This is a genomic window from Streptococcus sp. 17.1, from assembly GCF_016648655.1.
Classification (GTDB): domain Bacteria; phylum Bacillota; class Bacilli; order Lactobacillales; family Streptococcaceae; genus Streptococcus; species Streptococcus salivarius_E.
The window spans coordinates 1-214,132 of sequence record NZ_JACLQM010000001.1 but is presented as its reverse complement, the minus strand read 5'-3'; the positions used below and the strand labels follow the sequence as shown (position 1 = coordinate 214,132).

Here is a 214,132-nt window from a genome sequence, read left to right as displayed (position 1 = left end):
CCAACGACTGGAGCAGTAACATTTACGCCAGAAAAAGACTTTGTTGGTACTGCAAAAGGAGTAACTGTTCAGGCAACAGCTACTATTACAAATGCTAACGGTAAGACTGCAACCATTACTTCAGATGCGACCTACACACCAACTGTTGTGGCTGCTGTTCCAACAGCTCAACCAGCTACATCTAAAGATGTTCAAGGTGCAACGCAAACAGGGACACCAACCTTTGCAGGAACTACTGTCCAAGTAAACGGTGAAGATAAAGCTATTACAATCAAAGATAATAGCTACACGCTTTTGGATAATGATGGCAATGAAGTGACAAGTACACCAGCTTATGCTGCTGATGGTACAACTGAAATCGGTACTTACTCTATCGATTCAGCTACTGGTCAAGTCACTTTCACACCGACTGATAAATCATACACAGGTGTAGTAACACCGGCCAAGGTTCAAGCTGAAAGCTCAAACGGTATCAAGGTGGACACAACTTACACGCCTGAAATCGTACCGATAACACCGACAGCAACACCAGCTGAAACAACTGATATTCAAGGTGCTACTCAAACTGGTAAACCTGAATTCAAGGGTGGAACAGTAACCGTTGATGGTGTTGAGAAAACAGTAGCTATCAATGAAGATGTTCCAGCGACATTTGACGATGGTTCAACGACTAAGACAGTTGACGGTGTTGGTACTTACACAGTAGCAGCAGACGGTACGGTGACATTTGTTCCTGAGAAATCATTTGTCGGAACTGCACCGGCTGTAACGGTTGTTCGTGAAGACAAGAACGGAACCAAAGCCTCTGCGACTTACACCCCAACAGTAACACCAGTTACACCAACAGCAGAAGATACAACATCAACAGGTAAACAAGGTCAAACCCAAACAGGTAAGCCTGAATTTACTGAAGGTGATAGTCGTGTACCAATGAACGATGACGTTCCAGCAACATTTGAAGATGGTTCAACTACCAAGACTGTTGATGGTGTTGGTACATACACAGTAGCAGCCGACGGAACTGTAACTTTTGTTCCAGAGAAATCATTTACTGGAACAGCTCCAGCTGTGACGGTTGTTCGTGAAGATAAGAACGGAACCAAAGCCTCTGCGACTTACACACCAACTGTGACTCCAGTAACTCCAACAGCAACACCAGCTGAATCTACGGGACCTCAAGGTTTGGTTCAAACTGGAACAGTAACCTTCACAGAAGGTGATGAAGTAGCGCCAATTAACAAGGATTCAATTACCCTTCTTGATGAAACTGGTCAGCCAGCAGCATCAGTAGAAGCGAAATCACCAGCAGGTGATGTAATCGGTACCTTCACCGTTGATAAAGAAACAGGTGTTGTGACCTTCACCCCAACGGATAAATCTTATTCAGGTGATGTTGTCCCAGTTAAGGTTCAAGCAGCTGATACAAATGGTACAACAGTAGAAACAACTTACACACCTAAGATTACTCCAGTCGTTCCAACTTCTGAAGATGCAACAACGACAGATATCCAAGGTGCCACTCAAACAGGTAAACCAACCTTTACTGAAGGTGATCCAAATGTTCCAATTGATGAAGATACACCAGCGACCTTTGAAGATGGATCAACTACGAAGACAGTAGATGGTGAAGGAACATACACCGTTTCTCCAGATGGTACAGTAACTTTCGTACCAGAAAAATCATTTACTGGAACTGCTTCAGGTGTAACAGTGAAACGTGTGGATAAGAACGGAACTGAAATCACAGCTAAGTACACACCAACAGTAACTCCTGTAACACCGACAGCGACACCAGTTGAAACAACAGGTAAACAAGGTCAAACCCAAACAGGTAAGCCTGAATTTACTGAAGGTGATAGTCGTGTACCAATGAACGATGACGTTCCAGCTACTTTCGACGATGGTTCAACTACGAAGACAGTTGATGGAGTTGGTACATACACAGTAGCGGCTGACGGAACAGTAACCTTTGTTCCTGAGAAATCATTCACAGGTAAAGCGCCGGCCGTAACGGTTGTTCGTGAAGATAAGAACGGAACCAAAGCTTCTGCAACTTACACACCAACAGTAACACCGGTGACCCCAACTGCTACACCAGCAGAATCAACTGGCCCTCAAGGTCTTGTTCAAACTGGAACAGTTACCTTCACTGAAGGTGACCCAGTTGCACCAATTGATAAGGATACCATTACTCTTCTTGATGAAACTGGTCAGCCAGCAGCATCAGTAGAAGCGAAATCACCAGCAGGTGACGTGATCGGTACCTTCACCGTTGATAAAGAAACAGGTGTGGTTACTTTCACACCAACGGATAAATCTTATTCAGGTGATGTTGTCCCAGTTAAGGTTCAAGCAGCTGATACAAATGGTACAACAGTAGAAACAACTTACACACCTAAGATTACTCCAGTTGTCCCAACTTCTGAAGATGCAACATCGACAGATATCCAAGGTGCTACACAATCTGGTAAACCAACCTTTACCGAAGGAAATCCAAATGTTCCAATCGATGAGGATACTCCAGCTACCTTCGAAGATGGCTCAACTACGAAGACTGTCGATGGTGAAGGAACTTACACAGTTTCTCCAGATGGAACAGTAACCTTCGTACCAGAAAAATCATTCACTGGAACTGCTTCAGGTGTAACAGTGAAACGTGTGGATAAGAACGGTACTGAAATCACAGCGAAGTACACACCAACTGTGACACCAGTAACTCCAACTGCAACACCAGTTGAAACTACAGATATCCAAGGTGCTACACAAACTGGTAAACCTGTATTTACTGAAGGCGATAGCCGTGTGCCAATGAACGATGATGTTCCAGCAACATTTGACGATGGCTCAACGACTAAGACTGTAGACGGTGTTGGTACTTACACAGTAGCAGCAGATGGAACAGTAACCTTCGTACCAGAAAAATCATTCGTAGGTACTGCACCAGCTGTAACAGTGGTTCGTGAAGATAAGAACGGAACCAAAGCTTCTGCAACTTATACACCAACCGTAACACCAGTTACACCAACTGCAGAAGATACAACATCTACTGACAAACAAGGTCAAACGCAAACAGGTACACCAACCTTCACACCAGGTAATCCAAATGTTCCAATGGATGATGATACACCTGCAACATTTGAAGATGGCTCAACGACTAAGACTGTTCCTGGTGAAGGAACTTACACAGTTGCTCCAGACGGAACCGTAACATTTGTTCCAGAAAAATCATTCACTGGAGAAGGTACAGGCGTAACGGTTAAACGTGTCGACAAGAACGGTACTCCAGTTACTGCTAAGTACACACCAACTGTGACACCAGTAACCCCAACAGCAACTCCAGCTGAATCAGAAGCACCTCAAGGTGTGGTTCAAACTGGAACTGTGACCTTCACCGAAGGTGACCCAGTTGCACCAATCGATAAGGATACCATTACTCTTCTTGATGAAAATGGTCAGCCAGCAGAATCTGTAGTTGCTAAATCACCAGAAGGTAAAGAAATTGGTACTTTCACAGTTGATAAAGAAACAGGTGTTGTAACCTTCACACCAACTGATAAATCTTACTCAGGTGATGTGGTTCCAGTTAAGGTTCAAGCAGCTGATACAAATGGTACAACAGTAGAAACAACTTACACACCGAAGATTACTCCAGTTGTTCCAACTGCTGAACCTGTAACATCTACAGATATCCAAGGTAAAACACAAACAGGTACACCAAGCTTCACACCTGGTAACCCTGCAATCCCAATGGATGATGATGTACCAGCAACCTTTGAAGATGGCTCAACAACTAAAGTTATTCCAGGAGAAGGTACTTACACTGTAGCTCCTGATGGCACAGTAACCTTTGTCCCAGAAAAATCATTCACAGGAGAAGGTACAGGTGTAACCGTTAAACGTGTAGATAAGAATGGGACACCAGCTACAGCTAAGTACACACCAACTGTGACACCAGTAACTCCAACAGCGACACCAGTTGAAACAACAGGTAAACAAGGTCAAACCCAAACAGGTAAGCCTGAATTTACTGAGGGCGACAGCCGTGTGCCAATGAACGATGACGTTCCAGCTACTTTCGATGATGGTTCAACTACGAAGACAGTTGATGGAGTTGGTACTTACACAGTAGCAGCAGACGGAACTGTAACTTTTGTTCCAGAGAAATCATTTACTGGAACAGCACCAGCAGTGACAGTGGTTCGTGAAGACAAGAACGGAACCAAAGCTTCTGCGACTTACACCCCAACAGTAACACCGGTGACTCCAACTGCTACACCAGCAGAATCAACTGGTCCTCAAGGCGTGGTTCAGACCGGAACAGTAACCTTTACCGAGGGAGATTCCGTTGCTCCAATCGACAAAGATACCATTACTCTTCTTGATGAAAATGGCCAACCAGCAGCGGCAGTGTTTGCGAAATCACCAGCGGGTGATATTATTGGTACCTTCACAGTTGATAAAGAGACAGGTGTTGTAACCTTCACACCAACAGATAAATCTTACTCAGGTGATGTGGTTCCAGTTAAGGTTCAAGCTGCGGATACTAATGGAACAACTGTAGAAACAACTTACACACCTAAGATTACTCCAGTCGTTCCAACTTCTGAAGATGCAACATCGACAGATATCCAAGGTCAAACACAATCTGGTAAACCAACCTTCACCGAAGGAAATCCAAATGTTCCAATCGATGAAGATACTCCAGCTACCTTCGAAGATGGTTCAACCACTAAGACAGTAGAAGGCGTTGGTACATACACAGTAGCAGCAGACGGAACAGTAACTTTCGTTCCAGAAAAATCATTTACTGGAACTGCTACAGGCGTAACCGTGAAACGTGTTGATAAGAATGGTACTGAAATCACAGCTAAGTACACACCAACTGTTACACCAGTCACACCGACTGCAACTCCAACAACATCAACAGATATTCAAGGTGCTACACAAACTGGTAAGCTAGTATTTACAGAAGGCGATAGCCGTGTACCAATGAATGACGATGTTCCAGCAACATTTGATGATGGCTCAACGACTAAGACTGTAGACGGTGTTGGTACTTACACAGTAGCAGCAGATGGAACTGTAACCTTTGTTCCTGAGAAATCATTTGTTGGTGAAGCCCCAGCAGTGACAGTTGTTCGTGAAGATAAGAACGGAACCAAAGCCTCTGCAACCTACACACCAACAGTAACTCCAGTTACACCAACTTCAGAGCCAGCAACATCTACAGATATCCAAGGTCAGACACAAACAGGTAAACCAAGCTTCACGCCTGGTAACCCAAGTGTCCCAATGGATGATGATGTACCAGCTACCTTTGAAGACGGCTCAACAACTAAAGTTATTCCAGGTGAAGGAACTTACACAGTTGCTCCAGACGGAACTGTAACCTTCGTCCCAGAAAAATCATTCGTAGGAACTGCACCAGCTGTAACAGTGGTTCGTGAAGATAAGAACGGAACCAAAGCCTCTGCAACCTACACGCCAACTGTGACTCCAGTAACTCCAACAGCGGAACCAGCAACATCAACAGATATTCAAGGTGCAACTCAAACCGGTAAGCCAACCTTCACCGAAGGTGATAGCCGTGTGCCAATGAACGATGACGTTCCAGCAACCTTCGACGATGGTTCAACCACTAAGACAGTAGACGGCGTTGGTACTTACACAGTAGCGGCTGACGGAACAGTAACTTTCGTACCTGAGAAATCATTCGTTGGTGAAGCTCCAGCAGTGACAGTTGTCCGTGAAGATAAGAACGGCACAAAAGCCTCAGCAACTTACACACCAACTGTAACTCCTGTTACACCAACTGCTGCCCCAGCAACATCAACAGACATCCAAGGTCAAACGCAAACAGGTAAACCAAGCTTCATGTCTGGTAACCCAAGTGTGCCAATGGATGATGATGTACCAGCTACATTTGACGATGGTTCAACAACTAAAGTTATTCCAGGTGAAGGAACTTACACCGTTTCTCCAGACGGAACAGTAACCTTTGTTCCAGAAAAAGCATTCACAGGAACAGGTACAGGCGTAACAGTGAAACGTGTTGATAAGAATGGTACAGCTATTACAGCAACCTACACACCAACCGTTACACCAGTAACACCAACTGCAGAATCAGTTACTTCAATTGGTAATAAGGGTCAAACGCAAACAGGTAAGCCAAGCTTCACTGAAGGCGATAGCCGTGTACCAATGAATAACCAAGTTCCAGCTACCTTTGAAGATGGTTCAACTACCAAGACGATTTCAGGTGTTGGTACTTACACAGTAGCTGCAGATGGAACTGTAACCTTCACACCAGAACCTGAATTTACAGGAACTGCCCCAGCAGTAACAGTTGTTCGTGAAGATGTTAACGGAACTAAGGCTTCAGCTACCTACACACCAACTGTTCTTCCAATCACTAAGTTTGTTGATAAAGAAGGTAAGGAAATCCCAGGATATCCTACAGTTGATGGTGAACAGCCAAAAGTTGAGATTCCAGGTTACCGCTTCGTAGAAACTAAGAAATTACCTAATGGTGATATCGAACATGTCTACGAGCAAGTAACAACATCATATGTAGATGAAAATGGTACTCCAATCCCTGGTTATCCAACCGAAGATGGCCAACAACCTAAGAAAGACATTCCAGGTTATGAATTTGTGAAGACAGTTGTAGATGAAAATGGTAATACTCAACACATCTACAAACAAATTGTGACTCCAACACCTGTGCCGGATACAACTCCGACACCAGAGCCACAGCCAGCTCCACAAACAGAAGAGCCTAAGGCTCCAGTGCTTCCAGAAACAAAAGAAGAAGCTCACTTTATCAATCCAACTGATAAGACAGCCCAACTTCCAGAAACTGGTAGTGAAGATTCAAACCTTGCAATCTTTGGTTTGGCAAGTCTTCTAGCTGGATTCGGACTCTATGGCACAAAACGACGCAAACGTTAAAATGATTTAACGGTCGTATAGGACCTTAAGAATCCAGATTTCAATTAAAATAGACCTCATGGTATTTGCCATGGGGTCTATTTGTATGGCCCAGACTGCGAGTTTTTTTAAGTCGTCATGATTGACTTTGCTCTCTAGGAAGCGTAATCTAGACCTTAGTTAAAGGATTATAAGGAGGTCCCTCGATGATTGAAGTAACTTATTTAAATACCGCCAAGCAAGAAAAACACACTTCCTTTGAAGATTACAATGAATTTGTTAGGGCACAGCAAGCTTGTTGGATTGCCTTACCAGATTCAACGCCAGTCACTAAGGTGACAATCAACGGACATGATATTGGCTACAAGGGACAATATGGTGACCTTTACTTTTATATTATGAAGTTAGACTTGGCACAATATCAGTAATAGTAAGGGAAAAGAATTAGACATCGTGTTCTGGTTCTTTTTCTTTAATCAAGGTAATTTTTATAAATTAAGAATATTGCTAATTGACTGAAAATGACTTACAATAGAAAGGAAGAATTTATAGAAGGAGACACATATGAAAAACAAGCGTTTAATTTGGACTTTGGTTTTCTTAGCTATCTTGACGCTCGGTTCTATTGGGACAGATCTTTTCAAAAAAGAACACCAAGATGCCAATAAGGTCGTCAAAGTAGGGATCCTCCAGTTCGTGACTCACGACGCCCTGGATCAAATCGAGAAGGGAATTGAGGATGGCCTTAAGGAAGCTGGTTATAAGGGGGACAAGGTTAAAATCACCCTCCTAAATGCCGAAGGAGACCAGTCTAAAATTCAAACCATGTCTAAACAATTGGTTAATGACAAGAACGATGTTGTTATCGGTATTGCCACACCAGCAGCACAGGGGCTAGCGGCAGCTACCAAGGATATTCCAGTCATTATGGGGGCTATCTCAGACCCTGTTGGGGCCAAATTGGTTAAGAATCTCAAGCATCCGGAAGGCAATGTTACTGGTACCTCTAACCAAGTGCCGATTAAGCAAACAGTAGACTTGGTCAAATCACTGACACCAAATGCCAAAACTATTGGTATTCTCTACGCTTCAAGCGAGGACAATTCCAAATCACAGGTTGAAAGCTTTAAGAAATACGCAGAAAAAGATGGCCTGAATGTGGTCGAGTACGCCGTTCCATCAACCAATGAAATCAATACAACCATGTCAGTCATGACTGGTAAGGTAGATGCCATCTGGACGCCTCAAGATAATACGATTGCCTCAGCCTTTTCAACAGTAATCTCATCAGCCAACCAGGCTAAGATTCCAGTTTATACGACGGTTGATACGATGGTGAAAGAAGGTGGTTTGGCTTCAGTTGCTCAAAGCCAATATGAACTTGGAAAGGCTACAGCTCGTAGTGCCGTTAAGGTTCTTAAGGGTAAGAAAGTAAAGGATGTTCCTGTAGATGTTATCGATGATGGCACACCAACGCTTAACCTTAAAGTTGCTCAAGACCTCAACATCACCATCCCTGACGATGTGCTTAAACAGTCAGACATCGCTGTTAAAGCTGATAAATAAGGAGGACTTATGATTATTTCATCTATTTATCAGGGGCTTCTATACGGAATCCTAGGTCTTGGGATTTACATGACTTTCCGTATCTTGGATTTTCCTGATTTGACAACAGAAGGTTCCTTCCCTCTTGGTGGGGCAGTAGCAGTAACCCTTATGAACTTTGGTTGGAACCCTATCTTGGCAACCTTGGTTGCCGTTTTGGCCGGCTGTGGTGCTGGACTTGTGACTGGTCTCCTCTATACTAAGGGAGAGATTCCTACTATTTTGGCAGGGATTTTGGTCATGACCTCTCTTAACTCAGTCATGCTTATGATTATGGGAAGGGCCAACTTGGGACTTCTTGATATTAAGACTATTCAAGATTTGCTTCCTTTCAGCAAGGACTACAATCTCTTGATTGTTGGTCTCATTGCTGTGACCATTGTTATCACTGCCTTGATTGCCTTTCTTAACACGCGCCTTGGTCAAGCTTATATTGCCACAGGTGATAATAGAGACATGGCCAAATCTTTTGGTATCAACACAGACAATATGGAAGTGATGGGTCTTGTTATCTCAAACGGTATTATTGCCCTCTCTGGAGCCTTGATTAGCCAACAGGACGGTTATGCCGACGTTTCTAAAGGGATTGGGGTTATCGTCATTGGTCTTGCCAGCATCATCATTGGTGAGGTCCTCTATGCGACTAACTTGACTCTGTTGGAACGTTTGATTGCCATCTGTATTGGTTCAATCCTCTATCAGTTCCTTTTGACAGCAGTTATCGCTCTTGGCTTTAACACGAACTACCTCAAACTCTTTAGTGCGATTGTTCTGGCTATTTGTTTGATTTCGCCTGTCCTACGTCGAAAATTCTTTAAGGGGGTGACCTTATCACGATGACAGCTATTGTAGAACTCAAAGATGCGACTGTTAAGGTCAATAACGGTTTTGACACCGAAAAAACCATCCTGGACCATGTTAATCTTACCATTAGAGAAGGTGATTTTATTACCATTCTTGGTGGAAATGGTGCCGGAAAATCAACCCTCTTCAACGTCATTGCAGGGACACTCATGTTGACCAGTGGTCAGATTTTCATCATGGGTGAAGATGTTACGGCTCTGCCTGCTGAGAAGCGTGCTAAGTACCTCTCACGAGTCTTCCAAGATCCTAAAATGGGGACAGCTCCTCGTATGACTGTTGCAGAGAACCTCTTGATTGCCAAATACCGTGGTGAAAAACGAGGGCTTAAATCACGCCAAATTCATCTCTACACAGAGGAGTTCCAAGGTCTGATTGAACGTATCAGTAATGGTTTAGAAAAGCACTTAGATACACCAGCAGGTCTCCTTTCAGGTGGTCAGCGTCAGGCTCTCAGTCTTTTGATGGCGACACTTAAACGTCCTGAGCTCTTGCTCTTAGACGAGCACACTGCAGCCCTGGATCCTAAGACCAGTGTAGCACTCATGGAGTTGACTGATGAGTTTGTGACGGGAGACCATCTAACAGCCTTGATGATTACCCACCACATGGAAGATGCCCTAAAATATGGAAATCGTCTGATTGTTATGAAGGATGGTCAAATCATTAAAGATCTTACCAAGGAAGAAAAAGGTCAATTGGATATCACAGACTACTACGCTATGTTTGAGTAAGCCTAGTCTGACTCTAAATTGTAAAATAAGCCAAAAAGTTGTATACTTAAAGGGTATGCAACTTTTTGTTGTGGCCTGTAAATCGACAAGGAGACTGTTCGCACGAACGTTCAGCTTCTTGGACCGTCTGTAAAAATAGGCTCTAGAAGAGAGTCAAACTAAAAAGGAGAAAAACAAGCATGAGCGATATTAAAATTATTGCCCTAGGTGGAGTACGTGAAAATGCTAAGAACCTCTATATTGTTGAGATTAACGACTCTATCTTTATCTTGGATGCTGGTCTAAAGTATCCTGAAAATGAACAACTTGGTGTTGACTTTGTCATCCCTAACTTAGATTACTTGATTGAAAATAGAGATCGTATCCAAGGGATTTTCTTAACTCACGGACACGCCGATGCCATTGGTGCCCTACCTTATATCTTGCAAGAAGTCAAAGCACCAGTCTTTGGATCATCCCTCACAATCGAGTTAGCTAAACTTTTTGTCAAGAATGCTGGCGTTAAGAAATTCAATAATTTCCATGTTATTGACGCAGAAACTGAAATTGAATTTGAGGATGCTGAGGTTTCATTCTTCAAAACAACTCACTCAATTCCAGAATCAATGGGGATTGTTCTTGGCACTGACCAAGGCAATATTGTCTATACAGGTGACTTCAAGTTTGACCAAGCTGCCCGTCCTTACTACAAAACTGATTTAGGTCGTTTGGCTGAAATTGGACGTGAAGGTGTTCTGGCCCTCTTGTCAGACTCAGCAAATGCGACAAGTACTGAACAAACAGCTTCTGAAGCAGAAGTGGGCCAAGAAATTGACCAAGTTATTGCTGATGCAGAAGGACGTGTTATTGTTGCTGCAGTTGCCTCAAACTTGGTACGTATTCAACAAGTCTTTGATTCAGCTGCTGATCACGGACGTCGTGTTGTTCTTACGGGTTTTGACGTAGAAAATATTGTCCGCACAGCCATTCGTCTCAAAAAATTGACTGTGGAGCATGAAAAACTTATTGTCAAACCAAAAGACATGAACAAGTTTGAAGACCACGAGTTGATTATCCTCGAAAATGGTCGTATGGGTGAACCAATCGATGGCCTTCAAAAGATGGCTGTTGGTCGTCACCGTTACGTTCAAATCAAGGATGGAGATTTGGTTTATATCGTTACAACTCCAAGCATTGCTAAGGAAGCCGTAGTGGCACGTGTCAACAACGCTATCTATAAAGCTGGTGGAACTGTTAAGATGATTACGCAGAGCCTTCGTGTTTCTGGACATGCCAATGCTCGCGAACTTCAATTGATGATTAACCTCCTTCGTCCACAGTATCTCTTCCCTGTCCAAGGGGAGTACCGTGACCTTCAAGCACATGCAGAGTTAGCCTTGGAAGTTGGTATTCTTCCAGAAAATATTTATATCGTTAAACGCGGTGACATCATGCACTTGTCAGAGGATCAAGGTTTCCTTCATGAAGGAGCTGTCCCAGCTGGTGATGTTATGATTGATGGTAATGCCATTGGTGATGTGGGTAATATCGTCCTTCGTGACCGTAAGGTCTTGTCTGAAGATGGTATCTTTATCGTAGCTATCACTGTTAACAAGAAGGAACGTAAGATTGTCTCTAAAGCGCGTGTGAATACACGTGGGTTCGTTTATGTGAAGAAGAGCCGTGATATTCTCCGTGAGGCTGCTGACATTGTTAATGCTACCGTTGAAAATTACTTGGCAGGAGACAGCTTCGACTGGGGTGAACTTAAAGGTGCTGTCCGAGACGATGTGGCTAAGTTCCTCTTCGACCAAACCAAACGTCGCCCAGCTATCCTTCCAGTTGTCATGGAAGTCCGCTAATAACTGACTAAAACATAAGAGTGTGAGCGTGTCGCTTGCACCATAGACATTGAGGAAAGTTTTAACAAGACTTTGTTCTAAAATCAAAAGCTGGGGGTGTCCCAGCTTTTCTAACATTAAGAAAGGAAAAACAAATGGCTTTTTTTCAAATTGAATACTCATCAGATGTTCTAGGACAATACCGCCAAGTGGATGTCATCTATCCAGATCGTGATCAGATTGCTGAAACGGAAAGTGATACGGACATCCCAGTTCTCTATCTCCTTCATGGCATGGGGGGCAATCATAATTCTTGGGCCTTCCGTACCAATATTCAGCGTCTCCTTCGTAAGACTAATCTCATTGTTATTATGCCTAATTCTGAAAATGGCTGGTATACAAATACCAATTACGGGGTTAAGTATTACGATGCCATTGCTAAGGAGCTTCCTCAAGTCATGCAACGTTTCTTCCCTAGTATGACTAAGAAGCGTGAAAAGACCTTTATCGCTGGACTTTCTATGGGTGGCTATGGTTCTTTCAAACTAGCCTTAACGACAAATAACTTTGCTTGTGCGGGTTCCTTCTCTGGTGCCCTTGGATTATCAGTAGAGATGATTACAGATGAAACGAGTGAGTCTAAGGAATACTGGCAAGGAGTCTTTGGCGATTTGGAAGGAAAAGACATTAAGCAGCATAAACTGGTTAACCTAGCCAAACAACATGATAAGAAAACCAAATTCTTTGCCTGGTGTGGCCTCGAGGATTTCCTTTTTGATTCTCAAGATAAGGCAGTTGCTGATTTGAAGGCCCTTGGTTTAGACATTGACTACAGCACAGACCATGGAAGACATGAGTGGTATTACTGGGAAAAACAACTAGAAGCCTACTTAGAATGGTTACCTATTGATTACGTTAAAGAAGAACGCTTGTCTTAATAGGTCAAGTTTGTAACATCTTATCAAAGAGATGATAAAAGCTTAAAGTGATATTTTTTGCTTGTCAGAACTATTAGAGCTTGATATACTAGGGGAAGTTTCGAAAAGGAGGCTCAATAATGAAAAAATTATTCAGAGTAATCTTCTATATTCCCAAACTTCTTTTACAATTTATTTGGAATCTTATTTGGGCTATATTTAAACTTGCCCTAGTCCTAGCCCTTATTGGTTATGGACTCGTCTACTATGCCAATAATTCTTCAAGTACCTTAGCCACAAACATTAACCAAGCCTTTCATCAAGTAGAGCTAGGTTTTAGTGGAACCAGTACTAGTGACGTTGAGAAAGTTGTCTCTAACCTATCAACGACAGATACCATTCCAGAGTCTAATGGAGCTAGATGGGCACAAAATACAGCTAGCATCTATATTCAGTCTACCGATGAAACCTTGGTAGCTGCTTATAAGGAGGCTATCACCAACTGGAATAACACGGGTGCTTTCATCTTTACTTTAACTGATGATGCCTCAACAGCTGACATTGTTGCGACTGACTATTCCGATGTGAATTCACAGGCAGCAGGTTTAGCAGACACTCAAACCAATGTTTTGACCAATCGCATCACTCATGTAGATGTGAAGTTGAACCGTTATTTCCTCTTGAATAGTGATTTTGGTTATACTCACAAGCGTATTGTGAATACGGCTGAACACGAATTGGGACATGCCATTGGCTTAGACCATGATGACTCTAAGACATCCGTTATGCAATCAGCAGGATCTTATTACGGGATTCAACAGGTGGATATTGATACGGTCCATGCTCTTTATGCTAATTAAGGAGGGGCTGTCATGCGCTATTTGAAACGCCTTGCTAGACGTTACCCCATGCAAACCTTCCTTTTTCTTTTCAATGCTGGGGTCTTTACTTGGTTGCAAACAACAGGAACCATGATTGCCAATCGTTTGGGCCTATCAGGTGAAGGTATTTGGATTTATATTCCCAATTGGGTAAAAATGCTGACCAGCCATTCTATTGAGAGTATTCAAACCCTATACGGGGCCTCTGGTTGGAGTTGGCTAATCACCTCTATGCTTCTTACTTGGCTCTTGACTTTTCTGAGAGGTCTCATGAGAGCAGTGATTCTCATTCTGATAGTTGGTCTTGGCTTATGGCTAGTTTATCGACACTTTGAACTCTTACAAAATCTAAAACTGTCCTGATGGGCAGTTTTTTTGAGTTGTTAGGTCGTTTATTTTCTGAAGAAATATGATATAATATAGCTAATTTATTATTTTGGAGGACATTATGGCTTTAGCAAAAATCGTTTATGCCAGTATGACCGGTAACACGGAAGAAATCGCAGATATCGTTGCCAAAAAATTGGAAGAATTGGGTCACACTGTAGATGTAGACGAGTGTACAACGGTTGATGCCGCTGATTTTGAAGATGCGGACATCTGTATCGTAGCGACTTACACTTATGGTGATGGTGAGTTGCCAGATGAAATCGTTGACTTTTACGAAGATTTGGCTGACCTCGACTTGTCAGGTAAAATCTTTGGTGTTGTAGGTTCAGGAGATACCTTCTACGATTATTTCTGTCATTCAGTGGATGAGTTTGAAAATCAATTCACATTCACAGGGGCGACTAAGGGTGCTGATAGCGTCAAGGTTGACCTTTCTGCTGAAGATGAAGATATCGAAAACCTTGAAGCTTTCGCTGAAAAAGTTTCAGAAGCATTAGCATAAGAAAAAAGCAGAGTAAAGTCTGCTTTTATTGTAGTCAAAAATGGAGTTTTTTATGAATGAAATAGAAAGAGATTTTAGGACGCAATCTCAACATCTCCTTTGGTCCGTTTGGCGAGGGCTCTTAGTGGGGGTGACAGCAGGAGCAGTGGTCAGTCTTTTTCGTTGGTTAATTGCCAAAGGGGCCGCATTTTCTGTAGCTATTTACGAAGACGCCCTTCATAATCCACTTCTGATTCTGGGAATTGTACTTGTTAATCTCTTGATTGCCCTTTTTATTGGTTACCTTATTAAGCAGGAAAAAGACATCAAGGGCTCAGGGATTCCCCATGTTGAAGGGGAACTGATGGGGCTCCTACATCCGTCCTGGTGGTCAGTATTATGGCGTAAATTCCTAGGTGGAGTCCTTGGGATTTCAATGGGACTGATGTTAGGACGTGAGGGACCTAGTATTCAACTAGGTGCCATGACTGCTAAGGGATTAGCCAAGGGACTTAAGCTCTCTGCACGTGAGAAGCGTGTCTTGATTGCTGCTGGAGCAGCAGCAGGGTTATCGGCTGCCTTTAATGCCCCGATTGCTGGTCTTTTGTTTGTCGTCGAAGAAGTCTATCATCATTTCTCTCGTCATGTTTGGGTGACAGCTTTAACGGCATCTTTAGTAGCCAATGCTGTTTCCCTACGCATCTTTGGCCAGGTACCAGTCCTTGCTATGACAGAAAAATTACCCGTATTTCCTTTGAAGGATTATTGGATTCTTATTGTCTTGGGGATTTTTCTAGGTGTGCTTGGATACGGTTATGAGTGGGTTGTCTTACGCATTGGTAAGGTCTACCAAGGGTTAGGGAAAATCTTCCACTTGCCATCTCATTTTCATGGCCTCTTGGCAGTTCTGTTTATCATTCCTATTGGTCTTTATTTTCCACATCTTTTAGGTGGTGGGAATGAATTGATTCTTGCCCTAAATGGTTTACATCCTGCTCTAACTGTGGCTATCCTCTATTTGGCTATTCGCTTTATTTGGAGTATGTTGTCCTTTGGTTCAGGTTTTCCTGGTGGGATTTTCTTGCCGATTTTGACTCTAGGTGCTCTTTCTGGTAGCGTTTTTGCGGCAGCTTTTGAAAATCTAGGATTTTTACAAGTCAGTCAGTTCCCTATTTTTATCATTCTTGGTATGGCTGGTTATTTCGGTGCTGTATCTAAGGCACCGCTCACTGCTATGATTTTAGTAACTGAGATGGTAGGTGACCTTCACCAATTAATGACAATTGGAGTCGTGACCCTGATTGCCTATCTCGTCATGGATTTCATGGGAGGAGAACCTGTCTATGAAGCCATGCTTCACAATCTAATCGCTCACGAACCAAAGCAAGTTGATAATATACCGACGATGATTGACTTACCGGTTACAGATAGTCTAGCTGGTCGATTGGTTAAGGATTTAACCTTACCTGATGGCGTTTTGATTTCCACTCAGATTTTTCAGGACCAGTCTGAAGTTGTTCATGGAGACACACGTCTAAAAGCAGGAGCAACCCTGTATCTAGTTGTTAATGAAAGTAATATCAGTCAGGTAAGAAAACTCTTTTTATAAGTAATTCAATGGCTTGAGGCTCTTTTGTCCTCAGGTCATTTTTGTTATAATGGAGAGAAAAAGGAGGTCAGTATGGACTTAAATGAGATTCGCCAACAGATTGACACCGTTGATAATGAGATTGTGGCTTTGTTGGAAGAACGTATGAAATTGGTAACTCGAGTAAGTGCTTATAAACAACGCACTGGAAAGGCGATTTATGATCCTGAACGAGAGCAGGCTCTGCTAGACAAGGTAGGCGCTAGTGTCCTTAATCCTGAATATAGAGAAGCTATCGTCGCAAGTTTTGCGGATATTATGAAGCATTCACGTACTTATCAAGCAAGTAAGTTAGAAGAAAAGTAGGCCTCTAGGATGAAAGTAAGACAATTAAGTGATAGTCAAGGTCTTTCTTACTTACATTTAGTAATGTTAAGTCTTTATGCAATCTTGTTAGGGGTACTGGTTGGACTGATTGATGCTATTTTTGGGCGCGTGCTGATAGGACTTTCGGAATTTCGTGACCACCATCTCTTTTATCTAGTCCCGGCACTTCCTTTAGCAGGTCTTTTGATAGTTTACCTTTACCAAAAGTTTGCGGGTAAGGCAGCACAGGGAATGGGCTTGATTTTCAAGGTTGGACATAATGAGGAGGATCAAGTCCCCCTAAGGTTAATTCCACTGGTGACTGTAACCACATGGCTGACCCACCTTTTCGGGGGTTCTGCAGGTCGTGAGGGAGTTGCTGTACAACTGGGGGCCACAGTTTCTCATGCTTTTAGTCGCTATTTTAAGCTCCCGAATGCTTCACGTATTTTCTTGACCATGGGGATGGCCGCTGGTTTTGGAGGGCTCTTCCAAACACCAATCGCCGCGACCTTCTTTGCGCTTGAGGTATTGACTCTAGGACAGTTAAGTCTGCCAATCTTGGTACCGACTCTTATTGCATCTTTTGTGGCTAGTACGACAAGCCATCTCTTAGGTCTTGAAAAATTTAGCCACTTTGTCTCCGAAAGTTTGACTATTGACCTTGAGACGTTTATTAAGTTAGCTCTTTTAGGTTTGGCCTTTGGTATTGCAGGAAATCTCTTTGCTTATCTCTTGTCACTAGCTAAAAAGAAAGTAGCGAGTCTGCTCCCAAATCCTTATTATCGTGTTCTCTTAGGAAGTGTCGTCTTAACCTGTCTTCTTTTGATTTTGTGGAAGGGACGTTATACAGGTCTTGGAACGAATTTGATTGCTTTAAGTGTTGGTGGTGGGACCATTTATCCATTGGATTGGCTCTTGAAATTGCTCTTGACCGTCTTTACCCTATCTCTTGGTTTCCAAGGAGGAGAAGTAACCCCTTTGTTTGCTATCGGAGCAAGTCTTGGTGCTGTTCTAGCACCAGTTCTGGGACTTCCAATTCCACTTGTAGCAGGTCTAGGCTATCTGTCTGTCTTTGGTAGCAGTACCAATACCCTTTTAGCCCCTATTTTCATTGGCGTTGAAGTCTTTGGTCCCGCTAATGCAGTCCCTTACGCGATTGTCATGGCTTTTGCTTATCTCATAAATCATAAGACGAGCATTTATGGACAACAAAAAATGCTAGAAATGCAATAAGATACTAGACATCCTGATAATTTTTTGATAAGATACTAAGAGTGTGTAATGGACACACAAAAATAACGGCTAATCCGCTGAGACACAGAGGTTGCTCTTAAGATTAGTAAGATAGGAGTATATAAAAATGAATCCATTGATCCAAAGTTTGACAGAAGGTCAACTTCGTACTGACATCCCATCATTCCGTCCTGGTGACACAGTTCGCGTTCACGCGAAAGTTGTCGAAGGAACTCGCGAACGTATCCAGATCTTTGAAGGTGTAGTTATTTCACGCAAAGGTCAAGGGATCTCAGAAATGTACACAGTTCGTAAAATTTCAAGCGGTATCGGTGTAGAACGTACTTTCCCAATCCACACTCCACGTGTTGAAAAGATTGAAGTTGTACGCTACGGTAAAGTCCGCCGTGCTAAACTTTACTACTTGCGTGCTTTGCAAGGTAAAGCTGCACGTATCAAAGAAATCCGTAAATAATTTACAGATTTCACCGAAAAAATCTGTCCTCGTGGCAGATTTTTTCATAAGTCCTCTTAGTTAAATGGATATAACAACTCCCTCCTAAGGAGTCGTTGCTGGTTCGATTCCGGCAGGGGACATTTTTAAGCCTTTAACCATGCGGTTTTAAGCCATTTTGTCCACATTCTGTCCACATTTGTTTTATCTTTTCATCGTTTCGTGATTTTTGCTCTTGTAACTGGTGGGCGTAAACTTCCAATGTGATGTTCAGATTCTCATGCCCTAAAACTTGCGATACAGAAATCAAGTCAATATCGTGGGCTATTAAATAGCTGGCGTAAGTGTGCCTTAACGAGTGGACACGTACTTCACGCCCAATGATTTTCCGTAAGGTTTTATTGACGGCATTGTTGGATAGTGAAGGCAGTAGTCTACCATCTTCAGTAGGTGGCAGTTGGTCGATAAAATTTATAAATTCATCATCAAGCGGTATCTCTCGGATACTGCTTTTTGTTTTTGTTGGTAGAAAACCAGTATTGTTTTTATAGTCCCACGTTTTATTGACTGATAACATGCCAGTATCTCTGTTGATATCATCCACCGTTAAGCCTAGACACTCAGCAAAACGGATACCAGTTTTAGCTATGATATAAAGTGCTGCATAAGACGCATATTCTGGATGCTTGCTTGTCTCGTAGATCAATCGCTCGTATTCTTCGACCTCTAGGAATTTCGTTTCAATATCACGCCCTTTGTTCTTAGCGTTGATTTTAGCAAACTTGCAAAAGTTACGCTTGATGTATCCTTCATGCACAGCCATTTCAACGCACGATTTGACATGCACATTAAAACGCTCGACAGTATCTTGGGCGTGAGTTTTAGCATAGCTATTCAACACACGTTGGTATTGTGTGGCAGTAACAGATTTTAGTTTCTTATCACCAAAGAATAATTCTATCTTGCGTTGAGTGTTGATGTATGCCTTATAAGTTATCTTGGAAACGGTGGTTTTTTTATAAACCTCGCACCACTGCTTAAAATAATTATATAAGGTAATATCTTCATCCACAGTGATGTTGTCTTGTAATTTCAGCTCCATCTCAGCAGCGGCCTTGATAGCTTCAGATTTAGTCCTGAAGCCCCCCTTTGACTTTGGTTTCCGCTTGCCAGTGGAGTCGTAGTAGTTTATTCGATACTCCCAGCCGTTGGGGCGTTTCCTGTATGATGCCATTATTTATCCCCCTATTATGGTATAATAAAAGGGTAGTGGTGAGTATCTCACACACTCCCTTGATATAGCTTAGCCAGTCGAAAGGCTGGCTTTTTTATTTGGTTAATCCATAAGTACTTCATTTTTTAATAAAAAACAAAAGAGCCAATTCAACAAACGAACTGGCTCTTTTTAGACGTTTTTGTTCCCTTACACTTGCGCACGCACAAGCCATAGGGCGCTGAACTTAATCAGTCTTCCACTAAAATTAGTTTACAAAATGTTTTACTTACTGTCAACGATTTTATAAAAAAATAGTAAACATTTTAACCAGTTCTGGTGTTTTCGTGTAATCGGATGCATACCTTTGCATTTGGTCAATAAGATTTTGAATTTTCAAGCCTTTATGAGAATTTCTTGATTACTTCTAAAATCTCATCGGCATAATTTGCAACCTCGAGAGGAGTAGATACTGGGAAGATACCTTTATCACGAATTTCGATTGTGCTTCTCTTTGAATTTGAACGATAACGTAATACCCATTTTTTGATATTGTCATCAACCAAAACATTGAAATAACTACGGTTGTCTCTATAGAATACACGTTCTGGAGATATTATATCCTTAGCAAGCATTTTAACAACAGTGTAAACTTCTAATTCAGCAGGAGTTGTGACAATTCCGTCAGCTACTTCAACAGTTTCATCAGGCTCTGTTTCAACTTTTGGAATATCGGTTGTTACTTTCGTTTCAACACTTGTATTAAGTGCAGCGCTCAATTTTTCATTAACTCTTTCTGTGATGAACTGATTAAACCCTTTTACAATGATCGGAGAAAATGTCGTCAGGATATTTTGAGTCACACGACCTTCATAGATTTCTGACGTTAGATATTTGAGGAAACTATCTGAAGGTGTAGCGATGTTTTCAGTCAGAAATGCTTTAAGATTGTTGAGATATTTCAATTCAGAAGCTGATGAAACAATATTATCAATATCAAAATTTTCTTTGTGGAATTTGATAATTTCAGTAAATTGATTTTCTTTTATATCAGTCACATCGATTGTCAAGAATGGAGTTGTGTCCATTTTATTCGGTTCATCTAAATCAGTAAAGAATTTATATTCTCTACCATTTGTCAAGATGCCGAATTTTGATTTAGTAGTTACGAAATATCTGAACAATTGAGAGTCATGCTTAGTGAGATTTTCAGTAATCGATTTACATTCAATCAGGATTTGTGGTTCACCATCCAAAATGATTGCATAGTCGACTTTTTCGCCTTTTTTTATACCTACGTCCGCAGTAAACTCTGGGACAAACTCAAGAGGGTTGAATATGTCATAACCGAGCGTTTGGAAGAAAGGCATAATGAAGGCGTTTTTGGTTTGCTCTTCATTTGTAATGCTTTGGCTGAGGTCTGCTACACGTTTGCCGACTTGTTTTAAATCGGCTTTTACTTTATCAATTTCCATATTGATACTCCTTTTTAATTTGCTAATGATAAATATTCTTCCTTAACCATGATTTCATTTGTCATGGTTTTTAGATTGTAATACGACATGAATTTGAGATAATCAAACTCCGTGGGGTCATCTAAGCTTTCTAGCGCGTCTTTTACGAGATGATGGATCATGTTCCTATCAGCTTCGTTTTCACAACGTAGGCGAGCGTTCTGGTACTCTGAGCGTGCATGGTCTTTGTGTCCGAGTTCATGCAGCAGTACTTTAACTCTCTCTTTTTTACTAAGTTTGCTTGACAAGAAAGCTGTATTGGTTTCTTTTTCGTAGAATCCAAGTTCATCAGGTATTAGCTCACCGTCAAAATCGACAATGCGAACCTGAAAATGACTTATAATTTCTTTTTCGGTCACTAAGCAGTACCTCTAATCACCAGCTTCTTTAAGGTACCCCTCAATAATAGACTGGATGATTTTCTTCTTTTCATCTGTTAATTCTCGACCGCCGAACATCATGACATTAGATGCCATTTCTTCAACATTTAGTGTTTTTCCTTGCCAAGTGTACTCTTTTGAATCACCAGCAATAGCAGGGTTATCTGTACGACCGAGCAGGTAGTCAGTGGACACGCCGAAGTAGTCGGCGATTTGTTGTAGGCGTTCAGCAGAAGGTTGATTCCTTTTCAACCCGTACAAAGAATTTTTGCCTAGTTTTAGCTTATCTTCTAAAGTATTTAGCGAAATCCCTTGTTTTTCACATAAATCTTTTACGATTTCAAAAGTAGAAAACATTGATTTATCAGCCTTTCTAAGACATGACAAAAAATATTTTACAAAATACGCAAAAAATAGTTGACATCATTTTGCGTTTACGCTAAAATAGTTTTTGTAAGTTAATGAGTTAGTAAAAAACGGAGTTAAAACTTATCTAAAAATAAAATAGCTTTGGCGAGCAAGAAAATTGATAGATATAAGGTTTTATCAAGGTTTTTAATTATGCCTTCATTTTAGCAGATACGCTAAAAACTGTCAAGCATTTTATAAAATAATTTACTAACTCTTTAACTTGATTAATTAAAAAAGGAGGAGGTCGCATGAGTCAACAACATCTTAAATGGATTGAGCTTGTAAAAAATCGGATTGAGAAGCGTGGATGGTCACAGACGGATTTGGCTATCGTCGTAGGCGTTACCCCATCAGCCATCACACAGCTTTTAAAAGATGGCAAAGGTAGTGACGACTTGAAGCTTCGCGTTAACAAAAAATTGCGAATCAACGAGTCGTGGGAAAAATTTGAGGAGTAGAAAAGGAGCAAACATGAAACCAAAACGATATCCATATAGTGGACAAAAAAAGCGCCTACCAAAAGTGGTAAACGCTAATGAAGCTTTAGAGATTGTAATGAATACTATTGATTCTTGTGCTCTTGCACATATGAATCATAAGCTTTTAGAATCTCACAAGTTGTATTGAATGCGATAGCACTTGAAATAGCAACAACTTCACTATCAAGCTCAATACCGTTGTCAACAAGTGATTTCAAAGATTCGCTAACAGATTCGTTGATACCGCTTCGAATTTCTGGATACTTAGCTTCTAAGAAATCATCAAAATTTTCAATCATGACTTGTCTCTCCTTTCATCAAAGATAAGTCAATTATATCAAAATTAGAAAGGAGTCGGTTAATGTGGACACCCCATTCAAACCACTGTTAGACCAGTTTGATAGTATGCTGACAGCTGTCATAGCAAATAAGTCGAGAGCGTTCGACATAGACGGAACACTACCCATGTTGCTGAAAGCGAAGGAATGCCAAGCCATGCTAGGAATTGGTAACTACACCGAGTTCTTGCGAATTACCAACCTTGAAGGTTTCCCTAAAATCGATAAAGGTCGAGGGTCACAAATCAGATACCCACGGGATCCCGTTAGAGATTGGTTTAACACACACTGGCAAGAGATTGCCTAGCACACATCCCTAGCCGTAGCAGTGAGCTAGTGAGGAAACAGAACTTATTAAAACTACCGTTAAACAACGATTCGATATTCATGACTGTCTCCTTATATATTAAAAAATCTATGAAAAAACATCCTCACTAGTTTTCTGGTGCGGTTAGGGAATAGAAAGGAAAATAATAATGGAAGAATTCGGGGTATTGCTGGCTATGACAACAATCATAGGCTCGCTCTTATTCGCAATTTGGCTCAATCATTTCCTGTTTGAGATTGCCCCTTTCGTTCGTGCTTGGGGACGTAAAAATATTTCAAAAATACGGGATAGATTAAAACGAACAACGAAACGATAGCTGTAGCTAATTAGAAAGGAAAACACTATGAAACCATCAAAACTATTTAACTGGATTTGGAGCAAGAAGCAGCAAGAAGAGTACTCCTTCGAACCAGTATGGACACCACGAGAAATTAATGACCAGAAATATGAAGCACGTCAAAGACGTGAGCGGTATCTAGCTGCTAAGTACCTTAGCAATAATTAGACCACAAACATCTCTCAGCGTGTAGCCATAGCCTTGCCGTGGAGTGTAACTTATACTTTAATACCCAAAAATTATAATTTACTTTTCCACACACTTATCTTTTTCTAAAAAACATGAAGCGGTAGGGCGATGGGTGCACGTTGAGAGCACTAAAAAAAAGCACAGGTAAGGGCCTGTGCAAACAACAACATTTTACAAGGAGAATATACCATGAAACAGAAAGAAAAACAAGTCGTATTTTACAGTGCTAAAAAGGATGGCTTTCTTAAAAGCTATAAAGATAAAGGAAGCCTAGTGTTTGAAGCGGTTTTTGACGACCGTCTTTGGAAGGCACTACAGTTACCAATTGAGTTTTACGAAAAACAAAAAAACGAGCTCGACAAACTTGCCGAAGCGTTCAACTGCGAAGTGCTTATCGTAGAAGTTGAATACAACGTAGCTAAACTTGACGGCTCGGACTTTGAACGCACGGAGCGTGAACCGAGCGTGGAAGAGGGCTTTAAAACACTTATGGAATTGCTTGCGAAGTAATTAAATAATTAGAAGCGGTGGGAGGGTAGGTATTAAATATGACAGATAATCAGAAATACTATTACACAGGAGGTGGGAACGAATGAGTATCGCAATAAATAAACTAGAAATTGAAAACGTCAAACGAATTAAAGCAGTCAAGGTTGAGCCATCACCTACCGGTCTCACGGTAATTGGTGGGAATAATAATCAAGGCAAAACTAGCGTGCTAGATTCTATCGCTTGGGCACTTGGTGGAAATCGATTTAAACCTAGCAAGGCAACCCGTGAGGGGTCTGTTATCCCTCCATCGCTTAAAATCACTATGTCAAACGGCTTGGTCGTTGAACGCAAAGGGAAGAATAGCTCGCTTAAGGTTATCGATCCAGAGGGGAATAAAGGTGGACAACAACTGCTTGACAGTTTTGTTGAAGAGTTGGCTATTAATTTGCCTAAGTTTATGGAGAGCACCGTTAAAGAGAAAGCTGACATTCTTTTGCAAATCATCGGAGTTGGTCCCCAATTAGCCGAGTTAGAAATCAAAGAGAAGCAGTTATATGACCAACGTCATGCTATTGGTGTTATCGCTGACCAAAAAGAGAAGTTCGCCAAAGAACAGACTTACTATCCAGATGCGCCAAAAGAACTTATCTCTATCGCTGACTTGATTGCCGAACAGCAAGAAGTCCTAGCCAGGAATGGGGAAAATGCTCGCAAACGCCAAAACGCTAGTCAAATCCAAGCGCAATATGATGCCAAGACGGCAGAAGTCAACCGTTTGTCACAGCAATTAGCAGAGGCTCAGGAAGTTTTACAAAAGCTCGCTAATGATTTGGCTATCGCTCATAAAGATGCGACCGACTTAGTAGATAAATCCACTGAGGAAATCGAAAGCAATATTGCTAACATCGAACAGATTAACCTTAAAGTCCGTGCTAACTTGGACAAGGATAAAGCGGAAGAGGATGCCAAGGCTCAACGTGAGCAGTATAACAAGTTGTCTGTTCAAATCGAAGATGTTCGTAAAAGTAAATGTGACTTGTTGACCAATGCAAACTTGCCTCTGGAAGGCTTGACTGTAAATGATGGGAAGTTACTTTACCTTGGTCAAGAATGGGATAACATGTCGGGATCTCAACAACTCATGGTAGCGACCGCAATTGTCCGAAAACTAAAACCAGATTGTGGCTTTGTTTTAATCGACAAGCTCGAACAAATGGACCAGGCCACACTAGACCAATTTGGGCAATGGCTTGAGGATGAAGGTCTGCAAGCTATTGCAACGAGAGTATCGACTGGTGATGAATGCTCAATTATCATCGAAGACGGCTATAGTCTCGATAATAAGACACATCAGCCAACAGTTGATACTCAATCTGAACCATCAGAAACGCCAACATGGCAAGGAGGATTTTAATGCAAATCACAAGAGGAATTAAGGCTAGAGCTCAAAAGGTTGTTATCTACGGCCCTGAAGGTATCGGGAAGTCTAGCTTTGCAGCGCAATTTCCAGACCCTGTCTTCATCGACACGGAAGGGTCGACAGACAATATGGATGTTGCACGATTGGACAAACCGTCAAGCTGGACTATGTTGATGAATGAGATTGCTTTCATCAAAGCCAATCCGACATCGTGCAAGACTTTGGTTATTGATACGATTGACTGGGCTGAGTCGCTGGCCGTTGAGTCAGTTTGCGCTCAGCATGGCAAGAAAGGTATTGAAGATTTTGGGTGGGGTAACGGATATACCTACGTCCGTGAAGAAATTGGGCGTTTCCTAAACAGCCTAAGCGAACTGATTGATTTAGGGATCAATGTTGTTCTTACTGCCCACGCTCAAATCAAGACATTTACACAACCAGATGAAATGGGTAGCTATGACCGTTACGAGCTCAAGCTTGGAAAGAAAACAAGCTCACAGACAGCACCATTGGTTAAAGAATGGGCTGACATGGTTCTATTTTGCAACTACGAAACTATCGTCATGACCGATGAGAAGTCTAAGAAATCGAAAGCACAAGGTGGACAGCGTGTCATGTATACACAGCACCACCCAGCGTGGGATGCCAAGAATCGTCACAACCTACCAAATAAGTTGCCACTAGATTATGCGGGCATTGCTCACATCTTTAATGTTCAACAGGTACAAGCTGAACCAGTATCACCTACCGCACAGCCAGAAATGGAACCGCCAGCACCGGAATCAGTACCACAACAAGAAGTAGTGCCAGCTGAAACACCAGTGGCAGAAAACCCTGCACCAGTGGAGCGTGGCGAGTACCAAGAACCAGCACCATTCATTGACCCAGCGCTGCGTGATTTGATGATTGCCAATCAGGTCACTGAACAAGAACTTCAACAGGCTGTGGCCTCTAAAGGCTACTACCCTATTGAAACACCTATATCAATGTACGACAAATCATTCATCGACGGGGCTCTAGTAGCTACTTGGGACCGTGTCTTTGAAATGGTCAAAGAAATCCGTGGATCAGAATTTTAGGAGGAAATCATGTCAGATAAAACTATCAAATTAGACCTATCACAAATCGGTGATGGTGGTCTTCAAGAGAAAGTCGATAAAGAACTTGAAAGAGTCATCGCTAACATCTTAGATCCAAATACCGAGACTAAGACAGCTCGTAAACTTGCTATCACTTTGACAATGAAGCCAGACGATACACGTCAAACAGTAGCTACTGCAATGGAAGTCAAGTCAACTCTTGCACCTCAAAAAGCTGTTGCTACTACCGTCCTCATTGGGCAAGAAGGTAGTCAAGTCTATGCAAACGAACTTAAGAGCAACATGCCTGGTCAGACATACTTTGACGACAAAGCGATCCTTCGTACAGACGTTGGTGAGCCAATCGAAGACATTGAAAAAGGTATCAACAACGATGTCATTGACTTCAACAAACAAAAGAAAGCGGGTAATTAAACATGGCAGAAAACATCAAAGAAGCTCTTGAGTACAGTGTAGAGCTAGCTGAACGTGCTGGAAAAGTCATCCAAGTTGGTGACAAGCAGTACTATAATGCAAATCAATTTGACCTCCTGGAAGTTAACCCTCGGAAAATTGCACCAAAACTTCAATTGTGTACTCTTGACAGTCTTATTGATTATCTCAAGTCAGACAATGACGCTATCAGTGCCTCTAAAAAAATCATTGTGGTAGAGTCCCCTAAAGATGTCATAGTTTATGATCAGGTTGATTGGGAATACGGCAGACGTCCTCAACTCGTCTCCGTAGTAGCATACACTCCAGGTATTCGATTGAACCAGTGGAATAACCAAGAGCAGTTCAATATTATGCTGCAGTCTGCCTTTATTGACGAGGATGATCGTCAAGTTGTACTCGAATTTGCAAGTGCTCTAAAAGTCGAAAACGGTGCTGACATTGTGGATAACGGTATCAACCAGACCACTACTGTGAAATCAGGGGTAGCTAGTTTTGCGAAAGCAACTGCACCAAACCCAGTTACATTACGTCCATATCGTACTTTTACAGAAGTCGAACAGCCATCTAGTCAGTTTGTACTCCGCATAAACAAAGATGCTGAACTTGCACTTTTTGAAGCAGACGGTGGCAAATGGAAACTGGAAGCTATTAAAAACATCGCTGACTACCTCAAAGCAGGGCTCAAAGATCAAGACAATATCACTATTTTGGCTTAATAGGAAAGGATTTCATACATGACTTACAACAATAACTTTAAACGTGAATTCGGATGGGACGATACTATTCAAGAAGATGCTAAGGAGTTTATCACGCTAACTCCCGGTGATTATGTATTTACTGTTACAAACTTCGAACGTGGACGTTACACTCCAAACCCACAAAAACCTGGGAAACTGCCAGCGTGTAACAAAGCGATCATCACAATCCAAGTTGAGACTGAAGAAGGTCTTGCAACAATGACACACAATCTATTCTTGCACTCTTCTACTGAAGGAATGCTCTCAGCGTTCTTTGGCGCTATCGGGCAAAAGAAACACGGAGAACCACTTCAAATGAATTGGAATACCGTTGTAGGTTCAACAGGGGTGTGCCGTGTCGGAAATCGCACATACAATGACACTGTATATAACGATGTCAAACAAATGATCTACGCTGACAGTGTTGATTGGACAAAAGTGTTGAATGCCAATGTTTCTCAAGGTGGTGGACAACAAGCTCCTCAACAGCAAGCGCCTAACTACCAAGCGGCACCTCAACAAAACCAAGGATATCAACAGCCTCAACAACCTCAACAAGCACCTAACGGTGGTGGATTCGGAGGATTCTAATGCAACTTAGACCTTACCAAGAAGAGGCAAGGGCTAAGGTACAGCAAGAGTGGAAGGAGGGCAGGAAGCGCACGCTACTTGTCCTACCCACTGGCTGTGGCAAGACCATCGTCTTTTCAAAAATTATAGAAGACCGTGTCAAGATGGGAGAACGTGTTCTCGTTCTCGCTCATCGCTCAGAACTTTTGGAACAAGCCAGTGATAAATTAATGACGGCTACAGGGCTAGGAACGGCACTGGAGAAAGCTGAAAATACTTCAATTGGCTCATGGTTTCGTGTTGTCGTTGGTTCAGTACAGACCATGCAGCGTGAGAAACGACTCAGTCAGTTCCCACCTAATCACTTCGACACTATTGTCATCGACGAAGCTCACCACGCTATATCAGACGGCTATCAGCGTGTGCTGGAGCACTTCGGAGAAGCTAACGTCTTAGGCGTCACAGCTACGCCAGACCGTGGTGATATGCGAAATCTAGGCAGCTATTTCGATAGTTTAGCTTATGAGTATCCATTAGTTGATGCGATTAAATCAGGGTATCTATCGAAAATCACAGCTATCACTATTCCACTTGAGTTAGACATATCAACGGTCAGCCAACAAGCAGGAGATTTTAAGGTAAGTGAGATTGGAACAGCCTTAGACCCTTATCTCGAACAAATTGCAGACGAGATGGTTAAGCAGTGCAAAGACAGGAAAACAGTCGTTTTCTTGCCCTTGGTTAAGACTTCGCAGAAATTCCGTGATATCCTTAACGCCAAAGGATTTAAGGCGGCTGAGGTTAACGGAGAGTCTAAAGACCGTGCAGAGATTTTAGAGGAATTCGACAAGGATAAATACAATGTTCTGTGTAACTCGATGCTATTAACCGAAGGGTGGGATTGTCCAACAGTAGACTGTGTGGTTGTGTTAAGACCGACAAAAGTCCGTGCTCTGTATAGTCAAATGGTGGGACGTGGTACACGCCTTGCACCAGGGAAGGAAAATCTATTACTACTCGATTTCCTATGGCACACTGAACGTCACGAACTTTGTAGGCCAGCGCACTTAATCGCTAGCAGTCCAGAAGTTGCCAAAAAGATGACCGAAAACATGGCTGAAGATACTGAGGTTGAGTTCAGTCTGTTAGAAGCTGAAGAACAAGCTAGCAAGGATGTCGTTGCTGAACGTGAAGAAGCACTTGCAAAGCAGTTGGCTGAACAGCGCCGTAAGAAGCGTAAGTTAGTGGACCCACTTCAATTTGAAATGTCTATCCAAGCAGAGGATCTTGCTGACTACGTTCCATCATTCGGTTGGGAAATGGCTCCGCCTTCAGAAAAACAACTTAAAGCACTCGAAAAATTCGGAATCTATACCGAAGAAATCGGCAATGCCGGAAAAGCTGGCAAACTACTAGACCGCTTAAACAAACGCAAAGACAGTGGATTGACCACACCTAAACAGATACGATTACTTGAAGGTCGTGGCTTCCGAAATGTCGGAATGTGGAAATTTGAAGATGCTAGCAATCTGATTAACCGAATTGCTGCAAGCGGTTGGAGAATGCCAAAAGGAATCATTCCAGCCACATACCAGCCGGAATAAAGGAGATTAAATGTCAGAAGGTACTTTTGATTTAATCCCACTCTTAGATTATATTGACCCTTCTACATTGTCTTATCAAGAGTGGGTGAACGTAGGAATGGCCCTAAAACAGGAGGGATACACGGCAATGGATTGGGACGCTTGGTCTCAATCTGACAGCCGCTATAAAAAAGGCGAGTGCTTCACTAAATGGGATACTTTTCACAATAATGGCTCTGATGATGTTACCGGCGCAACTATCACTCAGATGGCTAAAGACAACGGTTGGGAGCCAATGAACAAGTCAGGCGAAAGCTATGAGCTTGGCTGGGATTCTACAATCGACCGTGATTATCAAATCGTTGATAAAAACTGGGTAGAGTCAAAAGAAATCCGAGAGCCGTTAAATTGGCATCCAGTACAGGATCTTGTCAAATACATCGAAACATTGTTTGAAATGACCGACCTTGTTGGTTATGTCACATCTACTTATCCGATTGAAACAGAGAATGGGCCAATCTATAAGCCAACTCAAGGCAATTATGACAGGACTGCCGGAGAGCTTATTAAAGAACTTCAGAGTAATGGCGATGATATCGGTGCAGTTTTTGGAGACTACAAGGAAGAAGCTGGTGCCTGGATTCGTTTCAACCCGTTGGATGGAAAGGGTGTCAAGAACGATAATGTCACTGATTTCAGATACGCTTTAGTAGAATCAGACAGCATGGAGCTTGGGAAACAGTACGCTCTATTTAAAGAGTTAGAGCTTCCTATTGCGACACTAGTACACTCTGGACACAAGTCGTTGCATGCAGTGGTACGAGTGGATGCTAGAGACTACCAAGAATATCGAAAACGTGTCGATTACATTTATCAGATTTGTAAGAAAAATGGACTTGATATTGATACCCAAAACCGTAATCCAAGCCGACTCTCTCGCATGCCTGGAGTAATCCGAAATGGCCATAAGCAATTCTTGATCGACACAAATCTGGGAAAAGCCAACTACGAAGAATGGTATCAATGGGTTGAAGATTTAAACGACGACCTTCCTGATCCTGAAACGCTAGCAGACGAATGGGACCACCTTCCAGATTTAGCTCCAGAGCTTATCCACGGAGTGTTGCGTCAAGGTCATAAGATGTTGATTGCAGGGCCGTCAAAAGCTGGTAAGTCGTTTGCCCTCATCGAGTTATCGATTGCCATCGCAGAGGGTCGCAAGTGGCTTGGTTGGCAGTGCGAACAAGGCAAAGTCCTCTACGTCAACTTAGAGCTGGATAGGCCGTCAGCCCTTCACCGCTTTAAAGATGTCTACGATGCTATGAATTTACCTCCAGCAAGCGTTGGTAATATCGATATTTGGAATCTCCGTGGGAAGACAGTGCCAATGGATAAGCTGGCCCCGAAACTCATTAGGCGGTCACTGAAAAAGAATTACCAAGCCGTGATTATCGATCCTATCTATAAGGTCCTGACGGGTGACGAGAACTCAGCGGACCAAATGGCACATTTCACTAATCAATTCGATAAAGTGGCTACTGAGCTAGGGTGTGCTGTAATCTACTGTCATCACCATTCTAAAGGGAGCCAAGGCGGTAAGAAATCCATGGACCGTGCTAGCGGTTCTGGAGTATTTGCCAGAGACCCTGATGCTCTGGTTGACTTAGTAGAGTTAGAACTTAACGAAGACCTCGTTAAAGCTCGGACTGAAAAAGCAACGGCTAAGATTTACCAAAGAGCCTTGCAAGAACAGGCTAACGATTATTACCAACAGAATGTCAGTCTTGACGATTTGGGAAGTCGCTATCAAATGCAACAACATTTTGACAAAGCAATTCCTGATGTTATGAAGCGTAAACCTTACCTTGACGAGGTCAAGGCTAGGACTCACAGCATTGAGATTGCAACTGCTTGGCGAGTTGAAGGGACCCTTCGTGAGTTCGCCAAATTTGCCCCTGTTAATATGTGGTTCAGCTATCCAGTCCATGAAGTGGATACTACTGGAGTGCTGGCTGATATTCAACTGGAAGATAACGCCCCAGCTTGGAAAAAGAACCTAAATAAAGGTCCAGAATCGAAGAAGAAGACAGCAGAGAAAAATAAAGAAAAACTTGTTAATGCAATTCAAGCATTAGACGATGGAATGGATCCAGTCACGATTGATGATATTGTGGAATATTTTTCAACAGAAGAAAAACCTGTTAGCGAAAAAACTATCAGAAGATGGATCAAAAACTCAGAAATTTTTGAGGTGAAAAACGGGAAAATTCACAAAAAAAATACCTGAAAAATTCAAAAAGGGACAGGGACAAATTGGGGACAAATTGGAGGGACAAATTGGAAGAAAAAACCCATTTTGTCCGTCCCAAAAAAGGGACAAATTGGAAAATGTCCGGATGTCCCTAAAGCCTAATAGGGACAAGGGACAAATTGGAAAATGTCCCTAAGAAATCGCTCAACCATGCGGTTTTGGAGCAATAGGGACAAATTGGAAAAAATAGGGACAAAAATAGGGACAGAATTCTATCTATATTCATAGATAGAATTTGGGAAATGTCCCTGAGAGTTCAGAAGAACAGGTACAGGAACATGGGGGTCCTAAGACTCCCCCATGTAACCCTGTAACCCTGTCCTTCACTCTGAACTTAGGCGCGAAAAAAGAAAGTGAGCGGTGAAGTGAAAATTAGAAAAATGAGAGAGGTTGGATATGGTGATTGAGTTTTTCTTGTCGATGAAAAAAATTCCAACTACGACACACCAACAGAAAAAAGTCGCTGTGGTGAATGGTAAGCCGAAATTCTATGAGCCTCAAAAATTGAAAGAAGCTAGAGACTTATTTTCAACCCTGCTTGCTCCGTATGCTCCAAACGAAAAAATCGAAGGACCTATACGTCTCACAGTCAAGTGGCTATTTCCTAAAATCAAAAAAGCGACTCATGGCCAGTACAAGACTACTAAGCCAGATACGGATAATTTGCAAAAATTACTCAAGGACTGCATGACGGATCTTGGCTATTGGCATGATGATGCACAAGTAGCTAGTGAGATTGCTGAAAAGTTTTGGTCAGACACTGTTGGAATATATGTTAAGGTGGAAAAGCTATGAATTATATCAATTTCTTCGAGACTGAAGTTCCAAATTGGATGAGAGAGAACAACCAAATGATGCAACAGGTCGGTTTTAATACCCCTGCATACTGGAATTGGGTGGTTGTCTCTATCAACAAGGTCTGTGAAAAATACAATAACGATACTTTAGTCAAAAATCAATTCCATATTATCTGGGATTTCCTGGATGAGAAGGCTAGGGAGGTCTCAGGTACAACTAATGGTAAAACGATGGAATGATCGCATGGCTGGCATTAAATATGCATCAAGGCCATACGAACCGGTAACGGTATTAGAATATGTAGAGTTTTTTAGACTCTGGTTTTATACCACGCATCAAAAGAAAGGCGCAGTGGCAATGAAATTAGGTATTGGGAATAAGAAACTCAACCGGATTCTAACGTTGGAGCAATTGCCGGATGAAGAACTATTGAAAGGAATGATGGAGCTATGCAATACAAGGTTATAGTTTACTACGACAACATGGAAGACAGTGAGCAAGTCTTCAGCAATAAGAACGACGCTATCAACGAAATGCACAGATTAGGTGTGAAATATCGCAACGCACGAAAATATAAGGTTGAAATGGTGGAATGTGATGGATGAATTAGATTACGTAAAAAGGCTGTACGATAGATACATTTCCGAGTGTGAGAAACTTTTTAAAGAACCGCCTAACAAGTGGACAGCATCGGCAGCTAACAAAGCAAAAATCAAACGTCTAGGAATTGAACTTAGGCAAGAGATGATTGAGTTTGAACGAAAATATTATGTGTGAGGTGGAAGCATGAACAAATTAAGTAAAATGGCAATTATTACTGTAAGTGGTTTATTATTTTTAACTGGTTGCTCAGAGGCAAATAGAGTATCTGAAAATTTATCTCAAGAGTCGGATAACTTTAATGTTGTTCGAAAAGTAACGGTGATTGATGCTATTACAAATGACGTAATGTTCCAAATGAGCGGTAGGATGTCCATCAAGGCTGATACTCATGATAAACAACTTGAAATTGTTGTAGAAAATGGTAAGAACAAATATCAAAAACATATTATCGGTTTGTCAGATAATGTCTCTTATGTAGTAGAAGATGTTGAAGTACCGAATGTTTCAAAGTACAAATATGAGATCAATTACAACCCTAAAATGTGGGTGCCTGTAAAACTTAAAAATGTTGATTAAGGGAGAAAGTAGAATGACAAGAGATGAAGCAGTACAGAAATTGGCAACAGTAGGGCACCTTTCAATGGCCCATGCTGAGGATTTATATGATTCAATTATTCCTAAGCCAGTAGTTCCGAAGTACGTGGCGGATTGGTATGAGGAGAATAAGGACGTTTTTAACGAAGAAATCGGGGAATATCTAGCTAATTGGGACGATGTAGGCTGGGACAATTTCGAACGCTGGATGTCCACGGCTTATGAGAACGAAGCTATCACTGCCCTCATCAACATGCACCAGTTTGGCTATGAGGTCGAGGAAGAGCCTAGGTATACGGTTGAAATCAAAGGGTTTGACGATGATGACACCTTTTTGAATTACAATACAGATTGGGACTTTTGGTTTCTTGACGACGATGGCAGGACGCAGGAGGCAAGAGTAGCCCACACTCGCAAAGAGCTGGAGTCAAACGGCTTCGGCTGGGTCTTCGATTGCGAGGGCGTGGAAGTTGAGGAGGTGGAATAGGTGGCAAGATTTATCGAAGTGACACCGATAAAAAACGGCGAAGAAGGGTCAAGGATATTGATCAACACTGAGAAGATTGATTGCGTTCGGGAAGAGGACAAATTTGTTTCTGCAATATTTCTAAAAGATATTCCGTTGGGATCTTTTAGAGAAAAGCCAATTTTCGACAATCCTATTTATGTGAAAGAACCGTTTATTTTTCTAGCCGACGATATAACGAAAACTGAATAGGAGATCAAACGATGAACAGACTTAAACAGTTAAGAAAAAATAAAAGGCTAACTCTTATGAATCTGTCTAAAGAATTGGGTTTGCCAGATAGTACATTGTCTCAATACGAGAACGGCAAAAGGCAAATCAGCATAGGAAAGTCCAAAAAGATAGCTGAGTATTTCGGTGTTAGCGTTGGTTATCTGCTAGGACTTGATACACCAACAAAGGACGGTATCGCTGAACTAATCGACAAGGTCAATGATTGGGCTATTAGTCATGGACTGGACAAAGGCAATCCTAAAATCGAATGGATGAAGATCACTGAGGAAGTAGGCGAGATTAGAGACGTGTTTCTTAAGCCTCACGATTTCGCTGACCCAGAGTGGTCGCTAAAAGACGCTATAGGCGACTCTATCGTAACGCTAGTAGTTTTATGCTTGCAGCTTGGCTACGACGTAGAGGAGTGCCTCACAATAGCTTACAACGACATCAAGGATAGAAAGGGAATGATGGTTGATGACAACTTTGTTAAAACCAAAACGAGAGAATCAGCTAATAGTAGCGACGATTCTGCTAGTGCTATCGCTGGCGATTAACATCGGTACAGTGGTCTGGGTAGTCAACCGACCTATCGAGATGGTACTTATCCACAAGGCTGATAATGCCGTTGAATTACATGGCAAGGTAACTGGAAAATCAATGGTCGGGAAACTCTACACGCTCGATTGTGGGGCGTATGGCAAGTTCCTAGTAAGCAAGGAACAGTATGATGCGGTAAACGTCGGGGATGATATTCCTAGTTATTTGAAAGGGAGAGGGCAATGAAAAAATTAGGAATTATTTTAGGAGCGGTATTTGTAATCGTTGTATCGCCATTTGTTGTTCAGTATGGCTGGAATGAAATTATCACAACAATTGTTCCAGTTGGTAAAATTACAGTATGGCAAGCATTAGGGACGGATGCACTACTATCTTTCATCTGGCCTGTGTTACCCAGCAAAAAAGAATCTGAAGAGGATTACTCATACGTTGTAAAAAGCAGCATTTCAAAAATCATTACATGTGCATTTTTAATTTGGTTAGCTAGTTTATTTATTTAAGGAGGATTTGGGATGATACCTAGATTTAGAGCGTGGTCGGCAGAGGTAAGCTCATGAGCGTGAAATACAAATATTCCGGACTGACCAAGGAATTATACCAACGGTTAGTCAGTGAGCATGCAGTACTTAGAAAAATACACAAAAAAGGCTCTTATAAGCAGTTTTTTCAAGATGTGAAACAGTGCAGTGAAGTACAAGCTCGTATCATTTATCAAGCATTTAATAGTGCAGTCGTGGAACGTGCGAGGATATCGCCAGCAACAGTCGCTAGACTAGAAGGCATCATTTCTGATGAATTATTCGACGACCTTCAAGACTATCTGTCTACTAATTACACAAGAGGTAAAACCACGCGCCCCGTTTTGGATAAAACCAACGCTGGACTGACCGAGGAGCTATTCCAACGTTATCGCAAGGAAGTAGAAGCGTTAAGATCTACTTATCCAAACAGCATTGTCAGGCACATTATGGACGTTAAGGGCTGCTCGAAGAAGGAAGCTAAAAACATCTACAGTGCTATCAATGCATTCTATGTAGAACGTGTTGTTCTAACGCCTCGGAAGGTGATTCAGCTAGAAGGACTGCTATCCAGAGAGCTATTCAGTGAGATAGCTAAGTATGTATTCAATCACTACGAATGGCCAGAGATCTTGGATGACGAAGTTGACCGTATCACTCTTGAATATCGTAATAAAGGCAAGGTGGGTCGTAATAAAGCAACGGTCAGAAAAACCTTATATACAGCCTACATGTTAGGCGTGTAGCTAGAACGGTTTAAGAGGGTTCAACTCCCTCACTAGCTATTACCAGTTAAATAAACAATTAGAATCGAGGAACCTTTTTTATTCTTGTTACCCTAGCCTTGCATAGCTGGTGGCAGGGCTAAATACAACGTATGGGAGGTGGTAGCCTAATCCTTCTTTATGCTTGTAATAAAAAAAGACCCAGACTAATGCCTAGGACTGTTCAAACGCTAATAATATTATTATACCATAAAGGAACGTATTTATGAGAACAGTGGAACGACTGCAACGAATCAAAGCGCTTGATAGATATATTGACAGTCAGATAGAACAAATCAAACGACTGGAATCGCAAGCGCTAAAAGTAACGGCTGGTGCTATGCAAACAGATATGGTACAAGGTGGTAAACGTAAGGGCAAGGATGATATCTATGTAGAACTTATGACGGCTAGGGAGGAAGTGGAACGTTTCACTGCCGAGGCTATTAAGCAAAAGCTAGACTTCCGCCGTCAAATCGCAGAGGTGGGGGATATAGATGCACGCTCCCTACTCCAGATGGTATATATAGACCAGCTAGATATCTGGCAGATATGTGACCGTATGGGCTTTAGTAAGGCAACCTACTATGTGAAGCTAAGACAAGCTGAGAAGTATTTGGACTAATCTGCATTGATCTACACCAATCTATAGTGCATCATACTCTAGTCATGGTAGTATAGTATTATCGAATCAGAAGGACACAGGAGTGTTCTTCTTTTATTTATCTGACTGAGAGGAGGTATACCCATGCCAATGGTCAGACGATGCAAGGCGGATGGATGCCATGCTCTAACAGAGAGACCATTACATTACTGTAGTACACATAGCAGTATGGAAGCAGCATACACCGAAGAGAGACAGAGATACTCACGCACAAGATACAACACACGAGTAAGGAACAGAGACGATGAGAGCAAGGAACGCTACGCATTCTATCGCTCGAAGACTTGGTCTTCTATTCGTAAGATAGCTTTGGAACGTGACAACTATCTGTGTCAGTACTGTCTTGCCTTGGGTGTGACCACACCAGACGCTCGTATAGGCGACCACGTAACACCCGTTGAAATAGCTCCAGAACTTAGAACTGAAATTTCAAACGTAGTAGCTACATGCAGAAGCTGTGATAACACCAAGAGGACTTTGGAACAAGAGATATATGGTACTGGTCAAAATAGAACAAAACAGAACACCGAGCTACGACTTTCCGTGGCAACGTGGGCAGATTTAATAGCCCGCAAAAAAGAGGACGTTGTTAAACCCCTCTAATAAGCCCATAGCACGATTTTATAATAAGGGTGGGTAAATAACACTCGGCAAATTTTAAAATTGACCCCCGCCCCCTTCTCGTGCCAAGGAGAGCCGCCACAAGGTGTTTTCTTACACCGCACGCCAATTTTGAGGGTTTTTAAGCGGTGTCATAATCAAGATAGGAAGTGAGAAAATGGCGAATAAGTCACCAGCTAAACGAAAACCGTTTTACGAGCAAAATGACCGCTTTCTACCCATTGACCCACCGAACTACTTGGGCACAGTGGCGAGGTCAGTTTGGACTAAAATCATTCCGTATTTAAAAGCAACAGAAAAGGTCGAACGCATTGACACGTTTCTTGTGGAAACCTACTGTACTAACTACGAGATTTACAAAAAAGCCTATGAGGATGTGAAAGAAAACGGTATCCAAACCGAGATTAAGAAAGTCATCCAAGCACAAGGTAGTGGCGAGATTCTAGGTGAGCAGTCAATGGGATTTAGAAAGAACCCAGCGGTTGCGACGATGAAAGATGCCACTGAAACCCTTAATAAAATAGGCATTCAGCTAGGTTTGACCCCTAAAGGAAGGGCAGAATTGGCTGAAATAGCCGGAAGTCAAGCGGATAATTCTTCGATGAAAGATAAGATGGCAGCATTTTTCAAATAAAGGAGGTGAAACATGCAAGAGATTGACTTAACCAAGTCTAAAGATGTAATCGATGCTTATAATAGCATCGATTTTTCTTATGAACGAAAAACCTATACAGACTATGGCACACAATACTGTTTCAATGTGTTAGATGGCAAGATTGTTGCTGGTTACAATATCCAATTAGCATGTTTTAGACACCTCCGAGACTTGCAAAGACAAGGGGATAGCGATTTTCCTTATGTCTATTCAGTCGAAGCGTTTAACCGTTTCTTGAAATTCCTATCATTAGTGCCTAACGTTGATGACCTGAGCCAAAAGTTAGAGCCTATGGATTGGCAGTATTTTATATTCGCTCAACTCTTTGCATGGTTCGATTTAGACGATGTACCAAGGTTTTCAAATATCATCATTTCTATTGCCCGTTCACAAGGTAAAACGATGATAGCTGGTATTTGCCTTAATTTCTCTTATTTGATTGAGATTATTGGGCAAAGTAACCAAGATTTTCTCGTTAGCTCGCTAAACTTCGACCAAACGATGAAGCTATATACTTATGTTAAATCTATGATGGCTAGAATCATAGAGAATGAGCCGTTTAAGTCGCTAGCAGAAGAAACACAAGTCCAATTATATTCACGAGAAATTAAATCGCTCGTAGATGCTAACACTATTCATACTATCTCGTTTGAATCTGGTAAATTTGACGGTAAACACTTTAAACTGGCCGTAGCCGATGAGGTAGGTGAGCTTAGAACGGATGAAGGGGTTTCTAAAATCACATCCGGACAAGTTAACACCGAAGGCTCACGCTTTATTGAAATTTCAACTTCTTACCAAACGCCCGATGTTCCATTTCATCAAGAGCAAAAGAAACTGATTGAGATTATGGAACGTGATTTTGACCGTTCCGGTGATGACCAGCTATGTCTAATCTGGTCTCAAGATAACTTGGAAGAAGTCTTTAAACCAGAAACATGGGCAAAGAGTAACCCACTACTTAACCACCCTAAATTAAAGGATGGATTGATGAAAGGGCTACTTTCCGAACGTGACAAGAAATTACTCATGGGAAAACTTGCTGACTTCCAAGTCAAAAACATGAATTGTTGGTTGCTAGCTGATAGCAACAGTTTCCTTGATTTGACCGATATTGAAAATGCAGTCGTTGATGATTTTGACATCAAGGGAAAACGTGTTTATGTTGGTCTTGACGCTTCAATGTTCAGCGATAACACGGCTATTGGTTTCGTCTATCCCTACGTTACTGAAGACGGTAGTCAAAAATGGCATATCGAACAGCATAGTTTCATTCCATGGCAACAAGCCGGCTCGTTAGAAGCCAAAATGGAACAAGACGGGGTTAATTATCGAGATTTGGAAACCAAGGGCTTTTGCACGATTACAAGCCACCCACAAGGGCTAATCAATCCAGAGGAAGTGTACCGTTGGTTTTGTGAGTATGTGGAAGATAATCAGCTTGATGTGGTCTTCTTTGGCTACGATGCTATGGGAGTTTCAAAGATTATCAAGGCCTTGGAATCTAACACGAGCTTTCCACTTATGCCGATTAGGCAACGAACAAGCGAGTTGAAAGACCCGACAAAATTCCTTCAAACACTCTTTATTGAGGGCAACATTACCCGTTTGGATGATGAAATCATGCGTAAAGCCTTGATAAATGCGGTAATTAAAGAGGATAACATCGGTATTCAAGTCGATAAAATGAAATCGACCTATAAAATCGACGTTGTGGACGCTCTTATCGATGCGTTCTATGATGGCATGTATGCGTTTGAAGACTACGCTATTACCAATAACCCAACGTGGAAGGTAGAGCACATGAGTCAAGAAGCCGTTTTAAATTGGCTAAAAAACCCAGACAGTGGGCTATTGGAGGAATATTAATACATGATTTTGAAGTTTTTTAAGGCAATTTGGGCTATTTTTGACATTTTGATGTTCATTTTAGCTGCGATTTCGCTTAATTTAACCACTTATAACCTCGGCTACGTATGGTTTGGTATTAGTATGACCATTACATTCGTACTAGCGGGTTTAATTAGTGAGCTAGCCGCAAAAAAAGGCTAGAAAGGAGGTGATAATAATTGCCGATATTTAATTTAGCAACCGAAAGCCCACCGAGCAATCAAGGGGGCTTTTTTGATATCACTGATCCAGAGTTTTTAGCTACCTTGAATGGTAGTGAGTGGGTATCAGCCGAAACTGCTCTTAAAAACTCGGACCTATTCTCTATTATCAGTCAGCTATCTAACGACCTTGCGACTGCCAAACTAACGACTAGCCGAAAACAAATGCAAGGCATCGTGGATAACCCATCAAATAACGCTAACCGCTTTAATTTCTACCAGTCAATCTTTGCTCAAATGCTATTGGGTGGGGAAGCTTTTGCATATCGATGGCGAAACGACAATGGGCGTGATATGAAGTGGGAGTATTTAAGACCGTCTCAAGTCTCTTTCAACCGATTGGATAATCAAAATGGACTTTATTACAACATCACATTCGACGACCCACGCATACCACCAAAACAACATGTTCCACAAAGCGATATCTTACACTTTAGACTACTTTCTGTAGATGGTGGGCTAACAAGCGTAAGCCCGTTGATGGCTCTAGGTAGAGAACTAGATATTCAAAAAGCTAGTGATAAGTTAACGCTTAATTCACTCAAAAATGCCCTAAACGCTAATGGTATTTTGAAGATTAAGGGCGGTGGTTTGCTCGATTTCAAAACCAAGGTCTCACGCTCACGACAAGCGATGAAGCAAATGCAAGGCGGTCCGTTGGTACTGGATGATTTAGAGGACTTCACACCTCTTGAAATCAAATCCAACGTGGCCCAACTACTTAAGCAAGCGGACTGGACGACCGGACAATTTGCCAAAGTCTACGGTATCCCAGAGAATGTTGTCGGTGGACAAGGTGACCAACAATCATCACTAGAAATGAGTTCCAATGTGTACTCTAAAGCAGTCGCACGTTATTTAAGACCGTTTCTTAGTGAGTTGTCTCAAAAACTTTCATGCGATGTGGATGCGGATATTTTCCCAGCGGTTGACCCGACTGGTGCTAACTATATCAGCCGTATCAATAGCATGGTTAAAAGCGGCACACTCGCACAAAATCAAGGCTTGTATATTTTGCAACAAGCTGAGATTTTGCCTAAAGAGTTGCCGAAGGGTGAAAACCCTAACCGAACCGTATTGAAAGGAGGTGAGACAAATGGGCAAGATTGACATTAAAGGCGATATTGTAAGCGATGATGCTGGTGCTTTTTACGAATACTTTGGCATGTCTAGTACCTATCCCAAACTGGTACAGGATGCCATTGCTAACGATGAAGACGAAGAAATCACGCTTAATATAGCGTCAAATGGTGGTGATGTGTTTGCAGCTAGCGAAATCTATACAATGCTTAAAGCAAGCGGCAAGCGTATTGTGGTTAATGTGCAAGGACTTGCGGCTAGTGCTGCGAGTGTCATTTCTATGGCTGGTGATACCGTGCGTATCAGTCCAACGGCACACATTATGATTCATAAGGCGTCTACTGGCATCATTGGAAACAGTGATGACCTAGAGCATCAATCAGCGGTCTTAAATAGCATTGACGAATCTATTGCATTAGCTTACGAAATGAAGACTGGTCTTAAACAACCGGAATTACTTGATCTCATGGCAAAAGAAACATGGCTTAATGCGAAAACTGCCGTTGATAAAGGATTTGCGGATGAAATCATGTTCTTCGATAACGATGAAGAAGAAATCATGGTTACGAATGCCGTACATCAACTACCAAGCAAATCAGCAATCACTAAATTTAAAAATATGATTGCTACACCTAAAACCAATACATTGCGCGAGCAGAAATTGGCTATTTTACTTGAAAAATGAAAGGAAGATGATTGATGAAAACATCAAACGAATTGCATGACCTTTGGGTTGCTCAAGGCGACAAGGTCGAAAATCTTAATGAAAAACTTAACGTAGCTATGCTTGATGATTCAGTTACCGCTGAAGAATTGCAAGCAATCAAAAACGAGCGTGACACTGCGAAAATGAAACGTGACATGTTCAAGGAACAATATACTGAAGCTCGTGCTAGCGAAGTAGCTAACATGACTGAAGAAGACAAGAAACCTTTGACTGAGAATGAAGAAGAAGTGAAAGCTAATTTTGTCAAAGACTTCAAAAACCTTGTTCGTGGTCGTTACCAAAACTTGCTTGATTCTAAAACAGACGCATCTGGTTCTGACGCTGGCTTGACTATCCCACAAGATATCCGCACAGCTATCAATACATTGGTTCGTCAATACGATTCATTGCAAGAGTACGTTAACGTTGAAAACGTAACTACTCTTACTGGTTCTCGTGTTTACGAAAAATGGGCTGACATTACTGGACTTAACAAAATTGATGATGAAGCTGGTCAAATCGGTGCAAATGATGATCCAAAACTTTCTCTTATCCGCTACGCTATCAAACGCTATGCTGGTATCTCAACAGTAACTAACAGCTTGCTTGCTGATTCTGCTGAAAATATCCTCGCATGGTTGTCTGGATGGATTGCGAAGAAAGTCGTTGTTACTCGTAACAAAGCTATCTTGGAAGTTATCGCAACACTCCCAACTAAACCAACATTGGCTAAGTGGGATGACATCATTGATCTCGAAGCTAAAGTTGACCCAGCAATCAAACAAACTTCATTCTTTTTGACTAACACTTCTGGCTTTACTGCTCTTAAGAAAGTTAAGAATGCAATGGGTGACTACCTCATGGAACGTGACGTGAAATCACCAACTGGATACTCAATCGATGGTTTCGCAGTTAAAGAAGTTTCTGACCGCTGGCTTGCTAATGGAACTGGTGGAGCTATGCCGTTGTACTTTGGTGACTTGAAACAAGCGGTAACATTGTTTGACCGTCAACACTTGTCATTACTTTCAACTAATATCGGCGGCGGTGCTTTCGAAACTGACACTACCAAAGTACGTGTGATTGACCGCTTCGATGTTGTTAAAACGGACGAAGAAGCTTTTGTGCCAGCGTCATTTAAAGCCATCGCTGACCAAAAAGCTAATCTTACTGCCGGGGCTTAATTTAGGAGGTAAGCAATGAGTGTATCTAAGGAAACTATCATGCAGACCCTCAATCTGGATGAGACAGACGACACTGCACTCATTCCAGCTTACATTGAATCGGCTCAACAGTACATTATCAATGCAGTCGGGAATGACCCAAAATTCTATGACCTCGATAGCGTAGAATCTTTGTTTGACACGGCTGTAATAGCCCTCACAAGCTCTTATTTCACCTACCGAGTGGCTCTAACAGATACAGTGACTTATCCTATTAACTTAACTTTGAATAGCATAATCGGGCAATTAAGGGGCTTATACGCAACGTATAGTGAAGAAAGAGGTGACTAATGCCTAAAGTTAGATATTTACCCTCAGACTTTCGTTTCAAGGCTGATTTTGGTGCATACCAAAGCACCCCTAATAAATTTACGGGTGTGAGTGTTCCGAAATTCGTGAAACAGTTTACGCTGCATTATAAACCCCATACTCGCACACTCAATCAAGAGTATTTGGCCCAACAGAATGGCGAAAGCGATACAAGAGTGATTGTTATTCGCCACAATGCTAAAGTGATTGAAGGCCAAGTCGCTGTCCTAAATGGTACTCAGTATGACATTGTCCGTGTCAGTCCAAACGAAAACTTTGGACTTAATCGCTACGACTTTCTGACTTTGAGAAAGCACAAGAAAGTTGGGTGATAGCTTATGGTAGGGCTTGATGAAGCACTAGAGGGCTGGCTTGAAACAGTCGCCAGCATTGGTGATTTAACACCAGCGGAACAAGCTAAAATCACAACCGCTGGCGCAAAGGTGTTTCAAAAGGAACTGGAAGAAGTTACTAGGGAGAAACACTACTCAAACAAGAAACATTTGAAGTATGGGCACATGGCTGACGGTTTATCTGTCCAATCCACGAATGCGGATGGCAGAAAGAACGGTGTGGCAACCGTAGGCTGGAAAAACAACTACCACGCTCAAAATGCCAGACGATTAAATGACGGCACTAAGAAATACCGTGCCGATCATTTCGTTACCAATGTCCAAAACGATAGTGCCGTTCAAAGAAAGGTGCTATTAGCAGAAAAAGAGGAATATGAGAAACTCATTCGAAGAAAAGGAGGAAAGTGATTTAAGTGTTAGCGACCGTAAAACTAAAAGAGCTAATTGACGGCAAAGAATTTGGTGAAATAAGCGAAGTATATGCAAACAACTTGCCTAAAGAGCTCGAAGAAAATACCGATAAGACAATCGTTTTGCTCACTGAAAGCAATCCGTCCCTTGATTTGAGTGGGAATAATACCTTTTTCGGAAAAACAGACAGGGTAGAGGTACAGATTTTTTACAAGGCTGATATTGATTTTGATATCGAAGCCTTTGAAATAGAATTGCTAAAATTCTTAAAATCTGAGCAATACTCAATTACAGATATGAGAGAACATAGCATAGACCCCGATACGTTACAACTTACGGCGGTCTTTTTTGTTGCTCTCGACAGATTAATTTAACAAAGGAGAAATTACTATATGGCAATTGTAGGTTTGAAAATGGTCCGCCTTGCTTTGGTTGACCCAAAAACCCAAAAACTACTTAAAGGTGCTGATGGCCTTTCAACAGACGGTGTAATCGAAGTTGATTCTAAAATGCTCGGTACTCGTACCGCTAACATCTCTAACTTGGAAGGTCAAGCGACTAAAGTTCCCGGAAACAACTCAGTACAAGACGTTATGATCGCACCGGGGTCACCAACCGTGGCATTCGACTTCAATAACCTTGACTTCGAAATCAAACAAAAAATGCTCGGTTTTAAACCAGACGGCAAGGGTGGTTACGTGATGGATGGTGAGAAACCACACACAGCGGTATTGATTGAATCTGAAACGCTTGACCGCAAACATTCAGTGTTCTTTGGTTTCGCTAACGGTATCATGCAAGAATCAACTCAAAACGTTGCAACAGATACTGATACTGCTCAAACTCGTCAAGACGACAACATGACATTCAACGCCTTGTCAGCGGATGCGTTCGGTGGTGAGCCTTACAAGAAATACTATTCTGGAGCATCTACTTTCGATAAAGCTAACATGTTCAAAGAAGTATTTGGTGGATATGTTCTCACTGGTACACCAGGAATCGGTGGATAATCTAAATAATTCGCAAGAGGTCGGGCTCATGGCCTGACCTCTATTTTTGTTAAAAGGAGTAAAGAGAAATGGAAATCAAAACTATTAAAATCCCAGAAATCAGTAAAAAGGCGTTTGAAGTAGCTACAAGCAACCGTAATGTCTTGCGTATGCACGAGTACCAACTTGCCGTGCTTAAAATCAGCGACACCGTTGAAGAAGGCGACACGCAAGAGCAAGCACAAGCGAGCTTCACAATCCTCAAAGAAATGCTTAGTTTTATCCGTGCTGTCCTCAAGTTGGATGATGAAGCCTATGACAAATTACTTGATTTGGACAATGAGCGTACACAAGAGATTGCCGAAAAATTGGTGGGCTACATGTACGGATTGACAGACGAACAACTTGAAAATGCCGCTGGTGAAACTGACCCAAAAGAGTAAAATCTAAAGGCGAACAGATTTTTGATTTAGAAAATCGCATTGAAGATTTAAAAATCATTGCTAAAAAATCAATCCAAGGCTTTGGGTGGACACTAGATCAGTATTACGACACTGATTATTACGAGCTAATGAAAATCTTAAATGCCAAAGAGGAAGAAGATAGAATGGTTGACCCAACATCTTTACTCTAAATATTTAAGGAAAGGAGGAAAATACATACATGGCAAAAGTACAAGCTACCATGTCCACGGAAATCGCCTTAGATACGCTACAAGCTGCCAATTCGATTAAGCGATTAACTCAGTTAGTCAATAGTTCTACAAACGCATGGAAGGCACAAGAAAGCCAAATGCGTAGTGCTGGTGATTATCTAGGAGCAGCACAAGCTAAGTACGATGGTTTGGGTAATGCTATCCAAAACCAACAGCGTAAGATTGAGAAACTGAAACAAGAACAGTCTCAACTTAAAGGAAGCACCGCTGAAACCGCTGAACAGTACCTTAAGTACCAACAACAGATTGACCAAGCTACTACACGTTTGGCATCGTTGGAAAATCAACAACGACAAGCTAAGAATAGCCTTGATTACCATAAATCTGGGCTTGCTGAATTGCAGCGTGAGTACAAAGCCCAAAATGAAGCCTCAGACACTTATATCAAGCGTCTGAAAGCAGAGGGCAAAGAGGATGAAGCTAGACAAGAGCAACTTAAGCAATACAAGGGTTCGATTACTAATTTAAATAAGCAGTATGAGACCCAAAAAGAAATGCTTGAGCGTGTCGCTAAACAGTCTGGGAAGACTAGCGATGAATACCGCAAGCAAAAGCAACGTTTAGATGAAACGGCAACAAGTTTAGCACACACTAGAAATGCCGCTGACAAGCTGAACGATGAAATTGAGCAAAGTCAACGCTCTAGTACATTCATTGGTCGCTTGAAAGAGAGCTTTAAACGCTTAGGAAGTGAAGTCAGTGAGACTGAACATAAAACCTCACGGCTGAAAGGTATTTTTGGCGCTACGTTCGCAGCTAACCTAATTAGTAACGGTTTCCAAAATGCATTGGGAGCTATCAAAGGTAAATTTGACGAAATCGCCCAATCCAGTGCTGAGTATGTTAAATACCAACAAACCATGAACGCCACTTGGTTAACCCTAACGGGTAATGCCGAAGAAGGTAAAAAAATGGTCGATATGACCAACCAAATGGCACAAGCAGCGGCTAACTCAACCGAAATGGTTGACGGCATGAACCAGAAATTCTATGCCGTTACTCATAATACAGAGTTGACCAAGCAACAAACGCAAGCTATCTTGACATTGCAAGATGCGTTTGGTCAGACCGATGCAGCCGTTGAGAATTTCGCTACCCAGTGGGCTCAAATGATTGCCAATGGTAAGGTCCAAGGACAAGACATGATGTCAATCATCAATGTTTTTCCGGAAATGAAAAACCAACTTAAAGAAGTAGCTGCGCAAGAATTGGGCATTACAGACATGACCCAAGAGAAATATGCCGAATTGCAGAAAGATGGCAAAATCACTGCTGAAATGGCGCAGAAAGCCTTGTTTGAGTTGCAAGACAAATACAAGGATGCGACAGCTAACTTCTCGACTACTATCGGTGGTCTTGAAAGGACTATCCAGTCTCGTATGCCAGCGGTGGTCGCTGCCTTTCGTGACCCAATCGATAAAATGAAAAACCCATTCTTGCAACAAATTGGGAATTGGGTTGCTGATCCTAATACTGAAACGAAGTTTAAAGATTTAGGGGAGCATGTTTCCAAAGGCCTAGGCACTATCATGGACGCATTCTCTAAAGTGTTTAATCTCGGTGATGGTACAGATAAACTTAATGGCTTAATGGACGGTCTCAATAAGTTTGTCGATAATCTGAGCAAGAGCATTGCTAACAACGCCCCTAAGATTGTAGCTTTCTTTAAAGAGGTTAAAGATAGTTTAGGTTCGGTGTTTAGCATTGGTAAAGACTTTGCTAGCGGTGTTTGGGAAACTGCCGTAGGCATGATTAAAGGTGTTGCCGAAGCGCTTAACCTAATGACCGGCAACGGCAAGAAAGCTAAATCACCAGTAACATCACTATCAAAGGCTTTAGGCGGTATTGCAGAACATAAAACGGCTATTAAGACAGTCGGTTCTTTGTTTGCTGCTTATTTTGTGGGTTCTAAAGTAGCCTCAGGAGTGATGAAAGTTGCGAAAGCTATTAACGTGATGAAAAATTCAACGATAGCTATGACTGTCGCCCAAAAAGCTATGGCTGCCGCTCAAAAAATTGCGACGGGGGTGCAAGTAGCATTGAACGCAGCAATGGCAGCAAATCCCATCGGGTTAATCGCTGTTGCGGTAGCAGCGGCTGTCGCTGCATTGGTATTGCTCTATAAACACAACAAGAAATTCAAGAAATTTGTTGATGGCATGTTTAGCGCTGCCAAAAAGGCTTTCGATAAAATTTTCAAAGTTACTAAAGAAATCTTTGGAAAAATCATTGATTTCTTTAAAAAGGACTGGAAACAAGTCCTTTTATTTATTGCCAATCCTATCGCTGGAGCTTTTGCTCTGATCTACAAGCACAATAAGAAGTTCAAGAAATTTGTTGATGGCATCGTTAAAAATATCAAAGACGGATTTTCTAATGCTGGTAAATGGCTAGGTAAGACATGGGACGGCATGAAGAAGACTTGGACTGGTGCGATGGACTCAATGACCAAGAGCACCAAGAAAGGTTTTGAAAAGACCAAGAATTACTTTACTGGCGGTGAGAAAGGTATCAAAGCCTTTACTAACACTGCTAAGAAGTTGCTTGTAATCTCTAATCCGGTAGTCGCTGGTTTTGAGTTGATGTACAAGCATAACAAGCCATTCAAGAAATTTGTTGATAGCACCGTGGACCATGTCAAAGATATGGCCAAAGGCGTTGCAAAACACATGACCAGTCTTAAAAAAGATTGGGGCGATAAGTGGGACAACGTTAAGAAATTCGCATCTAAAACATGGGAAGGTATCAAGGGCAATGCTACAGAAGCCATGACTGCCCTTGGTAAAGATATCGACAAGCACCACAAGGGTATCAATAAGAATTGGTTTGACGGTTGGGAGAACTCTAAGAAATTCCTATCTAAAAAATGGGATGAAATCGGAGCGTTAACACAAGAGAAATTCGGTGTTAATATTACCAAGCTAATTACCGACGCATTGACCAATATCGCTAAGTTCTTCAAAGACACTTGGGATAATGTTAAAAAAGGCTTTGGCGAAATGTGGGACGGCATGAAGAAACTTGCCGGTGATGGTATTAACGCTGTCATTGCATTGCCTAACGCTGGTATCGATGGCATTAACAAACTGATTTCTGATTTCGGTGGTAGCAAGGAAGCTATCTCTAAAATCCCGAAAGTTAAGTTTGCCGGTGGTACTGGTATGTTTAGCTCATACCGAAACCCAATCACCAAGCCTACATTAGCTACGCTAAACGATGGGTATGACAGTCCAGAAACCAACAACCAAGAAATGGTTATTCTGCCTAATGGTAAGTCATTCTTGCCACAAGGGCGAAACGTTGAATACCTCTTGCCGGCTGGTTCGGAAGTCATCAATGCTAGTGAGTTAGCTATGCTCATGGGTGTTGAACGTGGAGCGTTTGCAAAGGGTACTGGTTTCTGGTCTAAAATCTGGGATACGGCTACTAATGTGGCGGGCTCAGTTTGGGATACCATGAAGAATGGTGTCGATAAATTCATGAAGATGATTGAGTTTGTCGGTGATGTCGTTAAAGACCCTGTTGGATCACTAGCTAAAAAATTCAGTCCTAATGCTGATAAGTTAGCCGGCATGTTTAACCCGCTTGGTAACGCACTGTATAAGAAACCAGTCGAAGAAGCTAAAAACTGGTGGAAAGAACTTTGGTCTATGGCCAGTGCCTCAATGGATGAAGGCACGGTGGCAATGGGGGCTAAAGGTGATGACTACCGATTCAAAGATAAGGCTAAAGACGCTGGTGCTGACCCTTGGGGTTATTTCTATCGTGAGTGTGTGTCATTCGTTGCAAGCCGCTTGGCTAACCTTGGTGTTAAGCCTAGTCTGTTTAGTCACCTCGGTAATGGTAACCAGTGGATATCTGCCAGCGTGCCACACTTAAGTAGACCAAAACCGGGTACGGTAGCCGTCTACACTGGCGGTCCAGTATCAAGCAACCACGTTGACTTTGTAACTGCCGTTCATGGTGACACTTATGACGGTGAAGAATACAACTACGGCGGAAACGGTCAGTATCACCAATACGCTGGTCGTCACATCTCTAACGCTGCTACGTTCCTTGATTTTGGGGTGCGTGATAGCGGTGGCGGTGGTGAAGACAATAGCAAACCGCTCAAGGACCGTAACAGTCCACTTCAAACCTTGATTAAACGTCAAGTCGGTGGCATGTTCGATTGGATTAAGAAAACCCTTGGTCCATTGCTCAGCCCAGCTGGTGGCGGTGAAGATGGGCCACAAGGAACTGGCGTTTCTCGTTGGCGTGAATCAGTAGTTAGAGCGTTGAAGGCTAATGGTATTGAGCCAAATGACTTCCGTGTGTCTAAAATTTTGGCAACGATTCAGCGTGAATCGGGTGGTGACCCTAACGTTCAAAATAACTGGGATAGCAACGCCAGAGCTGGTACACCGTCAATTGGTTTGATGCAAACCATTGGCCCAACATTTAACGCATACAAGCACCCCGGACATGACAATATCCGTAATGGTTACGACAACTTGCTTGCGGCAATCAACTACATCAAGCATCGTTACGGGACTACAGACGCCGCCTTTAACCGTGTTGCAGCCTATGGCTACGCTAACGGTGGTCTAGTCCACAAGAATGGCGTTTATGAATTGGCTGAAGGCGATATGCCAGAATATGTCATTCCAACAGATATCGCCAAACGCGGCAGAGCGTGGCAGTTACTTACTGAAGCAGTTGCACGATTCGCTGGCGATGCCCCACAAGGCAATCACGATAGCACTTCAGACCGTGAGCGTGTTTCTGTGCTAGAAAGCAAGTTAGACATCATGATTGACCTACTCGGTCAGTTGGTAACCAACGGTTCTAACCCAATCGAAGTTAGAAATATCATCGATGGCAGAAGCGTGTCAAACGGTCTAGCACCATTCATGACAAAAGCAACAAACGATTATGAACGCAGACAAGCGTTGTTAGGAGGTAGCATTATTTGATAGGAATGTCAGTAACTTATGACGGTAAGAACTTAACCGAATTATTCAATGAGGGGCGAGGGCGTACCGTTCCAGTGGATGTCACTAAAAATGTGGCAGCTAACTTTAACAATAACTATCAAGACCAAGGTCGTAGACGCTACGGTCAGCAATTTCTATACAGTACCTTGTCAGTTAAGCAGATTCAAGTATCGTTTACCCTAGTCGGAAACTACGACTACTTTAATACCATCGCTGAAACGCTAGGCGGTTATCTCAACGTAGATAAACCTAAACCACTGATTTTTGGTGATGAGCCTAACAAAGTTTGGGAAGCTATCCCGTCTGGTCAAGCGTCGCTTACGGTGGATAAGAACACGGCACCGATTACCGCAACGGTAACGGTTACGTTCGATGTTCCAAAAAGTTACGGCGAAAACAAGGCACAAGCCCTAGTAAGTAGTGATGGTGAAACCAAGTACGGTAGTATTAAAAAAGTGTCTACTGGTCATTACAAGGCTACGTTAAAGAATTTTGGCACGGCTGAAACCTATCCAGATATTAAACTGAAATTTAACTCAGATAATGGCTGGGTTGGGATTGTTAAAAGCTCTAGTGAAAGCTATGAGATCGGCAATCCGAATGAAGCTGACACGCAAGATGTTAAACACTCGGAAATATTGTTTGACTATCGAAAACCAGAAGATGTTAGGCGAGGTTTCGAGGTGGGTTTGAAAAACGTTGGTCGATTTAATGACGATAGCGAAAACCTAAACGGGACATTAGGGGTGATTGATGTTTTCAATCGTCCCAACATCGCCTTGACATCAAGAGGTAGCGGGCCTAGACAGAAACAAGGTAGCTCGATAACATGGGAGATCCCAGCAGATTCAAACGGTGAGAAAGGCTCACTTAATGAGTATATCTGGTGGCGTGAGGTGTTTTGGCTAGGCTTGCCTAACCAATACGGTTTCATAAAATTGTCAGTTACCGACGAAAAGGGCGAGTTTCTCTACGGTGTCGAAACCATGAAAACAGTTAATGGTCTCGATTGCGACTATAACTTCCTTGTCAGTGATGGTAAGGGTGGTTATAAAATCGTCGAAAGTAAACGCTTCTACGGTACACACCTAGACGAACACAATCCTTTCAACTCAACCCGTGGATGGTCTGACATCCTTAGAAAAGACGATGAAATTACTTTCTACTGGTGGGGCTCTTATCCTAAATTTAAGATACCAGCCTTGAAAGGTCGCAAGTCTAAAAGAATCAATGTCTTACTTGCCGGTATCCATCAAAGTCCGCTTGTAACTCACATGTATCTTGATGAAATGTACTATCGAAAAGATTTCGTTAACAAAAACGAGGATATCCCAAACCGATTCGGCAAGGGTTCTATCCTTGAAATTGACATGGCAAAAGGCAAGACATTCGTTGACAACTTGCCAGCGTCTAACGAGCTAACATACTTGTCTGAGCCTTTCAGTATCGGTACTGGTGAAACTGAAATCGACATCTATACATCTGGTTGGACAAGGACTGACCCAACGATTGAAATTACTTGGAAGGAGCGTTTTGTTTAATGCAAATTTGGATTCACGATAAGAATGTGCGCAAGGTGTGTGCGTTAAATAACAACGTTCCTGGCATGTTGCCATATTCTAACAGTCAATGGCACACTTATCTTGAATACTCAACCAGTACATTTGATTTTGCGATTCCGAAAATCGTAGACGGGAAACTACATGATGATGTGAAATACATCAACGATCAGATGTACGTGTCATTCTTCTATGATAATTCCTACCACGTTTTCTATGTATCTCAACTCGTTGAAAATGACACAGCGTTTCAAGTCACTTGTAATAACACTAACTTGGAATTGGCAATGGAAAGTGCACGCCCTCTTGGTAGCAGTAATGGTGCTAAAAGTCTGGAGTGGTATCTTCAAAATCTCGACTTGCTAGGATTGGCTGGTTTGGAAATCGGCATTAACGAAGTTTCTGACAAAACAAGAACAATCACGTTTGATTCTCAACAAGGCACTAAACTTGAGCAATTACATAGCTTGATGAATCAGTTTGATGCTGAGTTTATCTTCCGAACAGAATTAAATAGAGATGGTACGTTAAAACGCTTTGTCATCGACATCTACCAACAACCAGATGAAAATCACCACGGTATTGGTAAGGTTAGAGGTGATGTCATCCTCTACTATCAAAACGGCTTGAAAGGTGTTCAAATCGCTAGTGATAAAACCCAACTATTCAATGCTGGGTATTTTGTCGGGCAAGAGGGCACCAACCTTATAGACGTTGAGTTTGAGGAAAAGAACGAATTAGGGCAAGTAGAGTTTTATTCTAAAAAAGGCAGTCCGATGGTTTATGCTCCAATATCCTTGGAAAAATATCCATCAACGTTAAGAGATAGCGACACAGACAGATGGACACGTAAGGACTTCGAAACCGAGTACAAGGATGTCAATGCACTAAAAGGCTACGCATTGCGTACCATTAAGCAATACGCTTACCCACTATTGACCTATACTGTTGATGTTCAATCTAGTTTCGTTGAAAATTACAAGGACATTAACTTAGGTGATACTGTTAAAATTATCAATAACAACTTTAGGGATGGTCTAGCCCTTGAAGCTCGTGTTTCTGAAATGGTAATCAGTTTTGATATGCCATTGAATAATTCAGTAGTATTTACCAATTTCAGAAAGCTGGACAATAAACCGTCTGGCAGCTTGCAACAACGCATCGATGAGATTGTTTCTAAATCGTTGCCATACCGTGTCGAGATCACGACAACCAACGGCACAGTGTTTAAGAATGGTGTTGGTCGCTCGACTGTTCGACCAGTCTTGAAACAAGGTGATAGAACAGTTAACGCAACATGGCGTTTTGTAATCGACGGTGCTATTAAGTATGTTGGTATGACCTACGACATGGTAGCGTCAGAGATTACCCAACCAACCGCCTTGACGGTTTCGGCGTGGGTAGACAATAAAGAAGTAGCTTCAGAAGAGGTTACTTTTTTAAATGTCTCAGACGGTAAGAATGGTGTAAAAGGCGACCCCGGACCTAAAGGGGACAAAGGTGATAGAGGGAATGACGGTTTACCAGGAAAAAACGGGGTAGGTCTCAAATCTACCACTATTACTTACGGCATGAGTGACAATGAAACCACCATGCCTACTAGCTGGACAGCAAACCCACCGATTTTAGTTAAGGGTAAATACCTATGGACAAAAACAGTTTGGACTTATACAGACAACACCAGTGAAACCGGATATCAAAAAACCTACGTTGCTAGAGATGGTAATGATGGTAATAATGGTATCGCTGGTAAGGACGGTGTCGGTATTCGAAGCACAACCATTACTTACGCACAAGGCACATCCGGAACGGTAGCACCAACGACTGGTTGGACTAGTCAAGTACCTAACGTGCCGGCTGGGCAATTTCTCTGGACGAAAACCGTTTGGAGTTATACGGATAATACTAATGAAACCGGCTATTCAGTTTCTAAAATCGGTGAGCAGGGACCAAAAGGAAACGATGGTGCTAAAGGTGACAAAGGTGATCGTGGGGAGAAAGGTCTGCAAGGCGAACGTGGGGTACAAGGTCCGCAAGGGTTACAAGGTCCAAAAGGTGACCAAGGTATCCCGGGTGTTAAGGGTGCTGATGGTAAAACACAATATACCCACATAGCCTATGCTGATACCGTTTCTGGTGGTGGATTTAGTCAAACCGACAATAATAAACCATTCATCGGTATGTACCAAGATTTCAATACTACGGATAGTCGGAATCCACAAGACTATCGCTGGTCTAAATGGAAAGGTAGTGATGGCCGTGATGGTATTCCAGGTAAAGCTGGAGCAGACGGACGAACACCTTACGTCCATTTTGCTTACGCCGATAGTGCCGATGGCCGAACTGGTTTCAGTCTAACGCAAGATGGCACCAAGCGGTATCTGGGTATATGTACTAACTTTGATAAAGCAAATAGCACTAATCCAGCTGATTATTCTTGGAATGATATGACTGGCAGTGTTTCAGTCGGTGGTGAAAACCTTATCCGTAATTCAGCCTTTCCGGATAACTTGGACGGTTGGGGATTCTGGGAAGCACCACAACCTAACTCGAATTTATCTGTGTCAAGTCATTCATTCTATTACAACGGTTCTAAGCCGTTGTTTTTGCTTTCAACAACAACAACAACGCCTAGCGCTACGCTGAGATTTCCAGTGAAACGAAATACCAACTATTCTCTTAACGTTTCAATCTTGGCAGGCGGTAATCTAAAAGGAATGGATATCTATTTCCTTGGTCGTAAGTCAAACGAAACTAAAACTTTTAGCAAAGTAGTTAACATCAAGCATTTCGATGGTTCGCCATCAACAAGCGGTGTTAAGAAATTTCATTTCACTTTTAACTCCGGCGACTGTGACGAAGGCTTCATCCGTGTCGATAACACCGGCACGACTAACGGTAGCGAGTCGCTGTTATTCTTCACTGAATTAGATTGCTATGAAGGTACGACTGATCGAGCGTGGCAAGCATCACCGAAAGACCTAAAAAGCCAATTAGACGGCAAGGCTGATAGCGCATTGACACAAAGCCAGCTAAACCGTTTGAATGAGATTAACTCAGTCATGAAAGCTGAACTCGAAGCTAAAGCATCTCTTGATACGCTCAATCAATGGGTGAAGGCTTATCAAGATTTTGTTAATGCAAACAACGCCAATCGAGCACAGGCTGAAAAGAATCTTGCGGACGCTAGTGCTCGTGTCGCAAAACTAGAGAACAATCTGAATGATATGTCAGAGCGTTGGAACTTTATCGATAGTTACATGGCATCGTCTAACGAAGGACTTGTCATTGGTAAAACCGATAATTCTAGCTCTATGCTATTCAATCCAAATGGCAGAATTTCAATGTTCTCAGCAGGTAATGAAGTGATGTATATCTCGCAAGGTGTGATTCACATTGAGAATGGTATCTTCTCGAAAACGATTCAAATAGGTCGATTCAGAGAGGAACAAGATTACATCAACCCAGACCGTAACGTCATTAGATATGTAGGAGGTAAGTAAGATGGCAGAATATTGGTCGCAAGAAGAACGGGGCTACCGTGTTCGGATGACGATTGATCAAGTTAGTCAGAATGTCGAAGCTAATACCAGCACTATTCGTGTTCGGTTAACTTTATTTAACCGAGAAAAAACGTTCACGCATATTTGGTGTAAGTGGTATATTGATGCCTTTGGTCAATATATCGGTGATATGGGATTTGCCGATATGCCACAAAAGAACTCGGAAGTCCAATTCATTGACAAAACTATCACAGTCGAACACAAGAACGGAAAGAATATTTTTGGTTCGATTGCTTACTTCCATAGTTACGGGAACGGGGCTGGACCGCAAGACTTAACCGTTGGGCCATATACCATTACTTTAGACCCGATTGCTAACGCAAGCCTCTTAACCATGCCTAGTAATGTCATACTAGGCGATAGCGTTAATTTCTCTATCACGAAAAAAGTTTCGTCAGCTAGACACACGCTTAGGTACTCATGGTACGGGAACAACGGCAAATTGGCAGATAACATTGACACATCGTATAGATGGGTAATTCCAGATAGTTTTGCTAACGACATCCCTAACAGTTCGTCGGGCTGGGGAACTATTTTTCTAGATACTTACGTTGGTGGAAAACTAATCAATACGCAATCTAAAACATTCACTGCTAGCTTGTCGTTAAACAGAGTTAAGCCCACATTCTCTAGGATTGCGTTAGCGGATGCCACTGAATTAACAAGGAATATCACTCAATCAGATAGGCACTTTGTTTCCGTTTTGTCGAAAATCTATGCACGTTTTGATAATGTTCAAGCGAAATACGGAGCATCTATCACGGGCTACTTTATGGAAATAGTCGGTAATAATAACACGATTTCTGCACCTTCCGGCACTTTCCGTGAAATTTCTGTTAACAAAGATACACAATTCACGTTAAGGGGCTATGTCGAGGATAGTCGAGGGATTAGATCTGACCCTTATGAAACGACTATCACCGTTTTAAATTACTTCAGTCCAACGTTGAAATTTGAAGTGACTAGAAGTGGTGCAACCAATAGCACGCTTACCATTAAGCGTTTTGCCAAAGTAGCACCGCTTATGGTTAATGGCGTACAGAAAAACCCGATGAAACTAACGTTCACCACACGGCAAGTCGATTCTGATACAGAAATTATCGACAACGGTGGGGCTGGTGGGAACTGGTCGCAGATTTCTGAATTTAACGCATCAAACGCTAATCTCGGTAATTCGTACCCAGCCGATACCTCTTATATCGTGGTCGGTAAGTTAGAGGATAAGTTTACCAGTGTATCGTTCCAAGTCACCGTTCCAAGTGACCGAATCGTGATGTCATACGATAAAGAGGGTATCGGTATTAATAAATACCGTGAGCGTGGAGCATTGGACGTTGACGGCTTGATTTACTCAAACCGCAAACAGATTCAACATCACAAATTGACCGAACCCAACGGGGCGGCTATGGATACTAAAGTGGATAACCTAAACGACTATAGAACCACTGGTTTTTATTCGGTTCTAGGGAACTACCGAAATCATCCAGCATCGGGTGAAGGGGCTTATTTGCAAGTCGTGGAAAGTGTCTCTGGATATCACCAAACACTAACGACTGTTTCTGGTCGAATGTTTAAACGAACAGTAACCAATAACTCTAACGGTTCGTGGATTGAATACACACCTAAACCAGAAAAACCCGAACCACCAATGGTCAGAAATGAAATCACTATCGGTTACGGTGTTAAGCTGGCTCTTATTCGAAAAGGTAATCTAGTTGTTGCCAGTCTTGTTCGTGGAATTTACAAAGTCGAAGCATCTCTTGAAAATGCAAAACTCGCCGAAAAAATTCCAGACGGTTTTAAGCCTAACGTTCAAGTGCATCTGATTGCCAATAAGAATGTCAATTCCAAACACGTAGACACATCCGTTTGGCATTTTTCAGCAGACGGCAGCATTAACATCACCAATCAGCTAGGAGATACTGCCGTATTTACTGGTACAGTCACATATCTAACTGAAGATAATTAAGAAAGGAAAATAATAATTATGTCACTTAAAATCACAAAACAACGCACAATCAATGCAGAATTTAGCGTCGAAGAAGAAGGAGCTACAATCCTTGTCAAACAGACATTCATTAGCGTAGATTCCAATGCAGTCTCTACTGTCCAAGAGAATCTTCTTAATGCTGAACTCTATGCTAAACATCGTCAAGAAATGCGTACAGACGAACGTGCTCTACGTGACTTGCGTTATAAAGTGGAAGATGAAATTTTGGCTGATACTACTACAGGAGCGTGATAGATGCAGAAACCAGACGGCATCTTTGGCGTCTTTGAAGTCGTCAAAGATTTCTACGAACATGGCATAGACGAACATCTTTGGGTGTTCCTACTTATGTTAGTTATCGTAGCTGACATTATTTTGGGAGTATCCAGAGCATGGGCTTATCATGAATTTTCTAGCCGTAGATTTCGAAAGGGGTTGGTCAGCCACACAGCTATGTTAATTATCGTAGCAGTATCATACCCGTTCATGGTTTACATGAACTTAGGTGGTGCTATGGATGCGTTTATTTTTGCAATGTTATCAGCTTACGGTGCTAGTATCCTTGCTAGTTTGTCAGCCTTGGGGGTGGAAATCCCATTCATCGACAGATATGTCAAAAAAAATATTGATAAAGATAAATTTAACTTAATTGAGGAGGAAGAAAAAAATGATTAACTTTAAACTACGTTTGCAAAACAAAGCTACTTTGGTAGCTCTTATCTCAGCGGTTTTCTTGATGCTGCAACAATTCGGGCTTAGTATCCCTAGCAACATTCAAGAGGGCGTAAATACTTTCGTTGTGATCTTGGTAATTCTTGGAATCGTTACAGACCCTACTACTAAGGGTGTTGCAGACAGCGAACGAGCTTTAAACTACAACGAACCTCGTGAGGACTAGCCTATGGCTAAGCTCATGACCTCTATCAACCAAATTGAAGGAGGTGACATTCTCAAGAGTGGGGATGTTACTTCCGTCTTTGGTTTTGAAATTCTAGGGGCTGATGGAAAACGCATGGAGCTATCCGGCACCGGTAAGCTAACGCTTTCCAACGATGAAACAGTGGCACTCTATCAAGATGTTACCGTTGAAAGTGGGATATTCTCATTCTCAATGGGTAATGTAGTAGCTACTGGCACTTACTACCTTGAAATTAAACTGGATGGACATATTTTTCCATCTAATAATTTCAAGGTGAAAGTTAAGAGTTCGCTTAACATTGATAGTGCTATCCCATCGGACAAGAGCCCTAAGTTAAAACTACTAGCGGATGAATTGCGAGATTCTGGGTTAATCAGTGGTGGCACTGATACCACTGAAGACCTTGTTAATGTCTATAATCTAGCTAAAATTTGAAAGGAAACATAAATGAGTAAATTACACGATTTTGCCCAAGCAGTTGGAGCAGATATCAAAGAAATTAAAACAACCCTAGCAGGCAAGGCTGATAAAGGTGAAGTGACCGCTAACGGCATCACTCAAGACCAACTTAACACTGCCATTGCACAAGCTAAGACCGACATCATTGGTGGAGCACCGGGGGAACTTGACACACTCAAAGAAATCGCTGATAAAATCAATTCAGCGGGCGGCAATACTGATAGCGGCATTATCTCGAAAATGTCCGAGCTTGGTACTCGTATCGACACAATCGAGCAAGAAGACCTTGTAAGTGTATATAATTCTGCTAAAAACACCCTCTAAGGAGGTTGATTTATGAGCAATTTAAGCAAGGCCATTGAAGCCATCGGGCATGATATTGGAGAGATTCAAGGCAAACAATCTTCATCATTGTCTATCAGCCAAGCATATGGACTATTTCCAACCTATAATAACTTTTTTCTACAGGTTTTAGAACAAAATAAATTTGCGGCAGACCCATTGGTTACGAAATCTCAACTACCTACAAACGAAATTGACACTTTAAAACAGAAAGTCGAAGAGTTGGAGAGAACTATCTCGGAGATTAAACAAGCTATTCAAAAATAATTATAAGAAAGGAGAACCATGACATCTAAAACACAGTTATTAAATACGCTTGAAAACCTAGTGAATCAACGTGTCACTGTTCCCACTAATCCTTATGGCGGGCAATGTATAAGTTTAATTGACTACGTTTTACAGTATGCGGGTTTGTTTAACCTTGATTTCAGTTACTTAAACGCCATTGATGGCTTGAGTAGAGCAGAAAGTCAAGGACTTAAAGTCACACGCTTCAACGGTGCGAACAATCCACCAGTAGGGAGTGTGTGGGTGACTAACTGCTTGCCATATCACCAATTTGGACATATCGGTTTCGTGGTTGCAGAAAACCCAGACGGCACAGTTACCACAGTCGAGCAGAATATCGACGGTAACGCTGACTGTCTCTACAACGGTGGATGGACACGCAAGGTCACACGAAACCTAGACAGTGCAGGGAATTTCAGTTATATCGATTGGAACGCACCAGCTCAGCAAATGGTCGGGTGGTTTGAATTGCCATTTGACGGCATGACTGAAAATGCCTATTTCATCGACGTATCAGCATATCAACCGGGAGACTTGACTGGTATCTGTCAAGCGTCCGGCACTAATAACACGGTAATCAAAGTGACCGAGGGTGTGGGTTGGGTTAGCCCAGTAGTAGCTCAACAAACTAACACAAGTAATTGTATTGGTTACTATCACTTCGCTCGTTTTGGTGGCGATGTGGCAACGGCACAAGCTGAAGCGAATTACTTTATCAGTAATCTGCCATCTCACCCACGTTACTTAGTGTGTGACTACGAGGACGGAGCTAGTGGTGACAAACAAGCTAATACTAATGCAGTCCTAGCGTTTATGGATATCTGTAAGGCGAACGGTTTTGAGCCTATCTATTATAGTTACAAACCTTATACACTGGCTAATGTTTATGTAGATCAAATCACTGCACGCTATCCAAATAGCCTATGGATTGCAGCGTATCCAGATTATGAGGTACGCCCAGAACCATATTGGGGTGTGTATCCAAACATGGAACATACACGCTGGTGGCAGTTTACAAGCACTGGTCTAGCTGGTGGATTGGATAAGAATGTTGTTATCATCAATGATGGTGATAGTTTAGTGAATAAGAAAGAGGATGAAGAAAATATGGATTATGTAGTACGCAGTACGTCAGGAAGTCAAGGTTATGTTGGAGTCGTTAATGGCCGAGTTTTCGGTATTGGGGCTATGCGCACAGTGGATGAACTACGTTCTAACGGCGCTAAACATTTGATGTTGGATGATGGCGACTTTGACCGTTTCTTGAATAGTCAATCAAACGACACGGCAGCGGTCTCTAAGGCAATTAATGAAGCTAGTGCCTCAGTAGTTAAGGCTATTGAAGAACGAGCACAAGCTACGCAAGGGCAAACTGGTAAATAATTAGACCACGAAAACTATAAAATAAAAAAGGAGTATATCACCTCCCCTCACACTGCAATAGGGATACCATGGCAGTAGTGGTCGAAGCCTCAGCATTGTGCTGGGGCTTTTTTTGTGGTATAATAATATTGGTTTTGAGAATAGCCTTCATAGGTAGACGCCGTCCTTTCATGGGCGGTTTTTTATTTGTCCACTTTTCTGTCCACCTTTTTCAAAAAACTACGAAAATAAATAAAAATAAAAACTATAAAAACCCAGTAAAATCAAGTCTTTATAGTTTTCATTTATTCTTATATTCTATATCTTTTCGTTGGCAGGGGACATTTTTAAGCCTTTAACCATGCGGTTTTAAGCTATCTTGCCCCAAATTGAAGCCAAATGTACTTGACGCCTATTGAATTATAGGTGTTTTTTTGATAAGCAAAAACCCTAGTCAGGATTAGTCCTAACTAGGGTTCAAAATAGAATACTGGTGATGATTAGTAGTCTGTTATCTCATTAATTGGAATTGGCACTTGTATCTGTACTTGATGATGCTCGTGGGTACTCGTAAGGAGTGTTATCAACGTCGTCAACCCACTCATTGCTCTGATCAGTTGAGCTTGCGGGATTGCTTCCTCCACCAGCACCTGCGGCGAAGGCTGCATCGTGACCACCACCGCCTCCTCCGTTAGTGGCATAAGAGCCATCTTCTGGCCCGCCCCAACCTCGTCCGCCTTCAGCAGGCTTGGATTTATCTTGATTTCCATCTTGATGAGGTGTTTGGTTGTTTTGTTTTTGATTTGCTTCTTGAGCAGAAGGAGATGCTTGATGCTTATTTTCGTCCTTAGCCTCCTTCTTATGATCTTCCGTCGAAGTAGCTCTTGATGATTTAGTATTCTCTTTTTTATGAGATGAGCTACTTTTTGATGAAAGGCTGTGAGAGATGTGATGCGTTTTTGCAGCTGGCTTTACAGGTTCTTTTAAATGTTTTGATAAAAAACCGAAGAGAAAGAAGAAAGCTAGCAAAGAGAAGGTGATGATATTATATTTTTTTCTTTTCAAATTTGGCTCCGTTCCTAGTCATAGATGAAGAGTAAAAATAACAGTAAAAAACCAGGTTTCCCTGGTTCTCATTATTAGCGGCTTACACGACGGCGAGCTGCTTTTTTACGGTTTTCTTCGATGAAAGCCAATTTCTTTTCTTCTGGTTCGATAATAGTTTTCTTAACTGCGAAGACAGCACCTGCTACAGTAGCAGCAGTTCCGATAACGCCAGTAGCGACACCTTTAGCGAATGAATGTTTTTTAGCCATGAGACTATCCTCCGTATATGTTATAATATGCTTATATTATCTAAAAAAATATCTAGAATAGCAAGTGAAAACATTATGAAAACCAAACTTATTGTAGTAGCTGGTCCTACTGCTGTGGGAAAAACAGCGCTTGGAATTGAATTGGCCAAGCGTTTTAATGGCGAAATTATTTCAGGAGATAGCCAGCAGGTTTACCGACAATTGAATATAGGCACCGCCAAGGCCACTCCTGAAGAGCAGGCAGCAGCATTGCATCATCTGATTGATGTTCGCGATGTTGATGAGACCTATTCAGCTTATGATTTTGTGACAGAGGCAGAGGCTGCCATTACAGATATCGTTAGTCGTGGTAAGCTGCCTATTGTAGTAGGAGGAACAGGTCTCTATTTACAAAGTCTCCTAGAAGGGTATCACCTAGGGGGACAGGTCGATCAGGAGCAGGTTTTAGCCTATCGCTCGGAATTAGAGCAATTATCTGATCAGGAACTTTTTGAAAAAATTGATCGCTTAGGTATTGAGATTAAAGAGATTAACCGTCGTCGTGCTATTAGAGCACTTGAGCTTCATCGTTTTTCGGAGAATCTTGAAAATACTGAGACGACTTATGATCCCTTTATTATCGGATTAGATGATGAACGTTCCTTAATCTATGACCGAATTAATACACGAGTAGATAAGATGGTTGAACATGGTCTCTTGGAAGAAGCCAAGTGGCTGTACGATAATTATCCTAATGCCCAGTCAGCTCGTGGTATAGGCTACAAGGAGTTGTTTCCTTATTTTGCTGGGAACCAAACCTTGGACGAAGCCTTGGAAAAACTCAAGCAAAATACGCGTCGATTTGCTAAACGGCAATTAACCTGGTTCAGAAATCGAATGACTGTTAAGTTTTATCAGATTTCTAGTCCAGAATATCCTGAAAATGTCGTTCAAGATCTTGAATTATTTTTAAATGAAAGGGAAGGAGAAAAGGTAGGTCAATCTTAGTTTTAAGAACCAATCTTTGCTATAATGGTAGTTATGACTAACGAAGAAAAAAAATCAGCCTATGAATTAATGCTAGCACAGGCTAAGGTGCTTTTTGCCAATGAAGACAATGCTTTGGCCAACTTTTCTAATGCCTCAGCTCTCTTGAATACAACCCTGCCGAATTCTGTGTTCACAGGCTTCTACCTGATGGATAATGTCAAGAATGAGTTAGTCCTTGGTCCTTTCCAAGGTAATGTTTCTTGTGTTCGAATTGCCCTAGGTAAGGGTGTTTGTGGCCAGTCTGCAGCAGAAAATAGAACCTTAATTGTCGAAGACGTCACCAAACACGCCAATTACATCGCTTGTGATTCCGCTGCTCGAAGTGAAATTGTTGTACCAATGGTAAAAGATGGCAAATTAGTTGGTGTTCTCGATTTGGATTCTCACCAAGTAGGAGACTATAACCAAGTAGACCAAGATTATCTTGAAGCATTTGTCAAAATTTTACTTGAGAAAACCGAGCTTACATTTGGAATGTTTGAGGTAAACTAATGTATCAAGCCTTATATCGTAAATACCGTAGTCAGACCTTTGGCGAAATGGTTGGTCAAAAAGTGATTTCAACCACGCTCAGACAGGCGGTAGAGTCAGGGAAAATCAGTCATGCCTATCTCTTTTCTGGGCCACGTGGTACCGGTAAAACCAGTGCGGCGAAAATCTTTGCCAAGGCTATGAACTGTCCTAATCAAGTTGATGGTGAGCCTTGTAATCACTGCGATATTTGTCGCGATATTACTAACGGAAGTCTCGAAGACGTGATTGAAATTGATGCCGCATCAAACAATGGTGTAGATGAGATTCGTGAAATCCGTGATAAATCAACCTATGCTCCAAGTCGTGCGACTTACAAGGTCTATATTATCGACGAGGTTCACATGCTTTCGACAGGTGCCTTCAATGCTCTTTTGAAAACCTTGGAAGAACCAACCGAAAATGTTGTCTTTATTCTAGCGACCACTGAATTACATAAGATTCCTGCAACCATCCTCTCTCGCGTTCAACGTTTTGAGTTTAAATCGATCAAGCAGGGAGCTATTAAAGAGCATTTGGCTTCAATCCTGGAAAAAGAAGGATTAACCTTTGATGATGAGGCTTTGACCATTATTGCTCGTCGTGCGGAAGGTGGTATGCGTGATGCTTTGTCAATCTTAGACCAAGCACTGAGTCTGTCTCCTGACAATCATGTCAGCCAAGCCGTAGCTGAAGAAATCACTGGTTCTATTGGTTTAACAGCCTTAGACAGTTTTGTCGCTAACGTTCGCAATCAAGAGACTACGCAAGCTTTATCAAATCTTGAAACTCTTTTTGATAATGGTAAGTCTATGAGCCGTTTTGCGACGGATCTCTTGGAGTATTTTCGTGATCTTTTGATTGTCAAAGCGGGCGGAGAGAACAGTCACCATAGTCCCCTTTTTGAAGAGAATCTTTCTCTGGAGCAAGACCGACTTTTCCAACTGATTGACTTGGTTACAAGTGCCTTGCCAGAAATTAAAACTGGAACACATCCTAAAATCTATGCGGAAATGCTGACTATAAAATTGTCAGAAACCCATACTCAGGTTTCACAAGAAATTCCAGGGAATTTAAAAGAAGAGTTAGATAGTCTTCGTCGCGAGGTAGAAAGTCTACGTAAAGCTCTTAAAGAGGGCAAAGTCCAAGGAGAAGTAGCACCAAGTCGAAAAGCCAAACCTGCTTATCAGTACAAGGTGGATCGTGAAAAGATTCTCACGATTATGCGTGAAACCATGGAAAATCCTCAGAAATCACGCCAGTGTCTGGATGCCCTAAAGGCAACTTGGCCTGAAATCTTGGATTCTATCAGCCCACAAAATAGGGCACTTTTGAATGGTTCCGAGCCTGTATTAGCCAATCAAGAAAATGCTATCCTGGCATTTAATGCTGCCTTTAATGCTGAGCAGGTTATGAAACGCAGTGATCTTAATGATATGTTTGGTAGTATCATGAGTTCAGCTGCCGGTTTCTCACCTAATATTATGGCTGTTCCAAAAGCAGAATTTGAAAAACTCCGCACAGAATTTGCACGCAGTCTCAAATCCAAAGAAGAATTGGAAAAAGAAGATCGTGAAGAGTATATCCCTCAAGAACTCGAGTTTCTCTCTGATGTAGTAGAAATAGAGGACTAAAAAGGTCCAGTGGACCTTTTTAGGTCCGAGCCTAGAAATAAGAAAGCGAGGAGGTCCAGTGGACCTTTTTAGGTCCGAGCCAAGAAACCCAAAAGCGAGGATGTCCATTGGACCTTTTTAGGTCCGAGCCAAGAAATGCAAAAGCGAGGTGCTCCAAGGGATTTGTTTGATTTCTGAAGCTGATAATTGGCAGGTCCATCTGTGTAAAAATGAAAAGAGCCTAGACTGCTTGTCCTAGGCTCTATCTATTGATATAATAATCTTATGATTCAACAAATTTTGTTTATTACGCTTGAAACTATTTTTGAAACGGTTTGTTTTAATTACAGTTTACAGCACGGCTATTACTTTTTTACAGCCTTTTTTGGTTATTTACTGTTTCGTCGTCTTTGGACAACCTATGTTGTTTCACGCATTGCGCGTGCAGCCGACAAGTCTACCAAGAAGTAAGACTTACTTCGCCAGCGGTCAACCATTTTTCCTGGCCATCATCAGTAAGAACGAGAAGTTGGCCCTTATCGCCAATTTCCTTGGCAATACCAGTATAAGTCCTTCCAGCTTGTTCAAAGGTCACTTGTTTGTCTAAAACGAGGGACTTTTCTTTATAAACTTTGACCAAATCGCTAGTCGGAATGGTTAAAAAGAGTTTCCAAATTTCTGAAATGAGCTGGTTTCGAGTGATGCTTGGTTTTCCAGAAGTAAAAAGACTAGTAGCTTTATTAGCTAACTCTTCAGGGAAATCAGTGATTGAGAAGTTAAGCCCAATCCCGATAATGACATCTGTGATGCGACCAGATTCGATAGAACTAATGGCTTCTGTAAGGATACCAGCCATTTTTTTGTTGTTGAGGTAGATGTCATTAACCCATTTAATTTCTGTATTGATTCCGGTTAGACGTTGGATAGCTTTGACAATAGCAGCTGCCGCCATCATCGTATAAGGTGGTAACTCTTCAAAATGACAGTTGGGCTTTAAGTGGATACTCATGTAGATACCACCTTGTGGACTGGCAAAGAAGTGACGTTCAAATCGTCCTTTGGCTGCCTTTTGACTTGATGCCAGGTAAAGTGCAGGCGTCGGATTATTCTTTTCCATGCCATGTTTAGCATCTAGTTGGGTAGAGTTAGAATCTGGATTAAAGTAGACTGAAATGTTGAGTTGCTTAGAGATGTCTTGAGGAAGAAGAATATCTCCCTTTTCTAAATAGTAGCCTTTCTTGCGGACACTTGTAATGTCAATTCCTTGTTCTTGAAGTGTTTGAATTGCCTTCCAAATGGCTGTCCGTGAGACACCAAGGCTTTTAGCCAAGCTCTCTCCCGTTACAAAGTCAGGACTCTTCGATAAGATGTCATAAACGTGTTCATAAGTTTTCATATCCTAAGTATAATACAAAAGATGGTAAAATGCTCACTATAAATTATTGATAAGGCTTGATAATAAATAACTATATGACTAGACTGAAAAAACATGATATAATGGACAGTAGTTATTAAGTCCCGATAAGGCAACAGTCATCCTAGAGTTGGCTGTTGGTTCTTTGTAACTTTTTAACGGCGTTTAGCTCTACCAGGAGCATAGCGTTTTACCTATTAGGAGACGGTTAAATCCGTGCTATCTAATACTATTTTTCATATTAAAAGGGGGACATTTTATATGTCAGAACGTAAACTTTTCACGTCTGAATCAGTATCTGAGGGGCATCCAGATAAAATTGCAGACCAAATTTCAGATGCCATTCTTGATGCGATTTTAGCAGAAGATCCAGATGCACACGTTGCAGCAGAAACAGCTGTCTACACTGGTTCTGTCCACGTTTTCGGTGAAGTTTCTACAACAGCTTATGTGGACATTAACCGTGTGGTTCGTGATACTATCGCTGAAATTGGTTATAACAATGCAGAATACGGCTTTGCAGCAGAATCTGTTGGGGTTCACCCATCATTGATCGAACAATCTCCAGATATTGCTCAAGGTGTCAATGAATCACTTGAAGTTCGTGGAACTGGTGACCAAGACCCACTTGATCTTATCGGAGCTGGTGACCAAGGTTTGATGTTTGGTTTTGCTATTGATGAAACTCCAGAGTTTATGCCACTTCCAGTTAGCCTTTCACATAAATTGGTTAAAAAATTGGCAGATTTGCGTAAATCTGGTGAGATTTCATACCTTCGTCCGGATGCTAAATCTCAGGTTACTGTTGAGTATGATGAGAATGACCAACCAGTACGTGTTGATACAGTCGTTATCTCAACGCAACACGATCCTGAAGCAACTAACGATCAAATTCGTCAAGACGTCATTGAAAAAGTCATTAAAGCAGTTATTCCAGCCGAATACTTGGATGACGAGACAAAATTCTTTATCAACCCAACAGGTCGTTTTGTTATTGGAGGACCTCAAGGGGACTCTGGTTTGACTGGTCGTAAGATTATTGTTGATACTTATGGTGGTTACTCAAGACACGGTGGTGGTGCCTTCTCAGGTAAGGATGCTACTAAGGTTGACCGTTCAGCTTCATATGCCGCTCGCTATATTGCTAAAAACATCGTAGCTGCTGGTCTTGCTAAGAAAGCAGAAGTACAATTGGCTTATGCTATTGGTGTTGCTAATCCTGTGTCTGTCCGTGTTGATACCTTCGGAACGGCGACAGTTGCTGAAAGCAAACTTGAAGCTGCTGTCCGTGATCTCTTTGACTTGCGTCCTGCAGGTATCATTCAAATGCTTGATCTTAAACGTCCTATCTACCGTCAAACAGCAGCCTATGGTCACATGGGACGTACTGACATCGATCTTCCATGGGAAAAATTGGATAAGGTAGATGCCCTCAAAGCAGCTGTAGGAGATTAAAAATATTTAATATAACTTTCAATTTAATAATATCAAAACAACAGAATTTAATTTTTTTGAATTCTGTTTTTTATTTTGAAAATGAATAATATGAATTTTCTGACTTCAGACACATGTAAACCCAAAGGATTGAGTAATTAAAGGGTAAAAACGACTAGCTAAAAATAAATTCTTTAGGTGAAAAACTTTGAAAGGAGTTGAAAAATAAGAAAAAATTGCTATAATAAGAGTGACGATGTAAATATGAAACTAGAGTCATTTTAGATTGATAGAGTAAGAAGAAATACCTTTAAATAAGGTCTAACAGGTGTTAGATAATCTAAAGTGATCTGGTTAGTTTGTGATTTCTTGGGGAAGCTAATCAACATAACAAGATATTTAATTAGTCAATTTAATCTATTCTTTAATAATATTAATTTTACTTAATGTTTATTTAGGATAATCTTGTTCTTTCTTATATTTTTTGAAATCTTTAAGAATCTTCAAAAGAGATTCTGATGAGAGTTAGGTTATCACTCATTGGGGAGGAAGACATAGCTTTCAAAGAGCTTTCTTAAGAAAGGCATTACATTGTGGTCTTGAGAGTATTGGGAAATACTTGAGACTAATGATTAGAATGGGTAGAGAGTGTAGTTAAGGGGACACTCTTAAAAGTGGGGAGAAGTTTATGAATATTTTGATACTTGGTAATACTGCTGGATTAACAAACGATTTCATTTTGAAAACGTTTCCTAATCAAGCGGTTTTTATTTTTGGTCATACAGGTGTAAAGAACTCTCGTAAGAATAAAATCACCGTTTATACCAAGCATTATGAGAACAACCAATTAGAAGACGTTTTTGATTTTCATGATTATGATCAAATCATCTATCTTTCGGAATATCTTAATTACGGACATGAAAGTTCAGGGGAGATTGAAAATCTCATCAGATTGTTAGAGTGTCTTAAAGATAGAAAAAACAAACGATTACTTTATATCACTGGTCCTATCCTTGAGGATGGGAAAAGAAGTTTACAGACGACAACAAAGGATACCTTATTATCCTGGACTCGAGAATTTGGGGTCAACCTTAAAGTTCTACATAGTCCCTTTCTTTATTCAGTTATTAATAAAGAAGATTATCTTTATAAACTGTTTGTGCGTTTAGATGACCATGAACAGGTGGAGTTAAAGGAGTCATCACAAAGTCAGGCGACTTTTATCAGTCTATCTGACTTGGGAGATTTGCTTCACAAATTATGTGAGCGATGGAATGACACCTACGAAAGTATTATTATTCCGGATCCTTTCCAACTGACTTTTGGGGAGCTCTTGCAAGCTTTGGATAAATATTTCCCTAATAAGCAGGTTCATTTCCTAGAGGAAAGAAGAATTAGGAAATATGATAATGATCCTGAAAAGCATCATGATTTGCGTGATAGGTTTGCTTGGTTTATGCGTTATGCCTTGGTGCGTGACTTGCCAGATATTTACGAAGACTATCAAAAACAGCGAAAAGGGTCTCTACGTGTTTCTAAGTTCCGCAATATCATAGATAATATCGTTAAGCAAAAGAGAAATAAGAAACTTGCTGCTGTTGTTGCGACCTTCTTAGTCTTTGAAGCTTTTCGATATATGACTCAAGGTCAGTTACAGTTCCAATTGATTGACCTACGTTTGCTTTTTGTTGTCTTGATTAGTACAGTTTTGGGCATGGGGTATGGCTTGTTCTCGGCAGTTCTTGCAATTATTGGTTTGACCATCAGTCAAATTATGTCTGGAACTAGCTGGCAACTGCTTCTATATAATACTGACCGTTGGGTTGCCTTTATTGCCTATATCTTTATCGCTGTGGTTTGTGGTTTTGTGGAAATGAAGAAGAAAGATGACAAGCTACAACTAGATAAACAGTTGGAAACAGTCAAGGAAGACTATCTTATCCTTAATCAATCCTACGATACATTACTCCATGAAAACAAAGACCTGAAAAATGCCTTGTTGGCAAGTCAAGATGGTCTTGGAAAAGCATATTCTTACTTTGTGACTTTAGATCATACTAGTGTTGAGAAGGTTCTTAGACAGACGCTTGATTTGGTTTCAGAAATTTTGAATGCTCCTGTTTCACTTTATGGAGGTGGTCCTTTCCAATACGAGCTTCTTTTGGGAGATAACGATAAGAAGCAAGTATCTTTGACAGATTTTAAAGAAATTGGAGGTGCCTTTGGTCATGGACGTGTCTGGGCTAATAAATCATTGCTTGAGAATCGTCCAGCGTATGCCATGGAAGTTAAGACCAAGGCAGAGGGTACTTTTATCATTTGGGTAGAGGCTGTTCCTTTTGAAGCTATGTCTACTAAAGTGTTAAACGAGCTTGAGGTTCTTTCAAAAATGAGTCGTTCTTTCATTGAAAAGGCAGAACTTCTTGAACAAGCTAGTCTTCAAGGGAGGGTTGCACAATGATTCCAGTCCTTATTACTAGTATCTTAACGGTTTGTTACTTCTTATCTATAGCACTTGTCTATAAGGCTATTGTCAGTGGCAAATCAGACTTAACAATTTTTTACTTGATTTTCCCGATTGCTTTACCTTTCTTTGGGGCAGGTCTAATTCATATGATTTCTAAACCAAATCCTGGTAGACATCGCCGTGGTCAAGAAGCAGTTGGTGGTAAAGTTAAAGATTTGACCATTGATTTTGGAAATATCGATGATTTTCAACGTCCGAAGGAATTGGTTGAAGAAGACATCGTACCTCTTGAAGAATCTCTCTATTTGAATAAGGCTAAGGAAGCTCGTCAACAATTGATGGGATTGGCTAATGATGATCCGTCTCATTTTATGGATTTGCTCTACTTGGCTCGTTTAAATGAGGATAGTGAAATCGTCCACTATGCGACAACCTTTATTTCTGAAATTTCAAGTCAATACGATGAGAAGTTGAGTGCCTTTGAGAAACGTTTTGAAAAGGGTGAAGAAGACCTTGACCTCTTAACCGAGTATTGTGACTTTATGGAAGACTACCTATCTAAGGAACTTCTAAGCAAACAAATGGAAGGTTTGCTTCGTAAGGAGTACGAGGAGCGTCTCTTGCAGAAACTTAGTCATGGAACGACTGCTACGGACTTAGTGAGAGTTATCCATAATGAACTAGCTCTTGGTTTTTATGACTTGGCCCAAAAGCATTTGACACAGCTTTCAATTAAATCACATGCGGATGATGTGTATTATTTGTATTTGGAATATTACTATCAAACCGGTCAGTTTGCTGAATTTAAGAACATGATTCGTGAGATGCAAGGCAAAAAGGTTGTTCTTTCTAAGGATAAGCAAGATCTCTTGAACTTCTGGCAAGGAAAAGAGGTGATGGCATGAAACTAGGTAAAAAAAATGTTATTCGCAAAGAAACTTTGCTAGGTGTTGGTCTTATTTTGTGTCTGGCCATTGGACTCTTTGTTCAAAAGAAAGGGGAATGGTACCCGACTCAAGGTAAGGAAGCCTATCTAACAGGAAAAGTACCATCTACGGCTTCAGTCGTCAAAAATTTAGATAAAGATACGCTAGTTCTTTATGATAGTGAAAATGAAACGAGTCAGAGGGCTTGGAAACAGTTCGAGCAAATTCTAAAAGATATGCGTATGGGAGCTAAGTTAGTCGATGTGGCTAAACACGAGTCCTATTCACTTTCAGACTATAAAAAAGTAGTCCTTCTTGTCACTGACCTTTCTCGAATGGAGGACCAGGTGCAGCCACTCATGGATTGGACTGAAAAAGGTGGTCAAACACTTTTTGCAGTAACCATGGGGAAAGAAAGTAATCTGGATGCCATTGATCATAATCTCGGCGTGAGTTATTCCAATTTTGAGATGGATGAGGTCAAGGAAATCTACGTGGATCCTGATTTCATGATTGGTGGGGGACGCAATTATAAAATTGAAGAACCTTTTGAGTCAGCCAGAAAAGTCTCTCTTGAAAGTGATGTTAAGGTGCATGCTAAAACAACAGATGATTCTCATACACCGTTGATTTGGGAAAAATCATACGGCAAAGGGAAGTTTGTCGTTGATAACCTTGGAATCTATGAGCGTAATATCCGTGGTATTTATGCCGCTTCTTATAGCCTTTTGACTGAAGCGACAGTTTATCCGGTAATCAATGGCTCTACCTATTATATAGATGATTTCCCATCACCTGTTCCAGCTGGAGACGGTCGTTTCGTTAAACGTGATTACGACATGTCTGTGTCTGAATTTTATACCAATGTTTGGTGGCCAGACCTTCTTAAATTGCACGAAAAGTATGGTATCGTTCATACAGGTGTGGTCATTGAAAACTATGAGGCCCAGACAGATGGTAAAATTGTTCAACAAAATGATTTAGATCGTTTCAAATATTTTGGAAATTCGCTTTTGGCTAATGGTGGTGAGCTTGGTTATCATGGTTATAATCACCAACCTTTGAGTCCTTCATCTGTTAATTATGGTGAAAAGTATGCGAGCTACAAGACTTGGAAGGATAAGGCTGCTATGAAGGCTGGTCTGTCTGAGTTGATTCGTTTTGTCAACCAACTCTTTCCTAAAGCACAAAAATCAGTCTACGTTCCACCATCAAATATTCTTTCGAAAGAAGGACGAGAGATAATTGTTAATGATTTCCCAGAAATCAAGGCTATCTCAAGTAACTATTTCCCAGGGGATTTCACTTATTCGCAAGAGTTTGAAGTGTCGCCTGATGGAATGATTGAAGAGCCACGTACTGTTTCTGGTGCGGTTTGGGATGATTTCTCACAGATGACGGTCTTTTCTGAAATGAATATGCACTATGTTAATAACCACTTCCTTCACCCTGATGATGTTCTTGATGTCGATCGTGGTGCAGAATTGGGTTGGGCAAAGATGTATAAGGCTTTGGACAAGGAAGTTAGTTGGGTCCACAATATGTCACCTTCGCTTAGAAATCTAACAGGTTCAGAATTAGCAGGTGCTGTTCAGCGTTACGGTATTTTGAAAGTTTCTCAAAAATATACCAAAGACGCCCTAAAAATTGATCTTGAGAATTTTCATGATCATGCTTACCTTATGGTTCGTTTAAATCAAAACGAGGTTAAGAAGGTAAAAAATGGTAAGGTTACGCATTTAACGGGTGACCTTTACCTATTGGAGGCTACGAATAAGTCAGTCACCATTACATTAAAATAAGGCAAAATAGGGGAAAATGCCGATGAAGATATGTTTAATTCTTGAAGGGTCCTATCCGTATGTTCACGGTGGTGTCTCTACTTGGATGCATCAATATATTACAGAAATGAAAGAGCATGAATTTGTTCTTTGGGTTGTGGGGGCAACGCATGAACAAAAGGGGGAGTTTGTTTATGAACTTCCTGAAAATGTCGTAGAAGTACACGAAGTCTTTTTGGACTATGTTGTGCCAGATAAAGAAGAAAACATAGAGCCATATCAGTTTACAGATGAGGAAAAACAAGCGCTTAAGGATATGGTTTTTTGCCAACAACCTGATTGGAAAGTCTTGTTTAAACTGTTACAAGATGGTAAGGTCGTTCCTAACGATCTCTTGAGTAGTGAGGCCTTTTTTCAGGTCTTAAAGGATCTTTGTAGCGAGCGCTACACACAGCTATCTTTTTCAGATGTTTTTCACACTATCCGTTCTATGCTGTTTCCACTTTTAAATATTTTATCCTGTCCACCTCCTGAAGCAGATGTTTACCACTCAATCTCTACAGGTTATGGTGGTATTCTTGCAACTTTGGGAAGTTTGACCTATGACAAACCTCTCTTCTTAACTGAACACGGGATTTATACACGTGAACGTGAGGAAGAATTGCTTCGTGCCAAGTGGGTTTTACCTACAATGCGCCAACAGTGGGTAAGATTCTTCTATATGTTGTCTGATGCGATTTATCAAAATGCTCAAAAAATTACCAGCCTCTTTACTAAGGCCAAGGAAATTCAGATCGAGATGGGTTGTGATCCAGAGAAATGTCAGGTTATTTCAAACGGGATTGACTATGATGCTTTTTCTCAAATTCCTTTGAAAGAACCAGATGGTTGGATTGATATCGGAGCCGTGGTTCGTTTGGCTCCAATTAAGGACATCAAAACCATGTTGTATTCTTTCTACGAACTAGCTCAGCAAGTACCAAACGTTCGTTTGCATATCATGGGTGGTATAGATGACCAAGAATATGCGGATGAGTGTTTTAGCTTGGCCGATAAGATGGACTTGGGAGATCGTCTCCTATTCACTGGTCGGGTTAATATTCGAGAATATATGAAGAAAATTGATTTTACGCTTTTGACCAGCCTTTCTGAAGGTTTGCCACTTTCTGTTTTGGAATCAATGGCGGCTAGCCGTCCGTGCGTGACGACAGATGTCGGATGTTGTCGAGAATTGCTAGAAGGTCGTGAGGATGACAATCTAGGGATTGCAGGATTTTGTGCGCCACCTACTTGTACAGGACCTCTTGCAGAAGCTATGAAGAAGATGGCGATTAATGATGCTAGACGTCTTGAAATGGGTGAAATTGCGCGTAAGCGTGTTGAGGCGATATATCAATATCCGCAAATGATCGGTCAGTACCGACGCTTATATGAGGAGGTGGCTGTTTAATGGCCGGTATTGGATTTGAATTACGTAAAATTTACAACGAGGATAGCCTTTTTTCAAAACAAAAGGCCTACGCTTATGCTGGAATTGTTTATACCGGTCCCATGCTTTTGGGGATTTTGCTTACAGTTGGTGTTGTTGTTCTGACAATGGTCGCGGGAATCAGTGAAAATGAGCGTGATTATATTCTTTCGAACTTAACCTACGCTATCATCTTTTCACTCGTGATTACCAGTCTCTTTTCTCTGGTGGTAACCCGCTTTGTTGCGGACATGCTCTACGAGAAGAAATTTGAGACTATTATCCCTTCATTTTATGCGTCGAGTGCCTTGATGCTTATAATTGGGACACCACTGTATGCGCTCTATCTAGCCTTGGCTAGCCGAAGCTTAGCAGAAGTAGCTATGGGTGTTTTGCTCTTTGGTGAGCTTTGTCTTGTTTGGAATGTGATTACCTATTTGACAGCGATTAAATCCTATAAAGAAATTATCAAAGGTTTCTTTTTAGCGATTGGTGTGACGATTGTCTCTGGGTTACTTAGTATTTTCCTACATCAAAAGTATGGTATATTCCTAAGTGTTTGTTTGGGATATGGTGGAATGATGTTTTGGATGGTTCGTCTGATCCATGATTATTTCCCATCTAATCTTAAAATGTCCTTTGAGTTTTTGAAATGGTTTGATCAATTTTCTGATCTTGCCAAGACTGGACTTTACATGTTGGTGGCCCTCTTTGCTCATATTGTTATTAACTGGTTTGGGCCAATTAGTAAGAGTTTTGATGGCTTCTTCCGTACAGCTCCAGTCTACGATGTGCCAGCCATGTTAGCCTACTTAACGACTTTAGTATCAACACTTAATTTCGTTATGTCTGTCGAGGTTTCCTTCTATCCGCATTTCCGACGTTATTTTAAGCTCTACAATGAAGAGGGAAGTCTTTCGGATATTCAGGAAGCTGAAACTCAAATGTTGGATGTCATGAGTAATGAGCTCAAATATGTTTTTTGGAAACAATTGCTAGCGACAATTTTCATCATGTTCTTCGGAAGCGTGGTTTTGACTTACTTACCAATTGGTTTTAACAATCAAATGCATGGTTACTTCTTAACGCTATGTCTAGCTTATGGTCTCTATGCTGTAGGTAATGTGAATATCTTGCTCTTGATGTATTTTGCAGATTATAAGGGTGCCAAGAAGCTTGCCAAACACTTTGCCATTCTGACAGTAGTTTTGAGTTTTGGTTCTCAGTTCTTGGACCCAGCCTTCCTAGGCTATGCCTTCCTGATTTCTTCTTTAGTTCTTTTCATCGAAAGTGGTCAGGAAATCGATAAATACACAAGTGATCTTCAGTATCATTTCTTAGGAAGCCAAACCATGGTATCTAAGAAAGACGTGGGCTATTTTGAAAAATGGACTGAGCGTTTAGAAAACATACAAAAGAGGTGGGGGAAATGAATAGGAAAAAGAGTTTAGCAGCGGTTTTGTTGCTCTGTACGGTATTTGGTTTTACAGCATGTGGAACCAAGGAACAGACAAAAAACGGTGTGACAACTAAAAAAGTAGATAAACAAGCGGCCACTGATATCTCTAATGTACACTTAAGAGACAAAAAGAGTCTCTATGATAAAGATCATACCAAGGTAACGACCATGTACCTGACTGTACGTCGAGGAGACGCTACAGAAAATCAAAATCACTCATGGTCTGAGGTCAACCAATATTCTGTTGAAGATTATCAGAAAATGCATGTTAAACGATACCAAGTAGCAGGTCTTCTTCAAGTTGGTAACGAGGATGGACCTGTGTCTGGTGAGTTGGGTTATGACCAGGACGTGCCAAACGCCAGTGTTCAGATTCGTGGGGAAAGTTCAAGTAAGAACGCCCAAAAGAACTACAAAATCAAGATTAAAAAGAACAAGGGCGAGTGGAACGGCCAACGTACCATTAACCTTAACAAACACCAGACTGAAGCCCTTCGCTTTAGAAATAAGTTGTCCTATGATCTAATGGAAGAGATTCCACAACTCATGGGTGCTAGAACGAGTTTTGTTCACCTCTACGTTAAAGATGAAACCTCTGACAATCCTTCAGGTAAGTTTGAAGACTATGGTCTCTACACGCAAGTCGAACAGATTAACAAAAACTATCTGAAAGATCATGGTCTGGATGAAAATGCCAACCTTTATAAACCAAACTTCTTCGAATTCTTCCGCTATGAAGATACGATTGTTAAAGAAGATGATCCTAAATTCGATAAGGATAAATTCGAGAAACTTTTGGAAATCAAAGGTAGCCATGATCACACCAAACTTATTGATTTTCTAACCAAGCTCAATGATCCATCGGTGAAGATTGAAACCATCATGGACAAGTATGTAGATCCTGAGAATATCCAATATTGGATGGCCTTCCAGATGTTGCTTGGTAATGATGATACACAGAGTCGTAACATGTATCTCTATAGCCCACAAAACTCAACCAAATGGTACATCATTCCTTGGGATAACGATAGTATTTTGATGAAGAATGAACGTCGTTTGGTAAGTAAGGACAGTGACCAAGCTAATAGCTGGGAAGTCGGTGTCAGCAACTATTGGGGGAACCAACTTTTCCAACGCTTGCTTAAATCAAAAGAGTTCCGCAAGGGACTAGATGAGAAGATGGATGAGCTACGTAAGACGATTACTGGTGATAAGATTACTTCTATGAGTAACGAATACGCAGCAGTCATTAGACCTTACCTAGCTAAGATGCCTGACCAAATGCATGCTAAGACAACTCCTGACAATTACGACAAGATTTTGGCAGATTTGCCAAATGAGTTGGAGAACAACTACAAGATTTATAAAACAAGTCTTGAAAAACCACAACCATTCTTTATCAATAAGCCGGAAGTGGCCAATAACAAATTGAAATTAAGTTGGGGTGCCTCTTACGATTTCAATAACAGCAAGTTGACTTACACTGTAGAATTAGCTAAAGACTATGAATTTAAAGACAAGGTCTTTGAAAAATCTGGTCTTAAAACTCTTAGTGCCGAAACAGATACCTTGCCTAAGGGACAATACTTCGTACGTGTGACTGCAACTAATGAGGCTGGACAATCACAACGTGCTTTTGACTACTATGTCAATAGTGATAACTCTAAACAATTTGGTATCATGAGCTTCTTTGTCCTCGAAGATGGAAAAATTGGGGTAGATGGTTATGAAGACTAAAGAGAAGCCCTTTCGCCATGAGTTGAAATACGTCATTGGTGAACCAGAAAAGGCCCTGTTGACTGAACGTTTCAAACATTTGATTCAGTTGGATAAGCATGCGACAAATGGTGGTTATACCATTCGAAGTCTTTACTTTGACGACTATTGGAATAGTGCCTATGCTGAAAAAGATGCAGGTATTCTGGTTCGTAAAAAATATCGGATTCGTATCTACAATTTCGGGACCAATAGTATCAAGCTAGAACGTAAGAAAAAGGTTGATACCTACATTCTGAAAGAGGATGCACCACTAACTGTCGAAGAATTTTATAAAATCATTGATGGGGATTATGACTTTCTCTTGAAAAGTCCCTATCCTCTCTGTCAGGAATTTTACTATGAATGTGTTAGTAACATGATGCGTCCACGGACCATCGTTGATTATGAACGAGAGCCGTGGGTTTATGACTTTGGAACAGTTCGCTTAACCTTTGACCAAAATGTCAGAGTAGCGGTTGGAAGTTTTGATATTTTTGATCCGGACTTACCAACAATTCCAGTCATTGATCCGGAAAAGATGGTTTTCGAAGTTAAATATACAGAGTATCTGCCAAAGATTGTCCAAAGTGTCTTGCCAGGGAAAGCAGACATGATGGCTGTCTCTAAGTACGTATTGGCTTATGAAAAATCTCAGTATCTAAATGGTTTTGAATACTGGGAAGATGGGAATATATAAATAGGAAAAGTGCTAAGTTTGGAAGAACTTAGTATAAGAAGGGGAATTTATGAGTGTTCAAGACTTTATAAAAAAATCTATTTTGCAGTCTGATAACTATGCGACGCAGTCACCGTTTCGTATTGTTATCGTCTTGCTACTTGCCTTGTTGATTGGAGCCTTTATCTATAAGGTTTACCAGCATTTCTTTACAGGCGTTATTTATTCACGCAGTTTTGCCATGACTTTGGTCGGTATGACCTTGCTTACGTCAATGGTAACACTGGCAATCAGTTCAAACATCGTTATCTCACTTGGTATGGTCGGTGCCCTCTCTATCGTCCGTTACCGTACCGCAGTTAAGGACCCTATGGATTTGCTCTACCTTTTCTGGGCAATTACCTCAGGGATTACGGTAGGGGCAGGTATGTATGTCCTAGCCGTTGTAACGTCTATCGTTATCCTACTGATGCTTATTGTCTTTAGCCGCTTGCAAGAGACTGGTAAGGTGTATATCGCTGTGGTTCACTTTGATGGTGAGCACACAGGTGACAAAGTTATTCAAGAACTTGGTCGCATCAAGCACTTTATCAAGTCTGAAACTATGCGAAAAGACAGTGTTGAGATGGCTATTGAAGTCTTTGTGAAAAATAACGACCTTACCTTCGTTGAAAACATTAAATCTATCGAAGGTGTCAAAGACCTTACGCTGATCCAATACAACGGCGAATACCATGGCTAGAAGACGTGAGAAGAAAAGTTGGAGTAGTCGAAAGAAGAAACTTTGGCTCGTCATCTGTCTAATCATCATTACGAGTGGTCTTTATGCCATTTTTGTGTATTTGAATACCAGAAACACAGGTACCAAGTTTGAATATACGCTTTCAGACAAGAGTTTTGGGAATCCGCTCATGGGTTATGTCCCTTCAGCTGAAGAAAAAACAGTTTCTGAAGACGTTCACCTTGTCTATGTTGATATTACATGGAAAGAATTGGAACCTAAAAAGGGCCACTATAACTGGGAAACAATTGAAGAAAGTAACCAGTTTAAACGATGGAAGAAAGAAGGCAAGCAGGTCGTCTTACGTTTCTTGCTAGATTACCCTGGCAAATCAAGTCATAAGGATATCCCTAACTGGTTGGGAAATGAAATTTCTGACCTTGGAGATGCTTATAGCACATCCTACGGTAAGGGATTTTCACCAAATTACCAAAATAAACTGCTTAGAAAATACTATAAAGATGCTGTTACTGCTATGGGACAGCGTTGGGGCAATGATGATTTTATCGCCTACATCGAGCTTGGTGGCCTAGGCCACTGGGGTGAGTGGCATGTTCACTCAGATGCGGGCATTCGCCAATTGCCACGAAAAGAAGTTCGTAAGGACTACATTGCTCCGTTTCAACCAGCCTTTCCTAAAGCAAAGATTCTTATGAGAAGACCTTTTGATACAGGTTTGGAAGGTGATTTTGGAATCTACAATGATGTCTTTGGAGACAAATCAGCTACTAAAACCTGGTTAAAATGGATCCAAAATGGTGGCGCATACGATCAAACCCAAGAGCAAGCTGCCTTGAAAGCCATGCCTAAGGCCTGGGAGAAAGCACCAATCGGTGGTGAATTAACAAGTTCGCAGTCTATGTCTACTTTGCTTGGTAATAACTTAGATGAGCTTACAGATGAAGCCAAAGCAGCTCATTTGACCTTCTTGGGTCCAAAGGTTGCTGAAGATATTGGTGACGGGCAAGCTGCTTATAAGGAGCTCTTGAAGAACATGGGCTACCGTCTCTGGGTATCAGGTTTGACAATTTCCAAAGGAGAGAGCAAGGTTGAAATTACCCTTAATTTGGAAAATTCTGGGGTTGCCCCTTTATATGGGGATTGGCCTGTGGTATTATACTTGTGTAATGCTAATGGTAAGGTTCTTCAAGCCCAACAACTTGATTGTCGTTTGTCAGAATTGCTTCCAGATCAAACAACTGAACTTAAGGCAAGTTTCGCCTATTCCAAAGATCAGAATTATCAGGTGAAACTAGGAATTCTATCTCCAATGACACAAGAGCCTTCGGTCCATTTTGCCATGAAAGGTTTTGAAGGAGAAGTCATGCCTAAATTAGCAACGATTCAAAAGGATCAAAAAGGCACTGACAAGTAAGAAAGGAAAAATAAATGTCTATTTTAATTACAGGAGGAGCTGGCTATATCGGTAGCCACACAACCGTTGAACTCCTTAATGCAGGTTTCGATGTAGTCTTAGTTGACGACTTTTCAAATAGTTCGCCAGCAGTTCTTGAACGTTTGGAAAAGATTACTGGTAAAAAATTTCCATTTTATCAAGGTTCCATTTTAGATACTGATTTTTTGGATAAGGTTTTTACAAATGAAGATATTGAGTTAGTTATTCACTTCGCAGCCTTCAAGGCAGTGGGAGAATCTGTCCAAAAACCTTTGAAATATTATAAAAACAATATCAGTGGTACCATTACTCTTCTTGAAAAAATGAAAGAATATGATGTTAAAAACATCGTCTTCAGTTCAAGTGCAACAGTTTACGGTACTAATAATCCTTCTCCAATGACGGAAGATATGCCAACATCAGCTATCAACCCATACGGTTATACTAAGTTGATGATGGAACAAATTCTTACAGACGTAGCTGCTTCAGATCCGTCATGGTCAGTCACAAATCTTCGTTATTTCAATCCTATCGGTGCTCATGAAAGTGGTTTGATTGGAGAATTGCCAAACGGTATTCCAAACAACCTTATGCCATATATTACACAAGTAGCTATCGGTAAACTTCCTGAGCTTAACGTCTTTGGGGATGACTATCCAACTCCAGATGGTACAGGTGTGCGTGACTACATTCACGTCCTTGACTTGGCCTCAGGTCACTTGGCTGCTGTCAAATATAATTTGAGTCATAAAGGTGCTGAGATTTTCAACTTGGGTACTGGACATGGTTATAGCGTATTGGATCTCGTTAAGACTTTCGAAGCTGAAAACAAGGTTGCTATTCCATACCGTATTCAAGGACGTCGTGCTGGTGATATTGCTACTTGCTATGCCTCTCCTGAAAAGGCCAAAGAAGTTCTTGGCTGGGAAGCTAAGAAGACCTTGAAAGAAATGGTTAGAGATTCTTGGCGTTGGCAAACGACTAACCCTAACGGTTATGAAGACTAAGTTGCATAACTCAATTATAAGTCCTTAGAGAGTGTAAGATAAGCACTAGATTATTTTAAAGTATCCCTAATCTAGTAGCTTCAAAAATAAAGGAAAGAGGAGTGAAAGCAGTCGCTAAATAATTACAGATTTAGAACTGTCTCACCCTCTTTTTATGTTTTAGCTTAGCTTTCTATGGTATAATGAAGTTATGACTATTATTAATCAATTCGTCACTTTGGCGAGTCACCTTGTATTTATAGGATTGAGCTACCATATGCTGATTAGCCTCTTTGATTGGGCAAAAGTCATCAAAAATCCGATTGAAAATACTGGTAAATTGAAACTCTTTTTGCTCTTTATCAGTATTGCCTTAGGCTATCTTATCAGTTCCTTTATTCTGTCGGTTTTAGCTTTTGGACAGAATATGGCTAGCTCGATTTCTTAAATTAGTGATTTTAAAAGACTTTTGATATAATACAAAAAGATGAAAATGACCCTTGAAAGGAATCCTTATGGATAAAATTATTGTGCAGGGTGGCAACACTCGATTAAGTGGTGAGGTTGTCATTGAAGGTGCTAAAAACGCTGTCCTCCCCTTGTTGGCAGCGACTATCTTGGCTTCGGAAGGTCAAACAACCTTAACTAATGTTCCAATCTTGTCAGATGTTTACACGATGAATAATGTTGTTCGTGGTTTAGATATTGCTGTAGACTTTGACGAGGAAAACAATACTGTTGTCGTTGATGCTAGTGGAGAAATTCTCGATCAGGCACCATATGAGTATGTGAGCAAGATGCGTGCGTCTATCGTAGTACTTGGACCAATTCTTGCCCGCAATGGCCATGCGAAGGTTTCAATGCCTGGAGGTTGTACGATTGGTAGCCGTCCGATTGACCTCCACCTCAAAGGTTTAGAAGCAATGGGTGCTAAAATTACCCAAGTTGGTGGTGACATCACTGCGACAGCAGAAAAACTAAAAGGTGCAACTATTTATATGGACTTTCCATCTGTCGGTGCCACTCAAAACCTTATGATGGCAGCCACTTTGGCTGATGGAGTTACAACCATTGAAAATGCTGCGCGTGAACCAGAAATCGTTGACTTGGCCCTTCTTCTTAACGAGATGGGAGCAGATGTCAAAGGTGCTGGAACTGAAACACTCGTGATTAAAGGTGTTAAAGCTCTCCATGGTACTAAACATGCGGTTGTTCAGGACCGTATTGAAGCAGGTACCTTTATGGTAGCAGCAGCCATGACTTCTGGTGATGTCCTTATCAAAGATGCTATTTGGGAACATAACCGTCCTTTGATTTCAAAATTATTGGAAATGGGTGTCTATGTTAAGGAAGAAGACGGCGGTATTCGTGTTAAATCTGATGTTTCACAATTGAAACCAGTAACCGTTAAAACTCTACCTCACCCAGGTTTTCCAACTGACATGCAAGCTCAATTTACAGCACTTATGGCAGTGGTAAACGGGGAATCAACCATGATTGAAACAGTCTTTGAGAATCGCTTCCAACACTTAGAAGAAATGCGTCGTATGGGACTTCATTCAGAAATCCTTCGTGATACGGCTATGATTCACGGTGGTTTGCCACTTCAAGGTGCTCAAGTTATGTCTACTGACCTTCGAGCTTCGGCAGCACTAATTCTTACAGGGATGGTGGCTGAAGGAACAACTACTGTTGGTAAGTTGACACACTTGGATCGTGGTTACTATCAATTCCATGAGAAACTAGCTAAACTAGGAGCAAATATTTCACGTGTAAGTGAGGCTTAGTATGGAAACTGGTAAAGGCTATGTTTTTCGTCAATTATTACTTGTTTTGAGTGTGTGTGTGATTGGCCTTGCTTTTCTAGCAATCGGATTGATGATTGGCTATGCTGTTTTAGGAGAGGGCAAGGATCCTATAAGCATCTTAAAACCAGAAACCTGGCAGGCAATTATTGCTAAATTTACAGGAAAATAAAAGGGAGTGGGAAGTAATCCCGCTCCTTTAGTCATGACATTCATATAAAAGAAAGAGAACAATGGCAAAAAGAAAGACATCTTTAACAAATAAACAGAAACGTCAGCTAGTCTCGTTACTAATAGCGGTCTTGATTGCAGTTTTAGGTTACATTGGGACGAGCAATAAGCTATCGCCTAATAATCCAATCAAGCAGGTAGCTAGTCTAGTCTCGGGAAAATCCAATAACTCCGTCAAATCAAACGGCTCAACAAGTGGGAAGTCTACGCCACAAGAGCAGCTCGCTGAGACGGTGATGACTAGCTCCGTCAAGAGTCAACTAGGAAACGCCATAGAATGGAATGGGGCTGGTGCCTATATTGTTAACGGTAATAAAACCAATCTTAATGCTAAGGTATCAAGCCAACCCTATGCTAATAACCAAGTCAAAACAGTTCAAGGACAAACGGTTCCTACAGTTGCGAATGCCTTATTAAGTAAAGCAACCAGACAATACAAAAATCGTCAAGAAACAGGGAACGGCTCAACCTCTTGGACACCTGCGGGATGGCATCAAGTTCACAATCTTTCAGGAGAGTATAGCCATGCCGTAGATAGAGGTCATTTGTTGGGCTATGCACTTGTAGGTGGTATCAAGGGATTTGATGCCTCGACTTCAAATCCAGAAAATATTGCGGTTCAAACTGCTTGGGCTAACCAAGCTAATAGCGAAAGTTCTACGGGACAAAACTATTATGAAAGCCTGGTACGAAAAGCTCAGGATAAAAACAAACGTGTACGTTATCGCGTTACCCTTATTTATGAAGGGGATAACCTCATTCCATCAGGATCACATCTTGAAGCCAAGTCAGCTGATGGCTCACTTGAGTTCAATGTCTTTGTTCCAAATGTACAAGAAGGGATTACCCTAGATTATTATTCAGGAAAAGTAACGGTGAATTGACGAAACAAACGACTCCAATCGGAGTCGTTTTTAGTATCCAGAAAATAAAAACCCACCCGCAGGTGAGTTTTTGTTTATTCACTAGCTTGCTCCCATTGTTTAGAGAGGTAGCGAGAGTAGCTAGAAATAGCAAAGTTAACCACGAAATAAGCTAAAGTCACAATACCGTATAAGGTAAAGATTTGACTAGGTTCGTAGTAACCACCCATCAAAATTTGACTCTTACCAAACAATTCTTGTAAGGCGATAACAGAGTAAAGGAAAGAAGTATCCTTGATAACTGTTACGAATTGAGAAATGATAGATGGCAACATCTTACGAATAGCTTGTGGGAAGATGATGTAAATAAAGATTTGTCTGTTGTTAAACCCTTGAGACAAGCCAGCTTCCGTTTGGCCATGGTCGATAGAGTTCAGTCCCCCACGAATGATTTCCGCCAAGGCCGCTGAAGTGAAGACCGTGAAAGAGGTAATTCCTGCCGCTGTAGACTTAAGCTGGAAGACCAAGAAGATAATGAAAATCCAAAGCAAGTTAGGAACGTTACGAACGAACTCAACGTAGATAGAAGCCATCCAACGAAGAATAGGATTCTTTCCGTTACGCATAACCGCCAGAATAGTTCCGAACAAGGTAGACAGCACAATGATGAAGAAAGACAAGTAAAGGGTCGTCCACATCCCTTGTGCCAAGAATTTAAGGTTAGTAGCTGATAAAACTTCTGACATAGTGGACCTCCTTAGTAAGCTTTCTTATTCTCTTCTTCTTTACGACGTGCCCAAGTAGCTAGAGGGAAACACATGATAAAGTAGAGGAAGGCAGCCCCAGCGAAGGCCGGCACATAGTTAGTGGTATCATAAGCCCAAGCCTTAGCCGTGAACATGATATCAGCCCCAGAAATAATGGCAACTGTAGAAGTATTCTTAATCAAGTTAACCACTTGGTTGGTCAATGGCGGCAAGATAGTACGGACGGCTTGAGGCAATATGATGATACGCATGGTATCAGCGTAGGTGAATCCTTGAGACAAAGCCGCTTCGGTTTGACCTTTAGGAACTGCCTCGATACCTGTACGAATAATTTCAGAGATATAGGCTCCTGTGTAGACCCCTACACAAAGGATAGCCGTCAATGAAATTGGGATCATGACATGACCATCAGTCAAGATTGAAATCCCATAGAAGACAACCACGAATTGGACAAGCAAGGGTGTGTTCTGGAAGATTTCGACATAAACACGTGAAATGCCACGAAGGATCTTGTTATGAGTCGAACTCATAGCTCCAAAGATGAGCCCAAGAAGAAGGGCAACAATCAAGGCACCAATTGAAATGCCAAGGGTGTAAAAGAAACCTTTGGCAAATTGCCCAAAGTTAGCGAAGAAAGCAGCCCAACGTTCAAGAGCGAAAGGACTAGCCGTTTCAGTTAAAAGATACATAAATTCAGGACTCCTTTCTATTTATCTTCAGCCTTAGCCGGTTTCAAGTGATACTTATCGTAGAGTTTTTGAAGGCTACCATCTTTTTGCCATTTAGCAATCAGATCGTTGGTATAATCAATCAACTCTTGGTTAGACTTGCTTGAGGCGATACCGTATTCTTGTGTTTTGAAACCTTCTTTTAAGGTTTTAGTTTTCTTACTTTCATATCCAGAGAGGATAGATTTATCAACTGAGAAAGCATCTACACGGTGAGCGTAAAGAGAAACAGCCAATTCTGGGAAAGATCCGAGTTGAACATAGTTGAACTTAAGGTTATTAGCTGAAGCGTACTCTTGTAACGCAGCCTTAGTTGACGCCCCTTGAGACACTCCAATAGTCTTACCATTCAAGTCTGAGATTTTGTTAATACCTGAATCCTTAAGAACCAAGAAACCGATTTGGTCATAGTAGTAAGGAGTTGAGATAGCGTAAGAAGCCTTACGTTCGTCATTAATAGTGTAGGTACCGATGAGTAAGTCGATAGTACCGTTATCCATAAGTGGTTCACGGGTTTGCGTCGTTACTGGGATATAATTCACTTTAACTTTTAACTCATCAGCAATTTTCTTAGCAATATCAACTTCCATACCTTCATAGGAATTAGTCTTAGCAGAATAGTAACCAAAGTTAGGAACGTCTTGCTTCACACCGACATTGAGTGTCCCTCGCTTAACAATCTTTTGGACTGCTTTACTATCAAGAAGCTTACTAGTGTCTTCCGCCTTAGTCTTGTGACTCGTGATAAGAAAAATAGTGAGAATTGCCAAGCTTGCAACAGTTAGGTAACGTAAGATTTTTTTGAAAATCATAGGCAACCTCCTTAGGCATCCACTTGGACATTATCAGAGTTGTGATCGATAATCTTAGAAAGGAATTGAACCGCACGAGGTTCAGTTGGATTGTCAAAGAAACCATCCACATCCGTAGTGTCTACAAGAACCTGACCTTCAGCCATGAAAATGATACGGTCAGCCACACTGCGGGCAAATCCCATTTCGTGGGTTACGACAACCATGTTCATGCCACCTTTGGCAAGCTTTTGCATAACTGCAAGCACGTCACCAATAGTCTCTGGGTCAAGAGCTGACGTTGGTTCGTCAAAGAGCAAGAGCTCAGGATTCATAGCAAGACCACGGGCGATAGCGATCCGTTGTTTTTGCCCACCAGAAAGCATACCAGGGTATGAATCCTTCTTGTCCCACATGTTAACGTAGCGAAGGAATTTTTCAGCAGTCTTTTCGGCGTCTGCCTTACTGATTCCAAGAACCTTGATAGGTGCCAAGGTTACATTTTCAAGAACAGTTTTGTGCGGGTAGAGGTTAAAGTGTTGGAATACCATCCCCGCTTCCTTACGCAATTCTACCAACTCTTTGGCAGAAGCTTCCGTCACATTATGTCCGTTAACGATAAGCGTACCGCTATCGATGGATTCCAAGGCGTTGATTGTACGGATGAGGGTGGATTTCCCAGACCCAGAAGGTCCCAAGAGAACCACAACTTGTCCTTTTTCAATTTCTAGATTGATATCACGAAGTGCATGATAGTCTCCGTAATATTTATTAACATTTTTAAATTCAATAAGTGCCATAAGAGCCTCCTATAATGGATTTACTTGTTAGCTTTTCTAACATATATTGAATTTTAGCATAAGTAAAGTCGAAAGTCAAAAAATTCCGAATATTCTTTCAAAACGTTCGGTTTTTACTAAATAATTAATCATTTTTTGATATAAATATGAGAAAAACAAAAACCCACCTTAAGGTGAGTTTTTTCATTTTATTCACTAGCTTGCTCCCATTGTTTAGAGAGGTAGCGAGAGTAGCTAGAAATAGCAAAGTTAACCACGAAATAAGCTAAAGTCACAATACCGTATAAGGTAAAGATTTGACTAGGTTCGTAGTAACCACCCATCAAAATTTGACTCTTACCAAACAATTCTTGTAAGGCGATAACAGAGTAAAGGAAAGAAGTATCCTTGATAACTGTTACGAATTGAGAAATGATAGATGGCAACATCTTACGAATAGCTTGTGGGAAGATGATGTAAATAAAGATTTGTCTGTTGTTAAACCCTTGAGACAAGCCAGCTTCCGTTTGGCCATGGTCGATAGAGTTCAGTCCCCCACGAATGATTTCCGCCAAGGCCGCTGAAGTGAAGACCGTGAAAGAGGTAATTCCTGCCGCTGTAGACTTAAGCTGGAAGACCAAGAAGATAATGAAAATCCAAAGCAAGTTAGGAACGTTACGAACGAACTCAACGTAGATAGAAGCCATCCAACGAAGAATAGGATTCTTTCCGTTACGCATAACCGCCAGAATAGTTCCGAACAAGGTAGACAGCACAATGATGAAGAAAGACAAGTAAAGGGTCGTCCACATCCCTTGTGCCAAGAATTTAAGGTTAGTAGCTGATAAAACTTCTGACATAGTGGACCTCCTTAGTAAGCTTTCTTATTCTCTTCTTCTTTACGACGTGCCCAAGTAGCTAGAGGGAAACACATGATAAAGTAGAGGAAGGCAGCCCCAGCGAAGGCCGGCACATAGTTAGTGGTATCATAAGCCCAAGCCTTAGCCGTGAACATGATATCAGCCCCAGAAATAATGGCAACTGTAGAAGTATTCTTAATCAAGTTAACCACTTGGTTGGTCAATGGCGGCAAGATAGTACGGACGGCTTGAGGCAATATGATGATACGCATGGTATCAGCGTAGGTGAATCCTTGAGACAAAGCCGCTTCGGTTTGACCTTTAGGAACTGCCTCGATACCTGTACGAATAATTTCAGAGATATAGGCTCCTGTGTAGACCCCTACACAAAGGATAGCCGTCAATGAAATTGGGATCATGACATGACCATCAGTCAAGATTGAAATCCCATAGAAGACAACCACGAATTGGACAAGCAAGGGTGTGTTCTGGAAGATTTCGACATAAACACGTGAAATGCCACGAAGGATCTTGTTATGAGTCGAACTCATAGCTCCAAAGATGAGCCCAAGAAGAAGGGCAACAATCAAGGCACCAATTGAAATGCCAAGGGTGTAAAAGAAACCTTTGGCAAATTGCCCAAAGTTAGCGAAGAAAGCAGCCCAACGTTCAAGAGCGAAAGGACTAGCCGTTTCAGTTAAAAGATACATAAATTCAGGACTCCTTTCTATTTATCTTCAGCCTTAGCCGGTTTCAAGTGATACTTATCGTAGAGTTTTTGAAGGCTACCATCTTTTTGCCATTTAGCAATCAGATCGTTGGTATAATCAATCAACTCTTGGTTAGACTTGCTTGAGGCGATACCGTATTCTTGTGTTTTGAAACCTTCATCAAGGATCTTGGTTTTATCACTTTCGTAACCTGACAAGATTGATTTATCACCAGCAAAGGCGTCAATACGGTAAGCATAGAGTGATACGGCTAACTCAGGATAAGATCCAAGTTGAACGTAGTCAAACTTAAGGTTATTAGCTGAGGCATACTCTTCAACAGCAGCTTTGGCAGATGACCCTTGAGACACTCCAATAGTTTTACCGTTTAGGTCAGAAAGTTTCTTATAGCCAGATTTGGTTTGAACGAGGAAACCGATTTGGTCGTAGTAGTAAGGAGTTGACATGGCATATGAAGCCTTACGCTCATCTGTAATGGTATAAGTAGCGATAAGCATGTCAATAGTCCCGTTGTCCATAAGGGCTTCACGAGTTTGTGGAGTAACCGCTATAAAATTCACCTTAACCTTAAGTTCTTTGGCAATTTTCTTAGCGAGGTCAATTTCCATCCCTTGATAGGTATTAGTTTTGGCTGAGTAGTATCCAAAGTTTGGGACATCCTGTTTGACACCAACGTTTAGAGTCCCTTTTTTGACAATTTTTTGAATTGCAGCACTATTGAGTAGTTTACTGCTTTCATCTGCCTGACTACTTTTAGTGTTCCAGAGGAGAACTGCTAGAAAAGCTATAACAGAGATAGCTAAAATGCGACTAAGTTTCTTGATTAACATAAGTCCTCCTTAGGCATCCACTTGGACACGATCAGAGTTGTGGTCGATAATCTTAGAAAGGAATTGAACCGCACGAGGTTCAGTTGGATTGTCAAAGAAACCATCTACATCCGTAGTGTCTACAAGAACTTGACCTTCAGCCATGAAAATGATACGGTCAGCCACACTGCGCGCGAAGCCCATTTCGTGGGTTACGACAACCATGTTCATGCCACCTTTGGCAAGGTTTTGCATAACCGCAAGCACGTCACCGATAGTCTCTGGGTCAAGAGCTGACGTTGGTTCGTCAAAGAGCAAGAGCTCAGGATTCATGGCAAGACCACGGGCAATAGCGATACGTTGTTTTTGCCCACCAGAAAGCATACCAGGGTATGAATCTTTCTTGTCCCACATGTTAACGTAGTGAAGGAATTTTTCAGCAGTCTTTTCAGCGTCTGCCTTACTGATTCCAAGAACCTTGATAGGTGCCAAGGTTACATTTTCAAGAACGGTTTTGTGCGGGTAGAGGTTAAAGTGTTGGAAAACCATCCCCGCTTCTTTACGCAATTCTACCAAGTCTTTGGCAGAAGCTTCCGTCACATTATGTCCGTTAACGATAAGCGTACCGTTATCAATGGATTCCAAGGCGTTGATTGTACGGATGAGAGTGGATTTCCCAGAACCAGAAGGTCCCAAGAGAACCACAACTTGTCCTTTTTCAATTTCTAGATTTATATCACGAAGTGCATGATAATCTCCGTAATATTTATTGACATTTTTAAATTCAATAAGTGCCATAAGAGCCTCCTAAAATTTTACATTAATATATGTAACAACAAGAGTGTATTTTACTATAGATATAGGAAAACGTCAAAAATGTTTGAAAATTCAATCATAAGGTTCGTCTTTTAACCAATTACACATAGCAAAGGTATCTCAAAAAACAAGGAAAGCTTGTATCTTAGCTTAATATCTATAGTAGAAACTTGGTCCTTAACCTATTTTTTGGTATAATATGTTTGATACGTAAAGTTTTCTACTTTACAAAATTGAATGACTTAAGAAAACCGATGAGGTGTTTATATGAAAAAAATTCTTGTTGTTGATGATGAAAGACCAATTTCGGATATCATCAAGTTTAATCTGACTAAAGAGGGTTATGAAGTGGTTACGGCCTTTGATGGTCGTGAAGCATTGGAGCAGTTTGAAGCTGAAAAACCAGACTTGGTCATCCTGGACTTGATGCTGCCTGAACTAGATGGTTTAGAAGTTGCTAAGGAAATTCGAAAGACAAATCATACACCAATTATCATGCTTTCAGCTAAGGATAGCGAGTTTGATAAGGTTATCGGGCTAGAGATTGGGGCAGATGACTATGTGACGAAACCATTTTCTAATCGTGAATTGTTGGCACGTATCAAAGCTCACTTGCGTCGTACAGAGACTATTGAAACAGCAGCAGAAGAAAGCTCTAACTCAGGCAAGCAGGAGATTTCAATTGGTGAGTTGATTATTGTTCCAGATGCATTTGTTGCTAAAAAACGTGGAAATGAAGTCGAACTCACACACCGTGAATTTGAGTTGCTTTTCCATTTGGCAACTCATATGGGACAAGTGATGACGCGTGAACATTTGCTTGAAACTGTTTGGGGTTATGACTATTTTGGTGATGTTCGTACGGTTGATGTAACCATTCGTCGTCTCCGTGAAAAAATTGAAGACACACCTAGTCGTCCTGAATATATTTTGACGCGTCGTGGTGTTGGTTATTATATGAAGAATTATGACTAGTATTGGCTTAAACATCACAAGCTTTGAACTAGCCTTACTCTTTACGCTCCTTTTTGTGGCTTTCTACTTTATTTTTCTTGCTTATCGTGATTATCGACGAGTCAAAAATATTCGAAAGTTGACCAAGAGAGTCAAGTCCCTAATGGCAGGTAACTATAATGAGGAGTTACGCTTAAAGGGTGATTCAGAGCTTTTAGAGTTAGCTGACAGCTTGAATGATTTATCGGACGTTTTTCGTTTGACGCATGAAAATCTAGCCCAGGAAAAAAACCGCTTATCATCAGTCCTCTCTTATATGAGTGATGGAGTCATTGCGACTAATCGACGTGGTCAAATTACCATGATTAATAGCACAGCTCAACGTTTGTTGAATCTAGATTTTGAAACAGCGAAACAGATGTCCATTTTAGATTTATTAGATGGCGAAAATCCCTATACTTATAATGAATTGTTATCTAAGACTCCTGAGATTCATTTGTCTCGTCGAGATGCCAACGATGAGTTTGTGACCCTACGCGTTAACTTTGCCCTTATTCGTAAAGAATCTGGTTTTATCTCAGGTCTGGTTGCCGTCCTTCACGATGCTACTGAGCAGGAAAAAGAAGAGCGGGAACGCCGACTCTTTGTATCAAACGTTAGTCATGAGTTGCGTACACCTTTGACTTCTGTAAAATCTTATCTGGAGGCACTTGATGATGGTGCTCTTGACGAAGAGATTGCCCCTAACTTTATCAAAGTTTCTTTGGATGAGACCAATCGTATGATGCGAATGATTTCTGACCTCTTGGCACTGTCTCGTATTGACAATAAGAGTACCCAGCTTGACGTTGAAATGACTAATTTCACGGCCTTCATGACCTATATATTGAATCGTTTCGATCAGATTAAGAGTCAAGAAACCAATACAGATAAAACTTACGAAATTATTCGAGATTATCCGGTAAACTCGATTTGGGTGGAGATTGATACAGATAAGATGACCCAGGTCGTGGATAATATCCTTAATAATGCTATCAAGTATTCGCCTGATGGTGGTAAGATTACAGTGTCTATGAAGACAACTGATTCACAGTTGATTGTTTCTATTTCTGACCAAGGTTTAGGTATTCCTAAGAAGGATTTGCCGTTAATTTTTGACCGTTTTTACCGTGTTGATAAGGCTAGAAGTCGTGCTCAGGGTGGAACTGGTCTTGGCTTGTCCATTGCAAAAGAAATTATTAAACAACATAAGGGCTTTATTTGGGCTAAGAGTGAGTATGGTAAGGGTTCAACTTTTACAATTGTGCTTCCATATGACAAGGATGCCATGATGGTTGATGAATGGGAGATGTAGTAGAAATGACCTCAGATTTAGGATTTAAATATAGTATTTTGGCTTCAGGGTCAACTGGTAATTCCTTTTATTTGGAGACTCCAGAAAAGAAGATTCTTGTGGACGCTGGTTTGTCTGGTAAGAAAATCACAAGTTTGCTAGCTGAAATCGATCGTGATCCGAGTGATCTGGATGCTATCTTAGTTACTCATGAACACAAGGATCACATCCATGGTGTAGGCGTTTTAGCTCGTAAATATGGCATGGATATCTACGCCAATGAGAAAACCTGGCAAATTATGGATAGTAAAAATATGCTTGGCAAGATTGATAATAGCCAGAAACATGTTTTTTCTCGTGACAAGCTTCTGACCTTTGGAGACATTGATATTGAGTCTTTTGGAGTTAGTCACGATGCTATTGATCCACAGTTCTATCGCTTTATGAAGGATGGAAAAAGTTTTGTAATGCTGACGGATACGGGTTATGTTTCTGATCGCATGGCAGGTATTATTGAGAATGCTGATGGCTATTTGATTGAGTCCAATCATGATATTGAAATCCTCAGAGCAGGTTCATATCCTTGGTCAACTAAGCAACGTATCCTCTCTGATCAAGGTCACTTATGTAATGAAGATGGAGCGGATGCTATGATTCGTACCATAGGTAACAAAACTAAAAAGATCTACTTGGGTCACCTTTCTAAAGAAAATAATATCAAGGAGTTGGCCCATATGACGATGGAAAATCAGCTGGCACGTGCTGACTTTGGTGTTGGAACTGACTTCAAGGTTTATGATACCTCACCAGACACAGCGACACCACTGACAGATATTTAAAACATAGCAAAAGAGCTACACTAATGCGTTTAGTGCAGCTTTTTAAAAGGAAAGTATTCATGAAAGTAATTTATCTCTCTCTTGGAATGTTGTCGTTAGGTTTGGGAATTCTTGGAATTCCGCTTCCAATCTTACCCACAACACCTTTTCTACTTTTAGCCATTGCTTGCTTTGCTAGAAGTTCTAAACGTTTTGAGAAATGGTTATATCATACTAAGCTATATCAAAGTTATGTAGCCGATTTTAGAGAAACCAAATCAATTGCCAAAGAACGAAAGAAAAAGATTATCATCCAAATCTATGTTTTGATGGGAATTTCAATCTTTTTTGCACCTATCCTTTGGGTGAAAATCGGACTTTTTTGCTTGACAGTCTTCATCACCTATTATTTATTTAAGGTTATTCCTGATAAAGACTAAGCTATCATCAAAAAATGAGACTTCCAAGATGGAGTCTCATTTTATATATTATTAATGTTTGCTACGTAATTTCTTACGGAGTTTATAGGCAAAATTGGCTAGTCCGTAAAGAGGGCTAACTGGAAGGTTAAATTCCCCAATAAATTGTTCAATGCGTGGGTTAAATTTTGACTTGAAATTGTACAAGCCACCATCAAGCGAATTTTCAATTCCTCCCATGTTTTGCCACTCGGCACCACGCTCGAAAGCGTGATTAGCTGTCTCATACCATGTCAGGATAGCCGGTTGATAACGGCGGTAGTCTTCATCCATTCCTGCATAGATATTCTCAGATGTCTTGCCAAATTCAAGAACGAGTGTACCTGAGAGTGGGACCGTCTTATTTCCAGCATCAACCTTTTCTTGAAGGAAGTCAATTTCTTCTTTTAGTCTTTTATGTTCTTGTTTATTGTTCTCGATTTTTCCTGGTTTAGTTTTTTCAGTAAACTTGGCTGCATCAGCAATGTTTTTTTCGAGTTGTTTATTGAGATCTTTGAGACGGGCTGGTAAATCTAGTGTTGAGAGTGTAATGTAAGAAGACTCTGGGTAAGTAGTCAACAACTTTTCATAATAATCGATTCCACGAAGGTGGATGTTTTTACGGGCCTCTGTCTTCTTCATCAGTGAAGCGAATTGTTCAAGAAGCTCAGTGCCACCAAATTGGACTGAAATCCCCTTGTTTCGAGCAGTACGAACAGCCTGCTTGGTGCTCTTAGAGAGTTGTTCTTCAGTGAAATCTTCCTTATGGATGTTAGCCTGGAAGCGAGGTTGGATATTTTCAGACATATCTTCAGTGAGGCCTGTCCATTCAACGCCAAGAGCCTGGATGTCTTTGGCAATCGCCATAGTCTCTTTACGGATTTCAGCTTCTTGTGAAATCAGGTTCTTTGTCACAAAAAGGCTTGGGTCAAATTTCACAAAGAGAGCACGCTTTGTTTTGGCATATTTTTTAAGTGAAGCCATAACAAAGGCGAGCAAATCTTTATCTTGATAATCCATAATAGGTCCACGAGGAATATAAATCATAGAAAAGCCAAGAGGGAGTGGCTGAATAAGGACACTAGCGACAGCAATGAGGTTACCATCTTGATAGAAACCTAGGCGGTCATTTCCCCAGCTATCCTTGATTTTAGCCCATGAACTACTTTGTAATAAGTTTGTTTGAGGACTATCTATAACAAAACGGTCATGCTCAGAAGTACTGAGTCCAGTTTTATAGGTATACATATTATTCTAGAACCCACTTTCTAATAGCATAAGCGACACCAGATTCATCATTTGATTTTGTGATGTGTTTCGCAATTTTCTTCATTTCTGGATTACCATTTTCCATAACAACAGGAGAGCCAACGACTTCAAGCATAGCACGGTCATTTTCTTCATCACCGATAGCCATTGTTTCTTCTTTAGAAAGACCGAGTTTCTCAGCAAGATGGGTTACAGCAATTCCTTTGTTGGCTGTTTTCTTGAGAATTTCTAGGTAAAATGGTGTTGATTTTACAATAGTAAAGCGGTCATAAAATTCCTGTGGAAGTTTGGCAATAGCTGCATCAAGAATTTCAGGTTCATCGATATACATGGCCTTAACGAATTCCTTGTCAGCCACCTCTTCAGGTGTACGATAGTAAATCGGCATATGAACAAGTGTAGACTCATGAACCGTGTAGCGGCCAATGTTGCGATTACTTGTGTAGATACCATCTTTAGTAATAGCGTGAGAATGAACACCAAGCTTGTTAGCCAAAACCTCAATGTCAAGGTAGTCTTCGTATGAGAGTGTCTCACGAATTAATTCATTACCAGTAGAAGTTTCTTGGACAAGCCCACCATTGAAGGTGATAACATAATCTCCGTCTTGGTTGAGGTTAAGTTCTTCAAGAAGAGGAAGCACCCCAGGAATAGGACGACCAGTCGCGATAACAACCTTTACACCAGCAGCCTTGGCATCTTGAATGGCTTGAAAGACTTCCGGTGTAACTTGACGTTGGCTATTTAAAAGCGTTCCATCAATATCAACTGCAATAAGTTTAATAGACATAATAATTACCTGTTTCGTTTAGTTAGTTTCCCTTCTATTTTACTAAAATTTAGGCGCTTTGTCATAGTTCTTCCTGAGAAAAGTATTATTGCCTCTTTAAAGAAGTAGTTTAGGTAAAAATTGCCCAAATGCTTTTTAATTGGTAAAATAAGGTCAGACAAATAAAGGAGAGACAAGAGTGATTCGAGTAACCAACCAATTGACAGAAAAAGAACGAAAGGCAGCAAAAGCATTGATTGCTAGCTGTCAAGCCTATGACCAAACCTTTCGAGAACCTTATCTCTCCAATATGCTTAATTTTGATCCCAATATGCCGGCCTTTTTCCTCTATTATCAAGAGGGAGAGTTGATTGGTTTATTAACGGTTTATGCGGATGACCATGATGTGGAAGTGGCGATTTTAGTTGCCCCAGATTATCGCCGCAAAGGCATTGCGAGGAGTTTGTTTGACAAATTTCAGAAGGAAATGGCATCTTACCCTATTCGCTCAGTGACCTTTCAGACGGAGCGTGTTTTTCTCGATCATCATCCTGATTTGGCAAGTCATTGGGATTTGGTTGAAGATGAAGAGACGGAAACCTGGCTAGGGAGAGACAGAACACCATATGCTCTGGATTCCTGTTCAGATGTCAAGGTGCTCTTAGCTGAACCTTCTTACCTAGATGCAATTGCCCATCTCCACCACCAAGCCTTTTCTGATGCAGAGCAAACACTCGAAGTAAGTCGCAGATACATTACAGAGGCATTGAAGGACTCTGATGGCCTACTTTACATCCTCATCAAAGAAGGTCAAGTGATTGGAGTTTGTACGGTCGATTTATCTGGGAATAGCAACTACCTTTATGGACTTGCCGTAGCAGAAGCCTATCGTGGCCAAGGCTATGGAAGCTATCTGGCAAAATCAGTCGTCAATCAACTCATTGCGCAAAATGACAAGTCCTTCCAAATTGCAGTGGAAGATAGCAATGTAGGTGCCAAACGCTTGTATGAAAAGATTGGCTTTGTCAAACAAACCCAGGTGGTTTACTTGAAGCAGAAAGGGTAAACGCAATGTTGAAACTCTCTTTGAGGTTAGAGTTGCTATCGTCTTAAGTAAAAAGTAGTTATAGAACAGAAAGGAGTAATCAATGGAAATTAAAATCAAAAACAAAATTAAAGTAGGCGATCAAACGGAAATTATCGAAGAAATCCACACTTGTGAGGTTATGGAAAAAGGGGATTATACCTATCTTGTTCATCATAATTCCGAGAAAGAAAAAGTGGTTATTAAGTTGAATCAGGATGAGCTAGTGATGACACGCTTTTCTAATCCTAAATCCATTATGCGTTTTTCTGCTAAAGTACCTGCCTTGGTCCACATTCCGACACCGCTTGGTACCCAGCATTTTCTGACAGACACTAGTTTATTTGCCCATGACTCTAATGGACAGACAGTTGATATTCATTATCAATTGAAACATCCAGAAACAGAAGATGTTTTTGCTGATTATGAATTAGAAGTTTCTTGGTTTTAATTTTTGAAAAAATAGAATCATTTTGCTTGAATAAAGAATAATTTATGATAAAATGTTTAGTACAAATAAGGGAGTAGCAGGTGACTGTAATCATGAGATTTGATTAACAGTTGCGATTATGTCGTCATTACGAAATTTTATATTTCCGGCATATTCTTAAACAGCGAGACTTGTTTTTTATTAAACAAGTCTCTTTTTGTATAAAAAGAGTCTTGTTAGCCATTTTTCCCTATATAGAAGGAGGAGATTATTTTGTCTAAAGAACAAAGTAAAACCTTGTTTTACACACAAGGAGAGGAAGAAGTCCTAAAAAACTTGGACACTTCTGTTGATGGTTTGTCTACTGCACAAGCCAAGGAACGTTTAGATGCCTATGGCTATAACGAGTTGGATGAAGGTGAAAAACGCAGCCTCTTGTCAAAATTCATCGATCAGTTTAAAGATTTGATGATTATCATCTTGCTTGTCGCAGCCGCACTTTCTGTTATTACAGAAGGTATGCATGGTCTGACCGATGCCTGCATTATTTTAGCCGTTGTTGTTTTGAATGCAGCCTTTGGTGTTTATCAAGAAGGACAAGCAGAAGCGGCTATTGAAGCTCTTAAAAACATGTCAAGCCCTCTGGCTCGTGTGCGTCGTGACGGCAATGTGGTTGAAATTGATTCACGCGAATTGGTTCCTGGAGATATCGTCTTGCTTGAAGCTGGTGATGTTGTCCCTGCGGATATGCGTTTGCTCGAAGCTGCCTCACTTAAGATTGAAGAAGCAGCCCTTACCGGTGAATCCGTTCCAGTTGAAAAGGATATTACTGAGACGGTTGAAGCAGAAGCCGGAATTGGTGACCGTGTGAATATGGGGTACCAAAACTCAAACGTTACTTACGGTCGTGGTACTGGAGTGGTTACCAATACTGGTATGTATACTGAAGTTGGTAAGATTGCTGATATGCTAGCTAATGCGGACGAATCACAAACGCCGTTGAAACAAAGCTTGGAGCAATTGTCTAAGACTTTGACTTATCTTATTATTGCTATTGCCTTAGTGACATTCTTGGTTAGTGTCTTCATTCGTGGCGAACAGCCCCTCGAAGGCTTGATGGTTGCCGTTGCTCTAGCCGTTGCAGCGATTCCTGAAGGTTTGCCTGCTATTGTAACGATTCTCTTGTCACTTGGAACAACGACTCTTGCCAAACGCAATTCGATTGTTCGTAAATTGCCAGCTGTTGAGACTCTTGGTTCAACTGAGATTATCGCATCAGATAAGACTGGTACCTTAACCATGAACCAAATGACTGTTGAAAAAGTCTATACAAACGGTCAATTGCAAAGCGCTGCTACAGAACTTGGTGCTGACAATACAACCCTTCGTATTATGAACTTTGCCAATGATACCAAGGTGGACCCAGATGGTAAGCTAATTGGGGATCCAACGGAAACAGCCCTTGTTCAATTTGGTTTGGACCACAACTTTGATGTTCGTGACGTCTTGAAATCAGAGCCTCGTGTGGCAGAGTTGCCATTTGACTCTGACCGTAAACTCATGTCTACTATCCATAAGGAAGCGGATGGTACATACTTTGTAGCCGTCAAGGGTGCGCCTGACCAATTGCTCAAACGTGTGACTCGTATTGAAGTCAATGGGGAAGTTCGCCCAATCACAGAAGAAGACAAACAAGCTATCCTTGCTACCAACAAAGATTTGGCCAAACAAGCACTTCGTGTCTTGATGATGGCTTATAAGACAACGAATGAGATTCCTACCTTGGAATCTGAGGTTGTTGAGTCTGATTTGATTTTCTCAGGCTTGGTAGGTATGATTGACCCAGAACGTCCTGAGGCGGCAGAAGCTGTTCGTGTCGCTAAAGAAGCGGGTATCCGTCCAATTATGATTACAGGTGACCACCAAGATACGGCAGAAGCCATTGCCAAGCGTCTCGGTATCATCGATCCAAATGATACGGAAGATCATGTCTTTACTGGCGCTGAGCTTAATGAGCTATCTGATGAAGAATTCCAGAAAGTCTTCAAACAGTACTCTGTCTATGCGCGTGTGTCTCCTGAACACAAGGTTCGTATCGTCAAGGCTTGGCAAAATGATGGCAAGGTTGTTGCCATGACAGGTGACGGAGTTAATGATGCGCCTTCACTTAAGACTGCTGATATTGGTATCGGTATGGGAATCACAGGTACAGAGGTTTCTAAGGGAGCTTCTGATATGGTTCTTGCCGATGATAACTTTGCGACAATTATCGTTGCCGTAGAAGAAGGGCGTAAAGTCTTCTCTAATATTCAAAAATCAATCCAGTACCTCTTGTCAGCCAACATGGCCGAAGTCTTTATTATCTTCTTTGCCACACTGTTTGGTTGGGATGTGCTTCAACCAGTACACCTTCTCTGGATTAACTTGGTAACAGATACCCTTCCAGCCATCGCTCTTGGTGTTGAGCCAGCAGAACCAGGTATTATGACTCATAAACCTCGTGGACGTCAATCGAACTTCTTTGATGGTGGTGTCTTCGGTGCTATCATGTATCAAGGTGTTTTCCAAACCATCCTCGTTCTTGCAGTATATGGTTGGGGCCTTGTCTTCCCAGAGCACCATACACAAGCAGAAATTCATGCGGATGCCCTTACAATGGCTTTTGCAACACTTGGATTAATTCAGTTGCTCCATGCCTTTAACGTTAAATCTGTGTATCAATCAGTCTTTAAAGTTGGTCTCTTTAGAAACAAGACTTTCAACTGGGCAATTCCAGTAGCCTTCGTTCTTTTGATGGCAACTATTGTAGTGCCTGGATTTAATAACCTCTTCCATGTGTCACACCTTAGTCTGACACAATGGCTTTCAGTTATTGTAGGTTCCTTCTTGATTGTGGTATTGGTTGAATTAGTCAAAGCTATTCAACGTGCCCTTGGTAAGGATAAGGACGCTATTTAAGACATAAAGTCAGAGATATTGGTCTCTGGCTTTTTCTTATCACATCTTGAATTCAGGAGGAGTCTTATTTATAATTGAAGAGAAATGATCACAAGTTAAGGAGAAGGCCATGAACGAGACTATTAAGGCACAACTCAATCACCGTAGCATCCGTCAATTTAAACCTCTAGCTTTGACACGAGAAGAAGTTAACCTTTTGGTTGATGTTGCAAGACATACAGCAACGAGTAATTTTAGACAGTCCTATTCGATTATCAGTATTACTGATGAAACATTGAAGAAAGAAATTGCAGAGATTGCCAACCAGCCTTATATTCCAAATGCTGGGCATCTTTTTGTATTTGTTGTGGACCAAAGACGTAACACACTGATTGCAGAGGCAAAAGGCGCTAAAGCCTTGGTCCAAGGTAGTCCTGAACGCTTTATTTCGGCCTTCTCGGATGCTATGATAGCTGCTCAAAATATGGTAGTAGCTGCTGAGAGTTTAGGTATGGGAACAGTTTACCTTGGCAGTATCTTGAATGATAACGCTAAACTTTCAGAGCTTCTCAAACTTCCAAAGTATGTCTATCCAGCAGTAGGATTAGCAGTTGGTTGGCCAAATCAAGAACCGCAGCTTAAACCTCGTTTACCCCGTCACGTCATCCATATGGAAAATTATTATCGGGACTTAGAACATCCCTTAGAGGAGCTAAAAGATTACGACGCTGAAGTTCATGAATATTATGACCTTCGTGATCTCAATAACAGAGTTGATGAATTTACAACACAGATTGCAAAGACAATGGATCAATCCGTTGCCAATCGTGCGAATACCTTGAAGGACCTTCAAAAGCAGGGATTTTTCACCGACTAAAAAACGACTCCTAAAGAGTCGTTCTACAAATCAAATAGTGTCATGGATGAAAGGAACTCATTTGCCAGTTCCTTTTTTTCATATTCTAAAAACTCCGACCGTTTCTTGACTAGGTTGTAACGTTTGGAGAGGTTCCATGTTCCAGTAGGATTGAGTTCAGGGTGATTGGAAACAAAGTTGATGGTTAAATCCCATTCTCGTCGGTATCCAAGAGGACGCGAGTGATAGGTTACGCCATCAATAGTTACCGTCCCATAACTGCGGTGGGCATGACCAAAAACAACATCTTTAACGCCATGCTTGGCGAAAATCTGGTGGAATTTTTCCGAGCCTAAGTAGGCATTAAAAGGTGCAAAACGTTGATGCGTCATGGTAAAGCGGCTGTGAGGAACAAAATGCATGGCAACTATAAGGTTACTAGTGTCTAACTCACTTAAGACATTATCTAGCCTTTTAAGACTAGTTTGACAGATATCCGGATCAGTCCCCAATCGTTTAAGTCGTCGGTCGAACCAAAGTTGTTTCTTACGTTTAAGAATCTTATCTAACGTTTCATCTGAATAGGAATAATCATACCAGCCATGAAAAGCCAATAATGTCTTACTACCTAAATTTATCACCTGAAAATCAAGATTATCAATAAGGTTATCTTCTAAATCAAGCATATCATGATTGCCTAAATTATAGGTGACCTTGACCTCCTTAGACAGTTTTCGTAGAAAAGGTTTTGTGTCGATAAAATAATGGTTAGAAATATCACCAGCGATATGGAGATGGCTAACCTCTTGATTTTTTAGGCACTTTATAAGAGTATCAATTTCATATGTTTCAAAGTGATTTATATCAATATGTAAATCACTCATTACTGCAAGTCTCGTCATAGAAACATTGTAACAAAAAGGTTAAGGCTTGTCTGTAAATGAAGATGGTGGAAAATACTTGCCCTTAGACTACAATTTCATTATGATAAGAATATGGATATCAAATTAGAAATACAAAAGATGGCCAAGGAGATTGGCATTTCAAAAATTGGTTTTACTACCGCCGATGATTTCGCCTATCTGGAAAAATCCCTTCGACTTGGTGTCGAAGAAGGGCGAACAACAGGCTTTGAACATAAAAATATTGAAGAGCGTATTTATCCTAAGTTGACCTTGGAATCAGCTAAAACCATCATTTCCATTGCAGTTGCCTATCCGCATAAGCTGCCACAACAACCCCAAAAAACAGAATATAAGCGTGGTAAAATCACTCCAAATTCATGGGGTCTAGATTATCACTATGTTTTGCAGGACAAACTAAGACGCCTGGCAGAAGGCATTGAAAAACTGACGGAAAACTTCGAATATAAAGGTATGGTGGATACTGGAGCCTTGGTCGATACAGCAGTGGCCAAGCGAGCTGGTATTGGCTTTATCGGAAAGAATGGACTAGTTATTTCGAAAGAATACGGGTCCTACATGTATCTTGGCGAGCTTATCACTAATCTAGAGATTGAACCAGACCAAGAAGTTGATTATGGTTGTGGGGATTGTCGTCGTTGTTTGGATGCCTGTCCGACATCTTGTCTCATTGGCGATGGGACTATGAATGCTCGTCGTTGCCTATCCTTTCAAACACAGGATAAAGGCATGATGGATATGGAGTTTCGAAAGAAGATAAAGACTGTTATCTATGGTTGTGACATTTGTCAGATTTCCTGTCCATATAACAGAGGTATCGATAATCCGCTGGCTTCGGACATTGATCCTGAGCTTGCCATGCCCGAATTACTTCCTTTTCTTGAGCTGACCAACAAATCTTTCAAGGAGAAATTTGGGATGATTGCCGGTTCATGGCGCGGGAAGAATATCCTTCAACGTAATGCTATTATTGCCTTGGCTAACCTACATGATCGAAATGCTATTGTCAAACTGATGGAGATAATTGATAAGAATAATAATCCCATCCATACAGCGACTGCCATTTGGGCTCTCGGTGAGATTGTTAAGAAACCCGATGAGGCTATGTTAGATTACATGAGGGAACTGTCACCTAAGGATGAAGAATCCCAAGCGGAGTGGGAGCTTGTGTGTGCAAAATGGCAAATTTAAGTGATTTATGCTAGAATTAAGCATAATACTATAAAATGGAGGAACCTATCCATGGAAGTGGCAGAAATTCGCCAAAAAATCTCTGAAAATCAAGAGAAGCTCGTGAGCTTCGGGAGGTCTCTTTGACTTAGATCGTTTGGAAGAGGACATTGCGCTCCTCGAAAACCGAATGACTGAGCCAGATTTTTGGAATGATAATATTGCAGCTCAAAAGACTTCACAAGAGTTAAATGAGCTCAAAATGAAATACGAAACTTTCAACAATATGCAAGAACTCTCTGATGAGACAGAGCTTTATTTAGAAATGTTGGAAGAAGATGATAGTGTTCAGGAAGAGCTTGAAGAAACACTCGAAAAACTTGATAAGATTATGACAAGTTACGAGATGACATTGCTCTTGTCTGAACCATATGACCATAACAATGCCATCCTGGAAATTCACCCAGGCTCTGGTGGTACAGAAGCTCAAGACTGGGCTGATATGTTGCTCCGTATGTACCAACGTTATGGAAACGCCAAAGGTTTCAAGGTCGAAACTTTGGATTATCAGGCGGGTGATGAGGCTGGAATCAAATCTGTAACCCTTGCTTTTGAAGGACCTAATGCTTATGGTTTCCTCAAGTCAGAAATGGGTGTCCACCGTTTGGTTCGTATTTCACCATTTGACTCTGCCAAACGTCGTCATACCTCATTTACATCAGTGGAAGTCATGCCGGAATTGGATGATACCATTGAAGTTGAGATTCGTGATGATGATATCAAGATGGATACATTCCGCTCAGGTGGTGCTGGTGGTCAGAACGTCAACAAAGTATCTACAGGTGTACGTTTGACCCACATTCCAACAGGTATTGTTGTAGCTTCAACGGTCGACCGTACACAATACGGAAACCGCGACCGTGCGATGAAGATGCTTCAAGCTAAGCTCTATCAAATGGAGCAAGAAAAGAAAGCAGAAGAAGTGAATGCTTTGAAAGGTGATAAGAAAGAAATCACTTGGGGAAGTCAAATTCGCTCATACGTTTTCACGCCATATACCATGGTTAAAGATCACCGTACAGGCTATGAAGTTGCCCAGGTTGATAAGGTAATGGATGGGGATATTGAAGGCTTCATCGATGCCTACCTCAAGTGGCGTATGGAAGAATAGTAACGATATACTATTTTCAAGTATTTAGATACTCTATCTCAATGAAAGGAAGGCTTCAGCTATTTTAGTAGTTGAATACTGACATTATGGCTCTTATTGAATTAAAAGATGTTACTAAGAAGTATGATAAGTCAACAACAGCCCTTAGACACATTGATTTGTCTGTTAACTCTGGGGAGTTTGTTTACTTAGTCGGTCCTTCTGGTGCTGGTAAATCAAGTTTAATTCGCTTGTTCTACCAAGAAGAAAAATTAACGAGTGGCTCTATGAAGGTTGGAGAGTTTGATTTAACTCGACTTCGTAAAAAAGATGTTCCACTCTTGAGACGTTCTATTGGAGTTGTTTTCCAGGATTATAAACTCCTTCCAAGGAAAACTGCTTTTGAAAACGTTGCATATGCCATGGAAGTTATTGGTGAGAAACCTCGTCATATCAAGAAACGGGTGACAGAGGTTCTCGAGTTGGTTGGTCTTAAACACAAGATGCGTTCATTCCCAAATCAATTGTCTGGTGGTGAGCAACAACGTGTCGCTATTGCGCGTGCTATCGTCAATAATCCAAAAGTGTTGATTGCGGATGAACCAACAGGGAACTTGGACCCAGAGATTTCATGGGAAATTATGCAAGTCCTTGAACGTATTAACTTGCAAGGGACTACCATTATAATGGCAACCCATAACTCAACTATCGTTAATAACCTTCGTCATCGTGTCGTAGCGATTGAAGAAGGACGTATTGTTCGTGATGAAGAGGAAGGAGAGTACGGTTACCATGATTAGACGCTTTTTCCGCCATTTAGGAGAATCGATTAAGAATCTCAAACGTAATCTATTGTCGACACTTACGGCAGTATTTTCGGTAATGATTGTTCTTTCACTTTTAGGTGTCTTTGGATCTGTTATCTTAAATACACAGAAATTGGCTTCAGATATTGAAAAGAATATTCAGGTCAATGTCTACTTGGATCCAGATTCATCAGATGCCTCGAAAACAGTCAAGGAACTTTCTGGACAGATTGTTGCTAATAAAGACTACCATAAGATTTATGATGCTTTGACCAAAATCAAAGGCGTAGATAAGGTTACTTTCTCTAGTAAAGAAGAACAAAAGAAACAACTGATTGAAACAATGGGGTCAAGTTTCGAGACAGCTACTGGAGATGCCAATCCTCTTTCAGATGTTTACATCGTCCAAACGAAATCACCAGATGATGTCAGTCGAGTTGCCAAGGAAGCAAAAGCCATTCAGGGTGTTGATAATGCTAACTTTGGTGGCTCAGATACTGAAATTCTGATGTCCACTATGAAACGTGTTCAATTTTGGGGAATCATTGCCACAGCACTCTTAACTATTGTGGCTGTTCTATTGATTTCAAATACCATCCGTATTACCATTATGTCACGTGCGACTGAAATTCAAATCATGCGTTTGGTAGGTGCTAAGAATTCATATATTCGTCGTCCCTACTTGATGGAAGGTGCTTGGATTGGAGCACTTGGTGCTATCATTCCTTCTGGGCTCATTTATCTTTTGTATCACATGGTTTACTCATCTTTGAATCCAGATTTTGTCAAAGGTGGTATTTCGTTGTATGATCCAGAGTGGTTTGTCTATGCGGTTATCGGAACCCTCTTCGCAGTCGGTATTATTATCGGTTCGATTGGGTCACGTATGGCAATGCGCCGTTATTTGAAATACTAAGAGATTAAAGGAGAACTATTTTGGTTCTCTTTTTGTTTGTCGAGAGATTCAGAAAAGCAGATTTTCAACTATATCTCAAAATCGTCTGCTCAAAGCCCAAATCCAATCCCATATTTGGTATAATATTTAAAAAACATTGGAAAAGAGATGCATTATGACAAAGTTAGCTACCATTTGTTATATTGACAATGGAAAGGAGCTTTTGCTCCTACATCGTAATAAAAAGCCTAATGATGTTCATGAAGGAAAGTGGATTTCTGTCGGGGGAAAACTAGAAGCTGGAGAGACACCAGATGAATGTGCTCGTCGTGAAATTCTCGAGGAAACACATTTTACAGTGACTGAGATGGATTTTAAAGGTATGATTACCTTTCCAGAATTTACCCCTGGTCATGATTGGTACACCTATGTCTTTAAGGTAACTGGTTTTGAAGGAGAACTCATCTCAGATGAGGAGTCTCGTGAAGGAACGCTTGAATGGGTACCATATGATGAGGTCTTATCTAAACCAACTTGGGAAGGTGACTATGAGATTTTTAAGTGGATACTTGAAGATCGACCATTCTTCTCTGCAAAATTTAGCTACGATCGTAACCAGAACTTGGTAGATAAAACTGTAACATTTTATGATAAATAGGGAGGAACTATGAAGCGTAAAAAAACAGAAAATTTTTCAGAAACATGGTTTTTTAAGTGGATATTGAATAATCAGGCTGTCGTAGCTTTTTTCATCTTACTTTTGATTGGTTTGACGGTTTTGATTTTTACCAAGATTAGTCCTATTTTTTCACCCGTCATCCAGTTTATGACCATTATTATGTTGCCATTGGTTATTTCCATGCTCCTTTATTATTTAATAAAACCTTTGGTACTACTTGTAGAAAGAACGGGATTGAGTCGAACCATGTCTATCTTGGTCATCTACGCTATCCTTGGCTTGCTCTTGGTTTTGGGAATTTCAACAGCCATTCCAAGCTTACAAAATCAAATTTTGATCTTGATACGAAATGCACCATCATATATTGCACGTGCCAATAGTGAAACGGAACGTTGGATTAATCTCCCTATTCTTTCCAACTTCCATGGTGATTTAGAGTCCATGCTTAGTGATTTCTCAGCGAGAATGGTCAATTATGCTGAGAACTTTTCTTCATCGGCTTTGACATGGGTTGGATCTTTTGCGAGCACAGTAGCAAGGGTGACAGTAGCTATCATTTTGGCACCTTTCATTCTCTTCTACCTTTTAAGAGATAGCCAAAAGATGAAACATAGCTTTGTCTCAGCCTTACCAACTCGCTTTCGTGAAACAACTGTTCGTATGCTTTCAGATATTAATAGTCAGCTCGAAGGGTATGTTCAAGGCCAGGTTACAGTCGCTATTGTTGTTGCCATCATGTTCTGTATTATGTTTAAGATTGTAGGTCTTCGATATGGTATGACTTTCGGTATTATGGCAGGTTTTCTAAATATGGTTCCTTATCTGGGAAGCTTTCTTGCTATGGTACCAGTTATAATCATGGGACTGGTGCAAGGACCCGCTATGTTGATCAAGGTCCTCATCATTTTCTTCATTGAACAAACTATTGAGGGACGTTTTGTTTCTCCACTCGTTTTGGGGAATAAACTAAGTATTCACCCGATTACCATTATGTTCATTCTCTTGACAGCAGGTTCTCTTTACGGTGTTTGGGGCGTCTTATTAGGGATTCCAATTTATGCCTCTGTCAAGGTTGTTGTTAGAGAGATTTTTGATTGGTACCGTTCTGTAAGTAATCTTTATCAAGATGATTTAGAAAATGAAGGACAAAAAGAAGATGTTAAATAGTGAAAAAATGGTTGCCTCTATTGGAAACCAAGATTTAGACCACGCAGACAAATATTTAAAAAAAGCTTTACGAGAGGACCCTGCAGAGGTTCTTGTTGAGTTGGGCCAATACTTGGAATCTATTGGTTTCTTACCACAGGCACAGGAAATTTACGAAAAAGTTCGCTTTGATTTTCCAGAGGTTAATGTCAATCTAGCACAAATTGCTGCCGAAGATGGTGATATTGAAGAGGCTTTTCTCTATTTGGATGCCATACCTGAAGACTCTGACGACTATTTGTCTGCTTTAATTGTAAAGGCTGACCTCTACCAAATGGAGGGCTTAACTGATGTGGCACGTGATAAGTTGTTGGAGGCAAGTCAATTATCAGATGACTCATTGATTATTTTTGGTTTGGCTGAGATGGAGTTTGAACTTGGAAATTTTGAACAAGCAATTCATTACTATGCTAAATTAGATAATCGTGACCTTCTTGCGATGACTGGCGTTTCTACTTATGAACGCATTGGTAAGGCTTATGCCAGTCTTGGAAAGTTTGAAGCTGCTCGTGAATTTTTGGAAAAAGCTATTGAAATTGAGTATGATGATACCGTTGCTTTTGAGTTAGCCACTTTGCTCTATGATCAAGAAGAGTATCAAAAAGCTAATTTTTACTTTAAGCAGATAGAAACCATGTCTTCTGACTTCGAAGGTTATGAGTATATTTACGCCTTGTCCTTACATGCAGAACATAAAACCGAAGAAGCTTTACGAATGGCACAACAAGGGATTTCTAAAAATGCCTTTGATGTTCAATTACTTTTGCTAGCGTCACAGTTATCCTACGAGTTGCATGACACTCAATCTGCTGAATCTTATTTGAAGCAAGCCTTGCCATTGGCTGAGGACCAAGATGAGATTATCTTACGTTTAAGTACGCTCTATTTGGAAGAAGAACGTTACGAGGATCTAGTGGCTTTAGCCGATTATGAAGTTGATTCTGTTTTGGCTCGTTGGAACATTGCCAAGGCCTACCAAGCACTTGATGATGAAGAAGAAGCTTTTCAAATCTATCAAGATTTGGCTAAAGATTTATCTGAAAATCCTGAATTCCTCCATGATTATGCATATATTTTGCGTGAATTTGGTTACAGGGATCAGGCGCGTGCAACGGCTGAAAAATACCTTGCTTTAGTTCCAGATGATGTCAATATGCAAACATTTTTTGAGGACTATTAAGCTGTGAAACGTTTTAATCATTGGTTTTAAGAGAGGGAGAGATACATTGAGCTTGCTCACTCCCTCTTTTTTTATTTCTCTATTTATGTTATGATTTTATTAGAACCCATAAGGAGTGAGTATGGTTAAGAGAGATTTAATTCGAAATATTATCATAGCAGTTCTTGCCATTGTAGTGATTTTGTTGTTGAGAGCTTTTGTCTTCTCAACACACCGTGTGACTGAAGGTCAGGCTAATGACTATATTCATGCTGGTGACTATGTTACTTTCAATAAAAATGTTGAGCCTCAGAAAAAAGATTTTATTCTTTATACAGTTAATGGTAAAGAATACATTGGGCGTGTTATTGCTGATGAGGGTAAGAGCGTGACAGCTATGGATGATTTTCTTTATGTTAATGATAAGTCAGTTGACGAAGCCTATATTAGTAAGGGGAAATCAGCTTATTTGGCGACAGTTTCACCTGGGAATTTCTTCACTGATGATTTTTCCATTGCAACATTGACAGATAATAAACAAACTAAGATTGAAAAGGGGCAGTACCTTGTACTGAACGATAATCGTCGTAATACAGATGATAGTCGTAAGTTTGGTCTCATTGACAAAGATCAAATTAAAGGTGTTATCTCTTTCAGATTGTATCCTCTATCACGTTTTGGTTTCGTTGATGTCGATTAATATTTCAATACTACTAAAAAAGCTAGGAACTTTTGATAAGTTTCTAGCTTTTTTTGCGAATAAATTGGTGATGGTTCATATTATGACGTTATGATACTGATAGTTTCATCGTTTTAAAATGAATTAGCAGAAATTGTAAGTAGAGAAGGAAATTAAGATGCAATTAGGATTTCATTTTGGATTTAAGAAAAGTAAAGCTTATGGATTGTGCGGTGTCATGCTGACAATCTTATTTTTAGGAATGTCTGGTCATTCGGCGAAAGCAGATGAGATGTTGTCGTCAATTGATACTTCTCAATCTTTGAAAGAAAGTACTGATAATCATACGGCAAGCTATTCTGAAGTAGGAGTACACGATGATTCAATGAGTCAAATGAATCTACAAAGTGAAGAGGTATTAGAGGAGAAGCAAACAAGTCTGAAAGATTCTTCAAAAATAGCTGTCTTAACCAATAGTTCTGTGGGCACAAGCTCTTATCAAGAGGCAGATGATATTAGCGAAATTGACCAGAATCAACGTCATTTTCTTAGTGCTATTAAGCAAGGAGCCATGGATGGAGCCAAGGAAGGAATCCTTCCATCTATCACGGCAGCGCAAGCTATTCTAGAAAGTGGTTGGGGAAGCTCTGAACTTGCTAAGGTTCCCAACAATAATCTTTTTGGCATTAAAGATTCAGAGGACTGGCATGGAGAAATAGTAACTGTACCTACACAGGAATATCTTAATGGTGACTATATCACAGTCAATGCTGCTTTTCGAAAATATGCCTCATGGAATGATAGTGTAGTAGACCATGCAAAATTTTTCACGAGTACCGAGTGGCGAAAAGACAATTATCGAAAAGTTGTGAATGAAACAGATTATCGCATTGCGGCTCAGGAACTGAAGAATGCAGGATATGCGACAGATCCAAATTATCCCGGAAAACTTATCCGTTTAATTGAAGCCTATAAACTTTATGAATGGGATGCAGTGAGCAATACGACTAACTCCGTCCAAGAAAATGAAGGAGTAGAGAGCCCAAATCCCAAAGCCGACCTTGCCATCACTGCTCTCAACAATGCTACTGGTAGCTATGATCTTGTTATCTCAAACTTGATTGCGCCACGTGGTTTCAAAGAAGTTCTAGTTCCAACCTGGTCAGAAAAGAATGGTCAAGATGATATCATCTGGTACAAGGCAGCTAAGCAAGCTAATGGAGATTATAAGGTAACCGTTCGCTCAAGCAATCATAAGGGAGATAGCGGCCTTTATAATTCTCATGTCTATTTGGTTGACAATGATGGTAAATTCATTGGCCTAGGTGGCAAACAAGTGACACTTGATATCACTAAAACTCAAGGAACATTGACTATTGCCAATAATGATAAAAATCGTGGAACTTTTGACGTTCTTATCACCAATCTGACGAATTCAAGCGGTATTTCAGGTGTGGTAATACCTGTTTGGTCTGAGCAAAATGGTCAGGATGATCTTGTTTGGCATAATACTACAAAGCAGGAGGATGGTTCCTACAAGGTGACTATTTCAGCCAGTCAGCACAAGTGGAATTCAGGCAAGTATATCGTTCATGGCTATATTGTTGATGCTTCTGGTAAGAATATTGGCTTTGGCGCTACCTCAGCTGATGTGGTAGCACCTAAGAAAATCGGTTCGGCATCAAGAGGAAACTACGATGTTTTAAATAAGGTTGTCTATCTAGATGCTGGCCATGGTGGCTATGATCCAGGAGCTTCGTACTTTGGTATTTCTGAAAAGAGCTTGACCTTGGCTATACAAAGCCGAGTTAAGGCCAAATTAGAAGCAGAAGGCTATCAAGTTGTGACCACACGTACCAGCGATACCTATGTCGATTTGACGGATCGCTCTCGTGCAGCTAATGCCTCTGAATCAGATATCTTCGTAAGTATCCACATCAATGCTTCAGGCAGTTCAGCAGCACAGGGAATCGAGACTTATTATTACCAACCTTATGCAGAATACCCATCACGTATTAATGCGACCTACCATGCTAATCCGACGCGATTGAGCATGAGTGACACTTTGGCCAATGCCATCCAGTCCAGCCTTATTAATGCGACTGGCGCTCAGAATCAGGGCGTGAAACGTCAAACCTTTGCAGTCTTGCGTGAAACAACGGCGCCAGCAGTTCTCCTTGAACTTGGCTTCTTGTCAAATCCTCAAGAAGCCGCTCGCTTGAATACCTCTGCTTATCAAGAGACTTTAGCTAACGCAATTGTGGCAGGGATTAAGTCTTACTACGAAAAAGAATCTAAAGTTTAAGTTATACGGTTAACCCATCAATATGATGGGTTTTTATGCTATAATTGAGGTAAATACTAAATACAACTAAAGGAGTGCTTATGGGCTACGATTTACTCTTAGAGCGTTTTTTACGTTATGTTAAAATCAATACACGTAGTGATGAAAATGCGACAAGAACACCAACAACACAAAGCCAGGTAGATTTTGCCTTGAAGGTTCTAAAACCAGAATTAGAAGAACTAGGTTTAAGTAACATCCATTATTTGGAAAGTAATGGTTACCTAGTGGCAACCCTTCCGGCTAACGATGACCAATTAACACGTAAGATTGGTTTCATCTCACATATGGATACTGCTGATTTTAATGCAGAAGGTGTGTCACCTCAAGTCATTGACTCTTATGATGGAGGTATCATACCCCTTGGAAGTTCAGGTTTTAACCTAGATCCAGCAGATTTTCCAAATCTCAAGAATTATGTTGGTCAGACACTTATTACGACAAATGGCACCACTCTTCTTGGAGCTGATGATAAGTCTGGCATTGCAGAAATCATGACAGCCTTGGCTTATTTGAAGGCTCATCCTGAAATCAGACATTGTGAGATTCGTGTAGGCTTTGGTCCTGATGAAGAAATTGGAATTGGCGCAGATAAATTTGATGTCAATGATTTTGATGTTGATTTTGCCTACACAGTTGATGGTGGCCCATTGGGTGAATTACAGTATGAAACCTTCTCTGCTGCGGGAGCAGAACTTACCTTCCATGGACGTAATGTTCACCCTGGAACAGCAAAAGACCAAATGGTTAATGCCTTGCAGTTGGCAATTGATTTTCATAATCAGTTACCAGCAGAAGAACGCCCTGAGTTGACAGATGGCTATCAAGGTTTCAACCATCTTCAAACCATGACAGGTACTGTTGAAGAAGCAAAAGCATCTTATATCATCCGTGATTTTGAAAAAGAGTCTTTTGAAAATCGTAAAGCAGCCTTCCAAAAGATTGCCGATGAAATGAATAAAACTTATGGTCAGACACGAGTTGATTTGGTACTCAAAGATCAATACTATAATATGCGTCAGGTTATTGAAAAAGATATGACGCCTGTTGAGTTGGCTAAAGGAGTTATGGAGGAATTGGATATTAGCCCAGTTATTGAACCCATTCGTGGTGGAACAGATGGTTCAAAGATTTCATTTATGGGTATTCCAACTCCAAACCTTTTTGCTGGGGGCGAGAATATGCATGGTCGATATGAGTTTGTTTCCTTGCAGACAATGGAAAAAGCTGTAGATGTTATTCTTGGAATTGTCAGTAAACCTTAATAGAACTTGCTAAATACTGATTTTATGGTAAAATTAGAAGTAATGGAGGTGCTGAGATGATTAAAATTTTCGGCAAGTATCGTTACCATTGGCAACCTGAATTATCTTGGCTAATCATCTACTGGTCTTTAGCCATCACGCCAATCTTTATTGCGGCGGCCCTTCTGTTCGAGTTGTACTCGGTGCCCTCACATATTTTGATGCTCTTCACTATTTTCGTTGCCTTGTTTGGTTTAGGTTTCCATCGTTACTTTATTATTGAAGATCATGGGATTCTGCGTATTGTTTCTTTCAATATTTTTAAACCACGCAAAGTGAAAATTAGTGATATTGAAAAAGTCGAAGTTATTAAAACTGGCTTGAGTCTTATTTTTAAAAATGGTAAAAAACGTCAGTTTTATATGAGAAAGTGGCCAAAGAAATATTTCTTAGATGCTTTAGCGCTTCACCCTGATTTCAAAGGTGAGGTAGAGCTATTGGATCATATGACTAACTTTGATTACTTTGCCTTTTATGAGGAATCAAAAAAAGCCCTCAAGCTTAAACTTCGCAAATAAGGGCTTTAGTGGGACAAGACTTGACAGCAGTCAAAGTCTCAGGGGTGTTTTCAATAATTTGATTGAGTTGGTCGCTATCTCTGAATCTAACAATACCTTCGTCATCATAATCGAAGACGGGAGAGTAGGTTTGGCACAAACCACAAGCGATACATTTTTCTGGAATTAATGATACTTTCATAGTATTATTTTAAAATAGATTTATTGTTTTTACAAGGAGAATATCATGAGTAAAAAACCATGGGAAGATAAGGTTTCTGACGAAGAGTTGGAAGAAGTAGTTGACGCTGATTTTCTAGACGATGAAGATGAGTTTGAGGATTATGAAGAAGAAGAGGATGTAACTCCTTCTGATGAAAAACGCGAAAAAGGTGGCGGCTTCATTAATTCATCATTCTTGACAGTCTTGCTTGGATTATTCTTTGTTATTGTTGTATGTATTTTGTTCTTTGTTTTCTATACTTCAAATGTCGGTGGAAACAAAACTGCGGAATCTAAGGAATCATCTGGATTCTACTCATCATCAACTAGCAAAGTTGTTAAATCTTCATCTAGCAAGAAAGACTCAAATAAAGATGAGGAAAGTGACAAATCTAATACAGAAAAATCTTCAAAAGAGAAATCATCTTCAACTAAAGCATCAAGCTCTTCTAAACATGTAGTAAAAGAAGATGCAACTGAGTCAGCTGAGACAACACCATCAAGCGCTACGGCAGCAGCAGATGGTTCATCAATTGTTGTTCAATCTGGTGAAGGTGCTGGTTCAATCGCCGCACGTGCAGGTATTTCTGTAGATGAATTGGAACGTCTTAACCCTGATCACATGACAAGTGGTTACTGGTATGCTAACCCAGGTGACGTCGTTAACGTTCAATAATTTTTAAAGCAAAGGAACATCATGAAAGATATTAGAATTGCTATTGATGGTCCTGCGTCAAGTGGAAAAAGTACAGTAGCCAAGATTATTGCAAAAAATCTTGGCTATACTTATCTTGACACAGGTGCTATGTACCGATCTGCAACTTATTTGGCCTTGCAGAATGGTTTAACTGAGGAAAATGTACCAGAAATTTTGGAGCAACTATCTCAATATCCGATTTCATTCGGAAAAGCAGCAGATGGTAGTCAGCAAGTTTATGTAGGTGATGTCGATATTACACACCCAATTCGTGATAACCAAGTTACAAATAATGTTTCTTGGGTCGCAGCTATTCCTGAAGTGCGTCAAGAACTCGTTGCGCAACAACAACGTATCGCTCAAGATGGGGCTATTATCATGGATGGTCGTGATATCGGGACCGTAGTTTTGCCTGATGCAGAACTCAAGATTTTCTTGATTGCTTCAGTTGATGAACGTGCGGAACGTCGTTATAAGGAAAATATCGAAAAAGGTATCCCTGCTGACCTTGAGACTCTAAAAAAAGAAATTGCTGAACGTGACTATAAAGATAGTCATCGTAAGGTGTCACCTCTTAAACCAGCGGAAGATGCCATCACTTTTGATACTACAGGTGTGTCTATTGATGGTGTTGTGGAATTTATTCAAGAAAAAGCAAAAAAAATTATTGACAAAGGATGACTCACTTGTTATACTATTAACAATGAGAAAAGCAGAAGTGAGAACTTCTCGCCTTGCGACTTAGGTTGTCTGGCCCAACATGTCAAATCCCTCTAGGGATATTATGTGTGCGGGCTTGTATATCAAGTCCGCTTTGTTTTTCTCTAAAAAAATAAAGAGGTGAAGATCATAGCTAAGAAAGATCTATTCATTAACGATGAAATTCGCGTTCGCGAAGTTCGTCTTGTTGGTCTTGATGGTGAACAATTGGGAATTAAACCATTGTCAGAAGCACAAGCTATTGCAGATGATGCAAATGTTGACTTGGTTCTCATCCAACCACAAGCTACGCCACCTGTTGCGAAGATTATGGACTACGGTAAGTTCAAATTTGAGTATCAAAAGAAACAAAAAGAACAACGTAAGAAACAAAGCGTTGTTACCGTTAAGGAAGTTCGTTTGAGTCCAGTTATTGATAAAGGTGACTTTGAAACTAAACTTCGTAATGGCCGTAAATTCCTTGAAAAAGGAAACAAGGTTAAAGTTTCTATCCGATTTAAAGGTCGTATGATTACTCACAAAGAAATCGGAGCTAAGGTCTTGGCGGAATTTGCTGAAAAAACGCAAGATATTGCGATTATTGAGCAAAGAGCGAAGATGGATGGACGTCAAATGTTCATGCAACTTGCACCAATTCCTGACAAAAAATAATTGTCAAACTAACACTATTTTAAGAGGAGAATTTTAAAATGCCAAAACAAAAAACACACCGCGCATCAGCTAAACGTTTCAAACGTACAGGTTCAGGTGGATTGAAACGCTTCCGTGCCTTCACATCTCACCGTTTCCACGGTAAAACTAAAAAACAACGTCGTCACCTTCGTAAAGCGTCAATGGTACATTCAGGTGACTTTAAACGTATCAAATCAATGCTTTCACAAATGCGTTAATCCGCTACAAGCATTACAAATTAACTAAACTAGAATTAATTCGGAGGAATATATAAATGGCTCGTGTTAAAGGTGGCGTTGTATCACGCAAACGTCGTAAACGTGTATTGAAACTTGCTAAAGGTTACTATGGTGCAAAACACATCTTGTTCCGTACTGCAAAAGAACAAGTAATGAACTCTTACTACTATGCATACCGTGACCGTCGTCAAAAGAAACGTGATTTCCGTAAACTTTGGATTACACGTATCAATGCGGCAGCTCGTTTGAATGGTTTGTCATACTCACAATTGATGCACGGTTTGAAATTGGCTGAAATCGAAGTTAACCGTAAAATGCTTGCTGATTTGGCAGTTAACGATGCAGCAGCTTTCACAGCTCTTGCAGATGCAGCTAAAGCAAAACTTGGTAAATAAGAATTAAGGTGGGTTTTACCCATCTTTTTTTATGGAGGTAATCATGATTCGTTTAGCAAAATTTGAAGATATTCCAAGATTACAGGAGTTATTGGAGCAGATTCTTATTGTTCATCATCAAGCGCGCCCTGATGTTTTTAAGTCAAAAGGCAGTAAATTTACAGATGCAGAGTTAGAAGCAGTAATTAATGACTCAAAAAAACCTGTGTTTGTGTACGAGGATGACGAAGGGTGTATCTTGGGCCATCTTTTCTTAATGATTAAATAAGAAACTGAAAATGATGGTCCACAAAAGGCTGTTAAGACTCTTTTTATTGATGATTTATGTGTTGATAAGGAAGCTCGAGGTCAAAAATTAGGAGAAAAGCTTTACCAATTTGCCTTGGACTATGCTAAGGAGCTAGGTTGTTATAATCTGACACTTCACGTATGGAATGATAATGCAGGTGCTCTACGTTTTTACGAACGTTTAGGTATGAAACCGAGATATACAGAAATGGAAACTATCCTAAAATAATACGTTTTCATGAGAGAAATTTAACTTACGAGGAGAAAATATTTTTGATATGCTAAAATAGAACTTTTAGAAATGGAGAACTTTAATGCCTCGTAATTTTAAAGAAGCTTTGCTTTTTACGTTTTTGATGTGTGGAATGATGGTCTGTGGGATGAGTCTCTGGAATCTTCTCATCCTTGATTGGACTGGAGTAGTTCCCTTTGCTTGGGGTCACTTTTTCCAAGGTTATCTTCCTGGATTTGTGGTTGCTTTCTTACTTGATATGCTTTTGGTGGGGCCACTAGCCAAAACAATAGCATTTGCAATTTTGCATAAAGTAAAAGCCCATGATAAACGATGGGCAAAGATTTTAGTGATTTCTGGAACCATGGCGCTATTCATGGTAACCTTTATGTCATTCTATGGATTAGTTTACAACAGTCAGTCGGTGACGCTATTATCCTATGGTCGTGCTTGGTTGACAAATGTTATCATGGCTTTACCACTTAATTTTCTAGTGGTTGGTCCAATCTCACGTTTTATCTTGGGAAAATTACAAAAACCATTGCCTGGTGAAGAAGTCGTTGAGAATTTTGACAACGATGATGAATTACCAACGATAATATAAAAAAACTGGAGTTTCTTTCCAGTTTTTTTATATCAAAAGCAGCCACGGATGTGACTGCTTAATGATGATTAGTTTTTCTTCTTCATTTCACCATGTGGGTAGTAAGTTCCCTCTGGCATATCATTAATGAAAACATGAATAGCTTCTTTAGGTGCTTTGGCAACACGTGATACAACCTCAGTAACTTCGCGAGCAAGTTCGATTTTTTGTTCTTCAGTACGACCTTCAAAGAGATCAATCTTTACAAATGGCATAATGCATCTCCTTAGTTTTGATAGTCCTATTATAGCATTAATGAAGAGAATATTCTAAAGTTAATGGAAATTCTTGAAATGATATTATCAAAATGCTACAATGTGCTGATTCTTAATAGGAGGGCCTAAAGTATAAAGAGCTAGATAGTCAAGAGTTTTACCTCTTAGCTGATATAAATGCTATTACTTTAGATTCGAGTGTTCCTGATTTAGGAATTTTTCACATTCTATTAAAGATGGTATAAAGTCTTTTGACATTCGGTAAGGGATTGCATTTTTTATTGGCTTTGTTTATAAGGGATGAAAACTCTTACTAAAAATGGTAAAATAGTGCTAACTAGAGACAGTAAGGAGTAAATTATGATAATTGATTTTCGTGCCGAAGTTGATAAGCGCAAAGATGCCTTGATGGAGGACCTTTTTGGTCTTTTGCGTATTAACTCAGAACGTGATGACAGTAAGGTTGATGATAAGCACCCATTTGGTCCTGGACCAGTAAAGGCTTTGGAACATTTTCTTGCTTTAGCTGAACGTGATGGCTATAAAACTCGTAATATTGATAATTATGCTGGTGACTTTGAATTTGGTCAAGGTGATGAAGTATTGGGTATTTTTGCACACTTGGATGTGGTTCCAGCTGGGAGTGGTTGGGATACAGATCCTTATGAACCTGTAATCAAAGATGGCAAACTTTATGCTCGTGGGTCATCAGATGATAAAGGCCCAACAATGGCTTGTTACTATGCCTTGAAAATTATTAAAGAACTCGAGCTTCCAGTATCTAAGCGTGTGCGTTTCATTGTTGGTACTGATGAAGAATCTGGTTGGGGAGATATGGATTATTACTTCGCTCATAATGGGTTGAAAGATCCTGATTTTGGTTTTTCACCTGATGCAGAATTTCCAATTATCAATGGTGAAAAGGGTAATATTACAGCTTATCTCCATTTTGAAGGTCAAAATGATGGAGAATTTAGTCTTGTGTCTTTTAATGGTGGTTTGCGTGAAAATATGGTTCCTGAATCTGCAAGTGCAGATTTCACTGGACCTATCACTTTGAAAGAACTCGAGGTCAAATTAAAAGACTTTGTTGCGGAACAAGAAGTGACTGGTCAAGTGACCGAAGAAGCGGGTGTTTTCCATGTGATTATTCATGGAAAATCAGCTCATGGTATGATGCCTCAAAATGGTATTAATGGAGCAACCTACTTAGCCCTCTTCCTTAGTCAATTTGATTTCCAAGGCAATGCTAAAACGTATTTGGATTTAATTGCTGAAACACTTCATAAGGATTTCTTCGCTGAAAAGACAGGTCTTGCCTATACAGATCCTAAGATGGGTGAATTGACCATGAATGCTGGTGTATTTAACTTCGCTAAGGAATCTGAAGATAATACAATTGCTTTGAATTTCCGCTACCCTCAAGGGGTTGATACGGACGCTATTAAGGCTGGTCTTGAAAAACTTGAAGGTCCTAAGGCAGTTAGTCTCTCAGAACATGGTCATGTGCCACATTATGTACCAGTTAATGATCCTATGGTAGAGACCCTTCTTTCAGTCTATGAGAAACAAACAGGACTTAAAGGTCATGAACAAATTATTGGTGGTGGGACATTTGGACGTCTCCTAAAACGTGGTGTTGCCTATGGAGCTATGTTCCCTGGTTATGTCAACACTATGCACCAAGCGAATGAGTTTACTGAGGTTGAAGACTTGTACCGTGCAGCTGCCATTTATGCAGAAGCTATCTATGAGTTAATCAAATAAAAAAAGAGAGACAGTTTTGTCTCTTTTTTAAGGAGGAAAATATGGAAACACTCGATGAATTAACACAAGCAATCATGTCCGATGAACAAAATAAAGCTTATACGGAACAAGGTATAAAACCCTTGTTTTCCATTCCAAAAACGGCTCGGATTAATATCGTGGGACAAGCTCCTGGTATTCGTGCCCAAGAGTCCGGCCTTTACTGGAATGATCCTAGTGGTGATAATCTCAGGGATTGGATGGGGGTTTCACGCGAAGAATTCTATGAATCTGGTATGTTTGCTATTGTACCAATGGATTTTTATTTCCCAGGTCATGGTAAATCAGGTGATTTACCTCCTCGCAAAGGATTTGCAGATAAGTGGCATGAGAAAGTTCTTGCTTTAGCTCCTGATATCCAATTGACGATTTTAGTAGGTAATTATGCACAGCATTACTATTTACATCAAAAATCGTCAGCAAAATTAACAGATACAGTTAAGCATTACAAAGATTATCTTCCAGAGTTTTTCCCTCTCGTTCATCCTTCTCCTCGAAATAATATTTGGCAAGCAAAAAATCCATGGTTTATGGAAGAAGTAGTTCCAGATTTGAAGGCTTTGGTCAAAAAAATCTTAAGTCGATGATGTCTGATATCTGCACTTGGATTGTCATTAGGTATTGTTTCAAATCAATGAAGCAACTATCAGAACATACCCAAATATTGTAAAGATTTTAGCCCTTTGGGGCTTTTTTTGATGGTTTAATAAATTATTCGGGAAAAACAATTAATAAAAAATCTAATATTATACTTATCTATAGCCACTTATTTCTAATTTTCAGAAGAAGCAACATATAAAAGATACTGTCAATAATTATGTGTAAACACTCAAGTAGAGTTGAAGAATGTTAATCAAATAAGCTTTCAAGTGTGTCAGAACATTGGCCAAACCCTCTATGGATTCGTTGACTTTGCTTGAAATTATAATCTTTAAACAAAGTAACTAAGTAACGTTTCAGAGTCTCCTCGTTAGGGAAAAGAACCTGCTTTTTCGTTTGACGTTTGATTTCTTTGTTAAGAGACTCAATGAGGTTTGTCGAATTAATGCTGTTCCAAATCTGGTAGGGAAACTGATAAAAAGTTAAAAGATTATCCATATTCTCTAGACTTTCCTATACTTTGGTTTCCATTCGGCGATAAAGTCCTCTAAAGCTTGCACTGCTATTTCTAAATTTTCAGCACGATAAATCGTTTTAAATTGCTCCAGAATAACCGCTCGATCAGATCGTTTCACTTTACTAGCTAGACTTCAACTAATATGAATTAAGCAACGTTGTTTTTTAGCTAATGGGTAAGCCTGACTGATAATCTGCTCAAGCCCCTTGAAGCCATCGGTAACTACAAGAGAAACCTGTTGGATTCCTTGGTTTTGAAGCTTGTCTAACAGGGGGGACCAAGAAGCATTGTTTTCATTTGGGGCAATCTCATATCCAAGAACAGCCTTCTGTCCTTCTGGTATAACGCCAAGTGCGATATGAATACATTCTTTACTAACGGTTCCACGTCTTAATGGAAGATAGGTTCCGTCAAGAAATAAAACAGAGTAATTGGCTTCTAAGCTTCGCTCATGAAAAGCAGCGACATTCTCCTGAGTTGCTTTTGAGATATTAGAAATTGTGGTAGGACTATAGTGATGACCATACATTCGATCGAATGATATCACTAATTTCTCGAGTCGTTACACCGGTTTGATAGAGTTTGATAACCATCTCATCCAAGTGGTCATCTCGACGTCCATAAGCGGGAAGCAAAGCTGGACTAAAGTTCCCATTACGATCTCTTGGAATAGTTAACTGAACAGTCTCATATTTGGTTTCAAATTTCCGTGCATAGGTTCCGTTACGACTATTACCAGAATTATAGCCTACTTTTTCGTAAGGCTCAGACCCTAAAAATGCTGACAATTCTGCTTGAAGCAGATCATTCATAGCTATTTCAAGAGAAGTACGGCAAAATTCATCAATATCTTGCTTTTGGGCTAGGAAGTTAAGTAGTTCTGTGGTAAACTGATTCATAGGAATAAATCTCTTTCTAGTAATGTGTTGCAACTCTACTATAACGGATTTATTCCTTTTTGTGTTTACACAACTTATTTTACACTACCAAACTAATATAGGAAGATAAAGAAGAGAATCTAGGAAGATAGCTATCCAAAAGCCAAATATCACAATGAAAATTAAAATGAAAGCTTATAGTTGATTGTTTTTCATAATCTTTTCAATAAAAAAACATTAAAGCGAATTGGACTAGATATTATAAAATTAAACCACCTATTTGTATCGTAAACACTATTAATAATAGGGTTTTGTCTATCAAATATTTTGATATTAAAAAGTATTTGAATTTAAGAATCTAATCGAATTTAAAGGAATGGTTGTTTTTATGAGATATCTCAAATTGACATGGTTCTTTCTTTTGTTAGAATATGAACATAACTAAATATAGAAGGACGTAATTTAAATGGGGAAAAAGGAATTACAACGTTATTCACTCAGAAAGTCTAGCCTTGGTGCGGCTTCTGTTCTTTTGGGGACTGCAGTTCTTGCAGTAGGCGCTTCAAATGCAAGGGCTGATGAAGTAGCAACAACTACAGATTCAGCAACACCAGCAGTTGAAGCAACAGATGCTGTTGAAGAAAACACTTCTGCCGTAGCAGATTCAACTGAAAAGAAAGTTGTTAACGTTACTGAAGAAGGCAACACAACTGTTACAACGAGTGAAGTAACAAATACAAGCTTAGAAGCTGCAAAAACAGCTGCAACTAACGAAGGGGTTGAGGTTAAGGAAGAACCTGCTCAAACCAAAGAAACTGTTGAAGCAGCTGCTGCAGATAATAAAGCACAAGCAGTGAAAATCAATACAGTCGTTTCTGATTATAAAGCGGCTAAAGAACAATACAAGTCAGATAAAGCTGACTATGATAAAGCAAAAGCAAACTATGATGCCAAATTAGCTGAGAAAGCACTTGCTGATAAAACAAATGCTGAAGCTCAGGCTAAATATGATACTGAAAAAACAGCTTATGATAAAGCTTCAGAGCAATACCAAATTGCTAAGCAAGCTTATGACTCAGCTCTTTCAGAGTACAAAACTAAGAAAGTTACTTATGATGCTAAGGTAGCAGAAAAAGAAGCCGCTGATAAAGAAAATGCGCTTTCTGCAGCTAAATACCAAGCAGAATTGGCAACTTATAACCAAGCAAAAGCTGATTATGAAGCAGCTCTTGCACAGTACAATAGTGATAAGGCCAAATACAATGCTGAAAAAGCTAATTATGATAATAAAGTAGCTGAAAAAGTTGTTATTGAAAAACGTAACGCTGAAGCTGAAGCTAAATATCAAACTGAGCTGGCAGCATATAATGAAGCAAAAGCTAAATATGATGTAGAAAAAGCAGCATATGACAAGAATCTTGAACTTTATAACGCTAAGAAAACAGCTTATGAAGCAGATCTTGAAACAAAACAAGCTATTGAAAAATACAATGCAGATGCTAAAGCTAAATACGAAGCAGCCTTGGTTGTCTACAATGAGCAAAAAGCTAAATATGACCAAGAATACCTTGAGTATCAAAACAAATTAGCTGTCTACCAAACAGCGCTTAAACAATACCAAGAAGCTAAAACAGCTTACGATAAATACATGAATGATCCTGTATATCGTAACCTTAAAGATGCTGAAGTTGTTCAAGAATTGACCTTCCAACGTGAAAACGATGCAACACACAAAGTTGAAGGTGTAAGTAACTACTTGACAAAAGAAGCACAAGAGCGTCTTAACACAAGTAATGTTTTCCAATATGACTCTAACAAGTTACAAGCATCTGACATTGTTTCAAATAGCCCTTGGACAAATACTGAAGACGAGTGGGTTCAAGTTAAAGAAGGTGACAAATTTGTTGTTACTTATGATGGTTTGAACCAATCAAGCATGATTGTTGAGAATGAAGCATCAGCAATCAAACGTGTTGTTTACCGCTACGAAATTGTTAGCCTTCCATCAAATGACGGAAAAGGTATCGCGAAAATCAGTAAGGATCCAACAGTAACTATGACAGTTGGTGCATCAACTGATCAAGATAAACCAGTTAAAGTAGCAGTAGATGTTGAGTTTTACGATAAAGATGGTAAAATGTTCAACCTTAGTGAGCGTAATGCTATCGTAGCACTTAACTCACTAAACCACTGGAATGGTGCAGCTTATGTTGAAACATCTGAACGCCCACGTCCACTTACAGTAGAAGCGAAAGACGTTAATGGTAATACTGTCCGCGGTACATATAATCCTTACGCAGATGGCTCTACTTTGGCAATCCAAAACGGTGAAGTTGTTACTAAATCTGGATACGCTGATTTCGGTGGCGCTACTGTTAACATTTCTGATGAGAACCCGCTTAAGGTAGTTGTTCCTATCACTGACTGGAATGGTTCAGAATGGGTTGTCTCACGTGAAATTCCATCTGATGTAACAACTCTTAATGCTTCAGGTAGTGGTAATGGACACGCTCTTGGTAACCAAGATTATACATTTGGTGATAAAGATGATGTTATTGGTTCGTACAGCGTTTCTGCTGAAACTGGTTTGATTACATTCACACCTAAGAAAAAATACCAATCAACACGTCACCAAGAATATGTAAATATTGGTGATAACCAATTCATCGCTATTCCAAAATCATCAGTTACTTATGATGCTGCTACTAAAGAAGTAACATCAGTCAATGATAACCAATACATTGACCATGGTGCAGTCTTTAATGGTGAGACAACGTCTGAATTGACAGGTTGGGATAACGCTGATTCACCTTACCTCTATTATGGAGGTGCAGGTATCAAGATGACAAATGGTCACTTGGTATTTACTGCTGAAGGTGCAAATGCTGATGGTGCACCAACAGTATATTGGTTCGCAATCAACTCTAATCTTGGTTTGCCTAAGAATCCAGGTGAAAAACCTGAAGAACCTAAGGCACCAACACCACCAACAGCACCGGTTAAACCAGTTATTAAAACAGTTGGTATCAATCCACAAGAACCAACACCACCAACACCACCAAAAGAGCCAGTGGCACCAACGCCACCAACTCCAAAGGTAGTTGAAGTACCTGGTAAACCACAAGAACCAACACCACCAACAGGTCCAACGGCACCAACGCCACCAACACCGAAAGTAGTTGAAGTTCCTGCTAAACCAGTAGAACCTAAAACTCCTGAAAAACCAAGTGTTGTATGGCACAAGAACTATGTCGTTGAGAGAGAGTCTCACGTGGTACCACCAACACCACCGACTCCTGTTACTCCTCCAACTCCAGTGACACCGCCAACTACACCAACTCCAGATACTGAAGTTCCTGTAGTGCCTCAAGCTGAGTTGCCACAAACTGGTGAGCACACTAGCAATGCTGGATTTATTGGACTTCTTTCAATGATTTTTGCAGCCTTTGTAGGATTCTTCAAACGTCGTAAAGAAGATTAAGTGGTGCTATTAAATTAGTTCCCCATCAAAACTAGATTCTATTTAGAATCTAGTTTTTATTTTTGCTAGGTTTTACTCCCTCGTATCATTTCTATTTACTGTTGAAACATGTTATAATTATTTTGAACGACTATTATAGAAAGATGCAAGGAGACGAGCATGGAAGAACTTAAGAAAATCGCTGGCGTAACCGCTGCCAAATACGTTGAAGATGGAATGGTTGTTGGACTCGGTACAGGGTCAACAGCTTATTTCTTCGTGGAGGAAATTGGCCGTCGTATTAAGGAAGAAGGCCTTAGTGTTGTTGGAGTAACGACATCCAGTCAAACCACTAAACAAGCTGAAGGTTTAGGTATTCCTTTGAAGGCAGTGGATGATATTGACAGTATTGATGTTACTGTTGATGGCGCCGACGAAGTAGACCCTCAACTCAATGGGATTAAAGGTGGCGGTGGTGCCCTTCTGATGGAAAAAATCGTCGCTACACCTACGAAAGAATATATCTGGGTGGTGGATGAGTCAAAAATGGTTAATCAATTAGGTGCTTTCAAATTACCAGTTGAAGTGGTTCAATATGGTGCTGATCGTCTCTATCGTGTCTTTGAGTCGAAGGGCTATAAGCCATCATTCCGACTTACGGAGGAAGGTAATCGCTTTGTTACAGATATGAAGAACTATATCATCGATCTTGATTTAGGTAAGATTGAAAATCCAGTAACTCTTGGTGAAGAACTAAAAGCTATGACAGGTGTTGTCGATCATGGATTGTTCAATGGTATGGTTAACAAAGTCATCGTTGCAGGAAAAGACGGTGTTAAGGTCGTTGAAGTCAAGGCCTAGTCCAATTTTGATTTCCCCTCACTTTTAATGAGGAAGACTAATTAATTTTTGTCAAACTATTAAATAATATAGAAAGGCAAGAGGTAATTTCGAAAAGATTTTATCTCTTTGTGGTGTTATTATGTCCAAATTTAACCGAATGCATTTAGTCGTTCTTGATTCAGTAGGAATTGGTGCTGCTCCAGATGCCAATGACTTTGTCAATGCAGGTGTGCCAGATGGTGCTTCAGATACCCTTGGTCATATCTCTAAATCAGTAGGATTGAATGTGCCAAATATGGCTAAGCTTGGTCTAGGAAATATTCCTCGTGAAACACCTTTGAAAACAGTACCAGCAGAAAGTAACCCAACTGGTTATGCAACAAAATTGCAGGAAGTGTCTCTTGGTAAAGATACGATGACTGGTCACTGGGAAATCATGGGTCTCAATATTACTGAACCTTTTGATACTTTCTGGAACGGATTCCCAGAAGAAATTCTCACTAAAATTGAGGAATTTTCAGGCCGTAAAGTCATTCGTGAAGCTAATAAACCATACTCAGGTACAGCTGTTATTGAAGACTTTGGACCTCGTCAAATGGAAACTGGTGAATTGATTATTTATACTTCAGCTGACCCAGTTCTTCAAATTGCCGCACACGAAGACGTTATTCCTTTGGATGAATTGTATCGTATTTGTGAATATGCGCGTTCAATTACCCTTGAGCGCCCAGCTCTTCTAGGGCGTATCATTGCTCGTCCTTACGTTGGTGAACCTGGAAACTTCACTCGTACGTCTAACCGTCGTGATTTGGCTGTTTCACCATTTGCACCAACTGTTTTGGATAAATTGAATGAAGCTGGTATCGATACTTATGCCGTTGGTAAAATCAATGATATTTTCAACGGAGCTGGTATCAACCATGATATGGGACACAACAAATCAAATAGTCACGGTATTGATAATTTGATTAAAGCTATGACTTCTGAAGACTTCAAACATGGTTTCTCATTCACAAACTTGGTAGACTTCGATGCCCTTTATGGACACCGTCGTGATCCACATGGATACCGTGATTGCTTGCACGAATTTGACCAACGTTTGCCTGAAATCATTGCTGCTATGCGTGAAGATGATCTCTTGATGATTACTGCAGACCACGGAAATGATCCAACTTATGCAGGTACAGACCATACTCGTGAATATATTCCTTTCTTGGCTTATAGCCCATCATTCAAAGGAAATGGACTTATTCCAGTAGGTCATTTCTCTGACATCTCAGCAACTGTCGCTGAAAACTTTGGTGTAGATAAAGCCATGATTGGTGAAAGCTTCTTGGATAAACTTGTCTAAAATGAAGCGCTATGCATTTTTGGTTCGTGGGATAAACGTTGGTGGTCGTCACAAGGTCGTCATGGAAGAATTTTGTCGTGAGTTAGAAGAACTCGGTATGTCACATGTTTCGTCCTATATAAATAGTGGAAATCTTTTCTTTGATTCTACCTTGATGAAAGAGGAACTCCTCTTAGTTTTAGAGGAATTTCTAAATAAGGCTTATCCATTTATTAAGGTATTTTCTCTTTTTACTCTGGAAGATTACCAAAATGAAGTGGTCTCATTACCCAAGTGGTGGGAAGATGATTTCTATAGAAAAGACGTCCTCTTATTCACTGAAAGACTTGATAAGAACGAAATGAAGAAGGTTATTAACACTTTAGAGTTGAAAGATGAAATACTTCATTTTGGTCAGCTTGGGGTCTACTGGGTAAAATATGATAAATCAACTTATAGTCAAACCGCTTATCATAAGAAGTTATTGAAAACACCTTTTTATCCTGATATAACCATTCGAAATGCGAGAACTTTTTCAAAAATTGGTCAATTTTTAAGCATGAAATAAAATTAAGGGAGAAATAACATGTCGCTACTTGAAAAAATTAGAGTTACTCAAGCATTTTTGGAAAGCAAAGGAATTGAAAAACCTGAGTTTGGTTTAATCTTGGGTTCTGGACTTGGTGAGTTGGCTGAAGAAGTTGAAGACGCAGTTGTCATTGACTATGCGGATATTCCAAACTGGGGACAATCAACGGTTGTCGGACATGCTGGAAAACTTGTTTACGGAACTTTGTCTGGACGTAAGGTTTTGGCTCTTCAAGGACGTTTCCATTTTTATGAAGGAAATCCGCTTGAAGTAGTTACTTTCCCTGTACGTGTTATGAAAGCACTTGGATGTGAAGGTGTTGTTGTAACCAACGCAGCAGGTGGAATCGGCTTTGGCCCAGGTACTTTGATGGCCATCACTGACCACATTAACATGACTGGTCAAAACCCATTAATCGGTGAAAACTTGGATGATTTTGGTCCACGTTTCCCTGATATGTCTAAAGCTTACACACCTGAATACCGTGAAACCGCTCATAAAGTGGCTGATAAACTTGGTATCAAATTGGATGATGGTGTTTATATCGGTGTGACTGGTCCAAGTTATGAAACTCCAGCTGAAATCCGTGCTTATAAGACACTTGGTGCAGATGCTGTTGGGATGTCAACAGTTCCTGAGGTTATTATCGCAGCTCACTCTGGTTTGAAAGTTCTTGGTATTTCATGTATTACCAACTTTGCGGCTGGTTTCCAAGAAGAATTGAACCACGAAGAAGTGGTGGAAGTGACAGAGCGTGTTAAAGGGGACTTCAAAGGATTGCTAAAAGCGATTCTTGCTGAACTCTAAAATATGATAGCTCGGGGAATAAAACCTATAACGTCATTACCCAAGTCGACTAGGTTAAGTTTAGCTGTTTTTGGAACCGGTATTGCTTCAGGTTTGGTAGGCATTCTTTGTCATTACCTTTTGGAGTTTATACAAATTCTTGTATTTGGTAATGATAAATCGAATTTATTGTCACAGTTTAACTCTGTAAGTCCCTTTCGACGATTTGCAGTATTGCTTGTAGTAGGTGTTTTGGCTAGTTTATTTTGGTATTTCCTTCAGAGACGAGTGTCCCTCCTTTCTATTAGTAAGGCTAAGCAACTCATTGGTAAGAAGAGTCCAAATTTTCTTGGCCAGAGTCTACACGCTTTGATGCAGGTTGCAATCGTTGGAGCTGGTTCCTCAATTGGTAAAGAAGGAGCGCCTCGAGAATTAGGCGCTCTATTTGGTGGTAATCTCTCCAAAGCCCTGCACTTGGATATTGTTGATAGACAATTGCTAATTGCTTGCGGGGCTGGCGCTGGCTTAGCTGCGGTTTACCAAGTCCCCTTTGCCAGTACACTGTTTGTTCTGGAAACCTTAGGTGTTGCTTGGAAATCAAAAAATATTATTATCATTCTTGTGACAACCTACTTGTCAGCTTATTGTGCTCGACCAATCGTTGGTAAGGAGGCAATGTATCAAGTCGGTAAAGTTAGCTCAGACCCTGCTAGTCTGATTCAGGTTATTGTTCTTGTATTAGTGATAACTCCGCTGGCGATGATGTTTAGCTTCTTAGCCAAAAAGGCTAGCAAAAGTCGTATTACTGATAAACGCATTCTGTGGACCATGCCGCTATCTTATATAGTACTAGGTGGGATTGCAGCTTTCTATCCTTTAATCATGGGAAATGGTCAGGTTCTAGCACAATGGTTATTTTTAGGTGGGGTTTCAGCATACCTATCTCTTATCCTTGTCGTCAAAGGACTTGTGGTATGTTTGCTTTTATGGGCGGGCTCTTACGGAGGAACTCTGACCCCTTCCTTTACTTTAGGTGCCGGAACGGGTTTCTTATTGACAAGCTGTCTTGAGACTTTGGGATTTTCCCTCAATCCTACTCTAGGAATGTTACTCGGTGCAACCGTATTTTTAGGAATAACTTTAGATGCTCCTCTAACTGGGATAGCCTTAGTTCTAGGTTTTACTGGTCAAGGAGGGCTGGTAGCAGTACCACTAATCTTAGCGAGTCTACTATCGAGGATATTAAAAAATAGATGGAAGAAAAAACAATGAATATTCATTTTATCTTACACGAAACGTTTGAAGTCCCAGGAGCCTATTTAAAATGGGCACAAGACCGTGGGCATAATATCACATCAACCAAGGTATATGAGGAAGAGATTCTTCCTGAAACCGTTGTAGGTATTGATTTTCTAATTGTGATGGGTGGTCCTCAGTCACCTGATGAGGATCGTCAGGCCTTTCCTTATTATGATCCAGAGGCTGAGATTGCATTCATGCAAAAAGCAATTGCTGCTGATATCTATATTGTTGGGGTTTGCCTAGGTGCTCAACTTTTATCTGTTGCCTATGGTGGTAAGTACGAGCATAGTCCAGAACGTGAGATTGGTGTTTTTCCTGTAACATTAACTGAGGCAGGTTTAGCGGATGAGCATGTCAAAGGTTTTGGCAAAACCCTAAATACTGGCCACTGGCATGGTGATATGCCTGGATTGCCTGATAATGCAGTTGTTCTTGCTACTAGTCAAGGTTGTCCACGCCAAATTGTTCGCTTCAGTCCTAAACACTATGCCTTTCAGGCACACTTGGAGTTTGATCCTGAAGCCATTGATTTACTTATAGCTGCTGACGGTGAAGACCATTTACGTAAGCAAAATAAAGAGTTACCTTTTGTTCAAACACCTGAACAATTACGTGCCAACGATTATTCTGAAATGAACAAAAAGTTATACGATTTTCTTGATTCATTGACTCAAGCTTAATCCACTTTTAAAGTAGTTATTTATCCACTATATAATAGTAGAAAAATATTTAAAAATAAAAATTAAGAAAGGTAGAGCGTGTGTTCTGATTTGAACACGAGCGGAAAGCTCGGAAAATAGATAATCTTCATTTGTTTTCTGTCTGCTCCTTTACCATCAAAAAATAGAAAGGAAGGGTAGTTCGGGTTTGAAACTGAACCCGGGCTAGAGGCTGTGTAAAAAAGATAAATCCTCCTAGATGCGAAGCATCTTTGTCGGATTTCCTATTTTTACTTTGCCTCTTTAACGCCCTTGGTATCTTATATTATGTCTATTCATATTGCTGCTAAGCAAGGAGAGATTGCTGATAAAATTCTTCTTCCAGGGGATCCATTGCGTGCGAAATTCATTGCTGAGAATTTCCTTGAAGATGCTGTATGTTTCAATGAGGTTCGTAACATGTTTGGTTACACAGGAACATATAAAGGTGAACGTGTCTCAGTAATGGGAACAGGAATGGGGATGCCATCTATCTCTATTTATGCGCGTGAACTTATCGTTGACTATGGTGTTAAAAAATTGATTCGTGTGGGAACTGCTGGTTCATTGAACGAGGATGTTCACGTTCGTGAGTTAGTTCTAGCACAAGCAGCAGCGACAAACTCTAACATTATCCGTAATGATTGGCCTCAATACGATTTTCCACAAATTGCAAGTTTCGATCTCTTGGATAAGGCTTACCACATTGCCAAAGATCTCGGTATGACAACACATGTTGGTAATGTCTTGTCATCTGATGTTTTCTATTCAAATTATTTCGAAAAAAACATTGAGCTTGGTAAATGGGGAGTGAAGGCTGTTGAAATGGAAGCAGCAGCACTTTATTACCTTGCAGCTCAACACCAAGTAGATGCTCTTGCCATCATGACTATTTCTGATAGTTTGGTCAATCCAGATGAAGACACTACAGCTGAGGAACGTCAAAACACTTTCACTGACATGATGAAAGTTGGTCTTGAAACACTAATTGCAGACTAATCTGTAAAAGGACGCCATTAGGTCGTCCTTTTGTGTTGTAACTAAGATCTACTCGAAGAATCAATAGGTTAAAAATTTTCAAACTACTAGAAAAAAATAAAAATATTCGGAAGAAAAAGACTTGTAATAAATAGTTAAATATCCGACAATTTAAAAATTAAGCACCAAAAATGTGAAAAATAGTTTACAATATTATGAAAAATGATAGAAATTAAATGCTTGATATCATAATAAAAAACGGTTTCTTCTTTTTTAAAAAGAATGACAATTGAAATGAAGTTATAGTAATGTTATAATGATAATGGGAAATGTCTAATTTTAATTTTTAGGAGCAATTTATATGAGTTCGCGTACGAATCGTAAGCAAAAACGTACGAGTAATAGATCGTGGGGGATGGTCAACGTTGGGTTGACCATTCTGTATGCTATTTTAGCATTGGTCTTATTATTCACAATGTTCAATTATAATTTCCTATCATTTAGGTTTTTGAACATCATTATCACCATTGGTTTGTTGGTAGTTCTTGCTATTAGCATCTTCCTTCAGAAGACTAAGAAATCACCACTAGTGACAACGGTTGTATTGGTTATCTTCTCGCTAGTTTCTCTGGTTGGTATTTTTGGTTTTAAACAAATGATTGATATCACTAACCGTATGAATCAGACGGCTGCATTTTCTGAAGTAGAAATGAGCATAGTGGTTCCTAAGGATAGTGACATCAAAGATGTGAGTCAGCTTACTAGCGTACAAGCACCAACTAAGGTTGATAAGAACAATATCGACACCTTGATGTCTGCTCTAAAGAAAGACAAAAAGGTTGATCTTAAAGTTGATGATGTTGCTTCATATCAAGAAGCATATGACAATCTTAAGTCTGGCAAATCTAAAGCTATGGTCTTGAGTGGCTCTTATGCTAGCCTACTAGAGTCTGTCGATAGTAACTATGCTTCAAATCTAAAAACAATCTATACTTATAAAATTAAAAAGAAGAATAACAATTCTGCAAAACAAGTAGATTCAAAAGTCTTCAATATTTATATTAGTGGTATTGATACCTACGGTTCAATTTCAACAGTGTCACGTTCAGATGTCAATATCATTATGACCGTTAACATGAACACACATAAGATCCTCTTGACGACCACTCCACGTGATGCGTACGTTAAGATTCCTGATGGAGGGGCAGACCAGTATGATAAATTAACCCACGCAGGTATTTATGGCGTTGAAACATCTGAAAAAACTCTGGAAAATCTTTATGGCATTAAGATTGATTACTATGCACGTATTAACTTCACATCTTTCCTTAAGTTGATTGACCAACTTGGTGGTGTGACAGTTCATAATGATCAAGCCTTCACGAGTCTTCACGGGAAGTTTGATTTCCCAGTTGGAGATATCCAAATGAATTCTGAACAAGCCCTTGGCTTTGTTCGTGAGCGTTATAGTTTGGATGGAGGAGACAATGACCGTGGTAAGAACCAAGAGAAAGTGATTTCTGCGATTGTAAACAAGTTAGCTTCACTAAATTCTGTATCAAACTTTACTTCAATCGTTAACAATCTTCAAGACTCTGTTCAAACGAATATGTCTCTAGATACCATTAATGCTCTGGCCAATACACAACTTGATTCAGGTTCTAAATTTACGGTGACTTCTCAAGCAGTAACAGGTACAGGTTCAACCGGACAATTGACCTCTTATGCTATGCCAAATTCTAGTCTCTACATGATGAAACTGGATGATTCTAGTGTGGAAAGCGCCTCTCAAGCTATCAAAAATTTGATGGAGGAAAAATAAGTGATTGACGTTCACTCACATATTGTTTTTGATGTTGATGATGGTCCTAAAACTTTAGAAGAAAGTCTTGACCTCATTGGCGAAAGCTATGCGCAAGGAGTGCGTACTATTGTTTCAACATCCCATCGTCGCAAGGGAATGTTTGAAACCCCAGAGGATAAAATCTTTGCAAACTTTTCTAAGGTAAAAGAAGAAGCAGAAGCACTTTATCCAGACTTAACTATTTATTATGGTGGTGAACTTTATTACACCTCAGACATTGTGGAGAAACTTGAAAAGAATCTTATTCCGCGTATGCACAACACTCAATTTGCTTTGATTGAGTTTAGTGCTCGCACATCTTGGAAAGAAATTCATAGTGGGCTTAGTAATGTTTTGCGAGCGGGGGTAACGCCTATTGTTGCTCATATTGAGCGCTATGATGCCCTCGAAGAAAATGCTGACCGTGTTCGAGAAATCATCAACATGGGGTGCTATACTCAAGTTAATAGCTCACATGTTCTAAAACCAAAGCTCTTTGGAGATAAAGATAAAGTAAGAAAAAAACGTGTTCGTTATTTCTTGGAGAAAAATTTGGTTCATATGGTTGCTAGTGACATGCATAATCTTGGTCCAAGACCACCATTTATGAAAGATGCTTACGCTATTATCGAAAAGACTTACGGAACGAGACGTGCTCGTAACCTTTTTATCGAAAATCCACAAACACTACTTGAAAATCAATATATATAGGAGAAACTATGACTCAGGAAAACACGAAGCGTGTTGAAATCGATGTACTTGCATTATTGCACAAACTTTGGACTAAAAAGGTATTTATTCTATTTACAGCCTTCTATGTCGCTGTCTTTGCCTTCTTGGGAACTTATTTCCTCATTCAACCAACATATACGTCGTCTACACGTATCTATGTGGTTAATCAAGCTAACGATGGCAAAAACCTTTCTGCTCAAGATTTGCAGGCCGGTACATTTTTGACAAAAGACTACAAAGAAATTATTACATCAAACGATGTCTTGTCAGAAGTTATCAAAGATGAAAAATTGAATATGAGTGAAGGTGAACTTGCTAAAATGATTTCAGTTAATATTCCTACTGATACTCGTCTTATCTCAATTTCTGTTAATGCTAAAACTGGTCAAGATGCGCAAACACTTGCCAATAAGGTTCGTGAAGTTGCTTCAGAAAAAATCAAGAACGTGACAAAAGTTGAAGATGTCACAACACTTGAAGAAGCTAAATTGCCAGAGTCACCATCTTCACCAAATATCAAACGTAACGTGCTTCTTGGAGCAGTGCTTGGAGGATTCCTTGCAGTGGTTGGTGTATTGGTACGTGAAATCCTAGATGATCGCATTCGCCGTCCAGAAGATGTGGAAGATGCCCTTGGAATGACACTTCTTGGAATTGTCCCTGATACAGATAAAATTTAAGGAGAAGAAATGCCTCTATTAAAGTTAGTAAAATCTAAAGAAAACTTTGCCAAACAAACAGAAGAGTATTACAATGCCATTCGCACAAATATTCAATTTTCTGGTGCTCAGATGAAAGTGATTGCGGTTAGCTCTGTTGAAGCTGGTGAAGGAAAATCAACGACATCTGTTAACTTGGCGATTTCATTTGCTAGTGTCGGGCTCCGAACACTTCTCATTGATGCAGATACTCGTAACTCTGTTTTGTCAGGTACATTTAAATCAAATGAGCCTTATAAAGGCCTTTCAAATTTCCTTTCTGGAAATGCTGATTTAAATGAAACGATTTGTCAAACTGATATTTCTGGTTTGGATGTCATTGCATCTGGTCCTGTACCACCTAATCCAACAAGTCTTTTGCAAAATGACAATTTTAGACATTTGATGGAAGTTGCTCGTAGTCGTTATGATTATGTCATCATTGATACGCCACCAATTGGTTTGGTCATTGATGCGGTTATTATTGCCCATCAGGCTGACGCTAGTCTTTTGGTTACAGCAGCAGGAAAAATCAAACGCCGTTTCGTAACTAAGGCCGTTGAACAATTGGAACAAAGTGGTTCTCAATTCTTAGGTGTCGTCCTTAATAAAATTGACATGACAGTTGATAAGTATGGATCATATGGTTCTTACGGATCATATGGCGAGTACGGGAAAAAGTCAGACCAAAAAGAAGGTCATTCAAGAGCACATCGTCGTAGAAAAGGATAGCACTAATGGGGATGATGCGGCTCCTTATACCTTAACAGATTAAAAAGGGGTTTAGAGTGAAAGAAAAACAAGAAATTCGTCGCATTGAAATTGGTATTATACAGTTGGTTGTGGTTGTTTTCGCAGCCATGGTAGCTAGTAAAATACCTTATACAGAGATTACCCAGGGAAGCATTGTCCTTTTAGGTGTCGTACATGTAGTGTCTTACTATATCAGTAGTTATTATGAAAATCTTAAGTATAGAGGCTACTTGGATGAACTCATTGCAACTGTCAAATATTGTTTCATATTTGCTCTAATTGCAACTTTCCTCTCGTTTTTTGCAGATGGAAGTTTTTCTATCTCACGTCGCGGACTTCTTTACGTCACACTAATTTCAGGTGTTCTCTTATACTTTACAAATACAGTTCTTAAGTATTTCCGCTCATCTATTTATACACGTCGTAAAAGTAACAAGAATATTCTCTTGATTTCTGATCAGGCACGTCTTGATAATGTTTTATCTCGTATGAAGGACAATATGGATGGTAGGATTACAGCCGTTTGTGTCTTGGATAATCCTTATTTCACTGATCCTTTTATCAAGAGTGTTAAACCTGAAAATTTGATTGAATATGCGACACACTCAGTAGTAGACCAAGTTTTGATTAATCTGCCAAGTGAGCAGTACAAGATTTGGGATTATGCGTCACCATTTGAACTTATGGGAATCCCAGTATCCATTAATTTGAATGCCCTTGAATTTATGAGTCAGGGTGAAAAACGTATCCAACAATTGGGTCCTTTCAAAGTTGTTACGTTTTCTACGCATTTTTATAGCTATGGAGATATCTTGGCGAAACGCTTCCTCGATATCTGTGGAGCTATAGTTGGTTTGGTGCTCTGTGGTATTGTTGGAATCTTCCTTTATCCTCTTATTCGTAAAGATGGAGGACCAGCTATTTTTGCTCAAGATCGTGTGGGAGAAAATGGACGTATCTTCAAGTTTTATAAATTCCGTTCTATGCGTGTTGATGCGGAAGAAATCAAGAAGAATTTGATGGCACAGAATCAAATGTCTGGTGGTATGTTTAAGATGGACAATGATCCACGTATTACCAAAATTGGACATTTCATTCGTAAAACGAGTCTTGATGAACTTCCACAATTTTGGAATGTTCTAAAAGGTGATATGAGCTTGGTAGGAACACGTCCACCAACATTGGATGAGTACGAATCTTATACACCGGAACAAAAACGTCGCCTCAGCTTTAAACCAGGTATTACTGGTCTTTGGCAAGTAAGTGGTCGAAGTGAAATTACTGATTTTGATGAAGTTGTAAAACTAGACGTTGCTTATATGGACGGATGGACAATCTGGCGCGATATCAAAATATTATTGAAAACAATTAAAGTAGTAGTAATGAAGGATGGAGCAAAGTGATGGCTTTCTCCATTTCTTTTAATGGTGATTAAATGACAAAAACAGTTTTTATCGTTGGTTCTAAGGGAATTCCAGCAAAATATGGTGGATTTGAGACCTTTGTTGAGAAGTTGACAGAGTTCCAACAAGACAAAGATATCCAATATTATGTAGCTTGTATGCGTGAAAATTCTGCTAAATCAGGAATTACAGCAGATACTTTCGAACATAACGGTGCTAAATGCTACAATATTGACGTCCCAAATATCGGGCCTGCACGTGCCATCGCTTATGATATCGCAGCTCTTAATAAGGCCATTGAGATTGCTAAGGAAAATAATGATCAAGCACCAATCTTCTATGTTTTGGCCTGCCGAATTGGTCCATTTATCTCAGGTATTAAAAAGAAAATCAAGGCTATCGGTGGTACCCTTATGGTTAACCCGGATGGTCATGAATGGCTTCGTGCAAAGTGGAGTCTTCCTGTTCGTAAGTATTGGAAAATTTCAGAGCAACTCATGGTTAAACATGCAGATCTCTTGATTTGTGATAGTAAAAACATTGAATCTTATATTCAAAATGATTATGCGAAGTATCGTCCTCAAACAACCTATATTGCCTATGGAACAGATACAACTAAATCTCGATTGACTAAGGTTGATGATAAGGTACGCACATGGTACTTCGAAAAGGGAGTTATTGAAAACAATTATTATCTTGTTGTAGGACGTTTTGTGCCTGAAAATAACTATGAGGCTATGATTCGTGGTTTTATGGCATCTAGCTCCGATAAGGATTTTGTTCTCATTACCAATGTTGAAGAAAACAAATTTTACGACAAGTTGCGCCAGGAAACTGGTTTTGACAAGGATCCTCGTGTGAAGTTTGTCGGAACTGTTTATGACCAAGAATTGCTCAAGTACATTCGTGAGAATGCCTTTGCTTATTTCCATGGTCATGAGGTAGGTGGAACCAATCCATCACTTCTTGAGGCACTGGAGTCAACTAAGCTCAATCTCTTGTTGGATGTTGGCTTTAACCGTGAAGTCGGTGAAGATGGTGCTCTCTATTGGAAAAAAGACCAATTGGCAAGTGTCATTAATCAAGCTGAACAATTGGATGAAAAAGCTATCGCAGACCTCAATCAAAAATCAAGTAAACGTATCGAAGAAGCCTTTACTTGGGAAAAAATTGTTACAGACTACGAGAAAGTATTTAAAGGATAGAAATGCAGAAAATTTTATATCTTCACGCTGGTGCCGAAATGTATGGTGCTGATAAGGTTTTGTTGGAGCTTATTAAAGGGTTGGATAAAGAAGCCTTTGAGGCTCATGTCATTTTGCCCAACGATGGCGTATTAGTGGGTGCATTGGAAGAGATTGGTGCTAAGGTAAAAGTTATCGATTATCCAATCTTGCGCCGGAAGTATTTTAATCCTAAGGGAATTCTTGAGTATTTTGGCTCTTATAATCGATATTCAAAGCAAATTAATAAATATGCTAAGGAAAATGGCATTACTCTTATTCACAATAATACGACTGCGGTACTTGAGGGAATTTATCTCAAACGTAAGTTGAAACTTCCTTTGATTTGGCATGTTCACGAGATTATCGTCAAACCAAAAGCAATCTCTGATTTCATCAACTTTTTGATGGGGCGTTATGCTGATACGATTGTGACAGTTTCAAATGCTGTGGCCAACCACGTGAAGAAGTCTCGCTTTGTAAAAAATGACCAAGTTCAGGTCATCTATAATGGTGTTGACAATGCCGTCTATCATGAAATGGATGCCAGCGCAGTTCGTGACCAGTTTGGTATCGCACAGGATGCCTTGATTATCGGAATGGTTGGTCGAGTGAATGCTTGGAAAGGTCAAGGCGATTTCTTGGAAGCAGTGACTCCAATCTTAAAGGCTAATCCAAAAGCAGTAGCCTTTCTGGCAGGGAGTGCTTTTGAAGGTGAAGAGTGGCGTGTTGATGAGTTGGAAAAGGCAATATCAGACTCACCAGTAGCTGGACAAATCAAGCGTATCGATTATTATAGTAAGACAACAGAGCTCTATAATATGTTTGATATCTTTGTTTTGCCAAGTACCAATCCAGATCCCCTACCAACCGTAGTTCTCGAATCAATGGCTTGTGGCAAACCTGTAGTCGGCTACCGTCATGGTGGTGTCTGTGAAATGGTTAAGGAAGGTGAAAACGGTCTTCTTGCCACACCAAATCAGCCTGCAGAATTGTCTAAGACCATCCAAGAATTAGCTGATAACACTGAGAAGAGAGAGCAATTTGGCAAGGCCTCTGTCAAACGCCAAAAAGAACTCTTTTCATTACAAAGTTATATTCGTAATTTCTCAGAACTATATAAGAAGTACTAATATGAACCGTGAAACACTAAAAAATAAATTAAAACCAATCGTTTATCCAATTATTAATTTTATTCCTAGACGAAGACTTAAGAATAAAAATTTTACGATTATTTGTGATAATTGTTGGGCTGGAAAAGTCTATCAGGAATTGGGCTTGCCTTATCAAACTCCATTTGTAGGGATGTTTGTCTTTTCGCCTGATTACATTAAGATGCTCAATAATTTAAAATACTATTTGAGTGGAAACATCCCCTTGAAATTTGTTAAGGAATCCAAATATATCAAAGACTTTGATAATGCCTATCCTCTAGCACTTCTTGATGATATTGAACTTCATTTCCTGCATTATGCAGATGAGGAAGAAGCAACTCAAAAATGGAACCGTCGTTTAGAAAGAATTCATTGGGATAATTTGTATTTCAAGTTCAATGATAATGATGCTTGTACTTACGAGCTGATGAAAGAGTTTGAAGAACTTCCATATAAGAGTAAGGTCATCTTCTCTTCTAAGAATTATAGTGATCTACCTTCCTTGGTTCATTTCAAATCAGCAGAGAAGCAAGGGCATGTTGGGATAGATTTGAAAACTTACCACCGCTATTTTAATGCTGTTACCTGGTTGAATAAGGGTGGAGAGGATTTAACGAAATGAAAAAGATAAGACTTATTATTCCATACTTTGGAAAACTTCCAAAGTTTTTCCCATATTTTTTGCTGACCGCCAAACGTAATCAAAAGATTGATTTCTTAATTTATACGGATCAAAATGTTGACCAATTGGAAATTTTGAACGCTGAGAATATTGAATTTAAGACTCTTTCGTTTGATGATTTAAGAAAAAAAGTACAGTCTAAATTTGATTTTGAAATTTCTCTCAAAACACCTTATAAATTATGTGACTATAAAGTTGCTTATGGGTTTATCTTTGAAGAGGAGTTGAAGGGATATGACTACTGGGGATTTTGTGATACAGATGTCTTACTTGGTGATATTTATCAATTTCTGGAAGAACATAGCTTTTTTGAGAATGACTATGCTCGATATGGTCTTTTAGGTCATCTCCAAATATTTAAAAATTCACAAGAAGTTAATCATGTATTTATGTCTGGGCAAGGTTTAAACTATCGATTAGATTATCATAATGTCTTTACTAGTGAGCAAAATTTTATTTTTGATGAGGCAGAAGGTATTCAAAAATTGTTTAAAAAATCTGGTTTTGAACAATTACAAGATAAGTTTTTTGATGATATTGATATCAGCCATTTTTCATTTCGAGAATATGGAGAAGATGAGCCTAAACGTTATTATTCTTGGTCACAGAAACATGGCTTGAAATCGATTAATTTAATTGATGGTAAAATAGTTATCAAACATCCGCTATATACACATTTTCAAAAAAGGACAATTGAATGTCCTGAATTTGAACTTGTAGAATCATTTTATGTTATTCCGAATAAGTTAGTATTTGGAGAAGAACTTTCGATACAAGAAATCGAAGAAGTCACTAAAAATAAGTTCTATTGGGAATATGTCAAGTCAACGTTTTTTAAAAAATTTAAAATGGAAAAATGGTCGTTAGAATTTATTCGCCATAAATTAAGGATGAGAGCTAATGAGTAATATAGATTTAAGCATTATTGTTCCGGTATATAATGTTGAGAATTATTTAAGAAGAGGTCTGGATTCAATTCTGTCGCAACCGTCATTAATAAATTATGAGATTCTATTAATTGATGATGATTCAAGTGATAATAGTGGTGCGATTTGTGATGAGTATCAAAAACATTATTCGAATGTTTTTGTTACTCATATTGAAAATAATGGTGTAGCAGAAGCTAGGAATCTGGGCATCTCTTTATCAAGGGGAAATTATTTATACTTTATGGATCCAGATGATTTTTTGTCTGATGATTTCTTTGAAAGGATATCCCCTCAATTTAATAAAAAATGGGATGTTCTTTGTTTTGGCTACAATGAGATTAAAGAAAATAATAATAATATTTTATCTTGTCGTTCTCATACATATAGTCAAACTGGAATTCTTGATAAAGGTGAATTTAGAAGTTGTTTTGTAGATTTATTTAAAACGGACATGATGTATAATGTTTGGTCAAGAGTATATAACAAATCGTTTATTTTAAAATACGATATAAAATTTCCTAGCAGATCAATAGGAGAGGACACATTATTCAATTTTCAAGTTTATCAACATTTAGATAACATTCTTTTTATTGATTCGACTCTTTATAATTACATTGCAGGTAGGAGTGGTTCTGCATTGACAAGTTTTCATCCTAAAAGAATTGAAATTCAATTAGATGAACTTCAAGAATTACGTAAATTGCTTGAACAGTTCCAATTAGAAGATGCTACATTAATTCAGGATATTAAGACCAAGATTATCATAAGTTCAGTTTTTCAAATTTCTAATTTAAAGTTGAGAAAACAAGAAAAAATAGAATTACTACAGTCTATTATTGCTAATAAAGCTTTTGACAAAATTTTTTCAGGAAATAGGAATCAACTGATTGGGTCTTATAAGACTCTATTAAGACAGCGAGATATTTCTTCTTTTCTTAGAAGATTGAGTATTGATCTTCTAACTAAAAAAAAATTTCGGACAGTCATCTTTATTGAAAAAATGAAAATGAATCCAATTTTACGTAAAATTGCTTTTAAATAAATTAGCTATTCTTATAAACAGTAAAAGGGTATTATGTTAAAAATTAAGTTTGAGAACCTTTTGGTTATTTTGGTCTTATCGTTAATTGTTGGGTACGATGTTATTATGACTTCGGTTCTTAATAAAACTCTCCCTCAGTTACCAACTATTCTCTTGATTGGTGTTGTATTAGTGTTGTCACTAAGGTTTTTATTTATTAAAAATTTCAGTATATTATTCATTGTTTCAGGAATTCTTTTAATCGTAACAAGTTTATGTGTTTTTTTACAAACTGGTGCTACCAATTTTCTCCTATACTCATTATTGATTTTACTACTATACGATGTTGATGTAGATGTTATTTTAAAAACTTATGTGTTTGTTGCTGGTTCAATTGTCATAGGTATATTCTTACTTTCATTAATCGGTCTTCTACCAAATTTACAATTTGCTCAAGTTAGATCTTCTGGATTAGTTATAAGAAATTCATTTGGCTTTATTTATCCTACAGATTTTGCCTCCCACTGTTTTTATTTATTTATTGCTTGGGGATATTTACTTAGAGAAAAGTATATTTGGCTAAGGGTGGCTGTTGGAGTAGCTTTGTCAGCCTTTATTATCAAATTTTGTGATGCTAGATTGAATTCTATGTCTGTTTTAATAGCTGTAATTATTTTTTTAGTAATGTACTATACTAAAGAAAAGAAATTTAAAGTTTATTACATACTACCCTACTTTGCGGCAATTTTTTCATCATTGATGTTTTATTTGTCTTCCCATTTTTCTTTCTCTTCACCATTTTTTGTTAAGTTGAACGACTTCTTCAGTATGAGACTTTTTTTGGGTAAAAATGCCCTTGATACATACAAGTTACACCTTTTTGGAACTAATAATGTGAAATTTATTGGTTATGGTGGTACTACAGAGTCAGTACTCAGTTATAATTATGTTGATTCCTCTTATATTCAAATGTTATTCTACTATGGAATTGTTCCTGTAGTCTTGCTTGTATTAGTTTATGTTTTGGCATCCATAAAAATTTATAAAGAAGGTAAAGTATTACTTCTTATGTTACTCTCCTTAATAACAATCAATTGTATGATTGAGGCATTTTGGATTAGACCAGGATATAATATTTTTATGTTTACATTATTTGCAAGTCTTGTTTCTGTTAATGAAATAAAAGATAAAAGAATTTAAGTAGAGATAATAAATGAAAGTTTTAAAAAATTACGCCTACAATCTTTCCTATCAATTACTGGTCATTGTTTTACCAATCATTACGACACCTTATGTTACTAGGATTTTTAGTTCTAAGGATTTAGGTACTTATGGTTACTTTAATTCGATTGTGACCTACTTTATTCTTTTGGCGACTTTAGGTGTTGCTAACTATGGTACTAAAGAGATTTCAGGACATCGAAAGGATATTCGTAAAAATTTCTGGGGTATTTATACCCTCCAATTGATTGCGACTATTTTGTCTCTTGTCTTGTATACATCATTATGTTTGTTCTTTCCTGGTATGCAAAATATGGTGGCTTATATCTTAGGATTAAGCTTGATATCGAAAGGAATGGATATTTCTTGGTTATTCCAAGGTTTGGAGGATTTTCGTCGTATTACCGCTAGGAATACAACGGTAAAGGTTTTAGGAGTTATTTCTATCTTCCTATTTGTGAAAACACCTGGTGATTTGTATCTCTATGTTTTCCTATTGACCTTCTTTGAATTGCTTGGGCAATTAAGTATGTGGTTACCAGCGAGACCTTACATTGAAGAACCGCAATTTGATTTATCTTATGCTAAGAAACATCTTAAACCTGTTATTTTGCTGTTTCTCCCTCAGGTTGCCATTTCACTATACGTGACTTTGGATCGTACGATGTTGGGTGCCTTGTCATCTACCAATGACGTCGGTATTTATGACCAGGCATTGAAGATTATCAATATCCTCTTAACACTAGTGACCTCTTTAGGTAGTGTAATGCTTCCTAGGGTATCTGGTCTTTTATCTAGCGGAGACCATAAGGCCGTTAACAAGATGCATGAGTTGTCTTTCTTGATTTATAATCTTGTGATTTTCCCGATAATAGCGGGTCTCTTGATTGTTAATAAGGACTTTGTGAGTTTCTTCCTAGGGAAAGATTTCCAAGAGGCTTATCTTGCCATTGCTATTATGGTCTTTAGGATGTTCTTTATCGGTTGGACAAATATTATGGGAATCCAGATTTTGATTCCACACAATAAACATCGTGAGTTTATGCTCTCTACGACTATTCCGGCTGTTGTCAGTGTTGGACTTAATCTCTTGTTAATTCCTCCATTTGGCTTTGTCGGGGCCTCAATTGTATCAGTTTTAACAGAGGCTTTGGTATGGGTTATTCAATTGAATTTTTCAAGGAAATTCATCAAAGATGTGTCAATCCTTCCAGCCATGTCAAAAATTATCTTAGCATCAGTTGTCATGTATTTTGGACTCTTTGTCTTTAAGATGTTTGTGCAATTGAAACCAATGCTAAATGTAGCAGTAGATGGTCTTGTCGGTGCTATCATTTATATCGTCTTGATTATTGTCTTACGTGTCGTTGATATGAAAGACTTGAAGCAACAGTTAATGAAAAACTAAGGAGAAAAATATGTACGATTATCTTATCGTTGGTGCTGGTTTGTCTGGAGCAATCTTCGCACATGAAGCTACAAAACGTGGCAAAAAAGTAAAAGTGATTGACAAGCGTGATCACATCGGTGGCAATATCTACTGTGAAGATGTTGAAGGTATCAACGTTCACAAGTACGGTGCCCACATTTTCCATACCTCAAATAAAAAAGTTTGGGATTATGTCAACCAATTTGCTGAGTTTAATAACTATATCAACTCACCGATTGCTAACTACAAGGGCAGTCTTTACAACCTTCCATTTAACATGAATACCTTTTATGCTATGTGGGGCACTAAGACTCCTCAAGAAGTTAAGGACAAGATTGCTGAGCAAACGGCTGATATGAAAGATGTTGATCCTAAAAACTTGGAAGAACAAGCCATCAAGTTGATTGGTCCAGATATCTACGAAAAGTTGATTAAGGGATACACTGAAAAACAATGGGGACGTTCTGCCACAGACCTTCCACCATTTATTATCAAACGTCTCCCTGTTCGTCTGACTTTTGATAACAACTACTTTAATGACCGTTACCAAGGAATTCCGATTGGTGGTTACAATGTCATCATTGAAAATATGCTTGGAGATGTAGAAGTAGAGCTTGGAGTTGACTTCTTTGCCAATCGTGAAGAGCTTGAAGCTTCAGCTGAAAAAGTTGTCTTTACAGGAATGATTGACCAGTACTTTGATTATAAACATGGTGAGTTGGAGTATCGCAGTCTTCGTTTTGAACACGAAGTCTTGGATGAAGAAAATCATCAAGGAAATGCCGTGGTCAACTACACAGAGCGTGAGATTCCTTATACTCGTATTATTGAGCATAAGCATTTCGAGTATAATACACAACCTAAGACAGTTATCACACGTGAATACCCAGCTGATTGGAAACGTGGAGATGAACCATACTACCCAATCAATGATGAAAAGAACAATGCCATGTTTGCTAAGTACCAAGAAGAAGCTGAGAAAAATGACAAGGTAATCTTCTGTGGACGTCTTGCAGATTATAAATACTACGACATGCACGTGGTCATTGAGCGTGCTCTAGAAGTCGTTGAGAAAGAATTTACTATATGACACAAGAAAAAATTGATATCGTTGTTCTTTGGGTAGATGGAAGTGCCCCAGAGTTTATCCGTGAGAAACAAGCAGTTACTGAGAATGTTTCTGATTTGAACCAAGATATTGATGGTGAGCAACGTTATCGTGATTATGGTATTTTTAATTACTGGTTCCGAATGATTGAAAAGCATGCTCCTTGGGTAAATAATGTCTATTTGATTACCAATGGGCAAAAGCCAGACTGGTTGAATTTGGAACATCCAAAACTCAAATTGGTTACTCATAGGGAATTTATGCCTAAAGAATACCTACCGACCTATAATTCAGCAGCTATTGAGCTTAATCTTCATCGTATTGAAGGATTGTCGGAGAACTACTTGTATTTCAATGATGATATGTACTTGATTAGAGACAGTCAACCTTCAGATTTTTATAAAAATGGTCAGCCTAAGCTTTTAGCTGTTTATGATGCCTTAGTTCCTTGGTCACCATTTACGAATACTTATCACAACAATGTTGAATTAATTTATCGCCATTTTCCTAATAAGAAGGCTTTGAAGTCTTCGCCATGGAAATTCTTTAATTTCCGTTATGGTTCCTTGGTTTTGAAAAACTTGTTACTCTTGCCTTGGGGTCCTACGGGATACGTGAACCAGCATTTACCTGTTCCGATGAAGAAGAGTACCTTGGCACATTTATGGGAAATTGAAGGTGAAACTTTAGATAAAACATCGCGAAATCCAATTAGAGACTATGGAGTAGATGTTAATCAATACATCTGTCAGCATTGGCAAATTGAAAGTAACCAGTTTTACCCTATGTCTAAAAGTTTCGGAGAGACAATCGGTTTGAATCAGGTGGATAAGCTGGAATCTATCTTTAAAGATAGACGTAAAAAACTACTTTGTGTGAATGATGATGTTGACTTTAAAGAGGAGAATATCATTCGTTTTAAGGAAATCTTGAATGAATACTATCCTGAAAAATCAGCTTTTGAAAAATGAGAAATAAGAGATGAAATACTATTTAAAAGAAGAATTTTTACACGATAACAATGTCAAAAATGCTGGAAATAAGGCACGGAATGATGTTGAAGTAATTTTAAATAAATTGGGTTATTCTCCATTAAAAGTTTTGGTTAAAGACTGGTATCAAATGAATGTGCTAAATGCTCAGATTCATAAATATAGAGCACATTCTAAAGCCTTTAAATTCTTAAACAAAAATGATGAAATCGTGATTCAATTTCCTTTGTTACATCATACTTTATTTCTTAGCAATTTGTTAAGAAAACTAAAAAACAAAGGTGTTAAAGTCTATTTTCTAATTCATGATTTAGAAACACTTCGTTTTGTGAATGATAAAACTTTACCCTTTAGGATGAAGTTACGGATGAAATTAACTGAAAGCGATACGTTCCGTAACGTTACAGGTATCATTGCTCACAATCCAATCATGAAATCTGTTTTAGTGGATAAAGGGGTTGCAGAAGATAAGATTGTTAGCCTTGGCATTTTCGACTATTTGATTCCAAATTTCCAAGAGAAGACAGGTCTAAGTAAGAATCAGCCAATTATTGTGGCTGGTAATCTGGCACAAGAAAAAGCTGGTTATCTTTACTCACTTCCTGCGAAACCTGCTTATAACCTTTATGGTGTTGGCTTCGACGAGAGCAGAGCTCTTGCGAATGAGACCTACTTTGGCTCATTCCTACCTGATGAGCTTCCTGCAGCCCTTGAGGGTGGTTTTGGGCTTGTCTGGGATGGTGATAGTGCTGAGACATGTAGTGGTGTCTTTGGCGAGTACCTTCGCTATAACAACTCTCATAAGGCATCACTTTACTTGGCCTCAGGATTCCCGCTTGTTGTTTGGAAACAGTCAGCCTTGTCTCACTTTGTGCTTGAGAATGGCTGTGGGATTGCAGTAGAGTCGCTTCATGATTTGAAGGCTACCATTGACAATCTTTCAGATACTGATTACCAAGATTTGCTTGAAAATACTAAGCGTGTCGGTAAAGGTATTCGTGATGGTCACTACCTACTTACCGCATTGAACAATTTGAAATAAGATAAAAAATCCTCACTAAGATGAGGATTTTTTGCATTATTTGAAGATTTTAAACTGGTATTGGGTTCCTGAAACTTTTCCGTTTGAGTAGATTGCTTTAATATAGTCGTCATAAGTAATTGACTTGGACTTACCTGCTTTTACGAGTTCAGGATCTCGCCATACATTTGGGTCAGTAGCATTGCTATCTCGCTTGGTGAGATAGAGGTACTCAATATAGGTTCTATTGTCGACAAAGGCCCCAGCAACCTTTTCCTTACCATTATCAGATCGTGTATACATACGAGTCGTTCCTCCACCATCTAGTAGGAAGGCAAGGCGAATATTTGAGTAGCCTATATTTTTTAAAAGTTTATATACGTCTTGGTGATTCAAGCCCTTATTGAGGGAGTTGTGACCATAGGTTTGTATAATACGGATAATACCGTCATAGGTCTCTACGTAAATAGAACGGGCATTTGGTTGGTCGGGGTCACCTTTCTCCCAGGTTTTATCTACCTTTTTATCCTTAATGAGAATACCAAAGGCACCTGTATCCCAACCGTTGCTTCCCATGTGGGTAAACATTTTAGCTGTGTCTATATTTGGGTAAGTTCCGGCAGTGATATTATTTTGATCATCTCCATATAGAAGGCCTGTTTTGCCCAATTCGATTTCCTTTTGAGCGAAGGGACGATCTAGTCCTTCGTAAGACCAAAAACCTGCGTTAATGAGAGCAAGAGCATCTCGTCGCTTAGCTTCGTACTTAATACTTTGCTCTGTGAGTTCAGGATTATTATCTTCGGTTCTTCCTTTTTGTAAGACATATTTTCCGTCCTTCTTGAAGGATAGAATCTGCATGTCTACATTTTTAATAGTGCCTTTTTCAAGTAGGACAGACTGATCTAAGAGCTCTTTATTTTTTATGGTAAAGCTCAATCCGCCCTTATTTGATGGCATGGAAAGCTTCTTAATATCTCGGTTGTTGAAGTAGATGGTGAGGTAGAGCAGTCCCCCAACGATGGCACTAATCATTAGAAGAGAAAACAGTATTCTTAAAATATTCTTCAATTTCATACTATCATTATAAACAATCTGGGCTTACAAAACAATCCTAAGACCATTAAATATCCAAGAATAGTATCAGTTTTTCTTATTATGGTACTGGTAAGCGTTTTCTAAAAGGGTTATAATAAGAGTAAGTTAGTCAAGGAGGTTCTTTATGACCATTAAGGTGATTGCAACAGATATGGATGGTACATTTTTAGACGATAAAGGGAGCTATGACAAGGAGCGTTTTAGTCAGATCTTAGATGCTATGGCTGCGCGTGATATGCACTTTGTCGTTGCATCAGGTAATAGTATGAGTCGCCTTAAACCCATGTTTGCGGAGACTTTTGACCGACTGCATTTTGTAGCTGAAAATGGTGGTCAGGTGGTTAGCTATGGCAAGCTTCTGTGTCAGGAGTTCATGGCATCAAATGATGTTGAAAACTTGCTAAGCTATTTTAATTATGATTTGTTGGATAGGTCAACTATATTTAATGGTGCTCAAGGCTCCTATATGTTAAAAGGGACTAGGGTTAATTTTGCTGAGATGATAACAGAAGAAGAGCAAGCCGCAATGGAAGCATCCATTCAACGTTTGAATGGGCTGGAGGATTTAGAGGATGATTTCATCAAGATTACCATGTTGCTGAGTCCTGAAGAGGCTAATCGTGTGTCACAGGCTTTTAATCGTGATTTTGATGGCAATCTAGTTGCTGTTCCCAGTGGTTTTGGTGCTATTGACTTCATTCAAAAAGGCATGCACAAGGCTTGGGGACTCAAGCAGCTTCTTAACCACTGGGACTTGTCTGAGTCCAATGTCATGGCCTTCGGTGATGGTGACAATGATCTTGAGCTCCTGCAAATGGCTGGCCGCTCTTATGCGATGGAAAATGCCAGCCCTGCTCTTTTGCAAGTGGCAGACCAAGTAGCACCGCATCATAAGGATCAAGGTGTCTTGACTATCTTAGAAGATTATTTAGGTTTATATTAAAAAAGGGTGGTAAAGAAATGAAATTATATTTAATGCGACATGGTGAGACATTATTTAATACACAAAAGCGTGTTCAGGGATGGTGTGACTCTCCCCTAACTGAAAATGGAATCTGTCAGGCAGAACAAGCTAAGCAGTACTTTGCGAAGAAAGGTATTTCCTTTGATGCTGTCTATTCATCTACGCAAGAGAGAGCAACTGACACGGCAAAGATTGTGGCGCCTGAGTACACTGTAACCCAGCTCAAGGGAATTAAAGAAATGAATTTTGGGTCTTTTGAAGCTCAACCAGAGCATCTCCTACCCAAACATCGTCCAGGTTCACGATCCTTTGAAGATCTCTTGGTCCCATACGGTGGCGAAGATATTCGCAAGGTTGGACAGAGGGTTTTAAAGACTGTCGTAGAGAAAGCAGAAGAACATACTAAAGATGGTGCTGAGAATCTCCTATTTGTCAGTCATGGGGCGGCTTTATGGGGATTAATCATTACCATAGACTTAGCCTTTCCTGAAGGAGTGCGTTTTGGGAATTGCAATATTTGTGTTTATGATTATAACCAAGGTCAATTGGAGCTTCTTCAGGTGATTGATCCGATTTCTGGTTTAGAGGTAACATTATGAAAGAATTTTATTTAATGAGGCATGGAGAAACACGATTTAATGTTCATCATAGGCTTCAGGGGGTCTGCGATGCCCCTTTGACGGAAGTCGGGATTGAACAGGCTAAAAAGGCTGGTCAGTATCTAGCCAAGCAAGAGCCAATTTTTGATCATGTCTTTACGTCAACCTCTGAGAGAGCTAGCGATACTCTAGAAATTGTGACTGGACGAACAGACTATGAAAGACTTAAAGGGCTTAAAGGACAGGATTTTGGTGCTTTTGAAGGGCAGCCAGAGTATCTTACTCCTAAAACCTTACCTGATGGACAAGGCTTTGGTGATTACTTTGTTCAATTTGGTGGCGAGAGTACGAGCCAGGTCCGGGATCGTATGGAGTTGACGATTAGGGCCATCATGGAGAGTGTGGCCGATGGTTCTAAGTCCTTGCTGGTTAGTCATGGTCCATCTATTTTGCAATTCTGTAGACGTGTTTTAGATCCTGTTCCAGATATTCGTGGTCTTAAAAATTGTTGTATTTTACACTTTACTTATGACCAAGGTCAATTTGGACTGGTCTCAGTTTATAATCCAGTAGAAGAAGAGTATATCTATGGAGGTGAAGAATGACACGATTCTATTTAATGCGACATGGACAAACACTTTTTAACACACTCAATCGAATTCAAGGTTGGTGTGATTCCCCTTTGACTGAAAAAGGTCAGGACCAGGCTCGTCAGGTGCGTGCCTATTTTGAAAAACATGGTTTGACTTTTGATCAGTATTACTGCACGACTACTGAAAGAGCTTCTGATACGCTTGAATTGGCTACTGGGGGTACTGATTATAAACGTGTTAAGGGACTTAAAGAGATGCACTTCGGTATCTTTGAGGGGCAACCGGAGTATCTTCATCCTAAAATTCAAATTCAGGGGCATTTCGGTGACCATTATGCTCAGTTTGGTGGGGAAAGTCAAGATCAGTTTGTAGAACGAGTGGTAAATGGTGCAAGAGAGATAGTGGATAAACATCCTAACCAATCTATTTTGGCTGTCAGTCACGCAGGAGCTTTGATGACTTTTCTTCATGCTGTGGAGCCGGAGCGTACCTTTCAGTCTTGTCCAGGCAATTGCGCCATCTTAGTCTTTGATTACGATGGATCGAACTTTCACTTTGTCAAACTGATTGATCCTTTAACGGATCAAGAGTTGGTGGAATTTTAGTGGCTTTCATGATCAAAGATAGTAAAAAACCCTTTCTTAGTGTATAATGGAAGGGTATTTTAAATTATGGAGTGCCTATGAAATTTACAAAAAATCAGTTCATTTGGTTGGCTGTCCTCTTTTTCAGCTGTTTCTTGATTTATACTTACTGGGAAACAGTTGTTTCAATTTGTAACACCATTTACGTTGCTAGTCAGCCCTTCCTGGTTGGAGCAGGGATTGCCTTTGTGGTAAATATCCTGATGTCTTTTTATGAGAAGCTGCTGGTCAAGTTTATTCCATTTGGTTTTATCGCTAAAATCAAGCGTCCTATTGCTCTGCTCTCGGCATTGGGAACCATTGGTTTGGTCTTTACTTGGGTCGTGTTCACTGTTCTTCCTGATTTGATTGACAGTATCAACACCTTAATTAGTCAAGACCGCTCAGCTATTAATAACTTGATTAATTGGTTGCTTAAAAACAAATCCTTGCAAAAAATTATTCAAGATTTTGGTGGTGTGACACAGGTTAGAGAGCTAATCAATAGCTATAGTGCTCAGTTGCTTCAACAAATCATGAATGGTTTGACCAGTTTCTTGACTTCTTTAACGAGTCTGCCATCAACCTTGATTAATCTTTTTATCAGTATTGTCTTTTCTTGTTATGTCTTAGCTGGAAAAGAGAAACTTGGGAATCAGGTCAATCGTTTGGTAGACGTCTATTTAGGACGTTATGGTAAGACTTTCCACTATGTAGTTGCTATTCTCAATAATCGATTTCGTAATTTCTTCGTCTATCAGTCGCTTGAGGCTTGTATTTTGGGGACCTTGTGTTATATTGGGATGATTATCTTTAATTTCCCTTACGCTGCAACCATCTCTATCCTAATTGGTTTTTCAGCAATGATACCGGTTGTGGGGGCTTATATTGGTGTGACGATTGGTACCATCTTGATTATGACGCACTCTGTGACCTTGGCGCTTTTGTTTGTTGCCTACGTGGTTATTTTGCAGCAGTTTGAAGGGAATCTCATCTATCCTTATGTGGTCGGTGGATCTACCGGACTTCCTGGTATTTGGGTTATCTTCGCAATCACCATAGGTTCTGCCTTGGGTGGTATCTTAGGTATGTTGGTTTCTGTGCCAGTAGCCGCAACCCTATATCAGATTGTTAAAGATAATGTTGTTAGGCGAGAAGAAGCCAAAGCAGCAAGTGCTCTTGAAAGTAATGACTAATTCAAACAGACTTAGGTCTGTTTTTTTCGTGCTATAGTATCAGATTTCAATAAGATAGCATAAGTGTAATCGTTTTCCAAGTGTTATACTATTAGTAACTTGAACAATGCAAGGAGATAAACGATGACATATACATTTCCAAAAGATTTTCTCTGGGGTGGTGCAACAGCTGCCAACCAGTTTGAGGGTGCTTACAACCTAGATGGCAAAGGGTTGTCCGTACAGGATGTAACGCCAAAAGGCGGTGTTCCCTTTGAACCCGGGGCCTTGAATCCTTTGATTACTGACCAACCAACACTAGATAATTTAAAACTAGAAGGTATAGATTTCTATCACCGTTATAAAGAAGACATAGCACTTTTTGCAGAGATGGGCTTTAAGGTCTTCCGCATGTCAATTGCATGGACTCGTATCTTTCCAAATGGTGATGATGCCGAGCCAAATGAAGCAGGTCTAGCCTTCTACGATAAGGTTTTTGATGAATTGGCCAAATATGGCATCGAACCGCTTGTAACCTTGTCCCATTATGAAACACCACTCAACTTGGCGCGTCGGTACAATGGATGGACTAATCGTAAATTAATTAGTTTTTATGAGAATTATGTTCGTACAGTCTTCACACGATATAAAGATAAGGTCAAATATTGGTTGACTTTTAATGAAGTGAACTCTGTTTTACACGCACCGTTCATGTCAGGTGGGATTGCAACTCCGATGGAAGAGCTCTCTAAACAGGATCTTTACCAAGCAGTTCACCATGAGTTAGTCGCTTCGGCTTCAGCAACCAAGATTGGTCATGAGATCAACCCTGACTTTAAGATTGGTTGTATGGTTCTTGCCATGCCAGCTTATGGAATGACAGCTAATCCTTTGGATCAGTTGGCTGTTCACGAGTTTGAAAATCAAAACTATCTCTTCTCAGATATCCATGCGCGTGGGAAATATCCAAACTATATTAAACGCTATTTCAAAGAGAATGGTATTGAAATACAATTTTCTCCAGGTGATGAAGAAATCTTGAAGAATACCGTTGATTTTATTTCATTCTCATATTATATGTCTGTGGCAACAGCACACAATCCGCAAGACTATAAGGTTGGAAAAGGCAACATCTTAGGTGGTGTCGAAAATCCCTATCTTGAAAAATCTGAATGGGGTTGGGCTATTGATCCAATCGGTCTTCGACTAGTTTTGAATGACTTTTATGATCGATATCAGTTGCCATTGTTTATCGTCGAAAATGGTTTAGGTGCCAAGGATGTTCTTGTTGATGGCCCAGATGGTCCAACAGTTGAAGATGATTATCGTATTGATTACCTTCAAAAACACTTGATTCAAGTTGGCGAAGCTCTTCAAGACGGTGTAGAACTTTGGGGCTATACGACATAGGGGCCAATTGATTTGGTATCAGCTTCAACGGCTGAAGTCAGTAAACGTTATGGCTTCATCTACGTTGATCGCAATGATGATGGTAGTGGTAGCTTAGCTCGTTATAAGAAAAAATCATTTGTTTGGTATAAGTCTGTTATCGAAAGTAATGGTGAAGCCCTTTACAAATAGAATATGGCTAAGAATCTCAAAATTACTCGAGATTCTTTTTTAGTATTAAAGTACAACATTGATATATCTGGATTACTATTGCTATGAGTGAAAATAGAGTATTTCAATACACAATAACTTTGTTTATGTTCTTCCACATATTTTCTGAAAAAGTGGTAGAATAAAAGTGTGAAAGCGTTCTTATATTTTCCGAAGAAGTAGCGAGTCTATCTCTTTGCTTTTCCTACTTAGATGGAGGTAACGATAATGAATGATTTGAAAAAAGTTCTCTTAGCTGGAATCGGGTTGACTGCTATGACAGTTGATAAGGCCGATAGCTTTGTCAAAGAGTTGGTTGAAAAGGGGCGTTTGACTGTTGAAGAAGGTAAGGAACTGGAACAAGAGCTCAAACGTCAAAGTAAGGAAGAAGCTCAAGAATTTTTAGCGAAACTTGATGCTAAGAAATCTTCAGTTGAGTATGCGACTAAGGATGATGTGAAACGTCTTGAAGAAAAACTTGACGCTTTGCTCAGTCAAAATAAATAAAATGTAAGGAGTCTAAAATGGCTAGTAAACGATTGAGACATGTGTTGAAGGTTTTCTCGTCAGTTGGTCTCCTTTCTTATCGTGAAAAACACCTTCCTCAAGATCAACAGACAACACCTGTCAAGCTACGCCAAGCCTTTGAGCAATTAGGACCTAGTTTTGTTAAAATTGGTCAAATCCTATCCACGCGCTCTGACCTTTTGCCAGAAAACTATATCAAAGAATTATCAAAGCTCCAGAGCTCAGTTCCTCCCTTGAATAAAGAGGAAGTCATGACTGCCATTAGGCGAGAATTACCTAATGAGCTTTCTGACAGTTTCCTTGATTTTTCGGAAGAACCCTTAGCTTCTGGTTCTGTCGCTCAGACCCATCGAGCTAGATTATTGTTTGGTCAGGAAGTGATTGTAAAAATCCAGAGACCTGGTATTGATGAGGTCGTTAAGGAAGATATTCAGCTTCTCATTAAGCTTGCACGGCATATACCAAAGCATTTTATCCCCATGGTCGATGTTCAGGAGGTTTTGGAAAATCTGCGTGAAACCTTAATTAAGGAACTAGATTTCAGGAATGAAGCAGAGGCCATGAAGTGCTTTAAGGCCAATAACAGGGCTGTTGCTTGTCTAGGTGTCCCCGAGGTCTATGATACCTTCACGACACCTCACCTCATAGTTGAAGAGTATATCAATGGGATTCCGCTTAATCACTACAGCCAACTGATTGAGGCTGGCTATGACTTAGAAGATGTGGGCAAGAAGCTTATGCTGTCATTTATCAAGCAAGTCTTCAAAGATGGCTATTTTCATGGTGACCCCCATCCTGGAAATCTGTTGGTACGTGATGGCAAGATTTATTTCATTGATTTTGGAATTATGGGGGAGTTGGAAGTGGGGATGCGTGCGTCCTTAAATGACATCCTGTACAGTTTTACCGCACAAGATGTTGATGGTATGACCAAGGCCATCTTGTCCGTTACACAATTTGATAATGGTCTTAATCGTGCAGTTCTAAGTCAAGATGTAGAGCAAATGTTAGGTCGTTATTCTGGTATTGACTTGGGAAGTCTCTCTATAACAGATTTGCTGCAGGATTTGATGGCTATTTTCCAGAAAAATCATCTTAAAGCCTCCTCTCAAATTACCATTTTGGAGAAGGCTTCGCTTCAAATTGAGGGGATTTTCCGAGAGTTAGCGCCAAATATGGATCTTATGACCCTGGCCAAGGATTACTTCCTAGAAAATATGGGACCTGACATGCTTAAGCAGGCCCTGAATAAAGAGAGTATCTTGATTGAACTCTTTTATCTGATTCGCAATGGGAAGAACATTCCACGTCGTCTGCATCAGCTTTTGGAGCAAATTTTAAACGGACGAATTGTGGTGAACCATGATTTTATTAACTTTTCGGGTCGAATTAAAGTTTTTGAGAAAGCATTAAATAATCTGGTTTTTGCCTTATTGACATTGGGATTTCTACTTTCCGGTGCCCTTTTGGCTAATAAATCAGGTTTTGAAAATCTTGCCTGGCTATTTCTTGGACTTGGAACTTTTCTAGCTTTAATCACAGTAGTGCGTATAATATTTAAGAAAAAAGGATAAAGTATGATTGAAACAACTAGGCCTGAGCTTGTGGCCTATCAAGAAGAGCGTTTAGCCAAATTTGTGAATGAAAATCAAAAGTTAGACAAAGGCCAAATCGTTTTTGCAGGGGACTCCATCACGGAGTTTTTTGCATTGAAAAAATATCTGGGTCGAGAGTTTCCCCTTGTTAACCGTGGGATTGCAGGAACAGACTCGGTTTGGCTTTTAGAACACCTTAAAGAGCAGGTCTTAGATTTGGAACCAAGTAAATTGGTGCTCTTGATTGGCATTAACGACATCGGAAGAGGTTACCCTATTCGAGATATTGTCACTCGTATTTCCGATATTATCATGACAGTTCGTCAGGAATCCCTCTTTACTGAGGTCTATTTGCTGAGTGTCTTTCCAGTTAGTGAAGAATCACAGTATGCTTCTAAGGTTAAGATTAGAAATAATACGACTGTACGTGAGCTAAATCAACAATTAGCTGTCCTCCCCGGTGTGACCTATGTCGATCTTTTTGATTACCTTACTGATAACATGGGACAGTTAAATGACAACTATACAACGGATGGTTTGCACTTGAGTCCACAAGGTTATCAAGTCCTTGCGGAACCAATCATAAAGGAGATTTTAGAATGAAAGTTGGCTTAGTCCTCGAAGGCGGGGGGATGCGTGGCTTATATACGGCTGGTGTATTAGATGCTTTATTAGAAGCTGGAATTAAGGTGGATGGCGTTGTTTCGGTATCGGCTGGAGCACTTTTTGGTGTTAATTACCTTTCTAACCAGCCCCAAAGAGCCCTTCGCTACAACAAGCGTTTTATGGGAGACCGTCGCTATATGAGTTTCTGGTCATGGCTGACAACAGGTAACTTCGTTAATAAGGAATTCTCCTATTATAAGGTTCCCATGGAGTTGGACGTTTTTGATCAGGAGTCCTTTGCTGATTCAGGTGTTCCCTTCTATGTGGTCACTACAGATATTGAGACCGGAAAACCAGACTATATCAAGATTGACCATGTCTTTGAGCAAATGGAAGCCCTTCGTGCAAGTTCTGCCCTACCTCTGGTTTCTGAAATTGTCGAGTACAAGGGTAAACGCTACATGGATGGTGGTCTGTCTGATAGTCTCCCTATTGATTTTATGGAAAATTTGGGCTTTGATAAACTCATTATAGTTCTGACACGTCCTAAAGGCTACCGTAAACAGCCATCTAAAACGAGTAAGCGAATCTACAAGCTCTTTTATCGTAAGTATCCTGAATTTGTTCAAGTGGCTTCAAATCGCCACATCCATTACAATAAGAGTATTGAAAAGATAGAGGCTTTGGAAAAAACTGGAAATCTTTATGCTATCCGTCCAGAACACGCACTTGAAGTTAGTCGTTTGGAGAAGGATCCTGAAAAGTTTGAAGCCATTTATCAAGAAGGATTGGATCAAATGCGTAATGATATGTCTAATCTCAAAACATTTCTTGGAGACAACTAAAAACGTGCTCGGTTGAGCACGTTCTTTTATTTATTGATTTGTCTTGCTTGACGACGTTCTTTAACTTTTTGACGACGTTCTTTTTCATTAAGGTAAATCAAGTAGAGGAGTCCAACTGGGACAAGACATAGCAACCAGAAATAAACTGGGAGTTGGCTCTTATCTGTTGTTTTAGTAGCCTTTTTATCTTTCTGGTTACTTCCAAAATCGAACCATCCCTTAACTTTAGTTGCCTTAACAGAAGTAGGTTTGATATTAGGTGACACTGTCTTCAGACCATTATCGATGACAATGTGATCATCTTTAACAGAGATTTTAGGGTCTTTACCTTTTTTAACGGTGGCATAGACGTCTTTTTCGACATTGTATTTTTTACCGTCGATTTCTTGTTCACCCTTGCTAAGAACTTTCTTGTAAGAGAAGTCTTTGTACATCTTCTCAACGAGAGCATTACCAAAGGTATGACGAATCTCTTCACCTGTTTGGTCAGACCAATCACCAGAACCCATGATGACAGCAATCATACGTTGATTACCACGCTTGATGGTATCAATATAGTTGAAAGCACCTTCTGGGCTAGATCCTGTCTTCAATCCATCAACCCCATCAATTCCGTATTTGGCACCTGGAATAGAGTAGTTGTAAGTCTCGAAGGTTTCCTCGTAAGGTGTTCCTTTTTTAACTGTGACAACAGGTTTGCTAGTGTATTTGAGAATGTCAGGGTATTTCTTGATGAAGTTATAGGTCATGATAGCCAAATCACGCGCAGTTGTTTGGTTGGTTTGGTTGTTATCATAACGTTGAGGACTGTAGTAACCTTTGAAGGCAACAGCAACGGCACCAGAAGCGTTGAACCATTTGGTATTGGTCATCCCTAGCTCTTTAGATTTCTCATTCATCATGTCTAGCCATTTATCAGGATCATTATTGGTCAAGTAGTTGGCTAGCATCACGGTTGTAACGTTAGAGGAAGGCACCGCTGTCATAGTGATGAGTTCTGAAACGGTATAATCAACACCCGCAACAATCTTGTTGTTGGAAATTTCGTAAATATCGGCAATAGCTTGGTCGGTTGGAGTAGCTGTGATAACAGTATCTTCAGAAATCTCTCCTTTAGACATAGCTTCAAAGACCAAATAAAGTGTCATGGCCTTAGACATAGAAGCTGGGTCACGCACCTCATCAGCATTTTCTTCCCAGAGGACATCTCCGGTATTTCCATCGATTAAGAGGGTTGATTTGGGGCGATAAGCCTCAGTGGCTTCAGTATAACCAGCAGCGCGTGTAATATCCATCAATTCGTCTGCACTAGACAAACTCGGTGCTAGGGCTAGACAAGCTGCTAAAAGGACGGCAACAATTTTCTTTTTCACAATGTGTCTCCTTTAATATATATGGGGTTCTGTAGCTGCCAGAACCTATTTTTATCTATTAATATCATTTGCCTGTCAAGACCCTAAATTCGGTAGTGACAAACATCTCCATTATAACATATAAAAGTTAGAGTTTTCCTAACATTTAGTATTTTAATGTAATTTTTAGAATCGATTGAATGTTACACAAAACTATTTGAAAGCAGAAAAAACGAGCTTGCTTGCTCGTTACTTTTCATCTTTTATCCTTGTGACTTGGTGGTAAATCATGAACCAGGTTTCATTTCGACGCCAGATACTAGTGTGGAAATTTCCTCCCAACTCATAACTAATTAATTTCGTTTTTTGACTAACAGATGTCATCTTGAAGCTGTCAAAATTATTGAGAAGTGGTTGGTGATTGGCAATAACTTCTTCACGATTGTGGTGGTGACCATTTTCATCGATTAAGTAGAAGTCTGGTGCTAAGAGATTTTCATAGTCAGGAATTTTTGACAGAATAATCTTTTCATTGCGAGAGAGTTTGTGAAGGACATTGCCATAAATTTCATCTTCGGGAATAGCAGCTGGTTCTACATGGACATCAGTGTCATAGACAGAGAAACGCTTGCTGAGAACCACTTCAATTTGTTCAGTAATGGCATGACTCTCGTAAACAGAGAGGTCAGGATTCATTTCAACCACAATATCAAGATAGACGTTGCTACCATAAGAACGGCCACGCTGCTTCTTAACCTTAGTGACTTTTGGAATCTCAAGAATCGCTTTCTCATAGGCTTTGAGGTTTCTCTCATCGAAACCGTCTGATAAACTAAAGGTTGCTTCCATGAAGATATCATAGGCTGTCTTTAGAATGAAGGAGGTAATGATAATGGCTGTAATATAGTCAATAATCGTGAGGTTGAAGGATGCTGCAACAATGGCGATTGACGTTCCAATAGAAGTTGCGGCATCGGAGAGATTATCCTTAGCGGCCGCAATCAAAGCGCTAGATTTCAGCTTTTTGGCAAGTCCTTTATTGTATAAGTAAACGCCACACATGACGATAGCAGAAAGAACTCCGACGGTTGCACCAAGGGGATCGACTACAGTTTCCTCTCTTAGAAAAATCTTTCGGACTGTTTGAATTAGGACTTGGAAGCCTACCACGAACATGATAAAGGAAGTGACTAGGCTTGATAAGTCTTCAATCTTCCAATGACCAAACCTATGATCTGCATCAGCAGGTTGACTAGCTAGGTGCAATCCAATGAGTAGGGCCACGTTCCCTAAAATATCTGACAAGTTATTGAAACCATCGGCAATCAAAGAGCTAGAATTTAAAAAGTGTCCAGCTAGAAGTTTTGCAATGGTAAGAAGAAGGTAGGCAGCGATGCTGACAATGGGACCTCGTCTGGCTGCTCTTAAATTTTCATACGTAGTCATAGGATTACCTTTTCTGTTAAAATACAAGTTTAAATTATAGCATAAAACTATAACGAGTTAAAGGTTGTAAGTCCTTTAAACTTGTGGAGTAATGTATTTTTAAAACTTGATAGGAAATGCTTCGTAATCAAGGTGTTTTTTCAGTATTTTCCGAATATTCCCTACAAATTATGGTATAATTTAGGGTGTAAAACAGTCTAAAAAGAGGTTTTTATGGAACATTCGACATGGCACAAGCTTCTGAAAGAGGAGTTGCCTGACCATTATTTTTCAAAGATAAATCAGTTTATGGACCAGGTTTATAGCCAGGGGACAGTTTATCCGCCGCGTGACAAGGTTTTTAATGCCTTGTTGGAGACTCCGTTTGAAGAAGTGCGGGTGGTAATCCTTGGTCAGGACCCTTATCATGGGCCTCATCAAGCACAGGGACTTTCCTTCTCGGTACCTGATAGCCTTCCAGCTCCCCCGTCTTTGAAAAATATTCTCAAGGAATTAGAGGAAGATTTAGGTCCTAGATCCTTTCATGATTTAACGTCATGGGCCGAGCAGGGGGTACTGTTACTTAATGCCTGTCTAACAGTTCCAGCTGGTCAAGCAAATGGGCATGCTGGTCAGGTTTGGGAACCTTTTACAGATGCTGTGATTAAGGTTCTCAATCAAAAGGATACTCCTGTTGTCTTTATACTTTGGGGTGGCTATGCTCGTAAGAAGAAGGCACTAGTGACTAATTCTAAACATGCTATTATTGAGAGTGCCCATCCGAGTCCCCTGTCGGCCTATCGTGGTTTTTTTGGCAGCAAGCCATTTTCAAAAGCCAATGCCTACCTTGTATCTCAAGGCCAATCCCCAATTGATTGGTTGAAGTAAAATAGAAAGTTGGAAGATTATGTTACTGATTAAAAACGGTCGTGTTGTAGACCCTAAGTCTGGTTTGGATACGCAAGCTGATGTTCTTGTTGATGGTAAAAAAGTAGTTAAGATTGCTGAAAATATCGAGGCTGGAGATGCTCAAGTCATCGATGCGACTAGTCTTGTGGTTGCTCCTGGCTTGGTGGATATCCATGTTCACTTCCGTGAGCCAGGTCAAACTCATAAGGAAGACATTCATACTGGTGCCTTGGCAGCGGCTGCGGGTGGTTTTACAACAGTTGTAATGATGGCTAACACTAATCCAACGATTTCAGATAAGGAAACCTTGGAGGAGGTCTTGACTTCGGCAGCTAAGGAAAATATCCATGTTAAGTCTGTTGCGACTATTACTAAGAATTTTGATGGTGAAACCCTCACTGATTTCAAGGGTTTGCTTGAAGCCGGTGCTGTCGGATTCTCAGATGATGGTATTCCATTGACCAATGCTGGTATTGTCAAAAAAGCCATGGAGCTAGCTAAGGAGAATAATACCTTTATCAGCCTTCACGAGGAGGATCCTGATCTAAATGGTATTCTCGGTTTCAATGAAAATATTGCTAAAAAAGAATTCCATATTTGTGGGGCAACAGGTGTAGCTGAATACAGTATGATTGCGCGTGATGTCATGATTTCTTATGATACACAAGCCCATGTTCATATTCAACACTTGTCAAAAGCTGAATCTGTAAAAGTGGTTGAATTTGCTCAAAAACTTGGAGCACAAGTTACAGCAGAAGTGGCACCACAACATTTCTCTAAGACAGAAGACCTCTTGCTCTCAAAAGGTGCTAATGCCAAGATGAACCCACCACTTCGTTTGGAATCTGACCGTCAGGCCGTCATCGAAGGGTTGAAATCTGGAGTCATCTCAGTCATTGCCACAGACCACGCACCACACCATGCCGATGAAAAGAATGTCGATGATGTGACTAAAGCACCATCAGGAATGACTGGTCTTGAAACATCTCTATCTCTTGGATTGACCTACTTGGTTGAAGCAGGACACTTAAGCTTGACGGAACTCTTGAAAGTAATGACTAGCAACCCATCTGATCTTTATGGCTTCGATGCTGGTTATTTGGCTGAAAATGGACCAGCTGACCTTGTGATTTTTGCAGACAAGGAAAAACGTCAGGTCACAGCAGACTTTAAGTCTAAAGCAGCCAATTCACCATTTGTAGGCGAAGAACTTACGGGCAGTGTTAAATACACTATCTGTGACGGCGAGATTGTTTATCAAGCCTAAATAGCAGATCAGAGCAGGGCACATCGAGACACTTGGTGTTGCACCTGCTTTTTTAGTCCTTAAAGGAGCAAAATGATGAAAAAGATACTGAAAGGTCTTGTTAAATACCTTGCTTTAACTGTTTTGTTAGCCTGTTTTCTGCCACTTTCTTTGCAACACGTTCAAGCTGACGAGGATGAGGTAGAGTATAGTCTACCTTCATATGTTGGTCACCTTTCTATACATGATGATGGTAATGCAACGTTTACTCAGGAAGTGACTTATGATTTTGATAGTGACTATAAAGGTCAGTATGTAACTTTGGGGAAAATTGGTGGTTATTCTATTATGGATGATCCCAAGGTTTCAGCAACCGTAAATGGGAAAGAAAAAACAGATATTACAGTTGAAAAAACAGACTCTTATGATGGTGTTAAACTCAAAGTTTATAATTCAGGTTCAGATGGTGATAGGGTTGTTCTCAAAGTTACTTGGCAAATCCAACAGTTGTTGAATCTATATTCAGATATTGCAGTTTTAAATTGGTTTCCAATCTCTGATTGGGATAAAGGATTTGGACAGGTTGATTTCACGGTTGATGGTCTAGATGCAAGTCAAGGAGAGCTTTACGCCCACACTGGCTATTTTGGTAAAGACCCACAGGTTAAACGTACTGCTACAGGTTATCAGGTTCATGTAGACAATTTACCATCATCAGGTAAATTGGAATTACATGCCTACTGGCCGATGACCAGTACTTTACGGGAAAATAATCAGGCTTATTTATTACATAAGACAAATGAGGCAGAGTTTTTTAAAAAAGAAAGAGATATCAAAAAGTCTAAAGAAAACTACCGACGCATTTTTTATGTCATTTTGCCACTTGTAATTTTAAGCTTTGTTCTTATTGGTATTTTCTGTTACCTCATTGTTTTTTATAGTACGAGGACACCTTCTTTCCCTCGAGATGCACGTCTTTATGAAGCCCCTCAAGATTTAGCACCTTTGGTCTTAGCTAAGAATGTTTATAATCAGTCTTTCGATAAAACAGGGCTAAAAGAAGAAACGGGTCCTTTGAAGTTCAAATATATGGTGCAAGCTACCATCCTCGATTTGATTGATAGAGGTTATCTCACTTTTAGGCGAGAAGGTGATAGTAATATTCTGACACGTATTGAAAAGGAAGGTCTCTCTTCGTTTGAAGTATCATTCTTAGATATGTTGTTTGATGGTCGCATGGAAATTAGAGATAGTGAAATGTTCTCGCACTATTATCTTGATAAAGATGCTCTAGAAAAACAATTCAAGAGTGCTAGAACAAGCTATGAGCGAGAAACTATTCGATCTCAGGGAAAACGTGTCAAATATCAATTCTCCAATGACGGCTATCAAGTAGCCAAAGGCGTTGAAAAAGAGGAATTTGCGCTAGGACTTCCTAAAATTTATAGAGATTTTAGTGCGAAAGAAAAGACATTTAACATATTGGGAGTAGCAGCTTTGGCACTTTCAATGATGCTTTGTATACTTTCAACTTTGTTCTTATTTGGTGCATTTGGATCAGGATTTGGTTTTCACTATATTCTTGGACTACTACCTATAGCTGGACTTACCGTTTTATTCTGGTTCTTGGTGAAAAGACGTCGTCAGAGATGTCTTGATGCAACTCAAATTTCAACGTATTACCAGTGGCATAGCTTTAAAAATATGATTCAGAGTATTCCTAGCTTTAAAGAGTCAGAATTAGAATCTGTCATCCTATGGAATCGTATCTTGGTTTATGCGACACTCTATGGACAGGCGAAAAAAGTTAGTGATGTGCTAAAACGATACAACATTCACCTCAGTAATCCATCTCTAGATGAGTTTACTTATTCTGCGACACCATTTATTATGCTGAATAATGTCAATTATCTAGAATCTTATGTTTCTGCCTCAGATACCGTAAGTAGTTTTTCTATCAATTCAAATAGTGGTAGTGGCGGCTTTGGAGGCGGTGGCTTCTCTGGTGGTGGCGGAGGAGGCGGTGGTGGCGCCTTCTAAGCTACGCTAGTTGGAGTTTACTATCAATAGAGACACTCAGTCTATATGATCTTGGGTGTCTTTTTGTTTGGCGAATAATTCCTTTCATTCTAAACTGTTAGGGATTTTTAGTGAGAAGAGATATAAAGTAACAAAAAAAGAGCCAGTGGCTCTTTTTAAATATGATCTTAATAACCAGGTTCAAAGATTTCAATAATTTGAGTCAGATAACCTGCATGTAAACCGATGCGATAGTCAACATTTGGCAAACTCTTTACTAAATCATTCAGTTCTTTATCTTTGCTAACCTTATCAGCCAAAACTGGTAATTCAACAACAAGGAGTTGTGAGTGATCTAGTTGAAGGTAACTACTATTGACCTTGACATCAGGACGAAGTAGTTTAAATATCGCTCTTTCCGAAGCTTGGAGCAGTTGATATAAATCGAGGTCAGATAAAGGGATCTCACCAAACTGAGGACTGATGTTTATAGCAATATCAATATGAGCAGCTCGCATTTCTAAAATGCGGTTAGAGAGGAAACTAGATATTATTGGATTGCTAAGCCTATCTAAGTTTTCTTGAGTCTCTGGATTACCAATGCTAGCATTGTCCGTTTTATAAATCTCAAGTAGACTAGTAGCTTTGGCAGTATCTTCATTTTCCAAGGCAAGAGAAACCTCCTTGAGGTTTTTCTTGAATAAGTCGAAGGACGTTTGCTTTTGCATAATAATCTGGATAAAGGATTTGCTATAGTTAGTCATAGTACCCAACAATTTATGACGTTCTTTGTTCAGTCTATCGATAGATTGTTGGTGGACAGCCTGGTTCCAATTGTAAAAATCCCATAGTAGTAGGGCAATATAGAGAACTAAGATAACAGAACTATTAGGACTGACCTTGAAAACTATTTCAAATAAATTTTTAGGGTCATTTGCTGTTGGAAGAATACTGTTAAGACCATGGATAACAGTAAAGAAGACATAATAGACAGCTAGAAAGGCAGTGCTTCGCAACCAGTTACGTCTAGCCCAAGCTTCGTCAAGACTACTCATCTGATTTAGGTCTACGGCGAAGATCTTAAGCATTAGGTAAATGATTAATGGTGCTAAGATATAGATCAAGATATGTAAGTTAGTGTTGAGGGTAATATCACCTTTGATATGTAAGACGTGAGGGATAATGACAATTGAAAGTAGTCGTGTTGCCATATCAAAAAGGATAGTTGGATAAAAAGCGTAAAGCAATCGATGATAGAAAGAACGCTCTTTGACAAGGGCCAAATCGGCAACAAGGAAGAAAAGCGGGTCCACAACGATTTTTACGAGACTAAAATAGGACGCTGCAGCTACATAGGACAAAAATAGAAGTAAGAGGTGTCCTCGTAGTGGCTTAATCTTAGACATAGTCTGGTAGAGGTACCAAATAGAAATGAAACTAACAGCCTGTAAGAGGGGATTGATAATATTAGTAATCATTGTAACCTCCTTTAGTCATGTCAATCTCAATTTGTAAGCGATAAATCCCAGCACGTGTATTTGAAACAATGTTAACGTTTGGATAAGTAGATAGAATAGTATTGACGCGTTTTAGTTCAGGATCAGAGAAATCAGATGTAATAGCTGAATCTTCTTTAGTGCTTGAACTTTCAACGACAAAGTGTTGACTATCCTCATCCTTAAAATAAGCATAGCTAAGGTATTTCTGTTCACTATCTTGTGCTTGGTCAATGACATGATCCAAGATAGTTGATAGGACATATACCCAGTCTAAAGGATAAATTGGATAGACGGTAATAGGTTCTGGTACCTCCATACTAACCCAAACATCCAGTTCTTTTGCCTTAAGAAATTTAGCTTCAAAGAGTACCTGTAAATCTGGCAGTTTAATATTTTCTAGTTTGTCTCGATAAAAATGATCAATCTTCTTATCTAGCGGATTCGGTGTCAGTAAGTAGTCAATTAACTCCTGAGCTTCCTCATTTTGTTGAAAACGGATGATATCGTAGAGGTTTTCAGCTTCGTCTTTGATGAAGAGCTCTTGGCTAGTCTTTTTCTGGTACCAGGTATTGATGTTCTGACTTGATTTTTGAAGAAGGAGAGAATGTTCCTCTTGGGCTGCTTGTGTTTGAGCATTGAGGTCTTTTCTATAGAGTTTAACCTGCTTAGATAGAATCAGAGCCGTAATGATAAGAAAGGCAATGGTAAAGTGAATGTCTGTTGAAACGAGTTCAGAAGCAAAGTAAATAAAGGCTAAGCTACAAAGAGCGACAGACGTTGACCTGTACCATGGTCTTGCTTTATCAATTTGCATCATTCGAGAGTAGTCCACCTGAAGAAGGGCACTTTGTGCAAACCAAAGTAAAAAAGCAAGAAAGAGAATAAAGGGACCAGCAAAATAGTAATCCAAGACTGCAGGGAAAAAAATTGGAATAATCAGGAAAATGACCAATCTTACCGTTAAGGCAAAGGTGAAAGGTATGAAGAAAGTCTCCAAAATGGTATGTCTTAGATTTTTGTAGGATTTGGCAGCTAGAAAGAGTACAAGTGCAATAAAACCGGATTTTGGATAAAACATGCCAAAATAACTAGAGGCAAAAATTGCTATACCAGCTAAAATAATAATCCAGTATCTAAGCGGCCTTTGCGTGGTCACCTTGAAGATAATAATTTGTAAAATAAAAGCTATACATGCCGTAAGCCCGTGAATTATGACATCACTCAATATCAAATATTCTCCTATTCGGGTAAAATCTATACAATCATGCTATTATACCATATCGCAAACAAAAAGAGCATACGAATTGCCTATAAGTGATAAAGATGTAAGGCTTTTCATTTTTCAAGCATATTTCTTGCCCATTAAGTTTTTTTAACCTATCCTAGATGTATAGTAAAATTTCGATAGAGGAGATCGATATGGTAAAACTTTCTAAAGAGACACATCTTGAGATGTTCACTAAAATGGAACGTATCCGTGAATTTGATTCACGTATTAATAAATTGGTTCGTCGTGGTTTTGTTCAAGGAATGACTCACTTTTCAGTTGGTGAGGAAGCAGCCAACGTTGGGGCTGTTCAACACTTGAGCTATGACGATATCTTCTTTTCAAATCACCGTGGTCACGGACAATCTATTGCCCAAGACATGGATTTGAATAAAATGATGGCGGAGCTTGCAGGTAAGGCGACAGGTGTTTCTAAGGGCCGTGGTGGTTCTATGCATTTGGCTGACTTTGAAAAAGGTAACTACGGAACTAACGGTATTGTTGGTGGTGGTTATGCTCTTGCCGTAGGTGCAGCTCTCACTCAGCAATACAAAGAAACAGGAAATATTGTTGTGGCCTTTTCAGGAGATGGTGCAACTAATGAAGGCTCATTCCATGAGTCAGTCAATATGGCAGCTACTTGGAAATTGCCGGTTATCTTCTTTATCATCAATAACCGTTATGGTATCTCAATGGATATTCATAAAGCTACAAACACACCTCACCTTTATACACGTGCGGAAGCTTATGGTATTCCTGGTTTCTACTGTGAAGATGGTAACGATGTTTTGGCTGTATACGAAACAATGGGCAAGGCTGTTGAGCATGTCCGTGGTGGCAACGGTCCCGCTATCGTTGAGGTAGAATCTTACCGTTGGTTTGGTCACTCAACTGCTGATGCAGGTGTTTACCGTACTAAGGAAGAAGTTGACGAGTGGAAGAACAATAACGACCCAATTATTAAATACCGTAACTATCTCGTTTCTGAAAATATCGCAAGCGCTGAAGAGTTAGATGCTATCCAAAGCCAAGTTAAGGCAGAGGTTGATGCAGCTTATGAGTTCGCCCAAAATAGCCCAGATCCAGAACTTTCAGTTGCCTTTGAAGATGTATGGGTAGACTAAAGAGAAAGGTTGAGGAATACAAGTATGAGTGAAACAAAATTGATGGCCTTGCGTGAGGCAGTAAACCTTGCTATGAGCGAGGAGATGCGTAAAGACGAAAACATCTTCCTTATGGGTGAAGATGTTGGTATCTATGGTGGTGACTTCGGTACATCAGTTGGGATGTTGGCAGAGTTTGGTGAAAAACGTGTTAAAGATACACCAATTTCAGAGGCAGCTATCGCTGGTGCAGCTGTTGGATCTGCCATCACAGGTCTTCGTCCAATCGTTGACTTGACTTTCATGGACTTCATCACGATTGCCCTTGATGCTATCGTTAATAATGGTGCAAAAAACAACTACATGTTTGGTGGTGGTTTGAAGACTCCTGTAACCTTCCGTGTAGCTTCTGGTTCAGGGATTGGTTCTGCGGCACAGCACTCACAATCTCTTGAGTCATGGTTGACTCACATTCCAGGGATTAAAGTCGTTGCTCCAGGTAATGCTAACGACGCTAAAGGTCTTTTGAAATCTGCTATTCAGGACAATAACATTGTTATCTTCATGGAACCAAAAGCACTTTACGGTAAGAAAGAGGAAGTGACTCAAGATCCTGATTTCTACATTCCACTTGGAAAAGGTGAAATCAAGCGTGAAGGGACTGACCTTACTATTGTCACATATGGTCGTATGTTGGAACGTGTTCTTAAGGCTGCTGAAGAAGTGGCTGAACAAGGTATTAACGTTGAGGTCGTTGACCCACGTACGCTTATCCCACTTGATAAGGAATTGATTTTCGAGTCAGTTAAGAAGACTGGTAAACTGATGCTGGTCAATGATGCATATAAGACTGGTGGGTTCATCGGTGAGATTGCTGCTATGGTTACTGAAAGTGAAGCATTTGATTACCTTGACCACCCAATTGTACGTTTAGCAAGTGAAGATGTGCCTGTACCTTATGCGCGTGTCTTGGAACAAGCGGTTCTTCCAGATGTTGAAAAGATTAAGGCTGCTATTATCAAGATGGCCAATAAAGGAAACTAACTTTCTAGCGACGGTTAAGTGATATGTCTCGCTAGTAAAATGTGTTTCTTGATTTAACTGTGAGAGTATCGGAAAATATAATTTAAAGTAGAAAGGAGGGGGCGTTAAAGCGTTTGAGTTGATTTGAACTCAAACGAAATGCTTCGGAATTTAGATAGTTTTATTTGTGTGCAAGCACACTAAATGTAAAACTCCTAAAACTCTGTCGCATTTTAGCGTTCTTAGTATCATAAAATATGGCTTTTGAGATTATTATGCCAAAGCTTGGTGTGGACATGCAGGAAGGCGAAATCATCGAGTGGAAGAAACAAGAGGGTGATGTGGTTAATGAGGGGGATATCCTTCTTGAAATCATGTCAGATAAAACGAACATGGAACTTGAAGCAGAAGATTCTGGTGTTCTTTTGAAGATTACCCGTCAAGCTGGTGAAACAGTACCAGTTACTGAAGTTATCGGTTATATTGGAGCAGAGGGTGAAGTTGTGGCTGATAATGCTGCGAGCGCACCGGCTGCAGAAGCTGCTCCGCAAGTTGAAGAAGTTGCTACTGTGGAAGCACCTGTAGTGGCAGCACAAGCCCAAGCCCCTGTCGTACACGAAGGTGGCAAAGTACGTGCAACACCTAAAGCACGTAAAGTAGCGCGTGAGTTGGGGATTGACCTCGCTCAAGTTCCAGGAACTGGAGCAAAAGGTCGTGTTCATGCTGATGACGTTGAGAACTTTAAGGGTGCTCAACCTAAGGCAACTCCGTTGGCACGTAAGATTGCAGCGGACCTTGGTATTGAATTAGCTACCGTATCTGGAACAGGCTTTGGTGGTAAGATTACCAAGGAAGATGTCCTTGCAATCAGTGCCCCAGCTCAAGTTAAGGAAGCTGCAGCTGCACCTGTGGTTGAAGCTAAGCCAGAAAAAGTCTTGCCAGAAGGTGTGGAAGTTATCCCAATGTCTGCTATGCGTAAGGCTATCTCTAAGGGAATGACGCACTCTTACTTAACTGCGCCAACCTTCACCCTTAACTATGACGTAGACATGACTAACCTTATGGCTCTTCGTAAGCAAGTCCTTGATCCAATCATGAATAAGACTGGCATGAAGGTAACCTTCACTGATTTGATTGGTTTGGCAGTTGTGCGTACCCTTATGAAAGACGAACACCGTTACCTCAATGCATCCTTGATTGATGATGCGCAAAATATCGAATTACACAAATTTGTTAATCTCGGTATTGCTGTTGGTCTCGATGATGGCTTGATTGTACCGGTCGTTCATGGTGCAGATAAGATGAGTTTGTCTGACTTTGTGGTGGCCTCTAAGGATGTCATCAAGAAAGCTCAGGCTGGTAAATTGAAGGCGGCAGAAATGTCAGGTTCTACTTTCTCTATCACTAACTTGGGAATGTTTGGAACCAAGTCATTTAACCCAATTATCAACCAACCAAACTCAGCTATCCTTGGTGTTTCAGCAACTATTCAGACACCGGTTGTTGTTGATGGTGAAGTTGTCGTACGTCCAATCATGGGGCTATGCTTGACTATTGACCACCGTATTGTAGATGGTATGAATGGTGCCAAATTCATGGTTGATTTAAAACATTTGATTGAAAATCCAATGGAATTGTTGATTTAAGTAAAAAAATATCTGAAAACTGAAGTTTTAAAATAGAAAGGAGAGGGCGTTAAAGCGTTTGAGTTGATTTGAACTCGAACGAAATGCTTCGGAATTTAGATAGTTTTACTTGTGTGCAAGCACACTAACGTAAAACTCCTAAAATTCTGTCGCATTTTAGCGTTCTTAGTATCATAAAATATGGCTTTTGAGATTATTATGCCTAAGCTTGGTGTGGACATGCAGGAAGGTGAAATCATCGAGTGGAAGAAACAAGAGGGTGATGTGGTTAATGAGGGAGATATCCTTCTTGAAATCATGTCAGATAAAACGAACATGGAACTTGAAGCAGAAGATTCTGGTGTTCTTTTGAAGATTACCCGTCAGGCTGGTGAAACTGTACCAGTTACTGAGGTTATTGGTTATATTGGAGCAGAGGGTGAAGTTGTGGCTGATAATGCAGCCAGTGCACCTGTTGCAGAAGCAACTGCTCAATTAGAATCTGCTGGTCTTGAAGTTCCTAAAGCTCCTGCCCCAGCTGCTCCTGCAGCTACTGCAGAAAAAGCACCGCTTGCTGACAATGAGTACGATATTATTGTTGTCGGTGGTGGTCCTGCTGGTTACTATTCTGCCATTCGTGGGGCACAACTTGGTGGTAAGGTTGCTATCATTGAAAAATCTGAATTTGGTGGAACATGTTTGAATAAAGGATGTATTCCAACTAAGACCTACCTTAAAAATGCAGAAATCCTTGATGGGCTTAAGATTGCTGCAGGTCGTGGTATCAACCTAGCGTCAACAAACTACACTATCGATATGGATAAGACTGTTGACTTTAAGAACTCTGTTGTTAAGACACTTACTGGTGGTGTTCAAGGTCTTTTGAAGGCTAACAAGGTTACTATTTTCAATGGTCTTGGTCAAGTTAACCCAGATAAGACAGTTACTATTGGTTCAGAAACAATCAAGGGACGTAATATTATCCTTGCGACTGGATCAAAAGTTTCACGTATCAATATCCCTGGAATTGAGTCACAACTTGTGATGACATCAGATGATATCCTTGACTTGCGTGAATTACCTAAATCACTTGCTGTTATGGGTGGTGGTGTCGTTGGTATCGAACTTGGTCTTGTTTATGCTTCATACGGTGTAGAAGTAACTGTTGTTGAGATGGCTGACCGCATTATCCCTGCTATGGATAAAGAAGTATCACTTGAACTTCAAAAAATCCTTGCTAAGAAGGGTATGAAGATCATGACTTCTGTTGGTGTTTCTGAAATTGTTGAAGCCAACAACCAATTGACCCTTAAACTTAATAATGGTGAAGAGATTGTAGCTGATCGCGCCCTTCTTTCAATCGGTCGTGTTCCTCAGTTGGATGGTCTTGAAAATCTTAACCTTGAATTAGACCGTGGTCGTATCAAAGTGAATGCTTATCAAGAAACATCAATCCCTGGTATCTATGCACCGGGTGATGTAAACGGAACTAAGATGCTTGCTCACGCTGCTTACCGTATGGGTGAAGTTGCAGCTGAAAATGCTATGCATGGTAACGTTCGTAAGGCTCACCTTGACTACACACCAGCTGCTGTATACACACATCCAGAAGTCGCAATGTGTGGTCTTACTGAAGAAGATGCACGCGCTAAATATGGTGATGTCCTCATTGGTAAATCAAGCTTTGCTGGTAATGGACGTGCTATTGCTTCAAACGAAGCTCAAGGTTTTGTTAAAGTCGTTGCAGATGCGAAGTACCATGAAATCCTTGGTGTTCATATCATTGGACCGGCTGCAGCTGAATTGATTAACGAAGCGTCAACAATTATGGAAAATGAATTGACTGTAGATGAGCTCTTGCAATCTATCCACGGTCACCCAACCTTCTCTGAAAACATGTACGAAGCCTTTGCTGACGTACTTGGAGAAGCAATCCATAACCCACCAAAGCGTAAATAATACGGATAAAATTCTCGGACAGATGTTCGAGGATTTTTCTTTTGTCGCAAATTTTCATCTTTAGATAAATCTCGTAAATTTCTTTGCATTTTTTGTGTTAAGTACGAATAGTTAGTTAAAGGGTTTTCAAATAAGATAAGTCGCTATTTTAGTAGCGTTTATAATTTTATAATATTTCTATTTTATTTAGAAAATTTTTAATAATAACCTTTCCACGAGAGTTTTTCTGTGGTAAAATGGTTCAAGTATTACAAATGCAAAAGGAAAGTTAAATGCGAACGAAAGATTTTATCTACTATGCCAGTGCGGCTGTTCTCTTGGCTGTAACTACTCAGGTTGCTCAAGCAGACGAAGTGGCGACACAAACGCCTTCTATTACTGAAGGAAATCAGTATCAACCTGCAACAGCGGCTGAGATTTTTGGTGGAGAAGCAGCCTTACCTGTAACTCCTAGTTCAACGGTTTCAGCACCCGCAGCTTCGAGTGAAGTGGCAAAAGCTAGTGCTCCAGCGGTATCTACGTCTCCTGCTTCACAGAGTTCCGAGGCTGCAACGGCAACGGCATCAACTTCGGTAGCTAACTCTACTGTTACTGCAACATCAAATTCAGTTGCGACTTCTGTAGTAAGTTCAGAAAGTGGAACTGCTTCTACAAGTGCGACAAATTCTGAAACGTCAAACAGCACTGTAGCAACACCTGCTAAATTAACGAATTCTACGGATGTTCCTTCTCCAACCCTTAAGGTGCAACCGAAGACTTTTATCGATGTCAGCAGCCATAATGGTGAAATCAGTGTAGATGACTATCGTGCTCTTGCACGCCAAGGTGTTGGTGGGGTCGTAGTCAAGTTGACTGAGGATACTTGGTACAATAATCCTAAGGCAGCGTCACAAGTTCGCAATGCGCAAATCGCGGGTCTTCAAGTATCAACCTATCATTTTTCTCGTTACACGACTGAGGAAGAGGCCCGCGCAGAAGCTCGTTTCTTCATTCAAGCTGCACAAAACCTTAACCTTTCAAAGAGCACTGTTATGGTTAACGATTTCGAAGACTCTAAGATGCTTCCAAATATCAACCGTAACACTCAAGCGTGGGTTAACGAAATGCGTAAGCATGGATACAACAACTTGATGTTCTACACAAGTGCTAGCTGGTTGGATGAGAATAATCTAGGCTACCGTGGACCTGTCTCAACCTCTCAATTTGGTATCGAAAATTTCTGGGTCGCACAGTACCCATCATCAACTCTTACAGCAACGAGTGCCAAAAACATGCGCTATAATGCCAAAACTGGTGCATGGCAGTTTTCAGCTACGGCTAATCTCTTGCCAAGTAAACATGTCTTCGACCACAGCGTGGATTATACAGGACGTTTCACAGCTAATGCTAGTGCTGAGGTTGATGCAACTCAAGGCAATTTGAGTGGAACCATTTCTATTGTCAACAATAATCCAACTGTTGGTAGCTTTGATGTTGTCATCTCTAATGTCAAAGCACCAAATGGTGTTGAAACAGTCTCTGTTCCAATTTGGTCAGAAATTAATGGTCAAGATGACATTATCTGGTATACGGCTAACCGTCAAAATAGTGGAACTTATACAGTAAACGTTAAGGCTTCAGCTCATAAAAACTCGACAGGGCTTTATAATATCCACCTTTATTATGTTCAAAAAGATGGTCAATTGACGGGTGTTGGTGGAACAACTACGCAAGTCTTCATTGGTAAGACACCTGAGCAGTTGAAACCTAAAGCAAATTTTGCTATTGAAAACAATAATGCTAAGGCTGGAACTTTTGACGCCGTTATCACTAATATCTCAGCACCACTAGGTGTTAAAGAAGTTTTGGTGCCATCATGGAGTCTTGAAAATGGTCAAGACGATCTTATTTGGCATAAGGCGACTAAGCAAACTGATGGCAGCTATCGTGTAACCATTAAGGCAAGTGAGCATAAGGGCACTAAAGGAAATTACCGTGCCGATGCTTATATCGTGGATAACTCTAACAATCGCCATTATATTGCTGAAAAAGTAGTGGCTGTTGATTATGCTCGACCAAGTGGTGTCCTTACGATTGAAAACAACAATACTGCGGCAGGTACTTTTGATGCCGTTGTTCGTAATATTGTTGCTCCTACAGGTTTGAAAGAGGTTCTTGTTCCTTCATGGAGTTTAGCTGGCGGTCAAGATGACCTTATCTGGCATAAGGCAACTCGTCAAGCCGATGGTTCTTACCGAGTGACTATCAAAGCAACGGATCATAAGAATTCAACTGGTAAGTACCGTGCCGATGCCTACCTTGTAGATGACTTTAACAAACGTTTTTACCTTACTGAAAAAGTGGTAGAAGTTACTCAAACTCGTCCTAGTGCAAGCCTCTTTATTGAAAATAATAATGCTGATTTAGGTACTTTTGACGCTGTTATCCGCAATATCGTAGCACCAAATGGGGTTAAGGAAGTTTTAGTTCCTTCATGGAGTCTCGTTAATGGCCAAGACGATCTTGTTTGGCATAAGGCTAGTCGTCAATCTGATGGTAGTTATCGTGTAACAATCAAGTCTAGTGAGCATAAGAATTCACTAGGAAATTACCGTGCTGACGTTTACATCGTAGATAATGCTAACCAACGTCATTATGTCACTGAAACCATTGTAGACGTAAAACATAATAAGCCAGTCGGTACTATTTCAGTTGTTAATAACAATAATGATACTGGTACTTTTGATGTTTTTATCACCAATCTGACGAATCCAAGCGGTATTTCAGGTGTGGTTATCCCAGTTTGGTCTGAGCAAAATGGTCAGGATGATCTTGTTTGGCATAATGCCACAAAACAGGATGATGGTTCCTACAAGGTGACTATTTCAGCTAGTCAGCACAAGTGGAATTCAGGCAAGTATGTCGTTCATGGCTATATTGTTGATGCTTCTGGTAAGAATATCGGCTTTGGCGCAACTTCAGCTGATGTGGTAGCCCCTAAGAAAATCGGTTCGGCATCAAGAGGAAACTACGATGTTTTAAATAAGATTGTCTATCTCGATGCTGGCCATGGTGGCTATGATCCAGGAGCTTCGTACTTTGGTATTTCTGAAAAGAGCTTGACTTTGGCCATCCAAAGCCGTGTGAAAGCTAAACTAGAATCAGAAGGTTATCAAGTTGTGACCACGCGTACCAGCGATACCTATGTTGATTTGACGGATCGCTCTCGTGCAGCTAATGCCTCTGAATCAGATATCTTCGTAAGTATCCACATCAATGCTTCAGGCAGTTCAGCAGCACAGGGAATCGAGACCTATTATTACCAACCTTATGCAGAATACCCATCACGCATTAATGCGACCTACCATGCTAATCCGACTCGTTTGAGTATGAGTGACACTTTGGCCAATGCCATCCAGTCCAGTCTTATTAATGCGACTGGCGCTCAGAATCAGGGCGTGAAACGTCAAACCTTTGCAGTCTTGCGTGAAACGACAGCGCCAGCAGTTCTCCTTGAACTTGGTTTCTTGTCAAATCCACAAGAAGCAGCTCGTTTGAGTACCTCTGCTTATCAGGAGACTTTAGCTAACGCAATTGTGGCAGGGATTAAGCGTTACTATTCTATTTATAATTAATAGATTGAGAGAATCTTATGGTTCTCTTTTTTATTTTTAAAGAGCGAAAACGCTTGCATAAATCTAATCTAAATGGTATATTAAAAAACATGAAAACGTTAACAAAAGGAGTTAGTATGAAAAGGAATACTCAAACTAATGACGAAAAAGTCCTTCGTTATAGTCTTCGCAAGTACAAGTTAGGGTTGGCTTCTGTAACCATTGGAGCTGTTTTTTTGAGCTTTGCTGCTACTAATGGAGTCAAGGCAGAAGAAGTAGTGTCAACACCTGCCTCAAGTACACAGGTAGAGTCAGCTGATTCTAGTCTTACCACCAGTGGTCTAGTAACTGAATCGCCAACAGCTCCTCTAACAGCTGAGAATGGCACAGTGTCCAAGGAAAATGAGCCAGTTTCTCTTCCAGCAGAAAATACTAGCCGTACTGAGCCTTCCAAGCTAACTGAAACTAGCGAAAACACGCCAAAAACAGTAAGTACTAATAATAGTCAAGCTCTCACTAATGCATCTGAGGAACCTATTGCTGAGGGGACTATTCGCTTGCATTTCCAAGAGTTGCCAAGTCAGGATAAGGCATCACTTGGGCTTTGGACTTGGGACGATGTGGAGACGCCATCATCTCAGAAAGGTGCTTGGCCAACAGGAGCAACCTCATTTGCAGAAGTGAAACAGGATGATTATGGTGTTTACCTGGATGTGAAGTTGTCTTCAACACCTAAAAAACTTAGCTTCCTTATTAATAATGCCGCTGGAACGAACCTTTCAGGGGATAAAGCAGTAGAAATTCTTAGCCCTCAAATGAATGAGGCTTGGATTGACAAGGATTTCCAAGTTTACAGTTATCAACCTATCCCTCAAGATCACGTTCGTATTAATTATTTCCGTACGGATGGCGACTATAGTAATAAGTCTGTATGGTATTGGGGAGATGTAAAGGATGCCCCAAGTAATTGGCCTGATGGTGTCAATTTCCAACCAAATGGTAAGTATGGTGCTTATTTAGACATTCCGCTAACCGAGGCTGCTAAATCTATCGGATTTTTACTCTTAGATGAGAGCAAAACAGGAGATGATGTGAAAATTCAACCAAATGATTATAAATTTAGTGACTTGAAAAAAACTCGTCAGCTTTTCGTACGAGATACTGATACGACAGTCTACACCAACCCTTATTTTGTTAAGGATGTGCGTTTGACTGGAGCTCAGCAGCTTAGTCCAAGCCAAATCGAACTTAGCTTCACCAATTTAGAAGATGTTTCATCTGAGGATATTCTCAAAGACCTAAAGGTGACAGACAAGGATGGTAACAGTGCAACTCTTAAACAGCTTGACTTGGATGCTAAACTCAAAAAAGCTACACTAATAGGTGATTTTGCTGCGGAAAATTTGCCTTACAAGGTCACTTTGGGCAATGATAGTTTTAAAACGTCTGAGAGTTGGCAATTGAAGGATGCGCTCTACAGTTACGATGGTGAATTGGGTGCTCGTCTTCAAGAGAATGGTACTAAGGCACATGTGACACTTTGGTCACCAAGTGCAGATCAAGTAGATATCATTGTCTATGATAAGAATAATCAAGACATGGTTCTTGCTGAACATGCCCTAAGCCAAGGACCTCGAGGTACTTGGCAAGCTGACTTGCTTGCGACTGATCTTGGTTTGGAAAACTTAACAGGTTATTTCTATCAATATCGCATTAAACGTGGTGATCAGTCTGTAATCGTTTTGGATCCTTATGCTAAGTCTTTGGCTGCTTGGAATAGTGACGATGCCAGCAAGGGACCTGAACACAAGATTGCCAAGGCTGCCTTTGTAGATCCTTCTAATTATGGACCAAAAGATCTTGACTACGCTAAGATTCCAAACTTTAAATCTCGAGAAGATGCCATCATTTATGAGGCTCATGTCCGAGATTTTACCTCTGATAAGGCTATCTCAGCTGAATTGAAGCATCAGTTTGGTACTTTTGCAGCCTTTGCAGAGCGTTTGGATTATCTTAAAGACCTTGGGGTTACCCATATCCAGCTTTTACCAGTATTAAGCTACTATTTTGTCAATGAAATCCAAAATGGGAAGCGTTTGGATGCCTATGCATCAAGTGATAGTAACTACAACTGGGGCTATGATCCACAAAACTATTTCTCTTTGACGGGGATGTATTCTGAAAAACCAAATGAACCAGCTAAACGTATCGAAGAATTCAAGAATTTAGTTGCTGCTATTCATGCCCACGGTATGGGCGTTATCTTGGATGTGGTCTATAATCATACAGCGAAGACAGCTATTTTTGAAGACCTTGAGCCAAATTATTATCACTTTATGGATGCTGATGGCACTCCTCGTTCGAGTTTTGGAGGGGGTCGTCTAGGCACGACTCACTATATGAGTCGTCGTGTCTTGGTTGATTCGATTGCTTATCTTACTAAGGAATACAAGGTGGATGGTTTCCGTTTTGATATGATGGGTGACCATGATGCTGAAAGTATCGAGCAAGCTTATCATACAGCACGCACTCTAAATCCAAACCTTATTATGCTTGGTGAGGGCTGGGTGACTTATACTGGCGATGAAAATAGCCCTGTTCAGCCTGCCGATCAGTCTTGGATGAAAGACACAGATACCGTAGCTGTATTTTCAGACGATATTCGAAACACCCTCAAATCAGGTTATCCAAACGAGGGGACACCTGCCTTTATCACAGGTGGCAAACGTGATATTAATAAGGTCTTTGACAATATCAAGGCACAACCAACTAACTTCGAGGCTGATTCTCCAGGTGATGTGATTCAATATATTGCTGCTCACGATAATTTGACCCTTTTTGATATTATTGCCCAATCAATCAAGAAGGATCCAAGCAAGCCTGAGAATAATGCTGAAATTCATCGTCGCTTGCGTCTAGGAAACCTCATGGTCTTGACTGCTCAGGGAACACCATTTATTCACTCTGGTCAGGAATACGGCCGCACCAAACAGTTCCGTGATTCTGCCTACCGTTATCCTGTGTCTGAGGACAAGGTGCCGAATAAGTCACATCTCTTAGTTGATGAAAAGGGCAATCCATTTGACTATCCTTACTTTATCCATGATTCTTATGATTCTAGTGATGCCGTCAATCATTTTGATTGGACTAAAGCAACTGATAGTCAGGCATTCCCAGAAAATACGAAAACTCGCGCCTTTACCAAAGGTTTGATCGCCTTACGTAAGTCGACAGATGCCTTCAATTTCAAATCAAAAGCAGATGTAGATGCACGTCTAACGCTATTGACAGTTCCTGGTCAGGACAATGTCGCTCAAGAAGATTTGGTATTGGGATACCAAACTGTTGCTTCGAATGGAGACCGTTACCTTGTCTATGTCAATGCTGATAGCAAGGCTCGTCAGTTTGATTTGAGCAAGATTACAAATGGCCTATCCTATCTGGTTTTGGCAGATGGCAGTCAAGTCAATTTATCTGGAATTAGTGAGTTATCAGGTGTGACAATCAACAATCACATTTTGACCTTGGATCCACTAACAGCGACTATTATTCGTTTGACTAATGCTCAGACGCCAACTGAGGCAGTAGATCAGCCTTCTGAAAAGACCGGGTCATTTGCTGATAGAGATACTGAGTCAACAAAAACAAATGTCAAGGCTTCAGGTAAAGAGGACCTTGTTGGAGATGCTGAACTTGTTAATCGTGACAATGGTCAGGCTAAGACTGAAGCTAGTCGTCAAACTGATAAGCAACTGCCATCTACTGGTGAAAAGACAAATCGTGGACTCTTTTTAGCAGGTTTTCTAAGCATTCTTAGCCTAGGATTCCTTAGAAAACGACGGATGAAATAAATAAGTGACAACAGGTTATTTCCTGTTGTTTTTCTTTTATTTAGAATCATTCTTATCTGCTCTTTAGAATAGTTCTTAAATAGCCTAAAACCGTTGACAGTGCTGGTTTCTTCTGTTAGTTTAGATATGTTCTCTTACATATGAGAGATCATTATTGACTTATCATCGTTCGTTTTTCATATAGAAAAAATAAACGATTCATATATAACGACAAATGTCGAACACTATCTTGAAAATAGGAGACATTCATGAAAAAACTTAGCAAACTTGGTGTTGTTCTTTTGGCATCAGGACTTTTATTGACGGCTTGTGCCAAATCTGGTAATTCAAGTAATTCAAGTTCAACTAGCTCAAAACTCACAGCCAGTGAGCAAAAGCAATTGAAGCAGGCCACAAGTGATTATAAGACTTTCGTAGAAGGTGAAATTGATCAGCTTTTGAAAGATACTGAAGGATTCAGTGAAACCCTCAAGTCAGGAAATCTTGAAGAAGCTAAGAAACAATACCCATTGGTTCGTATGGCTTACGAGCGTTCAGAGCCGATTGCAGAAAGCTTTGGTGAGTCTGACGTGAAAATCGACTACCGTTTGGTTGATTACATGGACGAAAATAAATCAGAAGACGGTTGGTCAGGGTTCCACCGTATCGAACGTATCATGTGGCAAGACAACACGACAGAGGGTACAGCTGCCTATGTAGATCAGTTGGTTAACGATATTAAGGAACTCAAAGCTAAAATTGCAACTGTTAAAGTTACCCCAGATATCATGTTGACAGGTGCTGTTGACCTTCTGAACGAGGTAGCAACTCAAAAGATTACAGGTGAAGAAGAGGTCTTCTCACACACTGATCTTTACGACTTCCGTGCCAATATTGAGGGAGCGGAAAAAATCTTTGAACTTTTCAAGCCGTTGATCCAAAAGAAAGATGCTAAACTTGTTAAGACTCTGGAAACTGAATTCAAGAATGTCAATGGTCTTTTGGACAAACACATGACTGATGAGAAAAACTATAAGTCTTATACAGATTTGAGTGAGGCAGATACTAAGGAATTGGCCGAAGCTGTAACTAAACTTGGTGAACCATTATCACAAATGGGTGTTATCCTAGATGGGAAATAAGAAAAATGACTGACGAAAAATTTTTAGATCAAAAAATGGACCGTCGTGAATTTCTTAAAAAAGCAGGTATTGGAGGGGCTGGGCTTGCGCTTGGTCTTTCTGGTGCATCTGCTTTTTTCGCTAATCAGGATAGTTCAAGTAAAAAGGCTTATGATGGTGATGAAGATATTAGCTTCTTTGGCAAGCACCAGGCTGGGATTACGACTCCTATGCAGAAGGCTTGCTACTTGGTGGTGCTAGATCTTCATACAACCGATAAAAAAGAAGTCATCCAGCTTTTTAAAGACTGGACCGATTATAGTAGTAAATTGGTCGAAGGAGAGTTAGTCAAAAAAGATGGTTCTAATGCCCTCTTGCCTCCTACGGATACAGGCGAAACGGTGGGACTCAATCCCTATCGCCTAAGTCTGACTTTTGGAGTTTCGGCTGATTTTCTTAAAAAACTTGGTTTAGAATCCAAACGTCCTAAGCTCTTCCGTGATTTGCCTCCATTTCCTAAGGAGCAGTTGCAGGACAAGTATACGGGTGGAGATATCGTTATTCAAGCCTGTGCAGATGATGAACAAGTAGCTTTCCACGCTGTCCGCAATCTGATTCGTAAAGGTCGTAATAAAATCACCATGAAGTGGAGCAAATCAGGGTTTGCAGCTATCGGAGACCGTAAGGAAACGCCTCGAAATCTCTTTGGCTTCAAGGATGGTACTGCTAATGTTACGACGGAAAAGGAATTCGACAAGGTTGTCTGGACTGATAGTAAAGATTGGATGAAGGGTGGTTCTTATATGGCTCTTCGTCTGGTACAGATGCACCTTGAAACTTGGGATCGTACTAATTTGCAAGAGCAGGAAAACACCTTTGGTCGTTACAAGGAATCAGGCGCTCCCTTTGGTAAGAAAGATGAGTTTGATGAAGTAGATTTGTCAAAATTACCAGTCGATTCGCATGTGCGTTTGGCAAAAGAAGTAGACCTTCCTATCTTACGTCGTTCATATTCTTATTCAGATGGCATTGATGAGAGAACTGGCCAGTTTGATTCAGGTTTGATTTTCATTGCCTACCAGAAGGATCCAGACCGTTTTGTTAAAATTCAGACCAATCTTGGTGCTGTTGACAAGATGAACGAGTACATCACCCATATCGGAAGCGGGCTCTTTGCTTGCTTTGCTGGGGTGGAGAAAGGAGGCTACCTTGGTCAAGCACTCTTTGAATAAACTCCTCGTTTTGCTTGGACTTTTAGCCTTATTCTGGACCTATCCAGTAGCTGCTGAATCATATAGTGACCTCTATATCAAAATCACAGATGCCACCACAGCTGTTCAAAATAAAGATCAAGCTAAAGCTAAGGAATTGGTTGCTGAGATTAAGACTGATTTCGAAACTAAAGAAAATCACGATTCCAAGGCAGGTAAAAAAGTTAGCAAGGCTCTTGATATTAAGGGTGACGTGACAGAAGAGGACCTAACCTCCATTTCGTCAGCCCTTCTTAAATTTGAGAAAGAGCAAAATCCTGTTGATTTAGATGCCGAAAAGGAAAAACTTGAAACACGCCTAGAGCCTTATTTCAAAAACTTACAGGATGCCATTACGGCCAAAGACCTGACTGCAACACGCAAAACTTACAGTGAATTAAATAATGCTTGGACGCGAAATGAAGCTGTTGTCCGTGACCACAGTACTGCCTACTACGGCAAGATTGAGACGGCCATTTCACTTTTGCGAAGTAGCATTGAGACGGAGCCTACTGATTTCACCAGCATCCAGTCATCTTATGATGATCTCAAGGGTGGGATTGATGACTTTATCAAGGGTGTCCCTCTTGATAGCACAAGCTCAAGTTTAACCCTAAAAGATGGTATTAAGCTCTTGGAAAAGGCTCTAGCTCAATTCCAAGCGGGTGATGAAAAAACGGCTGCGGCAACGATGAAGAAGTTCATCACTATCTGGCCAACCATTGAAGGCGATGTAAGCACAACTAATCCAAGCCTTTATACGCGTGTGGAAAGTGAAACACCTGTTATCATGGTTAAGGGAAAAGAAAAAGCTTACCAGGACAAACTGCAAGCCTTGATTACAGACCTATCTGCTATTGATACAAGTGCTTCTTATAATGCCTTTGATGCCATGTTGATTCTCTTACGTGAAGGGGTTGAAGCCCTCCTCATTGTTATGGCACTTGTGACAACTCTTAAGGCAGCCAAGATGCGTAAGGGACTCAAATGGGTTTATGGCGGAGCCATTGCTGGTGTTATTGCCAGCGCAGTTATAGCTGTTATCTTACAAGTTGTCTTTCCAGCTGTGACCTCGGGAGCTAACCGTGAAATTATTGAAGGTGGCGTTGGTATCTTTGCAGTTGCGATGATGATTCTGATTGGAATTTGGCTCCATAGCAAGTCTTCAGTCAAACAGTGGAATGACTTTATGGACCGCCAGATGAAGACGGTGACGGCTACTGGAAGCTTTGTGTCCATGTTTGCCCTCAGTTTCTTGGCTGTCTTCCGTGAAGGTGCCGAGACTATTCTTTTCTATGTCGGTATTGTCCCACGTATCACGACAGCTAATTTCTTGATTGGTATTGCTTCAGCCATTGCAGTTCTTATTATCATTGCTGTGGCTATGACTAAAGCGAGTCACTATATTAAACCGCACCGCATTTTCTTTATTTTGACTTGGTTGATTTATGCCTTGGCCTTCAAGATGCTCGGTGTCAGTGTTCATGCCCTTCAGTTGACTAATATGATGTCTAATCATTTGATTAGTGGTTTCCCAACCATTGATTGGGCTGGTATCTATCCAAGCTGGGAAGTCTTGATTCCACAACTTATCTTTATTGCTATTATTGTCTTTGTGACGGTGAAACAGCATGGCAAGAAATAAAGATGAGATGACTATTGTTGAGCATCTGGTGGAATTTCGGAGACGTTTCATTGCAGTAGTGTTATGCTTTTTCCTAGTTTTTTGTATTACTCTGTTGTTTGCTGGGGAGCTCTATGCTTATCTAACCAGAGGATTTGACAAGCCTTTATTAGTTCTAGGGCCTAACGATATTCTTTGGATTTACATTAACTTGGCTAGTCTCATGGCTTTTACGGTCACTTTGCCTTTCACCACCTACCAGATTTGGCAGTTTGTGAAACCAGGTTTGAGGGACAATGAAGCGCGTGCTATCTTTGCTTATATCCCAGCAACTTTTGTCTGTTTTGTATTGGGTTTGGCTTTTGGTTATTATTTTGTTAGTCCAGCTATCTTAGAAGTGCTTTTAAAACTAGGCGAAGGGCTCTTTAATACACAAATTACAGCACAGAACTACCTTAGTTTCTTACTGCATACGACAGTGCCTTTGGCTGTTCTCTTTGAACTTCCCGTAGTTGTGAGTTTTTTGACATCTATCGGCATAATAACACCAGTTTTTCTGACACACTATAGACGCTATGCTTACTTTATTCTCTTAGTTTTGGCGGTCATTCTAACACCAGCTGACTTTATCAGTGACCTGGCCATGACGGCACCCTTAATCTTGCTTTATGAAGTTAGCGTAACTCTAAGTAAGCTCATTTATAAACGTAAACAAAGAAAATATAAAGATAAATAGAAAGGAAATCTCATGGGAATTCTACGTGATATCGGAGCCCCAGGACTTATCATTATTGTCCTAGGAGCCCTCCTCATATTTGGTCCTAAACGCTTGCCAGAACTCGGGCAATCCATCGGTAAAATGCTAGCCGAATTTAAAGCAGCTGTAAATAAGACTGATGAAGATAAAAAGGATCAAGAGACTGGGAAGAAAGACTAGTTCCTAGATACTCTATTTTCTTGACAATTCTAAGCTTTTGTGACATAATACACTTGTATTGAATAGTAAGTCTATATCATAGGCAAGAAAAGACCCCAAGCTAACTTCCACATAAGCTCGGGGTCTTTTTTAGCACTATCTATCCTTGTTTAACCACTTGTCGATCAGACGAAGGATAACACCGACCACAATAGGTCCGATGATAGTTTTGAATAGTAAATCCATCATAGGCAAACTCACCTCCCTTCGTAGGCGGTGTCGAGGTGCCAAGGGATATTATATCATAGATTGAGAGAGTTGTTTAGTGAGTGTCAGGAAGTAAAAGTTAAAAGGTAGTTTGATCATGCCATACAAAAAAATCAGCCTTCTTGAGCTGATTTTTTTATTTTACAAACTGATACGTTTTTCTGTCTCAGCGTCGAAGAAATGACCTTTTGCAACACTGAAAGTAAGATTTACTTTTTCACCTGGATTGTGGAAGTCACGCGCATCAACACGGGCAGCAAATTCAGTTTCTCCAAGTTTTAGGTAAAGCATTGTTTCTGCACCAAGGAGCTCTGAAACGACGACTTCAGCATCTACATTGGCATCTGGATATACTTCTTGAACGATTGGACGGCTTGAAACATCTTCAGGACGGATACCAAAGATAACTTCTTTGCCTTGATAACCTGTTTCTTTCAAGATTTTAGCTTGACCTTCAGAAATTGCAATATCCAAGCCTTCAGAGTTAGTGATACGGTTGCCATCAACCTTAACATTGAAGAAGTTCATAGCAGGACTTCCGATAAATCCAGCAACAAATTTGTTGGCTGGTTCATTGTAAAGTTCCTGAGGTGTACCAATTTGTTCGATACGACCGATAGTACCAGAACCATCAGGGTTTTTAGTAGAACTCATGATAACGATACGGTCAGCAAGAGTCATGGCTTCTGTTTGGTCGTGAGTAACATAGATAGTTGTTGCGCCAATATTACGAGTAATTTTAGCAATTTCAGCACGCATAGTGACACGAAGTTTAGCATCCAAGTTTGAGAGAGGTTCATCCATGAGGAAGACTTTAGCATCACGAACGATGGCACGTCCCATAGCTACACGCTGACGTTGACCACCAGAAAGATCTGCCGGCTTACGATCTAAGAACTCAGTCAACCCAAGGCTAGCAGCAGCTTCACGCACACGTTTGTCGATATCGTCTTTTTTATATTTACGAAGTTTAAGACCAAAGGCCATATTTTCATAGACAGTCATGTGTGGGTAAAGTGCGTAGTTTTGGAATACCATGGCAATGTCACGGTCTTTTGGTGATTTGTCATTAACCACTTCACCATCAATATAGAGTTTACCTTCAGTGATTTCTTCAAGACCAGCAACCATACGGAGAGTTGTTGATTTACCACATCCTGAAGGACCTACGAAAACGATGAATTCCTTGTCTTTGATGTCGATACTGAAATCTTCAACAGAGTAGTGAGTTGCATTTGGGTATTTTTTGTAAATTTTATCCAGTTTAAGAGTTGTCATATCATTTATCCTTTATTATTTAACTGATCCGCCGGTTACACCTTCAACATAGTATTTCTGCATGAAGATAAAGAGAAGGGTGATTGGGATGGCGATGATAATAGCACCTGAGGTAAATGGAAGGAACCATTCATTGATAGCGTCTTGGTTAAGCATTTGGTAGAGTCCAAGGGCAACGGTATATTTATCTTTAACGTCACCAAGGATAACAGATGCAAAGATGAAGTCTACCCAAGGTCCCATGAAGGCCATGAGGGCAGTGTAGACGATGATTGGTTTAGAAAGTGGCAAGGTAATCTTGGTAAAGATTTGAAGACGAGTTGCCCCATCAATCATTGCTGATTCATCCAATGAGTAGGGAATGGTATCAAAGAAACCTTTCGCAATGTAGAAACCAAGTGCTGCCCCAGCAGAATAAACCAAAACCAAAGATGTCAAGGTTTGTGTCAAATTAAGGGCCTTCAAAATATAGTAGACCGCAATCATAGACATGAAACCAGGGAACATGTTAAGTACAAGTGCCAATTTCAAGAAGCCATTTCTGTGTTTGAATTTAATACGGCTAAGTGAGTAGGCCATCCCAACGGTAATCAAAGTTGAGAGGATACATGTACATGTGGCAACGATGAAGGTATTGATGAACCATTTTCCAAATGGATAAGCATCGCTGGTAAATAGTTTGATGTAGTTATTAAATGTGTAAGTCTTAGGGAAGAAGTAAGGCACCGCATTGGCTCCTTCACCACGGAAACTTGTAAGGAAGATCCAGATAATAGGAATCAACCAGATAACAGCTAGAACTGTCAATAGAATATAAGTACCAGTTAGGTAAAGATTTTTCTTACGTTTCATTATTTAGCAGCCCCTTCCTTGAATGAAGATGATCTTGTGTAGGCCAAGAGACTGAATGTTGCAGAGATGGCGAAAATCAAGATACCGATAACAGATGCCAAGTTATAGTCTTTAGCGCTAACAGTCAGTTTGTAGAGCCAAGTTACCAAGAGGTCAGTTGAACCCGCTTGATAGTATTCAGAATTTTTAGGTCCACCACCAGTAAGGAAGTAGATAACGTTGAAGTTATTGATATTACCGATGAATTGTTGAATCAATGATGGTGCCATAATCAAGAGAATTTGTGGGAAAGTGATACTCTTGAAAATTTGGAATTTACTTGCTCCATCAATTTCAGCTGCTTCAATCTGCTCAGTTGGCAAGTTCATGATGATACCAGTTGCGACCAACATTGTAAATGGAATACCAATCCACATATTAACAAAGATAATAGATAACTTCGCCCAGAGAGGATCAGTTAAGAATGGAATAGGTCCATTAGTGATATGCAAGGTTTGAAGCAAACCATTCAAAGGTCCATGGTCATTAAGGAAGTTACGCATCAAAAGAAGTGATACAAACTGAGGAACGGCGATAGTGATAACAAAGAGTGTACGCCATACTTTCTTGAATTTAAGGCCCTTAGTGTTAAGCAAGAGGGCAAGGACAATACCGAAGAAGAAAGTAGTTGCTGTTGCAGCAACGGCCCAAATCAAGGTCCATGTCAAAAGTGGGAAGAAAGTACCAGCCATACGACCTTGTAAGACTTCACCAAAACTTGAGAAACCAACCCAGTCAAAGAGTGATTTAGGTGCTGGGTGATTGTGGTCAAAGTTAGTAAAGGCCAAACAAATCATGTAGATCAAAGGCAAGATTGTGAAGAGCAAAACTCCAATCAGTGGGACAGTCATAAGACCCATGTGGAAACGGCCATCAGCCAAGGTCTTGAAGTCTTCGATAAAGTTAGGAACTTTACGTCCAGACTGTTTGAGAGCCATGAGATGACGAGCACTCTTAAGATTACACCAGTAAATATAAGCGAAGACTGCACAGAAGATTAATGAGGCAAGTCCAAAAATCAACATAAGCATTGAATTATCTCCAGCAACCTGAACTGTAAGTTTAACGCCATTAACTTCTTTAACGGCCTCACCTTGTTCTTGAGTTCCCAAAGTAATCATTCCTTGAAGAGCTGGGACAATTTGGATAACGAATGCTACTAAGAAGGCAATCTCAGAAAGGAGGAAAAGCAATCCCTTGGTAAACTGTTTGTTAACCAAGTTTGCTAATCCCATTACCAGAAAGGATAATTTGACATCCCATGTACCTTCTTTGAAGACTTGGCGCATAGGAGTTGTGTCGTAGATTGTTTGTGACATAGATATCTCCTCAGATAAATGTGTGATTAGTGATGGTTTCTATTTTGTCTACAAATAAAAGATAAAGAGGATAGGAACTTGACCCACCTCTTTACCTTGTCATTGTTAGGATTCTTATTTAGCCGCTGCCAAATCTTTATCAAATTGTTGTAATTTAGTAAGGAATTGGTCTTCCTTGATTTTACCGTTATAAGCGTCACTCATAAGAGCAGCACTTTCAGTCCAGAAGACTGACATTTGACTAAGTTTAGGCATAACAGTTGTGTACTGCTCAGATGAACCCATAGTAATTACAGCTTGTGCAAGTGCATCCTTTTGAACAGCTTCAGAAGCTTGAACTTCTTTGTTGGCTGGGATGATGTGACGGTCTTCATTAGTGAATTGGTTATTTTGACTGTCTTTGCTTGTCAAAGCTTGTGCCAATTGGTAAGAAGCAGCAATACGTTCAGCGTTACCTTTAGATGGTGTTTGGTTAACTGCGTAAAGTTTTACACCCATGAAGGCTTTTTGTTGAACGTCTTGACCACCGATATTAACTGTTGGGTAAACAGCAATACCAAGATTGTCTTTACCGACAGCTTTAGCAGCTGCAGCGTAGTCCCATGGTCCTGATTGGAAAGCATCAACAGAACCATCTTCGAATTTAGCCATCATGTTAGCTGAATCAACATTAACAAATCCTTTGTTGTCTTTTTGAGCTGCGATGAATTTAAGAACGTTCACACCAGCTTCATTGCCCCAGTTAGTCCCTTTAACATCTTCACCTTTAGGGCCAAAGAGTGTGTCACCAACTGAAAGGAAGAGAGGACCAGTTACATAAGCATTAACTTCTTTCAAGTTGCTACCAAATTTAGCTTTAGAAGTGATTGTTTCATATGATTTAACATCTTCTTCGTTAAGTTTAGATTTATTGTAGTATGTAACTTGTGTTTCGATACCGTATGGGAAGGCGTAAGTTTTACCTTTGTATTGAGCACCTACAGTAGCTTGATCAGTATCTTGATCAGCAATTTCTTTTGAGTATTGCTCTGGGATTTCTTGGATAGCTCCAGCGTCTACCAATTTACCAAGTTGGTCATGTGGAAGTGAGAAGACATCTGCAGCAGTAGAAGCATCCTTAGTCAAGTTTTCTTGAGCATTTGGATCTTCCATTTCAACCATATCAACTTTGTAACCAGATTTCTTTTCAAACTGTGCTACTGTATCTGAGTAAGATTTCTTAGCGCCAGTTGGTACCCAAAGTTTCAAAGTCTTGCTATCTGAACTTGAGCTCTTGCTTGAGTTTGACCCACAAGCTACCAAGAGCGATCCAGCCACAAGTAATCCAGCACTACCAAGTAATACCTTTTGCCATTTTTTCATTTCTATTTCCTCCAGAAATTTAGTTTACGATAATCATTATGCAACCGTTTCCACAATCTGTCAAGTATTTTGTAAAAAAAATTATTTTTTTTTGCAAACGATTGCATAAAACACCCATCTAGTTTATAATTGTTCTTATATTTTACGACTATAAAGAAAAATTTATGAGAATGAGAGGGACATAATGGCTACAATTAAAGATGTTGCTAAGAAGGCTGGAGTCAGCCCATCAACGGTAAGTAGGACATTAAAGGATAACTCGGCTATATCAGAAGAAACAAAAATTAAAGTAAGAGCAGCTATGGAAGAATTAGGTTACGTACCAAACTCAGCAGCACAAATGTTGGCAACAGGCTTAACTCATAGTTTAGGTGTTGTTCTTCCTCCCTTAACAGACCGTGAAAATATCAGCCAGCCCTTCTATATGGAGATTTTAACAGCAATCAATGAAGAGGCTAGTTGTCATTCTCAGGTCGTTAGTATTGCTACGGGTGCTACTCTAGAGGAATTAGTCAAGCAAGTTGAGCTCATGCATCGCCAAAAACGGGCAGATGGCTTTATAATTCTCTATTCAGAAAAGAAAGATCCGGTTAAAGATTACTTATTAAAACAAAAAGTACCTTTTGTAGTGGTTGGAGCAGCAGTGGATAATGAAAATAAAGTAACCTATATTGATAATGATAATAAGGAATTAGGTCATGAAGCTGTGAACTACTTACAGGCAAAAGGTCACCGAAAGATTGGTTTTGTCACAGACGATTTATTTGGGCAAGTAGGACAGGAACGTTATCAAGGGTATCAGGAAGCGGCAGACAATCTAAATTTGGATGTTTTACCTGAACTTGTATTTTCAGCTCGAACAATCGAGACTTTTAAAAAGGTATTGGAAAGATTTTCTCCGACAGCTTTGATTGTTAAGGATGACCTTATTGCCCTTCGTCTCATTCAATGGTTAAACAACCAAGGATTTAGAGTTCCTGAAGATTATGCCATTATTTCTTTCAATAATTCGACTTTTGCTGAAATCATGCATCCTTTCTTGACCACATTTGACATTAATATTCAGGCACTAGCTAAAGAAAGTGTTCAAAACCTTCTTGGGATTCTTAAAGCGACTAAGATTAAGTCGCAAAAAGTCATTATTCCATTTAAACTTATAGAAAGAGAAAGCGTCTGAACTTATCCCTAATAGGTTAAGGAGCATCCAAGTAGTTGGTTAGAAAAACAGCCGGCTACTTTTTTCGTTTAAAAAGAAACCTATTTTTTCGAATTCAATAGAAATAAAGATTTAAGAAAATACTCCCGTAATGTAAGCGCTTGTTTTACGAACTTTATTTTAAAGAGCTATAAATTTTTTTATTTTTTTGTTAAAAATTCTTGACTAATGCAAACGTTTGCATTATAATAATAAGTGTAAAAAATAATTTGAGGTAAACGTTATGAACAAACGAGCAAGCGGTGTTTTGATGCACATCACATCACTTCCAGGTGACTACGGGATCGGATCTTTCGGTCAAGCAGCCTATGACTTTGTTGATTTCTTAAAAGAAACAAAACAAACTTACTGGCAGATTTTGCCACTTACTACAACAAGTTATGGGGATTCACCTTACCAATCATTCTCAGCGGTAGCAGGAAATACACACTTTATCGATTTGGATTTCCTTATTCGTGACAAATTTTTAACTAAAGCTGATGTTAAAGACGCTGACTTTGGGTCAGATCCTGAGTTTATTGACTATGCTAAAGTTTACGAAGCACGTCGTCCAATTCTTGAAAAAGCAGTTAAAGCAATTTTAGCAGATAAGAAAGAAACTAAAAGATTCGAAGCTTTTAAAACTAAAAATGCTAACTGGTTAGCTGATTATGCTGATTTCATGGCTATCAAAGAACACTTCGATAACAAAGCACTTCAAGATTGGGATGATAAAAAAGCAGTTAAACGCGATGAAGCAACTCTTGAGAAACTTCGCAAAGAACTTGCTGATGTTATCACATATCACCAAGTGGTGCAATACCTCTTCTTTAGCCAATGGGCAGAACTAAAAGCTTATGCTAACAAAAATGGTATTCAAATCATCGGTGACATGCCAATCTACATTTCAGCTGATAGTGTTGAAGTTTGGACTCAACCACATCTCTTCAAACTAGACGCTGAATGTAAACCGCGTTACATTGCAGGAGTTCCACCAGATAACTTCTCAGCAACTGGACAACTTTGGGGTAACCCAATCTATGCTTGGGATAAACATAAAGCAGAAAACTATGCTTGGTGGGTATTCCGTATTCAAGAATCATTTAAGCTTTATGATTACTTGCGTATCGACCACTTCAAAGGTTTCTCTGACTTCTGGGAAATTCCTGGTGGGGATGAAACTGCTGAAAATGGTGAATGGGTTCCTGGACCTGGTTACGACCTCTTCAAAGTGGTTAAAGAAGAATTGGGTGATCTTAAAATCATCGCCGAAGACCTTGGTAACATTGATGATAAGACACGTAAACTTCTTGCAGACTGTGGTTACCCTGGAATGAAGATTGTTCAATTTGGATTCTACGATACTACTGGAAACAGCATTGACATTCCACACGTATACACACAACATTCAGTTGCTTACACAGGTACACATGATAACGAAGTAATCAACGGTTGGTACGACAACTTGACACAAGAGCAACGTGATTATACTGATGCATACATCAACCGTCGTCAAGGTGAACCAATCACACGTGCTCTTCTTCGCACCCTCTTTGCTACTGTAAGCAACACAGCTATTGCGACTATGCAGGATATCCTTGATAAACCTGAAAATAGCCGCACCAACTTCCCTAACACAGTTGGTCAAAACTGGAAATGGCGTATGCTTCCAGGTGAAATCACTGTCGACAAGAAAGAATTTTTGACAGACATTACAGAAAGATATAATCGAGGTAATAACTAAAATGGCTACATTTACACAATATGTTGAAGCAAAAAACAAAAATCTTAAGGACCTTTCAAACGAAGAAATCTACTATCTTTTGTTGGAATTCGTAAAAGAAGCAGCTGCTCCAAAACTAAAAAACGATAGCAAACGTAAAGTTTACTATATCTCAGCTGAATTCTTGATCGGTAAACTTTTGTCTAACAACTTGATCAACTTGGGTATCTACAAAGATGTTAAGGCTGAATTGGATGCTGCTGGTAAATCAATCAGCGAAATTGAAGACGTTGAACCAGAACCATCTCTTGGTAACGGTGGTTTGGGACGTTTGGCTTCATGTTTCATCGATTCTATGTCAACACTTGGCATCAACGGTGAAGGTGTTGGTCTTAACTACCACTGTGGTCTCTTCAAACAAGTCTTCAAAGATAACAAACAAGATGCAGAACCAAACTACTGGATTGAAGATCAATCATGGTTGGTACCAACTGATATCTCTTACGATGTTCCATTCAAAAACTTTACTTTGAAATCTCGTTTGGACCGTTTGGATATCTTGGGTTATAAGAAAGAAACTAAGAACTACCTTAACCTCTTTGATATCAATGGTGTGGACTACGGTTTGATTGATAAAGGAATCACTTTTGATCAAGACGAAATCCAAAAGAACTTGACACTTTTCCTTTACCCAGATGACTCAACTCGTAAAGGTGAGCTCTTGCGTATCTACCAACAATACTTCATGGTATCAAATGCTGCTCAACTTTTGATTGACGAAGCTATCGAACGTGGATCTAACCTTCATGATCTTCCAGATTACGCTTACGTACAAATCAATGATACTCACCCATCAATGGTAATTCCAGAATTGATCCGTCTTTTGACAGAAAAACATGGATTTGAATTTGATGAAGCAGTAGCAATCGTAAGCAAAATGGTTGGTTACACAAACCACACTATCTTGGCTGAAGCCCTTGAAAAATGGCCTCTTGACTACCTTGAAGAAGTTGTTCCACACCTTGTTGTTATCATCAAGAAATTGGATGCTATCATTCGTGAAAAATTCGAAGATCCACGTGTTCAAATCATTGACAAAGACAACCGTGTTCACATGGCACACATGGATATCCACTTCTCTACAAGCGTTAACGGTGTAGCAGCACTTCACACAGAAATCCTTAAATCTTCTGAGTTGAAACCATTCTACGACCTTTACCCAGAACGCTTCAACAACAAAACAAACGGTATTACATTCCGTCGTTGGTTGGAATTCTCAAACCAAGAACTTGCTGATTACATCAAAGAATTGATTGGCGATGGTTACCTTACTGACGCAACTCAATTGGAAAAATTGGCTGCCTTTGCAGATGATCCAGCAGTTCACAAACGTTTGGCTGAAATCAAATATGATAACAAATTGTCTCTTAAACGTTATCTTAAAGCTAACAAAGGTATCGATCTTGATGAAAACTCAATTATTGATACTCAAATCAAACGTTTCCACGAATACAAACGTCAACAAATGAACGCTTTGTATGTCATCCACAAATACTTGGAAATCAAAAAAGGAAACCTTCCAAAACGTAAAATTACTATCATCTTTGGTGGTAAAGCAGCTCCTGCTTACGTTATTGCGCAAGACATCATCCACTTGATCTTGTCACTTTCTGAACTCATCAACAATGATCCAGAAGTAAGCAAATACCTCAACGTTCACTTGGTTGAAAACTATAACGTTACAGTCGCTGAACACCTTATTCCAGCAACTGATATCTCAGAACAAATCTCATTGGCTTCTAAAGAAGCTTCAGGTACAGGTAACATGAAATTCATGCTTAACGGTGCCCTCACTCTTGGTACAATGGACGGTGCCAACGTTGAGATTGCTGAATTGGTAGGACCAGAAAACATCTTCACGTTCGGTAAAGACTCTGATACAATCATCGACCTTTACGAAAAAGAAGGTTATGTATCACGTGATTACTACAAAAAAGATGCTAATATCAAAGCAGCTGTTGACTTTATCGTAAGTGAAGACCTCGTTAAAGTTGGAGATAAAGAACGCTTGGAACGTCTCCAAAAAGAACTTATCTCTAAAGACTGGTTCATGACATTGATTGACTTGGCTGAATACATCGACAAGAAAGAAGAAGTATACGCAGCTTACGAAGATCAAGATGCATGGAACAAAAAAGTTGTTTACAACATCGCTGAAGCAGGGTTCTTCTCATCTGACCGTACAATCGAACAGTATGACAAAGACATCTGGCACACAAAATAAAAATCTAGTTGCATAGAAGGAAACAAGATCAGAAATGGTCTTGTTTTTTTCATGAAAAAAACACAGCTAATTTAGATGGTTAGCTGTGTTTACATAAATTTAATTCTGTCAGTTATGATAATGATTCAATATATCATTAATATATGCTTCTTTATTTGATGCATCATAAGTTTTAGATGTTGAGTATTTTAGATAATGGATTTGATCTTTTGCAGTTCTGGATTCTTCTTGTAGGTATGAATCTGTAATGGTAATTTTAAAGTTCTCGCTCTTACCTGTTAAATCAAGGCTTAGTGGAAAATTTGTAAATTCATCTGAGTAAAAAGCCATTTTATAAAAGTTGTACCTGTCACCTCTAAATGAATTTAAGTGAGGGAATTGTATATGGTAGATGCCATTCCAATAATTTCCATACTCTCTAATTTCGTAGTCATCGAAAAATTCCTGGATTCTTTCTTTGTTAGCAAAATCTTTATCAAAAGTAACAAAGGGAGTTTGCCAATCCCATAATGGAATTTTGCCTTCATTTCCATAGATAAAATAACTTTGCATTTTTCCTGATTTAGGATTTTTCAACTGAAAGTGGTATTTACTGACGCCTTCTTTGACAGCTCCAGTTTGATATAGGGTATCCCCAGGGACTATCAAAAAAAGAAAATCTCTTAGATATAATTCGAAGTTGGCATCCATTGTTTTATCATGTAATCCAGGGAAACGCTGAATTATTTGTCTGTAATTCTCCGCATTAGAAAACCATTCTTTATCAAAGCCTGGACCGACTTCAAATACTTTATGATCGAAATAGTTTTGATATTCTTCATAATGGTTTTCAGTAGAGGTCACCTGTCCAAATGGTAAAGTCATATTGGTATTATCTGTAAAAGTAATATGTAAGAAAAGTCTTCGGGGATCAATTCCTTTATCAATATAATGGCCGACTTTATAGGCAGACAAATCATCTGGAAAATCGTCTTTTCCGAAGTGTAGAACCTCAATCTCAATATCTTTGACAACTTTTCTTTGAGGTATTATCTTCTTGACACTGTAATGATAAGCCTTGTAATAGTAATTCTCCTTATCATAGAGGTAAGGCTTATAAGCTCTTTGGTAGGCATTATAGAGAAAAATTCCAAGGGTTACAAAAAGAAGCAGAGCTAAGGCTATTTTGAACTTTTTATTTATTTTATTAGTTAGCCTTGAGAAAAATAGACTCAATTTACTAGGATTTTGTATCATGTCAAAACTCCCCATATATTTTATACTATTATATCATGAAAATCCTTATACCTAAGGCGTCTTCGTGTACTTTGTCCCCGTTTTCCTTTATAATATAAGTATCACATTACAAGAGGAGACCTCATGAAATATATCGTAAATACATCAAACGATCCTGCCTATAATATTGCTTTGGAAGCCTATGCCTTTCGTGAATTGGTGAATGAAGATGAATTGTTCATTCTTTGGATTAACCGTCCAGCTATCATTGTCGGTAAGCACCAAAATACCATTCAAGAGATTAACAAAGAATATACAGATGCTCATGGTATTAAGGTCGTTCGCCGTTTGTCTGGTGGTGGCGCTGTTTATCACGATTTGAATAACCTGAACTATACCATCATCTCTAATAAGGCAGATGAAGGTGCTTTTGACTTTAAGACTTTCTCTCAACCTGTAATCGCTACACTTGCTGATTTGGGAGTTAAGGCTGAATTTACTGGCCGTAATGACCTTGAAATCGATGGTAAAAAGTTCTGTGGAAATGCTCAAGCTTACTATAAAGGTCGTATGATGCACCATGGTTGCTTGCTTTTTGACGTTGATATGTCGGTTCTTGGCCAAGCCCTCAAAGTCAGCAAAGACAAAATCGAATCAAAAGGCGTTAAATCTGTACGTGCTCGTGTGACCAACATCGTCGACGAATTGCCAGAAAAAATCAGTGTAAATGAATTCTCAGATAAAATCTTGGAAAAAATGAAAGAATTCTACCCAGAAATGACAGAATACGTCCTTTCTGAAAGCGAATTGGCTAAGATTCAAGACTCTTATGAGAAACAATTCAATACATGGGATTGGACTTACGGACAGTCACCAGAATACACAGTAGAACGTAATGTTCGTTACCCAGCTGGTAAAATCTCAACCTATGCCAACGTTGAAAATTCAATCATTAAATCTGTTAAGATTTACGGAGATTTCTTTGGTATCGGAGATGTATCAGATATTGAAGACTTGTTGGTTGGTGTACCTTACGAGTACGAAGATGTCTTGGCAAAACTTAAAACTATTGACACAACACATTATTTCTCACGTATGACAACCGAGGAGGTTGCAAAAGCTATCGTAGCTTAATCATTGTTTGAACAATCTGGAAAACTCCAGGTTGTTTTTTCTTGGGAAAAATCTTTCAAAGTGAAATAACGATATAGATATTTTCGCATTGGTTCTGGAAGTTAGTATCTGATTGACCTAGTGTGGTATTTTATATATTCAGATAGTAAACCAAAACTAAAAGTTTATGTACAATTGACCAAACAAGACCTAAACCATTGATACAACTAAATTAGAAGCATAAAGTACATTCTTTAAAAAGTGTACTTTATTTTTATTTTGTACATTATTTTGGAATGGTATTTTGTATGTTTGCTAGTGCATAATATCAGCTAATCGAAGAAATTGATTTGTACATTTTTTTACTCTAGTAACGGTAGAAGAAGTGGTGGTTCAATTGTACATTTTATTTAAAATATTTATAGTTATAAGATTAGTATTTGAAGCATAAATAAAGTAGATACAGTGGTATAATAGTGTCAAAAGACTTTCAGGAGAAATGACATGAGATCGCACACAGTTATTCTAGGTGCTGGTGCTACTATTGCAGCAATTCCAGATGGTGATAAAAACGGCAAAAGTTCTTCAGTTATGAATGGATTGCTAAAAAAACTAAATTTAGAAGAAATTCTTGCTGGTGTTGAATTACAGACAAAGAGCGAAAATTTAGAAGATATCTATTCAGAATTATTTGAGAGAGAAGAGTGCTCCGAAATAGTTAAAAAACTAGAAGAAAGACTCTATGATTATTTTGCTTCGTTGGAGTTACCTGATGAACCAACAATTTATGATCTTTTAATATTAAGTTTAACTAATAAAGATTGCATAGCTACGTTTAATTGGGACCCTTTACTTATACAAGCTTATGTTCGCTGTTCAAAAATTACTCTGAACCTGCCACAAATTCTTTGTTTACATGGGAATGTAGCTGTCGGTTTTTGTGAAGAACATACTGAGTTTGGAACAGTAGATTACTATTGCCCAACATGTTATAAAAAATTAAATCCAACAAAATTATTGTATCCCGTAAAAAACAAAGACTATTCTTCCGATGGATACATAAATTGGTGTTGGAAAGCATTAGATTACTTTGTCGATCATTCATATATGTTAACTATTTTTGGATACAGTGCTCCTAAGAGCGATGTAGATGCTGTTAATTTAATGAAAAAAGCATGGGGAAATATTGAAGACCGACCACTTGAAGAAGTTTCCGTAATAGATATTATAGACGAAGAGACTATGCTAAATACATGGAAAGACTTTATTCATAGCCATCATTATAGGTATTCAAATTCATTTTTTGATTCTTACTTAGCAAAATTTCCAAGAAGAACTTGTGAAACCGTATTTGCAACATTTTCATTAAATGTTCCTTCTGATGGTAGTAGAGGATTTAAAGAGAATTTTAATTGGGACATGATAAAAGAGTTTTTATCTGATATGTTAGTTGAAGAACAGGAAAATAAAGGAAAATCAAATTTAAAATCGAGATATTTAGTTTGGGGTGAAGATGTTAACAAATAATCCAATTAATCATAGTGTACTTAAATTGTCAATGGATTTCGATAATGCTTTTAAACATAAAAATATAGAGGAAATCTATAGACTAATAGAATTTGGAAAAAATATGGAAAACACTATTGATGATATTTCCAAAATTCAATTATTTTATTCTATTGGGACAGCATACGCTGATATATTTGAACTAAGTGATAACTTAGTTTTCAACATAGATACCGATTTTACAGTTCAACAAATTTATTACTTAAGAAAAGCTATAGAAATTTCAAATAACGTTGATATAAATTCTGAGAACAGTAGGTTTGTTTTCCCATTATTATGTTCACTTTACACTAATTACGCAAATTTATTAGATGCTTGTGGTAGAAAGCAGTTAGCTATTAAGATGTATTGTAAATGTATACAAATCAATCCAAGATTCACAATGGCTAGTGGTAACTTGGCTATTTGTCTAGATCATTATCGTAATTTTTTGAATGATAACGAACACCTCCACTTTATTAAAAAAATTAAAAATTTAATAGAAACAAGCATAACTGTTTCAGATCCAAACAGAGTTGATTATGCAGAAAAGCGATTTATTGAACTTTACGAACAATATCTTAATTATAAAGACTTAGATGAATGCTCTTGTAAAACCATCGATTATAATCCTAATTCACAAAAGTATCGCGAATGGTGTTGGAATAACGGGCTGTATCTTAATCCACTTAATGACTTACAAGCTGACGATATAAATAGATATGATGATAATCTTTTACTACCAAGTTTATTATTTCAATCGGATAAAGATTTAAACAAATATATTTCTATGTTTAATCAAATTAAGCAAGAATATGTTTATGCGCGTTATCTCTGTTTTAATAGCATTGAAATTGATTCGGTTCATTATGCTGATGAGAATGTTTATCTTATTGATTGTCTAGACTATGTACAATACTCTATCCGAGTTGAAGGATTAAAAGCATCTTTTAAAACACTATATTCATTATTAGATAAAGTAGCTATGTTTATAAATGAATATTATTCTTTAAAAATTAAAACTCGACAAGTAAATTTCCATTCAATTTGGAGATCAAATAGTGATTTAAATAAAATGTTGGATAAGAATATTGGTCTGTCATCTATATTTTGGATAGAGAAAGATTTTGATAATGGTGATAATTCTTTAACAGCTAATCCAAACTCAAAGCGATTGAAAATTATTAGAAATTATTTAGAGCACAGATTTACTAATATAACATTGAATATTTTTAATGGAAGTGAAGATAATGAAGATAATAATGAAACCAGACTGTATCTAACTGAATTTGAACTTCAAGAGTTTGCATTAGATTTATTAAATCTTGTAAGAGAAGTTATTTTTTCACTCAAAAATGCCATTCAAATAAGTGAAAATGAAAAACAATCTACTATAAGCAGTGAAGTTGCTTTAATTCCGATAAATTATGAAGAAGTAGATTCGGAAGATAAATTATAGCATTGAACATACAATTTATAGTCGTTATAAAAAGCAATAGCCTAAATTCATTTAACTAATCGACTTAACTAGATCTAAACCATTGATAAAACTGAATTAGAAGGATAAAGTACACTCATTAAGCAGTGTACTTTATTTTTGTTTTGTACATTATTTGTTGATTGCTTAATCAATACTACATCGCTATCAGGCAATTCAGTCTCCATTTAGTCCTCTAAAACCCATGTTGAGGCGGTAAGTTTGCTAGTCAAGGAGTAAAACGACGAAGATTAGCATTTACTTCCGCCCATGCGATAGCTGTCCGTGATTGACAAGTGCTAGCACGCAGACAGAACGGAGATAGCGAACCGCTGAGTGTGTCGCTCTGCTCGTAAAAGCTTAGAAACCTTTGAACGAAAGGGATAATGAAAGCCTTGATTGCAAGGCTTTTTGCTTTATGGTGGGTAAGTATCAGAGTGAGAAAATTTTTGGAATGAGTAGAAGTGATAGCTAGAAATTATCAGTTTCTATTTCCATTTACCCTGTGGGTACGTGTTTGTTTCCATTGACAAGGAGTTTGTGGGAATAGAAATGTACCCACCTTGTTTGAATCAAGTGAAGTGTAGTTGAAGGAAATCTGTTGAAAGCAATACTTCATTTTACCGAATAAGTAATAATTTAGGCAACTTCAAATCGATTAAAAAAAACTATTTTAAAGGTTAAGAGTAGACAAAAATTGTCCACTCTTTTTTGCAAACTCAATTTATCAATAAATGAAATGAGGGAATGTAAAATGAAATATTTTGAGGTTGAGTTAGAAAATCCTGATGAATTTTTAAAACTACAAACAGAAGATTTTGTGAAAGCTAATCGCTTGCTACTAAGGAAGATAATCCAGAGCGTTACAGTCTATGAAGAAAACTTCGTCATATCCTTTAAATCTGGCATCGAATTGGAAGTATGAGTCTCATTCCATAACTTTTATATTGAACATATCATCTTGTTGTGTTATACTATAAATTGATATAAACAAAGATGTAGGAGGAACCGAAACTATGACAGCCTCAATGCGTTTAAGATAAGCTGGCAATAAAAAAAGCAGAATCTATACCCGATGATAGGCTTTTTTGTTGTGCTTATTTATACGATATTGAGCATTCATTAGTTACGGTGAGGATATTGGTTATTTAACTATACCTTTATTTAACTATGTCTTTAATATGAATGTTTCCAAATTGTATGTATGCAGACCAAAAGCCACATTGTGGGGTTTGGCCTGCATTTTTTATTGCCTAGAATGCTATTCAAAATAGAAATTCAAGCAAAATAATATGCAGGAGATAATATAAATGGAAAAATACAACAATTGGAAACGAAAATTTTATGCAATATGGGCAGGGCAAGCAGTATCATTAATCACTAGTGCCATCCTGCAAATGGCGATTATTTTTTACCTTACAGAAAAAACAGGATCTGCGATGGTCTTGTCTATGGCTTCATTAGTAGGTTTTTTACCCTATGCGATTTTGGGACCTGCCATTGGTGTGCTAGTGGATCGTCATGATAGGAAGAAGATAATGATTGGTGCCGATTTAATTATCGCAGCAGCTGGTGCAGTGCTTGCTATTGTTGCATTCTGTATGGAGCTACCTGTCTGGATGATTATGATAGTATTGTTTATCCGTAGCATTGGAACAGCTTTTCATACCCCAGCACTCAATGCGGTTACACCACTTTTAGTACCAGAAGAACAGCTAACGAAATGCGCAGGCTATAGTCAGTCTTTGCAGTCTATAAGCTATATTGTTAGTCCGGCAGTTGCAGCACTCTTATACTCCGTTTGGGATTTAAATGCTATTATTGCCATCGACGTATTGGGTGCTGTGATTGCATCTATTACGGTAGCAATTGTACGTATACCTAAGCTGGGTAATCAAGTGCAAAGTTTAGAACCAAATTTCATAAGGGAGATGAAAGAAGGAGTTGTGGTTCTGAGACAAAACAAAGGATTGTTTGCCTTATTACTCTTAGGAACACTATATACTTTTGTTTATATGCCAATCAATGCACTATTTCCTTTAATAAGCATGGAACACTTTAATGGAACGCCTGTGCATATTTCTATTACGGAAATTTCCTTTGCATTTGGGATGCTAGCAGGAGGCTTATTATTAGGAAGATTAGGGGGCTTCGAAAAGCATGTATTACTAATAACAAGTTCATTTTTTATAATGGGGACCAGTTTAGCCGTTTCGGGAATACTTCCTCCAAATGGATTTGTAATATTCGTAGTTTGCTGTGCAATAATGGGGCTTTCGGTGCCATTTTATAGCGGTGTGCAAACAGCTCTTTTTCAGGAGAAAATTAAGCCTGAATATTTAGGACGTGTATTTTCTTTGATCGGAAGTATCATGTCACTTGCTATGCCAATTGGGTTAATTCTTTCTGGATTCTTTGCTGATAAAATCGGTGTAAATCATTGGTTTTTACTATCAGGTATTTTAATTATTGGCATTGCTATAGTTTGCCAAATGATAACTGAGGTTAGAAAATTAGATTTAAAATAAACAATATTGGAGGAATATTTATGTATCTTATTTTCATGTAACTCTTCCTGCTAAAATCGCAGGGTTTTCCCTGCATACAAGCAAATGAAAGCATGCGATTATAGACAGGAGGAAATGTTATGGAATTAATATTAAAAGCAAAAGACATTCGTGTGGAATTCAAAGGACGCGATGTTTTAGATATAAATGAATTAGAAGTATATGATTATGACCGTATTGGTTTAGTAGGAGCAAATGGTGCTGGAAAAAGCACTTTACTCAGGGTACTTTTAGGAGAATTAACTCCCCCAGGATGTAAAATGAATCGTCTGGGTGAACTTGCCTATATTCCCCAGTTGGACGAAGTAACTCTGCAGGAGGAAAAAGATTTTGCACTTGTAGGCAAGCTAGGTGTTGAGCAATTAAATATACAGACTATGAGCGGTGGTGAAGAAACAAGGCTTAAAATAGCACAGGCCTTATCGGCACAGGTTCATGGTATTTTAGCGGATGAACCTACGAGCCATTTAGACCGTGAAGGAATTGATTTTCTAATAGGACAGCTAAAATATTTTACAGGTGCACTGTTAGTTATTAGCCATGACCGCTATTTTCTTGATGAAATAGTAGATAAAATATGGGAACTGAAAGATGGCAAAATCACTGAGTATTGGGGAAACTATTCTGATTATCTTCGTCAGAAAGAGGAAGAACGTAAGAGCCAAGCTGCAGAATACGAACAATTTATTGCGGAACGTGCCCGATTGGAAAGGGCTGCGGAGGAAAAGCGAAAACAGGCTCGTAAAATAGAACAGAAGGCAAAAGGTTCTTCAAAGAAAAAAAGTACTGAAGACGGAGGGCGTTTAGCTCATCAAAAATCAATAGGAAGTAAGGAAAAAAAGATGTATAATGCTGCTAAAACCCTAGAGCACAGGATTGCGGCCTTAGGAAAAGTAGAAGCTCCGGAAGGCATTCGCAGAATTCGTTTCAGGCAAAGTAAAGCATTGGAGCTCCATAATCCATACCCTATAGTCGGTGCAGAAATTAATAAAGTATTTGGGGATAAGGCTCTGTTTGAAAATGCATCTTTTCAAATTCCGTTAGGAGCAAAAGTGGCGTTAACTGGTGGTAATGGAATCGGAAAAACAACTTTAATCCAAATGATCTTAAACCATGAAGAAGGAATTTCTATTTCGCCTAAGGCAAAAATAGGTTACTTTGCACAGAATGGTTACAAGTACAACAGTAATCAGAATGTTATGGAGTTTATGCAGAAGGATTGTGACTACAATATATCAGAAATTCGTTCAGTGCTAGCATCTATGGGGTTCAAACAGAACGATATTGGAAAAAGTTTATCTGTTTTAAGCGGTGGAGAAATTATAAAATTGTTGCTTGCTAAAATGCTCATGGGTAGATATAACATCCTAATAATGGATGAACCCAGTAACTTCCTTGACATACCAAGTTTAGAGGCTTTGGAAATACTAATGAAGGAGTACACCGGAACTATCGTGTTTATCACCCACGATAAACGATTACTCGAAAATGTAGCAGATGTAGTTTATGAAATTAGAGATAAGAAAATAAATCTGAAACATTAAATTTAAGGTAGTCGCTGGTCAGTATAGTCTGTTCTGGTTGGCGACTCCATTGTTAAAGAGTATAAAGACTTTAGATTTTATGAATATTAAAAATAGGAACAGTCAATTGAACTGCTCCTATTTTTCTGCTAAATATATTGTAGTTTTCTTATATGTATAATGATAGATTAGCGGATTCTCATCTACGGTACTTACTTCAAATATGAAGAAGTGATCGCGGTTATCTCTGGACTTTTCCTTATTGAGGACAAAGTAATTCTTACGTGAAGTCGCCATTGTTTTTAGGATATCATCAGTTAGGAAGGTCAATGGAATATTCATGTTAGAGTAGCGGTAGAAGTCACGTTCAAAATCTTGGTAGCTCTCGCTATAATAGTCCATTTGTAGGTGATTACGCTGAAACTCAAGCTGATTCATAGAGCACCTCCTCGACAAGTTCAATACTAATAATGTCTTTTAATTTCAAATTGATGTGACCTGTTGTAGTTTTTATCAAAATGAAATCTTTGGTCAGACTTGGTATTGTTCCAGTGTAGGAAACACGCTTGTTTTTTTCAATCACTTGAATGCGTGTGCGTAGCTGCCCGGCGTATACTTGACTGAGGAGTAATAATTTCTTCTCTAGTGATAAGTCAGACATGTACGTTACTTTGTTTGTATCATCAGAGAGTGCTGATGCATGTTCAGATAGGAAAAAGCCCATCCATTTTTGCATCTTTGTATCCTGGTACTCTCTTGCTGATTGAAATGGTAAATATGAACGGTCAATCATATCAAATCCTTTCTATGCAGAGGCAAGGGTATTTTTATCAAATTGAATCGTAAAACCTTGAATTCCCCCACCTGTGTAACATTCTTTAAAGCGATTGATTACCTCAGTATAGATTATCACAGATGAGCTTGTTGGCTTAATGCTAAATGTAAATTCCAATGGTAATCGGTTTTCAGATTTAGCATGTACTAGTCGTATCGATATTTCAGTTGTTTTGAGTTTTCTCTGACGAAGTTTTGAAGTTGCTGTTTCAACGATTCCATGTAAAAATCTTTCAAGCATTTCAATATCATTACATCCTTTGCTACGGATTTCTGAAAATTGTACTGTATTTTTTTCTTGTTTCATTTTAATCCCTCCAATCCACCCGCGGAATGACCACCGATAAGTTTACTGCGTTCAATATTTCTGGAACCTTCAGTTAGGACGGTTCCTTTTTGTATGGCTAAAAAACCAAACTGTTCTCTGACAACATCAATAGCTGTCTGAAGTCTATTATCTTTTTCAATTTGTTCTACATCATCAAAGAGTGATAGTAGAGTATAGCTTTCATCTACGAAGCCACTATAAGATACACCAATTTGTCTCACTGCACCAGAGGTGTATTTTTTCGGAATAATACAAGTACATGACTCACCATTGTTTTGGGGAGATTTGCGGGTTCAATTTTATTCTGAGCATTTATAGATTTTTTCATCTCAGTCCTAGAATAGCCAATATGAATAGAAACGACAGTAGTCAATACTAGGGCTACTGTTCCGTTCCACAGTATCATTTAAAAATCATTTTCACACCCTTTCGTCTATTAGTATAGAAGAAAGCTCTCAGCACACGTTGAGGCAGTATCACTGCTTGTACGAGCTTAGAAAAAAATGTTGACGAAAAAGCCTTGGTGTCAAGGATTTTTTGCTATCCTCAAAAAGATAATTTTATAATTGACAATTTGTCAGTAGAGCAGTATAATTTATAATCAGGAGGAATAAAATGCGAGATGTAAAAGATCCGGAAATTCGACGGGCTGAGATTATGGATGCTTCTATGCTCCTCTTTATGGAGAAAGGATATGCGAACACAACAACTCAGGATATAGTCGATAAGGTAAATATATCACGAGGTTTGTTATACTATCACTTTAAGAACAAAGAAGATATTCTATATTGTCTTGTGGAACGATATTCAGAGAAATTATTGAGAGATATTCATGTGATTGTCAATGATGACGACAAAACTGCTATTGAAAAAATAAGAGCCTTTATAGATGCCACAATAATCTCTACAGATAACGTTTCAGCGGAGGGAACTGAGTTACAAAAGACGGTTGATCTTAAAGAAAATCGTTATATGTTAGATAAGTTATCCCATAAGCTCATTGAAAAACTGACTATATATTTTGAGAGGATAATAAATCAAGGCATCTCAGAAAAAGTATTTTCTGTAAAATATCCATCTGAAACAGCAGAATTTCTTATGACAGCCTATGTTTTTGTTTCAAATAACATAGGTATAAAAACATCAAAGAAAGAACCTGTCAAAGATTACTTGAATGCATTTAAGATAATGCTGGAACAAAACCTAAATACAAAAGGACTCTTTAGCAATTAAAAAAAGATAGAATGTTTGTAAAGAGAACTATGTACCGATAGCTGAATCAAAACAAGCTATCGGTATTATTTCAAAATATGACTGACAAATTGTCAATAGAGGTGAAAATATGTTAGAGATAAAGAATTTTAGTAAAAGTTATGGGGATAAGAAGGTTGTGGATAACCTATCTATTTCAGTACAGCCTGGAGATATTTATGGTTTTATTGGAGCAAATGGTGCGGGAAAAACGACAACGATAAAGGCAGTTGTCGGTATCCATGATTTTGAAGACGGAAGTATAATTATCAACGGTCATTCTATTAAAGAAGAACCTGTTATTTGTAAAAAAATGATGGCGTATATCCCAGATAATCCAGATTTGTATGAACATATGACAGGACTTCAATATATTAATTTCATTGCTGACCTGTTTGAAATTCCTACAAAAATACGCAGGGAGAGAATCCAAAATTACGGTGATTTATTTGATATGACTGAGCATCTTTCGGGGATAATTTCTTCATATTCACATGGTATGAAGCAACGAACAGCCATTATTTCTGCACTTGTACATTCTCCCAAACTATTGATTTTAGATGAACCTTTTGTTGGGCTAGATCCCAAAGCAACTTTCCTACTAAAGAAAATTATGCATGAGTGTGTTTCAGATGGAGGTGCTATTTTCTTTTCAACCCATGTATTGGATGTTGCGGAAAAATTATGTAATAAGATTGCCATTATCAAAAATGGAAAGTTAGTTGCAAGTGGTAATACAGGAGATATCAAAGGTAATGAATCATTGGAAGCATTTTTCATGGAGGTGCAGGGCAATGAGTAACATTTGGATACTAATTAGAGCACAATTGATAAATTTTTTTCCCATTAACCAGATTAGAGAGACGGGAAATAAAAAACAAAGTTCAATGGCTATTGCGAGTTTTGGCATAGTAACTCTTGCCTTATTTTGCTTTTTTTATAATATCCTAACAGCTAAAACATTGGTACAAGTTGGACAACAAAACTTGATTCCGGCATATATGGTCTCTGTCTCAAGTTTTTCGATATTATTTTTGACAGTTTTTTATTCGAATGGCATTTTATTTGGCAGTCGAGATATGGAAATTCTCCAATCCTTACCTGTTAAAAGTTCGTATATTATCACCAGCAAGTTCATGTTTATGTACTTATTGAATTTTTTAATAGGCTTGATGTTTATGCTTCCGGGTGGAATTGTATGGGGCTTGAACGGAAGTTTAAACCTCCTACAGATTATATTGTATTTTACTTCTATATTTTTTGCCCCTTTGATCCCCATGTGTATAGCGGCATGCATGGGACTCGTTATTGTTGTCGCTTCATCTTTTTTTAAAAGAAAAAATGTTATCTCTCTTATTTTTTCATTTGCGATGCTAGGTATAATTGGATATTTTGCATTATCAGCTTTGCAATCAGGTGATGAAAGTAGTATTGGGGTTACTCTGGCTAAGCAAATTACTGGACTGTATCCAATTTCTAGACTATTTATGTCATACTACAATTTTCCAATGTACTATGGGATGGGATTTTATATAGTTCTTTCAATAGTCGTCTTTTATCTATTTGTCAAAATTGCTTCGTTGAAGTATGGACTACTTAATACACTTGCCAATACAAAATCAAGTTATGCTAATGACAAAGTATCTTATGAAAGAAAATCGGTATTTTTTGCCTTGTATCAAAAAGAGCTTGGACGATTTTTAAGTTCTTATATGGCAGTCTTGAATGCTGGGCTTGGAGTGATTCTTTTATGTGTCTTTAGTATATGTTTCCTGTTTAATTCTGTAGGTCAAATAGGAAATTCTGCAGGAATTGAAAATATAAATGAGTATCTTTCAAACTTAGCTCCCGTCTTTATTGCATCTATGCTTTCACTCAGTTGTCCAGCAGCTTCATCTATATCTTTAGAAGGTAAAAATATTTGGATTTTGAAAAGTTCTCCGGTTGAGATAAAAATGATTTTAAATGCTAAGATAGCTGTCAACCTTACACTTCATTTGATTGGATATATGATTTCTGTATCAGTATTTATGCTGAAACTTGATATGAATCCTATTCAAGTTATGAATCTAGTTATTGTTCCTATATGTTACTCCCTTTTTATAACGGTAATCGGAATTTCATTAAATAAAAAATATCCTAACTATGATTGGGACAGTGAGATGATAGTCGTCAAACAAAGTCTACCTGTTATTGTGACTGGAATTATTGGTATGATTGTACTTATTACGCCTATTTTTCTTAATTGGGTGTTAAATATTCCGATTACATTTGTTTTGCAGGTAGTATCAGTAGTTTTATTGGTTATTACAATGGGTGTTTATATAACAATGAGCAAGTCGAATTTTATCTAGTTAAAGGAGGAAAATAAGATGAAAAACAGACTGACAAAAGATATTTTGGTGTTGCTAGGGATGACAGTCATAATAGTTGTTATTTGTAGTTTTCTCCCAGAGGAAGTTCCTATCCATTTCAATGCAAAAGGTGTTGCAGATATGTTTGCAAATAAATATTATCTTCTACTGGCTACAGTAATTCCATACTCTGCATATTGGAAGATTGTTAGGGGGAAGGAAAATAAAAAGATTAAATGAAACCCCATCTATATTTACAGATTGCATCAAAATTAAGAACAACTATTTTAAGAGGTGATTATGTGCTTGGACAAAAAATTCCTTCGATAAGGAGTTTAGCAGAAAATGAGAAGTGTAATCCAGCAACAATCCAAAAAGCAATGAAAGTTCTCGAAGAACAGAATTTGGTTATTAGCTGTGGAACATTAGGATATTTTGTCATAGCAAGCGAGCAAGAAATAAAGGAGTTAAGATATCAAGAATCGAACAAGCTAGTGAAAATTTTGTTTGAAAATCTAGGTGAGCTAGGATTTTCGGAAGATGAGATTGTCAATTTATTTTTTTGAAAAGATGCTTAGATGAAGTTGAATGGAAATTTATTAGGATTATTTTTGAAAGTATATAAAAGCCTTGATTATAAGGCTTTTTTTGCATTTTCCAATAAAGAACTTGACATTATTAGTTACTTCCACTACAATAGAATTACATACCATCGGTATGATAGAAAGGAACAAAAATGGCAAGGAATAGAAACTCACATGAAACTAGAAAAAAAATACTAGAGGTCTCTAAAAATCTATTTTTAGAAAAAGGATTTGATAATACATCAATACAAGATATCATAGATGGATTAGGTGGATTAACAAAAGGTGTTATCTATCATCATTTTGAGTCTAAATATGATATACTGCAAACAATCATTAGCGAAAATAATCAAGAAATTTTAAATTATAATTGGAGAGGAAATACTGGATTAGAAAAGATACAAAATTCTTTGATGGACTCTTTCTCTAATTTTGAACACCAAAGGCTCGTTTACTCTGCCTCAATCATGCTAAGAAGTCCACGCTTATTGGGAGAGCAGTATCTAGGTCTATTTTCTGATTTTTTACCCGAAATTAGAGAAAAGGTTTACGAAGGAGTTGAAGATGGGTCTATTAAAACAGAATATCCAGAAGAGCTAGCAGATTTAATTGTTTTATCTCTAAATATTTGGATTGGTTTTCAAATTTCCGTTTTTTCATTAGTAGAATTAAAGCGTAAAATGAATTTCATTAAACTTACTTTTGAAGGTCTAGGGGTACAGTTAATTTCTGATGAAATGATGGAGGTGATTTTCAACTTATTTGATCGCTTAAAAAAATAGTAAATAAGTAGTCGCATGACATTCATGTTAATACTAATTTCTATTTATG

At 39.6% G+C, this 214,132-nt stretch carries 204 protein-coding genes, 1 tRNA gene, 3 pseudogenes and 1 other annotated feature; of the genes and pseudogenes, 171 read left to right on the top strand and 37 right to left on the bottom strand.

The window, feature by feature from the left end; genetic code table 11:
* From H7T99_RS01045 to H7T99_RS00975, 15 genes are all read left to right on the top strand, one after another.
* Positions 1-6,951, top strand: a 6,951-nt coding sequence (locus H7T99_RS01045) for an LPXTG cell wall anchor domain-containing protein (RefSeq protein WP_201035934.1), incomplete at its 5' end; no start/stop codon positions are given.
* Positions 6,952-7,136: 185 nt separating this feature from the next.
* Positions 7,137-7,358, top strand: coding sequence for a DUF4649 family protein (locus H7T99_RS01040; protein ID WP_002890796.1), 222 nt, complete (start codon positions 7,137-7,139; stop codon positions 7,356-7,358).
* Positions 7,359-7,494: 136 nt separating this feature from the next.
* Positions 7,495-8,496, top strand: coding sequence for a tryptophan ABC transporter substrate-binding protein (gene trpX / locus H7T99_RS01035; protein WP_037601128.1), 1,002 nt, complete (start codon positions 7,495-7,497; stop codon positions 8,494-8,496).
* 9 nt (positions 8,497-8,505) lie between these two features.
* A complete protein-coding gene (locus tag H7T99_RS01030; protein WP_002883493.1) occupies positions 8,506-9,375 on the top strand; it encodes an ABC transporter permease in 870 nt (289 codons plus the stop codon).
* On the top strand, positions 9,372-10,130 hold the full coding sequence (locus H7T99_RS01025; RefSeq protein WP_002883503.1) for an ABC transporter ATP-binding protein: 759 nt from the start codon (positions 9,372-9,374) through the stop codon (positions 10,128-10,130). The genes H7T99_RS01030 and H7T99_RS01025 overlap by 4 nt, the downstream gene beginning before the upstream one ends.
* A 179-nt stretch (positions 10,131-10,309) precedes the next feature.
* Positions 10,310-11,971: a ribonuclease J gene (locus tag H7T99_RS01020; protein ID WP_002883527.1), complete on the top strand. Its 1,662-nt coding sequence runs from the start codon at positions 10,310-10,312 to the stop codon at positions 11,969-11,971.
* Between the two features lie 134 nt (positions 11,972-12,105).
* Complete coding sequence (locus H7T99_RS01015) at positions 12,106-12,888, top strand: alpha/beta hydrolase (protein ID WP_021146944.1); 783 nt, start codon at positions 12,106-12,108, stop codon at positions 12,886-12,888.
* Between the two features lie 119 nt (positions 12,889-13,007).
* Positions 13,008-13,727: a matrixin family metalloprotease gene (locus H7T99_RS01010; RefSeq protein WP_014633224.1), complete on the top strand. Its 720-nt coding sequence runs from the start codon at positions 13,008-13,010 to the stop codon at positions 13,725-13,727.
* Positions 13,728-13,739: 12 nt separating this feature from the next.
* Positions 13,740-14,111, top strand: coding sequence for a hypothetical protein (locus H7T99_RS01005; RefSeq protein WP_021144289.1), 372 nt, complete (start codon positions 13,740-13,742; stop codon positions 14,109-14,111).
* Between the two features lie 85 nt (positions 14,112-14,196).
* Positions 14,197-14,640, top strand: coding sequence for a flavodoxin (locus H7T99_RS01000; RefSeq protein WP_002883520.1), 444 nt, complete (start codon positions 14,197-14,199; stop codon positions 14,638-14,640).
* Positions 14,641-14,692: 52 nt separating this feature from the next.
* Positions 14,693-16,228, top strand: coding sequence for a ClC family H(+)/Cl(-) exchange transporter (locus H7T99_RS00995; protein WP_037601132.1), 1,536 nt, complete (start codon positions 14,693-14,695; stop codon positions 16,226-16,228).
* A 72-nt stretch (positions 16,229-16,300) separates the two neighbouring features.
* On the top strand, positions 16,301-16,573 hold the full coding sequence (locus H7T99_RS00990) for a chorismate mutase (protein ID WP_037601135.1): 273 nt from the start codon (positions 16,301-16,303) through the stop codon (positions 16,571-16,573).
* A gap of 9 nt (positions 16,574-16,582) precedes the next feature.
* Positions 16,583-17,809, top strand: coding sequence for a voltage-gated chloride channel family protein (locus tag H7T99_RS00985; protein WP_037601138.1), 1,227 nt, complete (start codon positions 16,583-16,585; stop codon positions 17,807-17,809).
* 127 nt (positions 17,810-17,936) lie between these two features.
* The gene (rplS, locus tag H7T99_RS00980) at positions 17,937-18,284 is read left to right on the top strand and encodes a 50S ribosomal protein L19 (protein ID WP_002883489.1); all 348 of its coding nucleotides are present in this window, start codon (positions 17,937-17,939) and stop codon (positions 18,282-18,284) included.
* Between the two features lie 50 nt (positions 18,285-18,334).
* Positions 18,335-18,406 (top strand) — tRNA-Arg (locus H7T99_RS00975).
* 11 nt (positions 18,407-18,417) lie between these two features.
* Here H7T99_RS00975 and H7T99_RS00970 read toward each other — a convergent pair.
* The 4 genes from H7T99_RS00970 to H7T99_RS00955 form a co-directional block, all read right to left on the bottom strand.
* Positions 18,418-19,497 carry a tyrosine-type recombinase/integrase gene (locus tag H7T99_RS00970; RefSeq protein WP_201035933.1) on the bottom strand — a complete coding sequence of 360 codons (1,080 nt, stop codon included), beginning with the start codon at positions 19,495-19,497 and terminating at the stop codon, positions 18,418-18,420.
* Between the two features lie 383 nt (positions 19,498-19,880).
* A complete protein-coding gene (locus H7T99_RS00965) occupies positions 19,881-20,951 on the bottom strand; it encodes a type I restriction endonuclease (protein WP_201035932.1) in 1,071 nt (356 codons plus the stop codon).
* 14 nt (positions 20,952-20,965) lie between these two features.
* A complete protein-coding gene (locus tag H7T99_RS00960; protein WP_201035931.1) occupies positions 20,966-21,349 on the bottom strand; it encodes an ImmA/IrrE family metallo-endopeptidase in 384 nt (127 codons plus the stop codon).
* A 12-nt stretch (positions 21,350-21,361) separates the two neighbouring features.
* On the bottom strand, positions 21,362-21,727 hold the full coding sequence (locus H7T99_RS00955; RefSeq protein WP_201035930.1) for a helix-turn-helix domain-containing protein: 366 nt from the start codon (positions 21,725-21,727) through the stop codon (positions 21,362-21,364).
* A 302-nt stretch (positions 21,728-22,029) separates the two neighbouring features.
* Between H7T99_RS00955 and H7T99_RS00950 the strand changes: the two genes are divergently transcribed.
* Positions 22,030-22,239, top strand: a complete 210-nt coding sequence (locus tag H7T99_RS00950) for a helix-turn-helix domain-containing protein (protein WP_201035929.1) — start codon at positions 22,030-22,032, stop codon at positions 22,237-22,239.
* A 104-nt stretch (positions 22,240-22,343) separates the two neighbouring features.
* Here H7T99_RS00950 and H7T99_RS00945 read toward each other — a convergent pair whose 3' ends face one another.
* Positions 22,344-22,559, bottom strand: a complete 216-nt coding sequence (locus tag H7T99_RS00945; RefSeq protein WP_201035928.1) for a hypothetical protein — start codon at positions 22,557-22,559, stop codon at positions 22,344-22,346.
* A gap of 64 nt (positions 22,560-22,623) precedes the next feature.
* Here H7T99_RS00945 and H7T99_RS00940 point away from each other — a divergent pair, with 64 nt between their 5' ends.
* The 46 genes from H7T99_RS00940 (at position 22,624) to H7T99_RS00715 (ending at position 61,993) form a co-directional block, all read left to right on the top strand.
* Complete coding sequence (locus H7T99_RS00940; RefSeq protein ID WP_201035927.1) at positions 22,624-22,905, top strand: DNA-binding protein; 282 nt, start codon at positions 22,624-22,626, stop codon at positions 22,903-22,905.
* Positions 22,906-23,269: 364 nt separating this feature from the next.
* Positions 23,270-23,431, top strand: coding sequence for a hypothetical protein (locus H7T99_RS00935; RefSeq protein WP_201035926.1), 162 nt, complete (start codon positions 23,270-23,272; stop codon positions 23,429-23,431).
* A gap of 210 nt (positions 23,432-23,641) precedes the next feature.
* Complete coding sequence (locus H7T99_RS00930; protein ID WP_201035925.1) at positions 23,642-23,962, top strand: hypothetical protein; 321 nt, start codon at positions 23,642-23,644, stop codon at positions 23,960-23,962.
* Positions 23,963-24,044: 82 nt separating this feature from the next.
* A complete protein-coding gene (locus tag H7T99_RS00925) occupies positions 24,045-25,358 on the top strand; it encodes an AAA family ATPase (RefSeq protein WP_201035924.1) in 1,314 nt (437 codons plus the stop codon).
* A complete protein-coding gene (locus tag H7T99_RS00920; protein ID WP_201035923.1) occupies positions 25,358-26,443 on the top strand; it encodes an ATP-binding protein in 1,086 nt (361 codons plus the stop codon). The genes H7T99_RS00925 and H7T99_RS00920 overlap by 1 nt, the downstream gene beginning before the upstream one ends.
* A gap of 9 nt (positions 26,444-26,452) precedes the next feature.
* Positions 26,453-26,878, top strand: a complete 426-nt coding sequence (locus H7T99_RS00915; protein ID WP_201035922.1) for a hypothetical protein — start codon at positions 26,453-26,455, stop codon at positions 26,876-26,878.
* Positions 26,879-26,880: 2 nt separating this feature from the next.
* On the top strand, positions 26,881-27,615 hold the full coding sequence (locus H7T99_RS00910; protein WP_201035921.1) for a hypothetical protein: 735 nt from the start codon (positions 26,881-26,883) through the stop codon (positions 27,613-27,615).
* 18 nt (positions 27,616-27,633) lie between these two features.
* Entirely contained in the window at positions 27,634-28,227 is a 594-nt protein-coding gene (locus H7T99_RS00905; RefSeq protein WP_201035920.1) for a hypothetical protein, read from the top strand.
* The gene (locus tag H7T99_RS00900; RefSeq protein WP_201035919.1) at positions 28,227-29,810 is read left to right on the top strand and encodes a DEAD/DEAH box helicase; all 1,584 of its coding nucleotides are present in this window, start codon (positions 28,227-28,229) and stop codon (positions 29,808-29,810) included. The genes H7T99_RS00905 and H7T99_RS00900 overlap by 1 nt, the downstream gene beginning before the upstream one ends.
* 10 nt (positions 29,811-29,820) lie before the next feature.
* Positions 29,821-32,076 (top strand): AAA family ATPase, encoded by a 2,256-nt coding sequence (locus H7T99_RS00895; RefSeq protein ID WP_201035918.1) that lies wholly within the window; start codon positions 29,821-29,823, stop codon positions 32,074-32,076.
* Between the two features lie 423 nt (positions 32,077-32,499).
* Entirely contained in the window at positions 32,500-32,895 is a 396-nt protein-coding gene (locus H7T99_RS00890) for a RusA family crossover junction endodeoxyribonuclease (protein ID WP_201035942.1), read from the top strand.
* Positions 32,892-33,137 (top strand): hypothetical protein, encoded by a 246-nt coding sequence (locus tag H7T99_RS00885; protein WP_201035917.1) that lies wholly within the window; start codon positions 32,892-32,894, stop codon positions 33,135-33,137. Before H7T99_RS00890 ends, H7T99_RS00885 begins: the two co-directional genes overlap by 4 nt.
* A 4-nt stretch (positions 33,138-33,141) precedes the next feature.
* Entirely contained in the window at positions 33,142-33,366 is a 225-nt protein-coding gene (locus tag H7T99_RS00880; RefSeq protein WP_201035916.1) for a hypothetical protein, read from the top strand.
* A gap of 129 nt (positions 33,367-33,495) precedes the next feature.
* Positions 33,496-33,675, top strand: a complete 180-nt coding sequence (locus tag H7T99_RS00875; protein WP_201035915.1) for a hypothetical protein — start codon at positions 33,496-33,498, stop codon at positions 33,673-33,675.
* A 9-nt stretch (positions 33,676-33,684) separates the two neighbouring features.
* Entirely contained in the window at positions 33,685-34,077 is a 393-nt protein-coding gene (locus H7T99_RS00870; RefSeq protein ID WP_201035914.1) for a hypothetical protein, read from the top strand.
* Positions 34,067-34,582, top strand: coding sequence for a DUF1642 domain-containing protein (locus H7T99_RS00865; protein WP_398577652.1), 516 nt, complete (start codon positions 34,067-34,069; stop codon positions 34,580-34,582). The genes H7T99_RS00870 and H7T99_RS00865 overlap by 11 nt, the downstream gene beginning before the upstream one ends.
* Positions 34,583-34,813 carry a hypothetical protein gene (locus H7T99_RS00860; RefSeq protein ID WP_201035912.1) on the top strand — a complete coding sequence of 77 codons (231 nt, stop codon included), beginning with the start codon at positions 34,583-34,585 and terminating at the stop codon, positions 34,811-34,813. It abuts the gene before it with no gap.
* Positions 34,814-34,824: 11 nt separating this feature from the next.
* Positions 34,825-35,391 carry a helix-turn-helix domain-containing protein gene (locus H7T99_RS00855; protein ID WP_201035911.1) on the top strand — a complete coding sequence of 189 codons (567 nt, stop codon included), beginning with the start codon at positions 34,825-34,827 and terminating at the stop codon, positions 35,389-35,391.
* A complete protein-coding gene (locus tag H7T99_RS00850; RefSeq protein ID WP_311627249.1) occupies positions 35,372-35,620 on the top strand; it encodes a DUF1372 family protein in 249 nt (82 codons plus the stop codon). The genes H7T99_RS00855 and H7T99_RS00850 overlap by 20 nt, the downstream gene beginning before the upstream one ends.
* Positions 35,617-35,895 (top strand): hypothetical protein, encoded by a 279-nt coding sequence (locus H7T99_RS00845; protein WP_201035909.1) that lies wholly within the window; start codon positions 35,617-35,619, stop codon positions 35,893-35,895. The genes H7T99_RS00850 and H7T99_RS00845 overlap by 4 nt, the downstream gene beginning before the upstream one ends.
* 53 nt (positions 35,896-35,948) lie before the next feature.
* A complete protein-coding gene (locus H7T99_RS00840; RefSeq protein ID WP_207185321.1) occupies positions 35,949-36,659 on the top strand; it encodes a DUF1340 domain-containing protein in 711 nt (236 codons plus the stop codon).
* 244 nt (positions 36,660-36,903) lie between these two features.
* Positions 36,904-37,302, top strand: coding sequence for a DUF1492 domain-containing protein (locus H7T99_RS00835; protein ID WP_201035908.1), 399 nt, complete (start codon positions 36,904-36,906; stop codon positions 37,300-37,302).
* A gap of 123 nt (positions 37,303-37,425) precedes the next feature.
* Complete coding sequence (locus tag H7T99_RS00830; protein ID WP_201035907.1) at positions 37,426-37,944, top strand: HNH endonuclease; 519 nt, start codon at positions 37,426-37,428, stop codon at positions 37,942-37,944.
* A 175-nt stretch (positions 37,945-38,119) separates the two neighbouring features.
* Positions 38,120-38,596 carry a phage terminase small subunit P27 family gene (locus H7T99_RS00825; RefSeq protein ID WP_201035906.1) on the top strand — a complete coding sequence of 159 codons (477 nt, stop codon included), beginning with the start codon at positions 38,120-38,122 and terminating at the stop codon, positions 38,594-38,596.
* 12 nt (positions 38,597-38,608) lie between these two features.
* Positions 38,609-40,486, top strand: a complete 1,878-nt coding sequence (locus tag H7T99_RS00820; RefSeq protein ID WP_201035905.1) for a terminase large subunit — start codon at positions 38,609-38,611, stop codon at positions 40,484-40,486.
* Between the two features lie 3 nt (positions 40,487-40,489).
* The gene (locus tag H7T99_RS00815) at positions 40,490-40,669 is read left to right on the top strand and encodes a DUF1056 family protein (protein ID WP_118172001.1); all 180 of its coding nucleotides are present in this window, start codon (positions 40,490-40,492) and stop codon (positions 40,667-40,669) included.
* Between the two features lie 17 nt (positions 40,670-40,686).
* Positions 40,687-41,838, top strand: coding sequence for a phage portal protein (locus H7T99_RS00810; RefSeq protein ID WP_201035904.1), 1,152 nt, complete (start codon positions 40,687-40,689; stop codon positions 41,836-41,838).
* Positions 41,825-42,493: a head maturation protease, ClpP-related gene (locus H7T99_RS00805; protein WP_155213702.1), complete on the top strand. Its 669-nt coding sequence runs from the start codon at positions 41,825-41,827 to the stop codon at positions 42,491-42,493. The genes H7T99_RS00810 and H7T99_RS00805 overlap by 14 nt, the downstream gene beginning before the upstream one ends.
* Before the next feature lie 14 nt (positions 42,494-42,507).
* Positions 42,508-43,698: a phage major capsid protein gene (locus H7T99_RS00800; protein WP_201035903.1), complete on the top strand. Its 1,191-nt coding sequence runs from the start codon at positions 42,508-42,510 to the stop codon at positions 43,696-43,698.
* Between the two features lie 15 nt (positions 43,699-43,713).
* The gene (locus tag H7T99_RS00795; RefSeq protein WP_070577292.1) at positions 43,714-44,028 is read left to right on the top strand and encodes a head-tail connector protein; all 315 of its coding nucleotides are present in this window, start codon (positions 43,714-43,716) and stop codon (positions 44,026-44,028) included.
* Entirely contained in the window at positions 44,028-44,378 is a 351-nt protein-coding gene (locus H7T99_RS00790) for a phage head closure protein (RefSeq protein WP_201035902.1), read from the top strand. The genes H7T99_RS00795 and H7T99_RS00790 overlap by 1 nt, the downstream gene beginning before the upstream one ends.
* Before the next feature lie 6 nt (positions 44,379-44,384).
* Positions 44,385-44,807, top strand: coding sequence for an HK97 gp10 family phage protein (locus tag H7T99_RS00785; RefSeq protein ID WP_201035901.1), 423 nt, complete (start codon positions 44,385-44,387; stop codon positions 44,805-44,807).
* A gap of 5 nt (positions 44,808-44,812) precedes the next feature.
* Entirely contained in the window at positions 44,813-45,184 is a 372-nt protein-coding gene (locus tag H7T99_RS00780) for a DUF806 family protein (protein ID WP_201035900.1), read from the top strand.
* An 18-nt stretch (positions 45,185-45,202) separates the two neighbouring features.
* Positions 45,203-45,820 carry a phage tail protein gene (locus H7T99_RS00775; RefSeq protein ID WP_201035899.1) on the top strand — a complete coding sequence of 206 codons (618 nt, stop codon included), beginning with the start codon at positions 45,203-45,205 and terminating at the stop codon, positions 45,818-45,820.
* 68 nt (positions 45,821-45,888) lie between these two features.
* Positions 45,889-46,242 carry a phage tail tube assembly chaperone gene (locus H7T99_RS00770; RefSeq protein ID WP_201035898.1) on the top strand — a complete coding sequence of 118 codons (354 nt, stop codon included), beginning with the start codon at positions 45,889-45,891 and terminating at the stop codon, positions 46,240-46,242.
* Positions 46,243-46,462: 220 nt separating this feature from the next.
* A complete protein-coding gene (locus tag H7T99_RS00765) occupies positions 46,463-51,469 on the top strand; it encodes a tape measure protein (protein ID WP_201035897.1) in 5,007 nt (1,668 codons plus the stop codon).
* A gap of 5 nt (positions 51,470-51,474) precedes the next feature.
* Entirely contained in the window at positions 51,475-53,031 is a 1,557-nt protein-coding gene (locus tag H7T99_RS00760) for a distal tail protein Dit (protein ID WP_201035940.1), read from the top strand.
* Positions 53,031-56,552: a phage tail protein gene (locus H7T99_RS00755; protein ID WP_201035896.1), complete on the top strand. Its 3,522-nt coding sequence runs from the start codon at positions 53,031-53,033 to the stop codon at positions 56,550-56,552. Before H7T99_RS00760 ends, H7T99_RS00755 begins: the two co-directional genes overlap by 1 nt.
* A gap of 1 nt (position 56,553) precedes the next feature.
* Positions 56,554-58,581, top strand: a complete 2,028-nt coding sequence (locus H7T99_RS00750; RefSeq protein WP_201035895.1) for a DUF859 family phage minor structural protein — start codon at positions 56,554-56,556, stop codon at positions 58,579-58,581.
* Between the two features lie 18 nt (positions 58,582-58,599).
* Complete coding sequence (locus H7T99_RS00745) at positions 58,600-58,854, top strand: hypothetical protein (RefSeq protein WP_201035894.1); 255 nt, start codon at positions 58,600-58,602, stop codon at positions 58,852-58,854.
* Between the two features lie 3 nt (positions 58,855-58,857).
* A complete protein-coding gene (locus H7T99_RS00740) occupies positions 58,858-59,277 on the top strand; it encodes a phage holin family protein (protein WP_201035893.1) in 420 nt (139 codons plus the stop codon).
* On the top strand, positions 59,270-59,500 hold the full coding sequence (locus H7T99_RS00735) for a phage holin (protein ID WP_201035890.1): 231 nt from the start codon (positions 59,270-59,272) through the stop codon (positions 59,498-59,500). The genes H7T99_RS00740 and H7T99_RS00735 overlap by 8 nt, the downstream gene beginning before the upstream one ends.
* A 3-nt stretch (positions 59,501-59,503) precedes the next feature.
* Positions 59,504-59,956 (top strand): hypothetical protein, encoded by a 453-nt coding sequence (locus tag H7T99_RS00730; RefSeq protein ID WP_201035888.1) that lies wholly within the window; start codon positions 59,504-59,506, stop codon positions 59,954-59,956.
* Between the two features lie 12 nt (positions 59,957-59,968).
* Complete coding sequence (locus tag H7T99_RS00725) at positions 59,969-60,304, top strand: hypothetical protein (protein WP_201035887.1); 336 nt, start codon at positions 59,969-59,971, stop codon at positions 60,302-60,304.
* 12 nt (positions 60,305-60,316) lie between these two features.
* Entirely contained in the window at positions 60,317-60,589 is a 273-nt protein-coding gene (locus H7T99_RS00720; protein ID WP_201035886.1) for a hypothetical protein, read from the top strand.
* Positions 60,590-60,607: 18 nt separating this feature from the next.
* A complete protein-coding gene (locus tag H7T99_RS00715; RefSeq protein ID WP_201035885.1) occupies positions 60,608-61,993 on the top strand; it encodes a GH25 family lysozyme in 1,386 nt (461 codons plus the stop codon).
* A gap of 498 nt (positions 61,994-62,491) precedes the next feature.
* On the opposite strand, the gene H7T99_RS00705 is transcribed toward H7T99_RS00715, so the two are convergent.
* Together H7T99_RS00705 and H7T99_RS00700 are read right to left on the bottom strand one after the other, a co-directional pair.
* The gene (locus tag H7T99_RS00705) at positions 62,492-63,037 is read right to left on the bottom strand and encodes a hypothetical protein (RefSeq protein WP_037601141.1); all 546 of its coding nucleotides are present in this window, start codon (positions 63,035-63,037) and stop codon (positions 62,492-62,494) included.
* Between the two features lie 74 nt (positions 63,038-63,111).
* Positions 63,112-63,288, bottom strand: coding sequence for a DUF3042 family protein (locus H7T99_RS00700; RefSeq protein ID WP_002883513.1), 177 nt, complete (start codon positions 63,286-63,288; stop codon positions 63,112-63,114).
* A gap of 75 nt (positions 63,289-63,363) precedes the next feature.
* Between H7T99_RS00700 and miaA the strand changes: the two genes are divergently transcribed.
* The 4 genes from miaA to H7T99_RS00680 all read left to right on the top strand — a co-directional run bounded on the left by miaA (position 63,364) and on the right by H7T99_RS00680 (position 66,911).
* Positions 63,364-64,275: a tRNA (adenosine(37)-N6)-dimethylallyltransferase MiaA gene (gene miaA / locus H7T99_RS00695; RefSeq protein ID WP_037601143.1), complete on the top strand. Its 912-nt coding sequence runs from the start codon at positions 63,364-63,366 to the stop codon at positions 64,273-64,275.
* Between the two features lie 33 nt (positions 64,276-64,308).
* Positions 64,309-64,809 carry a GAF domain-containing protein gene (locus H7T99_RS00690; protein WP_282184294.1) on the top strand — a complete coding sequence of 167 codons (501 nt, stop codon included), beginning with the start codon at positions 64,309-64,311 and terminating at the stop codon, positions 64,807-64,809.
* Complete coding sequence (gene dnaX / locus H7T99_RS00685) at positions 64,809-66,461, top strand: DNA polymerase III subunit gamma/tau (RefSeq protein ID WP_037601149.1); 1,653 nt, start codon at positions 64,809-64,811, stop codon at positions 66,459-66,461. Before H7T99_RS00690 ends, dnaX begins: the two co-directional genes overlap by 1 nt.
* 264 nt (positions 66,462-66,725) lie before the next feature.
* Complete coding sequence (locus H7T99_RS00680) at positions 66,726-66,911, top strand: DUF3272 family protein (protein WP_002883500.1); 186 nt, start codon at positions 66,726-66,728, stop codon at positions 66,909-66,911.
* Here H7T99_RS00680 and birA read toward each other — a convergent pair.
* Positions 66,898-67,836, bottom strand: a complete 939-nt coding sequence (gene birA, locus H7T99_RS00675; RefSeq protein WP_037601153.1) for a bifunctional biotin--[acetyl-CoA-carboxylase] ligase/biotin operon repressor BirA — start codon at positions 67,834-67,836, stop codon at positions 66,898-66,900. The genes H7T99_RS00680 and birA overlap by 14 nt on opposite strands.
* A 279-nt stretch (positions 67,837-68,115) precedes the next feature.
* Here birA and metK point away from each other — a divergent pair, with 279 nt between their 5' ends.
* The 15 genes from metK to H7T99_RS00600 all read left to right on the top strand — a co-directional run bounded on the left by metK (position 68,116) and on the right by H7T99_RS00600 (position 85,906).
* Positions 68,116-69,309 carry a methionine adenosyltransferase gene (gene metK, locus H7T99_RS00670; RefSeq protein ID WP_037601155.1) on the top strand — a complete coding sequence of 398 codons (1,194 nt, stop codon included), beginning with the start codon at positions 68,116-68,118 and terminating at the stop codon, positions 69,307-69,309.
* Between the two features lie 667 nt (positions 69,310-69,976).
* Positions 69,977-71,749, top strand: a complete 1,773-nt coding sequence (locus H7T99_RS00665; RefSeq protein WP_037601157.1) for a DUF4118 domain-containing protein — start codon at positions 69,977-69,979, stop codon at positions 71,747-71,749.
* The gene (locus tag H7T99_RS00660) at positions 71,746-72,660 is read left to right on the top strand and encodes a hypothetical protein (protein WP_037601159.1); all 915 of its coding nucleotides are present in this window, start codon (positions 71,746-71,748) and stop codon (positions 72,658-72,660) included. Before H7T99_RS00665 ends, H7T99_RS00660 begins: the two co-directional genes overlap by 4 nt.
* Complete coding sequence (locus H7T99_RS00655) at positions 72,657-74,483, top strand: DUF2194 domain-containing protein (protein WP_195519894.1); 1,827 nt, start codon at positions 72,657-72,659, stop codon at positions 74,481-74,483. The genes H7T99_RS00660 and H7T99_RS00655 overlap by 4 nt, the downstream gene beginning before the upstream one ends.
* 22 nt (positions 74,484-74,505) lie before the next feature.
* A complete protein-coding gene (pelF, locus tag H7T99_RS00650; protein ID WP_037601161.1) occupies positions 74,506-75,912 on the top strand; it encodes a GT4 family glycosyltransferase PelF in 1,407 nt (468 codons plus the stop codon).
* Complete coding sequence (gene pelG / locus H7T99_RS00645; RefSeq protein WP_037601163.1) at positions 75,912-77,363, top strand: exopolysaccharide Pel transporter PelG; 1,452 nt, start codon at positions 75,912-75,914, stop codon at positions 77,361-77,363. Before pelF ends, pelG begins: the two co-directional genes overlap by 1 nt.
* The gene (locus H7T99_RS00640) at positions 77,360-79,126 is read left to right on the top strand and encodes a CotH kinase family protein (RefSeq protein ID WP_037601164.1); all 1,767 of its coding nucleotides are present in this window, start codon (positions 77,360-77,362) and stop codon (positions 79,124-79,126) included. The genes pelG and H7T99_RS00640 overlap by 4 nt, the downstream gene beginning before the upstream one ends.
* A complete protein-coding gene (locus tag H7T99_RS00635; RefSeq protein ID WP_002883511.1) occupies positions 79,116-79,844 on the top strand; it encodes a polyphosphate polymerase domain-containing protein in 729 nt (242 codons plus the stop codon). Before H7T99_RS00640 ends, H7T99_RS00635 begins: the two co-directional genes overlap by 11 nt.
* 49 nt (positions 79,845-79,893) lie before the next feature.
* The gene (locus H7T99_RS00630; protein ID WP_002890827.1) at positions 79,894-80,565 is read left to right on the top strand and encodes a DUF4956 domain-containing protein; all 672 of its coding nucleotides are present in this window, start codon (positions 79,894-79,896) and stop codon (positions 80,563-80,565) included.
* Positions 80,558-81,979 carry a DUF4832 domain-containing protein gene (locus tag H7T99_RS00625; protein WP_037601166.1) on the top strand — a complete coding sequence of 474 codons (1,422 nt, stop codon included), beginning with the start codon at positions 80,558-80,560 and terminating at the stop codon, positions 81,977-81,979. Before H7T99_RS00630 ends, H7T99_RS00625 begins: the two co-directional genes overlap by 8 nt.
* Before the next feature lie 14 nt (positions 81,980-81,993).
* Complete coding sequence (gene galE, locus H7T99_RS00620) at positions 81,994-83,007, top strand: UDP-glucose 4-epimerase GalE (RefSeq protein ID WP_021144269.1); 1,014 nt, start codon at positions 81,994-81,996, stop codon at positions 83,005-83,007.
* A 190-nt stretch (positions 83,008-83,197) separates the two neighbouring features.
* Positions 83,198-83,434, top strand: a complete 237-nt coding sequence (locus H7T99_RS00615; protein ID WP_037601168.1) for a DUF1146 family protein — start codon at positions 83,198-83,200, stop codon at positions 83,432-83,434.
* A gap of 67 nt (positions 83,435-83,501) precedes the next feature.
* Positions 83,502-84,773 (top strand): UDP-N-acetylglucosamine 1-carboxyvinyltransferase, encoded by a 1,272-nt coding sequence (gene murA / locus H7T99_RS00610; RefSeq protein ID WP_004182615.1) that lies wholly within the window; start codon positions 83,502-83,504, stop codon positions 84,771-84,773.
* Between the two features lies 1 nt (position 84,774).
* On the top strand, positions 84,775-84,963 hold the full coding sequence (locus H7T99_RS00605) for a DNA-directed RNA polymerase subunit beta (RefSeq protein WP_037601170.1): 189 nt from the start codon (positions 84,775-84,777) through the stop codon (positions 84,961-84,963).
* A 61-nt stretch (positions 84,964-85,024) separates the two neighbouring features.
* Complete coding sequence (locus H7T99_RS00600; protein ID WP_037601172.1) at positions 85,025-85,906, top strand: DNA/RNA non-specific endonuclease; 882 nt, start codon at positions 85,025-85,027, stop codon at positions 85,904-85,906.
* Positions 85,907-85,980: 74 nt separating this feature from the next.
* On the opposite strand, the gene H7T99_RS00595 is transcribed toward H7T99_RS00600, so the two are convergent.
* The 8 genes from H7T99_RS00595 to H7T99_RS00560 form a co-directional block, all read right to left on the bottom strand.
* Positions 85,981-86,631 (bottom strand): amino acid ABC transporter permease, encoded by a 651-nt coding sequence (locus tag H7T99_RS00595; protein WP_201035876.1) that lies wholly within the window; start codon positions 86,629-86,631, stop codon positions 85,981-85,983.
* 11 nt (positions 86,632-86,642) lie between these two features.
* Complete coding sequence (locus H7T99_RS00590; protein ID WP_195519892.1) at positions 86,643-87,341, bottom strand: amino acid ABC transporter permease; 699 nt, start codon at positions 87,339-87,341, stop codon at positions 86,643-86,645.
* A gap of 17 nt (positions 87,342-87,358) precedes the next feature.
* Positions 87,359-88,192: a transporter substrate-binding domain-containing protein gene (locus H7T99_RS00585; RefSeq protein WP_195519893.1), complete on the bottom strand. Its 834-nt coding sequence runs from the start codon at positions 88,190-88,192 to the stop codon at positions 87,359-87,361.
* An 11-nt stretch (positions 88,193-88,203) separates the two neighbouring features.
* Entirely contained in the window at positions 88,204-88,971 is a 768-nt protein-coding gene (locus H7T99_RS00580) for an amino acid ABC transporter ATP-binding protein (protein WP_037604317.1), read from the bottom strand.
* A 188-nt stretch (positions 88,972-89,159) separates the two neighbouring features.
* A complete protein-coding gene (locus H7T99_RS00575) occupies positions 89,160-89,810 on the bottom strand; it encodes an amino acid ABC transporter permease (protein WP_201035876.1) in 651 nt (216 codons plus the stop codon).
* Between the two features lie 11 nt (positions 89,811-89,821).
* Entirely contained in the window at positions 89,822-90,520 is a 699-nt protein-coding gene (locus tag H7T99_RS00570) for an amino acid ABC transporter permease (protein WP_195519892.1), read from the bottom strand.
* 17 nt (positions 90,521-90,537) lie between these two features.
* Positions 90,538-91,371: a transporter substrate-binding domain-containing protein gene (locus H7T99_RS00565; protein WP_195519891.1), complete on the bottom strand. Its 834-nt coding sequence runs from the start codon at positions 91,369-91,371 to the stop codon at positions 90,538-90,540.
* 9 nt (positions 91,372-91,380) lie between these two features.
* A complete protein-coding gene (locus H7T99_RS00560) occupies positions 91,381-92,148 on the bottom strand; it encodes an amino acid ABC transporter ATP-binding protein (RefSeq protein ID WP_037600494.1) in 768 nt (255 codons plus the stop codon).
* A 285-nt stretch (positions 92,149-92,433) separates the two neighbouring features.
* Here H7T99_RS00560 and yycF point away from each other — a divergent pair, with 285 nt between their 5' ends.
* The 4 genes from yycF to H7T99_RS00540 are packed head-to-tail and all read left to right on the top strand — an operon-like array spanning position 92,434 to position 95,711.
* Positions 92,434-93,141, top strand: a complete 708-nt coding sequence (gene yycF, locus H7T99_RS00555) for a response regulator YycF (RefSeq protein ID WP_037600497.1) — start codon at positions 92,434-92,436, stop codon at positions 93,139-93,141.
* Complete coding sequence (gene vicK, locus H7T99_RS00550; protein ID WP_037600500.1) at positions 93,134-94,474, top strand: cell wall metabolism sensor histidine kinase VicK; 1,341 nt, start codon at positions 93,134-93,136, stop codon at positions 94,472-94,474. Before yycF ends, vicK begins: the two co-directional genes overlap by 8 nt.
* A gap of 5 nt (positions 94,475-94,479) precedes the next feature.
* Entirely contained in the window at positions 94,480-95,292 is an 813-nt protein-coding gene (locus tag H7T99_RS00545) for an MBL fold metallo-hydrolase (protein WP_037600654.1), read from the top strand.
* 59 nt (positions 95,293-95,351) lie between these two features.
* A complete protein-coding gene (locus H7T99_RS00540) occupies positions 95,352-95,711 on the top strand; it encodes a YbaN family protein (protein WP_037597735.1) in 360 nt (119 codons plus the stop codon).
* Between the two features lie 51 nt (positions 95,712-95,762).
* Here the strand turns inward: H7T99_RS00540 and H7T99_RS00535 are convergent, their stop codons facing one another.
* A complete protein-coding gene (locus H7T99_RS00535) occupies positions 95,763-96,977 on the bottom strand; it encodes an aminoacyltransferase (protein WP_037600502.1) in 1,215 nt (404 codons plus the stop codon).
* Position 96,978: 1 nt separating this feature from the next.
* Positions 96,979-97,788, bottom strand: coding sequence for a sugar-phosphatase (gene yidA / locus H7T99_RS00530; RefSeq protein WP_002890845.1), 810 nt, complete (start codon positions 97,786-97,788; stop codon positions 96,979-96,981).
* A gap of 178 nt (positions 97,789-97,966) precedes the next feature.
* On the opposite strand from yidA, the gene H7T99_RS00525 reads away from it, so the two are divergent.
* The 4 genes from H7T99_RS00525 to H7T99_RS00510 all read left to right on the top strand — a co-directional run bounded on the left by H7T99_RS00525 (position 97,967) and on the right by H7T99_RS00510 (position 103,095).
* Positions 97,967-98,833, top strand: coding sequence for a GNAT family N-acetyltransferase (locus H7T99_RS00525; protein ID WP_037600504.1), 867 nt, complete (start codon positions 97,967-97,969; stop codon positions 98,831-98,833).
* A gap of 82 nt (positions 98,834-98,915) precedes the next feature.
* A complete protein-coding gene (locus H7T99_RS00520; protein ID WP_037600507.1) occupies positions 98,916-99,302 on the top strand; it encodes a DUF1934 domain-containing protein in 387 nt (128 codons plus the stop codon).
* A 252-nt stretch (positions 99,303-99,554) separates the two neighbouring features.
* Complete coding sequence (locus H7T99_RS00515) at positions 99,555-102,239, top strand: cation-translocating P-type ATPase (RefSeq protein WP_037600511.1); 2,685 nt, start codon at positions 99,555-99,557, stop codon at positions 102,237-102,239.
* A 109-nt stretch (positions 102,240-102,348) separates the two neighbouring features.
* The gene (locus H7T99_RS00510) at positions 102,349-103,095 is read left to right on the top strand and encodes an NADPH-dependent oxidoreductase (RefSeq protein ID WP_037600514.1); all 747 of its coding nucleotides are present in this window, start codon (positions 102,349-102,351) and stop codon (positions 103,093-103,095) included.
* Positions 103,096-103,118: 23 nt separating this feature from the next.
* Here H7T99_RS00510 and H7T99_RS00505 read toward each other — a convergent pair whose 3' ends face one another.
* Positions 103,119-103,976 carry a metallophosphoesterase gene (locus H7T99_RS00505; RefSeq protein ID WP_037600516.1) on the bottom strand — a complete coding sequence of 286 codons (858 nt, stop codon included), beginning with the start codon at positions 103,974-103,976 and terminating at the stop codon, positions 103,119-103,121.
* A 93-nt stretch (positions 103,977-104,069) separates the two neighbouring features.
* On the opposite strand from H7T99_RS00505, the gene queG reads away from it, so the two are divergent.
* From queG to H7T99_RS00450, 11 genes are all read left to right on the top strand, one after another.
* Complete coding sequence (gene queG, locus H7T99_RS00500) at positions 104,070-105,188, top strand: tRNA epoxyqueuosine(34) reductase QueG (protein WP_037600519.1); 1,119 nt, start codon at positions 104,070-104,072, stop codon at positions 105,186-105,188.
* 51 nt (positions 105,189-105,239) lie between these two features.
* Positions 105,240-106,338 (top strand): peptide chain release factor 2 gene (prfB, locus tag H7T99_RS00495; RefSeq protein ID WP_096833329.1). Its coding sequence is split into 2 segments (ribosomal slippage): positions 105,240-105,311 and positions 105,313-106,338, totalling 1,098 coding nucleotides; the frame shifts between segments, so codons are not numbered across the junction.
* An 86-nt stretch (positions 106,339-106,424) separates the two neighbouring features.
* The gene (ftsE, locus tag H7T99_RS00490; protein WP_037600656.1) at positions 106,425-107,117 is read left to right on the top strand and encodes a cell division ATP-binding protein FtsE; all 693 of its coding nucleotides are present in this window, start codon (positions 106,425-106,427) and stop codon (positions 107,115-107,117) included.
* Complete coding sequence (gene ftsX / locus H7T99_RS00485) at positions 107,110-108,039, top strand: permease-like cell division protein FtsX (protein ID WP_037597738.1); 930 nt, start codon at positions 107,110-107,112, stop codon at positions 108,037-108,039. Before ftsE ends, ftsX begins: the two co-directional genes overlap by 8 nt.
* Positions 108,040-108,193: 154 nt before the next feature.
* Entirely contained in the window at positions 108,194-108,676 is a 483-nt protein-coding gene (locus H7T99_RS00480; RefSeq protein WP_037597740.1) for an NUDIX hydrolase, read from the top strand.
* Between the two features lie 9 nt (positions 108,677-108,685).
* Positions 108,686-109,864 (top strand): AI-2E family transporter, encoded by a 1,179-nt coding sequence (locus H7T99_RS00475; RefSeq protein ID WP_037600522.1) that lies wholly within the window; start codon positions 108,686-108,688, stop codon positions 109,862-109,864.
* Positions 109,854-111,083 (top strand): tetratricopeptide repeat protein, encoded by a 1,230-nt coding sequence (locus tag H7T99_RS00470; protein ID WP_037600526.1) that lies wholly within the window; start codon positions 109,854-109,856, stop codon positions 111,081-111,083. Before H7T99_RS00475 ends, H7T99_RS00470 begins: the two co-directional genes overlap by 11 nt.
* A 121-nt stretch (positions 111,084-111,204) precedes the next feature.
* Complete coding sequence (gene lepB / locus H7T99_RS00465) at positions 111,205-111,762, top strand: signal peptidase I (RefSeq protein ID WP_037597744.1); 558 nt, start codon at positions 111,205-111,207, stop codon at positions 111,760-111,762.
* A gap of 157 nt (positions 111,763-111,919) precedes the next feature.
* Positions 111,920-114,046, top strand: a complete 2,127-nt coding sequence (locus tag H7T99_RS00460; RefSeq protein WP_037600529.1) for an N-acetylmuramoyl-L-alanine amidase — start codon at positions 111,920-111,922, stop codon at positions 114,044-114,046.
* A gap of 80 nt (positions 114,047-114,126) precedes the next feature.
* On the top strand, positions 114,127-115,350 hold the full coding sequence (gene pepT, locus H7T99_RS00455) for a peptidase T (RefSeq protein ID WP_037600532.1): 1,224 nt from the start codon (positions 114,127-114,129) through the stop codon (positions 115,348-115,350).
* A gap of 56 nt (positions 115,351-115,406) precedes the next feature.
* A complete protein-coding gene (locus H7T99_RS00450) occupies positions 115,407-115,907 on the top strand; it encodes an EbsA family protein (RefSeq protein WP_002890860.1) in 501 nt (166 codons plus the stop codon).
* Here H7T99_RS00450 and H7T99_RS00445 read toward each other — a convergent pair.
* Positions 115,891-116,088: a ferredoxin gene (locus H7T99_RS00445; RefSeq protein WP_002890861.1), complete on the bottom strand. Its 198-nt coding sequence runs from the start codon at positions 116,086-116,088 to the stop codon at positions 115,891-115,893. The two genes, H7T99_RS00450 and H7T99_RS00445, sit on opposite strands and share 17 nt — an antisense overlap.
* A gap of 45 nt (positions 116,089-116,133) precedes the next feature.
* On the opposite strand from H7T99_RS00445, the gene H7T99_RS00440 reads away from it, so the two are divergent.
* From H7T99_RS00440 to H7T99_RS10535, 7 genes and pseudogenes are all read left to right on the top strand, one after another.
* A complete protein-coding gene (locus tag H7T99_RS00440; protein WP_037600535.1) occupies positions 116,134-116,784 on the top strand; it encodes an SAG1386/EF1546 family surface-associated protein in 651 nt (216 codons plus the stop codon).
* Between the two features lie 21 nt (positions 116,785-116,805).
* Positions 116,806-117,486: a (d)CMP kinase gene (cmk, locus tag H7T99_RS00435; protein WP_002890865.1), complete on the top strand. Its 681-nt coding sequence runs from the start codon at positions 116,806-116,808 to the stop codon at positions 117,484-117,486.
* A gap of 23 nt (positions 117,487-117,509) precedes the next feature.
* Positions 117,510-117,632: a sequence feature (ribosomal protein L20 leader region), on the top strand.
* A gap of 13 nt (positions 117,633-117,645) precedes the next feature.
* Entirely contained in the window at positions 117,646-118,176 is a 531-nt protein-coding gene (gene infC / locus H7T99_RS00430) for a translation initiation factor IF-3 (protein WP_002885108.1), read from the top strand.
* 38 nt (positions 118,177-118,214) lie between these two features.
* Positions 118,215-118,415, top strand: coding sequence for a 50S ribosomal protein L35 (rpmI, locus tag H7T99_RS00425; protein ID WP_002885093.1), 201 nt, complete (start codon positions 118,215-118,217; stop codon positions 118,413-118,415).
* A gap of 56 nt (positions 118,416-118,471) precedes the next feature.
* The gene (rplT, locus tag H7T99_RS00420) at positions 118,472-118,831 is read left to right on the top strand and encodes a 50S ribosomal protein L20 (RefSeq protein WP_002885090.1); all 360 of its coding nucleotides are present in this window, start codon (positions 118,472-118,474) and stop codon (positions 118,829-118,831) included.
* A gap of 43 nt (positions 118,832-118,874) precedes the next feature.
* A pseudogene (locus H7T99_RS00415) lies at positions 118,875-119,348 on the top strand (GNAT family N-acetyltransferase).
* An 85-nt stretch (positions 119,349-119,433) separates the two neighbouring features.
* A complete protein-coding gene (locus H7T99_RS10535; protein ID WP_037600538.1) occupies positions 119,434-119,955 on the top strand; it encodes a hypothetical protein in 522 nt (173 codons plus the stop codon).
* Between the two features lie 68 nt (positions 119,956-120,023).
* On the opposite strand, the gene H7T99_RS00405 is transcribed toward H7T99_RS10535, so the two are convergent.
* Positions 120,024-120,209 carry a 4-oxalocrotonate tautomerase gene (locus H7T99_RS00405; protein WP_002885057.1) on the bottom strand — a complete coding sequence of 62 codons (186 nt, stop codon included), beginning with the start codon at positions 120,207-120,209 and terminating at the stop codon, positions 120,024-120,026.
* A gap of 360 nt (positions 120,210-120,569) precedes the next feature.
* Between H7T99_RS00405 and pepV the strand changes: the two genes are divergently transcribed.
* Both pepV and H7T99_RS00395 read left to right on the top strand, forming a co-directional pair.
* On the top strand, positions 120,570-121,976 hold the full coding sequence (gene pepV / locus H7T99_RS00400) for a dipeptidase PepV (protein WP_037600541.1): 1,407 nt from the start codon (positions 120,570-120,572) through the stop codon (positions 121,974-121,976).
* Positions 121,977-122,017: 41 nt separating this feature from the next.
* Positions 122,018-122,602, top strand: a complete 585-nt coding sequence (locus H7T99_RS00395; RefSeq protein WP_037600544.1) for a uracil-DNA glycosylase family protein — start codon at positions 122,018-122,020, stop codon at positions 122,600-122,602.
* Positions 122,603-122,864: 262 nt separating this feature from the next.
* Here H7T99_RS00395 and H7T99_RS00390 read toward each other — a convergent pair.
* Positions 122,865-124,031, bottom strand: a pseudogene (locus tag H7T99_RS00390) (IS256 family transposase).
* A gap of 445 nt (positions 124,032-124,476) precedes the next feature.
* Here H7T99_RS00390 and H7T99_RS00385 point away from each other — a divergent pair.
* The 23 genes from H7T99_RS00385 (at position 124,477) to H7T99_RS00275 (ending at position 150,226) form a co-directional block, all read left to right on the top strand.
* A complete protein-coding gene (locus H7T99_RS00385) occupies positions 124,477-127,491 on the top strand; it encodes a GbpC/Spa domain-containing protein (RefSeq protein WP_201035875.1) in 3,015 nt (1,004 codons plus the stop codon).
* Positions 127,492-127,650: 159 nt separating this feature from the next.
* Positions 127,651-128,331 carry a ribose-5-phosphate isomerase RpiA gene (gene rpiA, locus H7T99_RS00380; RefSeq protein ID WP_037600550.1) on the top strand — a complete coding sequence of 227 codons (681 nt, stop codon included), beginning with the start codon at positions 127,651-127,653 and terminating at the stop codon, positions 128,329-128,331.
* A 121-nt stretch (positions 128,332-128,452) separates the two neighbouring features.
* Positions 128,453-129,664 (top strand): phosphopentomutase, encoded by a 1,212-nt coding sequence (locus H7T99_RS00375; protein WP_002884873.1) that lies wholly within the window; start codon positions 128,453-128,455, stop codon positions 129,662-129,664.
* Between the two features lies 1 nt (position 129,665).
* Positions 129,666-130,211, top strand: a complete 546-nt coding sequence (locus tag H7T99_RS00370) for a DUF1697 domain-containing protein (RefSeq protein WP_037600553.1) — start codon at positions 129,666-129,668, stop codon at positions 130,209-130,211.
* Positions 130,212-130,229: 18 nt separating this feature from the next.
* Positions 130,230-131,039 (top strand): purine-nucleoside phosphorylase, encoded by an 810-nt coding sequence (locus tag H7T99_RS00365; protein WP_037600556.1) that lies wholly within the window; start codon positions 130,230-130,232, stop codon positions 131,037-131,039.
* Positions 131,040-131,042: 3 nt separating this feature from the next.
* A complete protein-coding gene (locus tag H7T99_RS00360) occupies positions 131,043-132,290 on the top strand; it encodes a chloride channel protein (protein WP_037600559.1) in 1,248 nt (415 codons plus the stop codon).
* Positions 132,287-133,000, top strand: a complete 714-nt coding sequence (locus tag H7T99_RS00355; protein WP_037600658.1) for a type 1 glutamine amidotransferase — start codon at positions 132,287-132,289, stop codon at positions 132,998-133,000. The genes H7T99_RS00360 and H7T99_RS00355 overlap by 4 nt, the downstream gene beginning before the upstream one ends.
* Before the next feature lie 306 nt (positions 133,001-133,306).
* Complete coding sequence (deoD, locus tag H7T99_RS00350) at positions 133,307-134,017, top strand: purine-nucleoside phosphorylase (RefSeq protein ID WP_002884979.1); 711 nt, start codon at positions 133,307-133,309, stop codon at positions 134,015-134,017.
* Positions 134,018-134,357: 340 nt separating this feature from the next.
* The gene (locus tag H7T99_RS00345) at positions 134,358-135,818 is read left to right on the top strand and encodes an LCP family protein (protein WP_037600563.1); all 1,461 of its coding nucleotides are present in this window, start codon (positions 134,358-134,360) and stop codon (positions 135,816-135,818) included.
* The gene (cps4B, locus tag H7T99_RS00340; protein WP_002884982.1) at positions 135,819-136,550 is read left to right on the top strand and encodes a capsular polysaccharide biosynthesis protein Cps4B; all 732 of its coding nucleotides are present in this window, start codon (positions 135,819-135,821) and stop codon (positions 136,548-136,550) included.
* Between the two features lie 8 nt (positions 136,551-136,558).
* On the top strand, positions 136,559-137,251 hold the full coding sequence (locus H7T99_RS00335; RefSeq protein ID WP_021144222.1) for a capsular polysaccharide biosynthesis protein: 693 nt from the start codon (positions 136,559-136,561) through the stop codon (positions 137,249-137,251).
* 9 nt (positions 137,252-137,260) lie between these two features.
* Positions 137,261-138,001: a tyrosine-protein kinase gene (locus tag H7T99_RS00330; protein ID WP_037600567.1), complete on the top strand. Its 741-nt coding sequence runs from the start codon at positions 137,261-137,263 to the stop codon at positions 137,999-138,001.
* A gap of 56 nt (positions 138,002-138,057) precedes the next feature.
* A complete protein-coding gene (locus H7T99_RS00325; protein WP_021144220.1) occupies positions 138,058-139,425 on the top strand; it encodes a sugar transferase in 1,368 nt (455 codons plus the stop codon).
* A gap of 32 nt (positions 139,426-139,457) precedes the next feature.
* Positions 139,458-140,630, top strand: coding sequence for a beta 1-4 rhamnosyltransferase Cps2T (cps2T, locus tag H7T99_RS00320; RefSeq protein WP_021144219.1), 1,173 nt, complete (start codon positions 139,458-139,460; stop codon positions 140,628-140,630).
* A 2-nt stretch (positions 140,631-140,632) separates the two neighbouring features.
* Positions 140,633-141,781: a glycosyltransferase family 4 protein gene (locus H7T99_RS00315; protein WP_021144218.1), complete on the top strand. Its 1,149-nt coding sequence runs from the start codon at positions 140,633-140,635 to the stop codon at positions 141,779-141,781.
* Position 141,782: 1 nt separating this feature from the next.
* On the top strand, positions 141,783-142,424 hold the full coding sequence (locus H7T99_RS00310) for a DUF1919 domain-containing protein (protein ID WP_021144217.1): 642 nt from the start codon (positions 141,783-141,785) through the stop codon (positions 142,422-142,424).
* Positions 142,421-143,392 (top strand): DUF6625 family protein, encoded by a 972-nt coding sequence (locus tag H7T99_RS00305; protein WP_037600570.1) that lies wholly within the window; start codon positions 142,421-142,423, stop codon positions 143,390-143,392. Before H7T99_RS00310 ends, H7T99_RS00305 begins: the two co-directional genes overlap by 4 nt.
* Positions 143,385-144,455, top strand: a complete 1,071-nt coding sequence (locus tag H7T99_RS00300; protein ID WP_037600573.1) for a glycosyltransferase family 2 protein — start codon at positions 143,385-143,387, stop codon at positions 144,453-144,455. Before H7T99_RS00305 ends, H7T99_RS00300 begins: the two co-directional genes overlap by 8 nt.
* Positions 144,456-144,488: 33 nt before the next feature.
* Positions 144,489-145,634, top strand: coding sequence for a polysaccharide polymerase (locus H7T99_RS00295; protein ID WP_037600576.1), 1,146 nt, complete (start codon positions 144,489-144,491; stop codon positions 145,632-145,634).
* 13 nt (positions 145,635-145,647) lie between these two features.
* On the top strand, positions 145,648-147,063 hold the full coding sequence (locus H7T99_RS00290; RefSeq protein ID WP_021144213.1) for a flippase: 1,416 nt from the start codon (positions 145,648-145,650) through the stop codon (positions 147,061-147,063).
* A 10-nt stretch (positions 147,064-147,073) separates the two neighbouring features.
* Positions 147,074-148,174, top strand: coding sequence for a UDP-galactopyranose mutase (gene glf / locus H7T99_RS00285; protein WP_037600581.1), 1,101 nt, complete (start codon positions 147,074-147,076; stop codon positions 148,172-148,174).
* Entirely contained in the window at positions 148,171-149,163 is a 993-nt protein-coding gene (locus tag H7T99_RS00280) for a stealth family protein (RefSeq protein ID WP_021144211.1), read from the top strand. The genes glf and H7T99_RS00280 overlap by 4 nt, the downstream gene beginning before the upstream one ends.
* Positions 149,164-149,173: 10 nt before the next feature.
* Positions 149,174-150,226 (top strand): galactofuranosyltransferase, encoded by a 1,053-nt coding sequence (locus tag H7T99_RS00275; protein WP_037600584.1) that lies wholly within the window; start codon positions 149,174-149,176, stop codon positions 150,224-150,226.
* A 36-nt stretch (positions 150,227-150,262) separates the two neighbouring features.
* Here H7T99_RS00275 and H7T99_RS00270 read toward each other — a convergent pair whose 3' ends face one another.
* Positions 150,263-151,282: a phosphodiester glycosidase family protein gene (locus H7T99_RS00270; protein ID WP_196242588.1), complete on the bottom strand. Its 1,020-nt coding sequence runs from the start codon at positions 151,280-151,282 to the stop codon at positions 150,263-150,265.
* A 145-nt stretch (positions 151,283-151,427) separates the two neighbouring features.
* On the opposite strand from H7T99_RS00270, the gene H7T99_RS00265 reads away from it, so the two are divergent.
* The 10 genes and pseudogenes from H7T99_RS00265 to H7T99_RS00220 all read left to right on the top strand — a co-directional run bounded on the left by H7T99_RS00265 (position 151,428) and on the right by H7T99_RS00220 (position 160,430).
* Complete coding sequence (locus tag H7T99_RS00265) at positions 151,428-152,246, top strand: Cof-type HAD-IIB family hydrolase (RefSeq protein ID WP_037600589.1); 819 nt, start codon at positions 151,428-151,430, stop codon at positions 152,244-152,246.
* Between the two features lie 17 nt (positions 152,247-152,263).
* Entirely contained in the window at positions 152,264-152,866 is a 603-nt protein-coding gene (locus H7T99_RS00260; RefSeq protein ID WP_037600592.1) for a histidine phosphatase family protein, read from the top strand.
* Entirely contained in the window at positions 152,863-153,471 is a 609-nt protein-coding gene (locus H7T99_RS00255; protein ID WP_037600594.1) for a histidine phosphatase family protein, read from the top strand. The genes H7T99_RS00260 and H7T99_RS00255 overlap by 4 nt, the downstream gene beginning before the upstream one ends.
* Positions 153,468-154,064, top strand: a complete 597-nt coding sequence (locus H7T99_RS00250) for a histidine phosphatase family protein (RefSeq protein WP_037600597.1) — start codon at positions 153,468-153,470, stop codon at positions 154,062-154,064. The genes H7T99_RS00255 and H7T99_RS00250 overlap by 4 nt, the downstream gene beginning before the upstream one ends.
* A gap of 77 nt (positions 154,065-154,141) precedes the next feature.
* Positions 154,142-155,278: an AI-2E family transporter gene (locus H7T99_RS00245; RefSeq protein WP_037600600.1), complete on the top strand. Its 1,137-nt coding sequence runs from the start codon at positions 154,142-154,144 to the stop codon at positions 155,276-155,278.
* A 123-nt stretch (positions 155,279-155,401) separates the two neighbouring features.
* Positions 155,402-156,838 (top strand): annotated as a pseudogene (locus H7T99_RS00240) (glycoside hydrolase family 1 protein).
* Between the two features lie 246 nt (positions 156,839-157,084).
* Complete coding sequence (locus tag H7T99_RS00235) at positions 157,085-157,363, top strand: phasin family protein (RefSeq protein ID WP_013990645.1); 279 nt, start codon at positions 157,085-157,087, stop codon at positions 157,361-157,363.
* Between the two features lie 17 nt (positions 157,364-157,380).
* Positions 157,381-158,958, top strand: a complete 1,578-nt coding sequence (locus H7T99_RS00230) for an ABC1 kinase family protein (RefSeq protein WP_037600603.1) — start codon at positions 157,381-157,383, stop codon at positions 158,956-158,958.
* A gap of 3 nt (positions 158,959-158,961) precedes the next feature.
* The gene (locus H7T99_RS00225) at positions 158,962-159,582 is read left to right on the top strand and encodes an SGNH/GDSL hydrolase family protein (RefSeq protein ID WP_037600606.1); all 621 of its coding nucleotides are present in this window, start codon (positions 158,962-158,964) and stop codon (positions 159,580-159,582) included.
* Complete coding sequence (locus H7T99_RS00220; RefSeq protein WP_037600609.1) at positions 159,579-160,430, top strand: patatin family protein; 852 nt, start codon at positions 159,579-159,581, stop codon at positions 160,428-160,430. The genes H7T99_RS00225 and H7T99_RS00220 overlap by 4 nt, the downstream gene beginning before the upstream one ends.
* Before the next feature lie 26 nt (positions 160,431-160,456).
* Here the strand turns inward: H7T99_RS00220 and H7T99_RS00215 are convergent, their stop codons facing one another.
* Both H7T99_RS00215 and H7T99_RS00210 read right to left on the bottom strand, forming a co-directional pair.
* Positions 160,457-161,803: a D-alanyl-D-alanine carboxypeptidase gene (locus H7T99_RS00215; protein WP_037600612.1), complete on the bottom strand. Its 1,347-nt coding sequence runs from the start codon at positions 161,801-161,803 to the stop codon at positions 160,457-160,459.
* A gap of 228 nt (positions 161,804-162,031) precedes the next feature.
* Positions 162,032-163,228, bottom strand: a complete 1,197-nt coding sequence (locus H7T99_RS00210; protein WP_195519879.1) for a cation diffusion facilitator family transporter — start codon at positions 163,226-163,228, stop codon at positions 162,032-162,034.
* A gap of 213 nt (positions 163,229-163,441) precedes the next feature.
* On the opposite strand from H7T99_RS00210, the gene H7T99_RS00205 reads away from it, so the two are divergent.
* The 3 genes from H7T99_RS00205 to H7T99_RS00195 all read left to right on the top strand — a co-directional run bounded on the left by H7T99_RS00205 (position 163,442) and on the right by H7T99_RS00195 (position 167,402).
* Entirely contained in the window at positions 163,442-164,095 is a 654-nt protein-coding gene (locus H7T99_RS00205) for a uracil-DNA glycosylase (protein ID WP_049545851.1), read from the top strand.
* A gap of 19 nt (positions 164,096-164,114) precedes the next feature.
* On the top strand, positions 164,115-165,383 hold the full coding sequence (locus tag H7T99_RS00200; RefSeq protein WP_195950584.1) for a dihydroorotase: 1,269 nt from the start codon (positions 164,115-164,117) through the stop codon (positions 165,381-165,383).
* Positions 165,384-165,458: 75 nt separating this feature from the next.
* Entirely contained in the window at positions 165,459-167,402 is a 1,944-nt protein-coding gene (locus H7T99_RS00195; RefSeq protein ID WP_195950585.1) for a DUF2207 domain-containing protein, read from the top strand.
* 167 nt (positions 167,403-167,569) lie between these two features.
* On the opposite strand, the gene H7T99_RS00190 is transcribed toward H7T99_RS00195, so the two are convergent.
* Complete coding sequence (locus H7T99_RS00190; protein ID WP_195950586.1) at positions 167,570-168,859, bottom strand: hypothetical protein; 1,290 nt, start codon at positions 168,857-168,859, stop codon at positions 167,570-167,572.
* Complete coding sequence (locus tag H7T99_RS00185) at positions 168,849-169,958, bottom strand: hypothetical protein (protein ID WP_230315716.1); 1,110 nt, start codon at positions 169,956-169,958, stop codon at positions 168,849-168,851. The genes H7T99_RS00190 and H7T99_RS00185 overlap by 11 nt, the downstream gene beginning before the upstream one ends.
* A gap of 341 nt (positions 169,959-170,299) precedes the next feature.
* Here H7T99_RS00185 and H7T99_RS00180 point away from each other — a divergent pair, with 341 nt between their 5' ends.
* From H7T99_RS00180 to H7T99_RS00130, 11 genes are all read left to right on the top strand, one after another.
* Entirely contained in the window at positions 170,300-171,271 is a 972-nt protein-coding gene (locus H7T99_RS00180; RefSeq protein ID WP_037597784.1) for a thiamine pyrophosphate-dependent dehydrogenase E1 component subunit alpha, read from the top strand.
* Between the two features lie 24 nt (positions 171,272-171,295).
* The gene (locus H7T99_RS00175) at positions 171,296-172,294 is read left to right on the top strand and encodes an alpha-ketoacid dehydrogenase subunit beta (RefSeq protein ID WP_013990622.1); all 999 of its coding nucleotides are present in this window, start codon (positions 171,296-171,298) and stop codon (positions 172,292-172,294) included.
* A gap of 236 nt (positions 172,295-172,530) precedes the next feature.
* Positions 172,531-173,919 (top strand): dihydrolipoamide acetyltransferase, encoded by a 1,389-nt coding sequence (locus H7T99_RS00170; protein WP_037598831.1) that lies wholly within the window; start codon positions 172,531-172,533, stop codon positions 173,917-173,919.
* 180 nt (positions 173,920-174,099) lie between these two features.
* Positions 174,100-175,857 (top strand): dihydrolipoyl dehydrogenase, encoded by a 1,758-nt coding sequence (lpdA, locus tag H7T99_RS00165; protein WP_155123970.1) that lies wholly within the window; start codon positions 174,100-174,102, stop codon positions 175,855-175,857.
* 272 nt (positions 175,858-176,129) lie between these two features.
* On the top strand, positions 176,130-179,471 hold the full coding sequence (locus H7T99_RS00160; protein WP_195950590.1) for a GBS Bsp-like repeat-containing protein: 3,342 nt from the start codon (positions 176,130-176,132) through the stop codon (positions 179,469-179,471).
* A gap of 116 nt (positions 179,472-179,587) precedes the next feature.
* The gene (locus H7T99_RS00155) at positions 179,588-183,301 is read left to right on the top strand and encodes a pullulanase (RefSeq protein ID WP_037600623.1); all 3,714 of its coding nucleotides are present in this window, start codon (positions 179,588-179,590) and stop codon (positions 183,299-183,301) included.
* Between the two features lie 248 nt (positions 183,302-183,549).
* The gene (efeO, locus tag H7T99_RS00150; protein WP_037600624.1) at positions 183,550-184,422 is read left to right on the top strand and encodes an iron uptake system protein EfeO; all 873 of its coding nucleotides are present in this window, start codon (positions 183,550-183,552) and stop codon (positions 184,420-184,422) included.
* Positions 184,423-184,427: 5 nt separating this feature from the next.
* Entirely contained in the window at positions 184,428-185,633 is a 1,206-nt protein-coding gene (gene efeB, locus H7T99_RS00145) for an iron uptake transporter deferrochelatase/peroxidase subunit (RefSeq protein ID WP_037600625.1), read from the top strand.
* Positions 185,611-187,296 carry an FTR1 family iron permease gene (locus H7T99_RS00140; RefSeq protein ID WP_037600626.1) on the top strand — a complete coding sequence of 562 codons (1,686 nt, stop codon included), beginning with the start codon at positions 185,611-185,613 and terminating at the stop codon, positions 187,294-187,296. The genes efeB and H7T99_RS00140 overlap by 23 nt, the downstream gene beginning before the upstream one ends.
* Positions 187,283-188,011 (top strand): twin-arginine translocase subunit TatC, encoded by a 729-nt coding sequence (gene tatC, locus H7T99_RS00135; RefSeq protein ID WP_037600627.1) that lies wholly within the window; start codon positions 187,283-187,285, stop codon positions 188,009-188,011. Before H7T99_RS00140 ends, tatC begins: the two co-directional genes overlap by 14 nt.
* Positions 188,012-188,023: 12 nt before the next feature.
* Complete coding sequence (locus H7T99_RS00130) at positions 188,024-188,212, top strand: twin-arginine translocase TatA/TatE family subunit (RefSeq protein WP_002890941.1); 189 nt, start codon at positions 188,024-188,026, stop codon at positions 188,210-188,212.
* A 135-nt stretch (positions 188,213-188,347) separates the two neighbouring features.
* Here the strand turns inward: H7T99_RS00130 and H7T99_RS00125 are convergent, their stop codons facing one another.
* From H7T99_RS00125 to H7T99_RS00105, 5 genes are all read right to left on the bottom strand, one after another.
* On the bottom strand, positions 188,348-188,440 hold the full coding sequence (locus H7T99_RS00125; RefSeq protein WP_004182539.1) for a type I toxin-antitoxin system Fst family toxin: 93 nt from the start codon (positions 188,438-188,440) through the stop codon (positions 188,348-188,350).
* A gap of 159 nt (positions 188,441-188,599) precedes the next feature.
* Positions 188,600-189,736: an ABC transporter ATP-binding protein gene (locus H7T99_RS00120; RefSeq protein WP_002890942.1), complete on the bottom strand. Its 1,137-nt coding sequence runs from the start codon at positions 189,734-189,736 to the stop codon at positions 188,600-188,602.
* A 15-nt stretch (positions 189,737-189,751) separates the two neighbouring features.
* Entirely contained in the window at positions 189,752-190,588 is an 837-nt protein-coding gene (locus H7T99_RS00115; RefSeq protein WP_021144180.1) for a sugar ABC transporter permease, read from the bottom strand.
* Positions 190,588-191,946 (bottom strand): carbohydrate ABC transporter permease, encoded by a 1,359-nt coding sequence (locus H7T99_RS00110; protein WP_021144179.1) that lies wholly within the window; start codon positions 191,944-191,946, stop codon positions 190,588-190,590. Before H7T99_RS00110 ends, H7T99_RS00115 begins: the two co-directional genes overlap by 1 nt.
* A gap of 114 nt (positions 191,947-192,060) precedes the next feature.
* A complete protein-coding gene (locus H7T99_RS00105) occupies positions 192,061-193,308 on the bottom strand; it encodes an extracellular solute-binding protein (RefSeq protein ID WP_037600628.1) in 1,248 nt (415 codons plus the stop codon).
* A 184-nt stretch (positions 193,309-193,492) separates the two neighbouring features.
* Between H7T99_RS00105 and H7T99_RS00100 the strand changes: the two genes are divergently transcribed.
* From H7T99_RS00100 to glgP, 3 genes are all read left to right on the top strand, one after another.
* Positions 193,493-194,485, top strand: coding sequence for a LacI family DNA-binding transcriptional regulator (locus H7T99_RS00100; protein ID WP_037600629.1), 993 nt, complete (start codon positions 193,493-193,495; stop codon positions 194,483-194,485).
* A gap of 262 nt (positions 194,486-194,747) precedes the next feature.
* On the top strand, positions 194,748-196,247 hold the full coding sequence (gene malQ / locus H7T99_RS00095; RefSeq protein WP_002890948.1) for a 4-alpha-glucanotransferase: 1,500 nt from the start codon (positions 194,748-194,750) through the stop codon (positions 196,245-196,247).
* Between the two features lies 1 nt (position 196,248).
* A complete protein-coding gene (gene glgP / locus H7T99_RS00090) occupies positions 196,249-198,510 on the top strand; it encodes a glycogen/starch/alpha-glucan family phosphorylase (protein ID WP_037600631.1) in 2,262 nt (753 codons plus the stop codon).
* A 108-nt stretch (positions 198,511-198,618) separates the two neighbouring features.
* Here the strand turns inward: glgP and H7T99_RS00085 are convergent, their stop codons facing one another.
* Positions 198,619-199,746, bottom strand: coding sequence for a hypothetical protein (locus tag H7T99_RS00085; protein WP_230315718.1), 1,128 nt, complete (start codon positions 199,744-199,746; stop codon positions 198,619-198,621).
* Positions 199,747-199,869: 123 nt separating this feature from the next.
* Here H7T99_RS00085 and H7T99_RS00080 point away from each other — a divergent pair, with 123 nt between their 5' ends.
* From H7T99_RS00080 to msr(D), 6 genes are all read left to right on the top strand, one after another.
* Complete coding sequence (locus H7T99_RS00080) at positions 199,870-200,859, top strand: lipoate--protein ligase (protein ID WP_037600633.1); 990 nt, start codon at positions 199,870-199,872, stop codon at positions 200,857-200,859.
* Positions 200,860-201,342: 483 nt separating this feature from the next.
* Positions 201,343-202,365: a hypothetical protein gene (locus H7T99_RS00075; RefSeq protein ID WP_036757376.1), complete on the top strand. Its 1,023-nt coding sequence runs from the start codon at positions 201,343-201,345 to the stop codon at positions 202,363-202,365.
* Positions 202,352-203,842, top strand: a complete 1,491-nt coding sequence (locus H7T99_RS00070) for an LA2681 family HEPN domain-containing protein (protein WP_009664121.1) — start codon at positions 202,352-202,354, stop codon at positions 203,840-203,842. Before H7T99_RS00075 ends, H7T99_RS00070 begins: the two co-directional genes overlap by 14 nt.
* Before the next feature lie 772 nt (positions 203,843-204,614).
* Positions 204,615-204,785 carry a hypothetical protein gene (locus H7T99_RS00065; RefSeq protein WP_000873143.1) on the top strand — a complete coding sequence of 57 codons (171 nt, stop codon included), beginning with the start codon at positions 204,615-204,617 and terminating at the stop codon, positions 204,783-204,785.
* Positions 204,786-205,170: 385 nt separating this feature from the next.
* Complete coding sequence (gene mef(A), locus H7T99_RS00060; RefSeq protein ID WP_000417519.1) at positions 205,171-206,388, top strand: macrolide efflux MFS transporter Mef(A); 1,218 nt, start codon at positions 205,171-205,173, stop codon at positions 206,386-206,388.
* A gap of 119 nt (positions 206,389-206,507) precedes the next feature.
* Positions 206,508-207,971, top strand: a complete 1,464-nt coding sequence (gene msr(D), locus H7T99_RS00055; RefSeq protein ID WP_000420313.1) for an ABC-F type ribosomal protection protein Msr(D) — start codon at positions 206,508-206,510, stop codon at positions 207,969-207,971.
* A gap of 117 nt (positions 207,972-208,088) precedes the next feature.
* Here msr(D) and H7T99_RS00050 read toward each other — a convergent pair whose 3' ends face one another.
* From H7T99_RS00050 to H7T99_RS00035, 4 genes are read right to left on the bottom strand one after another with little or no spacing between them, the layout of a single operon-like run.
* On the bottom strand, positions 208,089-208,388 hold the full coding sequence (locus H7T99_RS00050; protein WP_001072467.1) for a DUF5960 family protein: 300 nt from the start codon (positions 208,386-208,388) through the stop codon (positions 208,089-208,091).
* Positions 208,375-208,743, bottom strand: a complete 369-nt coding sequence (locus tag H7T99_RS00045) for a hypothetical protein (RefSeq protein WP_000567222.1) — start codon at positions 208,741-208,743, stop codon at positions 208,375-208,377. Before H7T99_RS00045 ends, H7T99_RS00050 begins: the two co-directional genes overlap by 14 nt.
* 12 nt (positions 208,744-208,755) lie before the next feature.
* Positions 208,756-209,091 (bottom strand): hypothetical protein, encoded by a 336-nt coding sequence (locus H7T99_RS00040; RefSeq protein WP_000806926.1) that lies wholly within the window; start codon positions 209,089-209,091, stop codon positions 208,756-208,758.
* Complete coding sequence (locus tag H7T99_RS00035) at positions 209,088-209,333, bottom strand: hypothetical protein (RefSeq protein ID WP_001813542.1); 246 nt, start codon at positions 209,331-209,333, stop codon at positions 209,088-209,090. Before H7T99_RS00035 ends, H7T99_RS00040 begins: the two co-directional genes overlap by 4 nt.
* 394 nt (positions 209,334-209,727) lie before the next feature.
* On the opposite strand from H7T99_RS00035, the gene H7T99_RS00030 reads away from it, so the two are divergent.
* The 6 genes from H7T99_RS00030 (at position 209,728) to H7T99_RS00005 (ending at position 214,083) form a co-directional block, all read left to right on the top strand.
* Positions 209,728-210,345 (top strand): TetR/AcrR family transcriptional regulator, encoded by a 618-nt coding sequence (locus H7T99_RS00030; protein ID WP_009664199.1) that lies wholly within the window; start codon positions 209,728-209,730, stop codon positions 210,343-210,345.
* A gap of 109 nt (positions 210,346-210,454) precedes the next feature.
* Positions 210,455-211,165: an ABC transporter ATP-binding protein gene (locus tag H7T99_RS00025; protein WP_009664098.1), complete on the top strand. Its 711-nt coding sequence runs from the start codon at positions 210,455-210,457 to the stop codon at positions 211,163-211,165.
* Positions 211,158-212,717, top strand: coding sequence for a hypothetical protein (locus tag H7T99_RS00020; RefSeq protein ID WP_009664211.1), 1,560 nt, complete (start codon positions 211,158-211,160; stop codon positions 212,715-212,717). The genes H7T99_RS00025 and H7T99_RS00020 overlap by 8 nt, the downstream gene beginning before the upstream one ends.
* Before the next feature lie 18 nt (positions 212,718-212,735).
* Positions 212,736-212,957, top strand: a complete 222-nt coding sequence (locus H7T99_RS00015) for a DUF1648 domain-containing protein (RefSeq protein ID WP_009664127.1) — start codon at positions 212,736-212,738, stop codon at positions 212,955-212,957.
* Complete coding sequence (locus H7T99_RS00010; RefSeq protein WP_035620602.1) at positions 212,954-213,283, top strand: GntR family transcriptional regulator; 330 nt, start codon at positions 212,954-212,956, stop codon at positions 213,281-213,283. The genes H7T99_RS00015 and H7T99_RS00010 overlap by 4 nt, the downstream gene beginning before the upstream one ends.
* Before the next feature lie 170 nt (positions 213,284-213,453).
* The gene (locus H7T99_RS00005; protein ID WP_009664054.1) at positions 213,454-214,083 is read left to right on the top strand and encodes a TetR/AcrR family transcriptional regulator; all 630 of its coding nucleotides are present in this window, start codon (positions 213,454-213,456) and stop codon (positions 214,081-214,083) included.
* The last annotated feature ends 49 nt before the right edge of the window (positions 214,084-214,132 follow it).

What these genes read in the sequence shown, in the direction of transcription:
- H7T99_RS00450 (WP_002890860.1), top strand. Translation starts at nt 115,407, where the DNA reads ATGATTAAAATTTTCGGCAAGTATCGTTACCATTGGCAACCTGAATTA.
- metK (WP_037601155.1), top strand. Translation starts at nt 68,116, where the DNA reads ATGTCAGAACGTAAACTTTTCACGTCTGAATCAGTATCTGAGGGGCAT.
- cps2T (WP_021144219.1), top strand. Translation starts at nt 139,458, where the DNA reads ATGACAAAAACAGTTTTTATCGTTGGTTCTAAGGGAATTCCAGCAAAA.
- H7T99_RS00265 (WP_037600589.1), top strand. Translation starts at nt 151,428, where the DNA reads ATGACCATTAAGGTGATTGCAACAGATATGGATGGTACATTTTTAGAC.
- H7T99_RS00100 (WP_037600629.1), top strand. Translation starts at nt 193,493, where the DNA reads ATGGCTACAATTAAAGATGTTGCTAAGAAGGCTGGAGTCAGCCCATCA.
- H7T99_RS00800 (WP_201035903.1), top strand. Translation starts at nt 42,508, where the DNA reads ATGAAAACATCAAACGAATTGCATGACCTTTGGGTTGCTCAAGGCGAC.
- H7T99_RS00445 (WP_002890861.1), bottom strand. Translation starts at nt 116,088, where the DNA reads ATGAAAGTATCATTAATTCCAGAAAAATGTATCGCTTGTGGTTTGTGC.
- tatC (WP_037600627.1), top strand. Translation starts at nt 187,283, where the DNA reads ATGGCAAGAAATAAAGATGAGATGACTATTGTTGAGCATCTGGTGGAA.
- H7T99_RS00865 (WP_398577652.1), top strand. Translation starts at nt 34,067, where the DNA reads ATGTTGATTAAGGGAGAAAGTAGAATGACAAGAGATGAAGCAGTACAG.
- H7T99_RS00110 (WP_021144179.1), bottom strand. Translation starts at nt 191,946, where the DNA reads ATGTCACAAACAATCTACGACACAACTCCTATGCGCCAAGTCTTCAAA.
- H7T99_RS00805 (WP_155213702.1), top strand. Translation starts at nt 41,825, where the DNA reads ATGGGCAAGATTGACATTAAAGGCGATATTGTAAGCGATGATGCTGGT.
- H7T99_RS00855 (WP_201035911.1), top strand. Translation starts at nt 34,825, where the DNA reads ATGAACAGACTTAAACAGTTAAGAAAAAATAAAAGGCTAACTCTTATG.
- H7T99_RS01020 (WP_002883527.1), top strand. Translation starts at nt 10,310, where the DNA reads ATGAGCGATATTAAAATTATTGCCCTAGGTGGAGTACGTGAAAATGCT.
- H7T99_RS00725 (WP_201035887.1), top strand. Translation starts at nt 59,969, where the DNA reads ATGAGTAAATTACACGATTTTGCCCAAGCAGTTGGAGCAGATATCAAA.
- H7T99_RS00365 (WP_037600556.1), top strand. Translation starts at nt 130,230, where the DNA reads ATGTCGCTACTTGAAAAAATTAGAGTTACTCAAGCATTTTTGGAAAGC.
- H7T99_RS00895 (WP_201035918.1), top strand. Translation starts at nt 29,821, where the DNA reads ATGTCAGAAGGTACTTTTGATTTAATCCCACTCTTAGATTATATTGAC.
- H7T99_RS00220 (WP_037600609.1), top strand. Translation starts at nt 159,579, where the DNA reads ATGAAAGTTGGCTTAGTCCTCGAAGGCGGGGGGATGCGTGGCTTATAT.
- H7T99_RS00085 (WP_230315718.1), bottom strand. Translation starts at nt 199,746, where the DNA reads ATGATACAAAATCCTAGTAAATTGAGTCTATTTTTCTCAAGGCTAACT.
- galE (WP_021144269.1), top strand. Translation starts at nt 81,994, where the DNA reads ATGTCTATTTTAATTACAGGAGGAGCTGGCTATATCGGTAGCCACACA.
- H7T99_RS00065 (WP_000873143.1), top strand. Translation starts at nt 204,615, where the DNA reads ATGAAATATTTTGAGGTTGAGTTAGAAAATCCTGATGAATTTTTAAAA.
- birA (WP_037601153.1), bottom strand. Translation starts at nt 67,836, where the DNA reads ATGAAAACTTATGAACACGTTTATGACATCTTATCGAAGAGTCCTGAC.
- H7T99_RS00300 (WP_037600573.1), top strand. Translation starts at nt 143,385, where the DNA reads ATGAGTAATATAGATTTAAGCATTATTGTTCCGGTATATAATGTTGAG.
- H7T99_RS01025 (WP_002883503.1), top strand. Translation starts at nt 9,372, where the DNA reads ATGACAGCTATTGTAGAACTCAAAGATGCGACTGTTAAGGTCAATAAC.
- murA (WP_004182615.1), top strand. Translation starts at nt 83,502, where the DNA reads ATGGATAAAATTATTGTGCAGGGTGGCAACACTCGATTAAGTGGTGAG.
- H7T99_RS00790 (WP_201035902.1), top strand. Translation starts at nt 44,028, where the DNA reads ATGCCTAAAGTTAGATATTTACCCTCAGACTTTCGTTTCAAGGCTGAT.
- H7T99_RS00480 (WP_037597740.1), top strand. Translation starts at nt 108,194, where the DNA reads ATGACAAAGTTAGCTACCATTTGTTATATTGACAATGGAAAGGAGCTT.
- H7T99_RS00655 (WP_195519894.1), top strand. Translation starts at nt 72,657, where the DNA reads ATGAAACTAGGTAAAAAAAATGTTATTCGCAAAGAAACTTTGCTAGGT.
- H7T99_RS00840 (WP_207185321.1), top strand. Translation starts at nt 35,949, where the DNA reads ATGAGCGTGAAATACAAATATTCCGGACTGACCAAGGAATTATACCAA.
- H7T99_RS00105 (WP_037600628.1), bottom strand. Translation starts at nt 193,308, where the DNA reads ATGAAAAAATGGCAAAAGGTATTACTTGGTAGTGCTGGATTACTTGTG.
- H7T99_RS00720 (WP_201035886.1), top strand. Translation starts at nt 60,317, where the DNA reads ATGAGCAATTTAAGCAAGGCCATTGAAGCCATCGGGCATGATATTGGA.
- H7T99_RS00880 (WP_201035916.1), top strand. Translation starts at nt 33,142, where the DNA reads ATGGCTGGCATTAAATATGCATCAAGGCCATACGAACCGGTAACGGTA.
- H7T99_RS00935 (WP_201035926.1), top strand. Translation starts at nt 23,270, where the DNA reads ATGAAACCATCAAAACTATTTAACTGGATTTGGAGCAAGAAGCAGCAA.
- H7T99_RS00080 (WP_037600633.1), top strand. Translation starts at nt 199,870, where the DNA reads ATGAAATATATCGTAAATACATCAAACGATCCTGCCTATAATATTGCT.
- H7T99_RS00195 (WP_195950585.1), top strand. Translation starts at nt 165,459, where the DNA reads ATGAAAAAGATACTGAAAGGTCTTGTTAAATACCTTGCTTTAACTGTT.
- efeB (WP_037600625.1), top strand. Translation starts at nt 184,428, where the DNA reads ATGACTGACGAAAAATTTTTAGATCAAAAAATGGACCGTCGTGAATTT.
- H7T99_RS00905 (WP_201035920.1), top strand. Translation starts at nt 27,634, where the DNA reads ATGACTTACAACAATAACTTTAAACGTGAATTCGGATGGGACGATACT.
- H7T99_RS00250 (WP_037600597.1), top strand. Translation starts at nt 153,468, where the DNA reads ATGACACGATTCTATTTAATGCGACATGGACAAACACTTTTTAACACA.
- H7T99_RS00190 (WP_195950586.1), bottom strand. Translation starts at nt 168,859, where the DNA reads ATGATTACTAATATTATCAATCCCCTCTTACAGGCTGTTAGTTTCATT.
- deoD (WP_002884979.1), top strand. Translation starts at nt 133,307, where the DNA reads ATGTCTATTCATATTGCTGCTAAGCAAGGAGAGATTGCTGATAAAATT.
- H7T99_RS00985 (WP_037601138.1), top strand. Translation starts at nt 16,583, where the DNA reads ATGAAAGTAAGACAATTAAGTGATAGTCAAGGTCTTTCTTACTTACAT.
- H7T99_RS00345 (WP_037600563.1), top strand. Translation starts at nt 134,358, where the DNA reads ATGAGTTCGCGTACGAATCGTAAGCAAAAACGTACGAGTAATAGATCG.
- H7T99_RS00910 (WP_201035921.1), top strand. Translation starts at nt 26,881, where the DNA reads ATGGCAGAAAACATCAAAGAAGCTCTTGAGTACAGTGTAGAGCTAGCT.
- H7T99_RS00225 (WP_037600606.1), top strand. Translation starts at nt 158,962, where the DNA reads ATGATTGAAACAACTAGGCCTGAGCTTGTGGCCTATCAAGAAGAGCGT.
- H7T99_RS00930 (WP_201035925.1), top strand. Translation starts at nt 23,642, where the DNA reads ATGAAACAGAAAGAAAAACAAGTCGTATTTTACAGTGCTAAAAAGGAT.
- H7T99_RS00540 (WP_037597735.1), top strand. Translation starts at nt 95,352, where the DNA reads ATGAAAGTAATTTATCTCTCTCTTGGAATGTTGTCGTTAGGTTTGGGA.
- H7T99_RS00835 (WP_201035908.1), top strand. Translation starts at nt 36,904, where the DNA reads ATGAGAACAGTGGAACGACTGCAACGAATCAAAGCGCTTGATAGATAT.
- H7T99_RS00965 (WP_201035932.1), bottom strand. Translation starts at nt 20,951, where the DNA reads ATGGAAATTGATAAAGTAAAAGCCGATTTAAAACAAGTCGGCAAACGT.
- H7T99_RS00765 (WP_201035897.1), top strand. Translation starts at nt 46,463, where the DNA reads ATGGCAAAAGTACAAGCTACCATGTCCACGGAAATCGCCTTAGATACG.
- H7T99_RS00130 (WP_002890941.1), top strand. Translation starts at nt 188,024, where the DNA reads ATGGGAATTCTACGTGATATCGGAGCCCCAGGACTTATCATTATTGTC.
- H7T99_RS00925 (WP_201035924.1), top strand. Translation starts at nt 24,045, where the DNA reads ATGAGTATCGCAATAAATAAACTAGAAATTGAAAACGTCAAACGAATT.
- H7T99_RS00920 (WP_201035923.1), top strand. Translation starts at nt 25,358, where the DNA reads ATGCAAATCACAAGAGGAATTAAGGCTAGAGCTCAAAAGGTTGTTATC.
- H7T99_RS00335 (WP_021144222.1), top strand. Translation starts at nt 136,559, where the DNA reads ATGACTCAGGAAAACACGAAGCGTGTTGAAATCGATGTACTTGCATTA.
- H7T99_RS00990 (WP_037601135.1), top strand. Translation starts at nt 16,301, where the DNA reads ATGGACTTAAATGAGATTCGCCAACAGATTGACACCGTTGATAATGAG.
- ftsX (WP_037597738.1), top strand. Translation starts at nt 107,110, where the DNA reads ATGATTAGACGCTTTTTCCGCCATTTAGGAGAATCGATTAAGAATCTC.
- H7T99_RS00845 (WP_201035909.1), top strand. Translation starts at nt 35,617, where the DNA reads ATGAAAAAATTAGGAATTATTTTAGGAGCGGTATTTGTAATCGTTGTA.
- trpX (WP_037601128.1), top strand. Translation starts at nt 7,495, where the DNA reads ATGAAAAACAAGCGTTTAATTTGGACTTTGGTTTTCTTAGCTATCTTG.
- H7T99_RS00570 (WP_195519892.1), bottom strand. Translation starts at nt 90,520, where the DNA reads ATGTATCTTTTAACTGAAACGGCTAGTCCTTTCGCTCTTGAACGTTGG.
- H7T99_RS00395 (WP_037600544.1), top strand. Translation starts at nt 122,018, where the DNA reads ATGGAAACACTCGATGAATTAACACAAGCAATCATGTCCGATGAACAA.
- H7T99_RS00185 (WP_230315716.1), bottom strand. Translation starts at nt 169,958, where the DNA reads ATGTTTTATCCAAAATCCGGTTTTATTGCACTTGTACTCTTTCTAGCT.
- H7T99_RS00535 (WP_037600502.1), bottom strand. Translation starts at nt 96,977, where the DNA reads ATGTATACCTATAAAACTGGACTCAGTACTTCTGAGCATGACCGTTTT.
- H7T99_RS00370 (WP_037600553.1), top strand. Translation starts at nt 129,666, where the DNA reads ATGAAGCGCTATGCATTTTTGGTTCGTGGGATAAACGTTGGTGGTCGT.
- H7T99_RS00045 (WP_000567222.1), bottom strand. Translation starts at nt 208,743, where the DNA reads ATGATTGACCGTTCATATTTACCATTTCAATCAGCAAGAGAGTACCAG.
- miaA (WP_037601143.1), top strand. Translation starts at nt 63,364, where the DNA reads ATGAAAACCAAACTTATTGTAGTAGCTGGTCCTACTGCTGTGGGAAAA.
- H7T99_RS00605 (WP_037601170.1), top strand. Translation starts at nt 84,775, where the DNA reads ATGGAAACTGGTAAAGGCTATGTTTTTCGTCAATTATTACTTGTTTTG.
- H7T99_RS00735 (WP_201035890.1), top strand. Translation starts at nt 59,270, where the DNA reads ATGATTAACTTTAAACTACGTTTGCAAAACAAAGCTACTTTGGTAGCT.
- H7T99_RS01010 (WP_014633224.1), top strand. Translation starts at nt 13,008, where the DNA reads ATGAAAAAATTATTCAGAGTAATCTTCTATATTCCCAAACTTCTTTTA.
- H7T99_RS00770 (WP_201035898.1), top strand. Translation starts at nt 45,889, where the DNA reads ATGGAAATCAAAACTATTAAAATCCCAGAAATCAGTAAAAAGGCGTTT.
- H7T99_RS00330 (WP_037600567.1), top strand. Translation starts at nt 137,261, where the DNA reads ATGCCTCTATTAAAGTTAGTAAAATCTAAAGAAAACTTTGCCAAACAA.
- H7T99_RS00295 (WP_037600576.1), top strand. Translation starts at nt 144,489, where the DNA reads ATGTTAAAAATTAAGTTTGAGAACCTTTTGGTTATTTTGGTCTTATCG.
- glgP (WP_037600631.1), top strand. Translation starts at nt 196,249, where the DNA reads ATGGCTACATTTACACAATATGTTGAAGCAAAAAACAAAAATCTTAAG.
- H7T99_RS00040 (WP_000806926.1), bottom strand. Translation starts at nt 209,091, where the DNA reads ATGAAACAAGAAAAAAATACAGTACAATTTTCAGAAATCCGTAGCAAA.
- lepB (WP_037597744.1), top strand. Translation starts at nt 111,205, where the DNA reads ATGGTTAAGAGAGATTTAATTCGAAATATTATCATAGCAGTTCTTGCC.
- H7T99_RS00715 (WP_201035885.1), top strand. Translation starts at nt 60,608, where the DNA reads ATGACATCTAAAACACAGTTATTAAATACGCTTGAAAACCTAGTGAAT.
- dnaX (WP_037601149.1), top strand. Translation starts at nt 64,809, where the DNA reads ATGTATCAAGCCTTATATCGTAAATACCGTAGTCAGACCTTTGGCGAA.
- H7T99_RS01000 (WP_002883520.1), top strand. Translation starts at nt 14,197, where the DNA reads ATGGCTTTAGCAAAAATCGTTTATGCCAGTATGACCGGTAACACGGAA.
- H7T99_RS00625 (WP_037601166.1), top strand. Translation starts at nt 80,558, where the DNA reads ATGGCTAGAAGACGTGAGAAGAAAAGTTGGAGTAGTCGAAAGAAGAAA.
- H7T99_RS00615 (WP_037601168.1), top strand. Translation starts at nt 83,198, where the DNA reads ATGACTATTATTAATCAATTCGTCACTTTGGCGAGTCACCTTGTATTT.
- H7T99_RS00025 (WP_009664098.1), top strand. Translation starts at nt 210,455, where the DNA reads ATGTTAGAGATAAAGAATTTTAGTAAAAGTTATGGGGATAAGAAGGTT.
- H7T99_RS00595 (WP_201035876.1), bottom strand. Translation starts at nt 86,631, where the DNA reads ATGTCAGAAGTTTTATCAGCTACTAACCTTAAATTCTTGGCACAAGGG.
- H7T99_RS00180 (WP_037597784.1), top strand. Translation starts at nt 170,300, where the DNA reads ATGGTAAAACTTTCTAAAGAGACACATCTTGAGATGTTCACTAAAATG.
- H7T99_RS00010 (WP_035620602.1), top strand. Translation starts at nt 212,954, where the DNA reads ATGAAACCCCATCTATATTTACAGATTGCATCAAAATTAAGAACAACT.
- H7T99_RS00750 (WP_201035895.1), top strand. Translation starts at nt 56,554, where the DNA reads ATGGCAGAATATTGGTCGCAAGAAGAACGGGGCTACCGTGTTCGGATG.
- H7T99_RS00255 (WP_037600594.1), top strand. Translation starts at nt 152,863, where the DNA reads ATGAAAGAATTTTATTTAATGAGGCATGGAGAAACACGATTTAATGTT.
- H7T99_RS00875 (WP_201035915.1), top strand. Translation starts at nt 33,496, where the DNA reads ATGGATGAATTAGATTACGTAAAAAGGCTGTACGATAGATACATTTCC.
- H7T99_RS00630 (WP_002890827.1), top strand. Translation starts at nt 79,894, where the DNA reads ATGAGTGTTCAAGACTTTATAAAAAAATCTATTTTGCAGTCTGATAAC.
- H7T99_RS00200 (WP_195950584.1), top strand. Translation starts at nt 164,115, where the DNA reads ATGTTACTGATTAAAAACGGTCGTGTTGTAGACCCTAAGTCTGGTTTG.
- H7T99_RS00820 (WP_201035905.1), top strand. Translation starts at nt 38,609, where the DNA reads ATGCAAGAGATTGACTTAACCAAGTCTAAAGATGTAATCGATGCTTAT.
- pelG (WP_037601163.1), top strand. Translation starts at nt 75,912, where the DNA reads ATGGCCGGTATTGGATTTGAATTACGTAAAATTTACAACGAGGATAGC.
- H7T99_RS00600 (WP_037601172.1), top strand. Translation starts at nt 85,025, where the DNA reads ATGGCAAAAAGAAAGACATCTTTAACAAATAAACAGAAACGTCAGCTA.
- H7T99_RS00740 (WP_201035893.1), top strand. Translation starts at nt 58,858, where the DNA reads ATGCAGAAACCAGACGGCATCTTTGGCGTCTTTGAAGTCGTCAAAGAT.
- H7T99_RS00120 (WP_002890942.1), bottom strand. Translation starts at nt 189,736, where the DNA reads ATGACAACTCTTAAACTGGATAAAATTTACAAAAAATACCCAAATGCA.
- H7T99_RS00015 (WP_009664127.1), top strand. Translation starts at nt 212,736, where the DNA reads ATGAAAAACAGACTGACAAAAGATATTTTGGTGTTGCTAGGGATGACA.
- H7T99_RS00775 (WP_201035899.1), top strand. Translation starts at nt 45,203, where the DNA reads ATGGCAATTGTAGGTTTGAAAATGGTCCGCCTTGCTTTGGTTGACCCA.
- malQ (WP_002890948.1), top strand. Translation starts at nt 194,748, where the DNA reads ATGAACAAACGAGCAAGCGGTGTTTTGATGCACATCACATCACTTCCA.
- H7T99_RS00955 (WP_201035930.1), bottom strand. Translation starts at nt 21,727, where the DNA reads ATGTTTTCTACTTTTGAAATCGTAAAAGATTTATGTGAAAAACAAGGG.
- H7T99_RS00590 (WP_195519892.1), bottom strand. Translation starts at nt 87,341, where the DNA reads ATGTATCTTTTAACTGAAACGGCTAGTCCTTTCGCTCTTGAACGTTGG.
- H7T99_RS00275 (WP_037600584.1), top strand. Translation starts at nt 149,174, where the DNA reads ATGAAATACTATTTAAAAGAAGAATTTTTACACGATAACAATGTCAAA.
- H7T99_RS00375 (WP_002884873.1), top strand. Translation starts at nt 128,453, where the DNA reads ATGTCCAAATTTAACCGAATGCATTTAGTCGTTCTTGATTCAGTAGGA.
- H7T99_RS00900 (WP_201035919.1), top strand. Translation starts at nt 28,227, where the DNA reads ATGCAACTTAGACCTTACCAAGAAGAGGCAAGGGCTAAGGTACAGCAA.
- H7T99_RS00785 (WP_201035901.1), top strand. Translation starts at nt 44,385, where the DNA reads ATGGTAGGGCTTGATGAAGCACTAGAGGGCTGGCTTGAAACAGTCGCC.
- pelF (WP_037601161.1), top strand. Translation starts at nt 74,506, where the DNA reads ATGAAGATATGTTTAATTCTTGAAGGGTCCTATCCGTATGTTCACGGT.
- H7T99_RS00050 (WP_001072467.1), bottom strand. Translation starts at nt 208,388, where the DNA reads ATGAATCAGCTTGAGTTTCAGCGTAATCACCTACAAATGGACTATTAT.
- yycF (WP_037600497.1), top strand. Translation starts at nt 92,434, where the DNA reads ATGAAAAAAATTCTTGTTGTTGATGATGAAAGACCAATTTCGGATATC.
- H7T99_RS00290 (WP_021144213.1), top strand. Translation starts at nt 145,648, where the DNA reads ATGAAAGTTTTAAAAAATTACGCCTACAATCTTTCCTATCAATTACTG.
- pepV (WP_037600541.1), top strand. Translation starts at nt 120,570, where the DNA reads ATGATAATTGATTTTCGTGCCGAAGTTGATAAGCGCAAAGATGCCTTG.
- H7T99_RS00210 (WP_195519879.1), bottom strand. Translation starts at nt 163,228, where the DNA reads ATGACTACGTATGAAAATTTAAGAGCAGCCAGACGAGGTCCCATTGTC.
- H7T99_RS00440 (WP_037600535.1), top strand. Translation starts at nt 116,134, where the DNA reads ATGAGTAAAAAACCATGGGAAGATAAGGTTTCTGACGAAGAGTTGGAA.
- H7T99_RS00690 (WP_282184294.1), top strand. Translation starts at nt 64,309, where the DNA reads ATGACTAACGAAGAAAAAAAATCAGCCTATGAATTAATGCTAGCACAG.
- ftsE (WP_037600656.1), top strand. Translation starts at nt 106,425, where the DNA reads ATGGCTCTTATTGAATTAAAAGATGTTACTAAGAAGTATGATAAGTCA.
- H7T99_RS00970 (WP_201035933.1), bottom strand. Translation starts at nt 19,497, where the DNA reads ATGGCATCATACAGGAAACGCCCCAACGGCTGGGAGTATCGAATAAAC.
- H7T99_RS00230 (WP_037600603.1), top strand. Translation starts at nt 157,381, where the DNA reads ATGGCTAGTAAACGATTGAGACATGTGTTGAAGGTTTTCTCGTCAGTT.
- H7T99_RS00125 (WP_004182539.1), bottom strand. Translation starts at nt 188,440, where the DNA reads ATGATGGATTTACTATTCAAAACTATCATCGGACCTATTGTGGTCGGT.
- lpdA (WP_155123970.1), top strand. Translation starts at nt 174,100, where the DNA reads ATGGCTTTTGAGATTATTATGCCTAAGCTTGGTGTGGACATGCAGGAA.
- H7T99_RS00310 (WP_021144217.1), top strand. Translation starts at nt 141,783, where the DNA reads ATGAACCGTGAAACACTAAAAAATAAATTAAAACCAATCGTTTATCCA.
- H7T99_RS00270 (WP_196242588.1), bottom strand. Translation starts at nt 151,282, where the DNA reads ATGAAATTGAAGAATATTTTAAGAATACTGTTTTCTCTTCTAATGATT.
- H7T99_RS00235 (WP_013990645.1), top strand. Translation starts at nt 157,085, where the DNA reads ATGAATGATTTGAAAAAAGTTCTCTTAGCTGGAATCGGGTTGACTGCT.
- H7T99_RS00170 (WP_037598831.1), top strand. Translation starts at nt 172,531, where the DNA reads ATGGCTTTTGAGATTATTATGCCAAAGCTTGGTGTGGACATGCAGGAA.
- rpmI (WP_002885093.1), top strand. Translation starts at nt 118,215, where the DNA reads ATGCCAAAACAAAAAACACACCGCGCATCAGCTAAACGTTTCAAACGT.
- H7T99_RS00355 (WP_037600658.1), top strand. Translation starts at nt 132,287, where the DNA reads ATGAATATTCATTTTATCTTACACGAAACGTTTGAAGTCCCAGGAGCC.
- H7T99_RS00665 (WP_037601157.1), top strand. Translation starts at nt 69,977, where the DNA reads ATGAATATTTTGATACTTGGTAATACTGCTGGATTAACAAACGATTTC.
- H7T99_RS00795 (WP_070577292.1), top strand. Translation starts at nt 43,714, where the DNA reads ATGAGTGTATCTAAGGAAACTATCATGCAGACCCTCAATCTGGATGAG.
- H7T99_RS01040 (WP_002890796.1), top strand. Translation starts at nt 7,137, where the DNA reads ATGATTGAAGTAACTTATTTAAATACCGCCAAGCAAGAAAAACACACT.
- H7T99_RS00280 (WP_021144211.1), top strand. Translation starts at nt 148,171, where the DNA reads ATGACACAAGAAAAAATTGATATCGTTGTTCTTTGGGTAGATGGAAGT.
- H7T99_RS00305 (WP_037600570.1), top strand. Translation starts at nt 142,421, where the DNA reads ATGAAAAAGATAAGACTTATTATTCCATACTTTGGAAAACTTCCAAAG.
- rplT (WP_002885090.1), top strand. Translation starts at nt 118,472, where the DNA reads ATGGCTCGTGTTAAAGGTGGCGTTGTATCACGCAAACGTCGTAAACGT.
- H7T99_RS00405 (WP_002885057.1), bottom strand. Translation starts at nt 120,209, where the DNA reads ATGCCATTTGTAAAGATTGATCTCTTTGAAGGTCGTACTGAAGAACAA.
- H7T99_RS00745 (WP_201035894.1), top strand. Translation starts at nt 58,600, where the DNA reads ATGTCACTTAAAATCACAAAACAACGCACAATCAATGCAGAATTTAGC.
- H7T99_RS00830 (WP_201035907.1), top strand. Translation starts at nt 37,426, where the DNA reads ATGCCAATGGTCAGACGATGCAAGGCGGATGGATGCCATGCTCTAACA.
- H7T99_RS00205 (WP_049545851.1), top strand. Translation starts at nt 163,442, where the DNA reads ATGGAACATTCGACATGGCACAAGCTTCTGAAAGAGGAGTTGCCTGAC.
- rplS (WP_002883489.1), top strand. Translation starts at nt 17,937, where the DNA reads ATGAATCCATTGATCCAAAGTTTGACAGAAGGTCAACTTCGTACTGAC.
- H7T99_RS00635 (WP_002883511.1), top strand. Translation starts at nt 79,116, where the DNA reads ATGAAGACTAAAGAGAAGCCCTTTCGCCATGAGTTGAAATACGTCATT.
- H7T99_RS00070 (WP_009664121.1), top strand. Translation starts at nt 202,352, where the DNA reads ATGTTAACAAATAATCCAATTAATCATAGTGTACTTAAATTGTCAATG.
- H7T99_RS00815 (WP_118172001.1), top strand. Translation starts at nt 40,490, where the DNA reads ATGATTTTGAAGTTTTTTAAGGCAATTTGGGCTATTTTTGACATTTTG.
- H7T99_RS00995 (WP_037601132.1), top strand. Translation starts at nt 14,693, where the DNA reads ATGAATGAAATAGAAAGAGATTTTAGGACGCAATCTCAACATCTCCTT.
- H7T99_RS00075 (WP_036757376.1), top strand. Translation starts at nt 201,343, where the DNA reads ATGAGATCGCACACAGTTATTCTAGGTGCTGGTGCTACTATTGCAGCA.
- H7T99_RS00640 (WP_037601164.1), top strand. Translation starts at nt 77,360, where the DNA reads ATGAATAGGAAAAAGAGTTTAGCAGCGGTTTTGTTGCTCTGTACGGTA.
- yidA (WP_002890845.1), bottom strand. Translation starts at nt 97,788, where the DNA reads ATGTCTATTAAACTTATTGCAGTTGATATTGATGGAACGCTTTTAAAT.
- H7T99_RS00470 (WP_037600526.1), top strand. Translation starts at nt 109,854, where the DNA reads ATGTTAAATAGTGAAAAAATGGTTGCCTCTATTGGAAACCAAGATTTA.
- H7T99_RS00020 (WP_009664211.1), top strand. Translation starts at nt 211,158, where the DNA reads ATGAGTAACATTTGGATACTAATTAGAGCACAATTGATAAATTTTTTT.
- H7T99_RS00005 (WP_009664054.1), top strand. Translation starts at nt 213,454, where the DNA reads ATGGCAAGGAATAGAAACTCACATGAAACTAGAAAAAAAATACTAGAG.
- H7T99_RS00945 (WP_201035928.1), bottom strand. Translation starts at nt 22,559, where the DNA reads ATGATTGAAAATTTTGATGATTTCTTAGAAGCTAAGTATCCAGAAATT.
- H7T99_RS00730 (WP_201035888.1), top strand. Translation starts at nt 59,504, where the DNA reads ATGGCTAAGCTCATGACCTCTATCAACCAAATTGAAGGAGGTGACATT.
- H7T99_RS00115 (WP_021144180.1), bottom strand. Translation starts at nt 190,588, where the DNA reads ATGAAACGTAAGAAAAATCTTTACCTAACTGGTACTTATATTCTATTG.
- H7T99_RS00385 (WP_201035875.1), top strand. Translation starts at nt 124,477, where the DNA reads ATGGGGAAAAAGGAATTACAACGTTATTCACTCAGAAAGTCTAGCCTT.
- H7T99_RS00175 (WP_013990622.1), top strand. Translation starts at nt 171,296, where the DNA reads ATGAGTGAAACAAAATTGATGGCCTTGCGTGAGGCAGTAAACCTTGCT.
- pepT (WP_037600532.1), top strand. Translation starts at nt 114,127, where the DNA reads ATGGGCTACGATTTACTCTTAGAGCGTTTTTTACGTTATGTTAAAATC.
- cmk (WP_002890865.1), top strand. Translation starts at nt 116,806, where the DNA reads ATGAAAGATATTAGAATTGCTATTGATGGTCCTGCGTCAAGTGGAAAA.
- H7T99_RS00560 (WP_037600494.1), bottom strand. Translation starts at nt 92,148, where the DNA reads ATGGCACTTATTGAATTTAAAAATGTCAATAAATATTACGGAGATTAT.
- H7T99_RS00505 (WP_037600516.1), bottom strand. Translation starts at nt 103,976, where the DNA reads ATGACGAGACTTGCAGTAATGAGTGATTTACATATTGATATAAATCAC.
- H7T99_RS00510 (WP_037600514.1), top strand. Translation starts at nt 102,349, where the DNA reads ATGAACGAGACTATTAAGGCACAACTCAATCACCGTAGCATCCGTCAA.
- H7T99_RS00155 (WP_037600623.1), top strand. Translation starts at nt 179,588, where the DNA reads ATGAAAAGGAATACTCAAACTAATGACGAAAAAGTCCTTCGTTATAGT.
- H7T99_RS00915 (WP_201035922.1), top strand. Translation starts at nt 26,453, where the DNA reads ATGTCAGATAAAACTATCAAATTAGACCTATCACAAATCGGTGATGGT.
- H7T99_RS00475 (WP_037600522.1), top strand. Translation starts at nt 108,686, where the DNA reads ATGAAGCGTAAAAAAACAGAAAATTTTTCAGAAACATGGTTTTTTAAG.
- H7T99_RS00460 (WP_037600529.1), top strand. Translation starts at nt 111,920, where the DNA reads ATGCAATTAGGATTTCATTTTGGATTTAAGAAAAGTAAAGCTTATGGA.
- H7T99_RS00160 (WP_195950590.1), top strand. Translation starts at nt 176,130, where the DNA reads ATGCGAACGAAAGATTTTATCTACTATGCCAGTGCGGCTGTTCTCTTG.
- H7T99_RS00660 (WP_037601159.1), top strand. Translation starts at nt 71,746, where the DNA reads ATGATTCCAGTCCTTATTACTAGTATCTTAACGGTTTGTTACTTCTTA.
- H7T99_RS00825 (WP_201035906.1), top strand. Translation starts at nt 38,120, where the DNA reads ATGGCGAATAAGTCACCAGCTAAACGAAAACCGTTTTACGAGCAAAAT.
- vicK (WP_037600500.1), top strand. Translation starts at nt 93,134, where the DNA reads ATGACTAGTATTGGCTTAAACATCACAAGCTTTGAACTAGCCTTACTC.
- H7T99_RS00760 (WP_201035940.1), top strand. Translation starts at nt 51,475, where the DNA reads ATGTCAGTAACTTATGACGGTAAGAACTTAACCGAATTATTCAATGAG.
- H7T99_RS00885 (WP_201035917.1), top strand. Translation starts at nt 32,892, where the DNA reads ATGAATTATATCAATTTCTTCGAGACTGAAGTTCCAAATTGGATGAGA.
- H7T99_RS00585 (WP_195519893.1), bottom strand. Translation starts at nt 88,192, where the DNA reads ATGATTTTCAAAAAAATCTTACGTTACCTAACTGTTGCAAGCTTGGCA.
- H7T99_RS00520 (WP_037600507.1), top strand. Translation starts at nt 98,916, where the DNA reads ATGGAAATTAAAATCAAAAACAAAATTAAAGTAGGCGATCAAACGGAA.
- H7T99_RS00360 (WP_037600559.1), top strand. Translation starts at nt 131,043, where the DNA reads ATGATAGCTCGGGGAATAAAACCTATAACGTCATTACCCAAGTCGACT.
- rpiA (WP_037600550.1), top strand. Translation starts at nt 127,651, where the DNA reads ATGGAAGAACTTAAGAAAATCGCTGGCGTAACCGCTGCCAAATACGTT.
- H7T99_RS00545 (WP_037600654.1), top strand. Translation starts at nt 94,480, where the DNA reads ATGACCTCAGATTTAGGATTTAAATATAGTATTTTGGCTTCAGGGTCA.
- H7T99_RS00565 (WP_195519891.1), bottom strand. Translation starts at nt 91,371, where the DNA reads ATGTTAATCAAGAAACTTAGTCGCATTTTAGCTATCTCTGTTATAGCT.
- H7T99_RS00245 (WP_037600600.1), top strand. Translation starts at nt 154,142, where the DNA reads ATGAAATTTACAAAAAATCAGTTCATTTGGTTGGCTGTCCTCTTTTTC.
- H7T99_RS00580 (WP_037604317.1), bottom strand. Translation starts at nt 88,971, where the DNA reads ATGGCACTTATTGAATTTAAAAATGTTAATAAATATTACGGAGACTAT.
- H7T99_RS00260 (WP_037600592.1), top strand. Translation starts at nt 152,264, where the DNA reads ATGAAATTATATTTAATGCGACATGGTGAGACATTATTTAATACACAA.
- H7T99_RS01005 (WP_021144289.1), top strand. Translation starts at nt 13,740, where the DNA reads ATGCGCTATTTGAAACGCCTTGCTAGACGTTACCCCATGCAAACCTTC.
- efeO (WP_037600624.1), top strand. Translation starts at nt 183,550, where the DNA reads ATGAAAAAACTTAGCAAACTTGGTGTTGTTCTTTTGGCATCAGGACTT.
- H7T99_RS01015 (WP_021146944.1), top strand. Translation starts at nt 12,106, where the DNA reads ATGGCTTTTTTTCAAATTGAATACTCATCAGATGTTCTAGGACAATAC.
- glf (WP_037600581.1), top strand. Translation starts at nt 147,074, where the DNA reads ATGTACGATTATCTTATCGTTGGTGCTGGTTTGTCTGGAGCAATCTTC.
- queG (WP_037600519.1), top strand. Translation starts at nt 104,070, where the DNA reads ATGGATATCAAATTAGAAATACAAAAGATGGCCAAGGAGATTGGCATT.
- H7T99_RS00700 (WP_002883513.1), bottom strand. Translation starts at nt 63,288, where the DNA reads ATGGCTAAAAAACATTCATTCGCTAAAGGTGTCGCTACTGGCGTTATC.
- H7T99_RS10535 (WP_037600538.1), top strand. Translation starts at nt 119,434, where the DNA reads ATGCCTCGTAATTTTAAAGAAGCTTTGCTTTTTACGTTTTTGATGTGT.
- H7T99_RS00870 (WP_201035914.1), top strand. Translation starts at nt 33,685, where the DNA reads ATGAACAAATTAAGTAAAATGGCAATTATTACTGTAAGTGGTTTATTA.
- H7T99_RS00680 (WP_002883500.1), top strand. Translation starts at nt 66,726, where the DNA reads ATGATTCAACAAATTTTGTTTATTACGCTTGAAACTATTTTTGAAACG.
- H7T99_RS00950 (WP_201035929.1), top strand. Translation starts at nt 22,030, where the DNA reads ATGAGTCAACAACATCTTAAATGGATTGAGCTTGTAAAAAATCGGATT.
- H7T99_RS00315 (WP_021144218.1), top strand. Translation starts at nt 140,633, where the DNA reads ATGCAGAAAATTTTATATCTTCACGCTGGTGCCGAAATGTATGGTGCT.
- H7T99_RS01030 (WP_002883493.1), top strand. Translation starts at nt 8,506, where the DNA reads ATGATTATTTCATCTATTTATCAGGGGCTTCTATACGGAATCCTAGGT.
- H7T99_RS00575 (WP_201035876.1), bottom strand. Translation starts at nt 89,810, where the DNA reads ATGTCAGAAGTTTTATCAGCTACTAACCTTAAATTCTTGGCACAAGGG.
- H7T99_RS00755 (WP_201035896.1), top strand. Translation starts at nt 53,031, where the DNA reads ATGCAAATTTGGATTCACGATAAGAATGTGCGCAAGGTGTGTGCGTTA.
- H7T99_RS00030 (WP_009664199.1), top strand. Translation starts at nt 209,728, where the DNA reads ATGCGAGATGTAAAAGATCCGGAAATTCGACGGGCTGAGATTATGGAT.